This is a genomic window from Streptomyces sp. NBC_01571 (assembly GCF_026339875.1).
GTDB lineage: Bacteria > Actinomycetota > Actinomycetes > Streptomycetales > Streptomycetaceae > Streptomyces.
Window position 1 is genome coordinate 6,282,521 of the sequence record NZ_JAPEPZ010000001.1, and the last position, 225,484, is coordinate 6,508,004.

General features: G+C 70.9%; 205 protein-coding genes and 5 pseudogenes (2 of these 210 cut by a window edge). 115 read left to right on the forward strand and 95 right to left on the reverse strand.

Annotated features, from left to right (window positions below; translation table 11 throughout):
- Together trpS and OHB41_RS28430 are read left to right on the forward strand one after the other, a co-directional pair.
- Positions 1-419: the 3' portion of a tryptophan--tRNA ligase gene (gene trpS / locus OHB41_RS28425; protein WP_266700951.1), read on the forward strand. It extends 595 nt beyond the left edge of the window; 419 of the gene's 1,014 nt are visible here — the last part of the coding sequence; its start codon lies beyond the left edge, outside the window; the stop codon is at positions 417-419.
- A gap of 158 nt (positions 420-577) precedes the next feature.
- A complete protein-coding gene (locus OHB41_RS28430; protein WP_266700952.1) occupies positions 578-1,159 on the forward strand; it encodes a 2'-5' RNA ligase family protein in 582 nt (193 codons plus the stop codon).
- A 17-nt stretch (positions 1,160-1,176) separates the two neighbouring features.
- On the opposite strand, the gene dprE2 is transcribed toward OHB41_RS28430, so the two are convergent.
- Both dprE2 and dprE1 read right to left on the reverse strand, forming a co-directional pair.
- Positions 1,177-1,932 carry a decaprenylphospho-beta-D-erythro-pentofuranosid-2-ulose 2-reductase gene (gene dprE2, locus OHB41_RS28435; RefSeq protein WP_266700953.1) on the reverse strand — a complete coding sequence of 252 codons (756 nt, stop codon included), beginning with the start codon at positions 1,930-1,932 and terminating at the stop codon, positions 1,177-1,179.
- 1 nt (position 1,933) lies between these two features.
- Positions 1,934-3,451, reverse strand: coding sequence for a decaprenylphosphoryl-beta-D-ribose oxidase (gene dprE1, locus OHB41_RS28440; protein WP_266700954.1), 1,518 nt, complete (start codon positions 3,449-3,451; stop codon positions 1,934-1,936).
- 142 nt (positions 3,452-3,593) lie between these two features.
- On the opposite strand from dprE1, the gene OHB41_RS28445 reads away from it, so the two are divergent.
- The 3 genes from OHB41_RS28445 to OHB41_RS28455 all read left to right on the forward strand — a co-directional run bounded on the left by OHB41_RS28445 (position 3,594) and on the right by OHB41_RS28455 (position 6,175).
- On the forward strand, positions 3,594-4,100 hold the full coding sequence (locus OHB41_RS28445; RefSeq protein ID WP_266700955.1) for a phosphatase PAP2 family protein: 507 nt from the start codon (positions 3,594-3,596) through the stop codon (positions 4,098-4,100).
- Complete coding sequence (locus OHB41_RS28450; RefSeq protein WP_266700956.1) at positions 4,093-5,034, forward strand: decaprenyl-phosphate phosphoribosyltransferase; 942 nt, start codon at positions 4,093-4,095, stop codon at positions 5,032-5,034. The genes OHB41_RS28445 and OHB41_RS28450 overlap by 8 nt, the downstream gene beginning before the upstream one ends.
- Before the next feature lie 169 nt (positions 5,035-5,203).
- Positions 5,204-6,175, forward strand: a complete 972-nt coding sequence (locus tag OHB41_RS28455) for a YihY/virulence factor BrkB family protein (RefSeq protein WP_266700957.1) — start codon at positions 5,204-5,206, stop codon at positions 6,173-6,175.
- On the opposite strand, the gene OHB41_RS28460 is transcribed toward OHB41_RS28455, so the two are convergent.
- On the reverse strand, positions 6,129-7,406 hold the full coding sequence (locus OHB41_RS28460; protein WP_266700958.1) for a D-alanyl-D-alanine carboxypeptidase family protein: 1,278 nt from the start codon (positions 7,404-7,406) through the stop codon (positions 6,129-6,131). The genes OHB41_RS28455 and OHB41_RS28460 overlap by 47 nt on opposite strands.
- A gap of 91 nt (positions 7,407-7,497) precedes the next feature.
- Here OHB41_RS28460 and OHB41_RS28465 point away from each other — a divergent pair, with 91 nt between their 5' ends.
- Positions 7,498-7,740 (forward strand): SCO4848 family membrane protein, encoded by a 243-nt coding sequence (locus OHB41_RS28465; protein WP_261994617.1) that lies wholly within the window; start codon positions 7,498-7,500, stop codon positions 7,738-7,740.
- Positions 7,741-7,758: 18 nt separating this feature from the next.
- Positions 7,759-9,096 (forward strand): metallophosphoesterase, encoded by a 1,338-nt coding sequence (locus OHB41_RS28470; protein WP_266700959.1) that lies wholly within the window; start codon positions 7,759-7,761, stop codon positions 9,094-9,096.
- 25 nt (positions 9,097-9,121) lie between these two features.
- Here OHB41_RS28470 and OHB41_RS28475 read toward each other — a convergent pair whose 3' ends face one another.
- From OHB41_RS28475 to OHB41_RS28485, 3 genes are all read right to left on the reverse strand, one after another.
- Positions 9,122-11,305, reverse strand: a complete 2,184-nt coding sequence (locus OHB41_RS28475) for a sulfatase-like hydrolase/transferase (RefSeq protein WP_266700960.1) — start codon at positions 11,303-11,305, stop codon at positions 9,122-9,124.
- Between the two features lie 155 nt (positions 11,306-11,460).
- Positions 11,461-12,930, reverse strand: coding sequence for a sensor histidine kinase (locus OHB41_RS28480; protein ID WP_266700961.1), 1,470 nt, complete (start codon positions 12,928-12,930; stop codon positions 11,461-11,463).
- Positions 12,927-13,616, reverse strand: a complete 690-nt coding sequence (locus tag OHB41_RS28485) for a response regulator transcription factor (protein ID WP_168529836.1) — start codon at positions 13,614-13,616, stop codon at positions 12,927-12,929. The genes OHB41_RS28480 and OHB41_RS28485 overlap by 4 nt, the downstream gene beginning before the upstream one ends.
- Positions 13,617-13,778: 162 nt before the next feature.
- Between OHB41_RS28485 and OHB41_RS28490 the strand changes: the two genes are divergently transcribed.
- Entirely contained in the window at positions 13,779-16,193 is a 2,415-nt protein-coding gene (locus OHB41_RS28490; protein WP_266706197.1) for an MMPL family transporter, read from the forward strand.
- Here OHB41_RS28490 and OHB41_RS28495 read toward each other — a convergent pair.
- The 10 genes and pseudogenes from OHB41_RS28495 to OHB41_RS28540 all read right to left on the reverse strand — a co-directional run bounded on the left by OHB41_RS28495 (position 16,186) and on the right by OHB41_RS28540 (position 23,798).
- Positions 16,186-16,793: pseudogene (locus OHB41_RS28495) on the reverse strand (Uma2 family endonuclease). The gene OHB41_RS28490 and the pseudogene OHB41_RS28495 sit on opposite strands and share 8 nt — an antisense overlap.
- 90 nt (positions 16,794-16,883) lie before the next feature.
- Complete coding sequence (locus OHB41_RS28500) at positions 16,884-17,651, reverse strand: TetR/AcrR family transcriptional regulator (protein WP_526024970.1); 768 nt, start codon at positions 17,649-17,651, stop codon at positions 16,884-16,886.
- Positions 17,652-17,661: 10 nt separating this feature from the next.
- Positions 17,662-18,171: a thiol-disulfide oxidoreductase DCC family protein gene (locus tag OHB41_RS28505; protein WP_266700962.1), complete on the reverse strand. Its 510-nt coding sequence runs from the start codon at positions 18,169-18,171 to the stop codon at positions 17,662-17,664.
- Between the two features lie 5 nt (positions 18,172-18,176).
- A complete protein-coding gene (locus OHB41_RS28510) occupies positions 18,177-18,584 on the reverse strand; it encodes a hypothetical protein (protein ID WP_266700963.1) in 408 nt (135 codons plus the stop codon).
- 151 nt (positions 18,585-18,735) lie between these two features.
- A complete protein-coding gene (locus tag OHB41_RS28515) occupies positions 18,736-19,146 on the reverse strand; it encodes a VOC family protein (RefSeq protein WP_266700964.1) in 411 nt (136 codons plus the stop codon).
- A gap of 215 nt (positions 19,147-19,361) precedes the next feature.
- Complete coding sequence (locus tag OHB41_RS28520) at positions 19,362-20,141, reverse strand: succinate dehydrogenase iron-sulfur subunit (RefSeq protein WP_168529848.1); 780 nt, start codon at positions 20,139-20,141, stop codon at positions 19,362-19,364.
- The gene (gene sdhA / locus OHB41_RS28525) at positions 20,141-21,895 is read right to left on the reverse strand and encodes a succinate dehydrogenase flavoprotein subunit (protein ID WP_266700965.1); all 1,755 of its coding nucleotides are present in this window, start codon (positions 21,893-21,895) and stop codon (positions 20,141-20,143) included. The genes OHB41_RS28520 and sdhA overlap by 1 nt, the downstream gene beginning before the upstream one ends.
- Before the next feature lie 24 nt (positions 21,896-21,919).
- Positions 21,920-22,411 carry a succinate dehydrogenase hydrophobic membrane anchor subunit gene (locus tag OHB41_RS28530; protein ID WP_266700966.1) on the reverse strand — a complete coding sequence of 164 codons (492 nt, stop codon included), beginning with the start codon at positions 22,409-22,411 and terminating at the stop codon, positions 21,920-21,922.
- Positions 22,412-22,416: 5 nt separating this feature from the next.
- Positions 22,417-22,797 carry a succinate dehydrogenase, cytochrome b556 subunit gene (sdhC, locus tag OHB41_RS28535; RefSeq protein ID WP_266700967.1) on the reverse strand — a complete coding sequence of 127 codons (381 nt, stop codon included), beginning with the start codon at positions 22,795-22,797 and terminating at the stop codon, positions 22,417-22,419.
- A 377-nt stretch (positions 22,798-23,174) separates the two neighbouring features.
- The gene (locus OHB41_RS28540; protein WP_266700968.1) at positions 23,175-23,798 is read right to left on the reverse strand and encodes a 2-oxo-4-hydroxy-4-carboxy-5-ureidoimidazoline decarboxylase; all 624 of its coding nucleotides are present in this window, start codon (positions 23,796-23,798) and stop codon (positions 23,175-23,177) included.
- A 255-nt stretch (positions 23,799-24,053) separates the two neighbouring features.
- Here OHB41_RS28540 and OHB41_RS28545 point away from each other — a divergent pair, with 255 nt between their 5' ends.
- From OHB41_RS28545 to OHB41_RS28580, 8 genes are all read left to right on the forward strand, one after another.
- Positions 24,054-25,688, forward strand: coding sequence for a beta-N-acetylhexosaminidase (locus tag OHB41_RS28545; protein WP_266700969.1), 1,635 nt, complete (start codon positions 24,054-24,056; stop codon positions 25,686-25,688).
- Positions 25,689-25,885: 197 nt separating this feature from the next.
- Positions 25,886-26,623 carry a DUF4328 domain-containing protein gene (locus OHB41_RS28550; RefSeq protein WP_266700970.1) on the forward strand — a complete coding sequence of 246 codons (738 nt, stop codon included), beginning with the start codon at positions 25,886-25,888 and terminating at the stop codon, positions 26,621-26,623.
- 189 nt (positions 26,624-26,812) lie between these two features.
- Positions 26,813-27,382 carry a hypothetical protein gene (locus tag OHB41_RS28555; protein WP_266700971.1) on the forward strand — a complete coding sequence of 190 codons (570 nt, stop codon included), beginning with the start codon at positions 26,813-26,815 and terminating at the stop codon, positions 27,380-27,382.
- Positions 27,383-27,676: 294 nt separating this feature from the next.
- Complete coding sequence (locus tag OHB41_RS28560) at positions 27,677-28,072, forward strand: hypothetical protein (RefSeq protein ID WP_266700972.1); 396 nt, start codon at positions 27,677-27,679, stop codon at positions 28,070-28,072.
- Positions 28,073-28,184: 112 nt separating this feature from the next.
- The gene (locus OHB41_RS28565; protein ID WP_266700973.1) at positions 28,185-28,886 is read left to right on the forward strand and encodes an MFS transporter; all 702 of its coding nucleotides are present in this window, start codon (positions 28,185-28,187) and stop codon (positions 28,884-28,886) included.
- 35 nt (positions 28,887-28,921) lie between these two features.
- The gene (locus OHB41_RS28570; protein WP_266700974.1) at positions 28,922-29,224 is read left to right on the forward strand and encodes a hypothetical protein; all 303 of its coding nucleotides are present in this window, start codon (positions 28,922-28,924) and stop codon (positions 29,222-29,224) included.
- 362 nt (positions 29,225-29,586) lie between these two features.
- Positions 29,587-30,249: an RNA polymerase sigma factor gene (locus OHB41_RS28575; RefSeq protein ID WP_266700975.1), complete on the forward strand. Its 663-nt coding sequence runs from the start codon at positions 29,587-29,589 to the stop codon at positions 30,247-30,249.
- Positions 30,249-31,346, forward strand: a complete 1,098-nt coding sequence (locus tag OHB41_RS28580) for a hypothetical protein (RefSeq protein WP_266700976.1) — start codon at positions 30,249-30,251, stop codon at positions 31,344-31,346. The genes OHB41_RS28575 and OHB41_RS28580 overlap by 1 nt, the downstream gene beginning before the upstream one ends.
- Before the next feature lie 307 nt (positions 31,347-31,653).
- On the opposite strand, the gene OHB41_RS28585 is transcribed toward OHB41_RS28580, so the two are convergent.
- On the reverse strand, positions 31,654-32,508 hold the full coding sequence (locus tag OHB41_RS28585) for a L,D-transpeptidase family protein (RefSeq protein WP_266700977.1): 855 nt from the start codon (positions 32,506-32,508) through the stop codon (positions 31,654-31,656).
- A gap of 271 nt (positions 32,509-32,779) precedes the next feature.
- On the opposite strand from OHB41_RS28585, the gene OHB41_RS28590 reads away from it, so the two are divergent.
- The 3 genes from OHB41_RS28590 (at position 32,780) to leuE (ending at position 35,731) form a co-directional block, all read left to right on the forward strand.
- Positions 32,780-34,360, forward strand: a complete 1,581-nt coding sequence (locus OHB41_RS28590) for an acyl-CoA mutase large subunit family protein (RefSeq protein WP_266700978.1) — start codon at positions 32,780-32,782, stop codon at positions 34,358-34,360.
- 90 nt (positions 34,361-34,450) lie between these two features.
- Complete coding sequence (locus OHB41_RS28595) at positions 34,451-35,029, forward strand: Uma2 family endonuclease (protein WP_266700979.1); 579 nt, start codon at positions 34,451-34,453, stop codon at positions 35,027-35,029.
- Between the two features lie 51 nt (positions 35,030-35,080).
- Entirely contained in the window at positions 35,081-35,731 is a 651-nt protein-coding gene (gene leuE, locus OHB41_RS28600; RefSeq protein ID WP_266700980.1) for a leucine efflux protein LeuE, read from the forward strand.
- A 120-nt stretch (positions 35,732-35,851) separates the two neighbouring features.
- Here leuE and OHB41_RS28605 read toward each other — a convergent pair whose 3' ends face one another.
- Positions 35,852-36,637, reverse strand: coding sequence for an alpha/beta fold hydrolase (locus tag OHB41_RS28605; protein WP_266700981.1), 786 nt, complete (start codon positions 36,635-36,637; stop codon positions 35,852-35,854).
- 133 nt (positions 36,638-36,770) lie between these two features.
- The gene (locus OHB41_RS28610; protein WP_323138406.1) at positions 36,771-37,016 is read right to left on the reverse strand and encodes an aromatic-ring hydroxylase C-terminal domain-containing protein; all 246 of its coding nucleotides are present in this window, start codon (positions 37,014-37,016) and stop codon (positions 36,771-36,773) included.
- A gap of 44 nt (positions 37,017-37,060) precedes the next feature.
- Between OHB41_RS28610 and OHB41_RS28615 the strand changes: the two are divergent.
- Positions 37,061-37,480: pseudogene (locus OHB41_RS28615) on the forward strand (TetR/AcrR family transcriptional regulator C-terminal domain-containing protein); the annotation flags it as partial.
- 79 nt (positions 37,481-37,559) lie between these two features.
- Here the strand turns inward: OHB41_RS28615 and OHB41_RS28620 are convergent.
- The 4 genes from OHB41_RS28620 to OHB41_RS28635 form a co-directional block, all read right to left on the reverse strand.
- Positions 37,560-38,516 (reverse strand): class I SAM-dependent methyltransferase, encoded by a 957-nt coding sequence (locus tag OHB41_RS28620; protein WP_266700982.1) that lies wholly within the window; start codon positions 38,514-38,516, stop codon positions 37,560-37,562.
- Positions 38,517-38,704: 188 nt separating this feature from the next.
- A complete protein-coding gene (locus OHB41_RS28625; RefSeq protein WP_526024971.1) occupies positions 38,705-39,865 on the reverse strand; it encodes an acyltransferase family protein in 1,161 nt (386 codons plus the stop codon).
- A gap of 309 nt (positions 39,866-40,174) precedes the next feature.
- Positions 40,175-41,509: a polysialyltransferase family glycosyltransferase gene (locus tag OHB41_RS28630; protein WP_266700983.1), complete on the reverse strand. Its 1,335-nt coding sequence runs from the start codon at positions 41,507-41,509 to the stop codon at positions 40,175-40,177.
- Entirely contained in the window at positions 41,506-42,486 is a 981-nt protein-coding gene (locus tag OHB41_RS28635) for a glycosyltransferase family 2 protein (RefSeq protein ID WP_266700984.1), read from the reverse strand. The genes OHB41_RS28630 and OHB41_RS28635 overlap by 4 nt, the downstream gene beginning before the upstream one ends.
- Before the next feature lie 198 nt (positions 42,487-42,684).
- On the opposite strand from OHB41_RS28635, the gene OHB41_RS28640 reads away from it, so the two are divergent.
- The 10 genes from OHB41_RS28640 (at position 42,685) to OHB41_RS28685 (ending at position 53,270) form a co-directional block, all read left to right on the forward strand.
- A complete protein-coding gene (locus OHB41_RS28640) occupies positions 42,685-44,016 on the forward strand; it encodes a DUF6716 putative glycosyltransferase (RefSeq protein ID WP_266700985.1) in 1,332 nt (443 codons plus the stop codon).
- Between the two features lie 44 nt (positions 44,017-44,060).
- The gene (locus OHB41_RS28645; RefSeq protein WP_266700986.1) at positions 44,061-45,368 is read left to right on the forward strand and encodes an N-acylneuraminate cytidylyltransferase; all 1,308 of its coding nucleotides are present in this window, start codon (positions 44,061-44,063) and stop codon (positions 45,366-45,368) included.
- Positions 45,369-45,381: 13 nt separating this feature from the next.
- Positions 45,382-46,317: an N-acetylneuraminate synthase family protein gene (locus OHB41_RS28650; protein ID WP_266700987.1), complete on the forward strand. Its 936-nt coding sequence runs from the start codon at positions 45,382-45,384 to the stop codon at positions 46,315-46,317.
- Positions 46,318-46,355: 38 nt separating this feature from the next.
- Positions 46,356-47,486 carry a hypothetical protein gene (locus tag OHB41_RS28655; RefSeq protein WP_266700988.1) on the forward strand — a complete coding sequence of 377 codons (1,131 nt, stop codon included), beginning with the start codon at positions 46,356-46,358 and terminating at the stop codon, positions 47,484-47,486.
- Between the two features lie 37 nt (positions 47,487-47,523).
- A complete protein-coding gene (locus OHB41_RS28660; RefSeq protein ID WP_266700989.1) occupies positions 47,524-47,676 on the forward strand; it encodes a hypothetical protein in 153 nt (50 codons plus the stop codon).
- A 14-nt stretch (positions 47,677-47,690) separates the two neighbouring features.
- On the forward strand, positions 47,691-48,521 hold the full coding sequence (locus OHB41_RS28665) for a poly-gamma-glutamate hydrolase family protein (RefSeq protein WP_266700990.1): 831 nt from the start codon (positions 47,691-47,693) through the stop codon (positions 48,519-48,521).
- 59 nt (positions 48,522-48,580) lie between these two features.
- Entirely contained in the window at positions 48,581-49,006 is a 426-nt protein-coding gene (locus OHB41_RS28670; RefSeq protein WP_266700991.1) for a WXG100 family type VII secretion target, read from the forward strand.
- 43 nt (positions 49,007-49,049) lie between these two features.
- A complete protein-coding gene (locus OHB41_RS28675) occupies positions 49,050-49,364 on the forward strand; it encodes a WXG100 family type VII secretion target (protein WP_266700992.1) in 315 nt (104 codons plus the stop codon).
- A gap of 1,205 nt (positions 49,365-50,569) precedes the next feature.
- Complete coding sequence (locus OHB41_RS28680; RefSeq protein WP_266700993.1) at positions 50,570-51,817, forward strand: M20 family metallopeptidase; 1,248 nt, start codon at positions 50,570-50,572, stop codon at positions 51,815-51,817.
- A gap of 418 nt (positions 51,818-52,235) precedes the next feature.
- Positions 52,236-53,270 carry a BMP family lipoprotein gene (locus tag OHB41_RS28685; protein ID WP_266700994.1) on the forward strand — a complete coding sequence of 345 codons (1,035 nt, stop codon included), beginning with the start codon at positions 52,236-52,238 and terminating at the stop codon, positions 53,268-53,270.
- Positions 53,271-53,431: 161 nt separating this feature from the next.
- Here OHB41_RS28685 and OHB41_RS28690 read toward each other — a convergent pair whose 3' ends face one another.
- Positions 53,432-53,776, reverse strand: coding sequence for a hypothetical protein (locus OHB41_RS28690; protein WP_168529883.1), 345 nt, complete (start codon positions 53,774-53,776; stop codon positions 53,432-53,434).
- 370 nt (positions 53,777-54,146) lie between these two features.
- On the opposite strand from OHB41_RS28690, the gene OHB41_RS28695 reads away from it, so the two are divergent.
- The 6 genes from OHB41_RS28695 (at position 54,147) to OHB41_RS28720 (ending at position 61,305) form a co-directional block, all read left to right on the forward strand.
- Positions 54,147-55,196 (forward strand): BMP family lipoprotein, encoded by a 1,050-nt coding sequence (locus OHB41_RS28695; protein WP_266700995.1) that lies wholly within the window; start codon positions 54,147-54,149, stop codon positions 55,194-55,196.
- A gap of 170 nt (positions 55,197-55,366) precedes the next feature.
- On the forward strand, positions 55,367-57,115 hold the full coding sequence (locus OHB41_RS28700) for an ABC transporter ATP-binding protein (RefSeq protein ID WP_451289618.1): 1,749 nt from the start codon (positions 55,367-55,369) through the stop codon (positions 57,113-57,115).
- Positions 57,112-58,242, forward strand: coding sequence for an ABC transporter permease (locus OHB41_RS28705; protein ID WP_266700996.1), 1,131 nt, complete (start codon positions 57,112-57,114; stop codon positions 58,240-58,242). The genes OHB41_RS28700 and OHB41_RS28705 overlap by 4 nt, the downstream gene beginning before the upstream one ends.
- Positions 58,239-59,501 (forward strand): ABC transporter permease, encoded by a 1,263-nt coding sequence (locus OHB41_RS28710; protein WP_266700997.1) that lies wholly within the window; start codon positions 58,239-58,241, stop codon positions 59,499-59,501. Before OHB41_RS28705 ends, OHB41_RS28710 begins: the two co-directional genes overlap by 4 nt.
- Positions 59,498-59,941, forward strand: a complete 444-nt coding sequence (locus tag OHB41_RS28715; RefSeq protein WP_266700998.1) for a cytidine deaminase — start codon at positions 59,498-59,500, stop codon at positions 59,939-59,941. Before OHB41_RS28710 ends, OHB41_RS28715 begins: the two co-directional genes overlap by 4 nt.
- An 80-nt stretch (positions 59,942-60,021) precedes the next feature.
- Positions 60,022-61,305, forward strand: a complete 1,284-nt coding sequence (locus OHB41_RS28720) for a thymidine phosphorylase (protein ID WP_266700999.1) — start codon at positions 60,022-60,024, stop codon at positions 61,303-61,305.
- A gap of 432 nt (positions 61,306-61,737) precedes the next feature.
- On the opposite strand, the gene OHB41_RS28725 is transcribed toward OHB41_RS28720, so the two are convergent.
- Positions 61,738-62,658: an AEC family transporter gene (locus OHB41_RS28725; RefSeq protein ID WP_266701000.1), complete on the reverse strand. Its 921-nt coding sequence runs from the start codon at positions 62,656-62,658 to the stop codon at positions 61,738-61,740.
- 189 nt (positions 62,659-62,847) lie between these two features.
- On the opposite strand from OHB41_RS28725, the gene OHB41_RS28730 reads away from it, so the two are divergent.
- Positions 62,848-63,192, forward strand: a complete 345-nt coding sequence (locus OHB41_RS28730) for an STAS domain-containing protein (RefSeq protein WP_526024972.1) — start codon at positions 62,848-62,850, stop codon at positions 63,190-63,192.
- On the opposite strand, the gene OHB41_RS28735 is transcribed toward OHB41_RS28730, so the two are convergent.
- Together OHB41_RS28735 and OHB41_RS28740 are read right to left on the reverse strand one after the other, a co-directional pair.
- The gene (locus tag OHB41_RS28735) at positions 63,094-64,086 is read right to left on the reverse strand and encodes a sigma-70 family RNA polymerase sigma factor (protein WP_266701002.1); all 993 of its coding nucleotides are present in this window, start codon (positions 64,084-64,086) and stop codon (positions 63,094-63,096) included. The two genes, OHB41_RS28730 and OHB41_RS28735, sit on opposite strands and share 99 nt — an antisense overlap.
- 250 nt (positions 64,087-64,336) lie before the next feature.
- Entirely contained in the window at positions 64,337-65,620 is a 1,284-nt protein-coding gene (locus tag OHB41_RS28740) for an MFS transporter (protein ID WP_266701003.1), read from the reverse strand.
- 62 nt (positions 65,621-65,682) lie between these two features.
- Between OHB41_RS28740 and OHB41_RS28745 the strand changes: the two genes are divergently transcribed.
- Entirely contained in the window at positions 65,683-66,642 is a 960-nt protein-coding gene (locus OHB41_RS28745) for a LysR family transcriptional regulator (RefSeq protein ID WP_266701004.1), read from the forward strand.
- Positions 66,643-66,680: 38 nt separating this feature from the next.
- On the opposite strand, the gene OHB41_RS28750 is transcribed toward OHB41_RS28745, so the two are convergent.
- Positions 66,681-67,442 (reverse strand): alpha/beta hydrolase family protein, encoded by a 762-nt coding sequence (locus tag OHB41_RS28750; RefSeq protein WP_266701005.1) that lies wholly within the window; start codon positions 67,440-67,442, stop codon positions 66,681-66,683.
- A gap of 113 nt (positions 67,443-67,555) precedes the next feature.
- Between OHB41_RS28750 and OHB41_RS28755 the strand changes: the two genes are divergently transcribed.
- Both OHB41_RS28755 and OHB41_RS28760 read left to right on the forward strand, forming a co-directional pair.
- On the forward strand, positions 67,556-68,710 hold the full coding sequence (locus OHB41_RS28755; RefSeq protein WP_266701006.1) for an adenosine deaminase: 1,155 nt from the start codon (positions 67,556-67,558) through the stop codon (positions 68,708-68,710).
- Between the two features lie 141 nt (positions 68,711-68,851).
- Entirely contained in the window at positions 68,852-69,205 is a 354-nt protein-coding gene (locus OHB41_RS28760) for an ATP-binding protein (RefSeq protein WP_266701007.1), read from the forward strand.
- A gap of 115 nt (positions 69,206-69,320) precedes the next feature.
- Here the strand turns inward: OHB41_RS28760 and OHB41_RS28765 are convergent, their stop codons facing one another.
- The 5 genes from OHB41_RS28765 to afsQ1 all read right to left on the reverse strand — a co-directional run bounded on the left by OHB41_RS28765 (position 69,321) and on the right by afsQ1 (position 73,189).
- A complete protein-coding gene (locus tag OHB41_RS28765; protein WP_266701008.1) occupies positions 69,321-69,521 on the reverse strand; it encodes a PspC domain-containing protein in 201 nt (66 codons plus the stop codon).
- A gap of 91 nt (positions 69,522-69,612) precedes the next feature.
- Entirely contained in the window at positions 69,613-70,164 is a 552-nt protein-coding gene (locus OHB41_RS28770; protein WP_266701009.1) for a VanZ family protein, read from the reverse strand.
- Between the two features lie 147 nt (positions 70,165-70,311).
- A complete protein-coding gene (locus OHB41_RS28775; RefSeq protein WP_266701010.1) occupies positions 70,312-70,941 on the reverse strand; it encodes a hypothetical protein in 630 nt (209 codons plus the stop codon).
- Positions 70,938-72,515 (reverse strand): sensor histidine kinase, encoded by a 1,578-nt coding sequence (locus OHB41_RS28780; protein ID WP_266701011.1) that lies wholly within the window; start codon positions 72,513-72,515, stop codon positions 70,938-70,940. Before OHB41_RS28780 ends, OHB41_RS28775 begins: the two co-directional genes overlap by 4 nt.
- Complete coding sequence (afsQ1, locus tag OHB41_RS28785) at positions 72,512-73,189, reverse strand: two-component system response regulator AfsQ1 (RefSeq protein WP_128380879.1); 678 nt, start codon at positions 73,187-73,189, stop codon at positions 72,512-72,514. Before afsQ1 ends, OHB41_RS28780 begins: the two co-directional genes overlap by 4 nt.
- A 306-nt stretch (positions 73,190-73,495) precedes the next feature.
- Between afsQ1 and OHB41_RS28790 the strand changes: the two genes are divergently transcribed.
- Positions 73,496-74,269, forward strand: coding sequence for a SigE family RNA polymerase sigma factor (locus tag OHB41_RS28790; RefSeq protein WP_266701012.1), 774 nt, complete (start codon positions 73,496-73,498; stop codon positions 74,267-74,269).
- A gap of 160 nt (positions 74,270-74,429) precedes the next feature.
- Here OHB41_RS28790 and OHB41_RS28795 read toward each other — a convergent pair whose 3' ends face one another.
- A complete protein-coding gene (locus OHB41_RS28795; RefSeq protein ID WP_266701013.1) occupies positions 74,430-75,062 on the reverse strand; it encodes a uridine kinase family protein in 633 nt (210 codons plus the stop codon).
- Positions 75,063-75,189: 127 nt separating this feature from the next.
- Here OHB41_RS28795 and OHB41_RS28800 point away from each other — a divergent pair, with 127 nt between their 5' ends.
- Complete coding sequence (locus tag OHB41_RS28800) at positions 75,190-75,597, forward strand: hypothetical protein (RefSeq protein ID WP_266701014.1); 408 nt, start codon at positions 75,190-75,192, stop codon at positions 75,595-75,597.
- A 38-nt stretch (positions 75,598-75,635) separates the two neighbouring features.
- Here the strand turns inward: OHB41_RS28800 and OHB41_RS28805 are convergent, their stop codons facing one another.
- From OHB41_RS28805 to deoC, 3 genes are read right to left on the reverse strand one after another with little or no spacing between them, the layout of a single operon-like run.
- Positions 75,636-76,535 carry an aldehyde dehydrogenase family protein gene (locus tag OHB41_RS28805; RefSeq protein ID WP_266701015.1) on the reverse strand — a complete coding sequence of 300 codons (900 nt, stop codon included), beginning with the start codon at positions 76,533-76,535 and terminating at the stop codon, positions 75,636-75,638.
- Complete coding sequence (locus OHB41_RS28810; protein WP_266701016.1) at positions 76,528-77,964, reverse strand: aldehyde dehydrogenase family protein; 1,437 nt, start codon at positions 77,962-77,964, stop codon at positions 76,528-76,530. The genes OHB41_RS28805 and OHB41_RS28810 overlap by 8 nt, the downstream gene beginning before the upstream one ends.
- Before the next feature lie 5 nt (positions 77,965-77,969).
- A complete protein-coding gene (gene deoC, locus OHB41_RS28815) occupies positions 77,970-78,965 on the reverse strand; it encodes a deoxyribose-phosphate aldolase (protein ID WP_266701017.1) in 996 nt (331 codons plus the stop codon).
- Between the two features lie 132 nt (positions 78,966-79,097).
- On the opposite strand from deoC, the gene OHB41_RS28820 reads away from it, so the two are divergent.
- Positions 79,098-79,733, forward strand: a complete 636-nt coding sequence (locus OHB41_RS28820) for a PH domain-containing protein (protein WP_266701018.1) — start codon at positions 79,098-79,100, stop codon at positions 79,731-79,733.
- A gap of 600 nt (positions 79,734-80,333) precedes the next feature.
- Here OHB41_RS28820 and OHB41_RS28825 read toward each other — a convergent pair.
- The 3 genes from OHB41_RS28825 to OHB41_RS28835 form a co-directional block, all read right to left on the reverse strand.
- The gene (locus OHB41_RS28825) at positions 80,334-81,971 is read right to left on the reverse strand and encodes a phospho-sugar mutase (protein ID WP_266701019.1); all 1,638 of its coding nucleotides are present in this window, start codon (positions 81,969-81,971) and stop codon (positions 80,334-80,336) included.
- Positions 81,972-82,231: 260 nt separating this feature from the next.
- Positions 82,232-83,056, reverse strand: a complete 825-nt coding sequence (locus OHB41_RS28830; protein ID WP_266701020.1) for a purine-nucleoside phosphorylase — start codon at positions 83,054-83,056, stop codon at positions 82,232-82,234.
- 100 nt (positions 83,057-83,156) lie between these two features.
- Complete coding sequence (locus OHB41_RS28835; RefSeq protein ID WP_054233631.1) at positions 83,157-83,594, reverse strand: gamma-glutamylcyclotransferase family protein; 438 nt, start codon at positions 83,592-83,594, stop codon at positions 83,157-83,159.
- Positions 83,595-83,612: 18 nt separating this feature from the next.
- Between OHB41_RS28835 and OHB41_RS28840 the strand changes: the two genes are divergently transcribed.
- Complete coding sequence (locus tag OHB41_RS28840) at positions 83,613-85,151, forward strand: NAD(P)H-quinone dehydrogenase (protein ID WP_266701021.1); 1,539 nt, start codon at positions 83,613-83,615, stop codon at positions 85,149-85,151.
- A 167-nt stretch (positions 85,152-85,318) separates the two neighbouring features.
- Positions 85,319-86,281, forward strand: coding sequence for a DeoR/GlpR family DNA-binding transcription regulator (locus OHB41_RS28845; protein WP_266701022.1), 963 nt, complete (start codon positions 85,319-85,321; stop codon positions 86,279-86,281).
- Between the two features lie 722 nt (positions 86,282-87,003).
- Here the strand turns inward: OHB41_RS28845 and OHB41_RS28850 are convergent.
- Positions 87,004-88,776 (reverse strand): acetyl/propionyl/methylcrotonyl-CoA carboxylase subunit alpha, encoded by a 1,773-nt coding sequence (locus OHB41_RS28850; protein ID WP_266701023.1) that lies wholly within the window; start codon positions 88,774-88,776, stop codon positions 87,004-87,006.
- A 355-nt stretch (positions 88,777-89,131) separates the two neighbouring features.
- Between OHB41_RS28850 and OHB41_RS28855 the strand changes: the two genes are divergently transcribed.
- Positions 89,132-89,632 (forward strand): hypothetical protein, encoded by a 501-nt coding sequence (locus tag OHB41_RS28855; RefSeq protein ID WP_266701024.1) that lies wholly within the window; start codon positions 89,132-89,134, stop codon positions 89,630-89,632.
- Positions 89,633-89,647: 15 nt separating this feature from the next.
- Here OHB41_RS28855 and OHB41_RS28860 read toward each other — a convergent pair whose 3' ends face one another.
- Together OHB41_RS28860 and mmpB are read right to left on the reverse strand one after the other, a co-directional pair.
- Positions 89,648-90,271 carry a Maf family protein gene (locus OHB41_RS28860; protein ID WP_266701025.1) on the reverse strand — a complete coding sequence of 208 codons (624 nt, stop codon included), beginning with the start codon at positions 90,269-90,271 and terminating at the stop codon, positions 89,648-89,650.
- Between the two features lie 37 nt (positions 90,272-90,308).
- Positions 90,309-90,437 (reverse strand): morphogenic membrane protein MmpB, encoded by a 129-nt coding sequence (gene mmpB, locus OHB41_RS28865; RefSeq protein ID WP_266701026.1) that lies wholly within the window; start codon positions 90,435-90,437, stop codon positions 90,309-90,311.
- A 164-nt stretch (positions 90,438-90,601) separates the two neighbouring features.
- Between mmpB and OHB41_RS28870 the strand changes: the two genes are divergently transcribed.
- Positions 90,602-91,744 (forward strand): SGNH/GDSL hydrolase family protein, encoded by a 1,143-nt coding sequence (locus OHB41_RS28870; RefSeq protein ID WP_266701027.1) that lies wholly within the window; start codon positions 90,602-90,604, stop codon positions 91,742-91,744.
- 55 nt (positions 91,745-91,799) lie between these two features.
- Here the strand turns inward: OHB41_RS28870 and OHB41_RS28875 are convergent, their stop codons facing one another.
- Together OHB41_RS28875 and OHB41_RS28880 are read right to left on the reverse strand one after the other, a co-directional pair.
- Positions 91,800-92,009: an acyl-CoA carboxylase epsilon subunit gene (locus tag OHB41_RS28875; protein ID WP_266701028.1), complete on the reverse strand. Its 210-nt coding sequence runs from the start codon at positions 92,007-92,009 to the stop codon at positions 91,800-91,802.
- 24 nt (positions 92,010-92,033) lie between these two features.
- The gene (locus tag OHB41_RS28880; RefSeq protein ID WP_266701029.1) at positions 92,034-93,635 is read right to left on the reverse strand and encodes an acyl-CoA carboxylase subunit beta; all 1,602 of its coding nucleotides are present in this window, start codon (positions 93,633-93,635) and stop codon (positions 92,034-92,036) included.
- Between the two features lie 130 nt (positions 93,636-93,765).
- Between OHB41_RS28880 and OHB41_RS28885 the strand changes: the two genes are divergently transcribed.
- Positions 93,766-94,641, forward strand: coding sequence for a biotin--[acetyl-CoA-carboxylase] ligase (locus OHB41_RS28885; RefSeq protein WP_266701030.1), 876 nt, complete (start codon positions 93,766-93,768; stop codon positions 94,639-94,641).
- A gap of 161 nt (positions 94,642-94,802) precedes the next feature.
- Positions 94,803-96,149: an adenylate/guanylate cyclase domain-containing protein gene (locus OHB41_RS28890; protein ID WP_526024973.1), complete on the forward strand. Its 1,347-nt coding sequence runs from the start codon at positions 94,803-94,805 to the stop codon at positions 96,147-96,149.
- Positions 96,150-96,429: 280 nt separating this feature from the next.
- Here the strand turns inward: OHB41_RS28890 and OHB41_RS28895 are convergent, their stop codons facing one another.
- Positions 96,430-97,338 (reverse strand): hypothetical protein, encoded by a 909-nt coding sequence (locus OHB41_RS28895; protein ID WP_266701031.1) that lies wholly within the window; start codon positions 97,336-97,338, stop codon positions 96,430-96,432.
- A gap of 210 nt (positions 97,339-97,548) precedes the next feature.
- On the opposite strand from OHB41_RS28895, the gene OHB41_RS28900 reads away from it, so the two are divergent.
- The 5 genes from OHB41_RS28900 (at position 97,549) to OHB41_RS28920 (ending at position 103,603) form a co-directional block, all read left to right on the forward strand.
- Positions 97,549-98,373 carry an enoyl-CoA hydratase/isomerase family protein gene (locus tag OHB41_RS28900; protein ID WP_266701032.1) on the forward strand — a complete coding sequence of 275 codons (825 nt, stop codon included), beginning with the start codon at positions 97,549-97,551 and terminating at the stop codon, positions 98,371-98,373.
- 191 nt (positions 98,374-98,564) lie between these two features.
- The gene (locus OHB41_RS28905; protein ID WP_266701033.1) at positions 98,565-99,719 is read left to right on the forward strand and encodes a GGDEF domain-containing protein; all 1,155 of its coding nucleotides are present in this window, start codon (positions 98,565-98,567) and stop codon (positions 99,717-99,719) included.
- Positions 99,720-99,841: 122 nt separating this feature from the next.
- The gene (gene hutH / locus OHB41_RS28910) at positions 99,842-101,380 is read left to right on the forward strand and encodes a histidine ammonia-lyase (protein WP_266706207.1); all 1,539 of its coding nucleotides are present in this window, start codon (positions 99,842-99,844) and stop codon (positions 101,378-101,380) included.
- A 217-nt stretch (positions 101,381-101,597) separates the two neighbouring features.
- Positions 101,598-101,801 (forward strand): cold-shock protein, encoded by a 204-nt coding sequence (locus OHB41_RS28915; protein ID WP_028803001.1) that lies wholly within the window; start codon positions 101,598-101,600, stop codon positions 101,799-101,801.
- Between the two features lie 149 nt (positions 101,802-101,950).
- The gene (locus OHB41_RS28920) at positions 101,951-103,603 is read left to right on the forward strand and encodes a DEAD/DEAH box helicase (RefSeq protein ID WP_266701034.1); all 1,653 of its coding nucleotides are present in this window, start codon (positions 101,951-101,953) and stop codon (positions 103,601-103,603) included.
- A 103-nt stretch (positions 103,604-103,706) separates the two neighbouring features.
- Here OHB41_RS28920 and OHB41_RS28925 read toward each other — a convergent pair whose 3' ends face one another.
- On the reverse strand, positions 103,707-104,441 hold the full coding sequence (locus OHB41_RS28925; RefSeq protein WP_266701035.1) for a DUF2625 family protein: 735 nt from the start codon (positions 104,439-104,441) through the stop codon (positions 103,707-103,709).
- Between the two features lie 35 nt (positions 104,442-104,476).
- On the reverse strand, positions 104,477-104,827 hold the full coding sequence (locus OHB41_RS28930) for an LPXTG cell wall anchor domain-containing protein (protein ID WP_266701036.1): 351 nt from the start codon (positions 104,825-104,827) through the stop codon (positions 104,477-104,479).
- Positions 104,828-104,937: 110 nt separating this feature from the next.
- Between OHB41_RS28930 and OHB41_RS28935 the strand changes: the two genes are divergently transcribed.
- The 5 genes from OHB41_RS28935 to OHB41_RS28955 all read left to right on the forward strand — a co-directional run bounded on the left by OHB41_RS28935 (position 104,938) and on the right by OHB41_RS28955 (position 112,768).
- On the forward strand, positions 104,938-105,285 hold the full coding sequence (locus tag OHB41_RS28935) for a hypothetical protein (protein ID WP_266701037.1): 348 nt from the start codon (positions 104,938-104,940) through the stop codon (positions 105,283-105,285).
- Positions 105,286-105,566: 281 nt separating this feature from the next.
- Positions 105,567-106,817 (forward strand): L,D-transpeptidase, encoded by a 1,251-nt coding sequence (locus tag OHB41_RS28940; RefSeq protein ID WP_266701038.1) that lies wholly within the window; start codon positions 105,567-105,569, stop codon positions 106,815-106,817.
- Between the two features lie 230 nt (positions 106,818-107,047).
- Positions 107,048-108,505: an ABC transporter permease gene (locus tag OHB41_RS28945; protein ID WP_266701039.1), complete on the forward strand. Its 1,458-nt coding sequence runs from the start codon at positions 107,048-107,050 to the stop codon at positions 108,503-108,505.
- A gap of 74 nt (positions 108,506-108,579) precedes the next feature.
- Entirely contained in the window at positions 108,580-109,263 is a 684-nt protein-coding gene (locus OHB41_RS28950) for an ABC transporter ATP-binding protein (RefSeq protein ID WP_266701040.1), read from the forward strand.
- 193 nt (positions 109,264-109,456) lie between these two features.
- Positions 109,457-112,768, forward strand: a complete 3,312-nt coding sequence (locus OHB41_RS28955; RefSeq protein ID WP_266701041.1) for a S8 family peptidase — start codon at positions 109,457-109,459, stop codon at positions 112,766-112,768.
- 195 nt (positions 112,769-112,963) lie between these two features.
- On the opposite strand, the gene OHB41_RS28960 is transcribed toward OHB41_RS28955, so the two are convergent.
- Positions 112,964-113,878 (reverse strand): helix-turn-helix domain-containing protein, encoded by a 915-nt coding sequence (locus OHB41_RS28960; RefSeq protein WP_266701042.1) that lies wholly within the window; start codon positions 113,876-113,878, stop codon positions 112,964-112,966.
- Between the two features lie 173 nt (positions 113,879-114,051).
- Between OHB41_RS28960 and OHB41_RS28965 the strand changes: the two genes are divergently transcribed.
- From OHB41_RS28965 to OHB41_RS28980, 4 genes are all read left to right on the forward strand, one after another.
- Positions 114,052-115,092 carry an NAD(P)-dependent alcohol dehydrogenase gene (locus tag OHB41_RS28965; RefSeq protein ID WP_266701043.1) on the forward strand — a complete coding sequence of 347 codons (1,041 nt, stop codon included), beginning with the start codon at positions 114,052-114,054 and terminating at the stop codon, positions 115,090-115,092.
- A gap of 356 nt (positions 115,093-115,448) precedes the next feature.
- The gene (locus tag OHB41_RS28970; RefSeq protein WP_266701044.1) at positions 115,449-115,676 is read left to right on the forward strand and encodes a ferredoxin; all 228 of its coding nucleotides are present in this window, start codon (positions 115,449-115,451) and stop codon (positions 115,674-115,676) included.
- Positions 115,673-117,064: an NAD(P)/FAD-dependent oxidoreductase gene (locus OHB41_RS28975; RefSeq protein WP_266701045.1), complete on the forward strand. Its 1,392-nt coding sequence runs from the start codon at positions 115,673-115,675 to the stop codon at positions 117,062-117,064. The genes OHB41_RS28970 and OHB41_RS28975 overlap by 4 nt, the downstream gene beginning before the upstream one ends.
- An 84-nt stretch (positions 117,065-117,148) precedes the next feature.
- Positions 117,149-118,363 (forward strand): cytochrome P450, encoded by a 1,215-nt coding sequence (locus OHB41_RS28980; protein WP_266701046.1) that lies wholly within the window; start codon positions 117,149-117,151, stop codon positions 118,361-118,363.
- A gap of 160 nt (positions 118,364-118,523) precedes the next feature.
- Here the strand turns inward: OHB41_RS28980 and OHB41_RS28985 are convergent, their stop codons facing one another.
- From OHB41_RS28985 to OHB41_RS28995, 3 genes and pseudogenes are all read right to left on the reverse strand, one after another.
- Positions 118,524-119,816 (reverse strand): alkaline phosphatase, encoded by a 1,293-nt coding sequence (locus OHB41_RS28985; RefSeq protein WP_266701047.1) that lies wholly within the window; start codon positions 119,814-119,816, stop codon positions 118,524-118,526.
- A gap of 326 nt (positions 119,817-120,142) precedes the next feature.
- Positions 120,143-121,063 carry a DUF5829 family protein gene (locus OHB41_RS28990; protein ID WP_266701048.1) on the reverse strand — a complete coding sequence of 307 codons (921 nt, stop codon included), beginning with the start codon at positions 121,061-121,063 and terminating at the stop codon, positions 120,143-120,145.
- Between the two features lie 436 nt (positions 121,064-121,499).
- A pseudogene (locus tag OHB41_RS28995) lies at positions 121,500-122,061 on the reverse strand (DUF4291 family protein).
- 347 nt (positions 122,062-122,408) lie between these two features.
- Here OHB41_RS28995 and OHB41_RS29000 point away from each other — a divergent pair.
- Positions 122,409-123,722, forward strand: coding sequence for a vanadium-dependent haloperoxidase (locus OHB41_RS29000; RefSeq protein ID WP_266701049.1), 1,314 nt, complete (start codon positions 122,409-122,411; stop codon positions 123,720-123,722).
- 294 nt (positions 123,723-124,016) lie between these two features.
- On the opposite strand, the gene OHB41_RS29005 is transcribed toward OHB41_RS29000, so the two are convergent.
- The 4 genes from OHB41_RS29005 to OHB41_RS29020 form a co-directional block, all read right to left on the reverse strand.
- Positions 124,017-124,907, reverse strand: a complete 891-nt coding sequence (locus OHB41_RS29005; RefSeq protein ID WP_266701050.1) for an NAD(P)H-binding protein — start codon at positions 124,905-124,907, stop codon at positions 124,017-124,019.
- A gap of 221 nt (positions 124,908-125,128) precedes the next feature.
- A complete protein-coding gene (locus tag OHB41_RS29010) occupies positions 125,129-125,422 on the reverse strand; it encodes a muconolactone Delta-isomerase family protein (protein WP_168529937.1) in 294 nt (97 codons plus the stop codon).
- A 386-nt stretch (positions 125,423-125,808) separates the two neighbouring features.
- Positions 125,809-126,714, reverse strand: a complete 906-nt coding sequence (locus OHB41_RS29015) for an ABC transporter substrate-binding protein (protein ID WP_266701051.1) — start codon at positions 126,712-126,714, stop codon at positions 125,809-125,811.
- Between the two features lie 114 nt (positions 126,715-126,828).
- A complete protein-coding gene (locus tag OHB41_RS29020; RefSeq protein WP_168529939.1) occupies positions 126,829-127,506 on the reverse strand; it encodes a TetR/AcrR family transcriptional regulator in 678 nt (225 codons plus the stop codon).
- Between the two features lie 256 nt (positions 127,507-127,762).
- On the opposite strand from OHB41_RS29020, the pseudogene OHB41_RS29025 reads away from it, so the two are divergent.
- From OHB41_RS29025 to OHB41_RS29035, 3 genes and pseudogenes are all read left to right on the forward strand, one after another.
- Positions 127,763-128,389, forward strand: a pseudogene (locus OHB41_RS29025) (restriction endonuclease); the annotation flags it as partial.
- A gap of 129 nt (positions 128,390-128,518) precedes the next feature.
- Entirely contained in the window at positions 128,519-129,292 is a 774-nt protein-coding gene (locus OHB41_RS29030) for a hypothetical protein (RefSeq protein ID WP_266701052.1), read from the forward strand.
- A 117-nt stretch (positions 129,293-129,409) separates the two neighbouring features.
- Positions 129,410-130,003, forward strand: a complete 594-nt coding sequence (locus OHB41_RS29035; protein WP_266701053.1) for a DUF4291 domain-containing protein — start codon at positions 129,410-129,412, stop codon at positions 130,001-130,003.
- Here OHB41_RS29035 and OHB41_RS29040 read toward each other — a convergent pair.
- Positions 129,997-130,224 (reverse strand): annotated as a pseudogene (locus OHB41_RS29040) (DUF4291 family protein); the annotation flags it as partial. The gene OHB41_RS29035 and the pseudogene OHB41_RS29040 sit on opposite strands and share 7 nt — an antisense overlap.
- 51 nt (positions 130,225-130,275) lie before the next feature.
- Positions 130,276-131,382, reverse strand: a complete 1,107-nt coding sequence (locus OHB41_RS29045; protein ID WP_266701054.1) for a serine hydrolase domain-containing protein — start codon at positions 131,380-131,382, stop codon at positions 130,276-130,278.
- 140 nt (positions 131,383-131,522) lie between these two features.
- Between OHB41_RS29045 and OHB41_RS29050 the strand changes: the two genes are divergently transcribed.
- Positions 131,523-132,470 (forward strand): hypothetical protein, encoded by a 948-nt coding sequence (locus tag OHB41_RS29050; protein ID WP_266701055.1) that lies wholly within the window; start codon positions 131,523-131,525, stop codon positions 132,468-132,470.
- 72 nt (positions 132,471-132,542) lie between these two features.
- Positions 132,543-132,929, forward strand: a complete 387-nt coding sequence (locus OHB41_RS29055) for a VOC family protein (RefSeq protein ID WP_266701056.1) — start codon at positions 132,543-132,545, stop codon at positions 132,927-132,929.
- 259 nt (positions 132,930-133,188) lie between these two features.
- Here the strand turns inward: OHB41_RS29055 and OHB41_RS29060 are convergent, their stop codons facing one another.
- Positions 133,189-134,088, reverse strand: a complete 900-nt coding sequence (locus tag OHB41_RS29060) for a phosphotransferase family protein (RefSeq protein ID WP_266701057.1) — start codon at positions 134,086-134,088, stop codon at positions 133,189-133,191.
- A gap of 239 nt (positions 134,089-134,327) precedes the next feature.
- Complete coding sequence (locus OHB41_RS29065; RefSeq protein WP_266701058.1) at positions 134,328-134,612, reverse strand: hypothetical protein; 285 nt, start codon at positions 134,610-134,612, stop codon at positions 134,328-134,330.
- A 303-nt stretch (positions 134,613-134,915) separates the two neighbouring features.
- On the opposite strand from OHB41_RS29065, the gene OHB41_RS29070 reads away from it, so the two are divergent.
- On the forward strand, positions 134,916-135,896 hold the full coding sequence (locus tag OHB41_RS29070; RefSeq protein ID WP_266701059.1) for an epimerase: 981 nt from the start codon (positions 134,916-134,918) through the stop codon (positions 135,894-135,896).
- Positions 135,897-136,011: 115 nt separating this feature from the next.
- Here OHB41_RS29070 and OHB41_RS29075 read toward each other — a convergent pair whose 3' ends face one another.
- The 3 genes from OHB41_RS29075 to OHB41_RS29085 form a co-directional block, all read right to left on the reverse strand.
- Positions 136,012-138,444, reverse strand: coding sequence for a SpoIIE family protein phosphatase (locus tag OHB41_RS29075; protein ID WP_266701060.1), 2,433 nt, complete (start codon positions 138,442-138,444; stop codon positions 136,012-136,014).
- Positions 138,445-138,643: 199 nt separating this feature from the next.
- Entirely contained in the window at positions 138,644-139,318 is a 675-nt protein-coding gene (msrA, locus tag OHB41_RS29080; RefSeq protein WP_266701061.1) for a peptide-methionine (S)-S-oxide reductase MsrA, read from the reverse strand.
- A gap of 121 nt (positions 139,319-139,439) precedes the next feature.
- Positions 139,440-140,558 carry a hypothetical protein gene (locus OHB41_RS29085; RefSeq protein ID WP_266701062.1) on the reverse strand — a complete coding sequence of 373 codons (1,119 nt, stop codon included), beginning with the start codon at positions 140,556-140,558 and terminating at the stop codon, positions 139,440-139,442.
- Positions 140,559-140,801: 243 nt separating this feature from the next.
- Between OHB41_RS29085 and OHB41_RS29090 the strand changes: the two genes are divergently transcribed.
- A complete protein-coding gene (locus OHB41_RS29090; RefSeq protein ID WP_266701063.1) occupies positions 140,802-141,956 on the forward strand; it encodes a cystathionine gamma-synthase in 1,155 nt (384 codons plus the stop codon).
- 96 nt (positions 141,957-142,052) lie between these two features.
- Here OHB41_RS29090 and OHB41_RS29095 read toward each other — a convergent pair whose 3' ends face one another.
- The 3 genes from OHB41_RS29095 to OHB41_RS29105 form a co-directional block, all read right to left on the reverse strand.
- Entirely contained in the window at positions 142,053-142,301 is a 249-nt protein-coding gene (locus OHB41_RS29095) for a hypothetical protein (RefSeq protein WP_266701064.1), read from the reverse strand.
- Positions 142,298-142,795 carry a sigma factor-like helix-turn-helix DNA-binding protein gene (locus tag OHB41_RS29100; protein ID WP_266701065.1) on the reverse strand — a complete coding sequence of 166 codons (498 nt, stop codon included), beginning with the start codon at positions 142,793-142,795 and terminating at the stop codon, positions 142,298-142,300. Before OHB41_RS29100 ends, OHB41_RS29095 begins: the two co-directional genes overlap by 4 nt.
- A gap of 311 nt (positions 142,796-143,106) precedes the next feature.
- On the reverse strand, positions 143,107-143,604 hold the full coding sequence (locus OHB41_RS29105; protein ID WP_266706209.1) for a MarR family winged helix-turn-helix transcriptional regulator: 498 nt from the start codon (positions 143,602-143,604) through the stop codon (positions 143,107-143,109).
- Between the two features lie 170 nt (positions 143,605-143,774).
- Here OHB41_RS29105 and ilvA point away from each other — a divergent pair, with 170 nt between their 5' ends.
- The 3 genes from ilvA to OHB41_RS29120 all read left to right on the forward strand — a co-directional run bounded on the left by ilvA (position 143,775) and on the right by OHB41_RS29120 (position 147,130).
- Complete coding sequence (ilvA, locus tag OHB41_RS29110; protein ID WP_266701066.1) at positions 143,775-145,004, forward strand: threonine ammonia-lyase; 1,230 nt, start codon at positions 143,775-143,777, stop codon at positions 145,002-145,004.
- A gap of 267 nt (positions 145,005-145,271) precedes the next feature.
- Entirely contained in the window at positions 145,272-146,282 is a 1,011-nt protein-coding gene (locus tag OHB41_RS29115) for an efflux ABC transporter ATPase subunit, DrrA-related (RefSeq protein ID WP_266701067.1), read from the forward strand.
- Entirely contained in the window at positions 146,279-147,130 is an 852-nt protein-coding gene (locus OHB41_RS29120; RefSeq protein ID WP_266701068.1) for an ABC transporter permease, read from the forward strand. Before OHB41_RS29115 ends, OHB41_RS29120 begins: the two co-directional genes overlap by 4 nt.
- Positions 147,131-147,269: 139 nt before the next feature.
- Here the strand turns inward: OHB41_RS29120 and greA are convergent, their stop codons facing one another.
- Both greA and OHB41_RS29130 read right to left on the reverse strand, forming a co-directional pair.
- Positions 147,270-147,767, reverse strand: a complete 498-nt coding sequence (gene greA / locus OHB41_RS29125) for a transcription elongation factor GreA (protein ID WP_266701069.1) — start codon at positions 147,765-147,767, stop codon at positions 147,270-147,272.
- A gap of 178 nt (positions 147,768-147,945) precedes the next feature.
- Positions 147,946-148,344, reverse strand: a complete 399-nt coding sequence (locus tag OHB41_RS29130) for a DUF4307 domain-containing protein (protein ID WP_266701070.1) — start codon at positions 148,342-148,344, stop codon at positions 147,946-147,948.
- A 202-nt stretch (positions 148,345-148,546) separates the two neighbouring features.
- Here OHB41_RS29130 and mca point away from each other — a divergent pair, with 202 nt between their 5' ends.
- Positions 148,547-149,407, forward strand: a complete 861-nt coding sequence (mca, locus tag OHB41_RS29135) for a mycothiol conjugate amidase Mca (protein WP_266706211.1) — start codon at positions 148,547-148,549, stop codon at positions 149,405-149,407.
- Positions 149,400-149,660, forward strand: coding sequence for a hypothetical protein (locus OHB41_RS29140; RefSeq protein ID WP_266701071.1), 261 nt, complete (start codon positions 149,400-149,402; stop codon positions 149,658-149,660). The genes mca and OHB41_RS29140 overlap by 8 nt, the downstream gene beginning before the upstream one ends.
- 581 nt (positions 149,661-150,241) lie before the next feature.
- Here OHB41_RS29140 and OHB41_RS29145 read toward each other — a convergent pair.
- Positions 150,242-153,442, reverse strand: a complete 3,201-nt coding sequence (locus OHB41_RS29145; RefSeq protein ID WP_266701072.1) for a tetratricopeptide repeat protein — start codon at positions 153,440-153,442, stop codon at positions 150,242-150,244.
- Positions 153,443-153,889: 447 nt separating this feature from the next.
- On the opposite strand from OHB41_RS29145, the gene OHB41_RS29150 reads away from it, so the two are divergent.
- From OHB41_RS29150 to OHB41_RS29170, 5 genes are all read left to right on the forward strand, one after another.
- The gene (locus tag OHB41_RS29150) at positions 153,890-155,914 is read left to right on the forward strand and encodes a thioredoxin domain-containing protein (protein WP_266701073.1); all 2,025 of its coding nucleotides are present in this window, start codon (positions 153,890-153,892) and stop codon (positions 155,912-155,914) included.
- A gap of 192 nt (positions 155,915-156,106) precedes the next feature.
- A complete protein-coding gene (locus OHB41_RS29155; RefSeq protein WP_266701074.1) occupies positions 156,107-157,360 on the forward strand; it encodes a glycosyltransferase in 1,254 nt (417 codons plus the stop codon).
- Between the two features lie 213 nt (positions 157,361-157,573).
- Positions 157,574-159,232, forward strand: coding sequence for a phospholipid carrier-dependent glycosyltransferase (locus OHB41_RS29160; protein WP_266701075.1), 1,659 nt, complete (start codon positions 157,574-157,576; stop codon positions 159,230-159,232).
- The gene (locus OHB41_RS29165; protein WP_266701076.1) at positions 159,229-160,488 is read left to right on the forward strand and encodes a glycosyltransferase; all 1,260 of its coding nucleotides are present in this window, start codon (positions 159,229-159,231) and stop codon (positions 160,486-160,488) included. The genes OHB41_RS29160 and OHB41_RS29165 overlap by 4 nt, the downstream gene beginning before the upstream one ends.
- Before the next feature lie 5 nt (positions 160,489-160,493).
- Entirely contained in the window at positions 160,494-162,896 is a 2,403-nt protein-coding gene (locus OHB41_RS29170; RefSeq protein ID WP_266706213.1) for a galactose oxidase early set domain-containing protein, read from the forward strand.
- Positions 162,897-163,074: 178 nt separating this feature from the next.
- Here OHB41_RS29170 and OHB41_RS29175 read toward each other — a convergent pair whose 3' ends face one another.
- The 4 genes from OHB41_RS29175 to trhA all read right to left on the reverse strand — a co-directional run bounded on the left by OHB41_RS29175 (position 163,075) and on the right by trhA (position 166,919).
- Positions 163,075-163,809, reverse strand: a complete 735-nt coding sequence (locus OHB41_RS29175) for a Mut7-C RNAse domain-containing protein (RefSeq protein ID WP_266701077.1) — start codon at positions 163,807-163,809, stop codon at positions 163,075-163,077.
- Positions 163,810-163,821: 12 nt separating this feature from the next.
- Positions 163,822-164,466, reverse strand: coding sequence for a TetR/AcrR family transcriptional regulator (locus tag OHB41_RS29180; protein ID WP_526024974.1), 645 nt, complete (start codon positions 164,464-164,466; stop codon positions 163,822-163,824).
- Complete coding sequence (locus OHB41_RS29185; protein ID WP_266701079.1) at positions 164,463-166,031, reverse strand: MFS transporter; 1,569 nt, start codon at positions 166,029-166,031, stop codon at positions 164,463-164,465. The genes OHB41_RS29180 and OHB41_RS29185 overlap by 4 nt, the downstream gene beginning before the upstream one ends.
- Before the next feature lie 162 nt (positions 166,032-166,193).
- Positions 166,194-166,919 carry a PAQR family membrane homeostasis protein TrhA gene (trhA, locus tag OHB41_RS29190; protein ID WP_266701080.1) on the reverse strand — a complete coding sequence of 242 codons (726 nt, stop codon included), beginning with the start codon at positions 166,917-166,919 and terminating at the stop codon, positions 166,194-166,196.
- A gap of 333 nt (positions 166,920-167,252) precedes the next feature.
- On the opposite strand from trhA, the gene OHB41_RS29195 reads away from it, so the two are divergent.
- A complete protein-coding gene (locus tag OHB41_RS29195) occupies positions 167,253-169,076 on the forward strand; it encodes a phosphoenolpyruvate carboxykinase (GTP) (protein WP_266701081.1) in 1,824 nt (607 codons plus the stop codon).
- Between the two features lie 218 nt (positions 169,077-169,294).
- Here the strand turns inward: OHB41_RS29195 and OHB41_RS29200 are convergent, their stop codons facing one another.
- The 5 genes from OHB41_RS29200 to OHB41_RS29220 form a co-directional block, all read right to left on the reverse strand.
- Complete coding sequence (locus OHB41_RS29200) at positions 169,295-169,903, reverse strand: hypothetical protein (RefSeq protein WP_266701082.1); 609 nt, start codon at positions 169,901-169,903, stop codon at positions 169,295-169,297.
- On the reverse strand, positions 169,890-171,428 hold the full coding sequence (locus tag OHB41_RS29205) for a substrate-binding domain-containing protein (RefSeq protein WP_526024975.1): 1,539 nt from the start codon (positions 171,426-171,428) through the stop codon (positions 169,890-169,892). The genes OHB41_RS29200 and OHB41_RS29205 overlap by 14 nt, the downstream gene beginning before the upstream one ends.
- Positions 171,425-172,597 carry a toxic anion resistance protein gene (locus OHB41_RS29210; protein ID WP_266701083.1) on the reverse strand — a complete coding sequence of 391 codons (1,173 nt, stop codon included), beginning with the start codon at positions 172,595-172,597 and terminating at the stop codon, positions 171,425-171,427. Before OHB41_RS29210 ends, OHB41_RS29205 begins: the two co-directional genes overlap by 4 nt.
- On the reverse strand, positions 172,594-173,685 hold the full coding sequence (locus OHB41_RS29215; protein ID WP_266701084.1) for a substrate-binding domain-containing protein: 1,092 nt from the start codon (positions 173,683-173,685) through the stop codon (positions 172,594-172,596). Before OHB41_RS29215 ends, OHB41_RS29210 begins: the two co-directional genes overlap by 4 nt.
- 112 nt (positions 173,686-173,797) lie before the next feature.
- Positions 173,798-174,502, reverse strand: coding sequence for an SDR family NAD(P)-dependent oxidoreductase (locus OHB41_RS29220; RefSeq protein ID WP_266701085.1), 705 nt, complete (start codon positions 174,500-174,502; stop codon positions 173,798-173,800).
- Between the two features lie 102 nt (positions 174,503-174,604).
- On the opposite strand from OHB41_RS29220, the gene OHB41_RS29225 reads away from it, so the two are divergent.
- Positions 174,605-175,498, forward strand: a complete 894-nt coding sequence (locus OHB41_RS29225; RefSeq protein WP_266701086.1) for a helix-turn-helix transcriptional regulator — start codon at positions 174,605-174,607, stop codon at positions 175,496-175,498.
- Between the two features lie 78 nt (positions 175,499-175,576).
- Here the strand turns inward: OHB41_RS29225 and OHB41_RS29230 are convergent, their stop codons facing one another.
- On the reverse strand, positions 175,577-175,990 hold the full coding sequence (locus OHB41_RS29230; RefSeq protein ID WP_266701087.1) for an SCO4983 family protein: 414 nt from the start codon (positions 175,988-175,990) through the stop codon (positions 175,577-175,579).
- 103 nt (positions 175,991-176,093) lie between these two features.
- On the reverse strand, positions 176,094-177,305 hold the full coding sequence (locus OHB41_RS29235; protein ID WP_266701088.1) for a pyridoxal phosphate-dependent aminotransferase: 1,212 nt from the start codon (positions 177,303-177,305) through the stop codon (positions 176,094-176,096).
- 366 nt (positions 177,306-177,671) lie between these two features.
- Between OHB41_RS29235 and OHB41_RS29240 the strand changes: the two genes are divergently transcribed.
- On the forward strand, positions 177,672-178,592 hold the full coding sequence (locus tag OHB41_RS29240; RefSeq protein WP_266701089.1) for a S1 family peptidase: 921 nt from the start codon (positions 177,672-177,674) through the stop codon (positions 178,590-178,592).
- Between the two features lie 19 nt (positions 178,593-178,611).
- Here the strand turns inward: OHB41_RS29240 and OHB41_RS29245 are convergent, their stop codons facing one another.
- Both OHB41_RS29245 and OHB41_RS29250 read right to left on the reverse strand, forming a co-directional pair.
- Positions 178,612-180,234 (reverse strand): N-acyl-D-amino-acid deacylase family protein, encoded by a 1,623-nt coding sequence (locus OHB41_RS29245; RefSeq protein WP_266701090.1) that lies wholly within the window; start codon positions 180,232-180,234, stop codon positions 178,612-178,614.
- Between the two features lie 26 nt (positions 180,235-180,260).
- Entirely contained in the window at positions 180,261-181,538 is a 1,278-nt protein-coding gene (locus OHB41_RS29250) for an amino acid deaminase (protein WP_266701091.1), read from the reverse strand.
- A gap of 141 nt (positions 181,539-181,679) precedes the next feature.
- Here OHB41_RS29250 and OHB41_RS29255 point away from each other — a divergent pair, with 141 nt between their 5' ends.
- The 5 genes from OHB41_RS29255 (at position 181,680) to OHB41_RS29275 (ending at position 186,310) form a co-directional block, all read left to right on the forward strand.
- Complete coding sequence (locus tag OHB41_RS29255) at positions 181,680-182,846, forward strand: sugar kinase (protein WP_266701092.1); 1,167 nt, start codon at positions 181,680-181,682, stop codon at positions 182,844-182,846.
- Complete coding sequence (locus OHB41_RS29260) at positions 182,843-183,601, forward strand: IclR family transcriptional regulator (RefSeq protein ID WP_266701093.1); 759 nt, start codon at positions 182,843-182,845, stop codon at positions 183,599-183,601. The genes OHB41_RS29255 and OHB41_RS29260 overlap by 4 nt, the downstream gene beginning before the upstream one ends.
- An 8-nt stretch (positions 183,602-183,609) precedes the next feature.
- Positions 183,610-184,020, forward strand: coding sequence for a RidA family protein (locus OHB41_RS29265; RefSeq protein ID WP_266701094.1), 411 nt, complete (start codon positions 183,610-183,612; stop codon positions 184,018-184,020).
- A gap of 128 nt (positions 184,021-184,148) precedes the next feature.
- Entirely contained in the window at positions 184,149-185,621 is a 1,473-nt protein-coding gene (locus OHB41_RS29270) for a GntP family permease (RefSeq protein ID WP_168529977.1), read from the forward strand.
- 86 nt (positions 185,622-185,707) lie between these two features.
- Positions 185,708-186,310: a hypothetical protein gene (locus OHB41_RS29275; protein WP_266701095.1), complete on the forward strand. Its 603-nt coding sequence runs from the start codon at positions 185,708-185,710 to the stop codon at positions 186,308-186,310.
- A gap of 66 nt (positions 186,311-186,376) precedes the next feature.
- On the opposite strand, the gene OHB41_RS29280 is transcribed toward OHB41_RS29275, so the two are convergent.
- The 3 genes from OHB41_RS29280 to OHB41_RS29290 all read right to left on the reverse strand — a co-directional run bounded on the left by OHB41_RS29280 (position 186,377) and on the right by OHB41_RS29290 (position 189,820).
- Entirely contained in the window at positions 186,377-187,714 is a 1,338-nt protein-coding gene (locus OHB41_RS29280) for a M14 family metallopeptidase (protein WP_266701096.1), read from the reverse strand.
- Positions 187,715-187,906: 192 nt separating this feature from the next.
- Positions 187,907-189,202, reverse strand: coding sequence for a hypothetical protein (locus OHB41_RS29285; protein WP_266701097.1), 1,296 nt, complete (start codon positions 189,200-189,202; stop codon positions 187,907-187,909).
- Positions 189,203-189,304: 102 nt separating this feature from the next.
- Entirely contained in the window at positions 189,305-189,820 is a 516-nt protein-coding gene (locus OHB41_RS29290) for a SigE family RNA polymerase sigma factor (protein WP_266701098.1), read from the reverse strand.
- A 172-nt stretch (positions 189,821-189,992) separates the two neighbouring features.
- Between OHB41_RS29290 and OHB41_RS29295 the strand changes: the two genes are divergently transcribed.
- Positions 189,993-190,361, forward strand: coding sequence for a hypothetical protein (locus OHB41_RS29295; RefSeq protein ID WP_266701099.1), 369 nt, complete (start codon positions 189,993-189,995; stop codon positions 190,359-190,361).
- 209 nt (positions 190,362-190,570) lie between these two features.
- Here the strand turns inward: OHB41_RS29295 and OHB41_RS29300 are convergent, their stop codons facing one another.
- Entirely contained in the window at positions 190,571-192,262 is a 1,692-nt protein-coding gene (locus tag OHB41_RS29300; RefSeq protein WP_266701100.1) for a chitinase, read from the reverse strand.
- Between the two features lie 398 nt (positions 192,263-192,660).
- Between OHB41_RS29300 and OHB41_RS29305 the strand changes: the two genes are divergently transcribed.
- The 19 genes from OHB41_RS29305 (at position 192,661) to OHB41_RS29395 (ending at position 209,873) form a co-directional block, all read left to right on the forward strand.
- Positions 192,661-193,536, forward strand: a complete 876-nt coding sequence (locus tag OHB41_RS29305; RefSeq protein WP_266701101.1) for a hypothetical protein — start codon at positions 192,661-192,663, stop codon at positions 193,534-193,536.
- Positions 193,537-193,728: 192 nt separating this feature from the next.
- Positions 193,729-194,442 (forward strand): Flp pilus assembly protein CpaB, encoded by a 714-nt coding sequence (gene cpaB, locus OHB41_RS29310; RefSeq protein WP_266701102.1) that lies wholly within the window; start codon positions 193,729-193,731, stop codon positions 194,440-194,442.
- Between the two features lie 39 nt (positions 194,443-194,481).
- On the forward strand, positions 194,482-196,098 hold the full coding sequence (locus tag OHB41_RS29315) for a CpaE/TadZ family protein (RefSeq protein WP_266701103.1): 1,617 nt from the start codon (positions 194,482-194,484) through the stop codon (positions 196,096-196,098).
- Positions 196,095-196,514 (forward strand): TadE/TadG family type IV pilus assembly protein, encoded by a 420-nt coding sequence (locus OHB41_RS29320; protein ID WP_266701104.1) that lies wholly within the window; start codon positions 196,095-196,097, stop codon positions 196,512-196,514. Before OHB41_RS29315 ends, OHB41_RS29320 begins: the two co-directional genes overlap by 4 nt.
- 69 nt (positions 196,515-196,583) lie before the next feature.
- Positions 196,584-197,924, forward strand: a complete 1,341-nt coding sequence (locus OHB41_RS29325) for a TadA family conjugal transfer-associated ATPase (protein ID WP_266701105.1) — start codon at positions 196,584-196,586, stop codon at positions 197,922-197,924.
- 25 nt (positions 197,925-197,949) lie between these two features.
- Entirely contained in the window at positions 197,950-198,891 is a 942-nt protein-coding gene (locus OHB41_RS29330) for a type II secretion system F family protein (protein WP_266701106.1), read from the forward strand.
- 16 nt (positions 198,892-198,907) lie between these two features.
- Complete coding sequence (locus OHB41_RS29335) at positions 198,908-199,798, forward strand: DUF5936 domain-containing protein (protein WP_266701107.1); 891 nt, start codon at positions 198,908-198,910, stop codon at positions 199,796-199,798.
- A complete protein-coding gene (locus OHB41_RS29340; RefSeq protein ID WP_266701108.1) occupies positions 199,798-201,405 on the forward strand; it encodes a sensor histidine kinase in 1,608 nt (535 codons plus the stop codon). Before OHB41_RS29335 ends, OHB41_RS29340 begins: the two co-directional genes overlap by 1 nt.
- The gene (locus OHB41_RS29345; RefSeq protein WP_266701109.1) at positions 201,398-202,129 is read left to right on the forward strand and encodes a response regulator transcription factor; all 732 of its coding nucleotides are present in this window, start codon (positions 201,398-201,400) and stop codon (positions 202,127-202,129) included. The genes OHB41_RS29340 and OHB41_RS29345 overlap by 8 nt, the downstream gene beginning before the upstream one ends.
- A 153-nt stretch (positions 202,130-202,282) precedes the next feature.
- Positions 202,283-202,477 carry a hypothetical protein gene (locus OHB41_RS29350; RefSeq protein WP_266706217.1) on the forward strand — a complete coding sequence of 65 codons (195 nt, stop codon included), beginning with the start codon at positions 202,283-202,285 and terminating at the stop codon, positions 202,475-202,477.
- A gap of 41 nt (positions 202,478-202,518) precedes the next feature.
- Positions 202,519-203,082, forward strand: a complete 564-nt coding sequence (locus OHB41_RS29355; RefSeq protein ID WP_526025066.1) for a pilus assembly protein TadG-related protein — start codon at positions 202,519-202,521, stop codon at positions 203,080-203,082.
- A 15-nt stretch (positions 203,083-203,097) separates the two neighbouring features.
- Positions 203,098-203,691: a hypothetical protein gene (locus tag OHB41_RS29360; RefSeq protein ID WP_266701110.1), complete on the forward strand. Its 594-nt coding sequence runs from the start codon at positions 203,098-203,100 to the stop codon at positions 203,689-203,691.
- 3 nt (positions 203,692-203,694) lie between these two features.
- Positions 203,695-204,351: an OmpA family protein gene (locus tag OHB41_RS29365; protein ID WP_266701111.1), complete on the forward strand. Its 657-nt coding sequence runs from the start codon at positions 203,695-203,697 to the stop codon at positions 204,349-204,351.
- 12 nt (positions 204,352-204,363) lie between these two features.
- On the forward strand, positions 204,364-204,939 hold the full coding sequence (locus OHB41_RS29370) for a dihydrofolate reductase family protein (protein ID WP_266701112.1): 576 nt from the start codon (positions 204,364-204,366) through the stop codon (positions 204,937-204,939).
- 165 nt (positions 204,940-205,104) lie between these two features.
- Positions 205,105-205,578: a hypothetical protein gene (locus tag OHB41_RS29375; RefSeq protein WP_266701113.1), complete on the forward strand. Its 474-nt coding sequence runs from the start codon at positions 205,105-205,107 to the stop codon at positions 205,576-205,578.
- Positions 205,579-205,588: 10 nt separating this feature from the next.
- Positions 205,589-207,895, forward strand: coding sequence for a hypothetical protein (locus OHB41_RS29380; RefSeq protein WP_266701114.1), 2,307 nt, complete (start codon positions 205,589-205,591; stop codon positions 207,893-207,895).
- Positions 207,892-208,422, forward strand: a complete 531-nt coding sequence (locus tag OHB41_RS29385) for a hypothetical protein (RefSeq protein ID WP_266701115.1) — start codon at positions 207,892-207,894, stop codon at positions 208,420-208,422. Before OHB41_RS29380 ends, OHB41_RS29385 begins: the two co-directional genes overlap by 4 nt.
- Positions 208,419-209,291, forward strand: a complete 873-nt coding sequence (locus OHB41_RS29390) for an LLM class flavin-dependent oxidoreductase (protein ID WP_266701116.1) — start codon at positions 208,419-208,421, stop codon at positions 209,289-209,291. Before OHB41_RS29385 ends, OHB41_RS29390 begins: the two co-directional genes overlap by 4 nt.
- 78 nt (positions 209,292-209,369) lie before the next feature.
- Positions 209,370-209,873, forward strand: coding sequence for a GNAT family N-acetyltransferase (locus OHB41_RS29395; RefSeq protein ID WP_266701117.1), 504 nt, complete (start codon positions 209,370-209,372; stop codon positions 209,871-209,873).
- Positions 209,874-209,936: 63 nt separating this feature from the next.
- Here the strand turns inward: OHB41_RS29395 and OHB41_RS29400 are convergent, their stop codons facing one another.
- On the reverse strand, positions 209,937-210,449 hold the full coding sequence (locus tag OHB41_RS29400) for a DinB family protein (RefSeq protein ID WP_266701118.1): 513 nt from the start codon (positions 210,447-210,449) through the stop codon (positions 209,937-209,939).
- An 86-nt stretch (positions 210,450-210,535) separates the two neighbouring features.
- Here OHB41_RS29400 and OHB41_RS29405 point away from each other — a divergent pair, with 86 nt between their 5' ends.
- Positions 210,536-211,306: a class I SAM-dependent methyltransferase gene (locus OHB41_RS29405; protein WP_266701119.1), complete on the forward strand. Its 771-nt coding sequence runs from the start codon at positions 210,536-210,538 to the stop codon at positions 211,304-211,306.
- A gap of 335 nt (positions 211,307-211,641) precedes the next feature.
- On the opposite strand, the gene OHB41_RS29410 is transcribed toward OHB41_RS29405, so the two are convergent.
- Both OHB41_RS29410 and mgrA read right to left on the reverse strand, forming a co-directional pair.
- Positions 211,642-211,977 (reverse strand): DUF192 domain-containing protein, encoded by a 336-nt coding sequence (locus OHB41_RS29410; RefSeq protein WP_266701120.1) that lies wholly within the window; start codon positions 211,975-211,977, stop codon positions 211,642-211,644.
- A gap of 427 nt (positions 211,978-212,404) precedes the next feature.
- Positions 212,405-213,442 carry an L-glyceraldehyde 3-phosphate reductase gene (mgrA, locus tag OHB41_RS29415; RefSeq protein WP_266701121.1) on the reverse strand — a complete coding sequence of 346 codons (1,038 nt, stop codon included), beginning with the start codon at positions 213,440-213,442 and terminating at the stop codon, positions 212,405-212,407.
- A gap of 187 nt (positions 213,443-213,629) precedes the next feature.
- Between mgrA and OHB41_RS29420 the strand changes: the two genes are divergently transcribed.
- The 4 genes from OHB41_RS29420 (at position 213,630) to OHB41_RS29435 (ending at position 218,780) form a co-directional block, all read left to right on the forward strand.
- On the forward strand, positions 213,630-214,403 hold the full coding sequence (locus OHB41_RS29420) for an isoprenyl transferase (protein ID WP_266701122.1): 774 nt from the start codon (positions 213,630-213,632) through the stop codon (positions 214,401-214,403).
- 312 nt (positions 214,404-214,715) lie between these two features.
- Positions 214,716-216,041: an RNA 5'-3' helicase PhoH2 gene (gene phoH2 / locus OHB41_RS29425; protein ID WP_168530006.1), complete on the forward strand. Its 1,326-nt coding sequence runs from the start codon at positions 214,716-214,718 to the stop codon at positions 216,039-216,041.
- A 428-nt stretch (positions 216,042-216,469) separates the two neighbouring features.
- Entirely contained in the window at positions 216,470-217,186 is a 717-nt protein-coding gene (locus tag OHB41_RS29430; RefSeq protein WP_266701123.1) for an aggregation-promoting factor C-terminal-like domain-containing protein, read from the forward strand.
- Between the two features lie 136 nt (positions 217,187-217,322).
- Positions 217,323-218,780: an AI-2E family transporter gene (locus OHB41_RS29435; protein WP_266701124.1), complete on the forward strand. Its 1,458-nt coding sequence runs from the start codon at positions 217,323-217,325 to the stop codon at positions 218,778-218,780.
- A gap of 297 nt (positions 218,781-219,077) precedes the next feature.
- Here the strand turns inward: OHB41_RS29435 and OHB41_RS29440 are convergent, their stop codons facing one another.
- Together OHB41_RS29440 and OHB41_RS29445 are read right to left on the reverse strand one after the other, a co-directional pair.
- Entirely contained in the window at positions 219,078-219,611 is a 534-nt protein-coding gene (locus tag OHB41_RS29440) for an alkyl hydroperoxide reductase (protein WP_266701125.1), read from the reverse strand.
- A gap of 6 nt (positions 219,612-219,617) precedes the next feature.
- Positions 219,618-220,172 carry a peroxiredoxin gene (locus tag OHB41_RS29445; RefSeq protein ID WP_266701126.1) on the reverse strand — a complete coding sequence of 185 codons (555 nt, stop codon included), beginning with the start codon at positions 220,170-220,172 and terminating at the stop codon, positions 219,618-219,620.
- Between the two features lie 159 nt (positions 220,173-220,331).
- Between OHB41_RS29445 and OHB41_RS29450 the strand changes: the two genes are divergently transcribed.
- A complete protein-coding gene (locus OHB41_RS29450; protein ID WP_266701127.1) occupies positions 220,332-221,327 on the forward strand; it encodes a LysR substrate-binding domain-containing protein in 996 nt (331 codons plus the stop codon).
- A 48-nt stretch (positions 221,328-221,375) separates the two neighbouring features.
- Here the strand turns inward: OHB41_RS29450 and OHB41_RS29455 are convergent, their stop codons facing one another.
- The 4 genes from OHB41_RS29455 to OHB41_RS29470 all read right to left on the reverse strand — a co-directional run.
- Positions 221,376-223,712: an ABC transporter permease gene (locus tag OHB41_RS29455; RefSeq protein ID WP_266701128.1), complete on the reverse strand. Its 2,337-nt coding sequence runs from the start codon at positions 223,710-223,712 to the stop codon at positions 221,376-221,378.
- Positions 223,709-224,398: an ABC transporter ATP-binding protein gene (locus tag OHB41_RS29460; protein WP_266701129.1), complete on the reverse strand. Its 690-nt coding sequence runs from the start codon at positions 224,396-224,398 to the stop codon at positions 223,709-223,711. Before OHB41_RS29460 ends, OHB41_RS29455 begins: the two co-directional genes overlap by 4 nt.
- On the reverse strand, positions 224,395-224,922 hold the full coding sequence (locus tag OHB41_RS29465) for a PadR family transcriptional regulator (protein WP_266701130.1): 528 nt from the start codon (positions 224,920-224,922) through the stop codon (positions 224,395-224,397). The genes OHB41_RS29460 and OHB41_RS29465 overlap by 4 nt, the downstream gene beginning before the upstream one ends.
- 379 nt (positions 224,923-225,301) lie before the next feature.
- Positions 225,302-225,484, reverse strand: partial view of a type II toxin-antitoxin system antitoxin gene (locus OHB41_RS29470; protein WP_266701131.1) — the 3' portion only. Its footprint extends 69 nt past the window's final position; 183 of the gene's 252 nt are visible here — the last part of the coding sequence; its start codon lies beyond the right edge, outside the window; the stop codon is at positions 225,302-225,304.

Here is a 225,484-nt window from a genome sequence, read left to right on the forward strand (position 1 = left end):
AGATGAGCAAGTCGGCCTCCACGCCCAAGGGCCTCATCAACCTCCTCGACGACCCGAAGGCGACGGCCAAGAAGGTCAGGAGCGCGGTCACCGACACGGACACCGTCATCAGGTACGACACCGAGCTCAAGCCCGGTGTCAGCAACCTGCTGACCATCTACTCGACCCTCACCGCGACCGGTGTCGCGGAACTGGAGGAGAAGTACGCCGGCAAGGGCTACGGTGCGCTGAAGACGGACCTCGCCGAGGTCATGGTCGATTTCGTGTCGCCGTTCCGGGAGCGCACCCAGCAGTATCTGGACGACCCGGAGACGCTGGACTCGATCCTGGCCAAGGGGGCCGAGAAGGCCCGCGCCGTGGCCGGGGAGACGCTCGCCCAGGCGTACGACCGGGTGGGTTTCCTGCCCGCCAAGCACTGAGAGCGCCCGCGCGACACCGTTCGACAGTCCGTACGAGACGAGAGCAACACCGGTACGACGGCCGGTATCGGGCCGTATCGCCGTACAGTCGATAGCCGAACCGGCAGTCGTTCCTGGGCGCGGGAACACCGGACATCGACACAACGACAGGAGACGACGTGGGGACCGTAACGATCGGAGTGTCGATCGCGGTCCCGGAGCCTCACGGCAGCCTGCTCCAGGAGCGGCGCGCGGGCTTCGGTGACCCCGCGGCTTGTGGCATTCCCACACACGTCACCCTGCTGCCTCCGACGGAGGTGGACGCCTCGGCGCTGCCCGCGATCGAGGCGCACCTCCTGGAGGTCGCGGCCGCCGGGCGCCCCTTCCCGATGCGACTGCGCGGCACGGGCACCTTCCGGCCGCTGTCGCCCGTCGTCTACGTCCGGGTCGTGGAGGGCGCCGAGGCCTGCACCTGGCTGCAGAAGCAGGTCAGGGACGCGTCGGGGCCGGTGGCCCGCGAGCTCCACTTCCCGTACCACCCGCACGTCACCGTGGCGCACGCCATCGACGACGCGGCGATGGACCGGGCCTACGAGGAGCTCGCCGGGTACGAGGCCCAGTGGCCGTGCACCGGGTTCGCCCTCTACGAGCAGGGCACCGACAGCGTCTGGCGCAAGCTGCGCGAGTACGCGTTCGGGGGCGCTGTCGTCCCGCCGCAGGCCTGCGCGCCCGCGGACCAGGACACGACGCTGACGGCCTGAGGGCCGTCCGGGCCCCGTCAGATCGGCAGCCGCCGGAACACCGTCCGCGGTACGTGCCGCAGCGCCGACATCACCAGCCGCAGCGCCCCCGGCACCCACACGGTCTCCGAGCGACGGCGCAGCCCCACCTCGATGGCCGCCGCGACCGCCTCCGGTGTGGTGGACAGGGGGACGTCGTCGAGGCCGGCCGTCATCTTCGTGCGGACGAAGCCGGGGCGTACGACCATCACATGGACGCCGGTGCCGTAGAGCGCGTCGCCCAGGCCCTGGGCGAAGGCGTCCAGGCCCGCCTTGCTGGACCCGTAGATGAAGTTGGAGCGGCGGGCGCGCTCGCCCGCGACCGAGGAGAGCACCACCAGCGAGCCGTGCCCCTGCGTCTGGAGGGATCGCGCGCACACCAGCCCCGCGGACACGGCGCCCGTGTAGTTGGTCTGCGCGATCCGTGCCGCGGCCAGCGGCTCCCGCTCGTCGCGTGCCTGGTCGCCGAGGACCCCGAAGGCGAGCAGCACCATGTCGAGGTCGCCCTCGGCGAAGACCTTGCCGAGCACCGCCTCGTGGGACTCGCAGTCGAGTGCGTCGAAGGCGACGGTACGGACGTCCGCGCCGAGTTCGCGCAGGTGCTCGGCGTCCCGTTCCAGGGCCGCCGACGGCCGTCCCGCGAGCCATACCGTGTGGGTGCGGCGGGCGATCAGACGGCGTGCCGTGGCGAGCGCGATCTCGGACGTGCCGCCGAGGATCAGCAGGGACTGGGGTGCACCGAAGGCGTCCTTCATGTCAGCTCCTAGAGGGTGGGGGCGTGGGGCGACGTGCCGGTTCCGAGTGCCGGGGCGAACGTTGCCTGTCGTGGCACTGGAGTCCGAGCCGACGGGACAGGTCCGAGGTGAACACGCCGCGCGGGTCCAATTCGGCGCGCAGCCGCCGGAACTCGGCCAGCCGTGGGTACATCCGGTCGAGCAGCTCGGGCCGCAGCCGTGCGTCCTTGGCGAGGTAGACGCGCCCGTCCGCCCCGGCCACCTCCTCGTCCAGTTCGTCGAGGAAGGTGCCGAGGCCTGGCAGGTCCGCCGGGATGTCCAGGGCGAGGGTCCAGCCGGGCATCGGGAAGGACAGCCAGCCGGGGTCGGCCGTTCCGAAGCGCTTGAGGACGGCGAGGAAGGAGGGGCAGCCGCGCTCCGAGATACGCCGCACGATCCGGCGCAGGGTCTCCTCCCGGCCGTGTCCGACGACGAACTGGTACTGCACGAAGCCGGCGCGCCCGTAGATCCGGTTCCAGTGCGGCACCCCGTCGAGGGGGTGGAAGAAGGCCGGGATCGTCTGCAGTTGCCCGGTGCGCGCGCGGGGCGCCCTGCGGTACCAGAACTCGTTGAAGAGGCCGACCGTGGTCCGGCCGAGGAGCCCGTCCGGCACGAAGGCGGGCGCGGCCGGAAGCCGGCCGGGACGGAACGCGAGCGGCTGTCTGCGCGCACGGGCGGGCAGGGCGTCGAGCGGCGCGTGCTCGCCCCGCGTCAGCACCGAGCGCCCCGTCGACCGGCCGCGCGCGAGCAGGTCGATCCAGGCGACCGAGTAGCGGTAGCGGTGGTCGGTGGCGGTGAGGCGGGCCATCAGGTCGTCCAGGTCCGTCGCGCGTTCGGTGTCGACGGACATCAGCGAGGTCTCCACCGGCAGGAGCCGGACGGTCGCGGACAGGATGACGCCGGTCAGGCCCATGCCGCCGGTGGTGGCGTCGAAGAGGGGGCTGCCGCGGTCCACGGTCCGGATCCCGCCGTCCGCGGTCAGCAGGTCGAAGGAGAGCACATGGCGGGAGAAGGAGCCCGAGCCGTGGTGGTTCTTGCCGTGGATGTCCGCGCCGATCGCCCCGCCGACCGTCACATGGCGGGTGCCGGGCGTGACCGGTACGAACCAGCCGAGCGGGAGCAGGACCTCCATCAGCCGGTGCAGGCTCACCCCGGCGTCGCACAGCACGGTGCCGCAGGCGGCGTCGATGGTGTGGACGCGGTCCAGGCCCGTCATGTCGAGCACGGCCCCGCCCGCGTTCTGCGCCGCGTCGCCGTACGCGCGGCCGAGCCCCCGTGCGATGCCTCCGCGCGCCCCGCACATCCGGACCGCGGCGGCCGCCTCCGCGTAGCTGCGCGGGCGTACGAGGCGCGCGGCGGTGGGGGCGGTGCGGCCCCATCCCGTGACGGTGACGGTCTCGGTCGTGACGGGGACGGAGACGCGCCGGGGGGCGGGAGGGGGAGCGGAGCCGGTGTCGGATGCGGTGTCTGAGCCGGCGTCGGCGGTGGTGTCGGCGGGCATGACCGTGACGGTATCGCCGAAAAAGGTGCATAACACCCCGCTCTCCCTGGTGCCAACGGCTCCTCACCGAAATGGGTGATTAATGGGATGTCATCACTGATTGCCGTAATTCTGCGGTCACTCTCTAGAAGAGTGAGATCACATGGACGACCTTGACGACATGGACCGCCGGCTGCTGTCGGCATTCCACGCGTGCGGCACGGATCCACGGGTCGCGGCGGTCGCGCGCGCCCTGTCCTGGAGCGGGGAGCACGGCGCGCTGTGGCTGGCGGCCGGACTCACGGGGGCGGCGGTCGACCGGGGGCGGCGCGGTGCGTGGTTGCGCGGCACCGCGCTCACCGGTACCGCTCACCTCGCCAGCATGGGCGTGAAGCGGATCGTTCGCCGTCCGCGCCCCGCGCATCCGGCACCCCTGGTCCGTACGGCCGGGCGTCACTCGTTCCCCAGTTCGCACGCCACCTCGGCGACGGCCGCCGCGGTCGTGTTCGGACGGCTCGGTGTCCGGGCGGTGCCGCCGCTCGCGGCCGTCATGTGCGTCTCACGGCTGGTCGTCGGCGTCCATTACCCCTCCGACGTCGTCGCGGGCGCGGCCCTCGGAGCCCTGACGGCGTGGCTGGGCGTCCGGGGGACGGAGACCGGCCATGGCTGAGCGCACGGTGCTCCTGGAGCACCGCGGCACCCCGCCCGTGCCCGCGCGCACGGGCAGCCTCGCGCTCGGCCTGCTGAAGACCGCCCGTCCCCGTCAATGGGTGAAGAATCTGCTGGTGGCGGCGGCTCCGGCGGCCGCCGGGCAGCTCTTCTCCCGGCACGCGCTGGCCCAACTCACCCTCGTCTTCGTCCTGTTCACGGCCTGCGCCACCGCCGTGTACCTGATCAACGACGCCCGGGACGCCGTCGCCGACCGCGCCCACCCGGTCAAACGCCACCGTCCGGTCGCCGCGGGCCAGGTCCCGGTCCGGGTCGCCTACACCGTCGGGGGTGTCCTCGCCGTCCTCGGCCCCGCCCTCGCCGCCTGGCTGTCCTCCCCGGTCACCGCGGCGCTGCTGACCGCCTACCTCGGCATGCAACTGGCCTACTGCGTCAGCCTCAAGCACGTCCTGGTCGTGGATCTCGTCGTCGTGACGACCGGATTCCTCATGCGGGCGATGATCGGCGGCCTCGCCCTCGGCATCCCGCTCTCGCGCTGGTTCCTGATCACCACGGGTTTCGGCGCGCTGTTCATGGTGTCGGCGAAACGCTACTCCGAGGCCGTCCAGGTGGCCGGGACGGCGGGGGTCACACGCGCGCTGCTCACCGAGTACACCACCGGTTACCTGCGCTTCGTCTGGCAGCTGGCGGCCGGGGTCTCCGTCCTCGGCTACTGCCTGTGGGCCCTGGAGCGCGGCGGCGTGCCCAGCGGCGGTGTGCTGCCCTGGCGCCAGCTGTCGATGGTCGCCTTCATCCTGGCCGTGCTGCGGTACGCCGTCTTCGCCGACCGGGGCACCGCCGGCGAACCCGAGGACGTCGTACTGCGCGACCGGCCGCTCGCCCTGATCGGCCTGGTGTGGCTGGCGATGTACGGGCTCGCGGTCGCCAACTGGTGAGTCGCGCCCAGCGCACGGCGGTCCGCGCCGTAGGCCACCACGTCCTCGCCTTCGCCTCGCGGCGCGCCGACACCGTCCCGGGTGCGGGGAGCGGCACGGTGTTCGCCACTGTTCCGCGATTTTCGGGTACCCGGACATTGGGTCTCCGAGGCGAGGGCAGATTCGGATCATGGACTGGCTGAGAAAGCTCCCGATCGTGGGCCCTTTGGTCACGCGCCTGATGGCCACGCACGCATGGCGGTCGTACGAGCGGCTGGACCGGGTGAAGTGGACACGGCTCGCCGCCGCGATGACCTTCGTCAGTTTCGTGGCGCTCTTCCCGCTGCTGACCGTCGCCGCCGCGGTCGGCGCCGCGACGCTCACCGTCCATCAGCAGAAACAGCTCCAGGACAAGATCGCCGAGCAGGTGCCGGGGATCTCCGACCAGCTGGACATCAACACACTCGTGCAGAACGCGGGCACGATCGGCGTCATCGCGGGCGCCGTCCTGCTGCTCACCGGCATCGGCTGGGTCGGCCAGATGCGGGACTGTCTGCGCGCGGTCTGGGAGCTTCCCGACAGCGAGGAGAACCCCCTGCTGCGCAAGCTCGTGGACGGGGGTGTCCTCGTCGGGCTCGGCGGCGCGGTGCTCGTCACCATCGGTGCCTCCGCCGCCGCCTCCACGACGGTCGGCTGGACGGCCCGGCTGTTCGGCGTCGACGAGAACGGCTGGGGCGGCGGGCTGTTGCAGGCCGCCGCGTTCGGAGTCGCCGTGCTCGCCGACTTCCTGCTGCTCCTGTACCTGCTGACGCTGCTGCCGGGCGTCCAGCCGTCCCGTCGCCGGCTCGTCGTCGCCGCCCTCATCGGCGCCGCGGGCTTCGAACTGCTCAAACTGCTGCTCAGCAGCTATATGAGGGGCATCGCGTCGAAGAGCATGTACGGCGCCTTCGGAGTGCCCGTGGCGCTGCTCCTGTGGATCAACTTCACCGCGAAACTGCTGCTGTTCTGCGCGTCCTGGACGGCGACGGAGCACGAGGAACCGGAGCACGACGACCCGGCGTCCGAGGACCCGGAGCCCGAGACCGGCGCGCCGGGCGGCTCCGGGTCCGAGGAGATCAGCGGCGCCGGCGCATCAGGTCCGGCAGCGGCCACCGGCGGTTGACCAGGAAGGCACTGCCGGCCAGCAGCACCAGGAGGCCGCCGGCGACGGCCAGCGCGATCCCGACCCCGCTCGAGCCGTCCTTGGCCCCCGCGGAGGCGGCCACCGGCGCCGTCGATCCCTTGCCCGTGCCGGACGAGGGGCCGCCCGAGGGGGTCGAGCCCGCCTGCGTACTGGTGCCCGCGCTCCTCGGCGGTACCAGCTCACCCACCGGCGTGACCTTGTCCGCGGCCTTGAAGCCCCAGTCGAGCAGCTGCGCGGCCTCCTTGTAGACCTCGTTGTGCTCGTGCTTCTCCGGGTTCATCACGGTGACCAGCAGAACCTTGCCGTTCCGTTCGGCGACACCGGTGAAGGTCGCCCCCGCGTTGGTGGTGTTGCCGTTCTTCACGCCCGCGATGCCCTGGTACGTGGAGATGTCGCTGTCGCCGGTGAGCAGCCGGTTGGTGTTCTGGATCTCGAAGGACTCACGGCTGGTCTTGCCCTTCTTGTCCTTCTTCGTCTCCCCGGGGAACTTCGCCCGCACCGTCGAGCAGTACTCCCGGAAGTCCTTCTTCTGCAGCCCGGAACGGGCGAACAGCGTCAGGTCGTACGCCGAGGACACCTGGCCCTTCTGGTCGTAGCCGTCGGGGCTGACCACGTGCGTGTCCAGGGCCTGCAGGTCGTCGGCGTGCGTCTGCATGTCCTCGACCGTCCGCGCGACGCCGCCGTTCATCGCGGACAGCACGTGCACGGCGTCGTTGCCCGAGCGCAGGAACACCCCGAGCCACAGGTCGTGCACCGTGTACGTCTCGTCCTCCTTTATCCCCACCAGGCTGGAGCCCTCGCCGATGTCCGCGAGGTCGGTGACGGCGACCTTGTGCCGTTCGGTCCGGGGGAACTTCGGTAGCAGCGTGTCGGCGAAGAGCATCTTCAGGGTGCTCGCCGGGGGCAGCCGCCAGTGCGCGTTGTGCGCGGCCAGGACGGCGCCTGACTCGGCGTCGGTGACGATCCAGGAGCGCGCGGTGACGTCCTTCGGCAGCACGGGGGCGCCGCTGCCCAGGTCGGCCTGGGTCCCGGGCAGGCCGAGCCGCGCGCCGCCCACCGTCGACATGTCCGCCGGGGGAGTGGCGCTCGGCGTCGGCGACGGTGAGGGCTCGTCGGCGGCCAGGACCGGAGCGGCCGTCAGCGAAAGGGACAACAGGGTGGCGGATGTGACCAACAACGATCGCTTGATGGTCTTCTTGATGACGGGCACGGTCGAGAAAGTACAGGGCTCCGGCGGTGAAGTCCTCTCACCCTGCCCACCCCGGCCACGGGTGACGGCGGATGGCGGCGATACTGGACCCATGAAGCTCAGCCGCCCCGTCTCCTGGTTCCTGCTCGCCTTCGGGGTGTGGAGCTGGATCATCTGGATCACTTTCGTCAAGAACCTGTGGAAGGACGGCAGCGGGCTCGCGTTCGACGACGCGGGGGATCCGACGGCGTACTTCTGGGTGCATCTGACGCTCGCCGTAGTCTCCTTTGTCTTGGGGACGGTCGTCGGAGCCATCGGGTTCCGCGGGCTGCGCGCCTTGCGGCAGACGTCATAGCGACGGGGGACACCGGTCGTGGTCATCGTCTTTCTGCTGGTGGGCCTGGCGGCCCTGACCGCGTTCGCGGGCCTGCACCGGTACCTCTGGCGCCGTCTGGTGCGCGACACGACGACCGGTCCGGGGCTCGCGCGCCGCGCGGGCACCGTGGTCTTCGTCGCCGGTCCCGTACTGATGGTCGGCGCGGTCGCCGCGGAGCGCGGGGGCGCGCCCTTCTGGCTCCAGCGGACGCTGGCCTGGCCCGGCTTCCTGTGGATGGCGCTGGCCCTCTACCTGTTGCTCGCGGTGGTGGCGGGGGAGGCCGTACGGCCCCTGGTGGCGCGGCTCGTGTGGCGGCGGACCGCGGACGACGAGCCGGGGGCGCCGCGCGTCGTCGTGGGGGCGGCGACGGGCGTTGCTCCCCGCTCGGCCGCGGAGCCGGACGTCCCGGTCCTCGCGCGGGAAGCCGGTGCCGACACGTCGGCCGCCGCGGCCGGACGGCCCGACGGCCCTTCGCAGGCAGCGGCGGATGCGGACGGCGTCGCGACGGGACCGTCGCGACGGCTCTTCGTCTCACGGACCGTGGGCGGGACCGCCGCCGCCGTCGCCGTGGGAACCGTCGGATACGGCACCTACGGCGTCCTGCGCGGGCCCCGCGTGAAGCGGGTGACCGTACCGCTGGCCAGACTGCCGCGGTCCGCGCACGGCTTCCGGATCGCCGTCGTCAGTGACATCCACCTCGGGCCGGTCCTCGGCCGGGACTTCTGCCGGCGGGTCGTCGACACGATCAACTCGACGCAGCCCGACCTGATCGCGGTGGTCGGGGACCTGGTCGACGGCAGCGTGAAGAACCTGGGACCGGCCGCCGCGCCGCTCGCGGGGCTGCGGGCACGGCACGGCTCGTACTTCGTCACCGGCAACCACGAGTACTACTCGGGCGCCGCGCAGTGGGTCGCGGAAGTACGCGAACTGGGACTGCGCCCCCTGGAGAACGCGCGGACGGAACTGGCCGGGTTCGACCTCGCCGGCGTCAACGACGTGGCGGGCGAGAGCGAGGGACAGGGACCCGACTTCGCGAGGGCGCTGGGCGGCCGGGACACCGCGCGGGCCGTGGTGCTGCTCGCGCACCAGCCGGTCCAGATCCACGACGCCGTACGCCACGGTGTCGACCTCCAGCTCTCCGGGCACACCCACGGCGGCCAGCTCTGGCCCGGGAACTACGTCGCCGAACTCGCCAACCCCACCGTCGCGGGCCTCGAACGGTACGGCGACACGCAGTTGTACGTCTCCCGGGGCGCGGGGGCGTGGGGGCCGCCGACCCGGGTGGGCGCGCCGTCGGACATCACGATCGTGGAACTGGCCTCCCGGCAGGCCTGAGGGCGGCGTTCCGGCGCCGGATGACTCACGGCGCCGGAGTCGAGCCGTACGCCGTCATGAAGCGGTCGCGGAAGGAGCTCATCTTCCAGACCGGGGCGTTGTGCTCGGGCCGCAGGCCGTCCGTCCACCCCCAGTCGGCGATCTTGTCGAGGACCTTCGGGTCCTTGGCGACGATCGAGACCGGCACGTCACGGCTGGCGTGGTTGCCGCTGACCCGGGCGATGGGCTGATGGTCGCCGAGGAAGATCAGCACGGTGTTCTTGTTGCCGTACTTCACCAGGTAGTTGATCAGGCTCGACACCGAGTACTGGATGGACTTGCCGTACTCCTGCTTCGACTTCGTGGAGTCGGTGATGATGTCGGCGGGCTTCTTGCCGGCCTTCTCGATGGCGTTGTAGACCGAGCCGTCACCGACCTGGTCCTGCGGCACCAGCTTGGGGATCGGTGCCCAGGGCTGGTGGCTGGAGGTCAGGATGATCTCCGACATCAGCGGCTTGTCGTGCTTCTTGCCGTGCACCAGGCGTTCGAACGCGGTCAGGGCGTACTGGTCGGGCATCGTCGACCAGCTGAACTTCGGACCCTTGTAGTCGAGCTTGTGGGAGTCGTAGACCTTGTCGAGGCCGTAGAACTTGGACTCCGGCCAGGCCTTCTGGACGCCGGGCATCACACCGACGGTGTCCCAGCCGCCCGACTTCTTGAAGGCCTTGGTGAGGGTCAGGTGCTCGCCCGCGGTGACGGTGCGGTACCGCTGCTGGTTGCTGATCCACAGGCCCGACAGGAACGTCGAGTGGCCCAGCCAGCTGCTTCCGCCGTACGTCGCCGAGGTCAGCCAGCCGCTCTTCGCCGCGAACCCCGCCTTGACCAGCTTCTGGTTCTCGGCGGTGAGGGTCGCGTCCACCCCCGGCGCCATGACCGGGTCCTCGATCGCGCTGCGGCCGTAGCTCTCGATGAAGGTGATCATCATGTCCTTGCCGCGCAGGTCCGTCAGCAGCTGGTCCGGCGGGGTGTTGGCGAAGGCGTCCTTCTTGGCGAACTTGGCGAACGCCGCCTCGTCCCGCAGGGTCGCCTGCACCCGCTTGGTGCGGTCCTCGACGGACTTGGCCGTACGGTCGGAGGCGACCGGCACGCCGGTGAACTGCACGCCCAGCGCCGCGCAGGCGATCCAGACGGTGCCCAGCACCAGGGTCGAACGGGTGGCCGTCACGGTGTGCCGGGACATCAGGCCGGCGAGCCGGACGACCGCCAGCGACATGACGGCGAGCAGGACGATCACGAACAGCACGAGGGCGACCACGATGCCGAGCGTGGCCTGCTTGCCCATCGTGTCCTGGAGATAGGCCCGCGCGTCGGCGAACAGCGACCAGTCGAGGACGAGGTTGAATCCCCGCCCGAGGTACTCGTTGAAACCGATGTCGAGGAGGTTCAGGATCGTCAGCACACCCAGGACCAGGCCGCCGACCGCCGCCACCACCACCCGGGGCCTGCGGGGCAGGACGATCAGCACGGCGGCGCCGAAGATCGCTTCCACCGGGATGCGTACGAACTCGCCGGGCCGGAAACCGGCGCTGCTGTTCGGCATGAGCAGCGCGAACAGCACGAGCACGGCGGCGAGACCGGTGGTGGTCCAGGTCAGGGCACGGGCGGCGACCGGGTACTTCGCCCGCCACCCGCGCCACCGCCCTTTGACCGGCGCCGGCCCGGGGGCGACCTCGTCTCCGGGTTCGGCGGGCGTGGCGGTTTCGGCGGACGCGGCGGGCTCCGCGGACCTGGCGGACTCAGCCGCTGCCGCGGGTTCGGCCCCTTCGGCGGGCTCCGGGGAGTCGGTACGGGCGGTGGTGTCGGCGCCCTCGGGGGAGTCGGTGGTTTCGTCCGCTTCGGCGGACGCGGCGCCCTCGGGGGAGTCGGTGGCCGCGGTGGCCTTCGCGGGCTCGGGGGACTCGTCGGGTTCCGTGGCCGCCGAGCGGGCGTCGGGTTCGGTGGCCGCGGAGGAGTCGCCCGGCGCGTCGGCTTCGGCGGCGTCGGCCGTCTCCGCGGGGCCGGTGGGTCCGGCGGCCTTCGCGCGGGCGGCGGACCGAGGGGCCTCTGGCCCGGCGGGCGCGTCCGTCGTCCGCTCGGCCGCCGCGTCCGGCGTCCGGATCTCCCGCGGGCGCGCCTCTTCGGGCGTCTCGTCCGTGTCCGGCAGCTGTCGAGAGCTCGTGTTGAACGACAACCCGAAGGTCCTTCCGTGCGAAGCCCGGTGATGGCGCGGCGGACCGGGCCGAAGAGGCCGGCCCGCCTGCTTCTGTGTACGGCACCACGGCGGACGGTGTTCAATGCCCCAGGTCTGCTTATGTTCAAGGGCAACACCGCATATGTTCAAGCAGGTCAGCGCGCAGGCAGGGTCACGGTCACGGCGAGCCCCTCGCCCGGTGCCGTCCGTACCGCCACCTCACCCCCGTGAGCCGTCACCACCCCCTGCACGATCGCCATCCCCAGTCCGCTGCCCGCACCGCCGCCCGCCCGGAAGAACCGGTCGAAGATGCGCGCCGCGTCCTCCTCGGCGAGCCCCGGCCCCTGGTCCGCGACATACAGCCGTACGACCCCGTCCGCGCGCTCCAGACCGAGCCGCACCGGCACCTCGGCGGGCGTGTGCGTGCGCACGTTGGCCACCAGGTTGCCCAGGACCTGCCGCAGACCCGATTCGTCGGCGTGCACCAGCAGGGTGCCGTCGGCGCCCACGGTCACCGGCCGGGCCGGCTGCTGGGCGCGCAGATCCTCGGCGGCGTCCCGTACGAGCCGGCTCAGGTCGACGTTCCTGAACCGCAGCTCGGGCCGCTGGTCGAGGCGGGCCAGGGTGAGCAGCTCGTCCACCAGCCGTCCCATCCGGTCGGCCTCGGCGTTCATCCGGTCCCAGGCCCGCCGCCGCTCGGCCGGCTCGCTCAGCATCCCCTTGTCGTACAGCTGGAGGTAGCCGCGGATCGCGGAGAGCGGGGTGCGCAGCTCGTGCGAGGCGTCCCCGACGAACCGCCGCAGCTGGGCGGCGCTGCGCTCACGCGTCCGGTAGGCCGATTCCACCTGCTGGAGCATGGAGTTGAGGGCGAGCCGCAGCTGCTCGACCTCCTGGGTCGGATGGTGGCTGGAGGGCACGCGGCGCGTCAGATCCCCCTCGGCGATCGCCGAGGAGGTCTCCACCATGTCCTCCAGCGGCCGCAGCCGGCGGCTGACGCTGAGCATGGTCAGCACCGCGAGCAGCGACAACAGCAGGGTCCCCACGGCGAGATCGAGCCGCAGGGCCTTGGCTATGCCCTTTTCCAGCGCGTCGGTGGAGGTGGCGAGCAGCACGTAGGTTCCGTCGGCGAGCCGCGCCCCGGTCGCCCGGTAGGCGGCGCCGCGCACGGTGATGTCGTGCAGCGCCCTGTCGCGGACGAGGGCGCGCGGGTCGTCCACCGCGGCGACCAGCGCGCGCTGGGTGCCGGTCGGCTTGAACCCGCCGATGCTGAGTGCCTGCCCCCGGCCGTCCACCGCCGCGAAGATCGAGTCCGGCTGCGGGGAGCTGTCCGCGCGGGGGGTCAGGTGGTTGCGGACGAAGGAGAGCGCGGTCAGTGAGTCGATCTGGTGGAGCGTGAGCTGTGAACCGGTCAGCGAGTCACGCGTCTTGACCAGCTCCGCGTCGACCTGGTCGAGCAGATAGTGCCGCATGCCCATCAGACTGACGGCGGTCGCCACGATGATGCCCAGGGCCAGCAGCGCCACGTTGGCGAGCGTCAGCTTGCCGCGCAGCGAGTGGATCCCGTGGTGGCGGCGGGGGCGCCGGATGCCCGCACGGGCCGCGAGGATGCGGTCCGGGACCTTCATGCGAGCCCGTACCCGACACCCCGCCGGGTCTGGATGACCGGCGGTCCGAGTGGTTCGAGCTTGCGCCGCAGATAGCTGATGTAGGTCTCCACGACGGTCGACTCGGCCGAGTGCTCGTACTGCCACACGTGCCGCAGGAGTTGCTCCTTGGGCACGATCCGGCCGCCGTTGCGCACCAGGAAACGCAGCAGCGCGTACTCGGTCGGGGTGAGTTCCACGGTCCGGTCGCCGCGGTGCACGGAGTACGTCGTCTCGTCCAGTTCCAGTTCGCCGTAGCGCAGCGGCGGGCGCTGCGGCAGGACGTCGGCGGGGCGGGTGCGGCGCAGGACGGCGGTGATACGGGCGACGACCTCGTCGATGTTGAACGGCTTGGTGATGTAGTCGTCGCCGAAGCCGAGCGCGCCCACGATCTCCGCGGGCGCGTCCCGGGCGGTGAGGAAGACGACCGCCAGATCGGGCTGCCGTATCCGCAGTTCGCGGCCGAGGGCACGGCCGTCGCCGTCCGGCAGCATCACGTCGAGCAGGGCCGCGTCGGGCCGGGTGCGCTCGGCGAGCGTGAGCGCCCGGCGGACGGTGCCCGCGGTCATGACCTCGAAGCGGTGGTAGCGCAGGGCGATGGCCAGGACGTCCGCGATGCTCGGTTCGTCCTCGACGACGAGGACGGTGGCCCCCTCATGAGCGGTCATGCCCCCAGTATCCGCACGCCCGCCCCGACGGGGGGCGGCTCCCGTCTTGGAGTTCCTTGAGAGTCATGGGCGCGTCGTTCATCGCGCGAGCACGCCGGTCGATGGTTCTTCCAGGACCTGGGGGACCGACCGACCGACTAAGGAGCGTTGAGAGTGGCGACATTGGCACGGTGGTGCTATCGGCACCGGCTGGTGGTCCTGTTGTTGTGGGTGGGGGCACTGCTCGGACTGGGGGCCGCGGCGTCCACCGCGGGCACGGACTACGCGAACGTGTTCTCCCTGCCCGACACTGACTCCAAGCGCGCGTACGACCTGATGGAGAAGGCCTTCCCGGACCGCGCGGGGGACACCGACACGGTGGTGTGGAAGGTCGACGGGGGCACGGTCCGGGACCAGGCCGTACGCGCCCGGATCCAGCCGGTGCTGGAGAAGATCGGCGGGATGAAGGGGGTCGGCGGCGTCACCAGCCCGTACACGGGCGCGCAGGGCGCGGCGCAGATCAGCGAGGACGGGCGGATCGCCTACGCCCAGGTCACCTTCGCCGAGCAGGCCAACGCCGTCCCCAAGGAACTGGTGCAGAGCGTCGTCGACACGGCGCAGGGCGCCGAACGCGCCGGTCTGCGGGTGGACCTGGGCGGCCAGGCGATCCAGCGGGTCCAGGAACCGCCCACCGGGCTCGCCGAGATGGTCGGCATCCTGGCCGCGGCCGTCGTCCTCTTCCTCGCCTTCGGGTCGCTGTTCGCGATGCTGCTCCCGATCGGCATCGCCGTCTTCGGCGTGGGCACCGGACTGTTCTCCACCCAGCTGATCAGTCATGTCACGGACGTGCCCGACCTGGCTCCGCTGCTCGCCACCCTGATCGGACTCGGCGTCGGCATCGACTACGCGCTGTTCATCGTCACCCGGCACCGGCGCGGCATCCTGCGCGGCGCGGACCCCGAGGAGTCGGCGGTCACGGCGCTCAACACCTCGGGGCGGGCGGTGCTGTTCGCGGGCGGCACGGTGTGCATCGCGCTCGCCGGGATGCTCGTGACCAACCTGCGCTTCCTGGACGGTGTGGTCATCGGGACCTCGCTGACGGTCGTGTTCAGCGTGCTCGCGGCGGTCACGCTGCTGCCCGCGCTGCTCGGCTTCCTCGGTCCGCGGGTGCTCAGCCGCCGTCAGCGGCGCAGGCTGGCCGCCGAGGGAGGGCGCGAGCCGGAGTCCGCGAGCGGCCTGGCCGCGCGCTGGTCGGCGGGCGTCCAGAAGCGTCCGCGCACGATCGCCGCGATGGCCGTGGTCGTCATGGCCGTCCTCGCGCTGCCCGTCCTGTCCCTGCGGCTCGGTGCCACCGACCAGGGCAACGACGACGCGACCACGACGACGAGGAAGGCGTACGACCTGCTCGCGGAGGGCTTCGGGCCCGGCTTCAACGGTCCGCTGCAGGTGGTCTCGTCCGGCGGTGACACGGAGGCGCTCGTGCGGAACATCCGCGCGACCGACGGTGTCGCCCGCGTCGCCGCGCTGCCGCCCGCCGGGGGCGTCACGGTGATCCAGGTCGTGCCGAACACCTCGCCGCAGTCCGAGAAGACGGACCAGCTCATCGACGCCCTGCGCGACAAGGCGATCCCGGAGGCGGGCGTCCAGGCCCACGTGGGCGGTGTGACGGCGATCTCCAAGGACTTCTCGTCCGTGACCGGGGACCGACTCCCGCTCTTCATCGCCACCATCATCGGCCTCGGCTTCCTGCTCCTGATGGTCGCCTTCCGTTCCCTGGTGGTGCCGCTGACGGCCGCCGTGATGAACCTCATCGCGGCCGCCGCGTCCTTCGGCGTCCTCGTCGCGATCTTCCAGTGGGGCTGGGGCCTCGACCTGCTGGGCCTCGGCAAACAGGGGCCGATCAACGCCTTCCTGCCCGTCATCATGCTCTCGCTGCTCTTCGGCCTCTCGATGGACTACCAGGTGTTCCTGGTGAGCCGGATGCACGAGGAGTGGGTGCACACCCGCGACAACGCGCGCGCGGTGCGGGTCGGTCTCGCGGAGACCAGCCGGGTCATCAACTCGGCCGCCCTGATCATGGTCTGTGTCTTCCTGGCCTTCGTCCTGAGCGGCGACTCGGGGGCGGCGATGGCGGGCGTCGGCCTGGCGGCGGCGGTCGCGCTGGACGCGTTCATCCTCCGCACGGCGCTGGTGCCGGCCGCGATGCATCTGCTCGGCAACTCCAACTGGTGGCTGCCGGCCGGGCTCGACAAGCGGCTGCCGCACCTGGCGGTGGAACCGGCGGAGGAGGCGGCGCCGGTGCCGGTCCCCGCGCAGGGACGAGGAGCGACGGCCGTCCACGGCTTCGTCCGCGACGCGACGGGCGAGCCCCTCGACGGGGCGGTCGTGACGCTGCTCTCCAAGGGCGGCCGCCAGCTGGACCGGGTGACGTCACTGGCCGACGGCTCGTACATCGTCTCGGTGCCGGTCCCGGGGACGTACCTCCTGGCGGCGACGGCACCCTCGTACGCGGCGCGTGCCGGTCATGTCCTCGTGGGCGGCGAACCGCTGGTGCACGACGTGGAGTTGACGGAGGACGAGGTGGACGCGGTCAACTAGCCGTGGGCTGACCGGCCTTCAGGATCTCGTCGACGTCCAGGGTCACCTTGGCGCCGATCGAGTCGGACAGTGCGGCGAGTTCCCCGGGGGCGTGGACGCGGTGACTCGCGTACTCGTCCCCGAGGGGCTCGGTCAGCACGTGGAGCCGCTGGTGCCTGCGGTCGACGATCACATGGACCGGGATCTTCGCCCTGGCGTACGCGCCGACCTTGGTGCGGAGGTCGTTCTCGTAGTTGCTGGAGGTGACTTCCAGGACGAGACGGAACGCGACCGGGTCGTAGCAGTTGTTCTCGACGAGGTGGTCCTCGAAGTCGACGTCGACGATCGAGAGGTCGGGGATCGCGTAGTCCTCGGTGCCGGTCGGAAGCCAGAGCCCGAGTCCTTCGAGCCCTCGGTTTCGTCGCCGTCCAGACCGGCGGCGACGAAAGGGCGCCTCAACCTGGACAGAGCGCGGGCGTGAGAACCGTTCGCGGGCGGGGTCACGATGATCGAGCCTCCGATGATCTCGACGCGGTACCCCGGATTGCGGTTCATGAGCCGGTTCGCCTCCGCGGTCAGCGGACGGTCGCCATGGGGCCGCTCGACGGATGCTGCGGACATCACGTACCTCCTGCGGGCCGGTGTCGAGGACAGCATCGTAGAGCGGGCGGGTCCCCGGTGTCCGGTTCATACCGCTTCACCCGACGGTGATCACTCGGTCCGCCCCTTGACCGCCGGATCGGGGAGCAGCCTCGTCATCCCCGGCAGGAAGTCCGTGAACAGCTCGTGCACCTCGTGGACGAGCGGTCGCAGCACCCGGAAACGGGCCAGTGAGACACCCCGGGTGGTGAGCCGGGCGCCGCGCTCGGCGAGCCGGTAGCTGCGCTCGCGTCCCTCCGTGCGGTCGAAGACCCAGTAGAGGACGAGCCCCATCTGCGACAGCCACATCAGCTCGGGCAGGGCGTCCCGCAGCTCCTCGGGGACCTTCGCCTTCGACCCCGCGAGCACCTTCCGGTGCAGGGCGATGGACTCCTCGCGCGGTCCCGCCGACTCGGGCGAGAAGGGGCTGAGCGGGCTGTCGGGATCGGCGGCGTTCTTGAAGAACTGCGCCGCGAACTCGTGGTAAGGCTCCGCCACGTCCAGCCACGTCTTCAGCACGCCCGCGATCCGCGCCTCCAGATCCTTCTCGCGTTCCAGGACCGGCCGGACCGCCACCTGGTGCTCGGCGGCGATCCGGTCGTAGAAGCCCTGGATCAGGTGCTCCTTGCCGGCGAAGTAGTAGTACGCGTTGCCGACCGAGACCCCGGCCTCCTTGGCGATGGCCCGCATGGTCGTCTTGTCGTACCCCCGCTCCTGGAACAGCCGGAGAGCCGTTTCCAGGATCAGGGCGCGGGTCTGCTCGCTCTTGGCGGGGCCCTTGTCCGGGCCCTCGGGGCCGTTGCCGGGGCCGGGGCCGAGGTCGTCTGTCGGTGCTGGCACGGTCATGAGCCTAACGAGTCGAACAGGTGCCGCCGGCACAGCCGGGAGGGTTGTACAGCCATCCGATGGTCGGCTCGTACACCCATCCTTCGCTCCGCCGGTAGACGTCCCCGCCCCAGCCCTCGGCCCGGCGGTGCCCTTCGCGCCACTTCGCTGCCGCGAGCATCGCGCCCCTCGCGAGCAGGGCACCCGCCGGGGTGCTCAGCCGGTGGGCGAGCGCCCGGTACTCGCGCAGCGCCCACAGGCAGACGACCCAGGCGGCGGCCCCCTGGTAGACCTGACCGGCGTCGCCCACGACGGTGATCTCGTCGAGGGTGGCCCGGTGGTCGAGTGCGGGGAAGAGCCCCCGGGCCTCGTCGGAGGCGGCCGGCACCAGCCGCAGCGGAACCAGCCGGGGCTGCCTCGCCAGCCAGTCGTGCAGGAAGGCGCACAGCGAGCACCGCGCGTCGTAGAGAACGGTGAGCCCGCGGACCGGGACGCGCGCGGCGTCCCGGTCCCGGGTGCCCGAGGAGGCGGCCACCGGGGTCACACCCCGGCCGAGGGCGCGACCCAGTCCGTCGGCCCGACGGGCGGCAGCTGCTCCCGCTCCATCACGCCCCGCCGCCGGATCCGGTTGAGCACGTACACGTTGCCGAGGTGCATGACCCCGAGCACCAGCAGGACGACGCCGAGCTTGGTCGACAGGGCCTCGAAGACCCCGCGGGCGTTCTCGATGTCGTCGTCCCCGTTCAGATAGAGCGCGACGAAGCCAAGGTTGACCAGGTAGAAGCCCACCACCAGCAGGTGGTTGACGGCTTCGGCGAGCTTCTCGTTCCCGTGCAGCACGTCGGAGAGGAAGATCCGCCCGTTGTGGCTCAGCGTGCGCGCCACCCAGACCGTCAGCGCGATGCTGACCAGTAGATAGATGACGTACGCGACGACCGTGAGGTCCATGTCCCCACCCCTTCTTGAACGCGTTCAAAACGCTGTCGAGTAGGAATGTAGACCTGCTTTTGAACATGTTCAAGTCAGGGATGGGGGTGTGCCCGGCGTCACGCGCGGCGTCGGGCACACCGGGCCCTGAGGGCGTCGGGCGCGCCAGGCCCTAAGGGCGCCGTGCGAGTTCGGGGCGCTTGGTGTAGTCCGTGAAGCCGATGACGTTGCCCCAGGGGTCGGCGATCTCGACGGTCCGGCCGGTGGCGACCGGGAACACGGGAGCGAGTGGCCGGATGCCGGCCGCGGTCAGCGCGTCGGCCGTGGCCCGCGCGTCCCGGACCTCCAGCCACACCCGTGCCGGGGCCCATACCGGCGGCCGTGGACCGAGTCCGTCCTCCAGGCGCAGCAGCAGCCCCGGAGTCTCCTTGCCCACCTTCAGCAGGGCGATCCCGGCCTCGTCGAGCCGGAACGCCACCGGGAACCCGGCCCGTTCGTAGAAGCTCACCGCCGCGCCGAGGTCACCCACCGGCAGCAGTACGTTGTCGAGGCCGAGCAGCTCATGTGACACGTCATCTGACATGCCGTCAGATTAGGTGTTCGTCCGCCTTCGCCCGCGGGGGCTGACCGTGGGGGTCACTCATTGGGCCGAGGAGCCGCTGACGGCCGTCCGGGCGGGCGTGGCCCCGCAGGCCTACCGGCACCGTCCGTCAACGGCGAAGGCCCCGCTCCCACAAGGGGAACGGGGCCCGAGGCGCCGTACGGGCGAGGAGGCCGCCCGGAAGGACCGGAAGCGGATCAGAAGCGACGCGTGATCAGCGCGCGCTTGACCTCCTGGATCGCCTTCGTGACCTCGATACCGCGCGGGCAGGCGTCCGTGCAGTTGAACGTGGTGCGGCAACGCCACACGCCGTCCTTGTCGTTGAGGATCTCCAGGCGCTGCTCGCCCGCTTCGTCACGGCTGTCGAAGATGAAGCGGTGCGCGTTCACGATCGCGGCCGGGCCGAAGTACTGGCCGTCGTTCCAGAACACCGGGCAGGACGACGTGCACGCCGCGCAGAGGATGCACTTGGTGGTGTCGTCGAAACGCTCGCGGTCCTCGGCGCTCTGCAGACGCTCACGCGTCGGCTCGTTGGTGTCCTTCGTGATGAGGAAGGGCATCACGTCGCGGTACGCCTGGAAGAACGGGTCCATGTCGACCACGAGGTCCTTCAGGACCGTCAGGCCCTTGATGGCCTCGACCGTGATCGGCTTCGCCGGGTTGATGTCCTTGATCAGCGTCTTGCAGGCAAGGCGGTTCTTGCCGTTGATCCGCATGGCGTCCGAACCGCAGATGCCGTGCGCGCAGGAGCGGCGGAAGGTGAGCGTGCCGTCCTGATCCCACTTGATCTTGTGCAGCGCGTCGAGGACACGCTCCTTCGGGTCGATCTCCAGCTGGAAGTCTTCCCAGACCGCGTCCGCCGAGACCTCGGGGTTGAAGCGGCGGATGCGGAACGTGGCGGTGATGTACGGCGAGTCGGCGAAGCCCGCCTCGGGCTGGCCGGCGCTGTCCGCCTTGTCGAGAGTCGGGGTAGCCATCAGTACTTACGCTCCATCGGCTGGTAGCGGGTCTGGACGACCGGCTTGTAGTCGAGACGGATGGACTCGGTGCCGTCGTCGCCGACCTCGCGGTACGCCATGGTGTGGCGCATGAAGTTGACGTCGTCGCGGTTCGGGTAGTCCTCGCGGTAGTGACCGCCGCGGGACTCCTTGCGGGCGAGCGCGGAGACGGCCATGACCTCGGCCAGGTCGAGCAGGTTGCCCAGCTCGATGGCCTCGAGGAGGTCCGTGTTGAACCGCTTGCCCTTGTCCTGGATCGCGACGTTCTTGTAGCGCTCGCGCAGCTCCGCGATCTTCTCGACCGCCGTCTTGATCGTCTGCTCGGTGCGGAACACCATCACGTTGGCGTCCATGCACTCCTGCAGCTCGAGGCGGAGCGTCGCGACCCGCTCCGTGCCCGTGGAGTCGCGCAGGCGCTCGACCTGCGCGACGACCTGCGAGGCCGGGTTGTCGGGCAGCTCGACGTAGTCGGCCTTCGCCGAGTACTCGGCCGCGGCGATGCCCGCGCGGCGCCCGAACACGTTGATGTCCAGGAGCGAGTTCGTGCCGAGCCGGTTGGCGCCGTGCACGGACACGCAGGCGACCTCGCCGGCCGCGTACAGGCCCGGGACGACCGTGGTGTTGTCGCTCAGCACCTCACCCTCGACGTTCGTCGGGATGCCGCCCATCGCGTAGTGCGCGGTGGGCTGGATCGGGATCGGGTCCGTGTAGGGCTCGATACCGAGGTAGGTACGCGCGAACTCGGTGATGTCGGGGAGCTTCGCGTCGAGCTGCTCCGGCGGGAGGTGGGTGAGGTCGAGGTAGACGTGGTCGCCCTCGGGACCGCAGCCGCGGCCCTCACGGATCTCCGTGTAGATGGAGCGGGACACGACGTCACGGGACGCGAGGTCCTTCATGACCGGCGCGTACTTCTCCATGAAGCGCTCGCCGTCCTTGTTGCGGAGGATGCCGCCCTCACCGCGGGCGCCCTCCGTCAGCAGGATGCCCATGCGCCAGATGCCGGTCGGGTGGAACTGGAAGAACTCCATGTCCTCCAGCGGCAGTCCGCGACGGTAGACCGCCGCCTGCCCGTCACCCGTCAGGGTGTGCGCGTTGGACGTCACCTTGAAGAACTTGCCGGTGCCGCCGGACGCGTAGATCACGGACTTCGCCTGGAAGACGTGGATCTCACCGGTCGCGAGTTCGTACGCGACGACACCCGCGGACCTCTTGACGCCGTCGACCTCGGTGATGAGCTGGTCGAGCACGTAGAACTCGTTGAAGAACTCCACGCCCTCCTTGACGCAGTTCTGGTACAGCGTCTGGAGGATCATGTGGCCGGTGCGGTCCGCGGCGTAGCAGGACCGGCGGACCGGGGCCTCACCGTGGTTGCGGGAGTGACCGCCGAAACGGCGCTGGTCGATCCGCCCCTCGGGCGTCCGGTTGAACGGCAGGCCCATCTTCTCCAGGTCGAGGACCGAGTCGATGGCCTCCTTCGCCAGGATCTCGGCGGCGTCCTGGTCGACCAGGTAGTCACCGCCCTTGACGGTGTCGAAGGTGTGCCACTCCCAGTTGTCCTCCTCCACGTTGGCCAGCGCGGCGGCCATGCCGCCCTGCGCCGCGCCCGTGTGGGAGCGGGTGGGGTAGAGCTTCGTCAGCACGGCGGTGCGGCTGCGCTTCGTCGCCTCGATGGCGGCGCGCATGCCGGCGCCGCCGGCGCCGACGATGACGGTGTCGTACTTGTGGATCTGCATGAGTCGGTTACCTCAGCCCCGTGCCTAGCGGATGTTCGGGTCGAAGGTGAAGATCACCAGCGTGCCCAGCAGGATGGTGAACACCGTCGCGGTGTAGAGCAGGCCCTTGAGCCACAGGCGGGTGTTCGCGCGCTCGGCGTAGTCGTTGATGACCGTGCGCAGGCCGTTGGCGCCGTGCAGCATGGCGAGCCACAGCATCGCGAGGTCCCAGGCCTGCCACCACGGGGACGCCCAGCGGCCCGCGACGAACGCGAAGCCGATCTTGGAGACACCGCCGTCGAGGACGAGCTGGATGAGCAGGTGGCCGAGGACCAGGACGACGAGGACGATGCCGGACAGGCGCATGAAGAGCCAGCCGTACATCTCGAAATTGCCGCGCGTCGACTTCGGGGTCTTCTTGGTGCGCTTGCGGGGGGCCTCGATGAGCGGCGCCGGGTTGTCGACGCCGTACGCCGAGAACGTGCCCGCGCCCTCGACGGGGCCGATGCCGGAAGCGGCGGTCTCTGTGGTGGACATCTGCGTCAGCTCCCGAAGACTTCGCGGAATGCGTGCCCGAGGACGGGGTACAGCGCCCCGACCATCAGCACGACCCAGATACCGACGACGGACCAGAGCATCTGCTTCTGGTAGCGCGGGCCCTTCGACCAGAAGTCGACGGCGATGACACGCAGGCCGTTGAGCGCGTGGAAGAGGATGGCGGCGACGAGGCCGTACTCCAACAGCGCGACGATCGGCGTCTTGTACGTGGACACGACCCTGTCGTAGTCCTCGGGGGAGACACGGACGAGAGCGGTGTCCAGCACGTGTACGAACAGGAAGAAGAAGATGAGGACGCCGGTGACTCGATGAGCCACCCAGGACCACATTCCTTCCCGGCCGCGGTACAGCGTTCCAGCCGGCACGGAAGAACCCTCCGGGAGCGGGGATTGGGGCCTGCCGGCTTCTGTGTCGGTCGGCCCGGCCGGGTACGGTCCACCGGCCCCGGCCATCGTAGCGACGACTTGTCGGAACGTTTACAGCGGCCCTATCTATGTGATCAAACTGGCAGACAATCAGGCACGGACGGGCTACTGCGGAGACGGACCGCGGGTCGGCGAGGGGCGGCGGACGGTGCGTCGTGCGGGAAACGGGGGGCCGGGACCGTCCCGGCGCGTGCACGGGTGCCCGGCGTGGCGCGGTCGCTTCGCCCCGGCGGTCCGTCCGGGGCGGGGTCCCGCGGCCCGGAGCGCGACCCTGTGTCCCGGTGTTCCCGGAGGTGGCGGTCCGGCAGGTGCCGGTCCTAGAGGGGGCGCTCCAGCACGGGTGGCGCGCTGAAGTGCTGCACCAGGCGGGCGAGGCGGCCCCGGGCGAGGCGGCGCAGTTCGTCCGCCGTCGTCACGCGCTCCTCCTCCCGATCGTTCGTCAATCGTGACCGGATGGCGCCGAGCACCTGGTCGAGGGCTTCCTCGGGGGCTATGCCGTCCAGGCAGATGACGAACACATGCCCGAAGCGGCTCTCGTACGCGGCGTGCGCGGCGCTCAGCGCGGTGTGGGCGGCGGAGTAGCCGCCGTCCGGGAGTGGCGTGAGCGACTCGCCGGCCAGCGCTTCGGCGAGATCGCCGGGCGTGAGGTCGTACGCCGCCTCGTCGGCCGCGGCCAGCAGGGCGTCCAGATCCGGGTACGGCCGGTGGGCGGCCAGCCGGTGGGCCCAGCGCGGATTGCGGCAGCACGTGAGCAGGGCCCGCTCGACGTCGTCGGCGGGTGCGTCGTTGAAGTGCTGCAGGCGCGCCGGGGACGGTGACCCGCTCTTCTGCTCGGGTAGGGCGACCTGGCCGGGGAGGCGTGGGAGACGGTGCGCGGGCAGCGTGGGTCCTCGGCGATGGGATGGCGGCGGGTGCGTGCCGTGGCGTCCTGTGGACGTCACGTGTGGTGCGGCAGGGGATGAAGTGAGAAGTGTGCCGCCACGGTATCGACGATTGACGGGAGCTGTCCGTCCGATGCCTGAATTTCACCCGGACGGGAGAGTTTCGGAACCGGCGGTGGACGGTTGTGAAGGAGAAGGCGACCGTGGTTCATGAGGGGGGTGTACGACGTGAGGTGTACGGGGTGCGCGATGCGTACGTGAAGATGCGGGTCCCGACGGCCGGGGCGTGATCGTGATCGTGAAGGGCGTGGTGCGGTGAGCACGGGCAGGCGGCGACGGGCGCCGGTGCGGAGCGGGAGACGGCCGGCGCTGATCGCCGCCGGGGCGGTGGCGGCGGCGGGTGCCGTGGTGGCGGCCGTGGTGCTGTGGCCCTCCGGTGACGGCGAGCCGACCGGGGCGAGCGTGTCCTCGGCGAGCAGGTCCGCCGCCGCGGGCCGCTCCGCCGCGTCCGCCTCGCCCACCCGGACCTACCCCCTCTCGCGGGCACCCCGCACGATCCCCGCCGTGCGGGAGCACACACCCGCCCGGGGCCCCGGCTGGCGTCCCGCCGCGGGCGGCCGGGTGGTCGTCGACGACGCCGGCCTCGCCGACGAGGGGAAGCTGATCGCGGGGGAACTGAAACTGTCCTATGCCGGGCGGACGCAGGCCCGTGACGGTGACGTCGAACTCGCCCTGAACGGCACCGCCGCCGATCCGGAGTCGTACACCCTGACGGTGAAGAACCGCCGGGTCACCATCTCCGCGCCGGGGCGGGCGGGCGTCTTCTACGGCACGCGCACCCTGAAGCAGGAGGTGCACGGCGGTGGTACCGCGCCGGAGGGCGTCGTACGCGACCGGCCCGCGAAGCCACGCCGCGGATTCATGCTGGACATCGCCCGCAAGCACTTCACGGCGGCCTGGATCGAGGACCGGGTCCGCGAACTGGGCGACCTGAAGTTCAACGAGCTGGGCCTGCACTTCTCCGACGACCAGGGATTCCGTATCCAGTCGGACACCCACCCGGAGATCGTGTCCCGGCAGCACCTGTCCAAGACCGAGGTCAAGGACATCATCGACCTCGCGGCGAGCCGGCACATCCAGGTCGTTCCCGAGATCGACTCGCCGGGCCACCTCGGCGCGGTGATCGCCGCCCACCCCGACCTCCAGCTCCGGAACGCCTCGGGGGTCCCCACCCGCGGAGCCGTCGACATCTCCAAGCCCGCCTCGGCGGGCATCGTCGACGACCTGCTCAACGAGTACGCGGGTCTCTTCCCCGGCCCGTACTGGCACCTCGGCGGCGACGAGTACCAGGCGCTGACCGTGGCGAACCCGGCGGCCTCCTACCCGCAGCTGGCCGCCGCGGCCAGGAAGCTCTTCGGGGCCGGCGGGAGCGTCGCCGACCTGACGACCGGCTGGCTCAACGACCGCGCCGCGGTGGTGCGCGGACACGACCGGACCTCGCGGGCCTGGAACGACGGGTTCTTCCGCGGGGGCAGCGTCCAGGCCGCCAAGGACATCGAGGTCGCGTACTGGACCGGCAAGGAGATCGGCGCGCGGCCGCCGGCCGAGTACCTGAGCGCCGGCCGCAAACTCATCAACTACAACGACGAGTTCCTCTACTACGTCCTCGGCGAACCGCAGACCTTCGTCTATCCGACCGGACAGCGCATCTACGAGCAGTGGACCCCGCTCGTGCTGCGCGGCACCACACCGGTCCCGTCGAGGTACGACGGTCAGATCCTCGGCGGGAGCTTCGCCGTCTGGTGCGATCTCGCGGGCTCGCAGACCCAGGACCAGGTGGCGGCGGGCATCAGGATGCCGTTGCGCGCGACCATCCAGAAGCTGTGGGATCCGGGGCGGCCGGCCCTGTCCTGGAGCGGCTTCAAGGGCCTCGCGGACCGACTGGGCTGAACCGGCCCCGCGGCGCGAGCCGGAGCCGGCCGCTTCGGGGTCGGGCGCAATCGGTTGGACGCCAAGGCGGGATGAACATATCTTCCGATGGTTCGTGTGCCGGGTGTGCCCCTGGGGAAGGGGCACACCCGGCTTCTTGTGCCGGTACCGCCTCGCGTGCGGGCCGGAGACCCGGGGGGCCCATGTCCAGTACACCCATGCCTGATGCGCCTATGTCCGGTGCGCCCATGTCCGTACCCGCGCCCCTGCCGACGGGCACCCCGGTGTCGCCGCACGGTCCGGCCTGGCTGAGGTCACCGGTCGGCCTCGGACGGGCCACCGCCGCGCTGCTCGGTCTGGTCGTCGCGACCGACCTCTTCGCGATCTGGGCGGACCGCACGATGTACGACGTGGCGTCCGCGCTGGTGGACGGCCGGACCGGGGAGGGCATCCGGCGGAGGGCGGACCACGCGGACTCGCTGTACTCCGCGGCCGGGTACGCGCAGACGGGCGCCCTGGTCGCGACCGTCGTCGTCTTCCTCGTCTGGTTCCACCGGGCGCGGATCAACGCCGAGGTGTTCGATCCCTTCGGACACGCCAAGAGCCGCGCCTGGACGTTCTGGGGCTGGTTCGTGCCGGTGCTCAACCTGTGGCGCCCGCGCCGGATCATGCTGGACATCTGGGACGCGAGCACCCCGCAGGGCACCCGGGTCTCGCACGGTCTGGTCAACGTCTGGTGGGCGCTGTGGCTGATCGCGCTGGCCGCCGACCGGGCCTCCACGACGGAGCACCGCCACGCCGGGACCCCGCTGGAGATCCAGCACGCGGCCGGCCAGACGATGTTCGCGGACGCCACCGACGTCGCCGCCGCGCTGCTGGCGATCCTCGTCGTCCTGCGGCTGACCCGGATGCAGAACGAGAAGGCCCTGCGCGGACCGGCCGCGGCCGCGGTCTGACACCCGCCGGCGGGATCAGGCGGCTGCTCGCCGTACTGACCGCGGAGACCCCACCGTTGGCCGAAAATCTGCTGTTTCGCCTCCTGGACCGGCTCGGCGTGGTACCCCTGTGACACTCCCGCTGCTGAGCACGCAGTAAGGGAAAGTGCGGGCTCCGTTAGGGGGAGCACCCTGTCGAGGGGAGGCGTGATGAGTCTGGTGGACCTGATCGCTCAGGCCGACGAGCGTGGTCTGGCGGCCAGCGGGCTGGCTTGTTTGGATCGGTGTGTGCCTCTACTGGGTGGCGACGACGAGGTCCTGAGACCGCTGTGGTCGAGCCTCGCGGACGGCGGCGCCTGGAGCGAGTGCCTCGAACGGGCGCGGACCGAGCTGGACGCCGCCGACCCCGAACCGGCCGCCGCCGACGAGGACGAGGCCGCCGTCCTCGTCCGCCGTATGCTCGCCGCCGCTCCCGACGACCCCTGCGCGTCCGGCCTGCGGGACTGGGCCGACGCGTGCTCGGTGGCTGCCCTGCGGATCCACCGGCTGCTCGACGCCACCGCCGACGACACCGGTACGTGCCCGGTCTCGGCGCACCGCGAGGGCGACACGGACGGCATCTCTCCCCTCGTCGCGGCCGAACTGCGCCGCCAGGTCGCGGTCCTGGAGCTGCTGGCGGGCCGGGGCGCGGGCGGCCTGCGCCCCGCGCTGGAGGTGTCCACGGAGGGGCGGCGCGTGCTGCGCGCGGTGGTGTCGCGGCGGGCCCGCGGACGCGCGTGACGCGGAGTCCCGGGTCCGGCGGCGCCGGCGAGGGGCTGAGGTGAGGCCCGGTCGGGGTCCGACGTGCCGCGACATAACCCGACGTGCGGCGACGTGCGGCGACCGGGGTCCCGGGCGGTGGGACAGGAGTCCGGGAGGACGGACGGGAGTTCCCGAGTCCCCGGCTCGGCCGTAAACCTGATTCCTGCGGGGTTCCTGTGACTGTCCTGCGCGGGCGGATGGGGGTCCTGGGCCGGTGTCGCGAATGTGCCCGGGACGCGTGACGAAACCCGTCCGAGGAGCGCTTTTCCGAGTGTGAACGCACAGCGAACAACCAGGCCCCAGGCCGCGACGAAGCCCGTGCGGTGGGCGGCGGACACCGTCGCCACGATGCGCGAGGGCGCCCGACTGCGCCTCGACTACTCGGCCCAGAGTCTGTGGCGCGTCGACCGGCTGATCGACGAGATACGCCGTGAACGGGCGCCGTACGCCGCCGTGGAGAGCGTGCTGCGCGGCTTCGGCGCGTACGCCGGCGAGGTCGTCGCCCGGTACACCGGCGCGGAGTGGTGGGAGACCGGCGGCGAGCACTGGCTGCGGACCCCCGACGGGCGGCTGTGGGACCCGATCGACGAGGCCCGCCGCTGCTACGGGGGCGACGGCTCGCTGCGCCTGCTGTGCCGGGAGGCCACCGGGGACAGGGCGCGGCGCTGACGGGCTCGTCGGGGCAGGGCGGCGGAATTACCACCTCTTAAGGTACGCGACCGTTCCCAAAGGGCGGCCCCCGGAGGGACCATGAGGGCAACCGCCGGACCCGGGAGGCCTCGTGGCCGCGAACCGCCGCTGGTGGGCGCTGGTTGTCATCGCCCTCGCCCAGCTGATGGTCATCCTCGACATGACCATCGTGAACATCGCCCTGCCGTCCGCCCAGACCGCCCTGCACATGTCGGACGGGAACCGGCAGTGGGTCATCACCGCCTACACCCTGGCCTTCGGGGGCCTGCTGCTCCTCGGCGGCCGGATCGCCGACCTCGCCGGGCGCAGAGTCGCCTTCATGACCGGCCTGTTGGGCTTCGCCGCCGCGTCCGCGCTGGGCGGCGCCGCGGCCGACTCCGGGATGCTGTTCGGAGCACGCGTGCGACGCCAGAAAGTGCGGCCCCGGGCCACTCCACTCGAGAACGAGGCACTGGAACTGCCCGGCCACCACAGCACGCACGACCAGGCGCTGGAGACCCTCGGCACCGAGCGCGCCCTGGAACTGGTCGCCCGGCTGCCCCGCGACCAGGCCGAGGCCGTTCTGCTGCGCGTGGTCGTCGGCCTGGACGGACCGGCCGCCGCACGCGTCCTGGGCAAGCGCCCGGGCGCGGTGCGCACCGCGGCCCATCGCGGTCTGAGGCGACTGGCCCAGCAGATCGCCGCCGACGGGACCGACAACGTCACGGACGACGGCGCGGCGAGCGGCACGGACGACGGCGCGACGGGCGGTGTGACGCCCGAAGGCCGCCGGACGCTGGGGGATTCGGGATGAGCGCCGGGAGCGCTCGGTGAGGGGTGGGCGGGGACATGGGTGAACGGCACGGAGACGCCGGGCCCTTCCTCGGCCGCTCCCTCGATGTCTCCCTCGACGCGCTGCTCGCCGCCGTACGGACCGCTCCCGTCGATCCCGACGCGGAGGGGCGGGCCGTCGCCGCGTACCGGGCCGCGCGGGAGCGGGGGGCGCACGGGGCGCGGACCCGGCGGCGGGACGACTGGACCGATCTGAGCGATCTGAGTGATCTGACAGGCCGGACCGACTGGACCGACTGGAACTCGGGCGCCGGGGCGGGGACGGAGAAACCGGAGCAGGAGCCGGAGAAGCCGGAGTAGGAGCGGGGGCCCGGTTCACGGCGAAGCCGGGCGCGTCCCACGCGATGCGGCGGCGGCGTACGAAGACGCCCGCCCGGGGTGCCGATGGCAACGGCCGGGGCCGCCACCCCCCACAGGAGAGGCCCCGGCCGTCGCGCGGCACGGGCCGCGCGGCGGCCCGTACTCTCTACAGCGCCGCGACTGCGTTTTGTGTCACACCTCGCTCCGTCACGACATAGTTGCAAGTTGTACGGACGTGGACGGGGAGCTGTTTCAGGCCGTAACGTGCCATTCGCGCCGGGGCGCGGAGGACAGGCAACCACAACGGCGAGAGCCCGGTCCGCGAGAGCGGCGCCGGTTCAGGCGCAAAGAGGGGCGCGCGGGTGCTGGGGGACGACGCGGAGCTGACCACCGCGGTGCTTGCGGCGCAGGACGGGGACGAGACCGCGTTCCGGACTGTGTACCGCGCGGTGCACCCACGGCTGCTCGGATACGTACGGACGCTGGTGGGTGACCCGGACGCGGAGGACGTCACCTCCGAGGCCTGGCTGCAGATCGCACGCGACCTGGAGAGGTTCAGCGGCGACGCCGACCGCTTCCGCGGCTGGGCCGCCCGGATCGCCCGCAACCGCGCCCTCGACCACATACGCATGCGCGGGCGCCGCCCCGCGATCGGCGGCGACGAGACCGAACTGACCGGCAGGGCCGCCGAGTCGGACACCGCGGGAGAGGCCATCGAGGCGCTGACCACCGACAGCACCCTCTCGCTGATAGCCCAGCTTCCGCAGGACCAGGCGGAGGCCGTCGTGCTGCGGGTCGTCGTCGGGCTCGACGCCAAGTCCGCGGCCGAGACCCTCGGCAAGCGGCCCGGAGCCGTCCGCACCGCGGCGCACCGGGGTCTGAAGCGGCTCGCGGAGCTGATCGGCGGCGATCCGGAATCCTCGGTCGCGCTCGGCGCGGTCCCCCCACAAAGAGAGTCGCGGACACGCGCGGTGACGTCCGCCGGTGTGACGCATACGCGGTCGCGGACGCAGAAGGACATGTGATGGCCGACGAGGACTACAGGTGGCTGGACCGCGAGGCCGCGGAGCGTCTGTTGCGCGGTGAGCCGCTGGAGGCCGTCGACGCCGAAACCAAGGAACGCGTGGAGCGGCTGGCCGAGGCGCTCGCCTCGCTGGTCGCGGAACCCGCGTCGGACGGTGCCGAACTCCCCGGCGAGGCCGCCGCGTTGGCCGCGTTCCGGGCCACCCGCGCCGGCCGTGACGGAGTCCCCGCCCAGGTCGTCGCGGGCCGGGACCCGCGGGCCGCCGCGCACTCCGCCGACGCCGGTCTGGTCCGTCTGGGGAGCCCCGGTCCGGGCGGTCACCGGGCCCGCTGGGGCCGGCCCGTGCGCTTCGGGCTGGCCGCCGCGGTGGCCGTCGGCATGATCGGCGGGGTCGCCGTCGCGGCCGGGACCGGAGTGCTGCCGACTCCGTTCCGTGACGACAGGTCGCACCCGGCCGCCACGGTTTCCGCAGCCCAGACACCGCAGCGCCCGCTGGTCTCGCCGTCGCCGGGGGTGTCGCAGGCCGACGGCTCCGAGATACCGCTGCCCGGTGCCACGACGAGCGGATCGGCCGGTTCCGGCTCCTCCGACGACGTGGCGGCCGGCGGCTCCGCGAGCGGGCAGCCCCACCCGTCCGGGCCGGGCCGGCCGGCCCGCTCCCACGAGTGGTGGAGCAGGACGCGCTCGTCGTGCCGGGATGTCCTGGGCGGCAAGAACCTGGAGGCCGGCCGCAGACGCGTCCTGACGGACGCGGCGGGCGGCGGCGGACGGGTGAAGTCGTTCTGCAGGCGTGTCCTGGGCTGGACGGGAGCCGGTTCCGGCGAGAGCCGGGACAACCGGGGCGGTGAGGACGGTCAGGGTGACGGGCAGAGCGGCTCCGGCTCCGGCCACGAGTCCGGGCACGGCTCCGGCGGCGGCAAAGGTGGCGACGACGGCGGCCACATGGTCCCGGGCGGCGACGGCCACCACCAGAGCGGGGTCTTCACCCCGGCCCTGCCCTCGGCTCTGGCGCCGGTCCCGCCGCGCAAGTCGGCGCTGTCCTCGGCCGTACGGGACGCCGTGCGGGCGGACGAGGCGTTGCTGCGGTCGGCCGTCTGAGCCGCTTCCCGGCCCTCGGTAGCCGGTTCCCGGCCATGCGGCGGACGCCGCCGCCGGCCACCGGGTGGCGAGATGCCTTCACTCACCCGCTCTGAACCGCGGTTTCGTATTTCTTTGAACTTTCTTCCGCGCCGGTGTGACGTTTTCGGCCGCGTCGGCGCAGTACTGGGTGAGCCGACTGGTCATCGGCCGTCGCACCGAGCCGGGGTTCCCCCCGTACCCAGGCTCGGTGCACACCGGCGCGGGCGGGACACGTTCCCCCGGTCCCGCCCGCGCCCCGCACGCACTGAGCGCCCCACCCCCGCCGTCACCAGTAGACGACGACCTTGTCCCCCGGGCGGACCTGCGCGAACAGCGCCGCGATCTTCCCCTCGTCCCGTACGTTGACGCAGCCGTGCGAGGCGCCCGCGTAGCCGCGGGCCGCGAAGTCTGCGGAGTAGTGCACCGCCTGGCCGCCGCTGAAGAACATCGCGTACGGCATGGACGTGTGATAGATCGTCGACACGTGGTAGCGGGACTTGAAGTCCACGCTGAACACGCCTTCGCGGGTCGGCGTGTACTGCGAGCCGAACCGCACGTCCATCACCGAGACGGTCCTTCCGTCGACCATCCAGCGCAGGGTGCGGCTCGTCTTGCTGACGCACAGCACCCGTCCGGTCATGCAGCGCGGGTCGGGCCGCGCGGCGGGCTGGCCGCCGAACGCGTACAGCTCCCACCGCGCCGGCTCGTGCGTCATCGACAGCAGCCGCTGCCAGGTCACGGTGTCCAGCGCACCGGTGCGCGGGAGCCCCCGCTTGCCCTGGAAGCCCCATACGGCCGTGACCGTCGCGGAGTCGTACGTCCCCGTCGGGCCCTCGAGGAGCCAGGCGAGCTGGCGCAGCCGGGCCTGGACCTCGCGGACGTCCCGGCCACGGTCGCCGCGGGACCACAGCACCTTGGGAGGCGGTGTCCTGGAGGCGGTCGGGCCCGGTTCCCGGGACGCGGAACCCGGCACGGCGCCTCCCGCACCCGGCTTGGCGTCGTCCGTCGTGGCCGTCGAGCCGGGCGTCGCCCTCGCCGGCGTCCGCGTCCCGTGCGCGTCGACGGCCTCGACCCGGCAGCCGCTCAGCGCGACGAGCGCCAGCAGAGCGGCCAGTGATCTTCCCCTACCTGTGATGCGCATTCGAACCCCCGTCGTCTCACCCGTCCACCGCACGCCGATGTGCCAGGTATACCCCTGGGAGACACCCTGAGGATGTTCCCCGCGCGCGACCGGTCGTGAACCGCGCGGCATGGAGGAAGGAGAAGGCGGCCGCAAGGAGAGGGGAACAGGTCCGTGCACCGGTCTGTGAGCAAGGTCCCAGCCCGGTCCTCTCCACCGGGCGCGCGGCCACCACTACAGTCCGTCGCGAGGGTCGGACCTACCAGTGAGTAACCCAGCGGGAGGCACAGCAATGTCGCGCGAGTCGGAGTCCGGACAGCCCATCGAAGCGGTCTACGGACCGGGGGTCCTGAAGGACTGGGATCCGGCGGAGAAGCTGGGCGAACCCGGCCAGTACCCCTTCACCCGCGGTGTGTACCCGTCGATGTACACCGGCCGTCCCTGGACGATGCGCCAGTACGCGGGATTCGGCACGGCGGTGGAGTCGAACGCGCGCTACAAGCAACTGATCGCGAACGGCACGATGGGCCTCTCGGTCGCCTTCGACCTGCCCACCCAGATGGGCCACGACTCGGACGCCGCCATCGCGCACGGCGAGGTCGGCAAGGTCGGCGTCGCGATCGACTCGGTGGAGGACATGCGGATCCTGTTCGGCGGCATCCCGCTGGACAAGGTCTCCACGTCGATGACGATCAACGCCCCCGCCGCGCTGCTGCTGCTCATGTACCAGCTGGTCGGCGAGGAACAGGGCGTCCCGGCCTCCCGGTTGACCGGCACGATCCAGAACGACGTGCTGAAGGAGTACATCGCGCGCGGCACGTACATCTTCCCGCCCAAGCCCTCCCTGCGGCTGATCGCGGACATCTTCAAGTACTGCAGGACCGAGATCCCGAAGTGGAACACGATCTCGATCTCCGGCTATCACATGGCCGAGGCGGGCGCGTCCCCCGCCCAGGAGATCGCGTTCACCCTCGCGGACGGCATCGAGTACGTCCGCACCGCGGTGGCGGCCGGCATGGACGTCGACGACTTCGCTCCCCGCCTGTCCTTCTTCTTCGTCGCCCGTACGACGATCCTGGAGGAGGTCGCCAAGTTCCGGGCCGCGCGCCGCATCTGGGCCCGCGTGATGCGCGAGGAGTTCGGCGCGAAGAACCCCAAGTCGCTGATGCTGCGCTTCCACACGCAGACCGCGGGCGTGCAGCTGACCGCCCAGCAGCCGGAGGTGAACCTGGTGCGCGTCGCCGTCCAGGGCCTGGGCGCGGTCCTCGGCGGCACCCAGTCGCTGCACACCAACTCCTTCGACGAGGCGATCGCGCTGCCGACCGACAAGTCGGCGCGCCTGGCCCTGCGCACACAGCAGGTACTGGCCTACGAGACCGACGTCACGGCGACCGTCGACCCCTTCGCGGGCTCGTACGTCATCGAGAGCATGACCGACGACGTCGAGGCGGCCGCCGTCGACCTCATGACGAGGGTCGAAGACCTGGGCGGCGCGGTCAACGCCATCGAACAGGGCTTCCAGAAGGGCGAGATCGAGCGCAGCGCGTACCGCATCGCGCAGGAGACCGACTCCGGCGAGCGCGTCGTGGTCGGCGTCAACCGGTTCCAGCTCGACGAGGAGGAGCCGTACGAGCCGCTGCGTGTCGACCCGGCCATCGAGGCCCAGCAGGCCGAACGCCTCGCCAGGCTGCGCGCCGAGCGCGACGGGGCGGCGGTCGAGGCGGCCCTCGCCGACCTGAAGAGGGCGGCCGAGGGCACGGCCAACGTCCTCTACCCGATGAAGGACGCCCTGCGCGCCCGCGCCACGGTCGGCGAGGTGTGCAACGCGCTGCGCGAGGTCTGGGGGACCTACGTGCCGACGGACGCCTTCTGACCTGGGCGATTCCCCCTGCGGGTGATCGGGGGGAAAGTCGCACGCCCCCGGTGACGCTCATGGAGAGCGACCCCTGAAAAGGAGGATGCCGTGGCCCTACTGCAACACGAGCTGACGTTGAGCGAAGCCGCCGACCTGCTCTCCCGCGCACTGCCTGGGCACCGCGTGGAGATTCTCCAGGGGAGGCTCACTGCGACACCGCCGCCGGACGGCTCGCATGCATTGTCGTTGTCCTGCTTGGTCGTGGCGTTCGACAGGGCGGGAGCCCGGAAGGCCGGACTCAGGTACGTCCAGGGCGTCGGCCTCTGGCTGCCCACGCTGCCCGACGACTACGCGATTCCCGACTTCTCCCTCGTCGACGAGGACTTCCGGGACGCCCTCGTGCAGAAGAACTGCTACGCCCCGAACGTGTTCCGCCTGGTCGCCGAGGTGACCTCGTCGAACTGGTCCGACGACCTCGGTCCCAAGGTCGAGTGCTACGCCGAGGCCGGCATCCCGGTCTACCTCGGGGCCGACCGCAAGCACGACGAGGTGCTCCTCCACCGGGATCCGGTCAACGGCAAGTATCCGGCCCCCGAGCGCTACCGGCGGGGGCAGAGTGTCCCGATCCCGGAGTCCGTCGGCGTCACCCTCGAACTCTCCGCGGACACGCTGCTCGACGGTGACTGAACCGCGAGATGGGCAACCCGGGTGTCGTACCCCCGTGCGACACTCCTCCTCATGCTTGGTGTCATCGACCTCCCCACCTACCTGGCGGGCCTCGTCCTGATCGTTCTGCTCCCCGGGCCGAACTCGCTCTACGTGCTGTCCGTCGCCGCCCGGCGTGGCGTGCGCGCCGGGTACACGGCAGCCGCGGGCGTGTGGTGCGGGGACACGGTGCTGATGACACTGTCGGCGGCCGGAGTCGCCTCGCTGCTGCAGGGCAACGCCGTGCTGTTCGGGATCGTGAAGTACGCCGGGGCCGGGTATCTGACATGGCTGGCGTTCGGGATGCTGCGGTCCGCGTGGACGATGTGGCGGACCCGGCGGGAGCGGGTCGAGGAGGAGCTCTCCGACCAGTCGGCGGCCGAGGAGCGGCCGTACCGGAAGGCGCTGGTCATCAGCCTGTTCAACCCGAAGGCGATCCTGTTCTTCGTCGCCTTCTTCGTGCAGTTCGTGGACCCGGGATACGCCTACCCGGCCCTGTCCTTCGTGGTCCTCGGAGCCTTCGCCCAGTTCGCGAGCTTCCTGTACCTCACCGCGCTGATCTTCAGCGGGACGAGGCTCGCGGAGGCCTTCCGGCGGCGCAGGCGGCTGTCCGCGGGCGCCACGACCGTCGCGGGCGCCCTCTTCCTCGGCTTCGCGGTCAAGCTCACGCTCGCCAGCGCCTAAGGGATGCCCCGGGTTGCGGGACAGCCCTTGGCGCCGCGACAGGCCGTCCGACCCGTCGCGGCGCCAGGGGCGCGTTCTCGTCACGTTGTCGCGACCGCCTCGTGCTGACGGCCGCGGCCCTCAGCGGGCGAGGAACGGACCGAGCACCGCGGTGAATTCGGTGGGCGCGTCCAGTGCGATGAGATGACCCGCGGTGGCGAACTCGACCAGGGTGGCACCGGGGATCTCGGAGGCGTAGCGCCGGCCGATGTCCTGGAAGTCGGCCACGTCCAGCTTGCCGATTCCGACCAGGGTGGGGACGGAGACGGTCGCGAGGTCGCCGGTCGCGGTGCCCTGGGAGTGCTTCCCGACGATGTCCTGGTTCACGAGCGACGTCCGGAGCGGGCCGCGGAGTCGGTCGGTCAGCCCGGCGGCGACGTCCTCCCAGCTTCGGGCCGGCCCGCGCAGCCACATGTCCAGGTTGATCCGGACGGCGGCGTCCAGGTCGTGCGCGTCCAGGGCCGCCGTCTCCGCCTCGTCGTAGGCGACCATGTCCGCGGACCAGTCGTATCCCGGCCACGGCGCGGCGAACAGCGCGAGGGAGTGCACCCGGTCCGGGTGGGTGAGGACGAAGTCCACGGCCACGCGGCCGCCCCAGGACGCGCCGACTAGCCGGACACGTTCGTGGCCGAGGTGGTCCAGGAGACGGCGCAGGTCGTCCGTCTCGCTGAAGGGGCCGGTCGGCGGCGCGGACTGGCCGAAGCCGCGCAGGTCGTACCGGATGACGGTGTGCCGTTCCGCCAGGTCGGGCACGACCGCGTCCCACATGCGGTGGTCGGCGATGCCGGCGTGCACGAGCACGACGGGCGGTCCGTCTCCGGTGACGACGTAGGAAAGGCGTCCGAGATCATCATCAAGTGTGAGCATCGGCTTGATGATCGCAGGGGGACAGCACATGTGCCACCCAATATGGGGAGGCTCCGCCCTCGCCCTCGCCGCCACCCGCATCCGGCTCCACCCATGAGCAGGGCGACGGTTCCCGGATCCGGTGGACCCTCGGTCACAGCCCCTGGCCGACAGTCGGCCCCACCCGGTGCGCGTACCGCGGCAGGTCCCGTGCACCGGTGCCCGCCCACCCCACGTAGCCGTCGGGGCGGACGAGGAAGACGCCGGTCCCGTACCGGTCGGACGACGCGATCCGGACGGTGCGGACCCCCGGGAGCGGTGGCAGTTGCTCCTCGGTGCCGACGGCCGGCAGCGTCCAGTGCGCTCCCGGGAACACGTCGAAGAGGCGTACGCCCTCCACGGTTCCGTCGGGTGCGCGGTCGCGACGCCGCGGCGGCTCCGGGCGACGGCCGGCGCGAGCGGCTGCTCACCGCCAACCGCGGACTGCGCGCGGCGCTGCTCAGCTACCGCGACGGCACGAAGGTGTTCAGCGGCTCCCGCTTCACCGGCACGCTGCACGCCGTGGAGATGGAGCGGACGCTGACGCTCTTCACCCGGGCGGGATTCACCCTCACCCAGGCGGCCCGCGCGACGTCCACCACGTACCTGTACACGATGGGCTTCGTCACCGAGGAGCAGGGCGTCCAGCCCCTGCCGGGCGAGCGCCGCGAGGGCTACGACGTGATGGAACGCGCCCGCCGCATGGCCGACTTCCCCCTGTCGGCCGCGGCGGGCGCGGAGATCTTCGAGGACTACGGCCGGCATTCCGAGGAAGGGCTGGCCCTGGTGATCGCGGGCATCGGGGCGCGCTACGGGATCGGCTGAGCGGGGCGGCCCCGGCGGTCCGACCGGTGCGGCACCGACCCGTGCGGCACCGCCCCGTGCGGCGCCGGGCCCGGCCGGGTCAGCGTGTCGCCGCGCGCCGGGCGGTGCGCGCGCTGCGCAGGGCGCGGGTGAGCACCGGCGGCAGCAGGTCGGCGGCGATCCGCCGGGTGCGGGTGCGGGTGCGGGTGCGGCGCGCGGCCGGCCGGGAGTGCGCGGACGCCGGTCCCGACGGACGCCCGGAGGAGTCCTCGGGTCCAGCGGCGCCGAGGCTGTCCACGCCGTACCGGGAGACCGGGAAGGGCGGGGCCTGCATGTTCTTCGACTTGAGCCGGACGATGCGGTGGCCGGCCGCGTGCTGCACGCTGAGGTGGCAGTCGTCCCGCTCACGCACCGCGGCGAGCAGTTCCTCCTGGACCGCCTCGGGATCGTCCCAGGTTCCGTAGAGCTTCTGCGTGCTGAGGCAGATGGGGTGCAGACCCCGGTTGAGCACGGCTTCCCAGGCGGCTATGGAGACACCGGGCGTGTGCTCGGAACGGAAGTCGTCCAGGACGACGATGCCGCCGGGCAGCAGGGCGTCGCGGGCGGCGCCGATGTCCCCGTGGACGTGCTCGTACAGGTGCGAGGCGTCGATGTGGACGAACCGGCAGGACCGGGGTTCGACCTCGGCCGGGACGAGTGAACTCGGGCCCGGCAGGACACGGGGCAGTTCGTCGTGGAAGGAGAGGTAGTTCTCCTCGAAGACCTTCCGGGTGAGCGCGCTGTAGGACTTCGTCGACTCCGCCTGGTTGGCGCCGTCCGGGGCGTCGCCCTCGAAGAGGTCGCACACCGTGTACCGCTCGCCCTGGCGCAGATGGTCCCCGAGGAAGATCGCGCTCTTGCCCATGTACACGCCGACCTCCAGCAGGTCGCCCGGCATTCCCGCGGACTCCTGCCGGTCCAGGAACCACTTGAAGAGCATCTGGTCGAGAACGGGGAACCACCCGGGGACGTCGTCGAGGCGGCGGGGCGGTCGGATCGTGTCTGGTGCGGCAGTCATGAGAGAAAGCGCTCCCTTGTGCGGACGAGGCGAACGAGCGCCCCGGAACTTATGGGACGCCTATGGTTCGGTCAAGAACTATGCGGCGCCTGCCCGCGGCGCTTTTCGCAAACCGGCGGCCAGATGAACACCGGGCCAACTTCCGCCCGCCCGGCGTCCGTCTTCGGGTGACCGACCGGAGCTGATCGCTACGGTCGCGGCTTCGACAGCGCGGTACGCAGCTTGGGCGTGAGCCAGTTCTCCACGTAGCGGTTGAGCAGCCACGCCAGCAGCAGCATCGTCGCGACGGCCAGCGGGAGGGTGCCGTACGACGGGATGTGCAGGGTGCGGTGGTAGGCCTTGATGACGACCCAGCCCAGGTGCTCGTGGACCAGGTAGAAGGGGTAGGTGAGGGCGCCCGCGACCGTGAGCCAGCGCCAGTTCGCCCAGTTCAGGTAGCCCAGGGCGATCGCCCCGACGGCGAGGTAGCCGAGGGTGACGACCAGGACGATGCCGTACGAGCTGCGGTAGGAGAAGAACTCCGGGTTCGGCGCGTGCCACAGGCGGGCCACCGCGTAGTGCTGGCCGATCAGCCAGCTCACGCCCACGATGCCCCAGGCGTACGCGTCACGCCGGTTGCGGTGGAGGAGGTAGAGGCCGACACCGCCGATGAAGAACGGGGCGTACTCCGGCATCAGGACGGTGTTCAGGAGCGGTTCGTCCGCCGTCTGGGCGATCGCCGCCGCCAGGGTCCAGCCCGCGCAGAAGAGGATGACGCGCTGACGGTTGGCGCCCGGCAGGACGATGCAGAGCGCGAAGAGCGCGTAGAACCGGACCTCCGCCCACAGCGTCCAGCAGACGCCCAGCACCCGGTCCACCCCCAGCGGCTGCTGGAGCATCGTCAGGTTCAGCAGGGCGTCGCTCGGCCCGACCGTCTTGTACGCGACCACCGGCAGCGCGAACACGGCCGTCACGATGATCACCGCTGCCCAGTAGGCGGGCAGCAGCCGGGACGCCCGGGACGCGAAGAACGACCGGAGCGGCCGGCCCCAGCCGCTCATGCAGATCACGAAACCACTGATCACGAAGAAGATCTGGACGCCGAGACAGCCGTACGCGAAGTACGAGTGCAGGCTGGGGAACTGGTGTTGCGGGGAACTGCCCCAGGCCTGCGTGACCTCGCCGTCGCGGCCCCCGTAGTGGTACGCCGCCACCATCAGCGCGGCGATCAGCCGCAGCCCGTCCAGGGCGCGCAGACGGGACTCCCGGGGCTTCGCGCGCGACGGCGGGCGGGTGTCGGGCGCCGGGAGGACGGCGCGGATCGCCGGACCCTCGGACGTCACGCGCGTGTCCTGGGGGGTGTTGGTCACGGAATTCCTCTTCGCGGGCGGTTCATGCTGACGGGTTACACCCAGCACGCTAGTCCGATTCACGGGAAGCATCCGATTGACCAGGTGACGATTCCCCGTACGGACGCCATGAGTTCACCCGCCCGTCGCTTCGGGTTCCCTCTTTCCCCGGCCGCCCTCAATTCACCGACAAGGGCCGGCTCGGCGAAGAGGGCGAACACGGTCGACGGCGAATGGATCACCTTGCCGACCGGGGAATGCGGAACGGGCGTGGGGGCCGGTTCGTCATGAACCGGCCCCCACGCCCGCGGGAACCCCTGGGTGGGTCGCTCAGCGCCGTACGGCCCGGCGCAGACTGCGCGCCCGGCGCGCGACACGGCGGACCGTGGCGTTGCGCGGCAGGAAGGCCAGCTGGGCCGGGACCGCGCCGGGCAGCGCCAGCGAGGTGAGGCGCTTGCGCTTGAAGTACCGCCAGGTGTGGGTGTTCAGGTGCTGCGTCAGATAGCGCTCGGCGGCCGGGCGCAGGTCCGGCAGGATCTTCGGCTGCATCGCGTAGCCCACGGCCCGCACGAGCCCGGTCAGGGCCTCCGTGGTCATGCCCACGCGCTGTTCGGCGACCGCCGCCTTGTCGGTCAGCTCCGGCAGCAGGGCGTCCACGATCGTGACCGGGACACGGTTGCTGTTCTCGTACGGCACCAGACGGTCCAGCAGCGTGTCGGTGCCGATGCGGGCGACGGGCAGCCCGTAGAGCGCGGACGCGGTGAGCAGCGCGGTGGAGAAGCAGCCGACGACGAGCGCGGGACGCATGCGCTGGTACAGGACCTCGGCGAGGACGGGTGTGTCGAGCACCGTCAGCTCGACGTCGAGCTTCCCGGCCTCCTTCTCCAGGACGCGCGACCAGCGGGCCGGCGCCGTGGGGTGCGGTTTGAACACGACCCGGGTGTGGCCGAGCGCGACGGCGCCCCTGAGCATCCGTACGTGCAGGTCCTCCTCCTGCTCGGCGGTGAGGATGCCGAGCGCGGAGAGGTACTGGCCGAGCAGCAGCGCGGGCTCGTCGATGAGCGGCAGTTCGTCGCCGGTGTCGACGAGTTCGGCGAGCACCTTCGAGAACGCGTCCGTGGGCACGATCTCGGGTTCGACACCGAACTCGGTCAGCAGCAGCGGCGTCAGACCGGGGACCAGGTCCAGGTGGAGCAGGCGGGTCACCCGGGTCCCGACCAGCGGGTCGATCTTGTTGCGGGTGGGTCCGTAGCTCATCAGGCCGTCCGCGTACACGGTGACGGGCGCGCCGGTGAAGATCTGGGCGAGGCCGAGCGCGGGGTTGACCTGGATCGACTCCACGGCCAGCTCGATGTCGTCGTCGCCGAGGTTCCAGGCCAGCCGAAGATGCCGCTCCCACAGGGGCGTGTCGTCGAGGCGCGGGGCCCAGCCGCCGGGATGGAACGGCGTGATCGTCTCGTTCCACGACAGCACGTCGTCGAAGCGGCCGCGCAGCCGGCCGAAGCCGGGCATCCCGTCCACGGCGGGTGTCGTCTCGGGCGTCGCCGCGTTGTTGGAGACGAGCAGGATGCGCCGGTCGGCGGGGCCGAAGCAGTCGGCGTCCAGGGCCGCGGCGAGCGTCGCGGTCCCGTACAGCGTGGACGCCATGAAGATCTGGGTCGTCACGCTGCCACCCCTGCGCCCGCGGTGGGACGGCGGCGCAGCCGACGCAGCCGGGTGGCCCGCTGGACGTCCATCGAATCGAGTGCCTCGTCGAGCACGTCCTGAGGCATGCGCTGCAGTGCCGCCGCACTCATCGACTTCAGTTTCCGCGCCACGGGCGGCTCGAACCTTTCCATGGATCCCAGATGGTGGGAAATAATCGCGCAGTAGGTGCGCACGGCCTTGGGCAGCAGTCTCGACGCGTCGGGATCCTCGGCGGTCTCCGCCACGACCTGGTCGAACGCGCGGATGAAGTCGAGCTGGCGCACGTCCCCGATCTGGGTGAGGGAGGAGGCGACACCACGTCGGTAGAACACGCCGAGCAGGCTCACCGCGGCGAAGGACTCGGCCTCGCGGTGCAGTTTCCAGATCCACGGACGGTCCTCGGCCGTACGCAGGCCGTGGGTGAAGTGCAGCAGTCCGCGGTCGACCAGACGGCGGTGGTAGATGCCCGCCCAGGCGTACGCGTAGTCGACGGAGGTGGAGCGGTCGGAGGGCAGTATGGCGTCCCGGGGGTTCATCACGACGCCCCGGCGGCCGTGCGGAACCCGGTGGATGGTGCGGGCCCGCGCGGTGCACTGGACATGGTCCGTACGGACGAAGTCGCAGCCCAGGTCCTCGATCGCGGTGACGAGTTGCTCGTAGTAGCCGGGGGCGAGCCAGTCGTCCCCGTCGAGGAACGTGAGGTATTCGCCGCGCGCGGCGTCGATGCCCGTGTTGCGCGCGGTCGCCAGCCCTCCGTTCTTCTCATGTCTGACATGCACCGCGCCCGGGAGCTCGCGCTCCGCGCGCGCGAGAATCTCCGGTGTCTCGTCGCTCGAACAGTCGTCGACGAGAATGAATTCGAAGTCCTCGCGCACGTTCGCACGCAGGCTCTTCAGGGTGTCGGGTGCGTATTGCTGCACGTTGTAGAACGGCACGATGACGGAGAGCTTGACCACCCACGTGACGTTAGGGGGCGGTCCGGCATTCGTCTTGGCCGTTGGTGAGATGTCAGGTGAACGACGCGTGGCGAAGCCGTGAACCAGGCTGATTTCTCGATGGTTCGCGGCCTGATTCGCCATTCGTCGATGTGCTGTTAACCGTTTGTTGCATTCAGGTTGGGCCGTTACTCGGAATGGCTTCCTAGCGTCTTGGACGTGCCAGCAAGTACCAGGAAGTCCCTGCGGGTCGCCGTTCTCGCGGATTCCGACACACGGTGGAAATGGGGTTCGCTCACCGCGAACCGTATATCCACGACTGAAACGTCCAATACGGACATTCAGGAGTCGGACCTCCGTCTCGACGGCTATCTCCTGCGTGGCCGTGCCACTCCCACCGCCCGCCAGCTCGAAGAGGTCGGCGTCCGCGCGGATTCGCTCCGCGAAGTGACCGCCGTCGAATTCCTGCGCGCCATGGAGCGGGAGCGGTACGACGTCCTGGTCCTCGCCCTCGTCGGCGGCGCCGTCCAGGCGGTGCTGCACGGCCTGGCCCACCTCTGGGAGGGGAGCACGGAGCGGCCCGTGGTCGTCACCGGCTATGTCGGTGTCGTCTACGAGAAGCTCGCCGACGGCCTGCTGCTGCGGCACGGCGCGGACCTGGTCCTCGCCAACTCGCGCCAGGACGCGGACCGCTTCCGGGACGTGTACCAGGGAGTGGGCGCCGACGCCTCGTCCGTGACGGAGGTGGCGCTGCCCTTCCTCGGCGGGGCCGCCTACAGCAAGAACGACCCGTACACGGTCGTCTTCGCCGCCCAGCCCTCCGTGCCGGAGAGCCGCAAGGACCGTACGTACCTGCTGGACCGGCTGATCGCCCACGCCCGTCTGCACCCCGACCGCGAGGTGCTGCTGAAGCTGCGCTCCAAGCCGGGCGAGCACACCACGCACATCGAGGAGCTGCCCTACCAGAAGCTGGCGCAGAAGACCGATCTGCCCGCCAACTTCCGCCTGGTGTACGGACACATGGGCGAGGTGCTCGACCGCACCGACCTGCTGGTCACCGTCAGCTCCACGGCGGCCCTGGAGTCCCTGCACCGCCGTATCCCCACCGTCGTCCTCAGCGACCTCGGGGTGCGCGAGTCCCTCGGCAACCACCACTTCGTGGGCTCCGGCTGCCTCGCCTCCTGGGACCAGCTCGACGCCGGACACCAGCCGGCGCCCGATCCGGCGTGGGTGGCCCGGCAGGGCGTGGCCGCCGACGGCTCGTACGAGACGGCCTTCGACGAGGCACGCACCCGCATCGCCGAACTGCTCGCGGGCCCCGGGCTGCCGCCCCTGACCCCCTACTACACACCGGTCACCGCGCCCGGCTACCTCCCCGGGATCCTCGCCCGCCACCACCTGGCCCCGGACGGCAGCCCGCTGCCCGGCGCCCCCACGGCCGACAAGGACCCCAGCCCCGTACGGCAGATCGTGCGCCGGGCGGCCCGCGGTGCCTACCGCCACGGAGTGCAGCGCGTGGCTCCGGTGATCCGGCGGATGGGGGAGCTGTGACCGCCGCCGACCCCTCCAGCCTTCCTCGTCAAGGAGAACAGCGCATGACCAACTCGGAAGCGGGCCGACCGGCGCCGGTGCGCCGCGTGCTCGCGGTGATCCCCGCGCGCGGCGGCTCCAAGGGCGTCCCCGCGAAGAACCTCCTCCCGGTCGGCGGCGTACCGCTGGTGGCCCGCGCGGTGCGCGAGTGCCGCGCCGCCCGCCTGGTGACGGACGTCGTCGTCTCCACCGACGACCAGGCCATCGCGGCCGCCGCCCGCCAGGCCGGTGCCGAGGTCGTCCTGCGCCCCGCCGCCATCGCCGGTGACACCGCCACCTCCGAGGCCGCCGTCCTGCACGCCATGGACGCCCACGAGGCGCTGCACGGCTCCCCGGTCGACGTGGTGCTGCTCGTCCAGTGCACCAGCCCGTTCATCGTCCGCGAGGACGTGGACGGCGTCGTGAACGCGATCGTCGCGAACGGCGCGGACACGGCGCTGACCGTGGCCCCGTTCCACGGCTTCGTGTGGCGCGACGGCGACGACGAGCCCGCCGTCCCGGTGGCCGTCGACGCCGAGCGTGCCGCCGTCGCGGGCGGCACCGACACCCTGGTCACGGACACCGGCACCAGCGGCGGCTACGGCATCAACCACGACAAGTCCTTCCGCCCGCGCCGGCAGGACCGCCCCCAGGACCTCCTGGAGACCGGTGCCGTCTACGCCATGGAGGCCGACGGCTTCCGTGTCGCGAAGCACCGCTTCTTCGGCCGCACCGAACTCGTGCGCACCGACCCGGCCCGCGTGCTGGAGATCGACGACCCGCACGACCTCGCCCGCGCCCGGGCCCTCGCGCCGCTCTTCGACGCGAACCGGCCCGGCGCCCTCCCGACCGCCGCCGACATCGACGCGGTCGTCCTCGACTTCGACGGCACCCAGACCGACGACAGGGTGCTGATCGACTCCGACGGACGGGAGTTCGTCTCCGTGCACCGCGGGGACGGACTCGGTATCGCCGCCCTCCGCAAGAGCGGACTGACGATGCTGATCCTGTCCACGGAACAGAACCCGGTCGTCGCCGCCCGGGCCCGGAAGCTCAAGATCCCGGTCCTGCACGGCATCGACCGGAAAGACCTCGCGCTGAAGCAGTGGTGCGAGGAGCAGGGCATCGCGCCTGAGCGCGTGCTCTACGTCGGCAACGACGTCAACGACCTCCCGTGCTTCGCCCTCGTGGGCTGGCCCGTGGCGGTCGCGAGCGCCCACGACGTCGTGCGCGGCGCCGCACGCGCGGTCACCACCGTCCCCGGCGGCGACGGCGCGATCCGAGAGATCGCCAGCTGGATCCTCGGCCCTTCTCTCGACTCCCTCGACAAGTAAGGAACGTCTCACCATGAGCAACTCCCGTCTGCGCACCTTCGGTTCGAAGACCGCCGGCCCCGGCCAGCCTGTCTACGTCGTCGGCGAGATCGGCATCAACCACAACGGCGAGCTCGAGAACGCCTTCAAGCTGATCGACGCCGCCGCCGAGGCCGGCTGCGACGCCGTCAAGTTCCAGAAGCGCACCCCGGAGATCTGCACCCCGCGCGACCAGTGGGACATCGAGCGCGACACCCCCTGGGGCCGCATGACCTACATCGACTACCGCCACCGCGTGGAGTTCGGTGAGGACGAGTACCGCCAGATCGACGAGTACGCCAAGAGCAAGAACATCGACTGGTTCGCCTCCCCGTGGGACACCGAGGCCGTCGCCTTCCTGGAGAAGTTCGACGTCCCGGCCCACAAGGTCGCCTCCGCGTCGCTGACCGACGACGAGCTGCTCCGCGCCCTGCGCGCCACCGGCCGCACGGTCATCCTCTCCACCGGCATGTCGACGCCGAAGCAGATCCGCCACGCGGTCGAGGTCCTCGGCAGCGACAACATCCTGATGTGCCACGCCACGTCGACCTACCCGGCGCAGGCCGAGGAGCTCAACCTCCGCGTCATCAACACCCTCCAGGCCGAGTACCCGAACGTTCCGATCGGCTACTCCGGTCACGAGACGGGCCTGCAGACCACCCTCGCCGCGGTCGCCCTCGGCGCCACCTTCGTCGAGCGTCACATCACCCTGGACCGCGCGATGTGGGGCTCCGACCAGGCCGCCTCCGTCGAGCCGCAGGGCCTCACCCGCCTCGTCCGCGACATCCGCACCATCGAGGCCTCCCTCGGTGACGGTGTCAAGAAGGTCTACGAGTCCGAGCTCGGCCCGATGAAGAAGCTGCGCCGCGTCACCGGCGTCGTCGCCGAGTCGGAGATCGCCGCCGCCGCGGGCGAGCCGGTCTCGGTCTGAACGCCCTGATTTCCTTACGACGGGACGGTCGTACGCCGATGAGCCCCCGCGCCGGTACCCCCGGCCCCCACACGCTGGCCTTCGTCGAGAGCCCGGTACAGCTCCTGAACGTGCTGGAGTGGGCGCATGTCCACGGCCCGCACGCGACGGAGGCCGGCGACCGGGCACCCGGCGCGGGACCGGACGGTTCGTCCGTCCGGCCCGCCGGCGCGGGGCTCACCCTCGTCGTCCTCTCGCCCAACGACCCGATGACCCGCGGCCAGTTGCGTCGCATGGCCGAACTGGCCCGCGACGAGGGTTACGAGGTTCGCTGGGAGGAGGCGCGCGGTGGCACCACGGCCCCCTTCCACACGATCGGCGGTCTGGCCCCGCTGCTGCGCAGGGCCCACCGCATCGTCATGGGAGACCCGTTCTCCCGTTACGTGCAGCTTCTGCTGACGATCACGAAGGCACGCGACCTCGTGGTCGTGGACGACGGCACGGCGACGATGGAGTTCGTCGCCCAGCTGGCCCGCGGTGAACGGCTGGTGCGCTGGCACCGGCGCGGTGGCCGTCCCGGCGCCCGTGACGTGCTGTTCGCCCCGATCTCGTCGTCGGCCCGCCGCCGGCTCACCCCGAGCGAGGGACGGCGGGTGGAGGTCTTCTCCTCCATGCCGATCGACTCGGCGCCGGACGGCGTCACCATCACCGCCAACGACTTCTCCTGGACCCGCGCCCGCTTCGGGCCGCCCCGGATCACCAAGGGCGCGGACCTGGTCGGCACCTCCCTGGTCGAGACGGGCGTGGTGGACCCCGACCGCTATCTGGAGGCGGTCCGTTCCCTCGCCAAGACCCACGGCGCGACCCGCTACTTCGCCCACCGCCGCGAGAGCACCGACAAGCTCCACCGGCTGGCCGTCGAGACGGGGCTGGAGATCGTCCGCCCCGACCTCCCCCTCGAACTCATCGCCCGCCGCGGCCCCATCGGCCGCACGATCCTGAGTTTCCCCTCGACCGTCGTGCACACGCTGCCGCTGGCGCTGGTGGGGACCGACGTCCGGGTCGCCGTCTGCGACATCGACCCGGCCTGGCTGACGGAGACGGCTTCTCCCCGCGCCCAGGGGTTCCTGTCGGGAGTCACCGGCACGGCCCGGGACGTGCACCGGCTGTCCTCCGTCGCGACGGCGTAGGGAACTGGCGCCGCGCGTGGCGCGCGGCGCCTGTGCGGTGACCGTTCACACGAGCTGGTTGGGGTGCGCGTTCTTCCTCGCCGAGCAGGGCACCCCCGGCGGCATCGTCGAACACGGCCCCACCGAACACATCTTCGGCCCCCCTGAGGACCAGCGCACGGCGGACTATGTGGCGGGCCGCTTCGGCTGACATCCTCGGCCGTCATGGAGACCAGGCGCCGTACCCTTCCCACCGCGCTCGCGACGACGTCCGCCCTGAGCGCGGTCACGCCCGCGGCAGCCACCGAGCAGGCCTCGAACACGGCCCTGTACGCCAACCCCGCCTGGACGGAGGGCACGGACTGGGGCCGCCGCTCAGGACGCCACCCGGTCGACGACCGGAGCACGACGGGCGGCGCCCCCACCGTCCGCTCCACGGTCATCGCCCCGCACGGCGGCGGGATCGAAGGGGGCACCTCGGAACTCTGCCTGGCGACAGCCGGCTACGACCCCGCCGACCTCTCACCCACTCCGCCCGCCGGACCGGTCCACGACTTCTGGATGTTCGAAGGGCTGATGAGAAGCGGGAACAGCGCCCTGCATGTCACCTCCACCCACTGCGACGACACGGTCGCCCGCTCCCTGTGCGCGGACAGTCTCAACGTCCTCTCCCTGCACGGCTGCAGGCCGGAGCAGGCGGGCCTGGAACCGGGTGCCGCGGCCGTCCTCGTGGGCGGCCTCAACCCCGCCTTCCGCCAGTACCTCGTGGAGGAGTTCACCGCGGCCGGCATCCGCGCGGTGACGGCCTCGGGTGAGCAGGAGATAGCGGGCATCTCCCCGGACAACATCTGCAACCGCACCCTCCTCGGCATGGGCGCCCAGCTGGAGATGACCACGGCCCTGCGCGCCGCGATGTTCGCCGACGGCAAGAACACGCTCGCCGACCGCGCGACCCACCTTCTCCCGTTCTTCTGGACCTTCGTCGACGCGACCCGCAGGGCGATCGAGCGGGTGGAGGCGGGACAGGCGGCCCGAAGCCAGCGGTGTCGAGTGTGAGTTGTCAGGGTCACCAGTGCGAATAGACGAGTTGGCGGACTGACGCGACGGGGGTCGGCGTGGGAGACCGTACGGTCCACCAGGGCGGCCCAAAGGATCTGCGAGCATCCCACGAGGACCTCACCAGGCTCGCCGGCGACCTGGACGACATGCGGGACCACCTGGACCAGCAGGTCAAGCGCATGGACTCGATCGTCGACCGCGTCGAGGCGGGCTGGCGGGGCCCGGCGGCGACGGCGTACCGCGAGTTCCACCGGGCGGCGACCGAGGACACGGTACGCATCCGCGAAGTGATGAAGCACCTGGAACAGGCCGTTCGGCTGAGCCGGGACGGCTTCACGGAACAGGAACTGGCCGTGGTCGAGCAGATGCGCCGGATCCGGGTGGACGTCGGCAGCGAGGTCGACCGCCTCTCCACACCGAACCCGGACGCCGCGTCGCCGATCCCACCCGCGCGCCTGGGCAGCGGCCTGGACGCCCTCTGACGTCCCACAGACCACCGAGCACTCTTCACGTACCGGGGGAAACATGCAGCCTGGAGATGCCACCGACGACCACATAGCCGTCTCCTTCACCACCCTTCACGAGGCGGCCGCCGAGCTCGAGGACGTCCTCAGGAAGCTCAACGGCAGACTGGACCCCCTCTACGACCGCGCCGTCCCCGTCGTCCTGTCCTGGGAAGGCGAGGCCCGAGAGGTCTTCGTCGACAAACTCGACGAGTGGGACCGCTCGGCGCAGGACCTGCAGGCGGCACAGAAGTGGCTGCACACGTACGTGACCGCCGGCCACACCGTCTATGCGGCGGCACATCGGGCGGTGCTGCGGGGTTGGGGGGCGGGCTGATGGCGACGCCGTCACCCTCGCCGTCGACCACGCCCCCGGCCGTCCCGGGCCCCGGCTCGCCGCCCGCGCGGTCGTCCGCCCCGGCTACGACCCCTGCCCCTTCTCCCGGTTCGCTCAAGGACCCCCAGGGCAGGGACGTCTCGCAGCAGGACACCGGCTCGGCGCGGCGTCGGCGCTCGGACGAACTGGCGGCGATGAAGCCCGCCGCGCCGGGCAGCGCCATCGGCTTCGACGTCCAGCCGCAGCACGTGTACTACGCGTCCTACGTGCTGCGGAGCGCCCAGTACGACTTCGCGGACCGGGCCAGGAGTCTCGTCGACACTCTGGACGGGTACCCGCACGCGGTGGGGTGCGGGGCCGGACCGGAGGCCTTCGCGAAGGCGTACGCCGCGGTCGCCGATCTCTTCCTGCAGGTGTGGAGCAGAGCGACGGAGGGCGTCGGCGGCGCCGCGGTGGGCCTCACGGCGACGGCGAACCACTACGCGCAGGCGGAGCACGCGACCAGTCCGCTGAGCCCGGCCGGGAACCCCGAACCCGCCGCCAGCGGCAAGCTCGGCGACACCAACCTGCGGCGGCTGCGCATCGGTGTCCACGGAGCCACGTATGAAACCGACGGAGTCACCGTCGCGATCAAGATCCTGATGGTCGGCACTACGGCTGCCTCATGCCGTCGACCGATCAGGCGCCCCAGGCCATCCGACGCCCCTCCGGCACGGACCCCGGCGGCCCCTCGTGCCCGGGTCGACAGGGAGTGGTGTTCAGGCATCCATACGCATGATCTTGGTCAGGTCTGTGGGACCGTAGGGCACGGGAATGGGCTCGGACACCCCGAGCGTTCCCCTATGGGAGTCCGCGGGCAGCCCCGGCGGACTGGATCGAGAGAGGGGCGGCGGCCCGCATCAAGGGCGCGCGCCACCCCATGGTCACGGACCGTCACCGCAGTCGGTCACCGGCTCGGACACGGCAGCAGTCGGCCGTCGTCCCCGCGCACGGCAGTCGGCCTCCGGCCGGGATGCGGCCCGGCCAGGGCGCGCATACCGTCTGGCTCAAGATCCCATCGTCCGGAAAGACGGGCGAGCTTACCCATCCCACCTGAAACCTATGCGTCGCGTGGCCAAGTTTCTTCCCCTAACGGGCTGAAGTTTTGTTGATCGTGGGTCAGTTGGCCGCCCCGTCGCCCTACCCTTCAAAGGGTGAACCAATTGATGTCCCGAGAGTACGAGGCCGATGTTCCCGGGGGAGCAACGCTCCCCGGCACCCTGCCCGACGTCCTGCGTGCGGAGCTGATCGCGTTCCGGCGCGACATGCACATGCACCCGGAGCTCGGCAACCACGAGTTCCGCACCACCGCGGCACTCAAGGCTCGTCTGGAGCAGGCGGGCCTCAAGCCCCGCGTGCTCGACATCGGGACCGGGCTCATCTGTGACATCGGGATCGACGGGAGCGGCGAACAGGACGGCGAGGTCGACGGCGGACGCGGCATGCTCGCCCTGCGCGCAGACATCGACGCCCTGCCCATCCCGGACACGAAGAGTGACTGCGCGTACCGCTCGACCGTGCCCGACCGCGCGCACGCCTGCGGCCACGACGTGCACACGACCGTCGTCCTCGGCGCCGGGCTCGTCCTCGCCGAGCTGCACCGCCAGGGGCTCCTGCCGCATCCCGTACGGCTGATCTTCCAGCCCGCCGAAGAGGTCCTGCCCGGGGGCGCGCCCGACGCCATCGAGTCCGGGGTGCTGGACGGCGTGGGGCGGATCATCGGTGTGCACTGCGACCCGAAGGTCGACGCCGGGCGGATCGGACTGCGCCACGGCCCCATCACCTCCGCCTGCGACCGGCTGGAGGTCTCACTCGACGGCGCCGGCGGCCACACCGCGCGCCCCCACCTCACCACCGACCTCGTCACCGCCGCCGCGCGCGTCGTCACCGACGTGCCGTCCCTCGTCGCCCGGCGGGTGGACGCCCGCAGCGGACTCGCGGTGACCTGGGGACGGATCGAGTCCGGGCACGCCTGCAACGTCATCCCGCAGCACGCCGAGCTCTCCGGGACCGTACGCTGCCTCGATCTGGAGGCCTGGCGGCAGGCGCCCGACCTGGTGCACGAGGCCATCGACGAGATCGCGAACCTGTACCGCGCCAAGAGCGAGATCAACTACATCCGGGGCGTCCCGCCGGTCGTCAACGACCCGGCGGTCACGGAGCTCCTCCACGACGCCATGACCTCGCGGCGCGGCCCGTACTCCGTCGAGGACACCGAGCAGAGCCTCGGCGGCGAGGACTTCTCCTGGTACCTGGAGCACGTGCCCGGCGCCATGGCCCGCCTCGGCGTCCGCACACCGGGCGAGCGCACCACCCGCGACCTGCACCGCGGCGACTTCGACGCGGACGAGTCGGCCATCACGGTCGGGGTCGAGCTCTTCACCGCGGCGGCCCTGCTGGACGCGATCCGCTAGGTCCCCGCGGCGGCTGCGGGTCCCTGTGGGCCCCGACGGTCCTGTGAGTCCTGTCCGGCACGAATCCGCCGGACAGGGCCTGCGCGCGGTCCCACGAGCGCGAGACGCTCACTCGGGGATGGCGCAAAGACGACGTGGGGGCACCCGCGCGGCCGGTTCGTCCGATGCCCCGATCGGTGCCTCTTCGTCCGCTTGCGTCACCCTGGCGTAACGGGTGGCGGGCAAACGTAACCCGGTGGCGGCACGGTTCGATAACGGCCAGGAGAAACCCCGTTCCCCTCCCCTTCTACGCGCGTTACTGTGCGCCGAAATCGCTGCGGTGCGGCGTGTTGGGGAAGCGGACCGGCGACGGCCGTGGGGATGAAGGGTGCTTGCTGTGCGTCTGATATCTCGGAGGACCAGGTTCTCCCAAGCAGCGGTGGCCGTCACGGTCATCGCCCTCGCGGCGGTCGGTTGTGGCAAGTCGAGCACCGACACGGGCGGCGACTCCAAGAAGAGCTCGTCGGGCTACGCCGGGAAGGGCATCGGTCTCGCGTACGACATCGGCGGCAAGGGCGACCAGTCGTTCAACGACGCCGCGTTCGCCGGTTTCCAGAAGGCCGAGGCGGAGTTCAAGATCGGCGGCCGGGACATCGAGCCGCAGGACGGCGAGTCCGACGCCGACAAGGTGCAGCGCCTGGAGCAGCTGGCCAAGTCGGGCTACAACCCGGTGATCGGCGTCGGCTTCGTCTACGCCCCGGCGATCAAGGAAGTCGCGGCCAAGTACCCGAAGATCACCTTCGGCATCATCGACGACGAGCAGGACAAGGCGGCCAACATCGCCGACCTGGTCTTCCACGAGGAGCAGTCGTCGTACCTCGCGGGTGTCGCGGCGGCGAAGGCCACGAAGAAGAACCACATCGGCTTCATCGGCGGCGTGGACATCCCGCTGATCCACAAGTTCGAGGCGGGCTTCGACCAGGGTGCCAAGTCGGTCAACCCGAAGATCAAGATCGAGTCGCAGTACCTGACGCAGACCCCCCAGGAGGGTGGCTTCGCCAGCCCCGACAAGGGCAAGGACGCGGCGGCCGGTCAGATCGAGAAGGGTGCCGACGTGCTGTACCACGCGGCCGGCCTGTCCGGTCAGGGCGTGATCTCCCAGGCCGCCGCCAAGAAGGTGTGGGCCATCGGCGTCGACTCCGACCAGTACGCGCAGAGCTCGCTGGCCAAGTACAAGGACTGGATCCTCGGTTCGGCCCTGAAGAACGTCGGCGGCGCCGTGTACGACCTGGCCAAGTCCGTCGTCGACGGCAAGCCGCTGAGCGGCGTCGTGCGCGGTGACCTGAAGTCGGGCGGCGTGGGCTTCGCCGACTCCAACCCGAAGTACAAGGCCCTGCCGGACGTCGTCGCGGCGGTCGACAAGGCCAAGCAGGACATCATCGACGGCAAGGTCACCGTCAACACGAACCCGTGAGTCGTGTCGGTGGTCGCTGACCACCATGGGGGAGCCCCCGGCCCGCTGTAAGGGCCGGGGGCTCCCCCTTGCACGGTTGTTGGTCGTCCCCTGCCGTCCACGCGTGCCTGGCGCGCTCATGGGCGGCAGGACGACCCTGGAATCCGGTCGGCCAGACCTGGCTAGACCGGTTCCTCCGTCTCGACGGTGATCCGGTACACCTCGACGCCGGACGACCTCGGGTCCGTGGTGCAGACGGCCTTGGACGTCTCGCCGTGGCGGGTGCTGACCCACTTGCCGTACACGTTGGCCTTGTCGCCGCGAGGCCCGATGCACACCACCTTCACGCGGTGCTCGCTGAGGCGGGTGTTCCCCCCGGTGCACTTCGCGTAACCGGTCGAGCGGTCCGCGGAGATCCGCGTACTGCAGGTCGACGCGGCCATGGCGGGCGTCGCGACACCGACCACGGTGCCCGACAGCACCACACCGACGCCTATCGCGGTTGCGGTGAACTTGTTGAGTTTCACGATCCCCCTTGGATCAGAAGCGATTGCCGCGGGCTGGTCCGGCCCGCTGCCGCAGGCTGGTCCGGCCTGCGGAGATGCGCATCTCGAACAGGGATTCTTCCGGTGGGTACCTGACGAAAAGATCCATCCTGGGAAGGATCTTGGGGTGTGTGGCGGTCTGGTACATGACATCGGAGCGGTGGGCGCCGGGCCCGGAGGCCGGGCGCGTTTGCCGAGCGGACGCGTCCCATGTGTTCGGAGGCCGTTCGCCGAGGGTTCAAAACGGTCGGATAACACTCTGGCAAGGTGGGTTCTCTGCTATGTCTACGCGCGTTACGCTGCGGCGGAATCAGCGCCTGGTCTGGGCGCCTGCACAAAAGGAGTCACGTTCATGCGCCGGGTGTCCCGAATCGCGGTTGCGGGCGTTGCAACCGCATCCCTCGCCGTTGCTCTCTCCGCCTGTGGCGGCTCGTCCACCGACGCCTCCAGTGGCGGCTCGGCCAAGGGTAAGGGCATCGGTCTCGCGTACGACATCGGCGGCAAGGGCGACCAGTCCTTCAACGACGCCGCGTTCGCGGGTTTCCAGAAGGCCGAGAAGGACCTCAAGATCGGCGGCCGGGACATCGAGCCGCAGGACGGCGAGTCCGACGCCGACAAGGTGCAGCGCCTGGAGCAGCTGGCCAAGTCGGGCTACAACCCGGTGATCGGCGTCGGCTTCGTCTACGCCCCGGCGATCAAGGAAGTCGCGGCCAAGTACCCGAAGATCACCTTCGGCATCATCGACGACGACCAGGACAAGGCCGCGAACGTCGCCGACATGGTCTTCCACGAGGAGGAGGCCTCCTACCTGGCGGGCGTGGCCGCGGCCAAGGCCACCAAGAAGGACCACATCGGCTTCATCGGCGGCGTGGACATCCCGCTGATCCACAAGTTCCAGGCCGGTTACGTCCAGGGTGCCAAGTCGGTCAACCCGAAGATCAAGATCGAGTCGCAGTACCTGACGCAGACCCCCCAGGAGGGTGGCTTCGCCAGCCCCGACAAGGGCAAGGACGCCGCCGAGGGCCAGATCGACGCCGGCGCCGACGTGCTCTACGCCGCCGCGGGCCTGTCGGGCCAGGGCGTCATCCAGTCCGCCGCCTCGCACAAGGTGTGGGCCATCGGCGTCGACTCCGACCAGTACAAGCAGGACGCGCTGGCCAAGTACAAGGACTACATCCTGACCTCGGCCACCAAGGACGTCGCCGGGGCGGTCTTCAACCTCGCGAAGTCGGTGCAGGACGGCAAGCCCGCCACCGGCGTCGTGCGCGCCAGCCTCGCCACCGGCGGTGTCGGCCTCGCCGACTCGAACCCGACGTTCAAGAACAACGCCGACCTGCAGGCCGCGCTGAAGAAGGCCGAGGCCGGCATCAAGGACGGCTCGATCAAGGTCAAGACCTCCTGATCCGAGTCTCGATCCCCGCCAGGTCACGACGTCATCACCAGACGTCGAAACCATGGCCATGGCGACGCTGAAATGGCAGCGTTACGGCCACGGAACGGGGTGTGGGGAGGATGACTTCTCGCGCCCCGTTCGCGCGGCAGAATGCTCGGACGCATCGGATCTGATCGAAAATGATCACCTTCGGTCCGTCCGGGCACTATTTAAAGCAGGGGCGCTACGCGCGTAGATGGCCCCTTTTCCAAGGAGAGTGCGCCATCGACGCGTCCAGCAGCCCTCCCCTCACCGCGCAGTCGACCGCGGTCGAGCTGGCGGGGATCACCAAGCGGTTCCCGGGTGTGGTGGCCAACCACGACATCCATCTGAGCGTCCGCAAAGGTACGGTCCACGCCCTCGTCGGCGAGAACGGTGCCGGCAAGTCGACGCTGATGAAGATCCTCTACGGCATGCAGAAGCCGGACGAGGGCACGATCGCCGTCGACGGTGAGCAGGTCAGCTTCTCGTCGCCCGCCGACGCCATCACGCGCGGCATCGGCATGGTCCACCAGCACTTCATGCTCGCCGACAACCTCACCGTCCTGGAGAACGTCGTCCTGGGCAGCGAGAAGCTGTACGGCATCGGCGGCGGCGCCCGTAAGAAGATCAAGGAGATCTCCGACCGGTACGGGCTGAACGTCCGCCCGGACGTGCTCGTCGAGAGCCTCGGCGTGGCCGAGCGGCAGCGCGTCGAGATCCTCAAGGTCCTCTTCCGCGGCGCCCGCACCCTGATCCTGGACGAGCCCACCGCCGTACTGGTGCCGCAGGAGGTCGACGCACTCTTCGACAACCTGCGCGAGCTCAAGTCCGAGGGCCTGGCCGTCATCTTCATCTCGCACAAGCTGGGCGAGGTCCTGTCGGTGGCCGACGAGATCACGGTCATCCGGCGCGGCACGACGGTCGGTACCGCCGTTCCGTCCGAGACCACCCCCCGCCAGCTCGCCGAGATGATGGTCGGCAGTGAGCTGCCGACCCCGGAGACCGCCGAGTCGACCGTCACGGACAAGCCGGTGATCGAGGTCAAGGGCCTCACCGCCCGCGCCAGCGGCGGCGCCTCCCTCGGCGAGCTCGCCGAGCCGGCCCCGGGCGCCGGTCTGGTCACGGAGGACAAGGCCGAGACCGCCGGCGCGGTGCGACGCGTCCTCGACGACGTCACCTTCACCATCCACGCGGGCGAGGTCATGGGCATCGCCGGCGTCGAGGGCAACGGTCAGACCGAGCTCATCGACGCGCTGATCGGCCTCAAGCACGCCGACTCGGGCACCGTGTCCTTCCTCGGCGAGGAGATCACCGGCTGGCCCACCCGCAAGCGCCGCGAGCAGGGCATCGGCTACATCCCCGAGGACCGCCACCGCCACGGCCTGCTGCTGGAGTCCCCCCTCTGGGAGAACCGCATCCTCGGCCATGTCACCGAGAGCCCCAACGCCAAGGGGTTCTGGCTCGACATCAAGGGCGCCCAGGAGGACACCAGGCGGATCGTCAAGGAGTACGACGTCCGTACCCCCAGCATCGACGTCACCGCCGCCTCCCTCTCCGGCGGCAACCAGCAGAAGCTGATCGTCGGCCGCGAGATGAGCCACAAGCCGCGCTTCCTGATCGCCGCCCACCCCACCCGTGGTGTGGACGTCGGCGCGCAGGCGGCGATCTGGGACCAGATCCGCGAGGCCCGCCGCGAAGGCCTGGCCGTGCTGCTGATCTCGGCCGACCTGGACGAGCTGATCGGCCTGTCCGACACCCTCAGGGTGATCTACAACGGCAGGCTCGTGGCGGACGCCGACCCGGCGACCGTCACCCCGGAGGAACTCGGCTCGGCCATGACCGGCGCCGCCTCCGGACACCTGGAGCACGTAGCGGAAAGCGCCGCCCCGGAGGACGAGGCCCGATGAAGAAGTTCGACAAGGAGCGCGTGCTCCTCGCGGTGGCCGGCCCGGTCATCGCGCTCGTCACGGCGATCGCACTGACCTCGGTCGTGCTGCTCGCCTCGGGCAAGAGCGCGTTCGAGCCGTACTCCCTGATGCTTCAGCAGGCGACGTACTCCGACACCCAGGTGCTGATCGTCAACCAGGCGTCGCTGTACTACATCGCGGCGCTCGGCGTGGCCATCGGCTTCCGCATGAACCTGTTCAACATCGGTGTGGACGGCCAGTACCGCCTCGGCGCGATGATGACCGCGGTGGTCGGCGCCCACCTCGCGCTGCCGTCCTTCCTGCAGATCCCCGTGCTGATGATCGTCGCCATGTGCACCGGCGCCTTCTGGGCCGGCATCGCGGGCGTCCTGAAGGTCACCCGCGGAGTGAGCGAGGTCGTCGCGACGATCATGCTCAACGCGATCGCCACCAGCCTCATCGGCTACCTCACCGCGGAGAACATCTGGGGTGTGCAGGTCGGCAACAACAACACGACCGGCATCATGAAGAAGTCCGGCTGGTTCCCCGGCATCGACCTGGGCTCGGACGTCGGCGAGATCTACGGCATGGTCTTCCTCGCGGTCCTCATGGGCGTCCTGTACTGGCTCGTCCTCAACCGCACCCGCTTCGGCTTCGACCTGCGCGCCACCGGCGCCTCCGAGGAGGCCGCCGCGGCCTCCGGCGTCGACGCCAAGCGGATGGTGCTCACCGCGATGCTGATCTCCGGCGCGGTCGCCGGCATCTCCGGGCTGCCGCTTCTCCTCGGCGACGCCCACACCTACAGCCTGAGCTTCCCCGCCGGCCTCGGCTTCACCGCCATCGGCATCGCGCTGCTCGGCCGCAACAACCCGGGCGGCATCGCCCTCGCCGCGCTCCTGTGGGCCTTCCTCGACAAGGCGTCCCCGGCTCTCGACTACGCGACCCCGGTCGCGTACGAGAAGGAGATCGCCACGATCATGCAGGGCCTGATCGTCTTCGCGGTCGTCATCTCGTACGAGGCCGTACGTGTCTGGGGCCTGCGCCGCCAGCAGAAGCGGGTCGGTGAGGAACTGGCCGCCGCGGCCGCCGCCAACAACAACTCCCCGAAGGAGGTGGCTGCCCGATGAGCACCGCGACCGTCGCCAAGCCGCAGGCGCAGCAGCCCGGCAAGGGCAGCCGCCGTATGTCCCTACCGGTACTCCTGCTCGTCATCGCCGGTGTACTGATCCTGACCTCGATCGTCCGCCTGATCACCGGCGCCGACGGCATCACCTCCACCGGACAGATGTCCACGGCGCTGCGCCTCGCGGTGCCGATCGGCCTCGCGGGTCTCGGCGGTCTGTGGGCCGAGCGCGCGGGCGTCGTCAACATCGGCCTCGAGGGCATGATGATCCTCGGCACCTGGTTCGGCGCCTGGGCGGGCTACCAGTGGGGCCCGTGGACCGGTGTCGCCTTCGGGATCATCGGCGGCTGCCTCGGCGGCATCCTGCACGCCATCGCCACCGTGACCTTCAACGTCAACCACATCGTGTCCGGTGTGGCCATCAACATCCTGGCGCTCGGCACCACCCGCTACCTCTCCAAGTTCACCTTCGAGGACGCGCCGCAGGGCTCCTCCAAGCAGTCCCCGCCGATCGACTCGCTCGGGACCTTCGACATCCCAGGACTGTCCAGCTGGCTTTCCACCATCAACGGGAAGCACTGGTTCCTGGTCTCGGACATCGCGGGACTGCTCGGCGGCCTGGTCACCGACCTGTCGCCGCTCACCCTCGTCGCGGTGGCCCTCGTCCCCGCCACCTGGTGGGTGCTGTGGCGCACGGCCTTCGGCCTGCGTCTGCGCTCCTGCGGTGAGAACCCGGTGGCCGCCGAGTCCCTCGGCGTCAACGTCTACAAGTACAAGTACATCGCCGTGATCATCTCGGGCGGCTTCGCCGGCCTCGGCGGCGCGTTCCTGTCCATCGTGGCGTCCAACGTCTACCTGGACGGACAGACGGCCGGCCGCGGCTACATCGGTCTCGCCGCGATGATCTTCGGTAACTGGATGCCGGGCGGCCTCGCCCTCGGCGCGGGCCTGTTCGGCTACACCGACAGCCTCAACCTGCGCGGCGGCGGCACCAACGTGCACGCGCTGATCCTGCTCCTCGCGATCCTGCTGGTGATCGCCGTGGCCTACCTGGCCTGGAGGAAGCGGGTCGTGCCCGCGATCGTCACCGCCGTGGTCGCGGCGCTGATGTTCGTCTGGTACCTCGCCACCGACGAGGTCCCGCAGCAGTTCGTGAGCGCCACTCCGTACGTCGTGACCCTGCTCGTGCTCTCGCTGTCCGCCCAGCATCTGCGGATGCCGAAGGCGGACGGCATGCCGTACCGGAGAGGACAGGGCAAGTGACCTTCCCGGAGGCCGGATCCGCGGAGCCCGGATCCCGGGAGACCGGGGCCGCGGACGTCGACTGGGAGGCCCTGCGGGAGCTTGCGCGGGACGCCATGTCCCGCGCCTACGCCCCCTATTCCGGGTTCCCGGTGGGTGTCGCGGCGCTCGTCGACGACGGCCGGACCGTCACCGGCTGCAACGTCGAGAACGCCTCGTACGGGCTCGGGCTGTGCGCCGAGTGCGGTCTCGTCTCCCAGCTGCAGAACAGCGGGGGCGGTCGGCTGACGCACTTCACCTGCGTCGACGGGCGCGGCGAGATCCTCGTGCCGTGCGGACGCTGCCGCCAGCTGCTGTACGAGTTCGGCGGGCCCGGCCTGCTCGTGGAGACGCCGGCCGGGATCCTGCCGCTCTCCGAGATGCTGCCCCAGGCCTTCGGGCCGGAGAATCTCACCAAGTAACGCCTGTGCGGCCCCTCCCGACGACCGGACGACCGGTCGGGAGGGGCCGCGCATGTTCGGAAGTCTTCGGAAGGAAAGTCATGGCCATGGACGCCGTCTCCGTCATCCGCACCAAGCGGGACCGCGGTGAGCTCAGCGACACACAGATCGACTGGGTCATCGACGCGTACACCCGCGGCGAGGTCGCCGACTACCAGATGGCCGCCCTCAACATGGCGATCCTGCTCAACGGCATGAACCGTCGTGAGATCGCCCGCTGGACCGCCGCGATGATCGCGTCGGGCGAGCGCATGGAGTTCTCCTCACTGTCCCGTCCCACCGCCGACAAGCACTCCACGGGCGGTGTCGGTGACAAGATCACGCTCCCGCTGGCTCCGCTGGTCGCGGCCTGCGGTGCCGCCGTGCCGCAGCTGTCCGGGCGCGGCCTCGGCCACACCGGCGGCACGCTCGACAAGCTGGAGTCGATCCCCGGCTGGCGGGCCCTGCTCTCCAACGAGGAGATGCTGCACGTCCTCGACACCACGGGCGCGGTCATCTGCGCGGCGGGCGACGGGCTGGCCCCCGCCGACAAGAAGCTCTACGCCCTCCGTGACGTCACGGGCACGGTGGAGGCGATCCCGCTGATCGCGTCCTCGATCATGTCGAAGAAGATCGCCGAGGGCACGGGGTCGCTGGTGCTGGACGTGAAGGTGGGCACCGGCGCCTTCATGAAGACCATCGAGGACGCCCGGGAGCTGGCCTCCACGATGGTCGGTCTCGGCACCGACCACGGGGTGCGTACGGTCGCGCTGCTGACGGACATGTCGACCCCGCTGGGCCTGACGGCCGGCAACGCGCTCGAGGTACGGGAGTCCGTCGAGGTGCTGGCCGGCGGTGGCCCCTCGGACGTCGTCGAGCTCACCGTCGCCCTGGCGCGCGAGATGCTGGACGCGGCGGGTGTGAAGGACGCGGACCCGGCGAAGGCCCTCGCCGACGGTTCCGCGATGGACGTCTGGCGCCGCATGATCGCCGCGCAGGGTGGTGACCCGGACGCCGAACTCCCCACCTCGCGCGAGCAGCACGTGGTGACGGCGGCGTCCTCGGGCGTGCTGACCCGTCTCGACGCGTACGACATCGGCATCGCGGCCTGGCGGCTGGGCGCCGGGCGTGCCCGCAAGGAGGACCCGGTGCAGGCCGCCGCCGGCGTCGAGATGCACGCCAAGCCCGGTGACACCGTCACCGCGGGCCAGCCCCTGCTGACCCTCCACACCGACACCCCCGAGCGGTTCGCGTACGCGCTGGAGTCGGTCGAGGGGTCGTACGACATCGCGGCTCCGGGTACGGAGTTCAAGCCGAACCCGATCGTGCTGGACCGGATCGCCTGATCCTCACGAGGAGTGCGAGGAGTGCGAGGAGGGGCCGGGCGCGGGGCGCACCGGCCCCTCCTCGCGTGCGTTCCGCGCCGCGCCGGGCCGGGCGGGTGTGGGCGGTGGTGGGGGCGGGGCCGTGCCGGTACGTCGAGCCCGTCGCCGCTGGATCAGGCGTGGGCCGGGCGGGAGCCGCTGCTCGATCCGGGCGTAAGCGACGGGCTGCGACGTACCGGCACGGCCCCTCGCGTGCGTCCCCGGGTGCGGGAGTCGTTGTGGTTCCGGGTGTGAGTGGTGGGGTGTGGCGTATCGGCGTGGCTCCTGGTGTGTGTCGCCGGGTGCGGGAGTCGTTGTGGTTCCGGGTGTGAGTGGTGGGGTGTGGCGTCTCGGGGTGGTTCCTGGTGTGTGTCGCCGCGCGGGTGTGGACCCTGGTCGGGCGTGGCGGGTGTGTCAGCCGAGTACGGCCGCGATCAGCACCAGGGCCGGGACGGACAGGATCGTCGACAGCAGGATCGACTCGCGGGCGAGCGTCTCGCCGACGTGGTAGCGCGACGCGTAGGTGAAGAGGTTCTGGGCGGCGGGCAGCGCCGAGGTGACCACGACGTCGAGCAGGGGCGCACCGTGCAGCCCGAACACGCCGGCCGCCAGCGCCCAGGCCGCCACGGGCTGGCCCACCGCCTTCAGCACGACGGACAGCAGCACGGGGTGCCGGTCCGCGCCGCGACCGGGCAGCGTGCTGCCGCACAGCGAGATGCCGAACGCCAGCAGCACCGCGGGCACCGACATGTTCCCGATCAGGGTGAGCGGGTCCATGACCGGCCCCGGCACCCGCAGACCGCTCGCCGACACGGCGACCCCGGCGAGCGAGCCGACGGCGATGGGGTTGCGAAGGGGCGTGACCAGCCGCAGCCACACCGAACCCTTCTCTCCCGGCCCCGACAGGTCCAGGACGGTCAGCGCGACCGGCGTGACCACGATCTGCTGGAACAGCAGCACGGGCGCCACCAGCGAGGCGTCACCGAGCACGTACACCGCGATCGGGATGCCGAGGTTGCCGGAGTTGACGTAGCTGGAGCACAGGGCGCCGATCGTCGTCCGGCCCACACCCCAGCCGCGTACGGCACCCACCACGACGAAGACGCCGGCCGCCGCGGCCGTGCTCATGGCGGTGACCAGCAGCCGGCTGGAGAAGATCACCGAGAGGTCGGCGCGGGCGAGCGTGGTGAACAGCAGCGCGGGTGAGGCCACATGGAAGGCGAGCTTGGTCAGCACCTCCCGGCCGTTCTCCCCGAGGTAGCCCCGGCGGCCGATCAGCCAGCCGACGCCGATGACGACGGCGATCACCGCAAACCCGGTCAACACCCCCTGCACGGCACCTCCTTGCGGGACGGGAGGTGGCCTCGCGGATGGTCGGGCACGGGTTCGTGGGACATACACCCAACCCTCCGGGGAAGGCCGGGCGCGGGTCAATGTGATCCTTACGGCACACAGGCGGGCGAGACCGGCCGCCGGGCCCCGATGAGTTCGGTCCCTCCGGCCGGTCTACTGACCGTGGACGCCATGACACCCGCCGTTCTCGTACTGCCCGCCCTCGTCACCCGCGACGAGGTGCCGGGGCTCTGCGACGACGTGCGTGCGCGGCTGACGGCGACGGGCGGCGGAGTGGTCGTCTGTGACGTCGCCGGGCTCGGTCCGCCCGGGCTCGCCACCGTCGACGCCCTGGCCAGGATGGAGCTCGCCGCCCGCCGGGCCGGTGGACGCATACGTCTGCGCGATCCGGCCCCGCCGCTGCGCGCCCTCCTCGATCTAGTGGGCCTCCGCTTCGAGTTGGAGGGGGAGTCCGAAGAGCGGGAACCAGCGCGCGGTGTCGAGGAAGCAGTGGAATCCGGTGATCCGGCCGTCTGAGATCTCCAGGGCCTGGATCGCCCAGGCGCTGAAGCCGCCCTTCTCCGGGTCCGGCTTGTAGTGCGCGAAGCCCGGCAGACCGTTGACCGACACCGGGAGCAGGCGTGAACCCGCGCAGGAGGCGCCGAGTGTCGTCATGAAGCCCGTGATGTCGCCGGGGCCGTACAGCCACAGGTCGAACGGCGGCATCGTCATGATCGCGTCCTCGTGGAGCAGCGCGGTCAGGGCCGTCATGTCGTACCCCTCGAACGCGGCGACGTAGCGCTCCAGGAGTTTCTGCTGCTCCTCGTCGAGCGGGTCGGAGACGGCTCCTGGGGTGCCTTCCCTCTCCGCGAGTGTGGCGCGGGCCCGCTGCAGCGCGCTGTTGACCGAGGCGACCGTGGTGCCGAGCAGCTCGGCGACCTCGCTCGCCTTCCAGGCGAGGACCTCGCGCAGGATGAGCACGGCCCGCTGCTTGGGCGGCAGCTGCTGGAGGGCGGCCATGAAGGCGAGCCGCACCGATTCCTTGGCCACCGCCGCCTCGGCCGGGTCGCTGATGGCGGGCAGCACGCGGGCGTCGGGCACCGGCTCCAGCCAGGTGTTGTCCGGGCGCGGGGTGAGCGCCGCCTGGGCGAGCGGGGAGGGGCCGGTGAGGTCCATGGGCCGGGCCCTTCTGTTGCCGGCGTTCAGCATGTCCAGGCACACGTTCGTGGCGATCCGGTACAGCCAGGAGCGTATCGACGAGCGGCCCTCGAACTTGTCGTAGCTCCGCCAGGCGCGGACCATCGTGTCCTGCACCGCGTCCTCCGCCTCGAAGGAGGAGCCGAGCATCCGGTAGCAGTAACCGGTCAGCTCGACCCGGTGCTTCTCCAGCCGGACATCCAGGTCTGTCGTCGTCGCCGTACCCTCGCTCATGGCCAACCCACCCCTGTGGCTGTTCCTGTCGCGCCGTCGCTTCGCTGCGCCGGCACCTCGGAAGCTACCGCAGCCCACTGACAATGGCCCACGGAGTGCGAAAAGCGGCAGGTCGGACCGGTTGCCTCAGCGGCCTTGAGGGGACGCCGACGCCCTTCGTCCGCGGGTTCGGGATGCTCCGCCCCCGCCCGTCACGTCCGGCGACGAGCGGGGGCAGCGGGTCCTCCGGGCGGGGTCCTGGCGGGCCGGGTCAGTGGGCCAGGGCCGGCTTCCGGGCCGCCTGCGCCCGCGCCGCGTGCGTGCCGAAGAGGGTGATCGACACGACGCCGAGCACCGCGAGCAGCCCGAGCGCCACCGTGCCGGCCCAGCCTCCCGCGTGGAAGGCGACGGCGCCGAGGGTGCTGCCGGCGCTGGAGCCGATGTAGTAGGCGGACTGGTAGAGGGCGGACGCCTGGGCGCGGCCCTCCTTGGCGGTGTGGCTCACCGACGAGGACGCCACCGCGTGGCCCGCGAAGAAGCCCGCGGTGATCAGGACCAGGCCGAGTAGGACCAGCGGGAGGGAGTCGGCCAGCGACAGGAGGAGTCCGGCGGTGGTAGTGCCGCCCGCCAGGTAGAGGGAGCCGCGCCGGCCCAGGCGGTCGACCAGCCGGCCCGCGGTCGACGCCGACACCGTACCGACCAGGTAGACCAGGAAGATCGAGCCGATGACGCCCTGGGGGAGCGAGAACGGGGCGTCGGTCAGGCGGTAGCCGATCACCGTGTAGACCCCGCCGAAGACCATCATGAACAGTGCGCCGATCGCGTACAGCCGGCACAGCAGCGGGTTGGCGAGGTGGTCGCGGACCGTGCGGACCAGTGCCCGCGGGCGCGGCGAGCCCGGGGTGAAGTGCCGGGGCGCGGGCAGCAGCAGCCGGAAGGCCACCGCGCACGCCACCGCGATCACACCGATCGTGGCGACGGCGACCCGCCAGCCCCACTCCTGCGCGACCCAGCCGGTGATGACCCGGCCGCTCATCCCGCCGACGCTGTTGCCCGCCACGAAGAGGCCGATCGCCGTGATCAGGGCCTTGGGGCGGACCTCCTCCGCCAGGTACGCCGTCGCCGAGGCGGGCAGCCCCGCCAGCGCCGCACCCTGTACCGCGCGCAGAGCCACCAGCGCGCCGATCGACGGCGCGAAGGGCACGAGCAGCCCGACCGCCACGGCGACCACCAGTGACGCCGTCATCAGCGTGCGCCGTCCGTAGCGCTCCGAGAGCGCGCTCATCGGGAGGACGAAGAGCGCGAGTCCGCCCGTCGCGGCCGACACCGTCCAGCTGGCCTGGCTCGCGGTCACGCCGAGGTCCGTGGAGATGAGGGGGAGGAGGGCCTGCGTGGAGTAGAGGAGCGCGAAGGTCGCGACACCGGCGAGGAAGAGGGCGAAGCTCATCCGGCGGTAGCCCGGCCCGCCCGGGGCCAGACGGGAGTCGGCGGACGCGGGGACGGCGGCTGCGGCGGCGTCCACGGTGGTGGACGCCGCGGTACTGGCGGAAGGCATGCTTCGAAATTAGGGCTCCACCATTCATCCGTCCAATGCATGGAATCGCCATAATCGTTCCCATGGAGCATCAGCAGAGGTCACAGGGTCACCTGTCACCGTCCAGTGACACAGAAGACATCGTCGCGGTGCTCGCCCCGCGTCTCGCGCACTTCGCCGGGGTCGCCCGCACCGAGCACGTGACGAGGGCCGCTCGGGAGATGCGGGTCCCGCAGTCGACCCTGTCGCGGGCCATGGTCCGGCTCGAACAGGACCTGGGCGTCGACCTGTTCGCGCGCCGCGGCCGTACGGTCTCCCTCACCCCCGCGGGCCGTACGTTCCTCTCCTCGGTCGAACGGGCCCTCGCCGAGATCGGGCGCGCCGCCGACGAGGTGCGCGCGGACGCCGACCCGGCCACCGGCAAGGTCGCCTTCGGCTTCCTGCACACGATGGGGTCGGAGACCGTCCCCGGGCTCATCCGCGCCTTCCGCGCCGATCACCCCCGGGTCCGCTTCAGCCTCGTCCAGAACTACGGCGAGGCGATGCTGGAGCGGCTGCGCTCGGGCGAGCTGGACCTGTGCCTCACCTCGCCCGTGCCCGACGCGCCCGACCTGGTGGGGCGCCTCCTCGACGAGCAGAAGCTGCGGCTCGTCGTCCCCGCCGACCACCGGCTCGCCGCCCGCCGGCGCGTCCGCCTGGTGGAGGCCGCCGAGGAGACCTTCGTGACCCTCGAACCCGGCTACGGCATGCGGCGCATCGCCGACGACCTGTGCCAGGAGGCGGGATTCAGGCCGCGGATCGCCTTCGAGGGCGAGGAGACCGAGACGCTCCGCGGACTCGTCGCCGCCGGTCTCGGCGTCGCCCTGCTGCCGCCACCGGCCGTGGCCCGCCCCGGAGTCGTCGAACTGACGATCACCGCGCCGCGCGCGGTCCGTGAGATCGGGGTGGCGTGGCTGGACGGCCACCCCGACACCCCGCCCGTGGCGGCCTTCAAGAAGTTCCTGCTGTCACGACGGGGCCACCTGCTCCGGGACAGCCCTTAGAGCGACGGGGAGCATCCCTTCAGGGTGCGGGGCAGCCCTCAGTGACGCAGTGCCTTCCCGAAGCCCGAGGCGAGCGGCATCCGCAGGCCCAGCGGCGGTGGCGCCGCGAGAGCGTCCTCCAGCGGGCGGGACAGTCCCCGCCCGAACAGCGCCCCCATCACGAAGTCCTCGGCCAGCGCGTGGACTTCGGTCCGGTGCTGGTGCAACCCGTGCCCGTCGGAGTGGACCTCGAAGCGGCAGACGTCGCGGTTGGACTTCTTGGCGCGGGCCGCGAGCCGGAAGGACAGTTCCGGGTCGGTGCGCTCGTCGTTGGTGCCGTGCACGATCAGCACGCGCCGCCCGGTGAGCTGTTTCACCGGTTCGGGTGGCGCCGCCATGTCCTCCTCGGGCAGCCAGGGTGCCAGCGCCAGCACGGAGTTGACGGCGGTGTGACCGGCCGCGCGCAGTGCCGCCCGGCCCCCCATGTCGACGCCGGCGAGGCAGACGGGAACGTCGCCGTAACGGCGTACGACCTCGTCGGCGGCCCACGAAGCGTCGCCCGCGAGATGCGCCTCGCTGCCGTTCCAGCCGCGGAAGCGGTAGTGCACGACATGGGCGGCCAGGCCCTCCGCCTGTCCCGCGCGCGTGAGGCGGCGACCCAACGCGCGTACGGAGGCGGTCGCCCACATGGGGGAAGGCCTGCGGCCGGAGGTCTCGTCGCCGCCCGGGAGCAGCAGGACCACTCCGCTGACCGCTGTCGGCTCCGGGCCCAGTGCCCTCCCCAGCCGGGCGCTGCGTACCGGCGTCGCTTCCTGTGCCATGACAGAACAGTGTCAGAAGTGACGGTGTACGCCACCCGTCCGCCGGGTCACCGTTACATATCGACGGATCGGGACGACAGAACATCTACGCGCGTAGGGGCTACAGTGCGCGAATGACGAGCCAGATCCGGAACACCCCGAGCTCGGAACAGATCCGCCGGGCGCCCAAGGTCCTGCTGCACGATCACCTCGACGGGGGCCTGCGCCCCGGGACGATCGTCGAACTCGCCCGGGAGAGCGGCTACTCGGGGCTCCCCGAGACCGACCCCGGCAAACTCGGCGTCTGGTTCAGGGAGGCCGCCGACTCCGGTTCCCTCGAGCGGTACCTGGAGACCTTCGCGCACACCTGCGCCGTCATGCAGACCCGTGAGGCGCTGGTGCGGGTCGCCGCCGAGTGCGCCGAGGACCTCGCCGAGGACGGGGTCGTCTACGCCGAGGTGCGGTACGCCCCCGAGCAGCATCTGGAGCGCGGGCTGACCCTCGAAGAGGTCGTGGAGGCGGTCAACGAGGGCTTCCGGGAGGGCGAGCGCCTGGCCCGGGAGAACGGCCACCGCATCCGGGTGGGCGCGCTGCTCACCGCGATGCGGCACGCGGCCCGTGCCCTGGAGATCGCCGAACTGGCCAACCGTTACCGGGACCTGGGCGTCGTCGGCTTCGACATCGCGGGGGCCGAGGCCGGGTTCCCGCCCACCCGGCACCTCGACGCGTTCGAGTACCTCAAGCGCGAGAACAACCACTTCACCATCCACGCGGGCGAGGCCTTCGGGCTGCCCTCCATCTGGCAGGCGCTCCAGTGGTGCGGCGCGGACCGGCTCGGTCACGGCGTCCGGATCATCGACGACATCGAGGTCGCGCAGGACGGCTCGGTGACGCTCGGGCGCCTCGCGTCGTACGTCCGGGACAAGCGCATCCCGTTGGAGCTGTGCCCCAGCTCCAACCTCCAGACCGGTGCCGCCGACTCCTATGCCGAGCACCCGATCGGGTTGTTGCGGCGGTTGCACTTCCGGGCCACGGTGAACACGGACAACCGGCTCATGTCCGGGACGAGCATGAGCCGCGAATTCGAGCACCTTGTCGACGCGTTCGGTTATTCACTCGACGATCTCCAGTGGTTCTCGGTCAATGCTATGAAGTCAGCATTCATTCCTTTCGATGAACGACTCGCCATGATCAATGACGTGATCAAGCCGGGATATGCCGAGCTGAAGTCCGAATGGTTGTTCCAGCAGACCGCTTCCATCAGGGGATCCTTGGAGAATCAGGCCTGATCGGAGCGGCGGGGGACGGTCGGGTCTTCACTCATTCTCCATGACTCGACCGGTTTTCGATGTTTGCGGAGTGGCGCTTTGCGTGTTTACGGTTTTGGACCGCTCACATCCCCGTCACACGGATCCAAGGACGCATTCCATATGAAGCAGTCTGCTGCCAAGACCCTCGGTGTCGCCGCTCTCGGTGCCGCTTTCGCCGCCGTCGGCGCCGGCGCCGCGAACGCGGCACCGGCCGTGCCGGACGCCTCGTCGGCGCTGGACACCGTCACCCAGGCGCTGCCCGCCCAGAGCGTGGCCAGTGCGCTGCCGGGCGCGGGTCAGGCGCTTGCCCAGGGTCAGGGCGCGCTCGGTGCGGGTGTGGCGGCCGCCCAGCCCGCCGCCGCGAAGATGCTCGCGAACGGCCCCACCGCGCCGGTGGCCGGGCTGCTCGGCGGCCTGCCGCTGCATGGCCTGCCGACGCACGGCCTGCCGGTGAACGGACTGCCGATCGGCTGACACCCGCCGTCCGGGCTCCGGCCCGCACACGCGACAACGCCGGTGGGGCGCACCCGACTCGGGTGCGCCCCACCGGCGCGTCGTGCTGCGGGGCGAGGACCTCGCCGGCGCGTGACTACCAGGCGGTGCGGACCTTGTCCTCGGACGGGAACAGGATCCACAGCGCTATGTAGAGCAGGAACTGCGGGCCGGGCAGCAGGCAGGAGAGTACGAAGATCACACGCATCGTCGTCGCGGAGGTGCCGAAGCGCCGTGCCAGCGCTGCGCACACGCCGCCGATCATGCGGCCGTTGGTGGGGCGGGCAAGGGCGCTCATGAGGGCTCCTTCGTGAACCGTGGCTGAGTGTGCCGGATGTCCGGCCTCGATGTCTTCAACGCTACGGTGACGAAGCGGACGAAGCGTCGCTCTACGGTGCGATGCCGACCCTGGGAATCGTCGGGGTCCGACCCTGAGCCGTGTCCTCCCGGCGGAGTGCCGCGCGGCGCCTGGTCTCGGCCCGGCGGCGGAGCCCCACCCTGGCGGCGGGCACGATCGCGGCGTGGGCCAGTGCCACGCCGACGGTGTTGAGCAGCAGCGCGTCGATGTCCACGACCTGCCCGGGAACGCCGGTCTGCAGCAGCTCTATGCCCAGCGAGAGCAGAGCGCCGGCGGCGACCGTGCGGACCAGGGACCCGAGGGGCGAGGCGGCCAGCCTGCCGCCCGCCAGCGGGAGCAGGACACCGAGCGGCGCGAGCAGCCCCAGTCCCTCGCCGATGCGGCGGGCGGCCTGCGCGGGGCCCAGGGCGAGATCCGCCCTGATGCCGGCGAAGGGGCGCAGGTTGGCGGGGCTCACCCAGGGGACGTCCAGCGGGCGCAGCGTGATCCAGGCGACGAGCGCGAGATGCGCGACGAGGAGGAGAGCTCCTGCCGCACGGACGCGGATGTCGGCGCTGCCGCCGTCTTCGCCTTGACGTTGCACGCCTCCCAAGACGCGGTGGTCGGCAGGATCGGTTCCGGCTTGTCGGCGGGCTTGGCGCCCAGGGGTGAGGCGTGCGCCACACGCACGGGTCCCCGGGGCGGTCTCCCGGCTCTCCGTGGACGCCGTGGACACACACCCGCCCGGCGGTCAGGCGCCGTCGAGCGCCGTGGACGGCGGGGATTTCCTGTCGGGGTCGGAGCGGACGTCCGACGTGCACTGGTAACGGCGCAGCGGAGTCGCGTCGGGGCCGCCGAGGACCACCGAACCGTCGTCCTCCGCCGCGGCGGAGTCGGAGAAGGTGCAGACGATCTGGGCCAGGGCCGCCGGGGTCAGCTCCCGGGGCGGGGTGCTCAGCCGGAGCGTGTCCTCCGGCTCCCCGGTGTCCCGGGGGCGGGGTCCGCTCACGGTCATCCCGCCGCGCACGTCCGTCGTGTACCCCGCCTGCTGCTCCGGAGTGGAGGGCGACTCGGCGAGCTCGTCGAGGAGCCCCTGCGCCACCAGGACGCGCCGCGCGCTCTCCGTCGCGCCATCGGGGACCCGCACGGACCGGTCGACCGTCACCAGCTGCCCGGAGCAGAGCAGGAACACCTGCACCGGGATACCGCGGGAGGCCTGGGTGGAGATGTCCGGGCCGGACAGCGTGCACGGCACCCGGGAGGGCGCCGGGCCGAAGTCCGTGGGGACCTGGGTGGAACGGATGCCGCAGCCCGCGAGCAGCAGCGCGAGGAGGGGGACGGCCGGCCACCGGCGCGCGCCTCGACGTCGTACGGTCGTCATCCGGCGCTGCCCTTCGTGCCGTTCCCGGTCCGGTTCCGCTCGCGCTCGTCGTCGGCGAGCAGTTCCGAGGCGTCCTGCGGGAGCCGGAGCGTGAAGACCGCGCCCCCCTCGGCCGCGTTCGCGGCGGTGATCTCGCCGCCGTGGATGTGCGCGTTCTCCAGGGCGATCGACAGCCCCAGGCCGCTGCCCTCGGAGCGCGGGCGCGACGCACTCGCCTTGTAGAAACGGTCGAAGACGTGCGGCAGGACGTCCTCGGGGATGCCCGGACCGTGGTCCTGGACCTCGATCAGGAGGTCGTCCGCCTCCTCCCGGACCGAGACACGTACCGGACTGCCGCCGTGCTTGAGCGCGTTGCCGATCAGGTTGGCCAGGATCACGTCCAGGCGGCGCGGGTCGAGACGCGCCATGATGCCGCGCTCCGCGTCCAGGTCCACCGCGTCCAGCCACGCGCGGGCGTCGATGCAGGCGGTGATCTGGTCGGCGATGTCCACGTCGTCGAGGACGAGCCGGGCGGTGCCCGCGTCGAAGCGGGTGACTTCCATGAGGTTCTCGACCAGGTCGTTCAGACGGCGTGTCTCACTGACGACCAGACGCACGGCGGGCTCGATCATCGGATCGACACTGCCGGTCTCCGCGTCCAGCTCCTCCTCCAGGATCTCCGTCACGGCGGTGATCGCGGTGAGGGGCGTACGGAGTTCGTGGGACATGTCCGCCACGAAGCGGCGGGACGCCTCGTCACGGGCGCTCATGTCCTCGACGCGCTTCTCGAGCGCCTCCGCCGTGTGGTTGAACGTCCGTGACAGATCAGCGAGTTCGTCCGTCCCCGACACGCGCAGCCGGGTGTCGAGCTTGCCCTCGCCGAGGCGGCGGGCGGCGATGCCGAGGCGGTGCACCGGCTTCAGGACCGTGGTCGCGGCGGCCTGGGCGAGCAGCGCCGAGCCGATCAGCGCGAGACCGGTGGCGATACCGAGCGACCAGGCCAGCGAGTTGAGGTCCTTGGCCTCCGGCTCCAGCGACTTGAGCATGTAACCGGTCGTGGTCCCGCCGATCACCTTCGCGCCGCCCACCAGGTACGGCTTGCCATGGTCGGTGACGCGCTGCCAGTACAAGTGATAGGCCGCCTTGTTGTTCGAGGAGAGCGACTGTTGCTTGTTCACCGCCTTCTGGAGGGACGGGGGCACGTCCTCCAGCGTGAAGGTGTCCAGCTCAGAGTTGCCCACCACGGGCTTGCCGCTGCCGTCCTGGGCCACCAGCAGCACGCTGAAGCGCTGGCTGCTGTTCGCCATCTGCCCCGCGGCGCGCTGCAGTTCGTCCTGTGCCGGACGCACCGGCAGCAGGCTCGCGTGGTTGCGCATCTCCTGCTGGAAGTCACGCAGCACCGCGTCCTGCGTCCGCGTCAGCACGGCCTCGCGGTTGAGCCAGTACGCGATGCCGGACGCCGACACCGCGGCCGTGAGCGCGACGAGTCCGAAGACCACGACCAGCCGCAGCCGCAGACTGGTGAACCGCAGACCCGCGAGTATCGCCCTGCGCGCCGCGGCCCAGCCGCGGAGCCCGTCCTGCGGTGGGGTCACTGAGGACTGTCCAGCCGGTAGCCGACCCCGCGGACCGTACGGATGAGCGTGGGGGAGGACGGGACGTCCTCGACCTTCGCGCGCAGCCGCTGCACACACGCGTCCACCAGACGCGAGTCGCCCAGGTAGTCGTGCTCCCAGACGAGCCGCAGCAACTGCTGGCGGGACAGCGCCTGTCCGGGACGGCGGCTCAGCTCCAGGAGCAGCCGCAGCTCGGTGGGCGTCAGCTGGAGGTCCTCACCGTTCTTGGTGACCGTCATCGCCGCCCGGTCGATGACGAGGGAGCCGAACGTCGCCGAGTCGTTGGCCTCGCGCTCACCGCGCCGCAGCACGGCCCTGATGCGGGCATCGAGCACTCGCCCCTGCACCGGCTTGACGACGTAGTCGTCGGCGCCGGACTCCAGTCCGACCACCACGTCGATGTCGTCGCTGCGCGCCGTCAGCAGAATGATGGGCAACTGGTCCGTGCGCCGGATGCGCCGGCACACCTCGAACCCGTCGATGCCGGGCAGCATCACATCCAGCACGATCAGGTCCGGCCGCTGCTCACGCAGCAGCTTCAGACCGTCCTCGCCGGTGGCAGCGGTGGCCACACGGTGTCCCTGGCGCGTCAAAGAGAGCTCCAGGGCCGTACGGATGGCGTCGTCGTCCTCGATCAGCAACAGGGAAGGCACGGACGTCATTCTGGCCCATGGTGAGGGCGTCTTTCGACAGTTGGAGCGCTCCCACCCATCTCTCGCACAGAAGGGACGCATCGGAAGGTGCCCGAGCGGCCTTACCGCTCTTCTCCGTGATCGCGCTGTGACGCGCCCACGGAGGACCCCTGTGACAGGTCTGTGACAGTCGGCGGACACGGCCATGAAGTGGCCCGGGCAAGCTTTTCGACACAAGCAGGGAAGCACGGAGCGAGCACGGGGCCAGACACGAAGGGCACCGGGCGCGTACGGAAGAAACCGGGACTCCACGACGGGGGGCGCGAGATGAACACGCTGCACAGCACCAGCACGAGCGCAGTTGTCACGCGGCTCCACGACGTCACCCGGGGCACGGAGAAGTCCGGTGCCGTGAGCCCGCGGGGGTGCGCTCGCGGCACCGGGCGTCAGCACACCGCCTACATGACGGTGGTTGACGCTTTCACGGGGGAGAACCCCGCGGCGGCCGCCGCGGGAACGGCCGGCGGAGCTCACGGGGGAGCCGCGTACGGGGAGGTCACGGGGGAGCGTCGCTCGCTGTCGGAGGCGGAGTTCACCGCCTACGTCCAGGAGCGCCGCGCCTCCCTGTACGCAACCGCCTACCACCTGACGGGGGATCGTTTCGAGGCCGAGGACCTGCTCCAGAGCGCGCTGTTCTCGACGTACAGGGCCTGGGAGCGGATCAGTGACAAGGCCGCGGTCGGGGGCTACCTCCGCCGCACCATGACCAACCTGCACATCAGCGCGTGGCGCCGCCGCAAGCTGAACGAGTACCCGACCGAGGAACTGCCGGAGACCGCGGGTGACACGGACGCGATGCGCGGCACCGAGCTGCGCGCCGTGCTGTGGCAGGCGCTGGCCCGGCTGCCCGAACTCCAGCGCACCATGCTGGTCCTTCGTTACTACGAGGGCCGCACGGACCCGGAGATCGCGGAGATCCTCGACATCAGTGTCGGCACGGTGAAGTCGAGCATCTGGCGGTCGCTGCGCCGGATGCGCGAGGACGAGGTCCTCAGCTTCGGCCGTGACGAGGAGGAGTCCTTCGGGGAGCTCGTCGCCTGAAGGTCTGCGGGGGGAAGCGGTTCGCGCGGGGAACGGTTCCGGGGGGAGCCGACGGGGGACCGCGGGGAACCACGGGGGAAGCGGAAAAGGTCCGGGCGGACGGGGGGTCCGCCTGGACCTCTTTTCGTGTGCGGGCCCGGCGTGTCGCCGTGGCCGGCGGTCACGCCGCTGTCGTACAGCGGTCCGCGGGGCCGGCCGCCGTGGCCAGCCGGCCGAGGGCCTCGTCCTTGTCGCAGGGGTGGGCGCCCAGCGCGGTCTGGCGCGCCACGATCGAGCGTTCGGCGCGCATCAGGCGCCAGCCGCGGCGGAGCAGGAACAGGACCGACTTGCGGCCCTCCTTGAGATCCCGCACGAAGCGCCGGCGGAACGTCGTCACCGGACCGCAGGACAGGCACAGCGCGTCGCCCAGCAGGCCCAGTTCACGGCAGCGCTCGACGATCTCGGCGGCGAAGATGCCCTCCGCGATGAACAGCGGAGTCCGTTCGATGCGCAGCGCCTCCGTGCCGGTACGGACGCTCAGCGCGATGTCGTACACGGGAACGGTCGTACGTCCCGTACGGCACAGTTCCTCGATCGCGGCGACCGCCGTGTCCGCGTCCCATGACCGCGGGTGGTCCCAGTCGATGTCCGAACTCCCGTCCACCAGCGGCAGTGTCGGGTCGTCACCCTCCTTGTAGAAGTCGTCCAGGCGCAGCACGGGCAGGCCGGAGCGGGCGGCGACGAGGGACTTGCCCGAGCCGGAGGGGCCACAGAGCAGCGCGACGCGGGTCGGTATCGGGGGAGGGAGACTCACGAGACACCAGTCTGACGCATCGCCTGGGCGGTGCCGACCCTGCGGGTCGCCGTTGGAGCGCACATCACACCTCAACTACCCTTCGCATCGACCCGATTACTTTGCGCTGCAGAAGGTGGCACCCGTCATGGCACGACACGCATCAGGCAAGAACCCGACCGCGCGGCGCGCGCTGGTCGCCCTGGCGACCGCGGGTGCGGCACTCGGGGCGGGTGCGGCCACGGCCGCTGCGGACACGGCCCCGGCCGTCGACGTGCTGCGCACCCGGCCCGCGTCGGTGGGCGACCTCGACCCGCAGGCGGGCCTGGGGGCACTGACCGGCACGGTCGGATACGTCGCCGGTCCGATCGCCGGCCTCAAGCCCAACCCGCTCGCGGGCACCGGCGTCGACCCGCTCGACAACGGGGTCGGCACCCAGCTCGCCGACTTCAAGCCGCTGACCTCGCAGGCCCTGACGCGACCGCTGGCACAGGCGCCGTCGGTGGGCAGTGTGCCGGTGGCGGGGCAGGCGCTGGGGGTGCTGGGGGGTGCGTGAGCTTCCCCGCGCCCCTCGGGGGGCGCGGGGAACCCGACTCAGTACGACGAGCCCGAGGCGCCCAGTGAACCGGTCGGGTGCCAGACGGTCTTCGTCTCCAGGAAGGCCGTGAGGCGCTCGATGCCGGGGGTCTTCGCGTAGTCCACAGGCTGTGGACGCAGGACCCGCTTCAGGTTGTCGGCCGCGGCGATCTCCAGCTCCTTCGCCAGGACGTCGTCCGCGCCCGCGAGGTCGATCGCGTTGACGTCCTGGTGCGCGGCGAGGGGAGCGGCGATCTCCGCCGTCCTGCCGGAGAGGACGTTGACGACACCGCCCGGGAGGTCGGAGGTCGCCAGCACCTCGCCGAGCGACAGTGCCGGCAGCGGGGACTTCTCGCTCGCGATCACCACCGCCGTGTTACCGGTCGCGATCACCGGGGCGATCACCGAGACCAGGCCCAGGAACGAGGACTCCTGGGGTGCGAGGACGGTGACGACACCGGTCGGTTCCGGGGTCGACAGGTTGAAGAACGGGCCCGCGACGGGGTTGGCCCCGCCCACGACCTGGGCGATCTTGTCGGTCCAGCCCGCGTACCAGACCCAGCGGTCGACGGCCGCGTCGACCTGGGCGGCCGCCTTCGACTTCGACAGGCCCTCCGCGTCCGCGACCTCGCGCGCGAACTGGTCCCTGCGGCCCTCCAGCATCTCGGCGACGCGGTAGAGGATCTGGCCGCGGTTGTACGCGGTCGCGCCGGACCAGCCGCCGAACGCCTTGCGCGCGGCGACCACCGCGTCACGGGCGTCCTTGCGGCTCGACTGCGGGGCGTTCGCCAGCCACTTGCCCTTGGAGTCCGTCACCTCGTACACCCGGCCGCTCTCGGAACGCGGGAACTTCCCGCCCACGTACAGCTTGTAGGTCTTGAAGACACTCAGACGCTGCTCTTCGGACTTGTCAGACATCGAGGTACGCCTCCAGGCCGTGGCGGCCGCCCTCGCGGCCGAAGCCCGACTCCTTGTAACCGCCGAACGGCGAGGTCGGGTCGAACTTGTTGAACGTGTTGGACCAGATGACGCCCGCGCGCAGCTTGCCCGCGACGGCCAGGATCCGGGAACCCTTCTCCGTCCAGATGCCCGCCGACAGGCCGTACTGGGAGTTGTTGGCCTTGGCGACGGCCTCGTCCGGGGTGCGGAAGGTGAGGACCGACAGCACCGGGCCGAAGATCTCGTCGCGGGCGATGGTGTGCGCCTGGGTGACGTTGGTGAACAGCGTCGGGGCGAACCAGTATCCGGAGGAGGGCAGTTCACAGGCCGGGGACCAGCGCTCGGCGCCCTCGGCCGTGCCCTGCTCGACGAGCGAGGTGATACGGGCCAGCTGCTCGGCGGAGTTGATCGCGCCGATGTCGGTGTTCTTGTCGAGCGGGTCGCCCAGACGCAGGGTGGAGAGCCTGCGCTTCAGGGAGTCCAGCAGCTCGTCCTGGATCGACTCCTGGACGAGGAGCCGGCTGCCCGCGCAGCAGACCTGGCCCTGGTTGAAGAAGATCCCGGTGACGATCCCCTCCACCGCCTGGTCGATCGGGGCGTCGTCGAAGACGATGTTCGCGCCCTTGCCGCCCAGTTCGAGGGTGACCTTCTTGTCGGTGCCGGCCACCTGGCGGGCGATGGCCTTGCCGACGGCGGTCGAGCCGGTGAACGCGACCTTGTTCACGTCGGGGTGCTCGACGAGCGCGGCGCCCGCGTCGCCGTATCCCGGAAGGATGTTGACGACGCCCTTGGGCAGGCCCGCCTGGCGGCAGATGTCCGCGAAGAACAGCGCCGACAGCGGGGTGGTCTCGGCGGGCTTGAGGACGACCGTGTTGCCGGTCGCCAGCGCCGGGGCGATCTTCCACGCCAGCATCAGCAGCGGGAAGTTCCAGGGGATGACCTGGCCGGCCACGCCCAGCGGGCGCGGGTTCGCGCCGAAGCCGGCGTGGTCGAGCTTGTCGGCCCAGCCCGCGTAGTAGAAGAAGTGCGCGGCGACCAGGGGGAGGTCGGCGTCGCGGGTCTCCTTGATGGGCTTCCCGTTGTCCAGCGTCTCCAGGACGGCGAGCTCGCGGGAGCGCTCCTGGACGATGCGGGCGATGCGGTAGAGGTACTTGGCGCGCTCGGAACCGGGCAGCGCCGACCACTTCTCGAAGGCCCTGCGCGCCGCCTTCACGGCACGGTCGACGTCCTCGGCGCCCGCCCGGGCGACCTCGGAGAGGACCTCCTCCGTGCTGGGGCTGACGGTCTTGAAGACCTTGCCGTCCGCCGCCTCGGTGAACTCGCCGTCGATGAACAGGCCGTACGACGGGGCGATGTCGACGACCGAGCGGGACTCGGGCGCCGGTGCGTACTCGAATGCAGATGCCATGGTGATCAGTCCACCGTCACGTAGTCGGGGCCGGAGTAGCGGCCGGTGGCCAGCTTCTGACGCTGCATCAGCAGGTCGTTCAGCAGCGAGGACGCGCCGAAGCGGAACCAGTGGTTGTCCAGCCAGTCCTCGCCCGCGGTCTCGTTCACCAGGACCAGGAACTTGACGGCGTCCTTGGTGGTGCGGATGCCGCCGGCCGGCTTCACGCCGACCTGGACGCCGGTCTGCGCGCGGAAGTCGCGGACCGCCTCCAGCATGAGCAGCGTGTTCGACGGCGTCGCGTTGACGGCCACCTTGCCGGTGGAGGTCTTGATGAAGTCCGCGCCGGCCAGCATGCCGAGCCAGGAAGCCCGCCGGATGTTGTCGTACGTCGACAGCTCGCCGGTCTCGAAGATGACCTTAAGACGGGCGGCGCCCGAGGCCTCCTTCACCGCGACGATCTCGTCGTACACCTTCAGGTAGTGGCCCGCGAGGAACGCCCCGCGGTCGATGACCATGTCGATCTCGTCGGCGCCCGCGGCGACGGCGTCCCGCACGTCGGCCAGCTTCACGCCGAGCGCGGCGCGGCCCGCCGGGAAGGCGGTGGCCACGGAGGCGACCTTCACACCGGAACCGGCCACGGCCTCCTTGGCGGTGGCCACCATGTCGGGATAGACGCAGACCGCGGCCGTGGCGGGCGCCGTGCGGTCGGTCGGGTCCGGGTGGACCGCCTTGACGCCGAGCGCCCGGACCTTGCCCGGGGTGTCCGCGCCTTCCAGCGTCGTCAGGTCGACCATCGAGATGGCGAGGTCGATCGCGTACGCCTTCGCGGTCGTCTTGATGGAACGGGTGCCGAGCGAGGCGGCGCGCGCCTCCAGGCCGACCGCGTCGACGCCGGGCAACCCGTGCAGGAAGCGGCGCAGGGTGCTGTCGGACGAGGTCACATCGCCGAGTGCGTGGGTGGGGGCACCACCCTGCTCGAGCGAAGTCGAGTGCTTGGGGGAGGGTGCAGTGGTGGGCATGGTCACCACCCGAGCATATCTACGCGCGTAGCGGCTGTACAGCCCCGGGGGTGGGTGTGGAAGGGGCGGGGGAACCGGCGAGACGGCGGGGGCGGAAGAGGCCGCCCCGGGCCGTCGGGCAGAATCGGGGGCATGACGACGCCCGATCACCAGCCACCCCCGCCGGACGCCTCGCGCCCCGAGTCGAGGGACCGGATCTACCGGTCATCCGCCGGCATCGCGGGCGGCGTGCTGCTCCTCGCCATCATGGGCTGGCTCGGCATCGACGCGCTGGTCTCGGGACATGGACGCACCCCGTGGCTGGCGCTCGCCACGCTGATCCTGCTGGTCCCGCTGGTGACCGCGTTCACCCTGCGGCCGGCCGTGTACGCGAACGAGGACCGGCTGCGCATCCGCAACCCGTTCCGCGTCATCGTGCTGCCCTGGACCACGATCGCCACGCTGCGCTCCGGCTATTCCAACGAGGCCGTCACCACGGACGGCACCAAGTACCAGCTGTGGGCGGTCCCCGTCTCGCTGCGCTCCCGCAAGCGCGCGGCCAGGCGGCAGGCGCGGGGAGAGGCGGCCGACAGCTCCGGGCGCGGCACCCCGGCCACGCCCGCGCGCGCCCAGGCCGACCAGGCCATGGACGACCTGCGCGAGCTCGCCGAGGCGCACCCGGCCACCGAAGGGGCGCAGGCCGCGGTCAGCGTGCGCTGGGCGTACAAGGTCATGGGTCCGGCGCTCGCGGGCGCCGTGGTGCTGGCGATCCTGCTCGCGGTGGGGTGACGCCACAGAGGTGCGGCGGGTGCGCCGTCACCGGTTCGCCGGGGTGAGCGAGGGACGGCCGGTTCGCCGGGTCTGAGAACGGCGGGGCCCGTCGGTCGCGGCGCCGCGGGCCGGTGTCGCCGCGTACGGCCGGCCGCTGTCCCGTACGACCGTGCGCCCGACCCGGGCCGGGTCGTCCTGTCCCGCGGAGCCGCGGCGTAGGCCGGCAGAGCGGGGGCCGCCCGGCCCAGCCGGGTGCGGAGCGAGGCCGCGGACCCGAGGAGCCGGGTGCCCGGGGTGGTGTCCGGGAGGAGCCCGCCGGGGGAGTTCCGGGACGGGGCGGAGGTCGGCCGGGAAGCGGTCGGGGACACGCGGCAGCTCCTGGGACTCGGCGGGGCGCTACCGGTAACCGTTCCTCGGCCGGGTGGCGGCGCACGGGAGTGCTGCGTCAAGTGCCGGGCGGAAATATCACCCGCAGGGGCGGTGGAGGGGTGGTCCGGGGTGCTCGGTGGGCCCACCCGGTGCTGTTCGGTGCACCCACCCGGCCCCGCTCCGTGGGTCCGTCCCGCCCAGCTCCGTGGGCCCACCGGGTCCTGCCCGGCGGGCCCACCGGGGCCGGCGTCAGATGCCGGCCGCCGCCGACAGGTCGCGCTTGATGGCCGTGAGCAGCTCGGCGGCCTCGGCGTGGGCCGCGGCGAGTCCGGCGTGCGAGCCGACCGGCACCACGACCTCCAGGTAGCACTTCAGCTTCGGCTCCGTACCGCTGGGGCGGACGATGACGCGGGCGCCGTCCAGCGTGTAGCGCAGACCGTCCGTGGGCGGGAGCCTGTCGGTGCCCAGGGTGAGGTCCTCGGCCTTGGTGATGGGCAGGCCCGCCAGCCGCGTGGGCGGCTGTTCGCGCAGGCTGCGCATGGCGTTCGCGATCACCGAGAGGTCCTCGACACGGACGGAGAGCTGGTCCGTGGCGTGCAGACCGTGCTCCACGGCGATGTCGTCGAGCAGGTCCAGCAGGGTACGGCCGTCCTCCTTGAGCTGGGAGGCGAGCTCCGTGATCAGGAGGGCCGCCGTGATGCCGTCCTTGTCGCGCACCCCCTCGGGGTCGACGCAGTAGCCGAGCGCCTCCTCGTAGCCGTAGCGCAGGTCCTCCACACGGGCGATCCACTTGAAGCCGGTCAGGGTCTCCTCGTACGCCAGACCCGCCTTCTCGGCGATCCGGCCGAGGAGGGAGGAGGAGACGATCGACTCGGCGAAGGTGCCGCGGGCGCCGCGGTCGACCAGGTGCCGGGCGAGCAGCGTGCCGACCTCGTCGCCGCGCAGCATCCGCCAGTCCGCGCCCTCGCGGCCCTTCACGGCCACCGCGCAGCGGTCCGCGTCGGGGTCGTTGGCGATGATCAGGTCGGGGTCCGTCTCACGGGCCTTCGCGAAGGCGAGGTCCATCGCGCCGGGCTCTTCCGGGTTGGGGAAGGCGACGGTGGGGAAGTCCGGGTCCGGCTCGGCCTGTTCGGCGACCAGTACGGGGGTGGGGAAGCCGGCGCGGGCGAAGGCGGCGAGCAGGACGTCCTTGCCGACGCCGTGCATCGCCGTGTAGACGGTACGGGCGGTGCGGGGGGAGTCCTGGGCGAGCACGGCGTCCGTACGGGCCAGGTAGGCGTTCAGGACGCCGTCGTCGAGGATCTCCCAGCCGCTGTCCGGGCGGGGGACGGTGTCCAGGCGGGTGACCGCGTCGATCTCGGCCGCGATCTCGGCGTCCGCCGGGGGGACGATCTGGGAGCCGTCGCCGAGGTACACCTTGTAGCCGTTGTCGCGGGGCGGGTTGTGGCTGGCGGTGACCTCGACGCCCGCCACGGCACCGAGGTGCCGAATGGCGTAGGCCAGGACGGGCGTGGGGAGAGGGCGGGGCAGCACGGCGGCCCGCAGGCCCGCGCCCGTCATCACCGCGGCGGTGTCGCGGGCGAAGTCGGCGGACTTGTGGCGGGCGTCGTAGCCGATGACGACGAGACCGCCGGCCTCGCCCTTGGCCTTGAGGTACGCGGCCAGACCGGCGGCGGCGCGGATGACCACCGCGCGGTTCATGCGCATCGGGCCCGCGCCGAGTTCGCCCCGCAGTCCCGCGGTGCCGAACTGGAGGGTGCCGCTGAAGCGTGCGGTGAGCTCGGCGACGTCCCGGGCGTCGATGAGCTTGGCGAGTTCCTCACGGGTCTCCGCGTCGGGGTCCTCGGCCAGCCACGCCTCGGCCCGTGCGATGAGTTCGTCCTGCACGTCGGGTGTACCTCTCTGTCTGTGGTGCCTTGCTGATACCGGGCCGCGGTGGGCTTTCCGCGTCCCCCGCCGCTCCTACCCCGTCCCGTTCCCGGGGACCGTCCCCCCGGACCCCCGCTTCGGCCCGAACGTCCTCGTCCTCGGACGCGGGCGGGCCGAGTCGCCCAGGGGCGCGGGGAACCGCGCGTCCGGCCCCCACCCGCCCGCGGCCGGACGACGCACCGTCGAACGCCGACACCGGGGGACCCGGGGCGCGGTCCCTACAGCCGGTCCAGGACCTGGGTGAGCAGCGCACCCATGCGGGTCGCGGAGTCACGGCCGGCCTGGAGGACCTCCTCGTGGTTCAGCGGCTCGCCCGTCATACCGGCGGCGAGGTTGGTGACGAGGGAGATGCCCAGCACCTCCGCCCCGGCCTCACGCGCGGCGATGGCCTCGAGGACCGTCGACATGCCGACGAGGTCCGCGCCGATGGTGCGGGCCATCCGGATCTCGGCGGGCGTCTCGTAGTGCGGCCCGGTGAACTGCGCGTAGACGCCCTCCTCCAGGGTGGGGTCCACCTCCTTGCAGAGGGCGCGCAGCCGCGGGGAGTAGAGGTCGGTGAGGTCGACGAAGTTCGCCCCGACGATCGGGGAGGTCGCCGTCAGGTTGATGTGGTCGCTGATCAGCACCGGCTGGCCGGGACGCATGTCGGCGCGCAGGCCGCCGCAGCCGTTGGTGAGCACGAGGGTCTTGCAGCCGGCGGCGACGGCCGTACGGACACCGTGCGCGACGGCGGCGACTCCGCGGCCCTCGTAGTAGTGGGTGCGGCCCAGGAAGACCAGGGCCCGCTTGTCGCCGATCAGGTACGAGCGGACCTTGCCGCCGTGGCCCTCGACCGCGGGCGGGGGGAACCCGGGCAGCTCGGTGACCTGGAACTCGGCCTCGGGGGAGCCGAGGGCGTCCACGGCCGGAGCCCAGCCGGAGCCCATCACGAGCGCGACGTCGTGGGTCTCGGCGCCCGTGAGCTCCCGCAGGCGTGTGGCGGCGGCGTCGGCAGCGGCGTAGGGGTCGCCCTGGATGTCGTCCGGAAGAAGAGATGCGTTCACGCGCATGAGGGTAGCCGGTCCGGGCCTACGCGCGTAGATGACGGAGCTCACGGTCTTGCGATCGTTGTCTTGTCGTTTCCAACGAAGAGACGCGGGCTCGTCAGCAGGGGCGCTTGCGCAGCTCCATCACGTAGTCGTGCGGCGCTCCCGCCGACTCCGCCGCGTCGGCGATCTCACCGAGGTAGCGCGCGGAGGGGAGGCCGCCCTCGTACCCGTTCAGTACGTACACCCACGCGGGCTCCTCGCCCTCCAGCGTGTGCACCCGTACGCGCATCCTGCGGTAGATGTCGAGGCCCACGCCCTCCCAGCGGTCCATGGAGTCCTCGTCCAGGGGGGCGATGTCGTACAGCGCCACGAAGACCTGCGAACGGGGCGCCTCGACGAGGGTCACGAGCGCACCCTCCCACCCCATGTGCTCGCCCCCGAAGGTCAGCCGCCAGCCGTTCAGCCAGCCGGTGGCGCGCAGCGGCGAGTGCGGGGCGCGGCGCGTCATGAGCCGCGGGTCGAGATTGCCGGCGTACGCGGCGTAGAGCGACATGTGGTCGAGGGTACGGCAGTGAACACGTGCGCCTCCCGCGTAACAGAAGCAGCTCGAATACGCGGTCGGCGGCCCCCGGGGCGCGGGCACCTTGAAGCGTGCGGGACAATGGAGTACGTGACTCGGATCGTGATCATCGGTGGCGGACCCGGCGGATACGAGGCGGCCCTGGTGGCCGCCCAGCTCGGCGCGGAGGTGACCGTCGTCGACTGCGACGGTCTGGGCGGGGCGTCGGTGCTCACCGACTGCGTGCCGTCGAAGACCCTCATCGCCACGGCCGAGGTGATGACGACGTTCGATTCGTCGTACCAGGAACTCGGCATCATCGTCGCCGACGACACCCCGCCGGCGGAGCAGTCCGCGCGGGTGGTCGGGGTCGACCTGGGCAAGGTCAACCGCCGGGTGAAGCGGCTGGCGCTGGCCCAGTCGCACGACATCACCGCCTCCGTCACCCGGGCCGGCGCGCGCGTGCTGCGCGGCCGTGGCCGGCTGGAGGGCATGCAGTCCCTGGACGGCTCGCGCAAGGTCGTCGTGCGCGCCGCGGACGGCACCGAGGAGACGCTCGTCGCCGACGCCGTCCTCATCGCCACCGGCGGGCACCCCCGCGAGCTGCCCGACGCCCAGCCGGACGGCGAGCGGATCCTGAACTGGACACAGGTGTACGACCTGGACGAGCTGCCCGAGGAGCTCATCGTGGTCGGGTCCGGTGTCACCGGAGCCGAGTTCGCCGGCGCCTACCAGGCGCTCGGCTCGCGCGTCACCCTGGTCTCCAGCCGTGACCGCGTGCTGCCGGGCGAGGACCCGGACGCGGCGGCGGTGCTGGAGGACGTCTTCCGGCGCCGCGGCATGAACGTCATGGCCCGTTCGCGCGCCGAGTCCGCCAAGCGGGTCGGCGACCGGGTGGAGGTCACCCTCTCCGACGGTCGTGTCATCAGCGGCTCGCACTGTCTGATGGCCGTCGGCGCCATTCCGAACAGCAGCGGTATGGGCCTGGAGGAGGCCGGGGTCAAGGTCAGGGACTCCGGGCACATCTGGACCGACAAGGTGTCCAGGACCACGGCCCCGGGCGTGTACGCGGCCGGTGACGTGACGGGCATCTTCGCCCTCGCCTCGGTGGCGGCGATGCAGGGACGTATCGCCATGTACCACTTCCTGGGCGACTCGGTCACGCCGCTGAACCTCAAGACGGTGTCGTCCAACGTCTTCACCGACCCCGAGATCGCCACCGTGGGCTACTCGCAGGCCGACGTCGACGCGGGCAAGATCGACGCCCGGGTCGTCAAGCTGCCCCTGCTGCGCAACCCGCGCGCCAAGATGCAGGGCATCCGGGACGGCTTCGTGAAGATCTTCTGCCGTCCGGGGACCGGGATCGTGGTCGGCGGTGTGGTCGTCGCCCCGCGCGCCTCGGAACTGATCCACCCCATCTCGATCGCGGTCGACAACAATCTGACGGTCGAACAGATCGCGAACGCGTTCACCGTGTATCCCTCCCTTTCGGGCTCGATCGCCGAGGTGGCGCGGCAGCTGCACACTCGTAAGCTGACCGACGAGGGCTGACGGGCGAAAGCGATTTCCCGCTGGTCACGGGGAGTTGCCGCCCATTCCCGCGGCATAGGCGGCGCGAGTAGACGCGTATACCACTTCGTACCCCACCATGCGAACAACTTCTGTTATTCGGCGCAAACTGCTGAAAGCAGACGGTCGTTGGGGTTACTGTCAGTTTCGTGTTCGCTGCAGAACGTCGCCAATTGATCCTCGAAATGGTGCGAGCGAACGGGGCCGTGTCGCTCCGTGAGCTCGCCCGCGTCGTCCAGACCTCCGAAGTGACCGTACGGCGGGACGTGCGCGCACTGGAGGCAGAAGGACTCCTCGACCGCCGGCATGGCGGTGCGGTATTGCCGGGCGGGTTCACGCGGGAGTCCGGCTTTCCGCAGAAATCGCATCTCGCGACCGCCGAGAAGACGGCCATCGCCGATCTCGCCGCGGGTCTCGTCGAAGAGGGCGAGGCCATTGTGGTGGGCGCGGGTACCACCACGCAGGAGCTGGCTCGCCGGCTCGCGCGGGTGCCCGGGCTGACCGTCGTCACCAACTCCCTGCTGGTGGCCCAGGCGTTGGCCCATGCCAACCGTGTCGAGGTCGTCATGACGGGTGGCACCTTGCGCGGCTCCAACTACGCGCTGGTGGGCAGCGGTGCCGAGCAGTCCCTCCAGGGGCTGCGGGTCTCCCGGGCCTTCCTGTCGGGCAGCGGGCTCACCGCCGAGCGCGGCCTGTCCACCTCCAACATGCTGTCGGCGTCCGTCGACCGCGCGCTGGTGCAGGCCGCCGCGGAGGTCGTGGTCCTCGCCGACCACACCAAGCTCGGCACCGACACCATGTTCCAGACGGTACCGACCGATCTGATCACCCGTCTGGTGACCGACGAGCCGCCCGCGCACGACGATCGCGCGGTCACCGAACTGCAGGCGCTGGCGGACCAGGGCGTGCAGATCGCGGTGGCGGGGCAGTCGGGCGGTGGTACGGCAGGCGATACGGCCCCGGCGGGGCGTCAGCCGCGCCGGGACGTGCCTCTCCCCGGTCCACGGCGTGGTCAGGTCCCGGGCGCCGGGCCGCAGTTGCGCAGCGCGACCTCCCTGGGTGAGCAGTCTCCCGGAGAGCGGGCTCGGGTGGCGGATTTACGCCGCCGCTGACCGAGGCGCAGACCGACGCACAGCCCGAGGCGGGGGCTGAAGCACAGCCTGGAGCACAGGCCGAGGTGCCTTCCGACGCGCGGGCCGAGCCGCCGCCAGTCGGGCACCGAGCGAGGCGCCGACCACCGCGGCCGTGACGGTTCGTGACGGCCTGTGGTGACCTTTGACGGTACGCGGCGGCCCAGTGGCCGAAGACGACCGCTCCAGTCCTTCTGACCGCCGGTGTGACCGCCGGTGAGGCCGGTCGCCGGGTCCCTGGCGGCCCGTCGTGGTCCCTCGCCCACCGGATCGTGCCGGCCCGTGGTGGAGCCGCAGCCCGGATCGCCGTCCGGCCTTTCCCCGCGTGAGGCCCGCCGGCCCACGTCCACAGGAGTGGGCCCACGTCCACAGGATCCGCCGGGAGCGCGGGCACGCCCACAGCCGGTACCCGCGTTCACCCGTACGGGCGACCCTCTCCGCCACGCCCCCACTCACCCGCGCGATACCCGTCCGCCCGAATCGAACCGGACCGGGCCGGGACCACGACGAGGACCCGGACCCGTACCCGGACCTGCACCTCTACCCGGGCTTGCACCCGGACCTGAGCCTGCACCCGGACCTGAGCCTGCGCCCGGACCCGGACACAGACACAGACACAGCAAAGCGCCCGGCAGACCGACCGTTCCGGTCCACCGGGCGCTTCGGATGCCGTACGGACCGGGGTCGGTCCGTACGGCGGTGTCTCAGTCCTTGATCTCGCAGATCGCGGCGCCCGACGTGATGGACGCGCCGACCTCCGCGCTCAGGCCCTTGACGGTGCCGGAGCGGTGGGCGTTGAGGGGCTGCTCCATCTTCATGGCCTCCAGGACGACGATGAGGTCGCCCTCCTGGACCTCCTGGCCCTCCTCGACCGCGATCTTCACGATCGTGCCCTGCATGGGCGAGGCGAGGGTGTCGCCGGAAGCGACCGGGCCGGACTTCTTGGCGGCGCGGCGCTTCGGCTTGGCGCCCGCGGCGAGTCCGGTGCGGGCCAGCGACATGCCCAGCGAGGACGGCAGCGACACCTCAAGACGCTTGCCGCCCACCTCGACGACGACCGTCTCGCGGCCCGCCTCGTCCTCGGCGTCCACGTCCGCGGGGGCCGTGAAGGCGGGGATCTCGTTGACGAACTCGGTCTCGATCCACCGGGTGTGGACCGTGAACGGGTCCGCGGAGCCGGTCAGCTCCGGAGCGAACGCCGGGTCCCGCACCACCGCGCGGTGGAACGGGATCGCCGTCGCCATGCCCTCGACGGTGAACTCCTCCAGGGCGCGGGCGGCGCGCTGGAGCGCCTGCTCGCGGGTGGCGCCCGTGACGATCAGCTTGGCCAGCAGGGAGTCCCACGCGGGGCCGATGACCGAACCGGACTCGACGCCCGCGTCGAGGCGGACGCCGGGGCCGGAGGGCGGGGCGAAGGTGGTGACGGTGCCGGGGGCGGGCAGGAAGCCCCGGCCGGGGTCTTCGCCGTTGATGCGGAACTCGAAGGAGTGGCCGCGCAGTTCGGGATCGCCGTAGCCGAGTTCCGCACCGTCGGCGATACGGAACATCTCCCGGACCAGGTCGATGCCGGCGACCTCCTCGGTGACCGGGTGCTCGACCTGCAGACGGGTGTTGACCTCCAGGAAGGAGATCGTGCCGTCCATCCCGACGAGGAACTCCACCGTGCCCGCGCCGACGTAGCCGGCCTCCTTCAGGATCGCCTTGGACGACGCGTACAACTCGGCGACCTGCGCGTCGGACAGGAACGGAGCCGGAGCCTCCTCCACCAGTTTCTGGTGGCGGCGCTGGAGCGAGCAGTCACGGGTCGAGACGACGACCACGTTGCCGTGCGTGTCGGCCAGGCACTGGGTCTCCACATGGCGGGGCTTGTCGAGGTAACGCTCGACGAAGCACTCGCCGCGTCCGAACGCGGCGACCGCCTCCCGGACCGCGGAGTCGTACAGCTCCGGGACCTCCTCCAGGGTGCGGGCGACCTTCAGCCCGCGTCCGCCGCCGCCGAACGCCGCCTTGATCGCGATCGGCAGCCCGTGCTCCTTCGCGAAGGCGACGACCTCGTCCGCGCCGGAGACCGGGTCGGGGGTGCCCGCGACGAGCGGGGCACCGGCACGCTGGGCGATGTGCCGGGCGGCGACCTTGTCCCCCAGGTCACGGATGGCCTGCGGGGGCGGCCCGATCCAGATCAGTCCGGCGTCCAGGACCGCCTGCGCGAAGTCGGCGTTCTCGGACAGGAAGCCGTACCCGGGATGGACCGCGTCCGCCCCCGAGTCCCCGGCGGCCCTGAGCACCTTCGCGATGTCCAGATAACTGGTGGCCGGGGTGTCACCGCCCAGCGCGAACGCCTCGTCCGCCGCTCGGACATGCACAGCGTCCCGGTCCGGTTCCGCATACACGGCAACGCTCGCGATCCCGGCATCCCGGCACGCCCGGGCCACGCGGACAGCGATTTCGCCACGGTTGGCGATGAGCACCTTGCGCACGATGGCTCCCTCCTTGAAACAAGCCGAGTTTAGGGACTGCCGACACGGCCTTTCGACCCGTCCCCAATGGTGAGCTTGCCCACACGGAGCGTGATTCGAGGCTCGCTCGACCCGCGAGATCCCTTGTCACACCGCGGTACGCAGGAATCCTTGGCTGAACCCTAGCCCTCATGTGTGGTCAAGGTCTCTGTGCGGCTGTGCCGCGCCGCACATCGTTTCTTTGTGGAGTCCCTACGAATGGCCCAATGATTCTTTGCCCTCGGCAGAACCCTTGTCCCGTGGTTTACCCGTTAGTAGCGTTCGGGTTGTCTCGAACGTACTTGGGGTAACAGCACTCGGAAGTGGGTGGGGACCGGTGGTACGCAGACCGGTGGCGTGGGTGGCGGCGATCGTGCTCTTCGTGGAAGCGGTCGGTATCGCGCTGCTGAACTGGTTCCTCGGCGTGGTCGTCGACCGGCAGGACATGTCCCTGGCGGGGCTGGACTCGGACATGATGTCCACCTCGTCGAAGATCGGGGGAGTGGTCTTCGGTCTCTACTTCGCGTTGTGCGGGGTCGTCGCGCTGCTCGTCGCGGTGCGGAACCGCGCTCCGGGGGTCGTCGGGCGCGTCCTGCTGATCAGCGCCGCCGTGGTGCACGGACTGCTCGGCGCGTTCACGGTGGGACTGGTGGGCTGGGGCGCGTTCGCCTTCATGATGGTGGTGCTCGGGCTGATCCTGTTCACGCTGCTGGCGTTCGGCCCCGCGGCGGGTCCCGCCGACGCCGCGCCGGAGGACGGCGACGGTGGCGCGGACGGGGCGAGCGGCGGCAAGGGAGGAGCCCCGGTCGCGGCCCCTCCGGCACCCAGCGCCTCCTGACCGCCTCGGCGGCTGTCACTTCTCCCGCGGTGTCGTCCACAACTCCGTGATGCTGACGCCCAGTTCGCCCAGCAGCCGGCGGACCAGGGGCAGGGAGATGCCGATGACGTTGCCGTGGTCGCCGTCGATGCCCTCGATGAACGGGGCCGAGCGGCCGTCGAGCGTGAAGGCGCCGGCGACGTGGAGCGGCTCGCCCGAGGCGACGTACGCGGCGATCTCGGCGTCGGTCGGCTTGCCGAAGCGGACCACGGTGGACGCGGTCGCCGACGCGTACCGCTTGGTCGCCGTGTCGTGGACGCAGTGCCCCGTCTGGAGGGTCCCGGCCCGGCCGCGCATCGCCTTCCACCGGGCGGTGGCCTCCTCGGCGTCCGCCGGCTTGCCGAGCGCCCGGCCGTCCAGGTCCAGGACCGAGTCGCAGCCGATCACCAGGGCGCCCTGCACCTCGGGCCGCGCGGCCACGACGGAGGCCTTGGCCTCGGCGAGGGCGAGCGCGAGTTCGGCGGGAGTCGGGGCGGAGACGGCGTCCTCGTCGACCCCGCTCACGATCACCTCTGGGGCGAGTCCGGCCTGGCGCAGCAGGTTGAGCCGGGCGGGGGACTGCGAGGCGAGCACGAGGCGGCGGCGCGGCTGATCGGTCATGCGGTCAGCGTATCGGCGCGGGCGTGTCGTCCGCCGCTCACATCACGCCGAGGACGATCATCGCGAGCAGCATGGCCAGTGCCATGAGAACGCCGAGCCGCCGCAACATGTCCTGCATGTCGCGCAACTCCTTCGGCGGCTCGTTCTCGGGGTCGGACCACAGCATGCCCCCGATCGTGCGGCGGGCCGGGTGCCGGGCGCCTGAGTACGCGTACTCAACTTGACCTCGACCCCCGTAAACGGGTCCAGGGTTTCTTTAGTGCCGCCACGCCTGCTACGGTCGTGCCCACCACTAAAGGAACCCTAGTCCCCTTTAGGGAGGGAACTGCCGTGTTCATCAGCGCCTGGACCGCATCGCCCCAGCTCCCCAGCGAGGGCTTCACCCCCAACTGGTCGCGGGAGGGCTTCTGGCGCCAGTCGCTGCGCCAGGTCGTCCGGGTCGGCGCGGGCGGCGGCCGGGTCCGTATACGGCTCTCGCACGCCTACGGGACCTCGCCACTGCGAATCGCCGGGGCCACGGTGGCGCGCGCGGGCGAGGGGGCCGCCGTCGAGCCCGGCTCGCTGCGGCGGCTCACCTTCGGGGGCGCGTCCGGCGCCGGAATCCCGGCGCGCGGACAGATCGTCAGCGACCCGGCCGAACTCGCCCTGGAACCCCTGGAGTCGGTCACCGTCACCCTCCACCTCGACGCCGTCACCGGCCCCGCGACCTTCCACGCGCAGGCCTTCACGACGAGCTACCGGGGTGCGGGGGACCGCCTCGACGACATCGGCGGGGAGGGGTTCGGCGAGACGACCGAGTCCTGGTACTTCCTGTCGGCCGTGGAAGTCGACGCGGACCGCGCGGACGGTGTCGCGCTCTTCGGCGACTCCCTCACGGACGGATTCGGCTCGACACCGGGCGCGAACCGCCGCTGGTCCGACGCGCTCGCCGAGCGCACGGGACGCTGCGTCCTCAACGCGGGTATCGGAGGGAACCTGCTGCTGAACGACTCGGCCTGGTACGGCGAGAAGGGGGTCCGGCGGCTAGGGCGGGACGTCCTCGGACACGCGGGCGTGCGGACACTCGTCGTGCTCCACGGTCTCAACGACATCGGGTTCGGCGAGACCGCCGAGCAGCCGACGTACAAGCCCGCACCGGTGGTGGAGGCCGACGAACTCGTCACCGGATACCGGGAGCTGATACGGCAGGCGCGTGGGCGGGGGCTGCGGGTGATCGGCGCGACGCTGCTCCCCTTCGCCGGGTCCGATCACTGGGGGGAGCGCGCGGCGAAGGTGAGCCACGAGGTGAACGAGTGGATCCGGGGCTCGGGGGAGTGGGACGCGGTGGTGGATCTGCACCGCGCCCTCGCCGGTCCGGCGGACCTGGACCGGCTGCGGGCGGCCTACGACTTCGGCGACCACCTGCATCCGAACGACGCCGGGATCGCGGTGATGGCCGAGGAGGTGGCGACCTGCCTGCGGGGCCGCGCGTAGGCGCGGCGCCCGCCCGGTCGCCCACGGCGCCCCGACTCCCGGCGGGGCGCTCGCGTCAGCTGGGCCAGTAGGTCCGGGCCCAGGTCGACGCGCCCGGCTGCGGCAGACGACGGGTGGCGATACGGGACGGGTCCGCCCACGCGTCCCTGGTTCCCGGCGCGCCGGACGGCGGGCCGGCCGCCGCCGCGGCGCGGACCTGGACCACCGCCAGTGCGGCGGCCAGCTCCTCGGGGGTCGGATTGCCCCGTACGACCTTGATGTTCATCTCTGCTCCCAAGGGTCCCGGGGTCTACAGGGGGATGTTGCCGTGCTTCTTCGGAGGGAGTGATTCCCGCTTCGTGCGCAGCTGACGCAGACCCCGTACGAGGTGGGAGCGGGTGTCGGAGGGCATGATCACCGCATCGATGTAGCCGCGCTCGGCCGCCGTGTAGGGGTTGAGGAGCGCGTCCTCGTACTCCTGGATCAGGCGGGCCCGGGTGGCCTCCGCCTCACCGGGGTCGGTGACGGCGGCGATGGTGCGGCGGTGCAGGATGTTCACCGCGCCCTGGGCGCCCATGACGGCGATCTGGGCAGTGGGCCAGGCGAGGTTGAGGTCGGCTCCGAGGTGCTTGGAGCCCATGACGTCGTACGCGCCGCCGAAGGCCTTGCGGGTGATGACCGTGATGAGCGGGACGGTGGCCTCGGCGTACGCGTAGATCAGCTTGGCGCCGCGGCGGATGATGCCGGTGTGCTCCTGGCCGACGCCCGGGAGGAAGCCGGGGACGTCCACGAAGGTGATGACCGGGACGTTGAAGGCGTCACAGGTGCGGACGAAGCGGGCCGCCTTCTCCGAGGCGTCGATGTCCAGGCAGCCGGCGAACTGCATCGGCTGGTTGGCGACGATGCCCACCGGCCGGCCCTCGACCCGGCCGTAGCCGGTGAGGATGTTCGGCGCGAACAGCGGCTGCGTCTCGAAGAACTCGGCGTCGTCCAGGACGTGTTCGATCACCGTGTGCATGTCGTACGGCTGGTTCGCGCTGTCCGGCACGATCGTGTCCAGCTCGCGGTCCTCGTCGGTGATCGCGAGGTCCGCCTCCTCGGGGAACACCGGGGGCTCGCTGAGGTTGTTGGACGGCAGGTACGACAGCAGCTGCTTGACGTACTCGATGGCGTCCTTCTCGTCACCCGCCATGTGGTGGGCCACGCCTGACACCGCGTTGTGCGTGCGGGCGCCGCCGAGCTCCTCGAAGCCGACGTCCTCGCCCGTCACCGTCTTGATGACGTCGGGACCCGTGATGAACATGTGCGAGGTCTGGTCGACCATGATCGTGAAGTCGGTGATCGCGGGGGAGTAGACCGCGCCGCCCGCACAGGGGCCGACGACCAGGCTGATCTGCGGGATCACGCCCGAGGCATGGGTGTTGCGGCGGAAGATCTCGCCGTACATGCCGAGGGCCGAGACGCCCTCCTGGATGCGGGCGCCGCCCGAGTCGTTGATGCCGATGACCGGACAGCCGGTCTTCAGCGCGAAGTCCATCACCTTCATGATCTTCTGCCCGAACACCTCGCCGAGGGCGCCGCCGAAGACCGTGAAGTCCTGCGAGAAGACGGCGACGGGACGGCCGTCGACCATGCCGTACCCGGTGACGACACCGTCGCCGTACGGCCGGTTCTGCTCCATGCCGAAGTCGGTCGAGCGGTGCTGCGCGAACTCGTCGAGTTCCACGAACGAGCCCTCGTCGATCAGCAGGTCGATCCGCTCACGGGCCGTCAGTTTGCCCTTGGCGTGCTGCTTTTCGACGGCCCGCGCCGAGCCGGCGTGCGTCGCCTCCTGCACGCGGCGCCGCAGATCCGCGAGTTTGCCCGCGGTCGTGTGGATGTCGGGGTGGTGCAGCTCTTCCGGCTCGGACATCGGGATGCGGCTCCCTGCCTGCTCAGTGGGACGTGAGGGTGATGTGCTCAGGGGGTTGCTACTGACTCGTAGGGTAGTGGTGCCCATACGGTTCGGCAGTGCGGCGTTTACCACACCTAGGGTGGGTTGCATGACGCCGCGAGATGCCTCAGACCCGAACGACAGCCGATGGTCCGACCTCGACCGTCCGCCCCTCAACGCCACCGCCCTGCGCCGCGCGCTGGTGCGGGACGGCGCGGACGGCGGGCTCTGGAGCGATCTCCAGGTCGTGACCGGCACCGGATCCACCAACAGCGACCTGGTCGCACTGGCCGTCTCCGGGAAGGCGGACGAGGGAGCCGTGCTCGTCGCCGAGGAGCAGAACGCCGGGCGCGGCCGTCTGGACCGGAGGTGGACGGCACCGGCCCGCTCCGGCCTGTTCTTCTCCGTCCTGCTCAAACCCACCGGGATCCCCGTCGAACGCTGGGGCTGGCTCCCGCTGCTGACCGGGGTCGCGGTGGCGACGGCCCTGTCCCGGGTCGCGGGTGTCGACACGGCGCTCAAGTGGCCCAACGACCTGCTGGTGACGGTCGACGGCGGGGAACGCAAAGCGGGCGGCATCCTCGCCGAACGTGCCGGGACCGACGCCGTCGTGGTCGGCATCGGCATCAACGTCACCCTGCGCGAGGACGAGCTCCCGGTGCCGGGCGCGGGGTCGCTCGCCCTCGCCGGAGCGACGACCACGGACCGTGACACCGTGCTGCGGGCCGTGCTGCGTTCGCTGGAGCAGTGGTACGAGAAGTGGCGCGCCGCCGGTGGCGACCCCGACGCCTCCGGTCTCCAGGAGACATATGCCGCCGGGTGCGCGACGCTCGGACGAGAGGTGCGGGCCGAACTGCCGGGCGGCAGGTCGATCACCGGGGAGGCGGTGGCCGTCGACGGGGACGGGCGTCTGGTCCTGGCCACCGAGGAGGGGGTGCAGCAGCCGGTGGGCGCGGGAGACATCGTCCACCTTCGACCGGCCTGAGCGGTGGAGGCCGGCGGGCCGTACTCAGCGATGGGGCGACGGAGCCGATCCCGGTTCCGGGTCCCGGTCAGGTGTACGAGTCAGGAGTGAGCCAGCGCACACCTGCCGTAGAGTTGAGCGCGGTCGATACCTGACCGTGGCAGATCGGAAAGGCAGCAGGCGTGACCGTCGACGACACGGGCTCCGGCACGGGTGCGCACCCCGCTCCCGACGGTGAGCCGGGGCGTACCGCCGGGTCGGCCACCGACCCGGCACCCGCAGCCGGTGACGCTGACCTGCGGGGCGACGAGGACGCCGGTGACCCACAGGAGCGGTCGGATGTGAAAGCGCCTCCGGACCGCAATCTGTCGGACACCCCCAGCCCGCCGCAGGACCCGCAGGTGCGGCTGGACGCCCAGGGCCGGCTGGACGCGCAGAACCGGCTGGACGAGCAGGCCGCCGACTCCGGGGAGGATCCCCTCGCCCTGCGCCTGGAAGGGCTCATCCTGGGCGCCGAGCGCCGCTACACGCCGTTCCAGGCCGCCCGCAGCGCCGGTGTCTCCATGGAGCTGGCCTCGCGCTTCTGGCGGGCCATGGGCTTCGCCGACATAGGCCAGGCCAAGGCGCTGACCGAGGCCGACGTCCTCGCCCTGCGCCGGCTGGCCGGTCTCGTCGAGGCGGGCCTGCTCAGCGAGGCGATGGCGGTGCAGGTCGCCCGGTCCACCGGCCAGACGACCGCACGGCTGGCCGAGTGGCAGATCGACTCGTTCCTGGAGGGGCTGACCGAGCCCCCGGAACCGGGCATGACGCGCACCGAGGTGACGTACCCCCTGATCGAGCTGCTCCTGCCCGAGCTGGAGGAGTTCATCGTCTACGTCTGGCGGCGCCAGCTCGCCGCCGCGACCGGCCGGGTCGTCCAGGCCGGTGACGACGAGGAGATGGTCGACCGCCGCCTCGCCGTCGGCTTCGCGGACCTCGTCGGGTTCACCCGGCTGACCCGGCGCATGGAGGAGGAGGAGCTCGGCGAGCTCGTCGAGGCCTTCGAGACCACCGCCGCCGACCTGGTGGCCGCGCACGGGGGCCGGCTCATCAAGACCCTCGGCGACGAGGTGCTGTACTCCGCGGACGACGCGGGTGTCGCCGCCGAGATCGCCCTGCGCCTCATCGAGACGATGGCCAACGACGAGACCATGCCGGAGCTGCGTGTCGGTATCGCCTTCGGCACCGTCACGACCCGGATGGGAGACGTCTTCGGCACGACGGTGAACCTCGCCTCCCGTCTCACGTCGATAGCGCCGCGGGACGCCGTCCTGGTGGACGGTGCCTTCGCGGAGGAACTAATCCGCACCCAGGACGCCCCCGCCTCCGAGGCCGAGGCCGCGGAGGCGGCGGCCACCGCGGAGAAGGAGGGCGAGGAGCCGCCCGGCTACCGCTTCGCCCTCCAGCCGATGTGGCAGCGGCCGGTCCGCGGCCTCGGCGTGGTCGAACCATGGCTGCTGGGCCGCCGGGGGATGCCGGACACGCCCTGAGGGCTGTCCCGTGATCCCGGTGGATCAGCGCGTGGCGTCGGACGCGGGCGCCCGCGAGGCGGAGGTCGCGGGGGACGGAGGTCGCGGGGGCGGAGAGGCGACTGCGTACCGGGCCTGTTCGGGCGCGGTCCTGGTCCCGTTCGGGCGGTTCGGCAGCGTGACGAGGTGCCGTGGCTGTCGTCGTGCGCCCGCCGGGGCACACGGGACAGCCCTCGGCCGGCGTCCCGCCGGGCCGCCCTCCCCCGGCGGGTGTTGTCCCCTGCGCCCTGCCCGGCCCCCGCTACCCGTGTCCCAGCGGGTTCGCCAGGCCGTCGACGCAGATTCCCACGATCGGCACGCAGAGGCCGGGGGAACCGGGCTTCGGTGCCGGGGCGTGGGTGCCGCCGCTCGGCGTGGGGTGCGGCGCGGGCGCGGCCGGCGGCTGCGACGGTACGGGCGCCGTGGGAATGCCGGTCGTGTCCGGTGCGTCGTCCGCGGGGGCGCCCGCGCGGCCCGGCGGGTGCGCCCCGGGCGGTGCCGTGGCAGACGGGCCCGTCACCCCGGCCGCCCCGGCCGCTCCGGACGATGCCGGCGACGCTGTCGCGCCGGGGCTCGCCCCCACTGTCGGGGTCGCGCCCGCCCCGCCCCTCGCGGCGACCGCACCGGCGGTCGCGGGATGAGCGGAGGGCGCGGCCCAGACGGTCGGCGAGGCGTCGAGCGCCCCGTCGTCGGCGACCGCCGGCCTCGGTTCGGCCTCCGCGCCCCCGCCGCTCCCGGTCACGCCGTCGGGCGCCATCCGCGCCAGGCTCAGCGCCCCGGCGGCCAGCGCGAGGCCGCCCACCGCGAAGAGCGCCCGGCGCGGCCGCGGCCTGCGGTGCCGCCCGCGGCCGGTGCGCTGCCGGAACGCAGGGGGGACGGTATCGGTGGCATCCGCCGGTTCCGGGGTGCGGCCGGTGGTCCCCGGCGAGGTGCCCGTGTCCCGGGTCCGTCCGGGCGGCATGGAGGTTCTGGCAGGCTCGGTGAGGGCCGCTTCCCCGCCGCGCGGCCGGGCCGGCGGTGGCGGCGCGGAGGCTGCCCCCGGCCGTTCCGGGCCGAGTGTCCGGGAGGGCGTGGGGGCCACGCGGGTGGCGGGCTCCGTGGACCCCGGCGGGGCCGAGGACACCCGTGTCCGCGTGTCCCTTGCCACGTTCGTGGTCGTGCCGTTCGTCATGGTCATCCCTCCCCGATGTGCGGACTCCCCCCGATGCCCTTGGCGGTGCGCAGGTTATGCGTCTTTTGAGGGCCTGGGGCGGGAGTTGGGCGGGATGTCACTCGAACGTGGAAGCGCGGCCGAAGGGACGGGTTTCGCCGGACGGCGTCGGCTGCGATGATCGGGGGAGGCGGAAGTTAACCCGCGTTAACCGTTCACAGGGAGGGTGTCATGGCGGAGCAAGGGGACGAGTGGCGGTCCGAGGACGAGCGACGGTTCGGGGAGTTCGTCGTCGTGCGTCGGCACGAGCACGTCGCGGAGCTCGCCCTCGACCGGCCGAAGGCCATGAACGCCGTGTCCACGGACATGGCCCGTTCCCTCGCCGGCGCCTGCGCGGCGCTCGCCGCCGACCCCGGCGTACGGGTGGTCGTGCTGACCTCCACCCACGAGCGGGCCTTCTGCGTGGGCGCGGACCTGAAGGAGCGCAACTCCTTCACCGACGCCGACCTGATGCGGCAGCGCCCCCTGGCGCGGGCCGCGTACACCGGCGTTCTGGAGCTGCCGATGCCGACCGTCGCCGCCGTGCACGGCTTCGCGCTCGGCGGCGGGTTCGAGCTGGCGCTCTCCTGTGACCTGATCGTGGCCGACCGTACGGCGGTGCTCGGGCTGCCCGAGGTGTCGGTCGGGGTGATCCCGGGAGGCGGCGGTACGCAGTTGCTGCCGCGCCGCGTCGGTGCGGCCCGCGCGGCCGAGCTGATCTTCTCGGCGCGCCGTCTGGAGGCGGTCGAGGCACGGGAGTTGGGGCTCGTCGACGACCTCGTGGACGAGGGCAGGGACCGTGTGGAGGCGCTGGCCCTCGCCGCCCGCGTCGCCGCCAACTCGCCCGTCGGCCTGCGGGCGGCCAAGCGGGCGCTGCGGCTCGGGCAGGGGCTCGACCTCCGTGCGGGCCTGGAGGTCGAGGACGCCGCCTGGCGGTCGGTCGCCTTCTCCGGGGACCGGGCGGAGGGAGTCGCGGCCTTCAACGAGAAGCGCAAGCCGCAGTGGCCCGGGCAGTGAAAGCGGCAGTGGCCCGGGCGGTAGGTGCGGTGGCCGGGGCGGTGGCTCGCGGGTAGGGGTGCGCGGGGCCCGGGTGCGGACACGGCGCGGGGCGGGCGCTCACGGGTGCCCGCCGTGTCCGTACGGCCACTCGGGCCCCTGTCCGCCGTACCGATATCCCAAATACAGGTAAATGTCCTTAGCCTGTAGTGATGGGTGAGGACAGACGGCTGAGGGCCGTGGTGGAGCTGGCGCAGGGGATGGCGGCGGCGCACACCCCACGCGAATCCTGGCGGGCCGCGGCGCTCGGTGCCTGCCACGCGCTCAGCGGGAGCTTCGCCGCGCTCTCCGTGTGGGAGCGCGAACTCGGCCGGCTCCGCGTACTGGTGAACGTGGGCGAACGCGCGCCGGACGAGGAGGAGTTCCCCGAGGGGGAGGCCTACCCGGTGCACCAGTTCCCGGAGATCGCCGAGTTCCTGCACGAGCGCTGGGCCGGTGGCGGCGGCCCGAACGCCTGGGTGGAGACCGCGGACGGCCCGGCGGGGGGCCGCGCCGGGTACTGCCACCAGCGGGTAGCCGCCCTGCGCAGGCGCGGGCGCGGCTGCTGCGTGGTCGCTCCGATCGTGCTGCACGGACGCGCCTGGGGTGAGCTGTACGTCGCCCGCCCCGCGTCGGAGCCCTTCTTCGACCGGGCCGACGCGGACTTCGCGACCGTTCTCGCCTCCGTCGTCGCGGCCGGGATCGCCCAGACCGAGCGGCTGGAGGAGGCCCGGCGGCTGGCGTTCACCGACGCCCTCACCGGGCTCGCCAACCGCCGCGCCGTCGACGTACGTCTGGACGAGGCGATCGGACGGCACCGGGCGGAGGACGTCGTGGTCAGTCTCGTCGTCTGCGACCTCAACGGACTCAAGCGCGTGAACGACACCCGGGGGCACGCCGTCGGCGACCGGCTCCTGGAGCGGTTCGGGTCGGTGCTGTCGCTGTGCGGGGCGATGCTCCCCGGCACCCTCGCCGCCCGCCTCGGCGGCGACGAGTTCTGTCTTCTCGCGGTCGGACCGCCGGCCGACGAGGTCGTCCGCATCGCCGCCGAACTCTGCCGCCGAGCCGCCGGGTTGGACATGGGCGAGGGGGTGGCGTGCGGGGTCGCCTCGACCGGCGACCCGATCGGGCCGGTGCGCTCGGCCCGCCGGCTCTTCCGGCTGGCCGACGCCGCCCAGTACCGCGCGAAGGCCGTACGTGCCGCACTGCCCGTCGTCGCCGGGCGGGAGGGGCCCGACGACCCTGTCGTACGCCTGGCCGACGCGCCGCCGCCGGCCAAGGGGGAGCGCCGCCGCTTCCGGGGGCGTCACGAGCAGCGCCGCCCGTGACGTGGTGACTGCACCGGAGCGGACGTGGTGACGTACACCGAAGTAAGGGGCGAACTGCCCATCCACTAGTGACACGACTAGTGACATCGCGGAATTCACTGCGTACGCTCCTGAATATGGATATGCATACTGTGGTGGTGGGGACGTCCGGGGTGACCGCGTCCGACGTTCTCGCCGTGGCGCGCGGCGGCGCCCGGATCGAGCTCGCCGACGAGGCGGTGGCGGCCCTGGCCGCGGCCCGCGAGATCGTGGACGCGCTGGCCGCCAAGCCGGAGCCCGTCTACGGCGTCTCCACCGGTTTCGGCGCGCTCGCGAGCCGGCACATCAGCCCGGAACTCCGCGCCCAGCTGCAGCGCAACATCGTCCGCTCGCACGCCGCCGGGATGGGCCCGCGCGTCGAGCGCGAGGTCGTGCGCGCGCTGATGTTCCTGCGGCTCAAGACCGTCTGCTCGGGGCACACCGGCGTCCGGCCCGAGGTCGCGCGGACCATGGCCGACATCCTCAACGCGGGCATCACCCCGGTCGTGCACGAGTACGGTTCGCTCGGCTGCTCCGGCGACCTGGCGCCGCTCTCCCACTGCGCGCTGACGCTGATGGGCGAGGGCGACGCCGAGGGCCCGGACGGCACGGTCCGCCCCGCCGCCGAACTCCTCGCCGAGCACGGCATCGCACCCGTCGAGCTGCGTGAGAAGGAAGGCCTCGCCCTTCTCAACGGCACCGACGGCATGCTCGGCATGCTGGTCATGGCCCTCGCCGACCTGGACACGCTCTACAAGTCCGCCGACGTCACCGCGGCCCTCTCCCTCGAAGCCCTGCTCGGCACCGACAAGGTCCTCGCCCCCGAGCTGCACGCCATCCGCCCGCACCCCGGGCAGAGCGCCTCGGCCGCCAACATGCTGGCCGTGCTCAAGGGTTCGGAGCTCACCGGCCACCACCAGGACGGCGCCCCGCGCGTCCAGGACGCCTACTCCGTGCGCTGCGCCCCGCAGGTCGCGGGCGCCGGCCGCGACACCCTCGCGCACGCCCGGCTCGTCGCGGAGCGCGAGCTCGCCGCCGCCGTCGACAACCCGCTCGTGCTGCCCGACGGACGTGTCGAGTCGAACGGCAACTTCCACGGCGCCCCGGTCGCCTACGTCCTCGACTTCCTGGCCATCGCCGCCGCCGACCTGGGCTCGATCGCCGAGCGCCGCACCGACCGGCTCCTCGACAAGAACCGCTCGCACGGACTGCCGCCGTTCCTCGCGGACGACGCGGGCGTCGACTCCGGTCTGATGATCGCCCAGTACACGCAGGCCGCACTGGTCAGCGAGATGAAGCGGCTCGCCGTACCGGCGTCCGTGGACTCCATCCCGTCCTCCGCCATGCAGGAGGACCACGTCTCCATGGGCTGGTCGGCAGCGCGCAAACTGCGCACCGCGGTGGACAACCTCACCCGCATCGTCGCGATCGAGCTGTACGCCGCCACCCGCGCGATCGAACTGCGCGAGGGCCTGGCCCCCGCCCCGGCATCGCGGGCCGTGATCGACGCCGTCCGCGCCGCCGGTGTCCAGGGGCCGGGCCCCGACCGGTTCCTCTCCCCGGACCTGGAGGCGGCCGACGCCTTCGTCCGCGGCGGCCGGGTGGTGGCCGCGGTGGAACCGGTCACCGGTCCGCTGCTCTAGGCCTCGTCCACTGCCGTAAGCTGCGGAGGGCGTCGCCGACCAGGCCGGCGCCCTCACGGGCCGCAGAGTGTGCTACTGTCTCATTGATACGTTTTTGGTACCCATTTACTTTGTGCGCCTGATCGGAATCCTCCGCAGGCGCGTTTTGTTTTACCGGCATCTCCGGCATTTCCCGGTGCATCTCCGGATTGGGGCCCTACCTGTTCAGGAGAGAAACATGGCTACCGGCACCGTGAAGTGGTTCAACTCGGAAAAGGGCTTCGGCTTCATCGAGCAGGACGGCGGCGGCCCCGACGTCTTCGCCCACTACTCCAACATCGCCAGCTCCGGCTTCCGTGAGCTGCTGGAGGGCCAGAAGGTCTCGTTCGACGTCGCGCAGGGCCAGAAGGGCCTGCAGGCGGAGAACATCATCCCCGCCTGATTTCGGGGACGCGCTTTTCCAGAGCCGGGGCCCGCACCTTCGGGTGCGGGTCCCGGCTCGTGCTGTGAGTGCTCATGAAAGCCGCTCATTCAGGCGGCGGGCGCTGTGCGTGCAGTCCGTGGGGCCCAGGAAGGAAATCCAGATCCAGCATGACTCGATCCGAACGTCCCGTCCGTAAGCGGCCGGCGAATGCGCGTGGCGGCGCCCAGACCGGCGGCGCCGCGAGGAACGCGGGCCGCGGTGGCGGCCGGGGCGCCGGCAAGGGCCCCGCCCGCAAGGCGGCGGCACCGCAGGAGTTCTCTCTGCCCGAGACCATCACCCCGGCGCTGCCCGCCGTCGACTCCTTCGACGCGCTGGACATGCCGGCCGCCCTGACCAAGACCCTCGCGGCGCAGGGCGTCACCGAGCCGTTCCCGATCCAGGGCGCGACCCTGCCCAACTCGCTGGCCGGACGCGACGTCCTGGGCCGGGGCCGGACCGGCTCCGGCAAGACGCTCGCCTTCGGCCTCGCGCTGCTGGCCCGCACCGCCGGCCGCCGCGCCGAACCCCGGGCACCGCTCGCCCTGGTCCTGGTGCCCACGCGTGAGCTGGCCCAGCAGGTCGACGACGCGCTGACGCCGTACGCGACCGCCGTGAACCTGCGGGTCGTCACCGCGGTCGGCGGCATGTCGATCGGCCGCCAGGCCGGTACGCTGCGCCGCGGCGCAGAGGTGCTGGTGGCCACCCCGGGACGGCTGAAGGACCTCATCGAGCGCGGCGACTGCACGCTCGGCCAGGTCGCGATCACCGTCCTCGACGAGGCCGACCAGATGGCCGACATGGGCTTCATGCCGCAGGTCACCGCGCTGCTCCAGCAAGTCGAGCCGGGCGGTCAGCGACTACTGTTCTCGGCGACGCTGGACAAGAACATCGACCGGCTCGTCCGGATGTTCCTGACGGACCCCGTGGTGCACTCCGTCGACCCGTCGGCGGGCGCGGTGACGACCATGGAGCACCACGTGCTGCACGTCGCCGACGAGACCGACAAGAAGGCCGTGGCCCTGCGGATCGCCGCGCGCGACGGCCGCGTGATCCTGTTCGTGGACACCAAGCGCGGTGCCGACCGGTTCACCAAGCGGCTGCTGGCCAACGGTGTACGGGCCTCCGCGCTGCACGGCGGCCGCAGCCAGCCGCAGCGCAACCGGACCCTGGACCAGTTCAAGAACGGCCAGGTCACCGCGCTGGTCGCCACCAACGTGGCCGCCCGTGGCATCCACATCGACGACCTCGACCTCGTCGTCAACGTCGACCCGCCGACCGACCACAAGGACTACCTGCACCGGGGCGGCCGTACCGCGCGGGCCGGCGAGTCCGGCAGCGTCGTCACCCTCGTCCTGCCCGAGCAGCGACGGGAGATGACGCGTCTGATGGCGGACGCGGGCATCACCCCGCGCTCCGCCCAGGTCAAGTCGAGCGACGAGGAACTGGCCCGCCTCACCGGCGCCCGCGAGCCCTCCGGGGTTCCGGTCGTCATCGAGGTGCCGCAGCCCGTCGAGCAGCCGAAGCAGCGGCCCCGGTCGCGGCCCCGGACGGGCGGCGGCGCGCGGCGCTCCGCGGGTTCGGGTACGGGAGCGGAGTCGCAGGGACGGCAGGCGCAGGGACGTCAGCCGCAGCGCGGCACGGGCGGTGCCACCGGCGGCGGCGCCACCGGTGGACGTCGTACCGGCGGCGGCACCGGGACCGGCGGCGGTACCCGGGGACGTGCGCCGCAGCGGCGCACGGAGCGTGGCGGACAGGGCGGCGGCGGCCGGCGCGCCGCGTAGGCGCTCCCTCCGGATCCGGCCGGGCCGGGTCCCGACGACGCGCCGCAGCCGCGGACTTCACGGGTCCCGGGCTCCTTGGGGAGCCCGGGACCCGTCGGGTCTGTCAGGGGTGGAAGGTGCCGAGGAAGCCCGGGTCGATCTTGTCGAGCTCCAGGCCGACGTCCCGGTGGAGGTCCAGGAGCTCGGTCATGTGCAGTGCGCGACGGCGGGCCGCGGGCAGGTCGCGGCGGTTGTCGGCGGACCACAGCACCGGGTCGAACGTGATGCCCTGGGAACCCGGGAGGGGCCCCGTCTCGGCACGCCAGCCGGGCCAGCGCAGGTTGTCGTAGAAGTCCTCCGTGCCGCCTTCCAGGAGCCAGCTGAGCCAGGCCGCGTGGCCCACGCCGAGGGCCTCCCAGCGCAGTGAGTCCGGCGCGAAGTAGACCACTTCGCCGGGACCCCCGGGGCGGCCCATCGCGTCCGGCTCGGTTCCGTTCAGCACATAAGTCCCGCCGAGGACGTCATGGCCGACGACGAGCCCGCCGTCCGGCCGCCACGCCGGGTCGAAGCGGGCGGGGAACTCGTTGACGTCGGCGATGCCCGGCGGGCCCTTGGGCGATCCGTCGCCCGGGCTGCCGTAGATGCGCAGCCATCCGCTGTCGAGTGACACGCCGCCGCAGTTGAGGACGAAGGCACCGAGCCAGGAGCGCGCGGTGACCTGCAGTTGCAGCAGGGCGGCGCGGGCCTGGGCGGGCTCCACCGGGAGCACCTCCAGGGACACCGTGCTCGTGGAGATCGCCTCGGACAGGAGGGGCCATGCGGGCTCCTCGACATCGGTCAGCTCGGTCAGGTCTCGCATGGGTATCCCGTGGGTTCCGGGCCGGAGCGCTGCGCTCAGAAGGCCGCCGTGCGTTCCCGGCGCACCGAGTAGGTCACAAAGCCGGCGCCGAGGCCGAGGAAAAGGGTGCCGCCGACGACGTACGGCGTCGTGTTGACGCTTCCGGTGTCGGCGAGCCGGGTCTGGTCGTCGCCCGGCTCCGTGGCGGCCTGCTCCGCTCCGGCCGCCGCGGCCGGAGCCGTCGTGGTGGCGGCCGTCGTGGTGGTGGCCGACCGGTCGGCGGTCGGTGCCGACCCGTGCCGAGCAGGCTCTTCCGGAGTCGCGTTGGCGGACGGGACGAACCACAGGGCTCCCAGGAGGGTCCCCGCTGCGGTGGCGGTCAGCAACGAGCGACGTGCGGCGGACACGTAATATCGATCCCCTTGTGGCGCTGGCGAATTGGCCGTGTGGCCCGATGCTAATGAAAGGCGCGGGTCGTGGGAAAGTCGCGGGGACCTCGGGCCGTACGCTCCGTCTCATGAGTACTCCTGAGACATCACGATTTGTCCGGCTTCGCGTGGAGCTGGTACTGGAAGTGGACGACGCGGACGCCGTCACCAAGGCCGCGCTGCGTCGCATCGCGGACGACTCCGGCATGCAGGCCGACGAGCGGGCGCACGCCGAGAACGCGGTGACGGAAGACACTGCCGAAGCCCTCGCCCATCTCGTCGACCCGTTCGACCTGGTCAGTGAGGTTCCCGGGGTCGAGCTCGCCCAGGCGTCCTGGAGCAGCGAGCCGATCGACTACGACCCCGATTCGCCGGAATGGGACCTCGACGAGGATGATGACGACGAGGACGACGACGAGGAAGTCGGAGTCGGCTGAGGCCCCTTGGGAAATTCTTGACCCCGGGTGGCAACCGCCGCCCGGGGTTCATTCGTCTCAGACGACGCACCGGCCACTTCCGCACCACGGGTTTCGGTCCGGCCGCCGGTCCACCCGGTCGGGGTCCTGCGGGCCCGATCGGCCCGGTTGATGCCGTTGATCGACGTGGCGTGCCCCACATACCCCAGGGGCGTGGAACGGGACGAACCGGTCGTACGTTGAAAGTTCCTACGGGGTTCTATGCGGTATTTGGTGATTCGGTAACGATGGAGAAGCGTGTGATGACGGACAGTAAGCGGGGCCGGGGCCTGATGGCCGCGTCCGCACTGCTCGGCGGAGTGCTGGTGCTCTCTGCGTGCAGCGGAAGCGGCAGCAAGGCGGACGCCTCGGACGGCGGCCGGTCCTCACAGACCCAGGCCGACGAGGCGGCGGCCAAGAAGAGTTCCGAGGCGCAGATCAAGATCACGCCCGCCGACGGCTCCGACAACGCGTCCATCAACAACGCCGCCGCGGTCACTGTGACCAAGGGCACACTCACCTCCGTCTCCATGAAGACGGAGTCCGGCGCGGCGGTCGCCGGCCAGATATCGGGCGACAAGAAGAGCTGGAAGCCCGCCGCCCAGCTGGACCGTGCGACCACGTACAAGGTCGCCGCCGAGGCCACCGACTCCGCGGGCCTCGTGGCCCACGAGAACGCCTCGTTCACCACGGTCTCCCCGGCGAACAGCTTCATCGGCAACTTCACGCCGGAGGACGGTTCCACCGTCGGCGTCGGCATGCCGGTCTCGATCAACTTCAACAAGGCGATCACCAACAAGGCCGCCGTGCAGAAGGGGATCACCGTCTCCTCCAGCAGCGGCCAGGAGGTCGTCGGGCACTGGTTCGGCGCCAACCGCCTCGACTTCCGTCCCGAGAACTACTGGACCGGCGGCTCGACCGTCACCCTCAAGCTGAACCTGGACGGCGTCCAGGGCGCGAGCGGTGTGTACGGCGTGCAGCAGAAGACGGTCACGTTCAAGATCGGTCGCAACCAGGTCTCGGTCGTCGACGCCCAGACCAAGACCATGAAGGTCACGCAGGACGGCAAGACGATCAAGACGATCCCGATCTCCTCGGGGTCGCCGGAGCACAAGACGTACCAGGGTCAGATGGTGATCTCCGAGAAGTTCAAGGAGACCCGGATGAACGGTTCGACGGTCGGCTTCACGAACTCCGACGGCAAGGGCGAGTACGACATCAAGGACGTGCCGCACGCCATGCGGCTGTCGAACTCGGGCACCTTCGTGCACGGCAACTACTGGGGTGCCAAGTCCATCTTCGGCTCGGTGAACACCAGCCACGGCTGTGTCGGCCTGTCCGACACCAAGGGTGCCAACGACCCGAACACCCCCGCGGCGTGGTTCTACAACCACTCGCTGATCGGTGACGTCGTCGTCGTCAAGAACACCGGCGACAAGACCGTGGCCCCGGACAACGGCCTCAACGGCTGGAACCTGGACTGGGCGTCCTGGAAGGCCGGTTCGGCCGTCTGACGCCCGCTCCCGCTCCCACAGAACCCCGCGATGGCGGCGGCCCGCACGGGCCGCCGCCATCGGCGTTCCCGCGGGCTTCCAGAGCGGTCGTTCCCGCGGGCTTCCGGAGCCGGCGTTCCCGCAGGCTTCCGGAGCCGGGCACAGGTGAACTTCCGTGCCGTCACAGCCTTCTCATCGTTCTCTTATTTCGGCCTTATGGCTTCATCACGCGCCGTACCTACCTTGCGGCCATGTTCTTCACCTACCTGAGGCGCGAACTGCGCCGCCGCAGGAAGGCGGCGCTCGTCGTCGCCTCCGGGCTCGCCCTGGGCATCGCCCTGGTCATCGTGGTCAGTTCCGTGTCGTCCGGCATGGAGAAGGCCCAGGGCAAGGTCCTCCAGTCGCTGTACGGGCTGGGTACGGACATGACCGTCACCAAGGCCGCGGCACCGCCGACGGGCACCGGTCAGCGCCCGCGCTTCAACTTCGGCGCGAACGACAACGGCTCCGACAAGGAGCAGAGCAGCGACCGCGTCCTGGTCCAGGGATTCCAGACCCTGGCCGCCTCGACGGTCTCCAAGGTCGACTCACAGCACGGCGTGGCGGACTCCGTCGGCGGCCTCAGTCTCCAGGTCATCCGGGTCAACGGCCAGTTCACGCGGGGCCGGTTCCAGCAGAACGGCGGCGGCAGCCGGCAGGGCGGCCGCCAAGGCGGGCAGCAGCCCCCGCAGGGCCGCGTCGAGGGCGGTGGCGCCAACTTCGACGTCAACAACTACTCCGTCTACGGCACCGACGTCACCAAGCCGGCGCTCGGCCCGCTGACCTCGTCGAAGATCACCAGCGGCCGTACCTTCACGACGTCCGAGACGAACGCCGAGGTGGTCGTCGCCGACACGTCGTACGCCAAGGAGAAGAAGCTCTCCGTCGGCAGCACCGTCACCGTCAAGAACGTCAAGTTCAAGGTGATCGGGATCGCGACTCCCGACAGCGGTGACGCGGCGGCCAACCTCTACATGCCGCTCCAGCAGGCGCAGACGCTGGCCGGCGCCAAGGACAAGGTCACCACGATCTACGTCAAGGCCTCCGACTCGCAGCAGATCTCCAGCGTCAAGAGCACCATCCAGAAGAACATCTCGGGGACCACGGTCACCACCTCCGCGGACCTCGCGGACACCGTCTCCGGCTCCCTGTCGACCGCCTCCGACCTCGCCTCCAACGTCGGCAAGTGGCTCTCGATCGCGGTGCTCGTGGCCGCGTTCCTGGTCGCCGGTCTGCTCACCTCCTCGGCCGTCTCCCGGCGTGTGCGCGAGTTCGGCACCCTCAAGGCGCTCGGCTGGAAGTCGGGCCGGGTGACCCGTCAGGTCGTCGGCGAGGCCATCGTCAACGGTCTGGTCGGCGGCGTCCTCGGCATCGCGCTCGGTCTGGCGGGCGCGTACGCGGTCACCGAGATCAGTCCCGACCTGCAGGCGCAGATCGGCGGTTCGGGCGGCGGCGGACAGGGCGGCCCGGGCGGCTTCGGTGGCTTCGGCGGTCCCGGCCGGCGGGTCGCGTCCAAGGCGCTGGACGTCACGCTCACCGCGCCCGTCAGTCTCTCGACCATCGCCGGAGCGGTCGCTCTCGCCGTCGCCGGCGGCCTGATCGCCGGTGCCTTCGGCGGCTGGCGCGCCTCCCGGCTGCGGCCCGCGGACGCCCTGCGCCGCGTCGAATAGACCGGCCCCGCACGGACCGTGCGGGCCACACCCCCGCACGGCCCACCCCCTCACGCACAACCAGGAGCGGCACCATGTACGAACTCAGCGGCGTCATCAAGCGCTACCAGCGGGGCAAGGGCACGGTCGACGCGCTCGCCGGCATCGATCTGACCATCGCGGACGGAGACCGGCTGGTCATCCAGGGCCCCACGGGTGGCGGAAAATCCACCCTGCTGCAGATGCTCGGCGGACTCGACCGGCCCACCGGAGGCAGCGTCGAACTCGACGGCATCGATCTGGCGAAACTGTCCGAGGCGAAGCTCACGAAGGTGCGCGGCGAGAACATCGGATTCGTCTTTCAGAGCTTCAACCTGATTCCCACACTCACCGCGCAGGAGAATGTGGAGACGGCTCTCGTGCCCCTCGGGGTGAAGGGGAAGGAGCGGCGCGCGCGGGCCGCCGAGGCCCTGGAGTCGGTGGGGCTCGCCGAGCGGCTCGGGCATCTGCCCGCCGAACTCTCCGGCGGCCAGCAGCAGCGCGTCGCCATCGCCCGTGCCCTGGTCAAGCAGCCGAAGGTGCTGCTCGCCGACGAGCCCACCGGCAATCTCGACGAGTCCATGCGCGACGAGATCATGGACGTGCTGGAGACCATGTGGAAGGAGCGGGGGCTCACTTTCATCATGGTCACCCACGATTCCGCGATAGCGAGGAAGGCCCCCCGCCTCGCGACGATTCGCAAGGGAAAGATCAGCGTCAAGGAGAACGCGGGGGCGTGAACGAGAACAAAAGGGAGAGTTCGGGCACTTAGCGGAGCAATTCCGTCAACTCTGCACCGCAGCCCCGCTATTGAGGGGCCGATCACCCCCCGGCATACTTGCGTTTTCCGGAGGGGTGATCGTGCATGCGTACGAGACTTCCCCCGGCCGGGTGAACGGGGAATTCACCCGGACCTCATCTCCAGGGGGAGACTTGCGCAGACAAGTGAAAAGAGCGTGCGCGGCGATCGTCGCCACGGCGGCGTCCGTGGCTCTGGCGGCGGGAATGACCAGCCCGGCGTCCGCGAGGGTCCCGGCACACGCCGGACACGTCAACAGCGCTTCCGCGGCCGGGATCACGGCCAAGCACCGCATCACACTGATCACCGGCGACCGGGTGGTCGTCGACGCCAAGGGGCGTGTCGTCGGCCTCGAGCGGGCCAGGGGCCGTGCGCACGTGCCCGTCCAGATCCGCAAGGCCCGCGGCCACACCCTCGTGGTGCCGGCGGACGCGCAGGCGCTGATAGCCGCCGGCAAGCTGGACCGGCGGCTCTTCGACGTCACCGAGCTGAACACGGCCGCGACCCGCGCCTCCCAGAAGCAGGGTCTGAAGGTCATCGTCGGCTACCGGGGAGCCGCGACGGCCGCCCGGGCCGACGTCCGCGGGTCGGGCACGCTCCGCCGGACCCTGAAGTCCCTGAACGCGGACGCCGTGCGGACACCGCAGCGGGACGCGGCCGAGCTCTGGTCCGCGGTCACCGACCACGGCCGGGCGGCCTCCGGCATCGCGCACGTCTGGCTGGACGGCGTGCGCAGGGCGAGCCTCGACAAGTCCGTGCCGCAGATCGGCGCCCCCAAGGCCTGGGCCGCCGGGTACGACGGCAAGGGCGTCAGGATCGCCGTCCTCGACACCGGTGTCGACGCGACGCACCCGGACCTCAGGAACCAGGTGATCGCGTCCCGGAACTTCTCCGCCGCCGCCGACACCACCGACCACTACGGCCACGGCACGCACGTCGCGTCCATCGCGGCGGGCACCGGTGCCAAGTCGCACGGGAAGTACAAGGGCGTCGCGCCCGGCGCCAAGATCCTCAACGGCAAGGTTCTCGACGACACCGGAAGCGGTGACGACTCCGGCATCCTCGCGGGCATGGAGTGGGCGGCCGACCAGGGCGCCGACGTCGTCAACCTGAGCCTCGGCGGCCCGGACACCCCCGACGTGGACCCACTGGAGGCCGAGGTCGACAAGCTCTCGGCCGAGAAGGGCATCCTCTTCGCGATCGCGGCGGGCAACGCAGGCCCCGAGTCCATCGGCTCGCCGGGCAGCGCGGACGCCGCGCTCACCGTCGGCGCCGTGGACGACCACGACAAGCTGGCGGACTTCTCCAGCACCGGCCCCCGCCTCGGCGACGGCGCCATCAAGCCGGACGTCACCGCCCCCGGCGTCGACATCACCGCGGCCGCCGCCCCGGGCAGCGTCATCGACACGGAGGTCGGCGAGAAGCCCGCCGGCTACCTGACCATCTCGGGCACGTCGATGGCGACCCCGCATGTCGCGGGCGCCGCCGCCATCCTCAAGCAGGAACACCCGGACTGGACGTACACCGAGCTCAAGGGCGCGCTGACCGGCTCCGCCAAGGGTGGCTCGTACACGCCGTTCCAGCAGGGCGCGGGCCGGATCGCCGTCGACGCGGCGATCAAGCAGACCGTGATCGCCGATCCGTCCTCGGTGAGCTTCGGCGTCGCGCGGTGGCCGCACACCGACGACACGGCCCTGACCAGGCAGCTGACGTACCGCAACCTCGGCACGAAGGACATCACCCTGGCCCTCGGGGTCAAGGCCACCGACCCCAAGGGCCACACGGCACCCTCGGGCTTCTTCAAGCTCGCCGCCACCACCCTCACCGTCCCGGCCGGCGGCCGGGCGTCCGTCGGCGTCGCCGCGAACACCAGGCTCGGCGGCAGTCTCGACGGCGCGTACGCCGCGTACGTGACGGCGACGGGCGGCGGTCAGTCGGTGCGCACGGCGCTCGCGGTCGAGCGTGAGCCGGAGTCGTACGACGTCACCCTGAAGTACGTCGACCGCGCCGGTGAGACGCCCACGCACCTCACCGACCTGGAGGGCTACACCGGGCTCGGCGCCGACCGGGACTACGCGTCGCAGAACACCGCGGACAGCGTGACCCTCCGGGTACCCAAGGGCAGGTACCTGCTCAACTCCCTCTCCGTGCAGGACCTGGTGGAGGCGAAGGGCGGGGTCGACTGGCTGGTCCGGCCCCGGCTGGACGTCACCGGGAACACCACGCTGACGCTGGACGCCCGCACCGCAGAGGGTGCGGACATCACGGTGCCGGACGCGCGGGCAGAGCCGTTGTCGGCGGTCGTCAACTACTTCGACGACACGACGGGCTTCGGGCTCGGCCTCGGGCTGGACTCCTTCCGGAACCTGCGGATGGCGCACCTCGGCCCGTCGCTCACGCCCGGTCTGTTCCAGAGCTGGGCCGGACAGTGGACCAAGGGCGCCGGCGCCGAGTACGACACCTTCACCGGCGCGAAGGTCAGCAGGCTCCAGGGCGCCCACGTCAAGCACTACAAGGCGGGCGAACTGGCCAAGGTGCGGGCGGACATGGGAGCCGCGGCCGCCGGCAAGACGGGCGCGATCACCGCGTTCGGCTTTCTGCCCGACGACGACAGCGTCACCGTCGCCGTCGACCAGAAGCTGCCGGGCGCGCGCACGCTCTACCTGTCGACCGGTGAAAAGGTCCAGTGGACGTTCGACTTCGAGCAGCACGCCGGCCCCGACGCCACCGGATTCCCGGTCGTCGACGCCTACTACACGCTCGGCGACCCGCAGATCTTCAAGGCGGGCACGAGCTACACGAAGCGGTTCAACACGGCCGTCTTCGGCCCGAAGATCAGCGCCGACTTCGGTGTCTTCCGGGAGGGCGACAACCTCGTCGGATACCTGCCACTGTTCGCCGACGGAAGCACCCACGCCGGGTCCTCGCAGTTCAGCTCGGTCACCACGACGCTGTACCGCAACGGGACGAAGGTCGGATCGAACGACGACCCGCTCTTCGGGGACAAGGAGTTCAAGGTCCCGGCCGCCCAGGCGGAGTACCGGCTGACGGCCTCGGTCAAGCGCAGTGTGAAGGTCGCCGCGGCCTCCACGCGGATCGACGCGAGCTGGACCTTCAGGTCCAAGAAGACCGACTTCGCGAAGCTGCCCGCCTCCACGGTCCGCTTCAACGCCGCGACCGGCCTGGACAGCCGCGTCGAAGCCGGCAAGAAGGTCACCATCCCGCTCACCGTGCAGGGCTCGGCCGCGGGCCGGAACCTCAAGTCACTGTACGTGTACGTCTCGTACGACTACGGCCAGACCTGGACCATGCTCAAGGTCAAGGACGGAAAGATCACCGTCAAGAATCCGGCGAAGGGCAAGGGCATCTCCTTCCACGCGAAGATCACCGACAAGCAGGGCAACAAGTCGACGGTCTCGATCTACAACGCGTACTACGGAAAGTGAGCCGCCGCGCCTCCTGGTGAGGTGAGCCCGCAGCGGACGGTCCGCCGGAAGAACGGTTTCCGGCGGGCCGTCCGTGTTTCCCCGGCGAGATCTTCGGCGGATCGCCCGCCTGCTCCGACACCCAGGGCGGGCACGGCCGGGGCCGGGCGCGTGGCCGCCCGGCGGCCCGAAGGCGCCGGGCGGTGCGCGGTGCGGCTACGACTGGGCGTTGGCTCCCGCGCGGGTCGCGTCCGTGCCCCAGCTGGCCAGCAGCCGCAATGCCTCCGCCGACGCGGACCCCGGCTCCGCGTGGTACGTGATCAGCGCCTGCTCGCTGTCGGCCGCCATCCGGAACGACTCGAACCGCAGGTCCAGGTCACCCACCAGCGGATGCCGCAGCTCCTTCACGCCGTGCGTCTTCTCCTTCACGTCGTGCGTGGCCCACAGCCGCCGGAAGTCCGGGCTCTTGACGGAGAGCTCCCCGACCAGCGCCGACAGCCTCGGATCGTCCGGGTGACAGCCCGCGTCCATGCGCAGCACGCACACGATGTCGATCGCCTTCTGCTCCCAGTCCACGAACAGATCGCGGTACTCGGGCCGCAGGAACACCAGCCGCGCCCAGTTCCGCTCGCCCGGCGCGAGCTCCGCCCAGTCGCCGAACACGGCCGCGGCCATCCGGTTCCAGACCAGGATGTCCGCCCGCCGTCCGGTGACGTAGGCGGGCACGCCGTCCAGCATGTCCAGCAGGTGCCGCAGCGCCACCCGCACCTGCTGCGGCCGGGCCGTCTGCTTCTTCTTGAGCTGCTTGGGCCTGGCGAGGTGGGTCAGATGCGCGTGCTCGGCGTCCGACAGACGCAGGGCGCGGGCGATGGCGTCGAGCACCTCCGCCGACACGTTCCGTCCGTTGCCCTGCTCGAGCCGCGTGTAGTACGCGACCGACACCCCGGCCAGCTGCGCCAGCTCCTCGCGCCGCAGCCCCGGCACCCGGCGGTGCCGTCCGAAGTCGGGCAGCCCCACGTCCTCCGGCTTCAGCCGGGCCCGGCGCGTGCGCAGGAACTCACTGAGCTCGGCACGCCGGTCCAGCGGCTGCCCGGCTTCCCCGGCGATCTCCTGGAAGGGCTGCTCGTTCATACGTCCAGTATTCACGGTCGTACGCAGCGGAGCCTGACCCCGCCAGTAGTAGGACCAGCGGTCGTACGTAAAGCCGTGGCCTGGGTGAACGGCGTCCGACGGGGCACGCTGGTGACCGTGCCCGTCGGAACAAGACAGCCGGGCACAGACCACTCCTGAGGAGAACCCCCGGCATGACCACTGTTGCTGCGTACGCCGCCCCCGCCGCGAAGGCCCCGCTGGAGCGCACCACCATCGAGCGCCGCCCCGTGGGCGAGTTCGATGTCCTGATCGACATCAAGTTCGCCGGTATCTGCCACTCGGACATCCACCAGGCCCGTGAGGGCTGGGGTGAGGCGATCTTCCCGATGGTGCCCGGTCACGAGATCGCCGGCATCGTCTCCGAGGTCGGCTCCGGCGTCACCCGGTTCAAGGTCGGCGACCGCGTCGGCGTCGGCTGCATGGTCGACTCCTGCCGCGAGTGCGAGAACTGCAAGGCGGGCCTGGAGCAGTACTGCGTCAAGGGCAACGTAGGCACCTACAACGCCCTCGACAAGAACGGCGAGCCCACCTACGGCGGCTACTCCGAGAAGATCGTCGTCGACGAGAACTACACCGTCCGCATCCCCGACGGCCTCTCCCTCGACGAGGCCGCGCCCCTGCTCTGCGCCGGCATCACCACGTACTCCCCGCTCCGGCACTGGAACGCCGGCCCCGGCAAGAAGGTCGCGGTCCTCGGCATGGGCGGCCTCGGCCACATGGGCGTCAAGATCGCGCACGCGCTCGGCGCCGAGGTGACCGTGCTGTCGCAGTCCCTGCGCAAGAAGGACGACGGCCTGAAGCTGGGCGCCGACCACTATTACGCCACCAGCGACCCGAAGACCTTCGAGGAACTGCGCGGCACCTTCGACATCATCCTGTCCACGGTCTCGGCGCCGCTCGACTTCGGGGCGTTCCTCTCGCTGCTGCGCACGGACGGCGCGCTGGTCAACGTCGGCGCCCCCGAGGAGCCGATCTCCCTCAACCTCTTCTCCGTGATCGGCGGCCGCAAGTCCCTGTCCGGCTCAGGCATCGGCGGCATCCAGGAGACCCAGGAGATGCTCGACTTCTGCGCCGAGCACGGCCTCGGCGCGGAGATCGAGCTGATCAGCGCGTCCGAGATCAACGACGCGTACGAGCGGGTGCTGTCGAGCGACGTCCGCTACCGCTTCGTGATCGACACCGCGACGATCTAGTGGGGCGACGCGGGTGAGAAGGGCGCCGACCGGTCACAGGACCGGTCGGCGCCCTCGTTTCTCCTTCCGCGCGCCCCCGTCCCGGGTGCGGGCCGGATGGGTGCGGGATAGGCTTTTCGACGGCAAGGTCAGGTTCTCCGGGCGGTGTTTCAGACGCCGGAGCCTCAGTCGTGATGACCAGTTCCTCCTACCGAGACCTTCGACGAGCGTGGTGCTCCCCCACATGTGCGCGGGGGCGGGCGACAGCCGTATCCCTTCTTCGAAGGCATTGACTCTCGCTTCAGGGTGCCGTGTGGGCGCCCTGGGGGTGCCGCCCCGCGGCCGCTGTCGTGCGGCCCCGTGATTTGGAGGTCGGGATGAGAGTTGTCGTCGATCTGTCGCGGTGTCAGGGCTACGCCCAGTGCGCGTTCCTGGCCCCGGACGCGTTCCGGATGCACGGCGAGGAAGCGCTGATGTACGCCCCCAACCCCGACGACGCCCAGCGCGAGCAGGTGCTGCGCGCCGCGGCGGCCTGCCCGCTCCAGGCCATTCTGGTCGACCGGCTGGAAGGGCGGGACGCGTCGGTGGGGACATCACCGTCATGAGCAGCGCCCACACCCTGCAGCGGTTCAAGCGCGACGGCCGCGTGGTGATCGTCGGCGCGTCACTGGCGGGACTGCGCGCCGCGGAGGCCCTGCGCGGCGAAGGTTTCACCGGCTCCTTGACCATGATCGGTGACGAACTGGGCGAGCCCTACGACCGGCCTCCGCTGTCCAAACAGGTACTCACCGGATGGGTGCCGGCCGGGGGCACCACACTGCCGCGTCGGTGCGACATCGACGCGGAGTGGCTCCTGGGCGTCCCCGCCGACGGCCTGGACCTGGCCGCCGACCAGGTGCGGCTCGCCGACGGTCGCAGGATCCCCTTCGACCGCATGCTGATCGCCACCGGGGTACGGGCCCGGCCCTGGCCCGTCGAGGCCGAAGCGGCCCTGGACGGCGTGTTCGTCGTCCGTACCCGTGAGGACGCGGACGGTCTGCAGCGGGCGATCGCCGCCGGACCCTCCCGCGTGCTGATCATCGGCGCGGGCTTCACCGGTTCCGAGATCGCCTCCGTCTGCCGCGAGCGCGGCCTTCCGGTGACCGTCGCCGAACTCGGGCCGGCCCCGCTGGTCGGAGGACTCGGCGCGATGATCGGTGAGGTCGCCGCCGACATGCAGCGCGCCCACGGCGTCGACCTGCGCTGCGGCGTCAAGGTCACCCGGTTGGAGGGCGACGCGCGAGGGCGGTTGCGCCGCGCCCACTTCTCCGACGGCAGCACCGTCGACGCGGAGGTGGCGGTGGTGGCGCTCGGCGGCATCCGCAACACCGAGTGGCTGCGGGACTCGGGACTGGCGGTGGGCGTATGGGGAGTCGCCTGCGACGCGGGCTGCCGCGCCTTCGACCTCAACGGCCTGGTCACCGACGACATCTTCGTCGCCGGAGACGTGGCACGCAGCCCCAACCCGGTCTACGAGTACCGGTTCATCTCCCTGGAGCACTGGGCCAACGCCGTGGAACAGGCCGAGATCGCGGCCCACAACATGGTCAGCACCCAGGCGGACCGCTGGCCGCACCTGTCGATCCCGGCGTTCTGGTCGATCCAGTTCGGCGTCAACATCAAGTCCGTCGGTGTACCGACCTACGCCGACGAGGTCGTCGTCGCCCAGGGATCCGTGGCCGACCGCCGCTTCGTCGCCGCGTACGGCTATCAGGGCCGGGTCACCGCGGCGGTCAGCTTCAACAACGCGAAGTGGCTCGACCACTACCGGGAGTTGATCGAGACGGCCGCGCCCTTCCCGCCTCCCTGCCCCACACCCGACCAGCCCGCCGACGCGAAGCCGGTGCCCGTCGACTTCCCCGGCCCCACGCTGCTCGCCCAGGGCGCCACCGTGGTCGTCACCGGGCACGACCCGGGCGAACGGCGCGTCACCGTCATGCGGCAGGGCCGGTAGCGGGAGGGAGCCAGGTGGGAGGAAGCCGGTGGGAGCGCCGGTGGGAGGACGAAGCCCGGTGGAGGGAAGTAGGAGGGAACCGACATGACCACGACCGAGACGCCCGACACCCTGCACCGGATCCTCGACCATTCCTCCCGGGCCGACCCGTACCCGCTCTACGCCGAACTGCGCAGGACGCCGGTGGCCCTGCAGGAGGACGGCAGCTACGTCATCAGCACCTTCCGTGAGCTCACCGGCATACTCCACGACCCGCGCCTGAGTTCCGACGTACGCAACCTGTCGCGTCCGATGGCGGCGGTCGAGGGACGCGCCACGCCGTCGTTCATCAACCTCGACCCGCCCGAGCACGACCGCCTGCGGCGCCTGGCCATGCGTCACTTCGGCCCCCCGCACACCCCGTGTCTGGTCTCCGGCATGGAACCCGAGCTGGTCGCCACCGTCGGCGGTCTGATCGACGGCTTCGCGGGCGAACAGCGGATCGACATCGTCGACGACTTCGCCTACCCGTTCCCGGTCACCGTGATCTGCCACCTGCTCGGCGTGCCACGCGAGGACGAACCGCGGTTCCACGTGTGGGTGAACGCCATCGTCGAGTCGATCGACTACGACCCCAGGACCGACCCGCCGGAGAAACTGGACAACGGCGTGCAGGCCACCAAGGACCTGCGGGAGTACCTCGGCGGACTGCTGGAAGAACGCCACGGCCACCCCGGCGACGACCTGTTGACCCGGCTGGCCAACGACGACGGGCCCGACGGGCGGATGACCGACGAGGAGATCATCAGCACGGCCAACCTGCTGCTCATCGCCGGCCACGAGACCACCGTCAACCTCATCACCAACGGCATGCTGACGCTGCTGCGCCACCCCGAGGTGCTGCAACGCCTGCGTACCGAACGGGACCTGGTGGTGCCCCTGGTGGAGGAACTGCTGCGCTACGAGCCACCGGTACAGATCATTCCCTGGCGGGCGGCGTACAGCGACATCGCGATCGGCGACACCGTCATCCCCAAGGGCTCGCAGATCATGCTCATGCTCGCCTCGGGCAGCCGCGACCCGGACCGCTTCGTGGACCCCGACCGCTTCGACCCCGACCGGCGGGACAACCAGCACCTGGGCTTCGGCAGTGGCATCCACCTCTGCTTCGGCGGACCGCTGGCCCGGCTGGAGACCCAGATCGCACTGACCGAACTGGCACGCCGCCTCGAACAGCCCAGGCTGCTCGTCGACCCGCCGCCGTACCGGCCCAGCCCCGTCCTGCGGGGCCCCGTCCATCTGCACGTCGAGCAGAGCTGAGCCGGCGACGGGCGCGGAGCACGGAGTACTGAGGGCTGCGTGCTGAGCGCCGGCTGTGGAGCACCGAGCACTCCGTGGCGACGCGGCCGCCGCCGCGTGCAGTGACAAAAGCGGGGCCCTGGGGCGATCACGCCCCGGGGCCCCGCTGTCAGTGTGTGGCTCAGCGGCGCGTCAGGGCCTGACGCAGCACGTCGTACACGTGGGTGTTGGGGTGCTTGCCGGTGAAACGGTCGGACAGCGGGCCGGCCGCGGTCACCGGCACGTCCACACCGGTGTGACCGGACGTGGTCCAGTCGACGTAGAAGCTCTTCTCGCTGCCGCGGATGCTGAACGGACCGTCCTCGGCGGAGATGGCGTCACCGGACTCGTCGGCGGCGTCCGACTCCTCGACGGCCAGGCCGCCGGTCTCGTGGTCGCCGGTGATGACGAGCAGGGTGTCGGAGTGCGTGGCGACGTACGCGCGGGCCACGGCCACGGCCTTCTCCAGCTCCTGCATGGACTGCAGGGTGCGGGTGGCGTTGTTGGAGTGCGCGAACTCGTCGGTGCCCTCCTCCTCGACCATGAGGAAGAAGCCCTTCTTGTTCTTGTCCAGCGTGCCCAGGGCCTTGCTGGTCATGGTGGAGAGACCGACCACCGGGCTGTACACGTCGCCCTGGCCCTCGGGACGCTGCTGGAACATCTCCTCGTTGGCGAAGAGACCGAGGAGCTTGCCGCCCTTGGCGCGGCTGAGCTGGTCCGCGCTGTTGACGTAGGAGTAACCGGCCTTCTTGGCCTTCTTGATGAGGTCGCCCTTGGTGCCCTTGCTCGCCTCGGACGGGTCCTCGGCGGGCTGGTCCTTGAACGCGCCGGCGCTGCCCGCGGGCAGCCACCAGTCCTCGCCACCGCCCAGGATGACGTCGGGCTTGCTGACCTCGATGTACTGGCGGGCGATCTCGTCCTGCGCCGAACGGTTGGCGGTGTTGGAGAAGAACGCCGCCGGCGAGGCGTCGGTGACCTGCGCGGTGGTGACCAGACCGGTGGCCTTGCCGGCCGCCTTGGCCTGCTGGCCGAGGGTGGCGAGCGGGTTGCCGTCCACGTCGACGCTGATCGCGCCGTTGTAGGTCTTCTCGCCGGTGGCCCACGCGGTCGCCGCGGCGGCCGAGTCGGTGACGACGGCCTTCGGGTCGTCCGGCTCCGTGGTCAGCTGGCCCGAGACGGGGAGCTTGTCCATCGCGAGCTGGCCACCCAGGCCGGCCAGGTGCAGACGGGCGGCCTGACGCATGGCGGCGCCCATGCCGTCGCCGTTGATGAAGATGACGTTCTTGGCGGTCGGGGCCTTGGCCTTGGCCGCGGCCTGCGGAGCCGAGGCCGACGCGCCCAGCGTCGGGTTGACCACCATCGTCACGACGGCGGCGGCGACTGCGGCGGCTGCGGGAGCGGCGAACCGCCGAGCCCTACGGGCATCCAGGGACACAACGTCCTCCATTGCTGTTCTTGCCCATCATTTGACCGTGAACATAAGGTTCTTTGGGGGGAGGTTGACCAAGAACAGATGGCCAGTACGCGACGAGATCTTCAGCGGCAGGTAAAGGCGCAGGTCCGGCGCGTCCTAAACTTGTCCGAACAGGTCACGCGAGGGCGAACCCCGCGCCGGGGCTCCCGCCCTTCTCACACCTCGGCAAGGTCACGCCCCTGCCCGCCCGAAGTCGCAGGTCGTCACCGGTCCGGGGTTGCCCGGTCATGGGCGCGGACAGGCCAGAGGCGCGCCCTCGTCGAGGACGCGCCCCGCGGGCCGCAGGTCTACTCGGCACCGCTGTCGCCGAACGTCCACACGGCGTGGTCACCCGGCCCGACGACGAGCTTCGAGTGACCGATCCGTTCAACGTGACGGTCCTTCACCGGCCGGTTGAGCGACAGTTCGATCCGCTGCAGGCCCGCGTCGTCGCGCGCTACGGCGTCGAACCGGATCGCGGTGCCGCCACGCTCCGCGACGACGCCACCGTCCGGCACGGTCCGGACGGCGAACCCGCCGGCCCGGAGCAGCGGCACGGTGTCGGCGAGGTCGCCCTCGGTGACCGCGAGGCGGACGGAGGTCACGTCACGCATCAGATGGTTGCGGTAGTCGTCGGACAGGTAGCGTTCCCGGCCGACGTCACCGGGGAAACCCGCCGGCTCGGTGTTGCCGCGCGGGTCGGCGAAGTACTCCGGGCGGTACTCCATCGCCCAGGTTCCGAAGGCGTCGTACTCGGCGGTGGTGAGGACGGCGTCGAACCACGGAACGGGGACGCCGTCACCGAAGTCACGTGTCTGGAGGAACTCGACGGGGTCAGCGACGCCCTCGTCCTTCAGGCGCTCCGTGACCGTCGCCAGGTCTCCGGCACGCTCGGTCGACAGGCCCAGCCCGGCGGAGCCGAGGGTGCCGTCCTGGCCGGCGACGTCACCGACCCCCAGCAGCTCGAGGTAGGTCTCGTGGCCCATCAGATAACGACCGGTCCAGGTCTGACCGTCGGTACCGGTGGTGGTGCGGACCTGGAAGTTGGCGAAGTCCCGCAGATAGTCGGAGTGCTCGATGGCGTCGGCGGTCTCCCGGTCGAACACACCGTAGGAGTGGTTGAAGAACAGCAACTGCCGATCGTGCGACGACCGGTTCTGCTCGGCCTGCGCCGTCCCCACGCCACCCCCGATCGCACCGGCGAGGGTCACAGCGAGCAAGGTGATCATCCGTAATGTCCGGCGAATCAGCATGCGGGGGATCGTAGGGCGGGGAGCGCGCGGTTGCCGCTCCTTTCGAACCAGCCTGAAATGACCACACCTTGACCTACACCGAGGTGTAGCTCGCCGGCGGCCGTTCGGTGCGGGTGCGGGTGCGGGTGCGGGTGCGGGTGCGGGTGCGGGTGCGGGGCGCGGGCGAGCGGCGTCACATCGCTGACGCGGACCGTCCCTTCCGACGCCCGGCCTCCGGAAGCCCTGGTGCCGTACGACGTCACCCGCGTCGTCGCCACCAGCGCCGCTTCTGCTCGGCTGTCCGAGGATCCGATCCGACCCCCTTTTGAACCAGAAGGCCGTCGCGTGTTGTTCCTCCCGGTCGGCTCGCTGGGAAGCGATTCAGCTGTCGCACGGACCGGCCCTAGGGCGGGAGGTCGGGTCAGCCCATTCCTCATCCATGCAGGTGGGCGATGAGCTCGTCCTGGCCGGTGTGAAGCCCTCCGGGGGCAGCAGCCGGGCGGCCGGGCGGCTGAGTCCAGGTCGCCGCCGCTGACGAGGGCGTGGACCTCGTGGGCGAGTGGGGCGACGTCGCGGACGGCGATCGTCCACTCGTCCGCGTAGCGTCGCGCCGCCCCACCCGAGAGGCCCAGTTGCGGGGACCGGTACGGCAAGGGCCGCAGCCGCAGGTCCCGCTCGGGGTCCCACTGCACGCGCGCGGGCGCCCGCTTCAACTCCCGCTTCCAGGCGGCCTGGTTCTCGTACAGGCCGCGTGCACGGTGCGAAAGGCACGCGTGGCGCAGCGCCCACTCGAAGCCCTCACGGGTGATCTCGACGGCCAGAACGGTTTCCTGACCCTCCTTCGACCCCCAGCCGGAGCGGTACATCATCCACAGAAAGCCCGGCTTGATCCATGTCAAGCCTTGCTCACAGACCTTTGACGCCAACCCATCGACCGGGCGCACGTCCAACGGATCGGGGGACCTCCTGCGGCGGCGCGCAGCTCCTCGGCAGATGGCCTTCGACTGCGCCGTATGTCGAAGGCGAGCGGGAGCATCTGGTCGCCCTCGGAGTCGAGGCCGGCGAGCAGGTTCGCGACCCTGCCCCTTGCGGCGCGGTTCGCCGGGGCCGGAGGTGGGCGCAGGGTCCGTCCGGCGATCTCCTTGTAACGGGCGGTGAGGCGTTCGAGGGCACCATGGGCCTGTCCGGTTCGCGGCGAGTTGTCTTGCTCGCGCAGTGGGCCGTTGCTAAGCCTTGGGCACTCGACTCCATGGAGGACGCTGTGTATCAAGAGCCCCCTCTTCCCGCTCCTCCGCGTTCACGTGCCCGGGGATTCATCTGCGCCGTCGCGGCGATCGCCCTCGTGACGCTCACCGCCGCGACAAGTCCCCCCGACGCGCACACCCGGACCGCGGCGGACCCGGCAGCCGTGGTCCGCGAGTGGAACGCCATCGCCACCGACACGATCAAGACCAGCCTCGGCCCACGCCCCTCCGGGCAGGCAGTGATCTGGGAGGGATTCGTCTCCGTCGCCGTGTACAACGCCGTGGTGGGGATCGAAGGCGGCTACGCCCTGTACAAATGGCACCAGCGCGGTCCGGCCAAGGCATCCTCCGCGGCGGCCGCCGCCACCGCGGCCCACGACATGCTGCTCACCTACTTCCCCGCCTTCAAGGAGCGGCTCGACACCGCCTACGCGGACTCGCTCGCCGCTCTTCCGGCCGGTCATACCAGAGACCAGGGCGTGGACTACGGAAAGCGCGCCGCCGCCCGCATCATCGAACTCCGGGAAGGGGATGGAAGGTTCGCGGACGTTCCGTTCACCGCTTCCCCGGCACCGGGAGTCTGGCGGCCCACCCCTCCCGCGTTCCAGCCCTTCATCGACACCTGGCTCGCCAGGCTCCGCCCCCTCCTGCTCGCCTCCCCGCAGCAGTTCCGGCCCGGCGGACCACCCGCCCTCTCCTCGGCCGCTTACGCCGAGGATGTCCGGGAACTGAAGACCATGGGCGTGAAGACCGGCTCGAGCAGGAGCGCGCAGCAGACCGAGACCGCCCTCTTCTTCAGCGGCAACCTGGTCGAACAGGTCCAGATCGCCGTACGGGACCACGCCGCCCGGCACCGGCTCGGCATCGCCGAGACGGCCCGGCTGTTCGCCGCGGTGAACGCGTCGGCGACCGACGCCGTCGTCACGGCATGGGACGCCAAGCTCCACTACGGCACCTGGCGGCCGATCACTGCCATCCGCCTCGCCGACACCGACGGCAACCCCGCGACGACGGCGGACCCGGCCTGGGAGCCGCTGCTCCTCACCCCGCCACACCCGGACTACGTCGCCGGCCATACGACCGTCGCCGCCGCCGTGGCACGCGCCCTGACCGGCGTCCTCCGCACCTCGCACATCGACCTCCACGTCCCCTCCGAGGTCACCGGCACCACGCGGTTCTACGGGTCCGCCGACGACCTCAACCAGGACGTCGTCGACGCGCGTGTGTGGGGCGGCGTCCACTCCCGCACGGCGGACGTGGTCGGCTGCCGGGCCGGCACCCGCGTGGCCGCCTGGGCGCTGGACCACTACTTCCAGCCGGTCGCCAAGGACGGCACCCAGCGGTCCCTGCCGACCCGAGCGGCTCGGCAGGGCAGCGTCGCCGAGCCGGAGTGCGGCGACGACACCGACTGAACCACGGAGCCGCAGAGGACCCGGCGTCGAGCCGGGTCCTCTGCGGATCCTGCCTCGAGCACTGGATCAGCGGGGAGACCTTTTGCTTGCAGGGGCCGGCCACTTCCGACAGAGGGAAAAGGCCGTGAACGCGCCTTGATGATCCATGTCAAGCCGTGTTCATAGTCCTTTGCGCGGAGGTGCCCGTTCGGCTGCTTCCTGATCCAGGTGCCTTACGACATGTTCAGGACGACCGGTACGACGCCAAGGGGTCCAGCGGAGCGGTGAATACTCAGTCGTCGCGTCTGCCTGAGCTCAGGGGGTGCCACGCGCGGTGTTCGGTGACGGCCACCAGGCCGCGTCGGAGATCGGGGTCGCCGGTGAGCCGGTGAGCCGGGGGACGACGTCGGTGACCGAGGAGATCTCGCCCTTCTCGATTGCTTGGTACCAGGAGATCCAGGTCTCGATCTGTTCCCCGCTCATGCCCTGCCGCCAGCGCCGCGAGAAGGCTTGCTCAAGGGTCTCTGGTTCGAAGCGGTAGGGTCGGCCGGTGGCCGTGGCGATCCGGGTAACCGCTTCGTGGAGGGTCAGGGCCTCGGGCCCCGTGATCTCCAGGATTGCGCCGTCGTGCTCGGAGCGGGGACGCTCGTCGAGGGTGACGGCAGTGATCACGTCCGCGATGTCCTCGTGGGTGGCGAAGGCGGCCCGGCCGGTGCTCGCGGGGCCGCTGACGACGAATCCCTTGTCGGCGAGGGCGGCCGGTGTCGACGTGTAAAAGCCCGCCCGGAGCACCGTGTGGCGGATCCCGGCTCCGGCCAGGAACTGTTCGGTCAGCCACTGGTCGCGGGCGTTCAGGTAGGTGGCGGTGGGCGAGGCGCCGACGAGGGACACGTACAGGACCCGGTCCACGCCGACCGCGATCGCGGCCTCGACCGCCGTGGCGTGTTCCTCCAGCCGGCTTCCCGTGCGGTGTCCGGAGACCAGGATGAGCGTCGAGGCACCCTCCAGCGCCTCGCGCATCGCCGAGGCGTCGCCGTAGCCGGCGGGACCGCGTCGCTGTGCGCCGGGCAGGTCGGGCATGCGGTCGGGGCTGCGTCCGACGAGGAGTTGGGGGACGCCACGGTCGGCGAGGCGGACCGCGATCCGGCTGCCCAGTGCTCCGGTCACTCCGGTGACCGCCACCGTGGCGTAATGCTTGTCAGACATGAATTTCCCTTGTTCTGGGGCCGATGTCGACTGCGGCACCCGTGATTCCTATCAAATCTGGCGGAAGTGTCGATACGGTAGATTCCCTCCTCCGCTGTACGATCGCGCGGCAGTTCACCCGCATGCGCGTCCTGCGGCTCCGTCACCGGCCGACTCCCGGCTCGGTGCGGCAGCCGTGAGCGACGCACCGAGCCGGGGCGGTGGGCCACCGCACCGGAAAGTCAGCCGGCCAGGCCCGGATCGTTGGGATGCGGCTGCAGGGTGGTGATCACCGCGGTGACCCAAGGCCACAGCGGCAGACTTCCGAGGACCTTCTCACGCAGCTCTATCTCGTTGTCGGCGCGCCATATGGCGATGACGCGAGGGTCCTCGGCCGTGCGCCACAGCCGGGACAGGTGACCTCCGGCGGTGAGCTCCTTGGCTCGCACAGCTTCGGCGGCGCGGCGACGGTCGACTTCTGCCTGGTCGGTTCCTTCAGGCACGTTGACGGTCACCTCCACCAAAAACTCCATCATCTTCTTTTCCTCTCTTGCTTCTCAGGGGATTTCTTCGGGAGGGGATGCAAGATTTCGCGACCGCCTGCTGGAGGCTCTCGGCGAACGCCTGGCTCGCACCTGGCCGGTGGTAGGGGTATTGCCTCCGAGCCGTCCGAGCGGGCACTGCCCGCGCCGGCCGTCGCGATATCGTGGACGTCTCGCACGAGGAGGCTTAGCGGCTCTATGGGCCGAGTCACTGGCTATCGAGTCGGTCGACGGCCCTGTGATCAACCCGCCAGGACGGGCGACAACACGGCGCGCCATCTTGGGATTAGGGCACGGCGACCCGGAACCCGCCGCTTAAGCGTGTCGCGCGACTTCGAGGCCCGGGTCGGGCAGGCCGACCCCGCACCGGCCACTCGCGATCACTGAACGTATTCGGGCGGGCTCGCCTGGGGGGTGGTGGTTGCGGTGCGGTAGAACTCGGCTGCCGTGAACGTGGCGGGGACTCCCAGTTCGGCAGAGATCGCCGTGATTGCGTTGATGCCGATGGCGAGGTCGACTTGGCCATCGGTGGTGAAGGCCGGTGCGATGAACGCCTCGTAATGGGCCCGGACTTCTTCCGTGGTGTGTCGGCCAAGGAACGTGTGCAGGTGTCGCACTGTGGTGTCGGGATCGTCGTGGATCACCTGCAGGGCGCGCCGGTGGGCTCGTACAACGGCCTGGACTGCGGGATCGTCCGGCTTGGTGTAGGTGGGGTCGACGGCCACGCCCACGGTGGGGATTTGGAAGTGGTCGCCGACAAAGGCCAGTACCCGCCAGCCGTGCTCGCCGGCCACTGCCGCCGGTGCCATGGTGTCGCCGATCACAGCGGCGTCGATGCTGCCGTCCTGCAATCCGCGCAGGTCCATGCCGTAGTCGCCGGGCCAGCGGACGATGGTCTGGACGTCTCGGTCCGGGTCGAGGCCGGCCTGGCGCAGCACAATCCGGGTGAAGCAGCCAGGTCCTGTGTGCGGGGGGTGTACCGCCAGTCGTCGGCCGTGCAGGTCTGCCAGCGAGGTCAGGCCGGGGCGGGCGAGGAACCAGAACAGGGGACGGTAGGTGTTCACATTGAGTGCGACCCAGGGGATGTCATCCCTCAATCGGGACAGCAATGTCCGGCCGAGCCCGATGACTGCACCGTGGCGCAGTCGCTCTGCATCCCAGGTGCAGCCGTCGCGCAGGGCCACGTGGACGCCCTCTTCGGCGTAGAAGTCCTCCTGATCGGCAATGTAGGTGACCAGTTCCTCGTGCGGGCCCCGCCCGACGTAGGCGAGATCGATCATGTGCATGAAGGCTTCCCTATGTGTGAAGGTGTGCTGGATGGGCCCTGCCATCCCGTACGCAGCAAGGACACGCGCAGCAACCCGCAGCGGGCCGAGGAATACCCTGGCCGGTTGCCCCGGCTACGGGCTCACCTCGTACTCGTCGTCGCGGGCCGCTGGAACGACCGCTCGGGGCACTTCCTCGGCGACGCCGCTGTGCGCAGGACGGATCGCCCCGTAGAGAACAGTGTTGACGGTCGCTCGCAGCAGATCGGCCGCTGTCCAGTGGAGCTCGCGCGGCAACTGTGAAGTGACCAGCCGCTCCAATGCGCCTCGGGTGATCTCACTCAGCAGTTCGGGCGGCGCCGACAGCAGTCCTCGCAGGTGTGCCTCCCGGAACAGCTCGTCGAGCCGCCTGTAGACCACCGCGTCCATGCGCTGCTCTACGTAGTGGCGCAGCATCGCATCGCCCCGTCCAGTTGCGAGCTGAGCCGCGCCAATCCGTTCGAGTTCACTGCCTGCCGCAATCAGGAACTGCTCGACCCGCACGCCGAACGGCTGTGCCTCTGCCTCCTCGACCGCCCGCAGTCTGCTCTCCACCGCCGCGAACTTCCGATCCAGTACCTCGGCCAGCAGGCTGCGCTTGTCCGGAAAGTAGCGGTAGATGGTCTTCTTGCTCATCCCGAGCTCGCGCGCGAGGTCGTCCATGCTCACCCCCGCGAAACCCGAAGCGAAGAACAGTCGCCCAGCCGCTTCCGCGATCACGTTGGCACGCTGCCGATCTCGATCGGAAACTTCCGAACCTCGTTGGGTTTCCATAGTTTCCAGATTGGGCTTCCGTCCCTCGCACTGTCAAGACACGCGGACTTGGGCTTGTAGCCCGTCAGGAAACGCGTGTTCTGTCCGCGATCTCCACGAAAGTGTCCGCTTGACCTGCTGGTTTCCTGTGGGCCCAGCGGTGCAGGTGGTTGTGAACGCGCTTTGACGACCCCACGTCCAGCCTCGCTCATGATCCTCTTCCGGGCTCCGTCTCCTGGGCCTCAAGAAGTTCGTCACCGTGTTCGATCGCACCGGACAGCTGGTGCTGGACTGGGAGTTGCCCGGCTACAGCGTGGTCCCTGACGTCAAGTCCGTTCGATACGTGTCTGGGACCGACCAGGACAAGGAGACCGCGCGCCCAGTGGGCCGGCGTCGCGCCCTGTACCGGGAGGTGCTCGCGCAGTGCGTGCTTCTCGTTCTGCACGAGCTCTTCGCCGCGGATGAGCTGGGCGCGCTCGAGTCGGTGACACTGAACGGGTTCGTGGATGGGCATGACCCTACGACGGGCCGGCGTGGCCAGATCCACCTGGCGACCGTGATGGCCTCGGTCTCGATGTTCCGTGGCCTGCACCTGGCGCAGGTGGACGCGAGCAGTCGTCTGGCCGACGCACTCCGCGGGCAGCTCTCGGCCCGCCCGGACCAACTCTCGCCGGTACGGCCGAGTCGTCGGCCGCAGGATGTCGGGAACCGTGTGGTCGCGCATGGCAGCGATGAGGAACCTGACCTGTACGACATGGATCCGATCGCCTTCGAGGATCTCGTCGCCGATCTCTTCCGGGCCATGGGGATGCAGGCGGTCACGACCCAGCGCTCCAACGACGGCGGTGTGGACGTCGACGCGCTGGATCCGGCACCGACCCGCAGCAGCCAGCTGTGTCTGAGGTCTGTGAACGCTGCATGATGATCCACGTCAAGCCGTGTTCATAGTCCTTTTGCGAGCTGGCGTCACACATCCCTGGCCGCACACGAGGCCCGATGCTAAATCCTGGGCGTACGTCGTAGCCTTTGCCTCGTGACCAGCGAGAACCAGCAGACTAGCGATCTGACGCCTGATGAACTGCCCCATCACCAGTCGTTGTTGGAGGGCACGGCTTGGGCCTCACTCGGCACCGCGAGAGGGAACGGCGGATTTCTGTCGGCCACGCTGCCCCGCCTTCTCGATGCCGACCCGACGGTTCAGATCCGGGCCATCAGCGAGCTGGAGCCGGTATGTCATCAGAACAGCTTCTACGAAGCCACGCTCCCCGTGGCGCTGTACGTGGCCGCGATCCTCGCCCACCCCGCGACGGCGGCCGTCGGGCCTGGCCGTCGGGCTGACTCGGAAAGAGACTGTCCGGTGAGGGCGGCCCTGCTGGACTGGCTTGGATCACTCGCCTACGACGCCGACGACGAGTGCCTTGCCATCGCCGAGCGTCACTTCGAAGGTGACGACCTCGACGACTATCCAGAAATGCGTGTCTTTCTGGACCACCGCCCCACGTTCTACCGTGCCGTTTCAGCTTACCTGGGCCACGAAGACACTGCTGTTCGTGAGGCCGCGGTCGTCGCCGCCATCCCCTTGACTGAGCATCCTGCCCTCATTGGCCACAGAGACGAACTTGGACGCCGCATCCATCACCTCCTCGCTACAAGTACCAACCGCTACAACCGCAACCGCTGTCTGGACGCACTCAAGAACTGGATCTACGACATCGCTGCCGTGGAGAGTCCCGCTGACGTTGCCGCACGCGTTCGGTACGTCCGTGACGTTTGGACTGGTGGCTGTACGGAGGAACCCCCGTTCTGACGTCGGACGCCACTTGGCCAGTACGGGCGGCTGCCTGCTGCCAGCGTGCTCCGTCACGTCTGTCAGCGGTCGAAAATTCGGTGGTCGCCTGAGCCGGCCGGGCTCACGCTGTACGCCATGGAAGAACCGCACCGCAGGATCCGCGCGCTCCACACGGCGTCCACGATCACCGTCTACCAGGCCTACCGCCCGGAGATAGGCGGCCCCGCCGCCCGCAAAGGCCGTTTCCCCGCCGCTTGGAAGCCTGACCGCATGACGTGGATTAAACCCAGTTTTATGTGGATGATGTACCGCTCCGGCTGGGGCATGAAGGAGGGTCAGGAGACCGTCCTCGCCGTCGAGATCACCCGCGACGGATTCGACTGGGCGCTGCGCCATGCCTGCCTGTCGCATTACGTCCGCGGACTGCATCCCGATCGCAGCGCCTGGCAGCGTGACCTCAAGCGCGCGCCGGCCCGCGTCCAGTGGGATCCCGAACGCGATCTGCGCCTGCGTCCCCTGCCGTACCGCTCGCTGCAACTGGGGCTCTCGGGCGAGGCGTCGACGCGGTACGCGGACGAGTGGATCGTCTCCATCAGTGACGTGACCCCGCTCGCCCACGAGGTCCACGCACTCGTCAAGGACGGAGACCTGGACGCGGCGAGCCGACTACTTCCTCAGGAGCAGGGATACCCCGCCGGCGAAGAGATCCTGGCCCACCTGAGTTCCTGACCGGCAACAGGAGCACAACCGCCGGGACCACCCACAAGCCACATCGCGGCAAACGTCTGCGAACGCGGCTTGATGATCCACGTCATCCTGTCCCGCTTCCACGCCGCGGGGAAACGGCCTTCCCGGACGGCGGGCAGGCCGATCTCCGGCGAGTACGCCTGGCAGACGGTGACCGTGGACTCCCCGTAGACCGCACGGATTGCGCGACGAGGTTCTTCCATGGCGTACGGCGTGGCGTCCGGGCTGCCGGCGAATTCGGGGGGCATGACGGATCAGGCCCGCAGACCCTTGAGCCCGTCGTAGGCGGCCATCACCATCTCCAGCCCGCGGTTGTCGGCCGCGGGTTCGCGCATCTGGTGCGTCACGTAGGCCACCGTCATACGGCCCTCGGGTTCGATGACGACCAGGGAACCGCCCCAGCCGCCCCACCCGTAGATGCTGTCGAACAGCCCGTAGCCCAGGCCCCAGCGCATGGGCGTGCCCAGGAGCCGGTCCTCGCCGCTGAACTGCTCCTGCCTCGCGAGGTCACAGCCCGCCCGCGACAGCAGCCGTGTCCCGCGCACAGCTCCCGCGCAGGCCATCACCGACTGCACGAGGCCGACCGAGCGGGCGTTGCCGAAGCCGTTCGCCGCGGGGATCTCCGCACGACGCCAGGCCACGCTGTTGCCGTCACGGACCCGTACCCGGGTGGCGGCGGAGGGAGCCGCCTTGCTGCTGGGCGCGCTCGCGGCGTAGTCCTCGTCCTGGGAAGGGGGCGGGATCGTGGCTGCCACCCGGTGGTCGTGCTCGGCGGCCAGCCCGATGTGGAAGTCGGCGCCCAGCGGTCCGGCCACCTCCTGGGCGAAGAACTCGCCCAGGCTGCGGCCGGTGATCCGGCGTACGACCTCGCCCACGAGGAACCCCTGGGTGAGCGAGTGGTACCCGGCCGCGGTTCCCGGTTCCCACCGCGGAGTCTGCGCGGCCAGACGTGCCGTGGCGGACGGCCAGTCGTAGAGCTCCTCGATCGGCCCGTCCCAGTCGGGCAGGCCCGCGGTGTGCGCGAGCAGGTGCCGCACCAGCACCTTCTCCTTGCCCGCCCTGGCGAACCCGGGCCAGTACCGGCCGACCGGCGCGTCGAGGTCGAGCTCGCCACGGTCGGCGAGGACCAGTGCGCACAGCGCCGTCATCGTCTTGGTGACGGACCAGGTGTTGGTGATCGTGTCCCGCTGCCATGGGATCGTGCGGTCCGCGTCGGCGAACCCGCCCCAGACGTCCACCACCGGTTCGCCGTCCACGAAGACGGCCACCGAGGCGCCGGCGTCCCCCTCGTCCAGCAACGCGGACAGCGCGCGGGGCACGGCGGTGAACAGGTCGTCGTACGAGCCCTGGATGTCGGCCATGCGTGGTTTCTAGCCCGCAACCGCCCGCCGGGGCAACCGAATTCCCGGCCTCGTTCACCGGCTCGGGAACGTACGAGAGTCCGTGCAACTGTCCGGCGCACCCACGCGTCTGATGTGCGACGCATGAGACGAGGAGGGGCATGGCCGAGCGCTGGGACGTCCCGCCTGTGGGTCCGGCCGCCGTAGCGCCTGAGAAGTGGTTGCTGCGTGTCGGTGTCGTGGGCCTGCTCATCGCGGCCCCGGGCGTGGCGGTGGGCTGCTTCGAGGGGTTCGGTGGCGGCACGGAGGCCGGTGACCTCGCCTGGATCATGATGTTCTTCGGCGGCCTGCTGACGGGCGTCGCGGCCTGGGTCGGACTGGTCCGCAGGCTGGATCCCGGGTCGAGGAGGGAGCGTCGTCGCAGGACCGCCGTCCGGCGTGCGCGGGAGGCGCCCCTGCCTGCCGCGGAACTCGCCCATGACGCCCTCCTCGAAGCGGCTGTGCGCTCCACGGCCGAGGCCGTACGGCAGCGACCGCCCCAGCCCGTCACCGACAGCCGGGGGAGATTGGCCTGGTGGCGCGACCGCGGCCTGCTGAGCGCTTTCGCCCTTCCCGGCATCGCCGCCTCGACCGTCGTCATGGCGTGTGTCGGATTCGGCGGCGTGCTGCACCTCTTCGGCGGACCCGGCCACGGGTGGTTCTTCCTCGTGGGCTCGGCCTGCGGCCTGCTGACCCTCGGGTTCGAAGCGCGGCTCGCCCGCGGTCTCGCCCGCGTGGCCGTCAGCGAGGACGTACGCCCGATGCGCTGGCTGCTGCTGCGTGAACAGGACGCGGGCGAGGCGTACTTGGTGCTGTACCGGGCCCACGGCGATCCGGACGGGGCTCCGCCGATGCTTCTGCGGCTGGCCAAGAAGCGGCAGGCGCGACGACTTCCACCGGCGGGCGTCGCGGACGTCCACGGCCCGCTCCGACCTGTCGCCGTGCTCGTGCCGTGGATCGACGGCGCACCTGTGTGGTCCCGCCACCCCGTGGTCGCGCTCGACTTGACGACCGAACGCGACCGAGCGCGGCTGACCTATCTCAAGGGATCCGGGAGCCACGGCCAGTAGGAACGCCTCGCGAGCGGAACCCGGCGGGCCGAGCCCGGAGCGGGGCTCTGCCGTCTCCGTACACTGACGGGCATGGCATGCCGCATCAGTGAGCTGGTCCTCGACGTCGCCGACCCCGACCGGCTCGCCGCGTTCTGGAGCGAGGTCCTCGGCTACGTCGAACTCGGCCGGGAGGACGACGGAAGCATCGAGATCGGGCCGCCCGACGCCGGCTTCGGCGGCCCGCAGCCCACCCTCGTCCTCAGCCCCAACAGCGAGCCGCGGACCGGGCGGAAGCTCCCCCTGCACATCGACGTCAACGCCACCGACCGCGACCAGGACGCCGAGCTGGAGCGGCTGCTCGCGCTCGGCGCAACGCCCGTCGACGTCGGCCAGACCGGCACCGAGACCTGGCACGTCCTGGCCGACCCGGAGGGCAACGAATTCTGCCTCCTGCGCACCCGGCTCCAGCCTCTCTGACCACGTGCGTCCAGCCCTCCGGCGGCCACGCGTGACGGGCGCCGGTGCCACGCACGGGGGTTGACGTCCTCGGCCGCTGGGTTGAGACGAGGCGCCTAAGGGCTGTCCCGTAATCCCCGGTGGATCAGCGCGCGGCGTCGGATGCGGTGCATCGCAAGGCGGAGGGTCGTCCTCGTACTGGGTGTATTCGGGCGATCCGACAACGCGGCGAGGTGCCGTGGCTGTCGTCGTGCGCCCGCCGGGGATCACGGGACAGCCCTTAGGCCGGAAACAGCCAATCCAGCGCGGCAAGGCTCTTGTCGACGTACTTGCCTTGTCCCGTCTCGATGCCGTGTGCCAGGTCCTCGAAGACACTGCACCTGGCATAGAACACGGCGCGCTCGTGGAGCGCCGCGAGGTCGTCGGCGCCGGTTCGACAGCTGCTGATGGCGGCGCGGGCGGCGGCGGGGCCGAGATCGCGGTGGATCAGCCCGAAGTCGTGGGCCGGATCGACGACAGCCGCATCGCTCCAGTCGATGATCCCGGTCACCGTCCACGTGACCGGGTCGACGAGAACGTGTTCGATCCCCAGATCGTTGTGGGAGAACACCGGGGAGTATCCGTCGCGCGGTGGTGCGGCATCCAGGAACGCCTCGACGGGTCCGCGGTGCGCCTGCGGTACCTGCCCGGCCACCGTCACGAAGTTCTCCGCGGCGTCCTGTCGCCACTCGGCCAGCGGCTGGTGGTCCGCTTCCACCAGATCGGCCAGCCGGTCGACCGAAACGGTGTGCAGCGCGGTGAGCAGCTCGCCGAGCGTGGCGGCGATCGACGTGCCGTGGGCCGATCGCTGGTGCCGCGACATGTCCAACAGTGACGTGCCGGGGAGCTTGGGGTAGGCCAGACATCCCTGCTCCGCGACCGTGAACGTCGGTTCGGGGACGGGCAGCGGCGAGATGCCGGCGACGGCAGCGAGCAGGCGGGCCTCACGGCCGACCAGGGCGGTCCGCCGGGCCGGGTCGGGCTCCTTGCTGAAGCGCACGATCAGCTCACCGTTGACCTCGTACGCCAGGTTGTCGAGGCCCTCGCCGACCGGCACGACGGACTCGATCCGATAGTCGAGCATGTGCGTGACCACGACGCTGCGGACGTCCGCGACGCGGTCGCGGCTGCGACTGGTCATCCGCCGAACTTATCAATCGGTATCCATCGGCATCAATCGATCGCATGAGGCCGGCGGCGGTCATCGGGCGGACGATCCCACACGCCATGGAGACGAAGGCGGTGCGCACGTCGAGCGGTGTTCACAGCGCTCTTCCCGGCCGAAGCGTCTCGCGGGATCGACGCTGTGCGGGGCGACCGTGTCGGCACGGCGGGCCGGTACAGCGTGGGGGCCAACTCGTGTGCCGGGCCCGAACGCTGTCATGCGGACGCCACCACCTCGCCGGCCATGACCCGGGGAGGGTTGGGGAGCAGGGACGCAAGGTTGTCGCGCACGAAGTCCGCAGCCCTCGCGTTCGATTCGTCGGCACCGGCCTGGTTCTGGAAGACGCTGGTCGAGACCATCACTCCGTCCCCGGCATCGATCCAGTAGTAGGCCACGAAGCCGGAGACCTGGCGCATGAGCGGCACGAACCCCTCGTTCACGAGACGCGCGGTCTCGGCCGCGTCGGTCACCCCTTCGTACCGCCGGACTGCTGCGTACATCGCCAGGCTCCTCAGCGCGTTCTGGGTTCGTCCTCTGCCGAGACGTCGTACCCCTGCGACGGCTGCCTGGCTCATGAGGCGCCCGGCAATCACCTGAAGGGTCGCCTCGGGTGATCCGAACGGCGGCCGCCGGCCCGGACACCCGGCCCGGACACCCGGCCGGGACACCCGGCCCTGCGCAGATCTGCCGTGAGACGCCATCGACGTGGAGCGGTCCGGCCTCGGCCGGTGCACCGGACTCCCGTGTTGAACGCGTTCAAAAATAAGAGCTACGCTGATGTCGAGCGAAGCCCAGGGGGTTCGATGAAGGTAGTGCTGCCCGGGGGAACCGGACAGGTGGGCACGATTCTCGACCGTGCGCTGACGGCGGCCGGCCACGAGGTCACGGTGGTGACCCGGCGTCCCGTGCGGGCGCACGACATCGGATGGGACGGGGCCACGCTCGGCCGCTGGGCCGCGGCGGTCGACGGCTGCGATGTCGTGATCAACCTGGTCGGGCACAGCGTCTCCTGCCGTTACACCGCCGAGAACCTGCGAGCCATGATGGACTCCCGCGTGGATTCGGCGCGGGTGGTCGGCGAGGCGATCGCCGCCGCCGCGCGGCCACCACGCGTCTGGCTGCAGATGAGTACGGCGACGGTCTACGCCCACCGCTTCGACGCGGCACACGACGAGGCGACCGGAGTGATCGGAGGCTCGGAGGACGGAGTGCCGGACTACTGGGCGTACAGCGTCGAGATCGCGAAGAACTGGGAGCGCACGCAGGCCGAGGCGCCGACTCCCGCGACCCGCAAGGTGGCGCTGCGCTCGGCGATGGTCATGAGCCCGGATCGGGGCGGCGTGTTCGACGTACTGTCACGACTGGTGCGACTCGGGCTGGGCGGTCCGGTGGCCGGCGGCGCGCAGTACGTCTCCTGGATCCACGACGAGGACTTCGTGCGAGCGGTGGAGTTCCTGATCGCCCGGGACGACCTCGACGGGCCGGTGAACCTCGCCTCGCCCGGCCCCCTTCCACACCGCGACTTCATGCGGGCGCTGCGCACGGCCTGGGGCGTCCCGCTGGGGCTGCCGGCGACGCGCTGGATGGCCGAGTTGGGGGCGTTCGCGCTCCGCTCGGACACGGAGCTGCTGCTCAAGAGCCGTCGGGTGGTGCCGGGCCGGCTGCGCTCAGCCGGGTTCACTTTCGCCTGTCCCGAGTGGCAGAGTGCCGCCACGTCCCTCGTGCGGCGGGCCAGGCCGGCGCGTCTGCCGGACCCGGGGCCGACGGAGGCCGGGACGACTTGAGGTCTCCGACGCCGGTCACGCGAAACCGCCTGGGTAATCGGCTCCTGCCGCCGAAGGCCGAACATCGCACAGGGCCTGGCGGAACGGGCCACGCTTTCGTCGCGTTGGTCGCGGGTCATGCGTGCGGCAGAGGCTGTTCCGTCCAGACGGTCTTGCCGTCGTGGGTGTAACGGGTGCCCCACCGCTCCGTGAGCTGCGCGACCAGGAAGAGCCCGCGTCCGCCCTCGTCCGTGCTGAGGGCCCGCCGGAGGTGCGGGGAGGTGTGGCTGGCGTCCGACACCTCACAGATCAGGCTGTGCGTACGGATGAGGCGCAGGGTGACGGGGCCGGCCGCGTAGCGGTAGGTGTTGGTGACGAGTTCGCTGGCGACCAGCTCGGTGGTGAAGGCCATTTCCTCCAGCCCCCATTCGGTCAGTTTCGCCGTGGTCAGCTCCCTGGCACGGGCAGCGGCGGTCGCCTCCAGGGGCAGCTGCCATGTGGCGACATCCTGTGGTGGGAGCACCCGGGTGCGGGCGATGAGCAGCGCGACGTCGTCGGTGGGGAGGCGTTCCTTCGGCAGCAGCGCTTCGACCACGGCGCGGCAGGTGCTGTCCAGGGAATCGTCGGTGTGGGTGAGGCATTCGTGCAGGCGCTCCAGCGCGGCGTCGACGTCGCTGTTGCGCGCCTCCAGAAGACCGTTGGTGTAGAGCGTGAGCAGGCTGCCCTCGGGGAGGTCGAGGTCGTACGTCTCGAACGGCAGCCCGCCCAGACCCAGCGGCGGACCGGCGGGCAGGTCGAGCACGGTCACCTCGCCGTCCGGGGTGGACACCGCCGGCGCCGGGTGGCCGGCGCGTGCCAGGGAGCAGCGCCGGGAGACCGGATCGTAGACCGCGTACACACAGGTGGCCCCGAGCATCTGTTCCACCGTGGGCCCGTCGCCGGCGTTCGCCTCCAGCTCGGCGGCCAGCAGACTGACCAGATCGTCCAGCCGCGCCACCACCTCGTCCGGTTCCAGGTCGAGGCTGGCCAGAGTGCGCACGGCGGCGCGCAGGCGGCCCATCGAGGCCGCGGCGTGGATCCCGTGGCCGACCACGTCGCCCACGACGAGTGCGACCCGGGCCCCGGACAGCGGGATCACGTCGAACCAGTCACCGCCGATGCCCGGTTCACCGCTCGCCGGGAGGTATCGGCAGGCCACCTCCACCGCCGGCAGGTCGGACGCCGCGCTCGGCAGCAGACTGCGCTGCAGAGTCAGCGCGGCGCTCTGCTGCTGGGTGAAGCGGCGCGCGTTCTCGATGCAGACGGCCGCACGCGAGGAGAGCTCGTGGGCCACCGCGGCGTCGTCGTCCTCGAAAGGCTCCGAATGACGCACGCGCCACAGGCTGACCACGCCCAGTACCAGGCCGCGAGCCACCAAGGGCACCACGATCAGTGAGTGAACGCCGAGACCCATGGCGATCTCGATCCGCCGCCGGTCCATGGCGTACCACTCGGGCCGGAGGGACAGCAGCCGTTCGAGAATCGGGCGGCGCTCGGCGAGGCACCGCGCCTGCGGGGATTCCGGAAGGAGCGGGACCACCTCGCCCTCCTGGTACGGCACCCGGGGTTCCGGCGGCGAGAGGGCCACGCGGAGCAGCGCACCTGTCATACCGGAGCGTGGCTCGCCACCGAGTGTCACCGGCTTCAGGAGGTCCACGGAGCAGTAGTCGGCCAGGCCGTCGGCGGCCACCTCGGCAAGCTCCCGGGCCGTCTGTGCCACGTCCAGTGAGGTTCCGATCCGGGCGCTCGCCTCGTTCATCAGGGCGAGCCTGCGCCGGGCCCGGTGGCGGTCGGTCACGTCCTCGATCGTCTCGGCCACGCCGAGGACCCGGCCCGCGGGGTCTTCCATCCGGAACGCCGAGACGGAAACGATCCGTTCCCGACCCGGATCATGGCGTGCCCGGGCCGACTGCTCCGTGAAGATCAACGGCTCGCCGGTCTCCAGGACGTGCCGTACCCGTTCCTCGGCCGGACCCGCGTCCTCGTCGACCATGAATTCGCTGGGGCGATGGCCCACCGGCGCCTCGGCAGGGACACCGCTCGCCTTTTCGACCGCGCGGTTGACCCGGATCACTCTCCGGTCCGGGCCATGGACCACCAGACCGATCGGGGACCGGTGGTACAGGCCGTCCAGCAGCGCACGGTCCCGCTGCCAGGCGATGACCTCCGCGGCGGGGGCCCCGACCAGGAACCATTCCCGGGCGTCCCCGTCCCGAGTGATCGCGCGGGCCCGGAAACCCATCTCCACCCGTCGCCCGTCGCGGTGTCGGACGGGCAGGACCCCGAACCAGCCTCCCGTCCGCATGGCGTCCATGACGACGGACCGCACGACCGGCAGGTCACGGGCGTCCACGAGAAGGTCCTGCCACATCCGTCCGAGCACTTCCTTGCCCGGATAACCCAGCAGCTCCTGGGCGCGGGCGCTCCAGCCGACCACGGCGCCCCGATCGTCGAGCACGGCCGAGGCACCGCGCTCCAGGGCGAACGGATCCTCGGGGCTCTCGCTGAAATGCATCGACGGCATCCCCATACCCACCACCTTGCCTACATGGCTTCGATGGTCCTCCCTGCGGTCCCCGTCCGCGACTCTCCCGTTCGCCCCGGCCGGCGGTTCGGCAGGAGCGACACGGTGACCCTCGGTGAGGGTGACGACGCAGGCGACGGAGGGGCCACGTTCGTCGTCCCGGCGGGACGCCTCGGCCGTGGCACCGCGCCGCTGACGATCAATGTCACGGCCGGTCGGCCCCCTCGGCCACGCCGATCGGGCAGGACACACCGGTCCCGCCGATCCCGCAGTAGCCGTCGATGTTGCGGTGCAGATACTGCTGGTGGTACGCCTCCGCCGGATAGAAGGTGCGGCCCTCCGCCGGGAGGAGTTCCGTGGTGATCGTGCCGTGGCCCGAGCGTGTGAGGACCTTCTGGTAGGCCTCGCGGGAGGCGCTCGCGGCGGCTGCCTGGGCCGGGGTGTGGGTGTAGACGGCGGAGCGGTACTGCGTGCCGGAGTCGTTGCCCTGGCGGAAGCCCTGGGTCGGGTCGTGGGACTCCCAGAAGAGTTTCAGCAGCTCCCCGTACGAGACCTCGGCCGGGTCGTGGACCACGCGGACGGCCTCCGTGTGGCCGGTCAGGCCCGAGCAGACCTCCTCGTAGGTGGGGTTCTCGGTGAAGCCGCCCTGGTAGCCGACGAGGGTCGTGTACACGCCCTTCGGCAGCTGCCAGAACTTGCGCTCGGCGCCCCAGAAACAGCCCAGGCCGAAGTCGGCGATCTCCAGGCCCTCGGGGTAGGGGCCGAGGAGGGGCGTGCCGAGGACCGTGTGCCGGTCGGGGACCGTGAAGATCGGCTCGGACCGTCCGGACAGGGCCTGCTCGGCGGTCGGGAGCTGTGGGGTGCGGCTGTACAGGAACATGCGGTCTCCACGGGGTCACGGGGTACGAGGCCGGGGGGTGGGATCCGCGGCCTACAACGCGGGGGCCCCGGCCGGCATTCCGTTCCGGCCGGGGCTCCCGGTGCTCGCTCGGCGCTCCGCCTCAGCGGGGGAGAGACGCGGGACTGCCCCCGTTCGCCTCGTACCCGGCCACCGCCAGCGCGCGGTACACCGCGTAGTCCGCCGCAGGGTCGGGGGTGAGGGTCCAGGGGAGGGCGCCGACGTAGCCGTCGACGTGCACCAGCTGGTTCATGGCCTCCGCCCACCGCTCGCCGCGGACCAGGAAGAACACCAGGAGATGGCGGACGTGCGCCAGCATCGGGTCGTCCGGGCGGGCCGCGTGCACCGCGAAGAGCGCGCCGTGGACCGCCTTGGTGACGACCTCGCTCTGGTAGAAGCTGCGGACCAGGTTGACCTCGGGCAGGTGCTCGAAGACCGCGAAGAGGGGCATGGCCGCGAGCAGGGACCCCTGCGGGGCGCGCGCGGCGGCGGCCTCCGCGAACGAGTACGCCACCTCACGCGAGCCGTGCCACTTCTCGCACCAGTAGTGGAGGGCCGCCAGGTGCGCTCCCATGTGGGAGGGCGCGCGGTCCAGGATCTTCAGCCACAGCTTCTCGAACTCCGCCTGGGGATAGGCGAGACCGCGGGCCACCGACAGCTCGACGATGTACGGGATCGGGTCACCGGGGGAGAGCAGCGCCGCCTCGCCGCAGGCCGACCTCGCCTCCTCCATGATGATCCGGAACTCGTCCGTCCCCGGAGTCGACGTCCGCCACGCCTGCTGCACCAGGAACTCCGCGTGCACGGCGGCGCCGCCCGCGTCCTTGGGCGCTTCGGCCCGCCACACGCGAAGCCACTGGCCGCCCGGCGTGTCACTGACCCCGCCGGGGCGCTGCTGCAACTCCAGCGACGCGGCGCCCGCGAAGGCCTGTACCCGCTGCCAGCGCGTCTCGCCGGCGGTCTCCGTGCCCGACAGGAGCTGCGCGGCGGCGCGGTAGTCCTGCGTGTGCTGCACCACGTCCAGGACGTCGAGAAGATCCGAGTCCGGGCCCGGCATGCGGATGTCCAGCTCCTCCTGCCGCAGGAAGCCGTAGTTCGCCGGGTCCGCGGCGTCCGGGTCGCCGGGCGAGACCAGCTGAATACCGGCGCGCCGACGCCTGAGAACCGGCAGCAGGACCAGGCTGAACAGGGCCAGCGCCATCAGGACCCAGAGAATTTGCATGCCTCAAGCGAACCAGACGGGTCCGACAATTGGCCAACCCGGTCGGACGCGGGCCCGCCCCGCTGTCCCGCGCCGGTTCGTGCGGTCGCTCGGCGCGGGCCCGCCCGGTCGCCTCGCGCCGGTTGGCGTGATCGCTCCGCGCGGGCCCGCCCGGTCGCCTCGCGCAGCACCCGGTGCGCCGCGCCGCGACCCGGCCGGGACCGGGCCGCCACCAGCCCCGCGGGCGCACTACGCTCGGGACCCATGAGCGACAGGCACATCAGTCAGCACTTCGAGACCCTCGCGATCCACGCGGGCAACACCGCGGATCCCCTGACCGGCGCGGTCGTCCCGCCGATCTACCAGGTCTCGACCTACAAGCAGGACGGCGTCGGCGGGCTGCGCGGCGGCTACGAGTACAGCCGCAGCGCCAACCCCACCAGGACCGCCCTGGAAGAGAACCTCGCCGCCCTGGAGGGCGGTCGCCGCGGCCTCGCGTTCGCGTCCGGACTGGCGGCCGAGGACTGCCTGTTGCGTACGCTGCTCAGCCCCGGCGACCACGTGGTGATCCCCAACGACGCCTACGGCGGCACGTTCCGCCTCTTCGCGAAGGTCGTCTCGCGCTGGGGCGTGGAATGGTCCGTGGCCGACACCAGCGACCCCGACTCCGTTCGGGCCGCCCTCACCCCGAAGACCAAGGCGATCTGGGTCGAGACCCCCTCCAACCCGCTCCTCGGCATCACCGACATCACCGCGGTGGCGCAGATCGCGCGCGAGGCGGGCGCCCGGCTCGTCGTCGACAACACCTTCGCCACCCCCTACCTCCAGCAGCCCCTCGCGCTCGGCGCGGACGTCGTCGTGCACTCCCTCACCAAGTACATGGGCGGCCACTCGGACGTCGTCGGCGGCGCGCTGATCACCGGCGACCAGGAGCTCGGCGAGGAGCTGGCGTACCACCAGAACGCGATGGGCGCGGTCGCCGGGCCCTTCGACTCCTGGCTGGTGCTGCGCGGCGCCAAGACGCTCTCGGTGCGCATGGACCGGCACAGCGAGAACGCCACGAAGGTCGCCGACATGCTCACCCGGCACGCGCGCGTGACGCGTGTCCTGTACCCGGGCCTGCCGGACCACCCCGGTCACGAGATCGCCGCCAAGCAGATGCGGGCGTTCGGCGGCATGGTCTCCTTCCAGGTCGAGGGCGGCGAGGAAGCGGCCGTCGAGGTCTGCAACCGCGCCAAGGTGTTCACGCTCGGCGAGTCCCTGGGAGGCGTCGAATCCCTGATCGAGCACCCGGGGCGCATGACGCACGCCTCCGTCGTGGGCTCGGCCCTGGAGGTACCGGGCGACCTCGTCCGGCTCTCCGTGGGCATCGAGAACGTCGACGACCTGCTCCAGGACCTGCAGCAGGCCCTCGGCTAGGAAGCCGGCCGGTCACCGGCGGGACGGCCCGGCACCGCCCGTCGCACGCCGGTCACCCGGGACGGCCGGATCACCGTCCGTCCCGCGCCGGGTCAGTCACCAGCCCGTCAGCGGTGGAGTCGTCTGGGACGGCGGCTCCACCCAGGGCCGGGCCGTCGCCGCCCAGACGACGAAGGCCACGGTCGCCGCGAACAGCAGCAGCCACGTCAGGCGGCGGGCCAGTGTCCTGCGGCGCAGCATGTGGCTCCCGAGGCGCACGGCCTCCGCGTACAGATCGGGCGGCACCTTGGGCGGTGTCCGCTCCAGCAGCCGTCGTACGGCCGTCTCGCGCTCGTGCAGGGTCACGAGGGTGCCACCTCCACCACCGCCGGGGCCGGTCCGCGCGGCGGGTGGAGCAGGGTCACCGTCGCGCGGGCGCAGATCGCTCTGACGCGTTCCGTGGGCAGCCCGAGCAGGGCCGCGGCCTGTTCCTCGGCGACACCCTCGTAGAGCCTCAGGACCAGGATCAGCCGTTCCTGGGGTGTCAGCCGCGCCAGGGGGCCCGCGGGGGCGGGGCGGTTCCGTCCGAAGCCTCCGTGCCGGTGCCAGGCTCCGCGTGCGAAGCGCACGGCGAGGTGCTGGCGGGCCCGGTCGTACGGGTCCTCGCCGCGCAGCCGGTCCCAGGAGGCGTACGTGTGGGCCAGCGCCAGTGTCAGCAGGCGCCGCGCGCGCGGGTTGGCCTCCGGTGGTTCCGCCGTGAGCAGTGTGGCGGCATGCAGCAGCCGCCCTGCCGCGCCCGCGACGAATGCCTCGAACTCCCGGGCCCGGCGGGCACCTTGGGACGCACGCCGTTCTCGCAACACGCCTCCCGCCCGAGGGCGACCCTGAGGGGAACGAGACTCCGGCCGCGTACGACGGACCGCACCGTGTGCGACAGGAGCCCGGTCTCATATGAGGCCAGACGTGGCCTTCCGGTCAAGAGCCCGGCGCACATCACGCGCGTGTGCCCGGCGCACACCACGCGCGCGGTGGTGGCGCGGGCACCGGGACCCCGGGTGGCCGACGCGACGCCGGGAGGCCGCGGAGTCCCGGGAGGCCGGGACGGGGCGCGGATACCGGGGGAGCCGGGGGAGGGGACGCCCAGGGGGAGGAGACGGGTGAGGGGCGGGGGTCAGGACGTCGGCCGGTCCGACGACGCGACTCCCGTGGGCGTCATCCGGGCCGAGAGGGCGCCATTGAAGCGCATGAGGAGCGCGCAGAAGACCTCGCGCTCCTGCGGCTCCCAGTCGTCCGTCAGTTCGGCCATCAACTGACGCCTGGAGGAGCGGACTTCCTCGAGGCGGGCGTGCCCGCGCGGCGACAGCTGGAGCACCACGGCGCGCCCGTCCTCCGGGTGCGAGGTGCGCTTGACGAGGCCGGTGTCGACCAGCGGCGCCACCTGCCGGGTGACCGTCGAGGAGTCGATGCCCATGCTCGCGGCGAGCGCCTTGACACCCATCGGACCCTCCTTGTCGAGGCGGTTGAGCAGGAGGTACGCGGCACGGTCCATGGAGTTGCGCACCTGCCCCACCCCGCCGAGCCGGGTCTGTTCGGCACGGCGCGCGAACACCGCGACCTCGTGCTGCAGCGTTTCGAGAAGACCGGTGTCACCGACGGTCGTCATGTCCATCGACATCTCTGGTGTTGTGGGCATGGCCGGGGGCTCAATTCATGCGTGGGGAGCTGGGTTGGGGGACAGGGTACGCGGCCGGGAGGCGGGTCGTACCGGCGCTGCGGAAACCAGTCTCGGAGGGTGGTCACACAAGGAGCCCGCATGCGTGAACTGCGAGACTGGTGGTCATGAGCTACAGCACCGCTGACTCCTTGCCCAGGGTGACGTCGGACGACGTACGAGGCGCCCAGAAGATGCTGTCGGGCGTGGCGCGGATGACCGCGATGGAGGGCAGCAGGTACCTGTCCCAGCTGGTGGGCGCCCCGGTGCACCTCAAGTGCGAGAACCTCCAGCGCACCGGTTCGTTCAAACTGCGTGGCGCGTACGTGCGGATCGCGGGGCTTCTGCCGGAGGAGCGCGCGGCCGGTGTGGTCGCGGCGAGCGCCGGGAACCACGCGCAGGGAGTGGCCCTCGCGTCCTCTCTGCTGGGCGTGCGTTCCACGGTCTTCATGCCGACGGGGGCCCCGCTGCCGAAGGTCGCGGCCACCCGTGACTACGGCGCCGAGGTGAGGCTGCACGGTCAGGTGGTCGACGAGACGCTGGCCGCCGCCCAGGAGTACGCGGCCGCGACGGGAGCGGTGTTCATCCATCCCTTCGACCACCCCGACATCATCGCGGGCCAGGGCACGGTCGGTCTGGAGATCCTGGAGCAGTGCCCGGAGGTGCGCACGATCGTCGTCGGGATCGGCGGCGGCGGCCTGGCCGCGGGCGTCGCGGTCGCGGTGAAGTCGATCCGACCCGATGTGCGGATCGTCGGTGTGCAGGCGGCGGGCGCCGCGGCGTACCCGCCCTCGCTGGCGGCCGGCCGGCCGGTGCCGGTCGCGAACCCGGCGACGATGGCCGACGGCATCAAGGTCGGACGGCCGGGCGACGTGCCGTTCGAGATCATCCGTGACCTCGTGGACGAGGTGCGCACGGTCTCCGAGAACAGCCTGTCCAGCGCGCTGCTGCTCTGTCTGGAGCGGGCGAAGCTGGTCGTCGAACCGGCCGGCGCGAGCCCGGTGGCGGCGCTGCTGCAGGAGCCGGACACCTTCGAGGGGCCGGTCGTCGCGCTGTTGTCCGGCGGCAACGTGGATCCGCTGCTGATGCAGCGCATCCTGCGGCACGGCATGGCGGCGAGCGGACGCTACCTGGCGGTCACGCTCCGGCTGACGGACCGGCCCGGGGCCCTGGCCACACTTCTCGGGGTGTTGTCAGTGGCGGACGCTAACGTCCTCGACGTGAGCCACGTGCGAACCGATCCCCGGCTCGGGCTCACGGAGGTGGAGGTCGAGCTGCACCTGGAGACGAAGGGCCCGGAGCACTGCGCCGAGGTCGGCCGCGCCCTGCGCGAGGCGGGCTACACGGTCATCGACTGAGGTCGGAGGCAGGTCCGGGGCAGGTCGGATGCCCTTTCGTCGCCCGATGGAAAAATCTGTTGAGCAACGCGATACATCGCGTTACGGTGTGTCTTCCGTCCGCTCGTGGGGGCCGGAGCAGGCGCGCAACCGCTCGTCTCACTCCCCCGAACCCACCCGAAATCAGCAGTACACACCAGTACTCCCCAGTACTCACCAGTGCTCACGGTACTCACGAGAACTCAGAAGAACTCACCGTGAAAATCCCCAAAGACGTGGAGAACTCACATGCCAGGCGCCATCTACGCCGAAGGCCTGGTCAAGACCTTCGGTGACGTAAAGGCTCTGGACGGCGTCGACCTCGACGTACCCGAGGGCACCGTCCTGGGCCTCCTCGGGCCGAACGGCGCGGGCAAGACCACCGCCGTCCGCTGCCTGACGACCCTGTTGCGACCCGACAGCGGCAAAGTGGTCGTCGCCGGCGTCGACGTGCTCAGGCACCCCGACGCGGTACGGCGCAGGGTCGGCCTGTCCGGACAGTTCGCAGCGGTCGACGAGTACCTGACCGGCCGCGAGAACCTCCAGATGGTCGGCAGGCTCTACCAGATGAGGTCCAAGGCCGCGAAGGACCGGGCCGTCGAGCTGCTCGCCCAGTTCCATCTGACGGACGCGGCCGACCGCCCCGCGAAGACCTACTCGGGCGGCATGCGCCGCCGGCTCGACCTGGCCGCCGCGCTGGTCGTCTCCCCGCCGGTGATGTTCATGGACGAGCCGACGACGGGCCTCGACCCGCGCAACCGCCAGCAGCTGTGGGAGGTCATCAAGCAACTCGTCTCCGGCGGTACGACGCTCCTGCTGACCACCCAGTACCTGGAGGAGGCCGACCACCTCGCGCACAACATCTGTGTGGTCGACCACGGCCGTGTCATCGCCCGCGGCACCGCCGACGAGCTGAAGGCGCGGACCGGCGGCGAGCGCGTCGAGGTCGTCGTGCACGACCGCGAGCACTTGGCGACCGCCGCCGGGGTGCTGCGCGGCTTCGGCAAGGGCGAGAGCACCGTCGAGGACCACACCCGCAAGCTCACCGTCCCCGTCACCGGCGGCGCCAAGCTCCTCGTGGAGGTCATCCGGGAGCTGGACACGCGCGGTATCGAGATCGACGACATCGGCCTGCGCCGGCCCACGCTCGACGACGTCTTCCTCTCCCTCACCGGCCATGTGGCCGAGGTGAAGGAAGAGGAGCACGGCGAGGCCGCGGACGCGAAGGGCCGCAAGGCGAAGAAGGAGTCCGTGAAGTGAGTGCCGTGACAGACGCCGCCCCCGTGCCGGCCCCCAAGGGAGTCCTCGGCCAGTCCGTGCGCGACTCCCTGGTCATCGCCCACCGGAATCTGATCCGCATGGGCCGGATTCCCGAGATGCTCATCTTCGGGCTGATCCAGCCCATCATGTTCGTGGTGCTGTTCACCTACGTGTTCGGCGGCTCGATCCAGATCGGTTCGTCCAGCACCACTCAGGCCTACCGCGAGTTCCTGATGGCCGGCATCTTCGCCCAGACCGTCACGTTCGCCACGGCGGGTGCGGGTGCGGGCATCGCGGACGACATGCACAAGGGCCTCATCGACCGCTTCCGCTCCCTGCCGATGGCGCGTGGCGCGGTGCTGACCGGCCGCACCCTCGCCGACCTGGTGCAGACGGCGCTCACACTCGTCGTCCTCGCGGTCGTCGCGGTGATCGTCGGCTGGCGCACGCACGAGAACCTCGGCAAGGTACTCGCCGGATTCGGCCTGCTCCTGCTCCTCGGGTACGCGTTCTCGTGGATCGGCGCGCTCATCGGCCTGTCCGTGCGCACTCCCGAAGCAGCGACCTCGGGCGGCCTGATCTGGCTGTTTCCGCTGACCTTCATCTCGAACGCGTTCGTGGACGCGAATCAGATGCCGGCCTTCCTGCGGCACATCGCGGAGTGGAACCCGTTCAGCGCCACGGTGCAGGCGTGCCGCGAGCTGTTCGGCAACCTCCCCCCGGGCTTCCGGACACCCGACGCGTGGCCCATGCAGCACCCCGTGTGGGCCTCGCTGATCTGGTCGGTCGTGATCATCCTGGTCTTCCGGACGCTGGCGGTACGCAAGTACCGGTCCGCCACGGCCTGACCGGGCCCGCCCGGCCGAGTCGGCGGAGCGGGGCCCGGTGACAGGGGCCCGCACATGACGGTGCCCCCGGCGCGGGCCGGGGGCACCATCGGAGCGAAGGTTCCGGGACCGGAGTTCGGCCGTGCCCGGTCGGGGGGGCTCAGCCCTGGTAGGGCTCGGCCTTGAGGATCTTCACCGAGGCGAGCTTGCCGTTGGGCAGCTCGTACTGGGCGTCCTCGCCGACCTTCTTGCCGTTCACGCCGGAGCCCAGGGGGGACTGCGGCGAGTACGTCTCGATGTCGGCGCTGGCGTACTCGCGCGAGGCGAGCAGGAAGTCCAGCGTGTCGTCCTCGTCACCGTCGAAGGCGATGGTGACGACCATGCCGGGGGCGACCACGCCGTCCGCCGCGGGGGCCTCGCCCACCTTGGCCTTCTCCAGGAGCTGGGTCAGCTGGCGCACACGGAGCTCCTGCTTGCCCTGCTCTTCCTTGGCCGCGTGGTACCCGCCGTTCTCCCGCAGGTCGCCCTCCTCGCGCGCGGCCGCGATCTTGGCGGCGATCTCCGTGCGCGCGGGACCAGACAGGTACTCCAGCTCGGCCCTGAGCTGGTTGTACGCCTCCTGGGTCAGCCAGGTGACGTTCTCGCTGGTCTGGGTCACAGGTGCTCCTCGTAGGTACTGGGAATACAAAGCATCGCCCTACCCAGAAGCATGTTCTTTCACGGGTGGGCGAAACCACGAGCCTAACAATTCAGCGGCTCAAGGGGGAGGACATAAGACATCAGAATTACGTCAACCCAGGTCAGGACTGGTGTCACGGGTGAAGTGACCGGGGATGTCAGTCGGCGTGACAGCCGAGCAGCTCCGCCGTGCTGCCGCGGGAGGTCGTACGGAGCGTGACGACCTTGTCGATGCGCGAGGCGTCCTGGTCGAAGCGGAAGTCCGCGCGGCCCACCTCCGCGCCGTCGGCGCTCTGCGAGCGGAGGGTGCAGTAGCCGTGGGCGTCCGCGTCCTTGTGCACCTCCAGGTGCACCTGGACGGAGTCGGCCGAGGCGTCGAAGGTGATCACCTGGGCGCTGATCTTGTTCTCGCCGACGTAGTAGTACGCGAACCAGCCGATCAGGACGAGCAGGGCGACCCCGAGAACACTGCCGAGGATCTTGAGTTTCCGGTCGGCACGCTCGTCCGCGGAGCGGCCGTACCGGCCCTCGGGCAGCTGTGTGCGCGCCGTACTCATGATCGTCCTCTCGGCAGGGCCTGGACCGGGGCATGGCCGAGGTCCTGGAAGGGGCCCAGGGACCGGGCCCCGGAATTATTCGCCCCCCGATTCCGTCACTATAGAAGCCGCCCACAGCGCTGATTCACGCCGGGCGCCGACAGCCGACCCAGGCGACAGCCGACTGACCGAGGATTGAGTCTTGACTGACCAGCTGCGACTGATGGCCGTGCACGCCCACCCCGACGACGAGTCGAGCAAGGGAGCGGCCACCATGGCGAAGTACGTGTCCGAGGGGGTGGACGTGCTGGTCGTGACCTGCACGGGCGGGGAGCGCGGCTCCATCCTCAACCCGAAGCTCCAGGGCGACACGTACATCGAGGAGCACATCCACGAGGTACGCAAGAAGGAGATGGACGAGGCCCGCGAGATCCTCGGCGTCAAGCAGGAGTGGCTCGGCTTCGTCGACTCGGGCCTGCCCGAGGGCGACCCGCTGCCGCCGCTGCCCGAGGGCTGTTTCGCGCTCGAGGACGTCGACAAGGCGGCCGGTGAGCTGGTCAGGCAGATCCGCTCCTTCCGTCCCCAGGTGATCACCACCTACGACGAGAACGGCGGTTACCCGCACCCCGACCACATCATGACCCACAAGATCTCGATGGTGGCCTTCGACGGCGCGGCGGACACCGAGAAGTACCCGGAGTCCGAGTACGGCCCGGCCTTCCAGCCGCGGAAGCTCTACTACAACCAGGGCTTCAACCGCCCGCGCACCGAGGCACTGCACAACGCGCTGCTGGACCGCGGCCTGGAGTCGCCGTACGGGGACTGGCTGAAGCGCTGGAACGAGTTCGAGCGCACCGAGCGCACGCTGACCACGCACGTTCCGTGTGCCGAGTTCTTCGAGATCAGGGACAAGGCGCTGATCGCGCACGCCACCCAGATCGACCCCGACGGCGGCTGGTTCAAGGTCCCCATGGAGATCCAGAAGGAGGTCTGGCCGACCGAGGAGTACGAGCTCGCGACGTCCCTGGTCGATACCTCCCTCCCCGAGGACGACCTCTTTGCGGGCATCCGCGACAATGCCTGACATGAGCGCAAGCCTGGCACTGACGCACCTCGTCCCCCTCGCCAAGGAGGTCGACGAGAACAAGGTCACCCCCGGTGTCCTCGGCTTCATCGTCTTCGCGGTGATGGCCCTGGCCGTGTGGGGTCTGATGAAGTCCATGAACCGCCGACTGGGCAAGGTCACCTTCGAGGAGGAGGCGGGGAAGGACACCGCGGCCTCCGGCAAGGGGGCCGGCGGCCCGGCGGGCGGAAAGGCCTCCCCCGCGAAGGGCTGAGTCCCCGGCGCGCCCGCTCCGCGCGGCGCGAGTGGTCCGCCGGGACGGTAGCGGGTGTGCGTACGCCGGTCGTGGACGGCCGGGGTACGCACCCGGGCGGCCGCTCCCGCGGGCGGTGACGCCCGGACGCGTGGACACCGACGAGACGACGGCCGAGGCTGCCCTGCGGCCACGGCTCCCCGGCCGTCCACGTCGCACGGACACGGCCGCCGGCCGGCGGCATGCCGGTCGCGGACCCGGACGCGGTGCCGATCGGGACGTGGTGCCGATCGGGACGTGGTGCCGATCCCGGCGTCTCCGGTGCCGATCTCGGCGTACGCGGTGCCCGAGTCCGGCATACGCGGGGTGGATCTCGTCGTACGCGCTGCCGATCCTGGCGTACGCGGTGCCCGACTCCCGCGCATCCGGTGCCGATCTCGGCGCACGCGCTGCCGATCTCGGCTCCGGCGTACGCGGGTTGGATCTCGGCGTACGCGGTGCCGACTCCGGCGTACCCGGTGTCGTCCGTTTCCCGGCGCGCGGGTACCGGAAGCCGTCGCGCGTACGCCGGTCGGCGGGGCGTGCCGTACGGCCCCCGGGTCCTACGGGACCCTTCCGACCGCCACCCCCATGACCTCCCGGGAATGCCGGCTGGGCACCATCCGCAGGCGCCAGGCCTGCCATCCCGCGTCCAGGTCGACCCCCCGTTCCAGCAGGAGCTGGTACGCCTCGACGTAGTCGTCGAGCTTTCCGTCGCGGGAGGGGTGGCCGGAGCGGGAGAGCTGGGCCAGTTCCTCCAGGGCGACGGCGCTGCCCACTTCCAGGCCGCCCGCGGACGCGTACGGCAGCAGGGTGCACCTCAGGAACCTCGCCCAGTCCTCGCCCCGCCGGTCGCCGTACGAGGCGAAGAGGCCGGCCGCCTCGTCGCACAGCGCGAGGGCCTGTGGCGTACGGGCGTTGCCCGCGTCGACCACCGCCAGTTCCAGGCACGTCCACGCCTCGCCGTGCGCCACGCCGATGCGCTGGAAGTCGGCCCGCGCGTCCACCAGCAGCTGGCGGGCGAAGCCCGAGTTGCGCAGCGAGCCGGTCTGGGCGGCGCGCTGGTCGCGGGTGACGCGGGCCGAATGGTGACGCGCGCACGCGAGCCCGTAGACGTCCCGCATCCGGGAGAACATCGAGCGGGAGCGCTCCAGCTCACGGACCGCCCGGTCCAGGTCGCCGGTCTCCTCCAGCGCCTGGCCCAGGTAGTACACCGTCCAGGCCTCCCCGCGCGCGTCCTCGTTCTCCCGGTGCCGGGAGGCCGCCTGACGCAGGCCCGTGACCGCGGTGGACGGGTCGCCGTCGACGAGACGGGCCCGGGCCAGCTGGGTCAGGGCCCAGGCCTCGCCACGGGCGTCGCGGGTACGTCCGTACAGATCGAGGGCCTCGTGCAGCTCCCGCTCCGCGCGCGGTACGTCGCCCATGCGCAGGCCCAGCTGGCCGAGCTGGAAGTGGGCCCAGGCCTCGCCGTGCACGGACTCGCCCTCGTGGTGCAGGACGAGGGCCTCGGTGAGCAGCGCCAGGGCGGTCGCGATCCGGCCGCGGTCGCGCTCCACCGCGGCCAGCGCGTGCATCGTCCAGGCGCGGTCCGCCGCGAGGTCGGGGGAGACCTGCAGGTCCATGGCCTCCTGAAGCCTGGCCGCCGCCTCGGTGAGGTTGCCCTGGTGGTGCAGGGTGATGCCGAGCGAGCACAGGGCGCGGGCCGCGCCCGCGTCGTGGTGCGCCTCGAAGTAGAGGTTCACCACGGACGACAGGGTGGTGTGGGCCTTGTCCAGCTCGCCGAGCTGGCGGGCCGCGATGCCGGTGCGCCACTGGACCGAGCGGACCAGCAGCCCCTGGTCGACAGCCTGCGTCAGCTCGCTGATCTCGCCCAGGCGGTAGAGGTCGCCGCGCAGCAGGCAGTAGTCGCACAGGGCGCCCAGAAGGTGCAGTACGGCCGCCTGGTCCACGCCCTCCGCGTGCCGCAGCGCCGCCGTGATGAAGCTCGACTCGTCGTCCAGCCAGCGCAGGGCCGCGTCGAGGGAGGTGAACCCGTGCGGGCCGAACTGGTCGGCCCGGGTGGACGTCTTGCCGTCGACCAGCCGGATCACCGAGTCCGCGAGCTCCGCGTAGTTCACGATCAGGCGTTCCTGTGCCGCCGTCCGCTCGGCGGGTTTCTCCTCGTCCAGCAGCCGTGCCTGCGCGAAGGCCCGGACGAGGTCGTGCAGGCGGTAGCGGCTGCCGCGGACGTGGTCGATCAGGCCCGCCTGTGCCAGTGCCGTCAGGTGGCGGGTGGCTTCCGGTTCGTCCGTCGCCAGCAGGGATGCCGCCGCGGCGGTGCCCAGTGAGGCCCGGCCGGCCAGCGCCAGCCGGCGCAGCAGCCGCCGTGCCGCGTCCGTCTGGTCGGTGTAGCGCAGCCACAGCGCCCGCTCGACCGGTTCCACGGGACCGTACGCCCCGAGGTCGGCGGCGAGCCCGCGCGAGGTGCGGGCGCCGAGCGAGGAACCCGCGAGGCGCAGCGCCAGCGGGAGACTGCCGCACAGCTCCCGCACCCGGTCGGAGGCCTCGGCGTCGTACGGGTCCGACGCGTCCTGGGCGGCAGCGTTCAGCAGTTCCTCGGCGCCCGCCGCGTCGAGCGCCTCGACGGGGAGCTGGTGCACCCAGGCGGGGAAGTCGGCGGGCAGGTCGAGTGCGGTGCGGGCGGTGACCAGGACCAGGCTCTCCGAGCGTTCCGGGACCAGGGTGCGCACCTGCTCGGCGTCGGAGGCGTCGTCGAGCACGATCGTGACCGGCAGACCCGTCAGGTGCTGGTGGTACAGCTCGGCGAGCCGCCTGACCTGCTGGTCCGGTGAGGAACGTTCACGGAAGAGAAGCTGCTCGCGGGGCGCGCCGAGCCGGTTGAGGAGGTGGAGGAGGGCGTCGCGGGTGGTCAGGGGCGCCTCCTCGGTGCTGTCGCCGCGCAGGTCGACCACGCACGCGCCCCGAAACTGGTCCCGCAGGCTGTGCGCCGCCCGGATCGCGAGGGTGCTGCGGCCGGAGCCGGGCACGCCGTGCAGCACCACCACCGTCGGTTTCGACTCCGTGCTGGCGCGTGCCGCGTGCACCCACTGGGCGACCCGTGCCAGCTCGGTCCGGCGCCCCGCGAACGGACCGTCCGGCTCGGGCAGTTGCCCGAACGACTGCTCCAGCACGCTGCGCCGGCGCGCGGCCGCGCTCTTGTCCGTGCGGCGCAGCTGCGGCGCACCCTGTTTGGCGCCCGCGGAGGCGCTGACCACCCGCTGCTGGTCGAGGAAGGGGCGGATGCCGCGGACGTCCAGGGCGGTCAGCCACTGCAGCCGCAGCTGCTCGGGACCGCCGGGCCGGCCGAGTGCTCCGGCCCGGCGGCTCGCGGCGGGCACGTGGGTGGCGGTCACCTTGAGCACGGTGGCCGCCGCGGCCGCCACCGCGACCGTCGCTCCCGCGCCGATCGCCGTGCCCGCGCCGGTACCCAGCGCCAGGTCCGCGGCGCAGGCGGCGACCGCGGCAACGGCCGCCACCAGGAGTGGGGTTCCGGCGCCCTCCCGGGCGTAGCGCTGTGCGAACGTCAGCCGGCCGGTGTCCGCCGCGTCGAGGGCGCGGGTGTAGGCCGCGTACTCCTCGGCGGCGGCCTGGCCCAGGGTGTCGAGCTCGGCGCGGGCCCGTGACAGAAGCACGGCTCCGTCCGTACGTCCGCCCGAGCGCCGTACCTCCTCCTCGACGGCCCGGGCCAACAGCCGTTCGGCCTCCGTCCGGTGGCTGTCCCGCATGTCACGTCCCCCTCCGGCGGCAACTCCCTTGTGGTCAAGTGTCCTTGGTGGGCGGCGTGAGCGCGAGAGGGCGGCGATCACCGGAGGGCGGTACGCGCCCGCTGGAGCGGCGCTTCTCCGCCGTGCCGGACGGCACGGGGGAGTGGAGGCGTGGACCCTGTCCCCGGAGATCAGCAGGGGGCGGGGCGCCGAAGGTGCCTGGCGGGCGGCACCGTCTCGGCGGTCATGATGTCCCTCCTCCGGGGAGCCTCGACGGTTCCAGCGCTGCCGGCCTCGGTCCACTGTCCTGTGATGCCGGGGCGTCCGGTACGCCGTCGCGGGCGGCCCCTTCCCCGAAGGGGACGCTGTCGTCCAGGACGTGACGGCACGCGGTGCGGCTCGGCCAAGCGAGGCAGAGCCCGTGCGGGCCTGGCCGACGGGGCCGGGCGTTGTGAGAGGCTGGGGCGCATGAACCGGCTGGCTGGTGTGACCTCGCCTTATCTGCTTCAGCACGCTGACAATCCGGTCGACTGGTGGCCCTGGACGCCGGAGGCTTTCGAGGAAGCGCGGCGGCGTGACGTCCCCGTCCTGCTGTCGGTCGGCTACTCGGCATGCCACTGGTGTCACGTCATGGCGCACGAGTCCTTCGAGGACGAGACGACGGCCGCGTATCTGAACGAGCACTTCGTGAGCGTCAAGGTGGACCGCGAGGAGCGTCCGGACGTCGACGCGGTCTACATGGAGGCCGTGCAGGCGGCCACCGGCCAGGGCGGCTGGCCCATGACCGTCTTCCTGACGCCCGAGGCCGAGCCCTTCTACTTCGGGACGTACTTCCCGCCCGTCCCCCGCCACGGCATGCCCGGCTTCCGGCAGATCCTGGAGGGCGTGCACGGCGCCTGGGCCGAGCGGCGCGACGAGGTCGCCGAGGTCGCGGAGAAGATCGTGCGGGACCTCGCCGGACGCGAGATGAGCTTCGGGGACGACCGGGTGCCCGGCGAGGAGGAGCTGGCCGGGGCGCTGCTCGGACTCACCCGGGAGTACGACGCCGCCCGCGGCGGTTTCGGCGGGGCGCCCAAGTTCCCGCCGTCCATGGTCGTCGAGTTCCTGCTCCGTCACCACGCCCGCACCGGCTCCGAGGGCGCCCTCCAGATGGCGCGGGACACCTGTGAGCGGATGGCGCGCGGCGGGATCTACGACCAGCTCGGCGGAGGGTTCGCCCGGTACTCCGTCGACCGCGAGTGGGTGGTCCCCCACTTCGAGAAGATGCTCTACGACAACGCGCTGCTCTGCCGTGTCTACGCGCACCTCTGGCGTGCCACCGGCTCCGAGCTCGCCCGCCGGATCGCCCTGGAGACCGCCGACTTCATGGTGCGTGAACTGCGGACCGCCGAGGGCGGTTTCGCCTCCGCGCTCGACGCCGACAGCGACGACGGGAGCGGGCGGCACGTCGAGGGCGCGTACTACGTGTGGACGCCCGAGCAGCTGCGCGAGGTCCTGGGGGACGACGCCGAACTCGCCGCCCAGTACTTCGGGGTGACCGCGGAGGGCACCTTCGAGGAAGGTTCCTCCGTGCTGCAACTCCCGCAGCAGGAAGGCGTGTTCGACAGCGAGAAGGTGGCCGGCGTGCGCCGTCTGCTGCTGGCCGCCCGGTCGGACCGCCCGGCGCCCGGCCGTGACGACAAGGTCGTCGCCGCGTGGAACGGGCTCGCGATCGCCGCGCTCGCGGAGACCGGCGCGTACTTCGACCGCCCCGACCTGGTGGACGCCGCGATCGGCGCCGCCGACCTCCTCGTACGCCTGCACATGGACGACCGGGCGCGGCTGGCCCGTACCAGCCGGGACGGCCGTGCCGGCGCGAACGCGGGGGTGCTGGAGGACTACGCCGACGTCGCCGAGGGCTTCCTCGCGCTGGCCTCCGTGACCGGCGAAGGCGTCTGGCTGGAATTCGCCGGGTTCCTCCTCGACCATGTGCTCGCGCAGTTCACCGACCCCGAGTCGGGCGGTCTGTACGACACCGCGGCCGACGCGGAGCAGCTCATCCGCCGCCCCCAGGACCCGACCGACAACGCCACGCCCTCCGGCTGGAGCGCGGCGGCCGGCGCCCTGCTGTCGTACGCCGCGCACACCGGTTCCGAGCCTCATCGCGCCGCCGCCGAGCGGGCGTTGGGCGTGGTGAAGGCGCTCGGGCCGCGCGCTCCCCGCTTCGTCGGCTGGGGGCTGGCGGTCGCGGAGGCGCTGCTCGACGGGCCGCGCGAGATCGCGGTCGTGGGGCCGGCCGGCGACGCCATGACCCGGGCGCTGCACCGGACGGCGCTGCTGGGCACCGCGCCGGGTGCCGTCGTCGCCGTGGGTGCCGCGGAGAGTGACGAGCTTCCGCTGCTCGCCGACCGCCCGCTGGTGGACGGGGGACCGGCCGCGTACGTCTGCCGTAACTTCACCTGTGATGCTCCGACGACCGATCCCGACCGTCTTCGTACGGCTCTGAGCGGCTGAAACGGCTGATCCCCAACCGACTCAAACGCGACGAGCGTTCGATTTGTTCAGCAAATCATCCGAGTGTGATGAAACGTGGTCTTCACCGGAACAACCTGTGAGCTTCACAGATCACCCATAGTCTCTGCTCGGTGACGCGGCGGATGTGACACGCCGTCGCGCCTGGGGGATTTGGGGATCTGGGGGGATCTGTTGCTCACGTCTGTCTTCATCGCTGCCGTTTCGCTGGCCCTTTTCTGGATGGCCGCCTTCACCCTGTGGTGGCAGATGCACGCGTGGCGTACGCCCGAAGTGCTGGCTTCCACCCGCTTCAGCAGACCGGACGGCGGTGACCGGCTCGCCTTCTCGCTGCTGCTGCCGGCCCGCCACGAACAGGCCGTGCTCGACCACACCATCCAGCGGCTGCTGGAGTCGAGCCACACGGACTTCGAGATCATCGTCATCGTCGGACACGACGATCCGGAGACCACCGAGGTCGCCCGGCAGGCCGCGGCCCGTGACGCACGGGTGCGGGTCGTCGTCGACCAGCACGAACGGAAGAACAAGCCGAAGGCCATGAACACGGCGCTGCCGCACTGCCGCGGCGACGTCGTGGGAGTCTTCGACGCCGAGGACCAGGTGCACCCGGAACTGCTCGCCCATGTCGACCACGCGTTCCGCACGACGGGTGCGGACGTCGTCCAGGGCGGGGTCCAGCTCATCAACTTCAACTCCAGCTGGTACAGCCTCCGCAACTGCCTGGAGTACTTCTTCTGGTTCCGCTCACGGCTCCATCTGCACGCGCAGAAAGGATTCATTCCGCTCGGCGGAAACACCGTGTTCGTCCGGACGGACGTGCTGCGGGAGGCCGACGGCTGGGATCCCGACTGCCTCGCCGAGGACTGCGACCTGGGGGTGCGCCTGTCCAGCGTCGGCAAGAAGGTCGTCGTCGCCTACGACTCCGACATGGTCACCCGGGAGGAGACCCCCGGCACCCTGATGTCGCTGCTCAAGCAGCGCACCCGCTGGAACCAGGGCTTCCTGCAGGTCTACCGCAAGAAGGACTGGAAGCAACTGCCGGGCTTCTGGCAGCGGTTGCTGGCCCGCTACACGCTCATGACGCCGTATCTGCAGGCGGTCTCCGGTGTGGTCATCCCGCTCGACGTGGCCGTCGCGCTCTTCCTCGAGGTGCCCGTCGGCATCGCCTTCATCACCTTCCTGCCGGCCGTGACCGCCCTGGTCACCTTCGTCTTCGAACTCGTCGGACTGCACGACTTCGGCAAGCAGTACGGACTCCGCGTCCGCTTCGTGCACTATCTCAAGCTCGTCGTCGGCGGCCCCTTCTACCAGGTGCTCCTCGCCGGCGCGGCCGTCCGGGCCGTGTGGCGTGAGCAAAGGGGCCGGAACGACTGGGAGTTGACCAGTCACATCGGCGCGCACCTCACGGAGGCCGAAGTCGCCCGCTAGGGCCTGAAGCGATCCGTCAGGCCCGATGAGCGATCCGCCAGGGCCTGAAGTGATCGGCCAGAGCCTGAAGCGAGCCGCCAGGACCTGAAGCGACCCGCCGGGGACCCGCCCGGCGGACCGACGTCGGTTCCGCATGCCGTGGTTCCAGGAGCCCTGCCCGCGAACGCCCTGAACCTGTCGATACGTCCCGAAAGTCCCGAGAGGACCTTCCGCGTGACCTCCACTCTTCCCGCGGCGACCACTTCCACGGTCCCCGCGCAACGGCCCTCCGCGTCCGAAACCGTCCACGACCTCCCTCCGCGCAGGCGGCTGCGCACCTCGCGCGCCGACCTCGCCCTGTGCGGTGTGCTGCTGCTGGCGATCATCGTCGTGCAGGGCTGGAACATCGCCGACTACCCGACCCTCAGCGACGACGAGGGCACCTATCTCGCCCAGGCCTGGGCGGTGCAGCAGGGCAGGGGCCTCGCCCACTACACGTACTGGTACGACCACCCGCCCCTCGGCTGGATCCAGATAGCCGCCCTGACCTGGATCCCCGCCCACCTCGCTCCCTCGCAGATGACGGTCGGCCCGATGCGGGTGACGATGCTCGCGGTCAGCGCCGTCAGCGCCGTGCTCCTGTACGTCCTCGCGCGCCGTCTCTCGCTGCCGCGCTGGGCGGCCGGGCTCGCGATGGTCCTCTTCGGCCTCTCGCCGCTGTCGGTCGTGCTCCAGCGCGAGATCTTCCTCGACAACATCGCGGTCATGTGGACGCTGCTCGCGTTCTGCCTCGCCGCGTCCCCGAACCGCCACCTGTGGCACCACTTCGGGGCAGGCGTCGCCGCCGCGGCCGCCGTGCTCACCAAGGAGACGATGCTGGTCGTCCTCCCCGCCCTGCTGGTCACCCTGTGGCGGCACGGCCACCGCGACACCCGCAAGTTCGCGCTCACCGGAGCCGTCACCGCCTGCGCCCTGATCGGCCTCGCCTATCCGCTCTTCGCCCTGCTCAAGGGCGAGCTCTTCCCCGGCGCGGGCCATGTCTCGCTCTGGGACGGCATCACGTACCAGATGAGCCGGCCGGGCTCCGGCTTCGTCCTCGACCCCGGCTCCGGCTCGTACGGCGTGCTGCACTCCTGGCTCTACTACGACCGCGTACTGCCCCTCGGCGGCCTCGCCGGAGCCCTGCTCCTCCTGGTCACCTGGCGCTGGTCGCTCACCGCCCGCGCCCTGGCCGGACCCGCGCTCACCGTCGCGATCCTGGCCCTGGTGGCACTGCGCCCGAGCGGTTACCTGCCCGCGATGTACGTCATCCAGGCGCTGCCGTTCCTCGCGCTCGTCCTCGCCGGGGGCACCGCGAGCGTGCTCCACGCGGTGCTGCGCCGACGCCGCGACACCGCGGAGAAACCCGTCCTCACCTGGGGACGGCGGGTGACGGCGGCCGCGCTCGTGGCGGTGGCCGCCGGGTTCGTCCTGCCGCGCTGGTACGACGGCGACCACACCGCCGTCACCGCCGACGCCAACGCCCCCTACCGGGCGGCTGCTTCCTGGCTGAGGACCGAGGTGCCGGACCCGGCGGGCACCCGGGTCCTGGTGGACGACGCGCTCTGGCTCGACCTGGTGCACGACGGTTACCGGCCCGGCCTCGGGGTCATCTGGTTCTACAAGGCGGACCTCGACCCGGCGGTGACCAGGACGATGCCGGGCGGCTGGAAGGACATCGACTACGTCGTCGCCTCCCCGACCGTGCGGCGCGACGCGGTGGACCTGCCCCACGTCAGGTCGGCCATCGAGCACTCCACGCCGGTCGCCACCTTCGGCAGGGGAGAGGACCGCATCGAGATCCGGCGGATCACCGCGAGCACCACCACGTCGAGCACCGGAGGCAGTCGATGAGCAGTTTCGAGAGCACGGTCCCCGGTGAGCTGGGCGTTCCGGCGGCAGGAGCGGCGGAGGTTCCCGAACCGGGTGCGGTCACCATCGTCGTACCGACCTTCAACGAGGCCGGCAACGTCCCCGAACTGCTGCGCCGGATCACCGAGTCGGTACCGGCCCGGCTGCCCTGCGAGGTGGTCTTCGTGGACGACTCCACCGACGACACCCCCGAAGTGATCGCCCGGGTCGCGCAGGACTGCCCGTTCCCGGTGAGCGTGCTGCACCGCGAACGGCCCACCGGCGGCCTCGGCGGCGCGGTCGTCGAGGGGCTGAGGGCGGCGACCTCCGACTGGATCGTCGTCATGGACGGCGACCTGCAGCACCCGCCGTCCCTGGTACCGGAACTGGTGGCCTCCGGAGAGCGATCCGGTGCCGGCCTCGTCGTCGCCAGCCGCTACGTCAAGGGCGGCAGCCGCGCGGGACTCGCCGGCGGCTACCGCATCGCCGTCTCACGCGGCGCGACCTGGCTGACCAAGACCCTCTTCCCGCGCCGACTGCACGGCATCAGCGACCCGATGAGCGGCTTCTTCGCGATCCGCCGCAGCGCGGTCACCGCCGACATCCTCCAGCCGCTCGGCTACAAGATCCTCCTCGAACTCGCCGTACGCAGCCGCCCCCGCCGGGTCACCGAGGTGCCCTTCGTCTTCCAGGACCGGTTCGCCGGCGAGTCCAAGTCGACCGCGCGGGAGGGCTTCCGTTTCCTGCGCCACCTGGCCGGGCTGCGCACCGCCTCTCCGGTCGCCCGGATGGTCGTCTTCGGGCTGATCGGCGCCACCGGCTTCCTGCCCAACCTGCTCGGCCTGTACGCGCTCACCGCCACCGGCCTGCACTACCTGCCGGCGGAGATCCTCGCCAACCAGTTCGGTGTCGCCTGGAACTTCCTGCTCATCGAGCACCTGCTGTTCCGTGAACGCCGCAGGCACCGCAACCGCTGGGACCGCGTGGGCCGCTTCGCCCTGCTCGCCAACGCCGATCTGGTGCTGCGCATCCCCCTGATCGCCCTGTTCGTCCACCACTTCGGAATGGGCGCGCTGTCCGCCACCGCCCTGGCGCTGGTGACGACCTTCGTCCTGCGCTTCGCGGGCACCGAGGCGCTGGTGTACCTGCCGCGCCGCAGCCGTGCGGCCGCGGACGGGAGCCGCAGCGGCGACCGCGACCGCGACCGCGACCGCGACCGCGACCGCGACCGCGACCGCACAGCAAGGAGAGCCGTGTGAAATTCCTGGTCCGACCACGACGCAGAACCTCACTCCTGGCCGTGGCGGGTCTGGCCGCCGGGCTGCTGCTCGTCTCGCCGCAGTCCGCCTCGGCCGCGAACCTCGTCACCAACCCGGGCTTCGAGACCGCCGGTACGGACGGCATGCCGTACTGCTGGGAGAAGTCCGGCTGGGGCGACAACGACTTCACGTTCGCCACGGTGAGCGGATCCCACTCCGGCTCCAAGGCCATGAAGGTCAGCGTGACCCGGCGGGTGGACGGCGACCGCAAGGCGCTGATCACGGAGTCCGCGACCTGTGCGCCGGTGGTCACCGCGGGCACGCAGTACGACCTGGGCCTCTGGTACAGAACGACGACTCCCGATGCCTCGATCACTCTCTTCCGGCACGACGCGACGGCGGGCTGGCAGTACTGGACCGACCTCAAGACCCTGGACATGGCGGCCGCCTGGACCCCGGCGAGCGTCCGTACGCCCGCCGTCCCGGCCGGTACCGACCGGATCACCTGGGGTGTCTCGGTGTACGGCACCGGCTCGGCGACCACCGACGACTACACGATGGAGCAGGTCGTCGACCCGATCCCGCCGGCCACCTGCACCGGCACCGCCGATCAGTGCGCGGGCGGCCGCTGGGACGTGCTCCCGACCCAGAACCCGGTGCGCTCCATGCACTCCGTCGTCCTCAACAACGGCAAGGTGCTGCTGATCGCCGGGTCCGGAAACAGTGAGGAGAACTTCGACGCGGGCACGTTCACCAGCGCGGTCTACGACCCGGTGAACGGCACCTACAAGGTGATCCCCACGCCGAAGGACATGTTCTGCGCGGGGCACGTCCAGCTGGCCGACGGGCGGGTGCTGGTGATGAGCGGCAACAAGGCGTTTCCGGTCGCGGGCGGCCACGGTTACGAGGGGTACAAGGAGTCGTACGTCTTCGACCCCGTCACCGAGACGTACAGCAGGACGAACGACCTGAACGACGGCCACTGGTATCCCTCGGCCACCGAGCTCGGCAACGGTGACGTCATCTCGTTCGGCGGACTGCGCGAGGACTCCACCGGTTCGGTGACCGCCGAGCGCTGGTCGGCGCGGCAGCAGCAGTGGCTGCCGCTCTGGCAGGTCAACCAGACCTGGTCGTACTGGGGTCTGTACCCGTCGATGATCCTGATGCAGGACGGGCGGCTCTTCTACTCGGGCAGTCACGTCTTCGGCAACGGCACCCCGGGTACCGGCTCGGCGATCTACGACTACGACGCGAACACGGTGACGGCGATCCCGGGGCTGCGGAACAAGGACGAGCGCGACCAGTCCGCCAGCGTGCTGCTGCCCCCGGCCCAGGACCAGAAGGTCCTCACGCTCGGCGGCGGCAACATCGACTCCAACCCGGAGGCGGGCCGGCTCACCGACGTCATCGACCTCAAGGCCGCGAACCCGGCGTACACGACGGGTCCGCAGATCCCGCAGGGCACCGTCGACCTCGGCAACGGCAGGGTCCCGGAGACGGGCGGTCAGGGCAAGATGTACGTGTCCGCCGTCCTGCTGCCCGACGGCAAGGTGCTGGAGACGGGCGGCGGTCTGCACAACCGTGCCGACCCCGTCTACGAGGCGTCGATCTACGACCCGGCCTCCTCCACCTTCGATCCGGTGGCCGCCGACCCCGAGGCGCGCGGCTACCACTCGTCCGCGTTCCTGCTGCCCGACGGCCGCGTCATGGCCACCGGCGACAACCCGGGCAACGGCACCTGGAACCACAACGTGTCCCTCTACACGCCGCCCTACCTGTTCAAGGGCACCCGCCCGGCCATCACCTCCGTGATCGACAACGAGTGGGTGTACGGGGACACCCAGCGCATCACGGTCGACCGGCCCGTCGTGAGGGCGGAGCTGATCCGGCCCGCCGCGGTGACGCACTCGTCCGACCCCAACCAGCGGTTCGTGGACCTGCCGCTGAGCGTGGACGGCGACAACGTCGACCTGAACGTGACCAGCAACCCCGACATGGCGCCGCCGGGCTGGTACATGCTCTTCGCGGTCGACGCCAACGGGGTCCCGTCGGTCGCCAAGTGGGTGCATCTGCAGGGCCCGTCGGCGTTGGCCACGGACACCGCCTCGGCGCACGCCCACTCCTTCGCCGACTCCCTGGAGGGCACGGTCACCAAGGGGGGCAAGAGGCGGAGTTCGCAGAAGGTCAGCACCACGATCTCCGGCTGCGACCGGCACTACGGCAGCGTCAACGTCTGTGTGCCGACGGTCTTCCCGGCCGACGTCGGAAAGGCGACGGCCCCGCGCTGCGCGTGGCTGAAGACGAACGGCTACGGCCGACTCGAGGTCAACGGCAAGGACGACCCGCTGGGTCTCGACCCGAACAGGGACGGGGTGGCCTGCGACGCCAGGGATGTGAAGCGCGGCTGAGGGCTGTCCCGTGATCCCCGGCGGGCGCACGACGACAGCTACGGCACCTCGCCGCGTTGTCGGATCGCCCGAATACGCCCAGCATGAGGACGACCCTCCGCCTTGCGATGCACCGCATCCGACGCCGCGCGCTGATCCACCGGGGATTACGGGACAGCCCCTAGCGCCGCGGCACGTCCTAGCTCTCGACCGGCCCGAACTCCGCGAGGGCGCGCACCACGATGGCCTCCAGGCTCTCGTGGTGCGCGCCCCTCCAGTAGGCGCGCCCGCACTCCCGGCACTGCGCGAACACGTCGTACGACTGCTCGGTGCCGCTCTCCAGCTGGCCGGCGACCTGTTCCTTGGCGGCTTCCCGGAGCAGACCGTTGCAGGCGGTGCAGCGCGTCCAGGGCTTCAGCTCGGGCGCGAACCGGCCCAGGACGTCCCGGAGTTGGTCGTCCGGCCGGGTGCTGTAGACGAACGCGCCCGCCCACAGTTCGCGGCGGCGCAGCAGCCCCCGGTCGCGGCTGAGCATGACACGCCGCTCGGCCGCGGAGCGGGTGGCGAGGGCGGGGTCACCGATGTCCGTGGACTCGTAGGCCACGTCGACGCCGAGGAGGCGCAGGCGGCGGGCGAGGGTGCCGAGGTGGACGTCGAGGAGGAAGCGGAGCGGGGCGCCGGGGACCCGCTGCGGGCGCTCGACCGGTCGTACGTGTACGGACTCGCCGGCCGCCGGGACGTGTGACACCGGGACCTCGCGGCCGTCCACGACCAGGGCGCCGACCTCGGTCAGCGGGACGCCGAGCGACTCGACGACGTGGCCGAGGGTCGAGGAGCCGTCGGTGGTGACGGCGGTGGCGCCGGAACGCCGTGCGTGCGGCACGAACAGGCCCAGCTCCGGGGCGAAGGCGACGAGGATCTCCGGTCCGTTCACCCGGTCAGGATGTCATGAGCCCTTCGCCACCGGCAGGCCGTGTTCCAGGACGTCCACCGCGCGGTCGACGACGTCGGCGAAGTCCTCCTGATGGTTGCCCTCGGCCCAGTAGAGCGAGGTCTCCAGCAGACCTCCGATCAGCGACATCGCGAAGACGCGCACTTCGAGGCTGTCGGGATCCCGGCCGACGCGTTCCGCGATCGCCCGGCACAGCAGGCGGCCGGTGACGGACATGCTCTCCATCATCCGGGAGCGGACCGCGGGGATCTCGACCATCAGCCGGGTCCGCAACCGGGTCACCTCGGGCTCCTCGGAGTTCCCGAGGCCGATGGCCCTCCTCAGCACGTACCGCAGGGATTCGAACCACGGTTCGTCCGCGGGCCGTGCCCGCAGCTCCTCCTCGAGGAGCGCGTCGTACTCGTCCGTGAGGACGATGTCCTCCTTGGCCGGGAAGTAGCGGAAGACCGTGGACGGGGAGACCTCGGCCGCCTCCGCGATCTGCTCGACGGTCGTCGCGTCGTACCCCTGCTCCTGGATCAGCCGGTACGTCGCCTCACGGATCGCGATCCGGGTCTTCATCTTCTTCCGCTCCCTGAGCCCCGGCTGGGTGCCCGGGGCGGGAGGGGAGCTGTGTGCGGTGGCGGCCATGACGCTCATTGTCGGGCATCGGCGGGCGTGGGAACCATGCCGGTGTCCTCCTCGGGTGCGTGGGCGCGGGCCGGCTCGGGGTTCGGCAGCAGTGCCGCGGCGAGCAGCGCGGTGACGAGTGCCGCGATCCCGCTGACCAGCAGGACCAGGTCCATGCCGTGGAGGTAGGAGGCGTTCGCGGAGGCCGCGAGGGCGTGGTCGCCGAGCCGTGCCGCGACCACGTGGGCGCCGACCACCGAGTCCGCGGCGGTGTCCGCGGCCGCGTGCGGGAGACCGGCGGTGTCGAGCCGGTCGCCGTACGTGCTCGCCAGCAGTGAGCCGAGCAGCGCGATTCCGATCGCGCTGCCCACCTGGCGCACGGTCATGAGGAGTCCCGAGCCGCTGCCGGCGCGGTCGCGGGGCAGTGCGCCGAGGGCGGCGGACATCGCGGGCACCACGGCGAAGCCGAAGCCGAGTCCGGCGATCGACAGCCACAGGGCGGTGAAGCCGTAGCCGTCGTCGACGGACGTTCGGCTGCCGAGGACCGCGGCGAAGGCGAGGGTGAACAGGCCCCCGCTGATCACCGCCCGCGCCCCGAACCTGGCCAGCAGCGGCTGGGCGCCCCTGGAGGCGATCAGCAGTCCGCCCATCATCGGCAGCATCCGCACCCCGGTGCCGAACGCGTCGTGTCCGAGCACCGCCTGCAGATACTGCGGCAGCACGAACATCAGCCCGGACAGCACGAACATCACGAGGGTCGCCGCGAGCGTGTTGAGCAGGAAGCCGCGCCGGGCGAGAAGGGAGAGGTCCAGCATCGGGCGGGGGCTGCGGCGCTCGCGGACGACGAGCAGCGCGATCAGGACGAGGGAGGCCGCGAAGAGGCCGAGGATCAGCGGATCGCCCCAGCCGCGGTCCGGGGCTTCGATGATCGCGTAGATGAGGATGCTGAGGCCGGCCGCGGTGAGCGCCGTGGAGACGATGTCGACCTTGGGCGAGGCCGGGTCGCGGGTCTCGGGGAGCAGGAAGACGCAGGCGGCGATGCCGATCGCGGCCATGGGCACGTTGACCAGGAAGACCGAGCCCCACCAGAAGTGGTCGAGCAGCCAGCCGCCGAGGATCGGGCCGAGCGGCAGGCCCAGCGCGGAGGCGGCGGAGACCGCGCCGACGGCCTTGGTGCGTTCTTCGGGTCCGAACAGCGACGGCAGGACGGCCATCGCGAGCGGCATCACGAGCGCGCCGCCGACCCCCATCAGCGCGCGGGCGACGATCAGCGGGGCGACGTCGTCGACCAGCGCGCCCACCAGGGAGCCGGCCAGGAAGATGCCGAGGCCGGTGATGAGCATCCGGCGCCGTCCGAAGCGGTCGCCCAGCAGGCCCGCCGGCAGCATCAGCGCGGCGAAGACGACGACGTAGGCGTCCGCCATCCACTGCTGTTCGCCCGTGCTCGCGTCCAGGTCACGGGCCATCGTCGGCAGCGCCACATTGAGGATCGTCATGTCGAAGCCGAGCACGAGCATGCTCGCGACCAGGGCCCCGAGGGCCCACCAGCGGCGGGGGTCGCGCCCCACGGCCTCGTTCTGAGTGAGAGTCACCATGAAATGAGAGTAGCTCTCAAAAGATGGCTACCGTCAATAAGGTGTACCTGTCGGGTTGTCGCGATGCCGCGGGGTGTTCCGGGCACGGCAAAGGGCCGCGGCTCGTGAGCCGCGGCCCTGGGGAGGCCGGAAGGGTGCCGGGAAGAGCCCGGCTCGTGGGGGTCAGCCGTGCTGGTAGGCCACCAGCGAGATGCCCACGTAGTGCACGACGAACGCCGCGAGGGTGAGGGAGTGGAAGACCTCGTGGAAGCCGAACCAGTGGGGGGAGGGGTTGGGGCGCTTGATCCCGTAGATCACTCCGCCCGCGCTGTAGAGCAGGCCGCCGACGATCACCAGGACGAGAACGGCGATCCCGCCCGTCCGCATGAAGTCCGGGAGGAAGAAGACGGCGGCCCAGCCCATCGCGATGTAGCAGGGGGTGTAGAGCCAGCGGGGCGCGCCGACCCAGAAGACCCGGAAGACGATGCCGGCCGCCGCGGCGCCCCAGATGCCCCACAGGAGCCACTGCCCCTTGGCCTCCGGGAGCAGCAGCATCGTCAGCGGCGTGTAGGTGCCCGCGATGATCAGGAAGATGTTGGCGTGGTCGAGTCTGCGCAGCACGCCGTCCATGCGCGGGCTCCAGTTGCCGCGGTGGTAGAGCGCGCTGACCCCGAACAGCAGGCAGGCGGTCAGGACGAAGATTCCGCAGGCGATGCGGCCGCGGGTCGAGCTCGCGAGGGCGGTGAGCACCAGGCCGGAGATCAGGACGGCCGGGAACATGCCGAGGTGCAGCCAGCCGCGGAGCTTGGGCTTGACCGGATGTGATTCCGGCTGCGACAGGGGTGGCGCTACGGGGCCGCGGCCTGCGGCCGGCGAGTCCGTGGGCGCGTCGGGGACGGGCGCAGTCATACGCCGAATCGTACCTACGGAACCGTAAGTTACGTATCAGTACGGCGCGCCGACCGGTCAAGAACAGCCATCTTCTCACGCTCCTGACCTGCTGCGGCGTCCAGGCAAAAAATCCTTCAGCTGAACCCCGCATGGACGCAAAGAAGCGCGGGTACGCGTGGCGATGCTCACGCCGCTCAGGTGTGAGGCCCTCTGGACATATGGGCGAATGCGTCGGATGATCAAATGAGTGCGGTCGGCACCGGATGAGCGCCAGGGTTCCCTCACCGTGAAGCATCCGGGTCGCAGCCCCCAAGGGGCACAACAAACAAAACCCCTCATCTAGGAGCAATCGTGGCGCGCGACATCGCGGCTCCCTCCACCGTTCCCACCCAGCACAAGGACCTGATCTCGTGGGTCAACGAGATCGCCGAACTGACGCAGCCGGACAGCGTGGTCTGGTGTGACGGATCCGAGGCCGAGTACGAGCGGCTGAGCGAGGAGCTCGTGCGGAAGGGCACCTTCAAGAAGCTCGACCCGATCAAGCGCCCCAATTCCTACTACGCCGCTTCCGACCCGACCGATGTCGCGCGGGTCGAGGACCGGACGTTCATCTGCTCCGAGAAGGAGGAGGACGCGGGCCCGACCAACCACTGGAAGGCCCCCGCCGAGATGCGGGAGATCTTCAGCGGCGAGCAGGGCGTCTTCCGCGGCTCGATGAAGGGCCGGACGATGTACGTCGTCCCGTTCTGCATGGGCCCTCTCGGCTCCGACCTCTCCGCGATCGGCGTGGAGATCACCGACTTCGCCTACGTCGCCGTCTCCATGCGCACCATGACCCGCATGGGACGGCCCGTCCTGGACGAGCTCGGCACCGACGGCTTCTTCGTGCGTGCCGTGCACACGCTCGGGGCGCCGCTCGCCGAGGGCGAAGCCGACGTGCCGTGGCCGTGCAACTCCACGAAGTACATCTCGCACTTCCCGGAGACCCGCGAGATCTGGTCGTACGGCTCGGGCTACGGCGGCAACGCGCTGCTCGGCAAGAAGTGCTACGCCCTGCGCATAGCCTCCGTCATGGCACGGGACGAGGGCTGGCTCGCCGAGCACATGCTCATCCTGAAGCTGACCCCGCCGCAGGGCGGGTCCAAGTACGTCGCCGCGGCCTTCCCGAGCGCGTGCGGCAAGACCAACCTCGCCATGCTGGAGCCCACGGTCTCCGGGTGGACGGTCGAGACCATCGGTGACGACATCGCCTGGATGCGGTTCGGCGAGGACGGCCGGCTGTACGCGATCAACCCCGAGGCCGGCTTCTTCGGCGTCGCGCCCGGCACCGGCGAGCACACCAACGCCAACGCGATGAAGACGCTCTGGGGCAACTCGGTCTTCACCAACGTCGCTCTGACCGACGACAACGACATCTGGTGGGAGGGGATGACGGAGGAGACTCCCGCCCACCTCACCGACTGGAAGGGCAACGACTGGACGCCGGAGTCCGGCACCCCGGCCGCCCACCCCAACGCCCGCTTCACCGTCCCCGCGGACCAGTGCCCGATCATCGCGCCCGAGTGGGAGGACCCCAAGGGCGTGCCGATCTCGGCGATCCTCTTCGGCGGACGCCGCGCCACGGCCGTACCGCTGGTGACGGAGTCCTTCGACTGGAACCACGGTGTCTTCCTCGGCGCGAACGTCGCCTCCGAGAAGACCGCCGCCGCCGAGGGCAAGGTCGGTGAACTGCGCCGCGACCCGTTCGCGATGCTGCCGTTCTGCGGCTACAACATGGGCGACTACATGGGGCACTGGATCGACGTCGCCAAGGACAAGGACCAGGCGAAGCTCCCGAAGATCTACTACGTGAACTGGTTCCGCAAGAACGACGCGGGCAAGTTCGTGTGGCCGGGCTTCGGCGAGAACAGCCGTGTCCTGAAGTGGATCGTGGACCGCCTCGACGGTCGTGCCGAGGGCGTCGAGACCCCCATCGGCGTCCTGCCGGCCAAGGGCGCCCTGGACACCAAGGGGCTCGACCTCTCCGAGTCGGACCTCGACTTCCTGCTCACCGTCGACAAGGAGGTGTGGCGCGAGGAGGCGGCGCTCGTGCCCGAGCACCTCAACACCTTCGGCGAGCACACCCCGAAGGAGCTGTGGGACGAATACCGGGCGCTGGTGCAGCGTCTCGGCTAGGTCGTGTCCGTCCCTTCCCGCCGGGCGCCGGCCGCCCGACGGGAGGAGACCGACGCGCCCTCGGCGCCCCCACCCACTCCGCGGCCGGCCGGACTTGCCCTGACCTGCGACGTCGCCAGGGCCGGCCGCGGTGACAGCACCCCGCCGGGGCTCCGCACGACCGTGTGCGGGGCCCCGGCTTCCGGCCACCCCCGCACCCAGCCGGGCGACCGGGCCGGTCACTGCGAGCGGCCGCGGTCCTCCAGATAGCGCGTGTGCGTCTCCTGGCGTCGCGCCTCGGCCTCCCGCAGGACCGCCGCCAGCCGGTCGGCCTCCTCGTGCAGCAGGGTGAGCTGCCGCTCCAGATGCCGCTCCGGCGGCTCCGTGCCGGGCGTCAGCCGGGTCCACCACCGGGTTCGTACAAAGGTGTCGACGGACTCGGGAATGTCCTGCCGCACGGCACGGGACAGCGCGTGCACGCCCTCCGGGTCGCGCGCGAGGACCTCGGCGACCCAGCCGGGGTCCAGCAGGGCGGCCAGGAGCTCGCTCAGCTCGGTGAGCCGGCCCGCCGCCGCGGGCGGCAGCTCGACGCCGTCCAGGTACTCGCGCAGGGTGGCGAAGTCGGCCCGCAGCTCCTCCAGTTGAGCGGAGGGGTCGGGGAAGTCAGGGAGCGGCGGGCGCTCCGGAGGCGCGATCAGCGCGCCCGCGCCGTACAGACCCGCGACGACGACGGGCCAGTACACGCCCGCCAGCCCCGTGAAGGTCAGCGCCAGCCCACCGAGCCCGCAGGCACTGCCGGTCAGGTTCTTCCGGGACTCCAGATAGCCCACGACCCTATTGGTAGCCACGGATCTCCTCGAAGGCGCCGTCGAGCGAACCCTTGCGGGCGTCGAAGAGACGGCCGCCGGTCAGGTCGGCGATGTGCCCCAGCTCGTCACGGTCGGAGTCGCCGAAGAGGATCGGGAAGACGGGGATCTCCCGCTGCGCGCCGGGCAGCTTGCGGTAGAAGCCGCCGAAGTGCCCGGGACCCGAGCCCGTCGTGTTCTCGCCGTCGGTCATCAGCACGATCGACGTGAACGTGTCGTCGCCGGCCCCCAGATGCTCGTACGCCTTCTCCAGCGAGGTGTAGATCGCGGTGTCGCCCGAGGCACTGAGTGCCCGGGTGTCCGCCCGGATGCCGTCCAGCCCGGCCTCCGGGTCGGCGGGCCGCACCAGGTGTGTGCGGACGCTCTTCACGTCCGATCCGAACGGCATCAGCGTCACCTCCTCGCGTTCGCGGAAATCGCCCGTCAGCGAGGTGAGCGACTTCTTCAGCCGGTCGAGCCGGCTGCCCCGCATCGAGCCGGAGGTGTCGAGGACGTACACGGTCCGGGAGGGCCGGCGGAGTTGGTTCTCGTACGAGTCGAGGAGCCGGTCGGCGACGGACCGGCTGCCGGGGAAGGGGAGTTCGCGCCGTCGGCTCCTGTCGAGGCCGGCCGCCGGGGCGACGGAGGCGACCACCGGGCGGCGCAGCGTGCGCTCGGTGATGAGCCGCTGGACGGCCGGGGTGCGCAGCGCCTCGGTGAGACGCCGGACGGTCTCCCGGGTGCCCTTGTCCGTGGCGGCGAGCGAGGAGAGCGGGTAGTCGGCGGTCACGACGCCGTCGCGCGGCCGGATGACCGTCAGGTCCTTCATCCCCTTGAGGACGGACTCGTAGTTGAGCAGGGCGTCCACGGTGCCGCGGCGCCGGTACGCGCTCGCCAGCCAGCCGGAGGAGCCCGAGGTCAGCTTCTGCCCCTTGAAGAAGTCCTTGAGACGCGGAGTCGCCTTGTCCACGTCCGCGTCGGTGAGCGCCGACTGCGCTCCGGACAGGCCCGAGGCGACCGAGATCAGGGTGGAGAAACCGGAGTTGGAGCGGGCCGGGTCGGTCATGCCGTACGTCAGCCGGCCGTCCGCCACCGCCTGCTCCACCTGCGGCCAGGTGACGTCGTCGGGCTTCCAGCCCAGGGCTCTCACGGTCGCCGGCTTCACCCCGATGGCCACCGGGCTCGACATGACCGGCGTCTCCGAGACGACCTTCCTCGCCGCCTCGGGCCGCAGCCGCAGATAGTCGTTGGACGACAGCCACAGCGCGTCGTAGGAGCCGTCCACCTTGCCGCGCGCGAGGAGGTCCACGGCGGCGAGGGTGCCCATATAGGTGGGGCGGACCGTGATGCCGGTGTCCTTGCGGACCTGCTCCAGCACCGGCCGCATGTCGCCGAGTTCGCTGGAGGCGAGGACGCGCAGAGTGCCCGGTTCGGGCGCGTTCTTCCCGGGCTGCCGCTCCTGCTGCGGATGTGACGTGCAGGCCGTCAACAGCGCGAGTACGGCGAGGGCGGTCAGTCGTGGTCTCACGCGGACCCTCCGTCCAGGGCGCCGCGCGACCTGCTGCGCTCCAGGTAGACGCTCGCCTGCTGGAGTTCCGAGGTCAGGGACTCCACGGTCGCCGCCATCGACTCGGTGGCCTGCGCCTTGTAGGTGTCGATGGCGTCGAGGGTGCGGTAGATCTGCTGGAACGCGGTACGGAGGGTCTCCGCGCCGACGGCCGGGTCGGCGGCGATGCGCTGGATCTCGCCGCTCTGCGTGGCGAGCATCTCGGCGTTGCCGCGGATCAGTTCCTCCGTGGTGCCGCGCAACGCGTTGACCTGGTCGACGACCTTGCGCTGGTTGTCCAGGGCGGAGGCGAGCATCACGGAGATGCGCAGGGCGGAGACCGTGGTGGTGGCGGCGCGGTCGACGCCCTTGATGAGTTCGTCGTTGTTGCGCCGGACCACGTCCATGGCCAGATAGCCCTGCGCGCACACCGCGAGCTGGGTCAGCAGGTCCTGGTGCTTCTGGCGCACCGGGAAGAGGACGTCGGAGCGGAGGGTGTCGGCCTGCGTGGGGTCGGCGGCGTCGATGCCCGCGATGTGCTCCTCGACGGCCGTGTCCAGGGCCTGGGTCAGCACCACGTACTCCTGGAGCTTGCCCATCGTCTCCCAGAGCCGGACCCGCTCGGTCTGCAACGCCGCGTTGTCACGCCGCAGTTCGTCCTGACCGCCGCGCAGGGAGCCCACGATCTTGTTCAGAGTGGCGTGTGAGGAGGCGTACTTGGCGACGTGGTCGCGCAACCTGTTGCCGCCCGGCAGCCGCGACAGGAGCTTGCGCCCCTTGCTCGCGGGCAGGTCGCGCGGGTCCAGGTCCTCCACCACGCGCCGGAGTTCGACGAGCGAGCCCGCGACGTGCGACTGCGCGTCCTCGCCCTTCGAGGGCAGGCTGCGCAGGGTGCGCTCCAGCATGCGGTTGGACTGCGCGGCGGCTCCCCGCATCTCGCTCGCGCCCAGTCCCGCGATCTCTCCGACCTTGCCCGCGAACTCGGGTGAACGGGCGTCCAGCGAGGCGAGTCCGCCGATGTACTCCGCGGCCCGGCGCGCCATCTCGTCCTGCACGGACGGATCGACGGGGACGAGCCCGCCGGCCTTCTCGCGCGGCACGGGCGCGACGGCCTCGGGCGGCGTGAGGGTGAACGTGTCCTCGATGCTCATGATGTGCTTCCCCCCTGGCCCTTCGCCCGGCGTGCCATCTCGTGCAATACCGCGGAGGCGGGCACGGGCGCCTGCCGGACGCCGGTCAGTTTCTGGTTGAGATAGGTGGCGTGGGCGGCGGTCGCCGCCGTGAACTCCGCGCTCGCGCCCTGCGGCCGGAACCCGTGCCTGACGGCCAGCCTGCGCAGAACCGGGTCGCTGCTGAGGAGTTCACCGAGCGCGCGGCCGGCCTCCGTCAGCGGTACGACCGTGTGGTCGCTGTTCGCGGTGGTGTCCGGGTACAGGACCGTGAGGTCACCGACGTCCTGGCCCTGGGCGAGCAGCGAGGCGACCTGGGACTCGTACACGAGCACGAGCGGGTTTCCGGCCCCGCTGACGAAGTCCCGGAACGCGGCGTCCGTGCTGGTCTGCTGGGCGCCCTGGACGCTGATGAGCTTGCGCATGAGGGGCGCGGTGCGGGTGATGGCGGCGGTGTCCGCGGCGACCCGGCCGCCGTCGGCGACGTACGAGGCGGCGGCGAGGTAGAGCGCGCCGGAGTTGGAGGTGGCGGGGTCGGTGGTGGCGATGTACAGCGTGCCCGTCAGCTCGCCGTGCGCGCCGGCCCCCTTGAGCTGTTGCCAGGTCCGGTCGTACTCGGCGGCCTTGAGGTAGGCGGCCATCCTGAGCGTGCCGGAGCCCTTGCCGACCGTCGCGAGCCCGTTCGCCGCCAGCACCTCGGCGGCGCTGCGGTGGGCGACGACCACGAGGGGCGAGTAGAAGGGGCGCGGCAGCGGCTGCCGCGCGTGGTACTTGGCTGCGAGCTCGTCGGCCGGGGCCTGGCTCGCGGGGAAGGCGAAGTCGTACCCCTTGAGGTCCAGGCCCTCCATGGCCCAGGACCCGGAGGTCTCCGTCTTCACGGTGTAGCCCTTGGCGGCGAGGGCCTTCACCACGTCGGGGTCGGCGAAGAACTCCGCCTTCTCCGAACCGATCACTCCGTGCACGGTCTTCGTTGCCGTGCCCGTGTCCTGACCTTCGCGGCCCGCTACGACGGCTGCTGCCACGCCGCCGATCAGCAGGACCGCCAGGACGATTCCCACGATGCGTCTCACACCGAGGAGAGTGCTCCCGGAATCCAACGTTCCCGGAGGCACCGGGTGAACGGGGAGTGACCGACCTATCCCGGTATGCAACCGGAAGGGCCGCCTCCCGTGGTGCGGCCCGTCACCAGGGGACGTTGCCCGACGCCTCGACGAACGCGCAGGTGGGCGCGTCGGCTCCGGCGGCGGCCGTGGCGACGACGATCTCGGCGCCCTGCTCGACGCTCAGTGTCCCGGCGTGGCCGTTGAGGTCGGTCGCGGTGAAGCCGGGAGTCACGGCGCTGATCCGGATCTCCGGGAACGACTTGGCGTACAGCACCGTCAGCATGTTCAGTGCCGCCTTGGAGGAGTTGTAGGCGAGCAGCGGCACCCAGGTCGGCAGCAGCGTGGTGCTGTCCGGCAGGGAGTTGACGGTGAGGGAGCCCAGGGCGCTGGTGACGTTCACGACGACCGGGTCCGCGGCCTTCCGCAGCAGCGGGAGGAAGGCGTGCACGGTGCGGACGACACCGAAGACGTTGGTGTCGTAGACGCGTTGGACGTCGGCGGCGGTGAACTCCTCGACGGGTTTGGCGGGTTGGTTGATTCCCGCGTTGTTGACGAGGACGTCCACATGTCCGGCCTCCTCACGCACACGGTCCGCGGCGGCCCGCACGGACCCGTCGTCGGTGACGTCGAGCAGCAGCGGCCGGGCGCCCAGCGCGTCGGCGGCCCGCCGGCCCCGGTCGGCGTCGCGGGCGCCGAGGTACACGGTGTGGCCCCGCTCGACGAGTCGGCGGGCGGTCTCGAATCCGATGCCCTTGTTGGCTCCGGTGATCACGGTGATGGTCATGACTCCACTGTGCGCGCGGTCCGGGCGCGCGGGCAGGGCCCCCGACATCGGGGGGTCCGGCAGTACCAGGCTGCGCGGTCCGCGGGGGAGCACCATGGAGGGATGAGCGCGGAGCGGGCGGCACACGGGGAGCAGCGGGCGGCACACGGAGCACACGGAGCACTCGGCACGACGCTGCGGCACTGGCGCGACCGGACGACTCCTCGGGAGGCCGGACTGCCGACGGGCGGTGTACGGCGGGCGCCCGGGCTGCGCCGGGAGGAGCTGGCGCAGCTCGCCGGGCTCTCGGTGGACTACGTCACCCGTCTCGAACGGGGTCGGGCCACCTCTCCCTCCGACCAGGTCCTCACCGCGCTCTCCCGCGCGCTGCGTCTGTCGGAGGCGGAGCGCGACCACCTGTTCCGGCTGGCCGGCCAGGCGCCGCCCGCGGCCGGGCACATCTCGCGGCACGTCCCGCCCAGCGTCCAGCGGCTGCTGGACCAGCTGCGGCTCGCGCCCCTGGGGGTCCACGACGCGGCGTACGACCTGATCTCGTGGAACCCGTTGTGGGCCGCGCTGGTCGGCGATCCCTCCGAGTGGCGGGGGCGGGAGCGCAACTACGTGTGGCGGCAGTTCGCGGGGCTGCCGACCCGGGTCACGCACACGCCGGAGCAGCTGACGAGGCTGGAGGCGGCCCTCGTGTCGGATCTGCGGTCCGCCACCGCCCGCTATCCCGAGGACCGGGGACTGCGGTCGCTCATCGCGGACCTGCGGCGGGAGAGTGACCGGTTCCGCACCCTGTGGGCCGCGCACACGGTCGGATTCCACACGGCCGACACCAAGACGGTCCACCATCCCGAGCTCGGGACGATCGTCGTGGACTGCGACACCCTCACGGTGCCCGGCGCGGATCTGCGGATCACGGTCTGCTCGGCGGCGCCGGGCACGGAGGCGGCGGAGCAGCTGGCGCTGCTCGCGGCGGTGGGGCTGCAGACGACAGCCGTGACCCCCGGCTGACGGGTGGGATGTGTGGCACCCGGTCCGCGCGTCGCTGCGGGTGCACGCGGACCGGGGCCGTAAGGGGGAGCGCCGGGCTCAGTGGGAGGCGAGGGTACGGGGGTCGGTCGCCAGGGCGTGGGCGTCCATGCGCTCGGCGGCCAGGATCGCGGCCGCCGTGTCCGCGCGGGAGGCGGCGACGACGAGGGCGCGTCCGGCGAGGGCGTGGGCGCGCTGGTGGAGGGCGTGGGCGCGGGGTTCGGGGGCGGCGGCGGACGCGCGGACCGGCGCGATGCCTCCCCGGAGCCGCGCCACCTGTTCGGCGAGGCGCGAGGCCGCGGTGTCCAGGTCGGGGGAGGGCGCGAGCGCACGGATCTCGTCCGTCACGGCGAGGAGGGCCGCGAGATGCCCGGCGAGCTGGATGTCCAGCTCCTCCTCGCGCGAGCGGTGGGGGAAGTCCGAGGGCGCGCCGGTCGCCGTGTGGACCGACTTGGTGCGGATCGGTTCGTACATGGGACGGCCTCCTGTGCGCTCGCAGGAAACCATCCTAGCTTGGATTGCGTCTAAAGTTGAGCCAGGTCGCGCATCTGGCTCCGGCGGGTACGCAGGGTGAGGGTCAGGGCTGGCCGTACCCGTCCAGGAAGGTGCCGATCCGGGTCACCGCGTCGGTCAGATCACCCACGGTCGGCAGGGTGACCACCCGGAAGTGGTCGGGCTCCGGCCAGTTGAAGCCCGTCCCCTGGACGACCATGATCTTCTCGCGGCGCAGCAGGTCGAGCACCATCTGCCGGTCGTCCTTGATCTTGAAGACCTTCGGATCGAGCCGCGGGAAGAGGTACAGCGCGCCCTTCGGCTTCACGCAGCTCACGCCCGGGATCTGGGTCAGCAGCTCGTACGCGACGTCCCGCTGCTCCTTCAGGCGCCCGCCCGGCAGGACGAGCTCGCCGATCGTCTGCCGGCCGCTCAGCGCGGCGACCACGCCGTGCTGACCCGGCATGTTCGCGCACAGCCGCATGTTCGCGAGGATCGTCAGGCCCTCGATGTAGGAGTCGGCGTGGGCGCGGGGGCCCGAGATCGACATCCAGCCGACGCGGTAACCGGCCACCCGGTAGGCCTTCGACATGCCGTTGAAGGTGAGGGTGAGCAGGTCGGGGGCGACCGCGGAGGTGGGGGTGTGCGTCGCGTCGTCGTAAAGGATCTTGTCGTAGATCTCGTCCGAGCAGACGAGCAGGTTGTGGCGGCGGGCGATGTCGGTGAGTCCGCGCAGCATCGCCTCGTCGTACACCGCGCCCGTCGGGTTGTTCGGGTTGATGATGACGAGCGCCTTGGTGCGGTCGGTGACCTTCCGCTCCACGTCCGCGAGGTCGGGCATCCAGTCGGACTGCTCGTCGCAGTGGTAGTGGACGGCGGTGCCGCCGGACAGGGACACGGCCGCGGTCCACAGCGGGTAGTCCGGTGCCGGTACGAGCACCTCGTCGCCGTCGTCGAGCAGGCCCTGCATCGCCATCACGATCAGCTCGGACACGCCGTTGCCGATGAAGACGTGCTCGACGTCCGTCTCGATGCCGAGGGTCTGGTTGTGCATGACGACGGCGCGGCGGGCGGCCAGCAGGCCCTTCGCGTCGCCGTAGCCGTGAGCCGAGGAGACGTTGCGGAGGATGTCCTCCAGGATCTCCGGCGGGCACTCGAACCCGAAGGCGGCCGGATTGCCGGTGTTCAGCTTGAGAATCCGGTGCCCCGCGGCTTCCAGCCGCATCGCCTCCTCGAGCACCGGGCCCCGGATCTCGTAACAGACGTTGGCGAGCTTGGTCGACTGGATCACCTGCATGTCCGTGAGCTTACGGCCGCGTAACGCTTCACGGGGCGTGTTTTCCACCACGTGAGACGTGGTGTTTTGGGTGCCTTTCGTCCCGTGCCCTTGCCGTGGACCCCGTGATCACCGGCGTACGCGCCGGTGTCCTGGCACAACGGCCGGGCCGAGGCGCGAGCCGGGGCCGCGGCGGGGCCGATCCTGGCCACGGGCGAGGTTCCCCCGAACGGGTCGGTGACCGCGACCACACGGTTCCTGCGGCGCTCGTCCGAGGCCGGAAACCACTCCTTGTCCACCGCGTCCCCCCGCCTCACAATGCGCATGACAAGACTGGCCGTGGCCGGAAGATCTCCGGCCGCCCAAGTCGCAAGAGGGGACCCCCACATGAGAAAGCCTCTCGTCGCCGCGCTGTTCGCCCTGGTGATCACCGGGGCGGGCGTGGCACCCGCGGTCGCGGCACCCGCACACGCAGCCAACCCCGCACACGCACCCGCGTCCGCATCGGCCACGCGGTCGTCCGCCGTGCGGTCGTCGGCCGAGCACGCGTCGGCCGTACGGGCGCCGGCCGTCCAGGCCGTGAGCTACGCCGGCACCGTCGCGCTCAGCAACTGCTCCGGCTCGGTCATCCGGATGCCCAACTCGGCGGACAGCGACCCCGCGCTCGTGCTCACCAACGGCCACTGCCTGGAGACGGGCTTCCCGGAACCGGGCGAGGTCATCGTCGGCCAGACCTCCTCGCGCTCCTTCACCCTGCTGAACTCCGCGGGCACGGGCGTCGCGACGCTGCGCGCCGGCAAGGTCGCGTACTCGACGATGACCGACACCGACATCACGATCTACCAGCTCACCCGCACCTACGCGCAGATCCGGAGCTCGTACGGGATCAGCGCGCTCACCCTCAGCGACACCCATCCCGCCGCGGGCACCGCCATCAAGGTGGTCTCCGGCTACTGGAAGCGGACCTACAGCTGCAACGTCGACGGGTTCGTGTACCGCCTGAAGGAGGGCGACTGGACCTGGAAGGACTCGGTCCGCTACACCTCCGCCTGCAACACCATCGGCGGCACCTCGGGCTCGCCCGTCATCGACAACGCCACCGGCAAGGTCGTCGCCGTCAACAACACCGGCAACGAGGACGGCGAGACCTGCACGGTGAACAACCCGTGCGAGGTCGACGCGAGCGGAAACGTCACCGTCCACCAGGGCATCAACTACGCCGAGGAGACCTACCAGATCGTCCCGTGCTTCGGCGCCGGCAACAAGCTCGATCTGAGCGCCACCGGGTGTGTCCTGCCCAAGCCGTGACGCCTCGCGGGGCGGGCGGTCAGGCCGTACGGCGGACCGCCCGCCCCGCCAGGACGTCCGTACGGCGGCCGTCCTCGATCACGAAGCGGCCGTCGATCAGCACGTACGGGATGCCCGTCGGGAGCGTGCGCGGCGCCTCGAAGGTCGACCCGGCCGCGACGGTGGCCGGGTCGAACAGAACGAGGTCGGCGCGGTAGCCCTCGCGGACCAGACCGCGGTCCGGCAGCCGCAGCCGGGCGGCCGGGCGGCCGGTGAGGTGGGCGACGCACTCCTCCAGCGAGAGGACGCCCAACTCCCGCACGTACCGGCCGAGATACTGCGGGAACGTGCCGTAGGCGCGCGGGTGCGGCTTGTCGCCGCGCAGGATCCCGTCCGAGCCGCCGGTGTGCACGCGGTGCCGCATGATGGCGCGCACGTTCTCCTCGTGGCCGACGTGCTGGAGGATCGTGGCGCCGAGCCGGTCGTCGAGGAGGATGCGGCGGGCGGTGGTCCAGGGGTCCTCGCCGAGCCGGTCGGCGGACTGCCGGACCGTGCTGCCGACGTACTCCGCGAGCGCCGGATCGGCGACGCCGGAGATCTCGATCGTGTCCCACTCGATGGGGACGCCGTGGCAGCCGTCCGCGCCGACGACCTCCATGTGGTGCCGGATGCGCTCGGCGGTCCCGTCGTCCGCCAGGCGCGCGAGCACCGCCTCGGGACCGCCCTCGCTCGCCCAGCTCGGCAGCATCGCCACGAGCGTGGTGCAGCCGGGGGTGTAGGGGTACGTGTCGAGGCTGATGTCCGCGCCCTCGGCGAGCGCGCGGTCCAGGAGCGCGAGCAGCTCGGGCGCCCGCCCCTCGTTCACGCCGAAGTTCATGGTGGCGTGGGCGAGATGGAGCGGGCAGCCGGCCTCGCGGGTGAGGGCCACCATCTCCTCGTACGCCTCCAGGGCGCCCGCCCCGTAGGAGCGGTGGTGCGGGCAGTAGTAGCCGCCGTGTCCGGCCACCACCCGGCACAGTTCGGTGAGTTCGGCGTCCTGGGCGTACATGCCGGGGGTGTAGGTGAGGCCGGAGGACATGCCGACCGCGCCCTCCCGCAGGCCGTCGGCGACCAGCCGCCGCATCCGGTCCAGCTCCCGCTCCGTCGCCGGGCGGTCCTCCCAGCCGACGGCGAGCATGCGGACGGTGCCCTGCGGGACGAGGTACGCGGCGTTCACCGCGATGCCCTCGCCGCCGAAGCCGTGGTCGAGCCGGTCCAGGTACTCGCCGACCGAGCGCCAGCTGAAGTCGATGTCGTCGCCGTACCCGTTCCAGCCGGTGATCGCCCTGCGGACCTCGGCGAGCGTGCGGTCGTCCACCGGCGCGTACGACAGCCCGTCCTGGCCGAGGACCTCCAGGGTCACCCCCTGGGCCGCCTTCGCGGTGTGCTCCGGATCGCGCAGCAGGGCCAGGTCGCTGTGGGCGTGCATGTCGATGAAGCCGGGCGCCAGGGCCAGGCCCTCGGCGTCCAGGACCCGGCGGGCGACCGGCCGCAGACAGCCGGCCGCGGCTCCCTCCTTGACCACGGTGGTGATCCTGCCGCCCTCGATCCCCACGTCGGCGCGGTACGAGGGGCCCGAGGTGCCGTCGACGACCTCCGCGTCACGGATGACGAGATCCATCATGGCGTGCGTCCTTTCCCGTGCCGGTTCTAGAAGAACGTCCGTACGTAGTCCACGACCGTCCCGTCCGCCTCCACCACGGGGATCAGCTGCCACTTGTCGAAGGACGTGCACGGGTGCGACAGCCCCAGCCCCACCCAGTCGCCGACCTCCAGGTCCGCCTCCGGGGAGGTGGCGAGCCACCCGTGCTGGTCCGAGAGACCGGTGACGGCGACCCCGGTGGCCGGGCGCTCGCGGCCGTCCCGCCGGACCGCCTGGGCCTCGGGCAGATCGAGGTCGTAGGCCGCGTCCCGCTTGCCCGCGTTGACGAAGGCCTGCTCGGGGGAGGGCCGGGAGACGACCTGGGACCAGAGCCGGAACGCCGGGTGCAGGGCGCCCTCCTCGGGGACCCGGGCGAACGGCGTCAGCCGGCGGTAGTGACCGTCGTCGTGCGAGACGTACGCGCCCGAGCGCAGCAACTTCAGGACGGGACGGGAGAGTTCGGGGATCTCCGCGAAGACGTCGGCCACCGCGTCGAACCAGGCGCTGCCGCCCGCGCTGACGACGATCTCCGGCACCCCGGCGAACCGGCCCGCCTTGTCGAAGTCCACCGCGAGCGCGGTCAGCCGGCGCAGCCACGCGTGCACGCGGCCCGGGTCGGCCCCCGGCACCTCGCCCTCGTATCCGGCCACGCCGACCAGCCGCAGCGTCGTCGTCGTGGCCACCGCGTCCGCGACCGCCGCGCACTCCGCCTCCGTACGCACGCCGGTGCGGGCCCCCTCGCCGGCGGCGAGCTCGACGACCACGTCCACCGGACGGGTGGAGCCGTGCAGGGCGGCGGCCATCAGCTCGACACCGCGCACCGAGTCGACGTAGCAGACGAAGCGGAAGTCCGGGTCGGCGGTGAGCTCGGCCGCGATCCGGCGCAGGGCCGCCGCGTCGACGAGCTCGTTGGCGAGGAAGACCCGCTGGATGCCGAACTCCCGGGCCACCCACACCTGGTGGGGCACGGCGAGAGTGATGCCCCAGGCGCCGTGCTCCATCTGGCGGTGGAAGAGCTGGGGGGCCATCGAGGTCTTGCCGTGCGGGGCGAAGGCGAGGCCGTGGCGGGCGGCGTACGACTCCATCAGGGCGAGATTGTGGGTGAGGCGCTCGGCGGAGAGGGCGAGCACGGGGGTGGTGAAGCCGTCGTCGAAGAGGTTGCGGCGCTGGGCGGTCAGCTCGCCGACGGTCAGACCCCGGGCGTCCGGGGGCAGCCCCTTGAAGCGGTGGTCCACGCGGTCCGCCGCGAGGGCGGCGAGGCGTGCTGCGGCGTTGTCGGCGCCCATGGGGCCTCCCTGATGAGGTGCGTTGCAGATAATGCAACGGTCATTGCGTATGTCGCTTACTGCTGTCTAACATCCCAGCCAACGCAGGGTCAACGGTGCCGTTGACCGCGAGAGCCGCGCGAGCAAGGAGCCCCCGCCATCGTGACCCCCACCGGACCCGCAGCTGCCGTGTCCCGTCCCGTCGACGGCATCCGCCCCGTCGACGTGGTCGCGCTCGGCGAGTCCATGGTCACGTTCCTGCCCTCCCGGCCGGGGCGCCTCGCCGACGTGCCCTCCTTCGACCGGGGGATCGGCGGCGCCGAGTCCAACGTGGCGTGCGTCCTCGCGGCCGCCGGGCACCGCGTGAAGTGGATCGGCAGGGTCGGGAACGACGGGTTCGGCGACCACCTGGTGGAGGCCATCACCGCGTACGGCGTCGACACCTCCGCCGTGCGCCGCGACCCCCACCGCCCCACCGGAATCTACTTCCGCACCGCGGGCGACCGGGCCACGGACGAGCACGAAGTCCTCTACTACCGGGCCGGTTCCGCCGCCTCCGCGATGTCCCCGGACAACACGCCCCGCGCGGAGCTGGACTCCGGACGCGTCCTGCACGTCTCCGGCATCACCGCCGCGCTCTCCGCCGACTGCCTGGCCCTGCTCCGCGAGCTGACCGCCCCCCGCCCCGACCGCCCCCTCGTCTCGTTCGACGTCAACCACCGGGCGCACCTCTGGCACCACCCGGAGACGGGCCGGACCGTCCTGCTGGAACTGGCCCGCCGCAGCGACCTCGTCTTCGTGGGCGAGGACGAGGCGGAGGAGGCCTGGGGCATCACCGGCGGCCCCGACGCGATCCGCGCCGCACTGCCCGAACCCCGGGCACTGGTGGTGAAGCAGGGCGCGGCGGGCGCGACGCTGTTCGAGCGCGGCAGCGGCGGCGAGCCCCGCGGTGGGCGCGGTGCCGGGCCTGGCGACGTGTGCGGTGCCGAGCCCGGCGGTGTCCGCGACGGCGGGCCCGGCGCGGACACCGTCACCCGCGTTCCCGCTCTCCGCGTCGACGTCGTCGCGCCCGTCGGCGCCGGGGACGCCTTCGCCGCCGGGTTCCTGTCCGCCACCCTCCGGGCTCTGCCCGCCCGTGACCGGCTGCGGCACGGCCACCTCACGGCCGCCGCCGCCCTCACCGTCCCCGGCGATCTCGCCGTGCCGCCGTCCCGCGACCACGCCGACCGGCTGGCCGCTCTGGACGACGGGGCGTGGGGGACACTTCGACTCGGCCCCGGCTGGACCGAAGCCGTCACGCGGGCCGACGAGGAGGTACGTACCCCATGAGCCAGACCGTCGACCGTGCGCTGAGCATCCTGCCGCTGCTCGCCGAGGGACCCGCCGACCTCGGCCAGGTCGCCGACCGTCTCGGCGTCCACAAGTCCACGGCGCTCCGGCTCCTGCGCACCCTGCACGAGCACGGTCTCGTCTACCGACAGTCCGACCAGCGCTACCGCCTCGGCGCCCGCCTCTTCGCCCTCGCCCAGGAGGCCGTCGAGAACCTCGACATCCGCGAGATCGCCCACTCCCATCTCGTACGCCTCAACGAACAGTGCGGGCACACCGTCCACCTCGCGGTGTACGAGGACAACGAGGTCCTCTACATCGACAAGGTGGAGAGCCGCTACCCCGTGCGCATGTACTCCCGGATCGGCAAGCCCGTCGCCCTCACCGTCGCCGCGGTCGCCAAACTCCTCCTCGCCGACCTGCCCGAGGCCGAGCGCGGCGCCCTCACGGAGAAGCTCGACTACCCCCTGTACACGGCCCGTTCGACCCCCAACGCCCCCGCCTTCCGCAAGGAGCTGGCGACGGTGCGCGAACAGGGCTGGGCCACCGACCTCGGTGGCCACGAGGAGTCCATCAACTGCGTCGCCGCGCCCATCCGGGGTGCCGACGGGCGGGTCGCCGCCGCGATGTCGGTCTCCGCGCCCAACGTCGTCGTCACCGCCGACGAACTCCTCACCCTGCTCCCGCTGGTGCGCCGTACGGCGGACGCCATCAGCCGCGACTACTCCGGAAAGTCCCCGAAGGACCCCAGCTAAGGACCCCCATGACCGAGAAGACCGCCCTCACCCCCAAGACCCACACCACCCCGCCCGCCAAGTTCTCGCACGGAGTCAGGAAGGGGAACATCCTCCAGGTCGCGGGCCAGGTCGGCTTCCTGCCCGCGGTCGAGGGCGAGCCGCCGACGCCCGCGGGCCCGACCCTGCGCGAGCAGACCCTCCAGACCCTCGCCAACGTCCGGGCCATCCTCGAAGAGGGCGGCGCCACCTGGGACGACGCGATGATGATCCGCGTCTACCTCACCGACGTCGACCACTTCGCCGAGATGAACCAGATCTACAACGCGTACTTCGAGGAGCAGGGCCTCACCGCGCCCCCCGCCGCCCGCACGACCGTCTACGTCGGTCTGCCCGCGGGCCTCCTCATCGAGATCGACGCGCTGGCCGTCCTGAGCTGACGCCGGGCTCCGCTCTCTCCCGCCTTCTCCCGCACTCCGTACGTCATCACGGTGCGGCGCCCGTTCCCGGGGCGCCGCACCGCGATTCCCCCTGCCCCGAAAGCTCATGGAATTACGAGGTCCCCGTGATGTCCCTGCTCGCCGCCGCCGCGCCCGAGACCCCACCCCACACCGGTGGACTCATCGCCCTCATCCACGGCACCGCCGGCCTCCTCACGGTCGCCGCGCTCGGCATCCTGCTTCTCCTCTTCCTGATCATCAAGGTCAGACTGCAGCCGTTCGTCGCGCTGCTCGCGGTCTCCATAGCCGTCGGCCTCGCGGCCGGTCTCTCGGTCACCGAACTCTTCGGCACCGTCCAGCGCTCCGACGCCGTCTCGCTCATCGAGTCCGGCATGGGCGGCACCCTCGGCCACATCGCGATCATCATCGGGCTCGGCACCATGCTCGGCGCCGTGCTCGAAGTCTCCGGCGGAGCCGAGGTGTTGGCCTCCCGGCTGCTCCAGCTCTTCGGAGAGAAGCGCGCCCCGCTCGCCATGGGCCTCACCGGCCTCATCTTCGGCATCCCGGTCTTCTTCGACGTCGGCATCTTCGTCCTCGCGCCGATCGTGTACGCGGCCGCCAAGCGCGGCGGCAAGTCGATCCTCCTGTACTGCCTGCCGCTGCTCGCCGGCCTGTCCATGACCCACGCGTTCCTGCCGCCGCACCCGGGTCCGGTGGCCGCCGCCGGTCTGCTCCACGTCGACCTCGGCTGGGTCATCCTGATGGGCATCGTCTGCGGCATCCCCGCCGTGCTCGCCGCCTGGGCCTGGGCCGCCTGGGTCGGCAAGCGGATCTTCGTCCCCGTACCGCAGGACATGGTCGAGGCCGCCGACGAGGCGAAGGCGGCGCTGGTCGAGGAACAGCGGACCGCCGGCGTCACGCCGCGGGAGGCGCCGGTGCCGCTCGGCACGGTGCTGGCCATCATCGGTACGCCGCTGGTGCTGATCCTGCTCGCGACCTTCTCCTCGATCGCCTTCGACCCCTCCACCGGCCGCTCGGTCATCGAGTTCTTCGGCCACCCCTTCGTCGCCCTGACGATCGCGCTGCTGCTGGCGTACTACCTGCTCGGCATCCGTCGCGGCTGGTCCCGCAAGTCGCTGGAGACGGTGTCCACCGCCTCCCTCAAGCCGGTCGGCAACATCCTGCTCGTGGTCGGCGCGGGCGGTGTCTTCGGCGCGGTCCTCAAGGGCAGCGGGGTCGCCCAGGCCCTCTCCGACACCTTCAACGACGTCGGCCTGCCGGTGGTCGTCCTCGCCTACCTGATCTCCCTGGTCCTGCGGGTCGCCCAGGGCTCGGCCACGGTCGCCATCGTCACGACTGCCGGCATCGTGGCCCCGCTGCTGACGGAGGGCGACCACTCCCAGGCGTTCGTCGCGCTGGTCATCATGGCCATCTCGGCGGGCTCCATCTTCGCTTCGCACGTCAACGACGGCGGCTTCTGGATGGTCGCGAAGTACTTCGGCATCTCCGAACGGGACACCCTCAAGACCTGGACGGTCCTGGAGTCGGTGCTGTCGGTGGCGGGCTTCGCGGTGGCGGCGGTGGTGAGCCTGTTCGTGTAGGTACGGGGCGTCTTCGTACAACAGTCGCGTTGCCAACTTGGGGGCTGGCTGTGTCCGACACAGGATCTTCGACCATACTGCCCGCTGTGGAGCAGCGCATAGGTTCGAAGAGCCAGCCCCTGGACGCCGCCGCGGTGAACCCGGCGTACATCCCCGGGCTCACGTCACCCGCGAAGGCGGAGCCGAAGGACGCGGCCGTCGAGGAGGCCGCGTCCGAGGAGACCGCCTCCGAGGAGGCCGTGTCCGAGGAGGCGGTTGTCGAGGACGCCGCCCCCGAGACGCCGGCCGCCGAGAAGGCATCCGCCGAGCCGGGAGAGGAGGCCACCTCCGAATCCGACTCGGACTCCGAGCCCGAACCCGAACCCGACCCGGACGGACCGGTGTTCGAGGCGTCCGACCGGCGCGCCTCGATCAAGGCCGACCACAGCGGCGTGCACCTGCGTCTGGACGACCAGGAGGCGGAGTTCCGCTGGGACGAGATCGGCGCCGTCGAGACGGAATCGCCCCGCTTCGGGAAGCGGTTCACCATCACGGTGCACACCCCGGACGGCCGCTGGTACCCGATCGAGATCGAGGCGACGGCCCGGGCCCGCTTCAAGGAGTGGGAGGACCAGCTGGACGCGGTCCTGGACGCCTACTTCGAAGACGGTGAGGATTCTGAAGAGGCCCTGGACGAGAGCGCCCCGTAGGGGCGCGGGGAACTGCGCGACCAGCCACATGCGGCCCGCAGTTCCCCACCCACCGCACCGCCCCGGTCAACTGCAGTACTGCGTCGCCTTCCCGATCGACCGGTACATGCAGTCCGCGTTCTCCAGCAACTGCAACACCGCGTCCCGGTTCCGCGAGGTCTCCCGCTCGATCACCTCGTCGGGCGGGTAGAACCCACCTCCGGAACTGGACGTCGGATACATCTCGAAGGTGTAGTCGAAGATCTTCTGACTGCCCCAGAGATAGTCGTCGATCGACCCGTCGGTGATGTACAGGTCGCTGGACTGCTCCGGGGTGTACCCGTTGCTGGCCGCCATCTTCTGGCCGACGGCCTTGAACGCGGCGGCGTCGTCCGCGGTCATGCCGGTCGCGGTGTCGGCGGTGGTGTACCCGAAGGGCCACAGCACGAGTTCGCTGTACGTGTGGAAGTCGATCCCGGCCGTGATCTGCTGCTTGCCGCCGACGACCCGGCTGCGTACGAAGTCGGCGACGACCTTCACCTCGGGTGCGGACTCGGCGGAGGCGCCGCGGTAGGTCTCGGAGGACGTGGAGCCGGACGAGCCGCCGCAGCAGCCCCACTTGTAGTTCCAGTTGCGGTTGAGGTCCGTACCGACGTACGAGGAACCGGAGTTGGGCTGGCGGTTCTTGCGCCAGGACCGGTACGAGCCGGTCGCGATGTCGTACTCACCGCCGTCGGGGTTGAGGTCCGGGACGATCCAGATCTCGCGACCGTTCACCATGTTGGTGACGCGGGAGTCGCTGCTGTATCCGGCCCCGAGCTCGCGCAGCAGATACAGCGCCATCTCGACGGTCAGATGCTCGCGGGCGTGCTGGTGGAAGGTGAGGAGGACCTCGGGCTCGTTCTCGTCGGTGGCCACGTTGTCGCTGACCTTGATGGCGACGATGTCCCGGCCCTGGTACGACTTCCCGATCACCCGCTTGCTCATGATGCTCGGGTAGGCCGCGAGCCGCTGGTCGATCTCCGCGTTCGTCTCGGCGTAGTTGTGGTACTTCGAGTCGGCCGAGGGGAAGTCGAGGAGGCGGACGTCGCCGGCGCCGTTCGACCGGTTCGGCGCGGACCCCAACAGGGAGACCTCGTAGCCGAGTCGGCGCAGCCTTTCGACCTGGTCGGCGCGGCCCGAGACGACGACGGTCTCCTCGTCGGCCTCGTCCACGGTGACGCCGGTCTGCTGGATGGCGGTGCGGGTCACCGGGGTGGTGCTCTGGTGGATCTCGTACTGGCGTATGTCGTCGGCCGAGGGTGCGGGGGCTTTCGCTCCGGTCGCCGTGGCGTGGGTGGCGGTGGCGGTGATCGGGGCGGCGAGGGCGAGCGCGAGCAGGGTCGCGAGGGTGACGGTGCGCCTGCCGCGTCTGTGAAGTCGCATGAAGTCTCCTTGGCGGAGTGTGGGGGGTGGAATCAGTGCGACGTACGGAGTGCGGGTGTGGCGCTCATGGTGAGTGTTTGGCATGGGCAGGTCAAGAGACGACAAAGGGCCGGTGGCAGAAACCAGTCATGCGTCGGACCCCGCCGGCAAGTCCGCCCGACGGGGCCCGACGCGTGAGAGCGGTGAGGGAACTCAGCCCAGACCGCGCCACTTCGCACTGAGGGCGATCGCCCGGAGCTGCTTCGTCGTGAGCGCGGGGGCGGTGCGGGTCGCGGCCGTCACCTGGCTGCCGGAGTTGAAGGCACTGACCACCACACGGAACCCGTCGGTCCTGATGGTGTCGGCGGTCCACATGACGACGCCGGCGCCGCCCTTCGCGCCCGGTCCCTCGTGCGTGATGACCTTCGTGCCGTCGGCCAGCGTCTCGGCGCCCGCCCCGAAGAGCTGGCCCTCGACGTCCGACATGTTCGGCTGCACGTTGATCTGGACCAGGCTCCTGCCCTTGCCGTCGTCGACGACGACATAGGCGTACCCGCTGTCCGGGCCGCTCCTGGCGACCACCTTGACGCCCTTGGGGAGCAGTGAGACGAGCGTGGAAGCGACCGAGCCGCCGTCGATGCCCGAGGGCTGTGCGGGTGCCGCCGTCGGGGCCTTGGGGTCCACCGGGATCGCGTCGACGACGCCCAGCCACGCACCGGCTGTGGCGAGTGTCCTCAACCGTGCCGGGGACAGTGGGGGTTCGGCTCTGCTGACCGGCGCGCCCTTCTCGGCCGCGGCGTTCCATTCGCTCACGCTGACCTGCTGCCCCTTGGGGGTGACGAGGTCCGCCGTCCACAGCTTCGTGTCCGCGCGGCGGTCCGGGTACTCGTAACCCTGGAAGAGCTTGAGCGCCGAGCCGTCGGACAGCCTGGTCACGGCGCAGCTGTCGAACGGCGTCAGGGTTTTGTCCGGGCACGCGATGGTCTGGCGGGCCTGCTCGCTGCCGGGCAGGACCCGGTTGAAGCCGACGGCGATGGCCGCCTTGCCCTTGCCGTCGTTGTAGACGACCTGCGCGTACGGCGGCAGCTGCTCGTCCGTGCCGCGTGCTTCCGCCGAGCCGAACTCGCCCCGGGGGAGCAGCTTCTCGAGGATGCCGATGAGTTGGTCGCCGGTGTACGACGCCTTGGGGGTGGCCGAAGCGACGGGGGTCTTCGCACCGGTGGCCACGGACTGCCGCCCGTCGTCGCCGCCCGGTACGAGGAGTGCCCCGCCGAGGCCCACGAGCGCGACCGAGGCGACGCCCGCCACGACGGCGGCCCTGCGCCGCAGCAGCAGCCTGTGGCCACGCGTCTCGCCGGCGGCGACCAGGGCGCGCCGGTCGGTCTCGTAGGCCCCGCCGGCCTGGTGCAGGGCCTCGCCGAGCCGTTCCTCGAAACGGTCCTCGTGGTCGTTGTCCCGGTGGTGGTCGTGGTACCGGTCGTGGTCGTGATGGCGGTCGTCAACGGGCATGGCGAATCACCCTCTCTGCTCTCCGTAAGGGCTGTCTGTCTGAGCTGTGGGTCGGAGCTGTGGTTCGGAAGTCTCGGTACGGTCGTCGGCGCCGGGTCGGCGTCAGGGTCTGGCGTGCTCGCCGAGGGCGTCCCCGAGCAGCAGCCGCAGCCGGGCGAGCGCGCGGGTGCAGCGGGTGCGTACGGCGGCCGAGCTGACGTTCATGGCCTCGGCGGTCTCCTCGACGCTGCGGTCCTCCCAGTAGCGCAGCACGACCACGGCCCGGTCCTTGGCGGACAGCCGGCCGAGTGCCTCGACCAGGGTCAGCCGCAGGGGCGTGTCGGTGTCGGCCGCGCGGGGGTCGGGAAGGTCGGGGAACTCGTCCGTGGCGCGTTCCCGGCTGCTGCGGCGCCGCTGGTGGGCGAGGAAGGTACGGGTGAGGACGGTCTGCGCGTATCCGGCGGGGTTGCCGACGCGGGAGACCCGGTACCAGCGGACGTACAGGCGACCGAGGGTCTCCTGGACCAGGTCCTCGGCGAGATGGGTGTCCCCGCCGGTGAGCAGACAGGCGGAGCGGTAGAGGTGCCCCGCCCGCGCCGCCGCGAACTCGGCGTAGTCGTCCCCCCGGATCTGTCTCATTCCGCTCCCGTGTCTCTCGTACCGCCGCCTTCACCTCATTGATGCGCCGGCCCCCCGGAAATGTTTCAGTGGACGGAAAGAAGGTCCAGAGGGAGTCCACGGGGATGCCGCTGGGAGCCCACGGGGAGTCCTCCTCGGAGGGGGTCTGCGTACGCCGGGGTAGGTTGCCGGAGTGACAGACCAGCCGCCCGCTTCCACCCCACCCGGCTTCGGCCCGCCCCCGCCGCAGTACGCCCCGCAGCCGCCACAGCCCGCGGCGCCCGGCCCGGAGTTCCTGGCGGTCGACAAGCACAACTCGGTCGTTGTCGACGTGTCGGGTGTGGCCTTCGAGATGTACGACATCACGGTCGACTTCCCCTGGGCCGAGATCCGCAGCGTCCACTACAAGGCGAGCCCCAATGGCAAGGCCCTGATGGTCGCCGTGGTCCACCTGGACGGCAGGGTCTACGAGTGCGTGGTGACCGCGAAGCCGCGGGAGTTGTTGCGCGGGTGGTTCGCACAGCTGGCGTGGGTGCTGGGGTACTACCGGCCGATGGGATAGCCGTCCGGCGGCTCAGAGAAGGTGGTCGGCCCTGCCTGCCGTCCGCATCTTGCGCAGCTCGGCGCCCAGACGCTTCTGACGTTCCGTGGGATCCGAAACAACCCCGCGGCCCGCCACCGCCGAAACCGTTCGCACCTGGCAACGAGCCGGGATGCGATGACAGTTCCGGGCGGGGCGGGCCGTGCTCAGGGGGCTTGGAGGCAGGCGCGTCAGCCGAGCGCGTGCACGTGCGCCCCCACCGAGTTCGACCACGCGTTGCCCGCCGCCGCGTCCCAGTTCGTCGACCAGGTCATCGCACCGCGCAGGTCCGGGTAGGTCTTGGAGGGCTTGAAGGAGCCGCAGTTGGTGCCCTTGGCCAGGCAGTCCAACGCGTTGTTCACCACCGTCGGAGACACATAGCCGCTGCCCGCGCCGCTCGTCGAGGCCGGGAGGCCCAGGCCCACCTGGGAGGGGGCCAGGCCGCCCTGGAGCTGGATGCAGGCGAGGGCGGTGAGGAAGTCGACCGAACCCTGGCTGTAGACCTTGCCGTCGCACCCGAGCATCGAACCGCTGTTGTAGTACTGCATGTTGACGACCGTGAGGATGTCCTTGATGTTCAGGGCGGTCTGGAAGTAGGCGTTCGAGGTGGACTGCATGTCGATCGTCTGCGGGGCCATCGTGATGATCAGGGACGAGCCCGCCTTGGACGCCAGGGAGCGCAGCGCCTGCGTCATGTACGTCGCGTTGAGCCCGTTCTCCAGGTCGATGTCGACGCCGTCGAAGCCGTACGTCTGCATGAGGGAGTAGACGGAGTCGGCGAAGTTCGCCGCGGACGTCGGGTCGTTGATGGACACGGTGCCGTTCTGGCCGCCGATGGAGATGACGACCTTCTTGCCCGCGGCCTGCTTGGCCTTGATGTCCGCCTTGAACTGGTCGACCGTGTAGCCGCCGAGGCCGGCGGAGTCCAGGTTGAAGCTCACCGCGCCCGGTGTGCCGGTCGCGTCCGCGAAGGCCACCGCGATGATGTCGTACTGGGACTGGACGGCGGAGATCTTCTGGACCGTCGCGCCGTTGTTGAAGTTCTGCCAGTAGCCCGTGACGGCGTGCTTCGGCAGCGCGGTGCCCCCGCCGCCGCCCGTGGACGCGCTCGTCGTGCCCGTCACCGTCGCCGACTTCACCGACTCACCGGCCGAGTTGGTCGCCGTGACCTGGAAGGGGTACGAGGTGGACGCGGTCAGTCCGGTCACCGTCGCCGAGGTCCCGGTCACCGCCGTCACCTTGGTGCCGGACCGGTAGACGTTGTAACCCGTCGCTCCCGACACCGTGTTCCAGATCAGGGAGACGGACGAGGAGGTGGTCGAGGAGACGGCCAGACCGGCGGGCGCCGCCGGGACCGTGGGGGCCGGGTCGCCGCCTCCGCCCCCGTCGGGACCGAAGACCGAGAGGTCGTCGGCGTAGTACGCGGCCTGCCCGTACCACCCGTGGGTGTAGACCGTCACCGAGGTCGTCGACCCGCCGGTGGTGAAGGTGGTGGACAGCTGCTTCCAGGAGGCGGAGTCCGGGGTCCAGGTCGACACGTCCGTGGTGCCCGTGCCGGTCACACCGAGATAGGAGTACCCGCCCTGCACCCACGCGCTCAGCGTGTACGTCGAGTTGGGCTTGACCGCGACGGACTGGGTGCACTGGGCGTTGTCCTGCCCGGCCGGCGTCGCCTTGAGCGCCGCCGAGCCGCCGTGCACCGGTGAGGAGACCGTCGTACCGCTGCCCGCGGAACAGGTCCAGTTGCTCAGGCCCGACTCGTACCCGCCGTTCCTGGCGTTGTTGACGTCGGCGGCCTGGGCCTGGCCCGCCAGGCCGGTGAGGGAGAGGACGGAGGCGGTGACTGCGGTGGCGAGGCCGACCGCCCATCTCCGTGCGGGCATGCGTGTGACGCGGTCCACTGGGTCCTCCGGGGGGGTGGGGGAGGGATGGGGAGGGATGGGGAGGGATACGGAACGGCGGCCACCGCTGGATTACAAGTTGGTCCAGACCAATCCTGTTGTCAAGACCTCGGGGAACGGCCGGAAATCCCAACCCCTTTGTGGCGTGGGCGACTTGTCGCGTATTCGCCTTACTCTCCGTTGATCATGCCCGCACCTTCCGTGAGATGATCTGGCGGATTCGGTGTTGAGCGGGCCATGCCGTGGATATGGTGCTGATGCAAGGTGCGAGGGGACGTCACAGTGACGAACTGCGGCCAACTGTGGCGGTCCATGACGAAACAGGGGCGATCCGTGGCGGTGGTTGACCACCTCGCCGCGGCGAACGGGGTGTGTGCAGCGTGCCGACCGCGATAGCCGTCACCAGTTCCGACCTGGTGCTGCCGCCGCACGACCGGCAGACTCCGCCCGCGGTCGTCCAGCCCCTCGACACCCTCGAAGGCTCCCTCACGGGAATGCACGCGCTCATCGAGCAGCACGGGTACGTCATCGCGCTCTACCCGGCCTCGGTCGACGCGGCCGTGATCCGGCGCCTGCACACCGTCCGCTCCGTCCTGGAGAGCGACCGGATCGCGCTGCTCGGCATCGACCTGCCGCCGCTCGGACTCGCCCTGCTCGTCCAGCAGTTGCGCCAGCTGTCCGGCTGCGACTTCAGTCCGGGTGTGCTCGCCTCCTCCGCCCGGCTGCTCGCCCACTACATCTACGCCGGTGCCCTGCTCGGCTCGGTCGCCAAGCTCGACCGGGTGCCGGTGACCCTGAAGTCGCACGCCAAGTCATGGGTGCCGGGCGCCCAGTTCGCGGTACTGGCCACCCCGCGGCCCCAGCTCGCGCGGATCGGCCAGGACGAGATCGCCGGGCCCGAGTTCGGTACCCGGCTGCTCGTCGCCTCCGGGCAGCCGCCCTCGGACTGGGTCACGGCGACCCTCGCGCCCGCCTGGCGGGTACAGGGCGTCGCGACCGTGCCACTGCCGGAGGAGTCGGGGCGCTGGTGGGGCACCACCAAGCTCGCCGAGTTCGCCGCCGGTCTGTACGACGTCTCCGTGCTCTACCAACTCGTGTCGTCCGTCCGGCGGGAGGAGTGCCACTGGTGCGGACTCGAACTCATCGGTGACCGCTGCGGGTTCTGTGCCGCGCCGCTGCCACCGCCCTCTGAGCTTCCGGCCGCCGCGGTGCGGGCATCCTCTCCAGTGCGTGCCCTGCCCCGGGGCATGACATGAGCCACATAGGTCGCACAAGGCGTACAAGCCGTGCAGGTCGCGCCGGCTGCGCGGACCGCGGCTCACGGCTCCGCAGCGCCACCGGCCCGTAGCACCACGGCTCCACAGCGACATCTCAACAGCACCTGAACAGCACCAGGCACGACCGCTCGACCCCGCCGTCCCCGCCCCACGATCGAGGTTGTCCGCGTCATGAACTCACGCCAGCGCCGCGGCGTCATCCTGCTGGTCCTCTCGGTCCTGTGCGCCCTGGGCGCCTTCGCCGGAGTGCTCTCGGTGATCCGCGACGTGAACTCCAAGGTCGGCCCGGAGGTCTCGGCGTACCGCCTGAAGGACGACATCGCGCCCTACAAGGAGCTGACGGCCGACCAGTTCCAGAAGATCTCGATGCCCGAGCGCTGGCTGTCCTCCACGGCGGTCACGGACCTCTCCCGGATCCGCGGGAAGATCGCCGTCACCCAGCTCAAGAAGGGCTCTCTGCTCCAGAGCGACATGATCGTGGACCGGCCCGCGCTGGAAGCGGGCCAGCAGGAGATCGCCATCATGATCGACGCAGCGACCGGTGTGGCCGGAAAGATCGACCCGGGCGCGCGGGTCAACATCTACGCCACCTTCAAGGCGGAGAACGACAAGCAGAAGGACCAGTCCAAGGTCATCGTGGCGAACGCGCGCGTCATCGACGTCGGCAGACTCACCGCCCTCGACCCCGGCCAGTCCAGCGCCGAACGCAGCCGCACCGCCACCCAGGCCGTCCCCATCACCTTCGCGCTCGACACCGCCGACGCCCAACGCGTCGCGTACGCCGAGTCCTTCGCGACCCACGTCCGGCTCGCCCTGGTCGCGGGCGGCTCCGACACCACCGTCGCCCCCGGCGAGCGTACGTACACCCTCGACCAGGACAAGTAGGAGGCCGCGCATGAGGTCCACGCCCCCGGGGCCGTGCCGATGACCATTCGTATCCTCCCGGCCGTCGGCGACATCGACTCGGCCCGAGCGCTCACCACCCTGCTCAGCCAGCTCGCCGACGCCGAACCCGCCCCGCCCGTCCCCGACTCCACCGCCCTCCTCGACACCCTCGCCCGGCTCGCGGCGGAGTCGCTCGACGAGCTGCCCGAAGTCGTCCTCGTCCACGAACGCATCGGTCCCGTACCGGCGTTGGACCTCATCCGCGATCTGGTGCTGCGTTTCCCGGCGGTCGGTGTCGTCCTCATCACGGCCGACGCCAGCACCGGCGTCCTCACCGCCGCCATGGACTCCGGCGCCCGCGGCATCATCGGTCTGCCGCTCGGCTACGACGCCCTCGCCGAACGCGTCCAGGCCGCGGCCGGATGGTCGCTCGGCATGCGGCGCCACCTCGGCAGCGGTACGCCCGAGCTGTACACGGGCCCCGGCGGCACCGTCGTCACGGTCACCGGGGCGAAGGGCGGCGTCGGCACCACCGTGACCGCGGTCCAGATCGCCCTGGCGTCTAAGGCCTCGGGGCGGAACGTGGCGCTGGTGGACCTCGACCTCCAGTCCGGCGACGTCGCCTCCTACCTGGACGTGCAGTTCCGCCGGTCGGTGGCCGACCTCGCCGGGATCAGCGACATCAACCCGCGCGTCCTCCAGGACGCCGTCTACCTCCACGACAGCGGCGTCGGCCTGCTGCTCGCCCCCGCCGAGGGAGAACGCGGCGAGGAGGTCACGGACCGGGTGACGCGCCAGGTGCTGTCGGTCCTGCGCTCCCGCCACGACGTCGTGATCGTCGACTGCGGCTCCCAGATGAACTCCGCGACCGCGGCGGCCGTGGAGATGGCCGACCAGGCGCTGCTCCTCGTCACCCCGGACGTCGTGGCCGTCCGCGCCGCCAAACGCATGGTCCGTATGTGGGACCGCCTCCAGATCCGCAAGGCGGAGGAGACGACCACGGTCGTCAACCGGTTCGCCCGCGGTACGGAGATCCAGCCCTCCCTGGTCCAACGCGTCACCGGCACCAAAGTCGCGAGCGCGGCGGTCCCCGCCGCCTTCAAGGAGCTCCAGTCCGTCGTGGACGCGGGCCGCCTCCAGGACCTGGACGCCCGCTCCACCGTCAAACAGGCGCTGTGGTCACTGGCGGCGGAACTGGGACTGGTGGTCGCCCAGGAGGGCGGGGGCGGCGGCCGGCGCCGCAAGGCCTCCCCGGACCGGGGGGCGTCGGCGCTGCGCAGGAGGGGCGGCGACCGGGGCGCGGTGACCCTGGAGTTCGCCGGCATGTTCCCGATCCTGCTGGTCGTGATGACGATCCTGTGGCAGTGCGTGCTGTACGGCTACTCGTACTCGCTGGCCGGGAACGCGGCGGACGAGGCGGCGCGCGCGGCCACGGCGGCCTACGCGGTCGACGGTGACGTCGGCGGCGCCTGCCGGACGGCCGGGAGCCGGCACCTGCCGGGCTCCTGGAGGGACGCGGGCATCGAATGCGCTCCGGCGGGCTCGGTGATGAGGGCCACCGTCGACGTCGACGTCCCGCTCTTCTTCCCGGGGTTCGACGCGGGGTGGCACGTGAAAGGGACGGCGGGCGCGGCGCTGGAGGGGGACGTCGGATGACGGCCTCCCAGGGACGGCGGACGGATCACGGGCGGCAGCCGGAGCGGCGGCTGAAGGACAGGCCGCGGCCGGGGCGTCGCCTCCGTGACGACCGGGGCGTCTCCATGCTGGAGTTCGCCGGGTTCCTGCCCATCCTGCTGGTCATCGGGATGGCCGCCATCCAGCTCGGCCTCATCGGATACGGGATCAACCAGGCCGGTTCCGGCGCGCGCGCCGCCGCCCGGGTCGCCTCGCAGGGCGGCGACGGCGGGGCGGCGGGAAGCGCCGCGGTGAGCGGATGGCTGGATCCGCGGGTCGCCCCCGCGACGGGGCCGGACCTCACCACCGCCACGGTCACCGTGCGTGTCCCCGGGGTCATCCCCCTCTTCGGCCCCTACGAGGTGACCCGCCGCGCCACCATGCCCACCGACGACTGACCCCATGACGGGATCCCGCGAGCGGATCCCGCGACCGAACCGCACGACCGACCGGGAGGAGCTGAACCCATGAGCCTGCGATCCCGACTGGCCACCCCCGACGAGGGAGGCCCCGCCCGTGAGGACGGACACCTCGTCGCCGTCTACCGCGCCAAGCTCCTCGAGGAGATCGACCTCGCCGAGATGTCGAGCCTGGCGGCAGCCGAACGACGGGTGCGCCTGGAGCGCGTACTCGGCCACATCATCAGCCGCGAAGGCCCCGTCCTCTCCTCCGCCGAACGCGCCCAGCTGATCCGGCGGGTCGTGGACGAGGCCCTCGGACTCGGCGTCCTCGAACCACTGCTCGCCGACGCGTCGATCACCGAGATCATGGTCAACGGCCCGGACTCGATCTTCGTGGAGCGGGCGGGCCGGGTCGAGCAGCTCCCGCTCCGCTTCGCCTCCACCGAACAGCTCATGCAGACCATCGAACGCATCGTCTCCACGGTCAACCGCCGCGTCGACGAGTCCAACCCCATGGTCGACGCCCGCCTCCCCACCGGCGAACGCGTCAACGTCATCATCCCGCCGCTCGCCCTCACCGGGCCCACCCTCACCATCCGCCGCTTCCCCCGCGCCTACACACTGCCCGAGCTCATCGGCCTCGGCTCGCTCGACGAACAGATGCTGATGCTCCTCGCCGCGTTCGTGCGCGCCCGGTTCAACGTGATCGTCAGCGGCGGCACGGGCAGCGGGAAGACCACCCTCCTCAACGCGCTCTCCGGGCTCATCCCGTCCCACGAACGCATCATCACCATCGAGGACTCCGCCGAACTCCAGCTCCAGCAGGAACACGTCATCCGCCTGGAGTCCCGGCCCCCGAACGTCGAGGGCAAGGGCCAGATCACCATCCGCGAACTGGTCCGCAACTCCCTGCGCATGCGCCCCGACCGCATCATCGTCGGTGAGGTCCGCGGCGGGGAGACCCTCGACATGCTGCAGGCCATGTCGACCGGCCACGACGGCTCCCTCGCGACGGTCCACGCGAACTCCGCGGAGGACGCCCTCATGCGGCTCCAGACCCTCGGCTCGATGTCCGAGGTCCTGATCCCCTTCGAGGCGCTGAAGGACCAGATCAACTCGGCCGTCGACGTGGTCGTCCAGCTGTCCCGGCACGCCGACGGCTCCCGCAGGATCACCGAGATCGCCCTGCTGGTCTCGCACGGCCGCGAACAGTTCCGGGTCGTCCCCGTCACCCGCTTCGTACCGCGACCCGTCGGCCCCGACCGTGTCGTCCAGGGCCGTTTCGAGCACCTCCCGCTGCCCCGCCCGGTCGCCGAGAAGCTGTACGTCGCCAACGAGCCACTGCCGCCCGCCTTCGGCGTCGTCGAGGTCCTGGACGCACTCGATCCCAGGCAGGCCATCGGATGACCACCACGACCGAGAGGAGCGAGCCGTGAACAACCCCGCCGCCCTGGCCCTCGGCGCCACCGTCCTGTGCGGCACCCTCGCCGTCGCGGGTGTACACACGTACGCCTCCGGACGTGCGCAGCGCCAGGCCCTCGTGGACCGGCTCGCCGGCGGCGGCCCGCTGCGCACGGCCGCCGGCCGCGTACGCCGCTTCGCCGCCGTCGACCGCCGGCTGCGCCGCACCCGTCTCGGCCGCACCATCCACCTGCGTCTGTCGGCGACGGGCCTCGACGTGACGGCGGGCGAGTTCGCCACCTACGTCACCGCCGTCGTCGTCGCGCTGTGGCTGATCGCGGCCTCGGTGCTGGCCCCCTTCTTCGGCCCGATCGCCGCCCTGGTCGGGGTGTGGAGCGCGGTCATATTCCTCAACTGGCAGCGCCAGAAACGCATCGAGGCCTTCATCGGCCAACTCCCCGACGTGGCGAGACTGCTGGCCAACGCGACCGCCGCCGGCCTCGCCATGCGGACCGCGCTGGCGATGGCCGCCGAGGAGCTGGAGAACCCGGCGGGCGAGGAACTCGCCCACGTCGCCGATCAGTTGATGATGGGTCGCTCCATCGACGACGCACTCGGCGAGCTCTCCGAGCGGCTCCCCTCCCGTGAGCTGATCGTCCTGGTCACCACCCTGGTCCTCGCCAACAAGGCGGGCGGCTCGGTCGTCAGCTCCCTGCGCAACCTCACCCAGACCCTGGAGGACCGCAAGGAGACCCGCCGCGAGGTCCGCACGATGCTCTCCGAGGTCAACGCCACGGCCTTCACGGTCCCGCTGCTCGGCCTCGGCTCCCTGCTCCTGATCAACTCCTCGAACGAGGGCGCGCTCGCCCGCGTCACCGGCTCAGGCCTGGGCCAGGCCCTCGTCCTGATCGCGCTGGGCCTGTACACCGTCGGCTTCTTCGTCATCCGCCGCCTCGGCAAGATCGAAGTCTGAGGAAGGAGGGATCACGTTGCTCCCCCTGCTGCTCGCCCTCCTGACGGCCGCCGCCGTCGCGGGCGCCCTGCTGGGCATCCGCATGATCCGTGCCGACGCCAAACTGCCCAGCGACCTCGCGCTCGCCCTGGAGGTCGGCGGAACCCGCGTCTCCAAGGCGGATTCCGCCGTCGACCGCCTCGGCATGCGCTTCGCGCCCACGGTGCTGCGCCTGATGGGCCCCCGCCGCGTCGACGCCAAACGCCGGCGCATAGACATGGCGGGCAACCCCGGGGGTCTGACGCTCAACCGCTACGCCGCGCGCCGCGCGGTGTACGGCATCTTCGGTGTCCTGCTGGGGCTGATCTTCCTCACCAACGGCCGGCTCCTGTTCGCCGTGCTCTCGCTGACCTTCGGCCTGGTCGCCGCCGACGCCCTCATCTGGCAGGCGGTCCGCGAACGCAAGGAGGCCATCGACCGCATCCTCCCCGACTTCCTCGACGTCCTCGCGGTCGTGGTCTCGGCGGGCCTCGGCTTCCGCCAGGCACTGGACCGCGTCGCGGAGAAGTACGAGGGTCCCTGGGCGGACGAACTGCGCATCACGCTGCGCCAGATGGACATGGGCGTCAGCCGCCGGCAGGCCTTCGACGAGCTGCGCAGGCGCAACTCCTCCGAACAGGTCGCCCAGTTCGTGTCGGCGTTGCAGCAGGGCGAGGAACTCGGCTCCCCGATCGCCGAGACCCTGATCCAGCTGGCCACGGACATGCGCCGGACGGACGCCCAGAACGCCCGCCGCCGCGCGGCCAAGACCATCCCCAAGGCGACGATGGTCACCCTCGTCTTCATGCTTCCGGCGACGATGATCCTGATCGCCACGGGAATGTTCCTGGGTTCGGGCACGAACTTCGGCTCGATCCTGGGCCGCTGATGAACGCCCGCCGCACGCCGCCGCCCTGGCTGCCGCCTGCCGCGCCGCGACTGCCCCGGCCGGGTGCGCGGCGGAGCCTCCGGGGGTCCTCACCGGGCCACCCGTGGGCCCCACCGGGCCGCTCGTGGGCTCCGCCTGGCCGTCTGTGGGCCCGGCTGGTCCGGCCGTGGGCACCCGAGCACTCCACGAGCCCCGCCGAGCACCCGGAGGCGGGGGGAGAGGGCGCGGCGCAGCGAACGCGGGGAGCCGCGGCGTCGGCGGAACGGGGACGGGCGGGGGAAGCCGGGCAGGCGACGGCGTCGAGCTGGCCCGAGGGCGCGGGACCCGGCTATCTGGCCGACGACGTCCCCGCCCCCGGCAACGTCCGTCTCCAGCTCAACGCCCTCCAGGCCCTCTGTCGCCAGGCCTTTGCCGTCCGCCTCGCCGCGATCGCGATCGGCGCCCCCTTCGCGATGGCCAACGCGAGCGACGGCCTGTCCCGCTACGCGGTCCTGGCCGCCGCCGTCCTCGGCGTCATGGGCTCGTACGCCATGCTCAGGGACTGGGACCGCTTCGGACCCCGCCTCCTCGCGCACCCCACCCTGATGGCCGTGGACCTGACCTTCGGCGCGGTGCTGCTCCTGACGGCGTCCCCCGCGTCCCCCCTCGCCTACGCGACGGTCTGCACCCCGCTGCTGGCGGGCCTGCTGTACGGCTGGCGCGGCTCGGGCGTCTTCACGGGCCTGCAGCTGATCGTCCTGGTGACGGTGTACCGGGCCTGGCAGCACCACCCGGGGGCCGGCGCCAACACCTTCCTGATCGCGGGGTTCTGCGTCGGCGCGGGCATCATCGGCGTCACCCTGCGCAACCTGATGTTCCGCTTCGGCACGGCGAGCCAGGCGCTGTCCGAGGCGAACTCCCGCCTGGCCGTCGCCGAGGCCGTCGAGTCGGAACGGGCGCGACTGGCACGCGAGATGCACGACTCGGTGGCGAAGACGCTGCACGGGCTGGCCCTGGCGGCGGAGGCGCTGGCTGCTGCCGCCTCGGCGGACGGTGCGGACCCGGGCACGCTGAAGCGCCAGGCGACGACGGTCGCGGGGGCGGCCCGGCGGGCGGCGGTGGAGTCCCGAGACCTTCTGTCGGACCTGCGCCGTCATACGAACCTCACCACGCCGGAAACGGACGTCCTGTCCGAACTCGCCGGGCAGATCTCGGCGTTCGAGGCGCGCACCCAGCTCCCCACAGAACTCCGTCACCGCGGCGAGCGCCCGGTCCTGCCCTGGGCGACCGCCCGCCACGTCCTCGCGATCGTGTCCGAGGCGCTGGAGAACACGCACCGGCACGCACACGCGAAGGCGGTGACGGTGGAAGTGGAAGTGAACACCGGCGAAGCCGAGTTCGCGGTACGGGTGCGGGACGACGGCGTGGGCCCGCCTCCCGGCGCCACCCTCGGCGACCTGACCAGAACCGGCCACTTCGGCCTGCTCGGCATGGCGGAACGCGCCGCCTCCCTGGGCGGCCGCATCGACCTGACCCGACCCGAGCAAGGAGGGGCCGAGGTCCATCTGGCCCTTCCCCTCGCCCCCACTCCTCCCCACACCCCCCAAGAGGAGGCCGCACATGCCTGACCAGGCAGTCATCGGCCCGCCCCTCCGTGTACTCGTGGCCGACGACAACCCCGTCGTCCGGGCCGGACTGGCCGCGCTTCTCGGCGGTCATCCGGACATCGAGGTCGTCGCCGAGGCCGCGAACGGCGAGGACGCCGTGACCGCGGCGACCGCCCATCCGCCGGACGTCGTCCTCCTCGACGTCCGCATGCCCGGCACGGACGGGCTCACCGCCCTGCCCGACCTGGCCCGGCTCGCTCCCGTGATGATGCTGACGTACAGCCGTGAACCCGAGGTCGTGGCCGAGGCGTCACGCCGGGGCGCGGTCGGCTATCTCGTCCACGGCGAGTTCACGACGACCGAACTGATCACCGCGGTACGGGATGTGGGGCGCGGCCCTCGTGTTCTCCCGGATTCGATCGGTGTTTCGTACGAACCGAACAAAATCTCTTCGCACCTGCAACCGTTTGTGGGACAGTCGTCAAAGGCTCACCCCGGCCATGGAGCAAGGCTCCGCCGCCGTCTGCCCGACCGGCTCGACTTCGACCTGAGTGCGAGGGAGGTGGAGGTGATGGACCTCATCGCCGCCGGCATGAACAACCGTCAGATCGCCGCCGCCTGCTTCATCAGTGAGAAGACCGTCAAGAACCACATCAACCGCATCTTCGCGAAGCTGCACAGCTCCTCGCGCAGCGAGGCGATCGCGCACTGGCTGGGGACGGCGCGGGAGGGGTGGAGCCGGTGACTCCAGCGCACGGAAGTTGGGCCCCTGGGCCCACTCGGAGTAGGCGGGTTCTCACGTACGGTGCCTGTGTCAAATTTGGCGGCGTGTGGGAGGGCAGTGCTCGTGGTGGCGAAGGACTGGACGCTGAGGGCCGGAGTCCGCGCGGAGCGCACGCTGCGCGCCTGGACGGAGACCGTTTCCACCCGGATGCGGGGGAGTGGCCGGGACGCGGGGGCCGGGTTCGTGGAGTACGCGGGTCTGATGATTCTCATCGCGGGGATCTACACCCTCATCGATCAACTCGGCCTGAACGGAAGGATCTCGCAGGCGATCGGCAATGCTGTGGACGACGTCGTCGGCGGAGGCTGAGCGCCGGCCCACCGCGCAGCGATCGAGGGCAGACTCTCCCCATCTACATCTGGCTGACGGGAATCCTGCTCTTCGCCGCATTCGCCTTCTTCGCTTTCGCCCAAGCAGCGTCCGCCCGCAATGGAGCTCAGTCCGCGGCGGACGCTGCTGCGTTGGCAGCGGCACAGGACGCCCGCGACGAGCTCATGGACAAGCTGGGAGCCGCCGTCGGCCACGCAGACAACTGGCTGGACTGGCTCGACGGGATACAGGGTCCCGACGGAGTGGGGGCCGACACCGCGGCCCAGCAGTTGGCCGCCGAGAACGACTCGACGCTTCGAGGCCTGCAGGCTGTCGAGAGGAACGGCTACCCCGGGTACCAGGCCGACATCCAGACCAACTACACGGTCGGCAGGTCGATCATTCCCGGAACCGAGACCAAGCACGCGACCGCGCACGCCGTCGCCGTCATCCAGCCGCGCTGTGATTTCGAACCGGCCGCGGATCCGAAGAAGCCCGTCGAGCTGAACTGTGACGGCGACATCGTGAACATCGACCCCGGAGATTTCGATCCGGTCGACCTTCCGGACGCGTCCGTGCTGTTCTCTGTGCATTTGGCCGAGTGAGAGGAAGCCGTACCGATGGACTTTCGGCACACCATGAAGGGCCGCAGGGCGCTGAGCGCGGTGGCGATCACGACTGGGCTGCTCCTCACGGTGGCCGGGTGCGGTGGGAGCGGCGGCGACGGCAAATCAGGCAAGGAGCCGTCGGCTTCCACTCCTGCTCAGAAGAGTTCCGGCGGAAAGGCGAAAGAGAGCAGCGCGCCTACTGCCGATCAGCCGATCGTCGAGGTCAAGAGCAACGGCATCACGCTCGCGGTCACGTCGGCCAAGCGAGACCAGGGTGGCTTCGTCACCGTCAACGGCACGGTGACCAATGGCACCTCGGGTCTGTGGATCGGGGCCGAGTGGATCAGTGACGAGAACGAGCTGAAGAAGAACGGCGGGTCCCTGGCAGGGGCAAGCCTGGTGGACGAGAAGGGCAAGAAGAAATACCTCATCCTGCGGGACACCGAGGGACGTTGCCTCTGCACCAAGTTCCAGGGCGGTGTTTCCCAGGGGGCGACCGCCGACTGGTTCGCCCAGTTTCCCGCGCCGCCCGCCGGGACGACAAGCGTGCAGTTCCAAGTGCCGACCATGCCCCCGGCCACCATCGAACTCTCCGATGGCGAGTGACCCATGGCCCTCACCTCCCGCGCTGCGGCGACCATGTTGACGGCCCTCGCCGTCCTGTCCACGCTGACCCTCACCGGCCCCCACGCGTCCGCGGACGACGGCGATCCGAGCGCACCGCCGGGCAGCCTCACGACATCACCGCCCCCCGACGTGGACGCGAACAGCCCCGGCCTAAAACTCGCCGACGGCGCCACCCTCGCCCCCGCCAAGGTGCTGGACATCAAGTCGGTGGTGGAGGACCTCGGCGGGGAGGAGCGGCGGGAGGACACCAACTCGGACGTGACGTTCGCGCTGCAGGCCGAAGTCCTCTTCCCCAAGGACAGTTCGAAACTGAACCCGGACGCCCGCGCCCGCATCGACGCGATCGCGGACGAGATCAAGGCCCAGAAGGCGACGACGGTCAGGGTCTTCGGCTTCACCGACAACCTCGGCTCGTACGCCCACGGCCTGACCCTCTCGAAGAAGCGCGCGGAGATCGTCCACGACGAGCTGGCGGCGGCGCTCGGTTCGACGGACGTCACCTTCGAGGTGCGTGGCTACAGCGAGGACTATCCGATCGCGGACAACACCTCGGAGCAGGGCCGCCGCAAGAACCGTCGCGTCGAGGTGACCTTCCCACGCGGCGCGTCGAGCGGTACCTCGTCGGGGACCCAGAGCTGAGAGCGTGCTGTCATGAGAAAGATCGTGCTGATGATGTCGGTGTCCCTCGACGGGTACATCGAGGGACCGCACCGCGAGATCGACTGGCACCGGGTCGACGAGGAACTGCACCGGCACTTCAACGAGGAGATCAGCCGCTTCGGCGCCCTGCTGGACGGCCGGGTGACGCACGAGCTGATGGCCGCGTACTGGCCGACCGCCGACCAGGACCCCGCCGGCACCCCCACCGAGGCCGAGTTCGCCGGGATCTGGCGGGACATCCCGAAGATCGTGTACTCACGGACGCTGGAGCGGGCCGACTGGAACACCACCGTGGTACGGGACGTCGTACCGGAGGAGGTCCGGGCGCTCAAGGAGCAGCCGGGCGGGGACCTGGGCCTGGGCGGCGCCGACCTCGCCGCCTCGTTCCTGCGGCACGACCTGGTCGACGAGTTCCGGATCTACGTCCATCCGGTGCTGATCGGCGGCGGGAAACGCCTGTTCCCGCAGGCGGACGCCCTGACCGCGCTGCGGCTCACCGAGACCCGCACCTTCGGCAACGGGGTCGTACTCCTGCGGTACGAGCGAGTGCCGGCGCGGCAAGTGTGAAGCATTGATGTGAGGTGTCGTTCGAGTGATCGACGCTCACGGCACCATTGCTACGGTAAGGATGCGGTAAAGGGGACGGCCGCTCATGGGCCGTGACCGGCTGCCGCAGCGCAGGGATCACGGGGATCACGGGGACCGTAGGGAACGCGGGAGGGTACGGGTCGTATGGCCTGGGACGAGTGGGAGAAGCTGAAGGCCGACGCGGCCCGGCGGAGCACGACGCACATGCGGCTGAACCAACTGCCCGCCGACCCGGGCGGCGGTGGCGGCGCCGATCTGGTGGTCAACCAGGACGACCTGGGCGCCGTGGGCCACGAGGCGTTCATCCTCTACGGAGAGCTCCACAAGAAGACGGACATCGCGGGTGCCGGCGCCGACAAGGCGGGCGCGGGCTCGACCATGCAGTCAGCCGCGGCTCTGAAATCCCACGGCTTCGAGATGGGTGGTGCCCTGGAGCAGACGGTCTCGGTGTGGACCTCCCAGGCCAAGTCGGTGCTCCAGGCGTGCGCGCACATCTCCAACCACCTCGACTTCAGCAAGAAGCTGCACGCGGAGCAGGACGCCGAGATCGCGGCCGTGCTCCAGGGCCGGGACGGCTCGGCGGAGTCGGTGTCCGAACTCGACAAGTACTTCAAGTAGGGGCGCCCGGATGGCACTCACGTTCACGGACCTCGTCGAGGTCGACCTGGGCAGGCTCGACTCCGCCGTCACCGACTGGAAGAACACCGTCGACGGTCTCAAGACCCAGGCGGAGAACGCCCGCAAGGGCATGCAGGCCAAGTCCGACGCCGCCCGCTGGGCCGGGGTGAACGCCACGGTGACACGGGAGTTCGTGGCCAAGACGACCAAGGAGATAGCCGACCTCCACACCGAGGCGAACAGCATCTACCAGGTCCTCGACGACGCCCACACGGAACTCGCGGCCCTCCAGAAGCAGATCAGGACCGCGGTCCAGACGGACGCCCCCGCTCTCGGCATCCGCGTGGAGGACATCGGCGACGGCAAGGTCCGCTGCTTCTTCCCGCACATCCGGGGCGACACGGACGAACGGACGCAGGAACAGCTCGACGCCAGGCAGGAGTTGGAGGGCCGTATCAACGGGCTCCTCGCCCACGCCTCGGAGATCGACGCCTCGGTGGCCCGCGCCCTGCGCAAGAGCCACGGCGGCGATCCGCACAACGCCGGGCACAGCGCGTACGAGTCCCTGAACGACGCCCAGGTCGAACGCGCGCTGGAACTCGCCCACAAGGGCGACAAGATGACCGACCAGGAACTGGCCGAGCTCAACCGGCTGATCCGCTACAACGGGCGTGAGAAGGACGGCGAGTTCGCCACCGAGTTCTACGAGGGTCTCGGCGGGCCGGAGAAGACGCTTCAGTTCTACGCCGAGATGTCCATCGACGGGACCGGCGGGGATGCGTCCAAGGTCCGGCTGGACGGCGTACGCGACCTCCAGAAGAACATGGGCTTCGCGCTGGCCAACGCCACCGACCCGGACACCGCGCACCATCTGCCGGGCAGTTGGGGCGCCGACTTCCGCCGCCTCGGCACCCAGGAGATCGGCTGGGAAAAGGGCCAGTGGAACAAGCCGTACGGGTACCAGGTGCTCGGCGGGCTCCTCCGCTACGGGAACTACGACGCCCGCTTCATCAACCCGATCGCGGAGCACATCACCCAGCTCCACAAGGAAGACCCGTACCGCTTCCTGAACAACAAGCCCATGGGCAGCGAGGACATCTACGGCTTCAACCCCTCCGGCAGGCTCGGCACCGGCAACGACCCGCTCAACAGCGTCCTGGAGGCGCTCGGCCACAGCCCGGAGGCCTCGGAGAAGTTCTTCACCGACACGCCCACCGCGTACAACGAGGACGGCACGGTCAAGAAGGACGGCAAGGTCGGGTTCGACACCTATCTCGACCTGTTCACCGACAAGGACTTCGAGTGGACCGTCGACACGAACGACACCAACATTCTCGCCGACGAGGACAAGACGAAGAAGGCGCTGGGCTACGGCCCCGAGGCCCTCGGCCACGCCCTTGAATCGGCGACGACGGGGCGCCCGTACGACAGCGACGACACGGCGGACGCGATCCGTCACACGCCCGAGCGGGCCCAGCTTGTCAACGACATCGTCGACAAGTTCGGAACGAACCCGGAACTGATCCGGCACAACGAGAACGGCGACGTCGACGGGGACTCAGGACCTCTCTACGCCCTGCGTGGCAGCCTGGGGGACATCACCGCGGAGTACATGGGCGACTTCCAGCGGGCCATGTACGAGGAGGGCGGTTCCAGCACGCTGTTCCCCACCTTCGGAGCCGAGGCGGGTCTCGATCCGGGCCACGCGCAGCGCTTCCTGGGCGAGGTGGGGCAGGACCCCGACGCCTATGCGGCCATCACCACGGCCCAGCAGGCCTACACGGCGGACGCGGTGGATCACGTGATCAATGGGGGTGGTGGCTCGGCCACTTCCATGGACGGTCAGTTGCGTGACGCGGTGGCGCCCGGTGCGGCCATCGCGGGCATCATGAGTGACTCCCGCGCGGACGCCGTCTACGCGTACCACACGGCCTCCGACACCGACTTCAACGAGGCGGCGGCGGAGAAGCAGAAGTGGGTGGACCGCATCCTCGGCATGGGTATGGACAAGGCCGCTGAGCGCGTGCCGGTTCTCGGAGCTCCGCTGGGGTGGGCTTCCGAGGACATCCAGGAATCCATCATGAAGAGCATCGAGCAGGACACGACGACGGACGCGGAGCGAGAAGCGGGGGGCGAGTACTCCAACGGGCGCTCGCAGTCCATCCGCTCGGCCGAGGACGCGGTCTCTCGCGCGCTCGTCAACCATCAGGACATCAACCCGGACACCGCGGACGCGCTCAAGCGCGCGGCTCGTACGGCCGCGGGCATCAGCCACTCGGACGGGGCGCAATGGAATTCGGAGAGTGACGCGAATTGACGCACAGATGGCGCGGAGTCTGTCTGTCGGTGGCCGCGATGACGATCGCGGTGGCCGGCTGCTCCGAGGAGCAGAAACGGGAGTACACGCTCCCGAAGAGTCTGTGCGGCGTCCCCGCCCCGACGCAGGCTCTCTCCCGGCTGTTGCCGGCGGGCAAGCACCTGGCCCTCGACGAGGCCACCCCGGTGGCCGACGCGATCACGACGTGCAAGGCGACGGTCGACGGCGACCTGGTGCTCTCCCTGGAGCGGGAGAGCCGGGAGGCGGGGGCTTCGGCACGTGACATCGCGGTGAACCAACTCGGTGTCAAGCAGCCGATGTCCGCGGAACGGAACAGCGTCGCGTACGCGGACTGGGCCGCCGTGTCGGTGGTCGAGTGCCGTGGAGGAGGCGCCGCGGACAAGGACATCTCCGTCGCCGTCAAGGTCCTCAAGCCGGGACACCGTGACGAGTCGGCCATGAAGGAACTGATCCTGGAGTACACGTCCGCGTTGAAGAAGCAGCGGCCCTGCAAGGAGACCCCGTGACCTCTCTCGGCGCAGTCCTCCGCCCCCAGTTGCCCCCGGAACGCCTCCGTGGCGTCGCCCGGCTCGCGGACGACGTGGGGCTGGAGGAGCTGTGGTTGTGGGAGGACTGTTTCCGGGAGGGCGGGATCTCGGCGGCAGCCGCCACGCTGGCCTGGACCGAGCGCCTGCGCGTCGGGGTCGGCCTGCTCCCCGTACCCCTGCGCAACGTGGCGCTCGTCGCCATGGAGGCCGCCGCCCTGGACCGGATGTTCCCGGGCCGGGCGGTGCTCGGTGTCGGGCACGGCGTGCAGGAGTGGATGGGGCAGGTCGGAGCGCGGCCCGAGTCGCCGCTGACCCTGCTGCGCGAGCACCTCGACGCGCTGCGCGCACTGCTCCGGGGCGAGCGCCTCACCACGCGCGGGCGGTACGTGACCCTGGACGACGTCGCCCTCGACTGGCCCCCGGCCGCCCCCGTGCCCGTGCTCGCCGGCGCCACCGGACCGCGTACGCTCCGGCTCGCCGGGGAGGCCGCCGACGGCACCGTCCTCACCGCGTCGACCACACCGGCCGGTGTACGGCGCGCACGCCGGCTCATCGACGAGGGACGCGCGTCCGCCGGCCGCAGCGACCCGCACCGGGTCGTCGTGTATCTCCTGACCGCCACCGGACCCGACGCCGAGGCCCGGCTCAAGGCCGAGTTCGACTCGGAGGGCCTCGGCTCGGTCCCGGACCTCGGTGTCGCGGGAGGGGCGGGCGCCGTCGCCGAGGCCGTGGGGCGGCTCGCGGAGGCCGGGGCCGACGCGGTGATCCTCCAGCCCACGGGCGACGAACCGGATCCCGAGGGGTTCGTGCGGTTCGCGGCCGAGGAGGTGCGGGCGCTCGTTCCGTAGGCCGGGCGCGCGTCCACCGGGCGGCAGGCCCGTCCGACGGCGGGCCCGTTGTCAGTGCCGGGTGCCAGACTCGCGTGTATGACAACAGAGGTCAGCGTGCGGTTGCGGGACGTCGTGGAGGCCGATCTGGAGGCCTTCCTCGCGTACGAGCACGAGCCCGAGGCCCTGCGGCGTTCGAGGTTCACGCCGCGGCCGCGGGACGCCTTCATGCGGCACTGGAGGGAGCGGATCCTCGGCGACGCGACCTGCCTGGTGCAGGCGGTCGTCGTGGACGAGGAGGTGGCGGGCAGCATCGTCGCCTGGTGGGAGGACGACCGGCGGTTCATCGGCTACTGGCTGGGCCGCCCGTACTGGGGCCGTGGCATCGGCGGCAGAGCCCTCGGCCTGTTCCTCGGCATCGAGAAGAACCGGCCCCTGTACGCCGATCCCTTCACCGAGAACACCGCGTCGGTCCGCCTGTTGGAGAAGCACGGCTTCCAGCACACCGGGACGGTGCGCCACGGCGAGGACGAACACGCCCTGCTCGTCCTCCCCGGGAACCCCCGGTCGGCTGCGGGGGACGCGTCGCGCGAGCGCCTCTGACCGACGTCCCTGGCCGCCGGCGCGGGAGAGCCCGTGTCCGTCTCAGTCCGGCCGGTGTCCGTCTCAGTCCGGCCGGTGGCCCCCCGTGCTCCCGTCGATCAGCTCCCGCACGATGTCCATGTGCCCCGCGTGCCGGGCCGTCTCCTCGACCATGCGGATGAGGACCCAGCGCAGGGAGACCGTCGTGCCGTGCCACGACGTGCCCACGTCGTCGAGCGACAGTTCGGCGATCGTGCGGTCCGCGGCGGCGCGGGCGCGGCCGTAGAACTCCACGATCTGTGCCGTCGTCTCGCCCTGGCCCGCGCTCATGTCCTCCTCGGAGGCCGGGTCGAACCAGAGCGGCTCGGTCGGCCGCCCGAAGGTCGAGCAGAACCAGCCGTACTCGACGGACGCGAGGTGCTTCACCAGGCCCAGCAGGTTGGTGCCCGACGGCGTCATCACCCGCCTGAGCCGCTCGTCGTCGAGCCCCTCGAGCTTCCAGAGCACGGCGTCCCGATGCCGGTCGAGACTCGCGTGCAGACTCTCCTTCTCGCCGCCCGTGTACGGCACTTGCCCGGTCCCGGTCTTCGTCGTCATGCCCGGAACGTAGCAGCGGCCACCGACACGGCCGGGCGGCGGAAAACGCCTCGCTTCCCCTGGCTGCCGTTGGGAGGATCGCCGTCATGACCGTTCCGCGTACCTTCGAGGCCCTCGTCGCCGAGGCCGCGTCCGCGTCCGTCGAGGGGTGGGACTTCTCCTGGTTCGAGGGCCGCGCCACCGAGCAGCGGCCCTCATGGGGGTACGCGCGGGCGATGGGGGAGCGGCTGGCGCGGGCCGCTGCCGCGCTGGACATCCAGACCGGCGGCGGCGAAGTCCTCGCCTCCGCGCCGAGGATGCCCCCGGTCATGGTCGCCACCGAGGGCTGGCCCCCGAACGTGGCCAGGGCCACCGCCCTGCTCCGGCCGCGCGGCGCCGTGGTCGTAGCCGCCCCCGAGGACGCGCCGCTGCCCTTCGCCGACGGAGCCTTCGACCTGGTCACCAGCCGGCATCCCGTCAGCACCCACTGGGCCGAGATCGCCCGTGTCCTGAGCCCCGGCGGCACGTACTTCTCCCAGCAGGTCGGTCCCGCGAGCGTCTTCGAACTGGTCGAGCACTTCCTGGGGCCGCAGCCGGAGGCGGTCAGGGACGGCCGGCACCCCGACCGGGCCCGAGCCGCCGCGGAGGCCGCCGGGCTCGACGTCGTCGGCCTGCGTGCGGAGCGGCTGCGCGTCGAGTTCCTCGACATCGGAGCCGTCGTCCACTTCCTGCGCAAGGTGATCTGGATGGTCCCCGGCTTCACCGTCGAGCGGTACCGGCCCCAACTCCGCTCCCTGCACGAGCGGATCGAGGCGGAGGGGCCGTTCGTCGCCCACAGCACCCGCTTCTTGATCGAGGCGCGGAAGCCGCGGCCGTAGGAATCAGGGTCGCCGTCGCCGTCGCCGTCGCGGCCGCCCGGAGTTGCGGCTCGGCGAGACCCCGGCGCTCCCCGCTCCGAGGGCGAACGGGATGATCGACACATGCCGGAACCGAATGACCGAAAACACCCTGATGCGGGCCGTCATGTGCGAGATGTTCCTCCGGATGCCGGCCGGCTCGCGGGGTTTTCACATCGTTATCGAGGGCGGCTCGCCCTGGTTGATCGCCTCACGTAAGTTCAGACCAAGGTAATTCGCGTGAGCAAAGCCGCGCGTGTGCGGCACCGCGCGGTGGAGGGGGCTGCGCGGTGCCGCGTCCGCCCCCTGACGCGGGGTCACCGGCCGTGCAGGGTGACCTGGGCTCCCCGCCGCACGCCCCACCGCTCCATCGCCCCGGCCTCCGCCTCCAGGACGTACCGGGAGCGCGGGCGGGGGAGCCCCAGCCGGCCCGGCCGCATCGTCCGCACCGCCAGGACCCGAAGTCTCCGGTCCAGGTACGCGACGTCGATCGTGAACCGCATGCCCAGGGTGTGCACCGCGCTCGCCGGACCGAGCAGCAACGCCCCCTCGACCCCGTCCCGCCCGAGCAGGCCGCGGCGCCGGGCCCGCGCCGACTCGGCGAGTTCCAGCGGCACGGGTTCGGGCGTCCGTTCGGTGGTGAACATGACCATGGCTGCGAAGTTAGCGCCGCCGTCAAGCGGGCGACGTGGACGCGCGTCACTCTCCCGGAGTACGCAGGGGCGGGAGGGCGCGTGGGGAGCCAGGGGACGTGGACCCCATGGATCGCCCTGATTCCCTGTGGATTCCTCCGAATACCGCGTGATTCCCTTTGAATCCGTTGTGATCCGGCCAAGATCACGCCCTGAATGAGGGATTCCGCGCTCACCCCGGCGTCGTCGGACGGTTTCGGAGAGTAGTTGTGGCACGCCGATGCACGCAGCATCACTTACGAAGGGTTATGGTGGAAACCCCCCCTCGGGCCGGTCCGTCTCCCCCCCACGGACCGGCCCGTTTTTCGTGCCCCGACACGGCGGCCCGCCGGGCCGGTGTCTGCGCCCCCGTGCGCCCCCCTGACCTCGGGGGCACGGGCCCGGTGACTCAGTGCCGTCCGGCCCAGATGTTCGTCCCCGGCGTCGACACCGCGAAGGTGTCGATCTCCTTCAGCTCCTCGTCCGTGAGCTTCGGACCGGCCAGCGCCGCCACGTTCTCCTCCAACTGCGCCACGCTGGACGCGCCGATGAGGGCGGAGGTCATCCGCTCGTCGCGCAGCACCCAGGTGAGCGCGAGCTGGGCGAGGGACTGGCCGCGGCGGGCCGCGATGGCGTTCAGCCCCTTCAGCCGGCGCAGCACCTCGTCGCTCAGCAGCTGCGGGTCCAGCGACTTGCCCTGCGTGGCCCGCGAGCCCTCCGGGATGCCCTGGAGGTACTTGCCCGTCAGCAGGCCCTGCGCGAGCGGCACGAAGGAGATGCAGCCCATGCCGGCCGCCTCCAGCGTGTCGAGCAGGTCGTCGTCCTCGGTCCAGCGGTTGATCATCGAGTACGAGGGCTGGTGGATCAGCGGCCGTACCCCCATTGAGGTGAGGATCCGGGCGGCCTCCGCGGTCTGCTCGCTGCTGTAGGAGGACACGCCGACGTACAGCGCCTTGCCCTGCTGGACGGCGGACGCGAGCGCGCCCATCGTCTCCTCGAGCGGGGTGTCCGGATCGAAGCGGTGCGAGTAGAAGATGTCCACGTAGTCGACGCCCATCCGCTGCAGCGAGGCGTCCAGGGAGGACAGCAGGTACTTGCGGGAGCCCCACTCGCCGTACGGGCCGGGGTGCATCAGGTATCCCGCCTTGGTGGAGAGCACCAGCTCGTCCCGGTACGGCGCGAAGTCCTGCTTCAGGAGCTTTCCGAAGTTGAGCTCCGCCGAGCCGGGCGGCGGCCCGTAGTTGTTCGCCAGGTCGAAGTGCGTCACACCGAGGTCGAAGGCGCGCCGCAGGATCGCGCGCTGCGAGTCGAGCGAGCGGTCGTCGCCGAAGTTGTGCCAGAGGCCGAGCGAGACGGCCGGCAGCTTGAGGCCGCTGCGTCCCGTGCGCCGGTATTCCATCGAGTCGTACCGCTCCGTGGAGGCGCGGTGAAGAGGCAGGTCGTTCATGGGTACGAACCTATGCCAGGGCGCCGGCACCCGTCGGAGGAGGCCCGCGAGGGGCCCGGGGGTGGACTTCGGCAGGACATGGCCGGGGGTAGGCTTCGCCCCCGGGGACCGCCATCGTGACAGGGGTTGTGCCGAGCGAGGCCGCTCGGGCGCGCCGGTCCGATCCGCACGGAGGGGCTGACAACACGTGAACCTGCGGGACAACCTGCGCCGTCTGCTGCTCAGGTTCTATACACGCAGGGTGGAGGGCCACCTCGACCACGACCAGGTGCCCAAGCACATCGGGGTCATCATGGACGGCAACCGGCGCTGGGCGAAGGCGGCCGGAAGCACCGCCGCCCAGGGTCACCGGGCCGGAGCCGACAAGATCGAGGAGTTCCTCGGCTGGTGCTCCGAGACGGATGTCGAGGTCGTCACGCTCTGGCTGCTGTCGACCGACAACTTCGACCGCCCCGCGGACGAGCTCGTCCCGCTGCTGGGCATCATCGAGGGCGTCGTGCGCACCCTGGCCGCCGACGGCCGCTGGCGCGTGCACCACGTCGGCACGCCCGACCTGCTCCCGTCCCCGATGCAGACGGCCCTCAAGGAGGCCGAGGAGGCCACCGCGCACGTCGACGGGATACTCGTCAACGTCGCCATCGGCTACGGCGGCCGCCAGGAGATCGCCGACGCGGTCCGCTCGATGCTCCTCGACGCCGCGGACAAGGGCGCCTCGCTCGCCGACGTGGCCGACTCCGTCGACATCGACCTCATCGGCAAGCACCTGTACACGAGCGCCCAGCCCGATCCGGACCTGGTGATCCGTACCAGCGGCGAACAGCGTCTGTCCGGATTCATGCTCTGGCAGACCGCCCATTCGGAGTACTACTTCTGCGAAGTCTTCTGGCCCGCCTTCCGCAAGGTCGATTTCCTGCGCGCCCTGCGTGACTACGCGGCGCGGCACCGCCGCTACGGCGGCTGATCCACGGGGTCACCCGGGACGACGCGAGGGACATTGGTCATCCGGAGTTAACGAACGCGTGGTCACATGCTCTTGCATGGCCATGCGCGTTCGAGGGCATAAGCCATGCAGGTCGACGCCCGAACCACGGGTGTCGTATCTCAGCGGACGGCACGGGGCCGTCCGCCCGGGAGGCCCTTTGCACCAGCCCGACCGTGCGGTCACAGCACGGACGAAGTGGAGGGCCGGTCCCCGGCCCGCGCAGCGCGGCCGTCGACCGGTCCAGATCTCCTTCGTCGCTCCCCGACCTCATCCGAGGGGGTACGTCCTTCCGTGGTGACCAGCACAAAGCGCCGTATGCCAGACCGGCGCACCTATGTTCTCGACACCAGCGTCCTGCTGGCCGATCCCAATGCCCTGAGCCGCTTCGACGAGCACGAGGTAGTGCTGCCGATCGTCGTGGTCACGGAGCTGGAGGCCAAGAGGCACCATCCCGAGCTCGGCTACTTCGCCCGGCAGGCCCTCCGCCTGCTCGACGAGTTCCGGGTGCGGTTCGGCCGCCTCGACGCCCCCATCCCGATCGGGGAACTGGGCGGGACCGTACGTGTCGAGCTCAACCACTCGGACCCCAGCGTCCTGCCCAGCGGGTACCGCCTGGGGGACAACGACTCCCGCATCCTCGCGGTCGCCCGCAACCTGCAGGCCGAGGGGTACGACGTCACTGTCGTATCGAAGGATCTGCCGCTCAGGATCAAGGCCTCGTCCGTCGGTCTCCTCGCCGAGGAGTACCGCGCGGAACTGGCCATCACGGGCTCCTCCGGCTGGACCGGAATGTCCGAACTGACCCTGTCGGGCGAGCAGGTGGACCTCCTCTTCGAGGAGGGACACGTCTACGTCCCCGAGGCGTCCGACCTTCCGGTGCACACCGGTCTGACGATCCAGTCGGAGCGTGGCAAGGCCCTCGGCCGCGTCACGTCCGAGGGCAACGTCCGCCTGGTGCGCGGCGATCGGGAGGCGTTCGGCATCAAGGGCCGCAGCGCCGAGCAGCGCATCGCGCTCGATCTGCTGCTCGATCCGGACATCGGGATCCTGTCGATGGGCGGCCGGGCCGGCACCGGCAAGTCCGCGCTCGCGCTCTGCGCCGGTCTGGAGGCCGTCCTGGAGCGGCGCCAGCACCAGAAGGTGATGGTGTTCCGGCCGCTGTACGCGGTGGGCGGGCAGGAGCTCGGCTATCTGCCCGGTTCCGAGTCCGAGAAGATGAGCCCCTGGGCGCAGGCGGTGTTCGACACACTGTCGGCGGTCACCTCGCGGGAGGTCATCGAGGAGGTCACCGCGCGCGGCATGCTGGAGGTCCTGCCGCTCACGCACATCCGCGGCCGCTCGCTGCACGACGCCTTCGTGATCGTGGACGAGGCACAGTCGCTGGAACGGAACGTGCTGCTGACCGTTCTGTCCCGGATCGGCGCCAATTCACGGGTGGTTCTCACCCATGACGTGGCACAACGGGACAACCTGCGAGTCGGCCGGTACGACGGAGTGGTCGCCGTCGTCGAGAAGTTGAAGGGCCACCCGCTCTTCGCGCACGTGACGCTGAACCGTTCCGAGCGCTCCCAGATCGCGGCGCTCGTGACCGAAATGCTGGAGGACGGACAGATCTGACCGCACCTGGCACCGCCTGCCCCCTCCTGACCCCACTTGGTCAAAGGGTGGCGGATACACGGTAGTTGGCGCCGTCCGGCAGAAGGCGAAGAGCCTAGCCGGGCGGCGTCTTCGTGCGCGCTTGTTTCCGAAAAACCGCTGGGGCAAACGGGGTGTGAGCTTTCACACGCAACTGGGAATTGCCTCGACGCGTCCGGTTGCGGCAGAGTCTCAGTCCTGTCAGGCCCCGCATACGACACACCTGTACCCCCAGCGGTACGGAACAACAGGAACCTCAGAACTCCATAGAGCCGTCGTATGCCGCCCGCGCACCATGCGGCGCTCCCCGAGAGGGAGTTGCCCACCGGGCCCGTGCCTCCCGTGACCATGCAGTGCGGAGGCCAGCGCCAGGGGCAAGATTGCGTCCGCGAGGGTCACCTAAGCGGGCGATGCTGGAAGGAAACCGTGTGAGCCGGATTTCGGTCCGGGGATTCGCAGTGGCTTCGGCCACCGCAGTCACCGCCGTCGGTGCCGTTACCGGTGTTGCCTCGGGCAGCACTGGACAGCCGTCGAACGACGCCGAGGCAACGGCGAGCGACTCGACCCTCCTCGCGGACATACCTGCGGGCCAGCAGGCCCAGGTGCAGACCGCGTCCCTGACGCAGCAGGCCGACGCACAGGCCATCGCCGCGGACGCGAGCGCCAAGAAGGACGCGGAGGAGGCCGCCCGCTTGCAGGCGGCCAAGGACGCGGTCGCCAAGCAGAAGGCTGCCGAAAAGGCCGAGAAGGACGCCAAGGAGCGCGAGGCCGCGAAGAAGGCGGCCAGCCGCTCCGCGACGCGCGACGCCTCCACCTTCTCGGTCCAGGCCTCGTACACCACCGCGCAGATCCAGGCGATGGCCTCCTCGATGGTCCCGAGCGGGCAGTTCCAGTGCTTCAGCAACATCGTGGACCACGAGTCCAGCTGGAACTACCGGGCGGTCAACGCCTCCTCCGGTGCCTACGGTCTCTTCCAGGCCCTGCCCGGCTCCAAGATGTCGTCCGTCGGTTCCGACTGGCAGACGAACCCGGCCACCCAGATCAAGTGGGGCCTCAACTACATGGACAGCCGCTACGGCAGCCCGTGCGAGGCCTGGTCGTTCTGGCAGGCCAACCACTGGTACTGAGCCCCGCGCCGCACTCCGGCCGCTCAACCTTCCGAAGCCCCTCCCCGTCCTAGGGTGAGGGGCTTCGGCCATGTACGGTCGGAGCCGACGACTCCAGGGGGGAGTGGTGGGCCGGAGCGGGGGAAGAGGACCGATCATGTCGCGAGTGCCAGGGTGGCTCGGCCGGCTCGGTGCCGGACTGACCGAGCTCGGGGAGCGGTTGGACGAACGCCGCGCCGAGGTGGAGAAGGAGTCCTCGGGCGCGCTCGACGTCGACGTCGACGTCGACGACGTCTTCGTCACCGGAGCCGTACGGGACGCCGGGGACTCCTCCGGCGCGTACGGGAGGCAGGACGTCGGCGCCGACCGGGACGACCCGGACCGCACGCCGACGTCCGCACCGGACTCCGCCGGCCCGCCCTCGCCCGCTGCCGTGTCCCAGCACATGGTGCCGATGCAGGCTTCGGCTCCCGTCGCCCAGGTGTACCAAGGAGCGGCGCGCCCCGATCCCTCGATGGCCGTGCCGTGGGGCGTCCGGGTCGCGGCCGAGGCAGGCTGGCGGCTGCTCGTCCTCGCGGGCACCCTGTGGGTGCTGATGCGTGTCATCAGCGCCGTACAGCTGGTCGTCCTCGCCTTCGTCGCCGCGCTGCTCATCACCGCTCTGCTCCAGCCGACGGTGGCGCGCCTGAAGCGGATCGGGTTCCCGAGAGGGCTCGCCACCGCGCTGACCGCGATCCTCGGCTTCGTCATCATGGGGCTGGTCGGCTGGTTCGTGGTCTGGCAGGTCCAGGAGAACATCGACAACCTCTCGGGCCAGATCCAGGACGGCATCGACGAGTTGCGCAAGTGGCTCCTCAACAGCCCGTTCCATGTGACGGACAAACAGATCAACGAGATCGCCAAGAACCTGCGGGACGCGATCGGCGCGAACACCGACCAGATCACGTCGGCGGGACTCGAAGGAGTCACGGTCATCGTGGAGGCGCTGACCGGCATCCTCCTCACGATGTTCTCGACGCTGTTCCTGCTCTACGACGGCAAGCGGATCTGGGAGTGGACGCTGAAACTGGTGCCGGCGGCGGCGCGGCCCGGGGTGGCGGGAGCGGGGCCGCGAGCGTGGCGGACCCTGACGGCCTATGTGCGCGGCACGGTGATAGTGGCCCTGATCGACGCCATCTTCATCGGCCTCGGAATCTACTTCCTCGACGTGCCGATGGCCGTTCCGCTGGCCGTCTTCATCTTCCTCTTCGCGTTCATTCCGCTCGTCGGCGCGGTGGTGTCCGGGGCGCTGGCGGTCGTGGTCGCGGTGGTGACGCAAGGGGTGTTCACCGCGCTGATGACGCTCCTCGTGGTGCTCGCCGTGCAGCAGATCGAGGGCCACATCCTGCAGCCGTTCATTCTCGGGCGGGCGGTACGGGTGCATCCGCTGGCGGTGGTGCTGTCCGTCGCCGCGGGTGGGCTGGTCGCGGGGATCGGGGGAGCCGTGGTGGCGGTGCCGCTGGTGGCGGTCACCAACACGGTGGTCGGGTATCTGCGGTCGTATGCGCGGGAGCCGGGGCAGCGGCATGCGCCGGAGCCGCGCGGGGCGACGGCGTCGGAGACCCCACCGGTCTGACCCCGACCCGGGTTCTCTCGCCCCCGCCGCCCCTGCCCGACCCATCCCTGGGTGCTCCGCCCCCGGACCCCCGCCAAGGGGCTGCGCCCCCTGGACTCCTGCTTCGCCCGAAGGGCTCGTCCTCAAGCGCCGGACGGGCTGAAGTACCCAGCCCGTCCGGCGCTTGAGGACGAGGCCGTTCAGGCCGAAGAGGGGGTCCAGGGGGCGCAGCCCCCAGTACGGATGGTGCGGCGGGGGCGAAGGACAAATGCGGAAGGCCCCGCTCACCGACGTGGTGAACGGGGCCTCCCGGAGGGGCTACTGCGCGAGGACGGCCTCGGCGTCCAGCGTCGTCCCGACCGCCTGAATCACCGCAGCGATCTTGAACGCCTCCTGGATCGTCTCCCGGCCGACGCCCGCCTTGCGGAGCACCTGCTCGTGCGAGTCGAGACACTGCCCGCACCCGTTGACCGCGGAGACGGCCAGCGACCACAGTTCGAAGTCGACCTTCTCGACACCGGGATTGCCGATGACGTTCATCCGCAGCCCGGCCCGCAGGGTGCCGTACTCGGGGTCCGACAGCAGATGCCGCGTGCGGTAGAAGACGTTGTTCATCGCCATGACCGCGGCGGCGGACTTCGCGGCCGTGTACGCCTCCGGCGACAGGTTCGCCTTCGCCTCCGGCTCCAGCTCACGCAGCACCCGCGGTGACCGGGACGCGATCGCGCACGCCAGCACCGTCCCCCACAGTTGCTGCTGCGGAAGTTCGGAGTTGCCGATGACCGAACCCAGGTTGAGGCGCAGGTCCTTCGCGTAGTCCGGTACGGCGGACTTCAGTTCATCGAGGGCCATGGAGGGTCACTCACCCGCCAGGAGCGCCACCGGGTCGAGGGTGTTCTCGCCCTTGGTCCAGTTGCACGGGCACAGCTCGTCCGTCTGGAGGGCGTCCAGGACCCGCAGGACCTCCTTGGGGTTACGGCCTACGGAGCCGGCGGTCACCATGGAGAACTGGATCTCGTTGTTCTGGTCGACGATGAACACGGCACGCTTGGCGAAGCCGTCCTCACCCTCGATGCCGAGGTCCCGCATGAGCTCGTGCTTCGAGTCGGCCATCATCGGGAAGGGCAGGTCCCGCAGGTCGTCGTGGTCCTTGCGCCAGGCGTGGTGCACGAACTCGGAGTCGCCGGAGAAGCCGAGCACCTGGGCGTCGCGGTCGGCGAACTCGTCGTTCAGCTTGCCGAAGGCGGCGATCTCGGTCGGGCACACGAAGGTGAAGTCCTTGGGCCACGCGAAGATGACCTTCCACTGACCCTCGTAGGTCTTGTGGTCGATCTGCCGGAACTCCTCACCCTTCTCCAGCGAGACGCAGGCGGTCAGATCGAACTGGGGGAACTTGTCACCAACAGTGAGCACGCGCTCTCCTTGCAGCGAGGGAACGCCCCTTTTGAGGACTATTCCCTTGGGTCGGACGATGCCGATCGTGGCACAAGCTGCATTGATTAGTGAAATTGGTACACTCTGTCACGTTGATCGGATGCAACTATCAGTGACGATGAGTGAGAGGTGGCCGCCATGGTGAGCCCTGTCGGCGGCCGAGCGAGCGTCAAAGGCACCGGAGTTCCCAAGGGGAACGGCCGCCGCCAGCCCACCCTCGCCCAACTGCGCGCCTTCGCCGCCGTGGCCGAACACCTGCACTTCCGGGACGCCGCCGCCGCGATCGGCATGAGCCAGCCCGCACTGTCGGGCTCGGTCTCCGCCCTGGAGGAGACGCTCGGGGTGACCCTGCTGGAGCGTACGACCCGCAAGGTGCTGCTCTCTCCCGCGGGCGAGCGTCTCGCCGTACGCGCCAAGGCCGTTCTGGACGAGGTCGGCGCGCTCATGGAAGAGGCCGAGGCCGTCCGGGCGCCCTTCACGGGGGCCCTGCGACTGGGCGTCATCCCGACCGTCGCGCCCTACCTCCTGCCCACGGTCCTCGGGCTGATCCACGACCGCTACCCGGACCTCGACCTCCAGGTCCACGAGGAACAGACGGCCAACCTGCTGGAGGGGCTGGCGGTCGGGCGGCTCGATCTGCTGCTCCTCGCCGTGCCGCTCGGCATGCCCGGGGTCGTCGAACTCCCGCTTTTCGACGAGGACTTCGTGCTCGTGACGCCGCTGGACCACGAGTTGGGCGGGCGCCAGGGGATCGCGCGCGACGCCCTGCGCGAGCTCAACCTGCTGCTGCTCGACGAGGGGCACTGCCTGCGGGACCAGGCCCTCGACATCTGCCGGGAGGCGGGGCGCGCGGACGCCCCCGTCACCACCACCGCCGCGGGGCTGTCCACCCTGGTCCAGCTCGTCGCCGGCGGGCTCGGGGTGACCCTGCTGCCGCGAACGGCCGTCAGGGTCGAGACGACCCGCAGCGACCAGCTCCTCACCGGGTACTTCGCGGACCCGGCGCCGACCCGGCGGATCGCGCTGGTGATGCGCGCGGGGGCGGCGCGGGGGGCGGAGTACGAGGAACTGGCCGCGGCCCTGCGCGAGGCGCTGCGACCGCTGCCGGTAAGGGTGTTGGGCCAGGACGCCTGAACGCCGTGACGGTCCCCGCCCGGACCGGGCGGGGACCGTCACGTACGGCTATTCCGTTCGGAGGCCGTCCGGTCTCATCAGGCGCAGCAGCGGTGGCAGGCTGAGTGCGGTCACCAGCAGGACGACTCCCGCACCGATGCCGGTCATCGACAGCAGGCTCGACCAGTCCACGTGCACCGAGACGCTCGTCATCTTCTGCAGGACCACGCCCAGGGTCAGGCCGACCACCGACGCGAGGACGAGACCCAGCGCGATGGGGATCGCGGTCTGCCACAGCACCGACAGGCTCAGCGTGCGGCGCCGGGTGCCGAAGGCGACCAGGACGGAGAGCAGTTTCTTGCGCTCGCGCAGCTGTTCCAGCTGGGAGATCAGCAGGCTCGCGCCGATCAGGAACAGGACGCACGTGGCGCCGACGGACAGGCCGGTGCGGATGGACGTGTAGCGGTTGTCCTGCTCGGTCGACGCCCATGTCCAGGCGTGGGCCAGCGGGCTGAGCTTCGCCGTGGAGTTGCGAACGAGGTCGTAGACGTCCGGCGCCGACTGGTCGATCTGCAGGTAGACGTTGCCCTCGACCGCCTCCGCGCCCCGCGAGGGCAGGGCGCTCGGAGTGAACAGGATGCCGCCGGTCAGACCGTTCGTCGCGTCCGCGCGGACCCCGGCTTCCTTGATGTCCCGTGGCACGGTCCAGGCGACCTGCCTGCCGACGAAGCCCTGTTCGTAGGAGGGGTCGAGGTAGAGAGTCCGGCCGGGTTCGCCGAGCTTCAGCGCGTCCGGGTCGGCGTCGGCGCCCTTGATCAGGAAGACGTCGCCGTCGCGGCACGTCGGCAGCGTGGCCACCTCGCGCAGCGACGCGCAGTTGCCGACGGTCATGGACGTGGTCGTGCCCGGATCCCGCTTCTTGTCACCCAGCGAACCGGAACCGATCGCGGCGACCTTCCGTACGCCCGCGGTCCGGGCGTACTGCTCGCGGGCCCGGTCGAGCGGGACGTCGTACGGCAGACGGACCTGCATCTGAGCCCGTTGGACGTCGTTCGTCGAATTCTTGGTGTAGTCGCCCTCGACCCCGGCGAACAGCATTTGCAGGGCGATGGCGCCGGCCACCGCGACCGCGATGCCGTTGACCATGCGGGCCGCCGTACCGGTACTCAACTGGAGCCTGCGGATCGCGAGTTGCCAGGACACCGAGCCGGAGCCGAGCCGGGTGACCACCGCTTCGACGATCCAGGGCAGCAACGCCGTGACGCCGATCAGGAGCAGCAGGACGCCGCCGATCACCAGGTACTGGTTGAAGTTCCCGTTGCTGTCGCCCTTGCCGATCATCGGGTAGAGCATCGCGAGTCCGGCGACCGGCAACAGCAGCCGCCACCACAGCCGGCGCCGTGCGGGCTTGGCCGCACGCACCACGCCGAGCGGCTCGATGACGACCCCGCGCAGCGCGAGCAGGGTGACGAGCACCGCGGCCGCGGGCACCGCGACAGCGACCAGGGCGGCCAGCGCGGGCGTGGGGTTCAGATAGCTCGGGAACACGCTCTTGCCGAAGATCTCCACGGATCCTGCCAGCTGACGGGCCAGCAGGAAGAAGACCGTGCCGAAGGCGAGCCCGAGGACGGCGCCCGCGAGGGCCTCGCCCGCGGCGATCCGCCGGGTCATCCGGCTGTCGGACCCGACGAGGCGCAGTGCCGCGAGCCGCCGGTCGCGCCGCTCGCCGCCGAAGCGTACGGCCGCGGCGATGAAGACACCGACCGGGAGCAGCAGCACCACGAAGACGACGATGATCAGCAGGACGAGTATCGGGTCGAGGCGGTCGGGCGGCCCGAGGGGCTGCCCGAAGTGCTCGATACGGGTCACCCGGGTACCGTCGATCCTCGGGGCGAGGTCGTCGGCGCCGGCGTAGAAGGTGAGTTCGTTCGCGCCGACGAGACCGGACTCCCCGATGGTTCCGATGGTGCGGTACGGCAACCGCTCGCGCAGCAGTTTCCCGTCGCCGGACTTCAGCAGGTCCGCCAGTGCGGGGGACACCACCATCTCGCCCGGTGCCGGGTTCTTCTTCACCCCCGGCGGCAAGGGCGCCCGGGACCCCTCGGGCTGCACCTCGCGGCCGCGGATGTCCTTGTCGCGATAGGTGTCGTCGACGGCCGCGACGAGCAGGGTCCGGTCGGACGCCTTGGGGATGCCCACATCGGTGAACGTGATGTCCGTACGGGCCTTCTCGCGGTCGCTGCGTGCCTGGAGCGCACTCGGTATCGCCGTGGTGAGCAACAGCAGGGCCACGCCGAGCCCGACCCCGATGGCCGTGAGGACCGCGCGCGTCCAGCCCTCACGCCCACCGGTGAAGGCGAACCTGGCGCCCATGGCGAGGTCCCTGGACCACTGGCGCACGTTCATACGACGCGCTCCATGTCACGGGACTTGCCGTCGCGTACGACGATCTCGCGGTCCGAGTAGGCGGCCACCCGCGCTTCGTGCGTGACGAGGACGACGGCGGCGTTGGTGGACCGGGCGGCCTCGGTGAGCAGTTCCATCACGCGCTCGCCGTTGAGCGAGTCGAGCGCGCCGGTCGGTTCGTCGGCGAACAGCACGCGCGGGCCGGTGACCAGGGAGCGGGCCACGGCCACGCGCTGGCCCTGGCCGCCGGAGACCTCGCCGGGGCGCTTGGCCCCGAGGTCGTCGACCTCCAGGCGTTCCATCCAGGTCAGGGCGGTGCGCTCGGCCTCCTTGCGGCCGGTGCCGTTGAGGCGCAGCGGCAGGGCGACGTTCTCGACGCAGGTCAGTTCGGGTACGAGCTGGCCGAACTGGAAGACGAAGCCGAACTCGCTGCGGCGCAGGGCGCTGCGCTGCGCGTCGTTCATGGTGGCCATCTCGCGTCCGGCGTACATGATCGAGCCGGAGTCGGGCGGCACGATGCCGGCGAGGCAGTGCAGCAGGGTGGACTTGCCGGAGCCGGAGGGGCCCATCACGGCGACGACCTCGCCGGGGTGGATGGAGAACTCGGCGCCGTCCAGGGCGGTGGTGGGGCCGTAGCTCTTACGGAGTTCCGACGCGGTCAGCAGGGAGCCGGAGGGAGCGTTCATCGGGTCGTCACCGCCTCGCGGAGTTTGTCGAGGCGGGCGGCGGTGAGTTCCAGCCACCGCAGGTCGGCCTCGAGGTGGAAGAGTGCGTGGTCGCAGATCAGCTGGTCGGCGAGGTCGCCCCGGCGCTTGCGGTCGGTCAGGATGCGCATCATGCGCAGGTGTTCCGAGCGCTGGGTGTCGAGGATGTCGGCCGCGTCGCGACCGGTGAGGAGGGCGAGGACGATCTTGGTGTAGAGGGTCGACTGGAGGTACGGCTCGGGCTTCTCGGGCGTGGCCAGCCACTGCTGTACGTCGGTGATGCCGGCGTCGGTGATCGCGTACCGCTTGCGTTCGGGTCCGCCGCCCGCCTCGATCCCGTCGACCTCCACGAGGCCGTTCTTCAGCAGTCGCGACATCGTCGAGTAGACCTGGCCGTAGTGCAGCGGCCGGTCGTGACCGAACTTCTCGTCGAAGGCCCGCTTGAGGTCGTAACCGTGGCGGGGTCCGGACTCCAGGAGTCCCAGGAGGGTGTGACCGATGGACATGCGGAGCACTCTACACACGGGGTATACACAGTGCGTATACATGCTGCGCATAGGTCATGGCAGGGAGCGATGGTGTCCAGGTCAGCGGCCATTGTCACGGTTCTGTCACCGGGGCCGCCCGTCCCTGGGGGCTGCCGCCCCCAGACCCCCGCTTCGGCCTGAACGGCCTCGTCCTCAAACGCCGGACGGGCTGGTGACGCGGGCCCGCGCCGGAGGGTTCCGGGCGGGCTGGTGATGCGGGCCCGGACTGAAAGTGGCGGCGCGGCCGAATGCTTTTAGGGGCGCGGGAACTGCGCGACCAGCCCCCGTCCACCCGCGCCCGAGGAACCCACCTCCCGGGGCCGCGGGGCGAAGCCCCGACGGGCGGGCCGGGAAGTGGCTACGGGTCCGGCTGGTCGGGGGCGGGCGGCCGCCCCCGCCGCGGGATCGGCCCCGTACCCCCCGGCAGCCGCCCCGCCTCGGACAACGCCCTGCGCAGCAGGAACTCGATCTGCGCGTTGGCGGAACGCAACTCGTCACCCGCCCAGCGGGCCAGCGCTTCGTACACGAGCGGATCCAGCCG

What these genes read in the sequence shown, in the direction of transcription:
- OHB41_RS28675 (WP_266700992.1), top strand. Translation starts at nt 49,050, where the DNA reads ATGCAGCCTGGAGATGCCACCGACGACCACATAGCCGTCTCCTTCACC.
- OHB41_RS28700 (WP_451289618.1), top strand. Translation starts at nt 55,367, where the DNA reads ATGATCACCTTCGGTCCGTCCGGGCACTATTTAAAGCAGGGGCGCTAC.
- OHB41_RS29410 (WP_266701120.1), bottom strand. Translation starts at nt 211,977, where the DNA reads ATGGTCATGTTCACCACCGAACGGACGCCCGAACCCGTGCCGCTGGAA.
- OHB41_RS28445 (WP_266700955.1), top strand. Translation starts at nt 3,594, where the DNA reads ATGGACGACCTTGACGACATGGACCGCCGGCTGCTGTCGGCATTCCAC.
- OHB41_RS28585 (WP_266700977.1), bottom strand. Translation starts at nt 32,508, where the DNA reads ATGCGCATCACAGGTAGGGGAAGATCACTGGCCGCTCTGCTGGCGCTC.
- OHB41_RS29260 (WP_266701093.1), top strand. Translation starts at nt 182,843, where the DNA reads ATGAGCCAGACCGTCGACCGTGCGCTGAGCATCCTGCCGCTGCTCGCC.
- OHB41_RS28750 (WP_266701005.1), bottom strand. Translation starts at nt 67,442, where the DNA reads ATGGCACAGGAAGCGACGCCGGTACGCAGCGCCCGGCTGGGGAGGGCA.
- OHB41_RS28950 (WP_266701040.1), top strand. Translation starts at nt 108,580, where the DNA reads ATGTACGAACTCAGCGGCGTCATCAAGCGCTACCAGCGGGGCAAGGGC.
- OHB41_RS28730 (WP_526024972.1), top strand. Translation starts at nt 62,848, where the DNA reads ATGACACCCGCCGTTCTCGTACTGCCCGCCCTCGTCACCCGCGACGAG.
- OHB41_RS29375 (WP_266701113.1), top strand. Translation starts at nt 205,105, where the DNA reads ATGGCCTGGGACGAGTGGGAGAAGCTGAAGGCCGACGCGGCCCGGCGG.
- OHB41_RS28755 (WP_266701006.1), top strand. Translation starts at nt 67,556, where the DNA reads ATGACGAGCCAGATCCGGAACACCCCGAGCTCGGAACAGATCCGCCGG.
- hutH (WP_266706207.1), top strand. Translation starts at nt 99,842, where the DNA reads ATGCATACTGTGGTGGTGGGGACGTCCGGGGTGACCGCGTCCGACGTT.
- dprE2 (WP_266700953.1), bottom strand. Translation starts at nt 1,932, where the DNA reads ATGAAGGACGCCTTCGGTGCACCCCAGTCCCTGCTGATCCTCGGCGGC.
- mmpB (WP_266701026.1), bottom strand. Translation starts at nt 90,437, where the DNA reads ATGCTGTGGTCCGACCCCGAGAACGAGCCGCCGAAGGAGTTGCGCGAC.
- OHB41_RS29105 (WP_266706209.1), bottom strand. Translation starts at nt 143,604, where the DNA reads ATGGACATGACGACCGTCGGTGACACCGGTCTTCTCGAAACGCTGCAG.
- OHB41_RS28820 (WP_266701018.1), top strand. Translation starts at nt 79,098, where the DNA reads ATGACGACGCCCGATCACCAGCCACCCCCGCCGGACGCCTCGCGCCCC.
- OHB41_RS29185 (WP_266701079.1), bottom strand. Translation starts at nt 166,031, where the DNA reads ATGGTGACTCTCACTCAGAACGAGGCCGTGGGGCGCGACCCCCGCCGC.
- OHB41_RS29140 (WP_266701071.1), top strand. Translation starts at nt 149,400, where the DNA reads ATGCCTGACATGAGCGCAAGCCTGGCACTGACGCACCTCGTCCCCCTC.
- trhA (WP_266701080.1), bottom strand. Translation starts at nt 166,919, where the DNA reads ATGACTGCGCCCGTCCCCGACGCGCCCACGGACTCGCCGGCCGCAGGC.
- OHB41_RS29250 (WP_266701091.1), bottom strand. Translation starts at nt 181,538, where the DNA reads ATGGGCGCCGACAACGCCGCAGCACGCCTCGCCGCCCTCGCGGCGGAC.
- OHB41_RS28530 (WP_266700966.1), bottom strand. Translation starts at nt 22,411, where the DNA reads ATGTCCACCACAGAGACCGCCGCTTCCGGCATCGGCCCCGTCGAGGGC.
- OHB41_RS29090 (WP_266701063.1), top strand. Translation starts at nt 140,802, where the DNA reads ATGAGCGACAGGCACATCAGTCAGCACTTCGAGACCCTCGCGATCCAC.
- mca (WP_266706211.1), top strand. Translation starts at nt 148,547, where the DNA reads ATGGCCGTGCACGCCCACCCCGACGACGAGTCGAGCAAGGGAGCGGCC.
- OHB41_RS28605 (WP_266700981.1), bottom strand. Translation starts at nt 36,637, where the DNA reads ATGCTCACACTTGATGATGATCTCGGACGCCTTTCCTACGTCGTCACC.
- OHB41_RS28765 (WP_266701008.1), bottom strand. Translation starts at nt 69,521, where the DNA reads ATGAGCGCCCTTGCCCGCCCCACCAACGGCCGCATGATCGGCGGCGTG.
- OHB41_RS28885 (WP_266701030.1), top strand. Translation starts at nt 93,766, where the DNA reads ATGACGCCGCGAGATGCCTCAGACCCGAACGACAGCCGATGGTCCGAC.
- OHB41_RS29055 (WP_266701056.1), top strand. Translation starts at nt 132,543, where the DNA reads ATGGCATGCCGCATCAGTGAGCTGGTCCTCGACGTCGCCGACCCCGAC.
- OHB41_RS29075 (WP_266701060.1), bottom strand. Translation starts at nt 138,444, where the DNA reads ATGGGGATGCCGTCGATGCATTTCAGCGAGAGCCCCGAGGATCCGTTC.
- OHB41_RS29450 (WP_266701127.1), top strand. Translation starts at nt 220,332, where the DNA reads ATGGTGAGCCCTGTCGGCGGCCGAGCGAGCGTCAAAGGCACCGGAGTT.
- OHB41_RS29435 (WP_266701124.1), top strand. Translation starts at nt 217,323, where the DNA reads ATGTCGCGAGTGCCAGGGTGGCTCGGCCGGCTCGGTGCCGGACTGACC.
- OHB41_RS29430 (WP_266701123.1), top strand. Translation starts at nt 216,470, where the DNA reads ATGCTGGAAGGAAACCGTGTGAGCCGGATTTCGGTCCGGGGATTCGCA.
- OHB41_RS29005 (WP_266701050.1), bottom strand. Translation starts at nt 124,907, where the DNA reads ATGTCTGACAAGCATTACGCCACGGTGGCGGTCACCGGAGTGACCGGA.
- OHB41_RS29240 (WP_266701089.1), top strand. Translation starts at nt 177,672, where the DNA reads ATGAGAAAGCCTCTCGTCGCCGCGCTGTTCGCCCTGGTGATCACCGGG.
- mgrA (WP_266701121.1), bottom strand. Translation starts at nt 213,442, where the DNA reads ATGAACGACCTGCCTCTTCACCGCGCCTCCACGGAGCGGTACGACTCG.
- msrA (WP_266701061.1), bottom strand. Translation starts at nt 139,318, where the DNA reads ATGTTCCTGTACAGCCGCACCCCACAGCTCCCGACCGCCGAGCAGGCC.
- OHB41_RS29290 (WP_266701098.1), bottom strand. Translation starts at nt 189,820, where the DNA reads ATGAGACAGATCCGGGGGGACGACTACGCCGAGTTCGCGGCGGCGCGG.
- OHB41_RS29460 (WP_266701129.1), bottom strand. Translation starts at nt 224,398, where the DNA reads ATGAACGCTCCCTCCGGCTCCCTGCTGACCGCGTCGGAACTCCGTAAG.
- OHB41_RS28835 (WP_054233631.1), bottom strand. Translation starts at nt 83,594, where the DNA reads ATGTCGCTCTACGCCGCGTACGCCGGCAATCTCGACCCGCGGCTCATG.
- OHB41_RS29300 (WP_266701100.1), bottom strand. Translation starts at nt 192,262, where the DNA reads ATGCCCGCACGGAGATGGGCGGTCGGCCTCGCCACCGCAGTCACCGCC.
- OHB41_RS28590 (WP_266700978.1), top strand. Translation starts at nt 32,780, where the DNA reads ATGTCGCGCGAGTCGGAGTCCGGACAGCCCATCGAAGCGGTCTACGGA.
- OHB41_RS28745 (WP_266701004.1), top strand. Translation starts at nt 65,683, where the DNA reads ATGGAGCATCAGCAGAGGTCACAGGGTCACCTGTCACCGTCCAGTGAC.
- OHB41_RS28520 (WP_168529848.1), bottom strand. Translation starts at nt 20,141, where the DNA reads ATGGCTACCCCGACTCTCGACAAGGCGGACAGCGCCGGCCAGCCCGAG.
- OHB41_RS28645 (WP_266700986.1), top strand. Translation starts at nt 44,061, where the DNA reads ATGACCAACTCGGAAGCGGGCCGACCGGCGCCGGTGCGCCGCGTGCTC.
- deoC (WP_266701017.1), bottom strand. Translation starts at nt 78,965, where the DNA reads ATGCCCACCACTGCACCCTCCCCCAAGCACTCGACTTCGCTCGAGCAG.
- OHB41_RS29235 (WP_266701088.1), bottom strand. Translation starts at nt 177,305, where the DNA reads ATGCAGGTGATCCAGTCGACCAAGCTCGCCAACGTCTGTTACGAGATC.
- OHB41_RS28655 (WP_266700988.1), top strand. Translation starts at nt 46,356, where the DNA reads ATGAGCCCCCGCGCCGGTACCCCCGGCCCCCACACGCTGGCCTTCGTC.
- OHB41_RS29270 (WP_168529977.1), top strand. Translation starts at nt 184,149, where the DNA reads ATGTCCCTGCTCGCCGCCGCCGCGCCCGAGACCCCACCCCACACCGGT.
- OHB41_RS28875 (WP_266701028.1), bottom strand. Translation starts at nt 92,009, where the DNA reads ATGAACATCAAGGTCGTACGGGGCAATCCGACCCCCGAGGAGCTGGCC.
- OHB41_RS29020 (WP_168529939.1), bottom strand. Translation starts at nt 127,506, where the DNA reads ATGGAAACCCAACGAGGTTCGGAAGTTTCCGATCGAGATCGGCAGCGT.
- OHB41_RS28735 (WP_266701002.1), bottom strand. Translation starts at nt 64,086, where the DNA reads ATGAGCGAGGGTACGGCGACGACGACAGACCTGGATGTCCGGCTGGAG.
- OHB41_RS28900 (WP_266701032.1), top strand. Translation starts at nt 97,549, where the DNA reads ATGGCGGAGCAAGGGGACGAGTGGCGGTCCGAGGACGAGCGACGGTTC.
- OHB41_RS28940 (WP_266701038.1), top strand. Translation starts at nt 105,567, where the DNA reads ATGACGGACAGTAAGCGGGGCCGGGGCCTGATGGCCGCGTCCGCACTG.
- OHB41_RS29150 (WP_266701073.1), top strand. Translation starts at nt 153,890, where the DNA reads ATGAACCGGCTGGCTGGTGTGACCTCGCCTTATCTGCTTCAGCACGCT.
- ilvA (WP_266701066.1), top strand. Translation starts at nt 143,775, where the DNA reads ATGAGCTACAGCACCGCTGACTCCTTGCCCAGGGTGACGTCGGACGAC.
- sdhA (WP_266700965.1), bottom strand. Translation starts at nt 21,895, where the DNA reads ATGCAGATCCACAAGTACGACACCGTCATCGTCGGCGCCGGCGGCGCC.
- OHB41_RS29320 (WP_266701104.1), top strand. Translation starts at nt 196,095, where the DNA reads ATGACGGCCTCCCAGGGACGGCGGACGGATCACGGGCGGCAGCCGGAG.
- OHB41_RS28510 (WP_266700963.1), bottom strand. Translation starts at nt 18,584, where the DNA reads ATGGACCTCACGGTCGTCGCGTACGTCATCTATCTACTGGTCAGCATC.
- OHB41_RS28465 (WP_261994617.1), top strand. Translation starts at nt 7,498, where the DNA reads ATGAAGCTCAGCCGCCCCGTCTCCTGGTTCCTGCTCGCCTTCGGGGTG.
- OHB41_RS29340 (WP_266701108.1), top strand. Translation starts at nt 199,798, where the DNA reads ATGAACGCCCGCCGCACGCCGCCGCCCTGGCTGCCGCCTGCCGCGCCG.
- OHB41_RS29325 (WP_266701105.1), top strand. Translation starts at nt 196,584, where the DNA reads ATGAGCCTGCGATCCCGACTGGCCACCCCCGACGAGGGAGGCCCCGCC.
- OHB41_RS28760 (WP_266701007.1), top strand. Translation starts at nt 68,852, where the DNA reads ATGAAGCAGTCTGCTGCCAAGACCCTCGGTGTCGCCGCTCTCGGTGCC.
- OHB41_RS29315 (WP_266701103.1), top strand. Translation starts at nt 194,482, where the DNA reads ATGACCATTCGTATCCTCCCGGCCGTCGGCGACATCGACTCGGCCCGA.
- OHB41_RS28740 (WP_266701003.1), bottom strand. Translation starts at nt 65,620, where the DNA reads ATGCCTTCCGCCAGTACCGCGGCGTCCACCACCGTGGACGCCGCCGCA.
- OHB41_RS29210 (WP_266701083.1), bottom strand. Translation starts at nt 172,597, where the DNA reads ATGAGCATCGAGGACACGTTCACCCTCACGCCGCCCGAGGCCGTCGCG.
- OHB41_RS29465 (WP_266701130.1), bottom strand. Translation starts at nt 224,922, where the DNA reads ATGTCCATCGGTCACACCCTCCTGGGACTCCTGGAGTCCGGACCCCGC.
- OHB41_RS29035 (WP_266701053.1), top strand. Translation starts at nt 129,410, where the DNA reads ATGGAAGAACCGCACCGCAGGATCCGCGCGCTCCACACGGCGTCCACG.
- OHB41_RS29345 (WP_266701109.1), top strand. Translation starts at nt 201,398, where the DNA reads ATGCCTGACCAGGCAGTCATCGGCCCGCCCCTCCGTGTACTCGTGGCC.
- OHB41_RS28480 (WP_266700961.1), bottom strand. Translation starts at nt 12,930, where the DNA reads ATGAAGGTCCCGGACCGCATCCTCGCGGCCCGTGCGGGCATCCGGCGC.
- OHB41_RS29405 (WP_266701119.1), top strand. Translation starts at nt 210,536, where the DNA reads ATGACCGTTCCGCGTACCTTCGAGGCCCTCGTCGCCGAGGCCGCGTCC.
- OHB41_RS28905 (WP_266701033.1), top strand. Translation starts at nt 98,565, where the DNA reads ATGGGTGAGGACAGACGGCTGAGGGCCGTGGTGGAGCTGGCGCAGGGG.
- OHB41_RS28695 (WP_266700995.1), top strand. Translation starts at nt 54,147, where the DNA reads ATGCGCCGGGTGTCCCGAATCGCGGTTGCGGGCGTTGCAACCGCATCC.
- OHB41_RS28925 (WP_266701035.1), bottom strand. Translation starts at nt 104,441, where the DNA reads ATGCGAGACCTGACCGAGCTGACCGATGTCGAGGAGCCCGCATGGCCC.
- OHB41_RS29145 (WP_266701072.1), bottom strand. Translation starts at nt 153,442, where the DNA reads ATGCGGGACAGCCACCGGACGGAGGCCGAACGGCTGTTGGCCCGGGCC.
- dprE1 (WP_266700954.1), bottom strand. Translation starts at nt 3,451, where the DNA reads ATGCCCGCCGACACCACCGCCGACGCCGGCTCAGACACCGCATCCGAC.
- OHB41_RS29455 (WP_266701128.1), bottom strand. Translation starts at nt 223,712, where the DNA reads ATGAACGTGCGCCAGTGGTCCAGGGACCTCGCCATGGGCGCCAGGTTC.
- OHB41_RS29370 (WP_266701112.1), top strand. Translation starts at nt 204,364, where the DNA reads ATGAGAAAGATCGTGCTGATGATGTCGGTGTCCCTCGACGGGTACATC.
- OHB41_RS29440 (WP_266701125.1), bottom strand. Translation starts at nt 219,611, where the DNA reads ATGGCCCTCGATGAACTGAAGTCCGCCGTACCGGACTACGCGAAGGAC.
- OHB41_RS29225 (WP_266701086.1), top strand. Translation starts at nt 174,605, where the DNA reads ATGAGCGCGGAGCGGGCGGCACACGGGGAGCAGCGGGCGGCACACGGA.
- OHB41_RS28895 (WP_266701031.1), bottom strand. Translation starts at nt 97,338, where the DNA reads ATGACGAACGGCACGACCACGAACGTGGCAAGGGACACGCGGACACGG.
- OHB41_RS28775 (WP_266701010.1), bottom strand. Translation starts at nt 70,941, where the DNA reads ATGACGACCGTACGACGTCGAGGCGCGCGCCGGTGGCCGGCCGTCCCC.
- OHB41_RS29015 (WP_266701051.1), bottom strand. Translation starts at nt 126,714, where the DNA reads ATGCACATGATCGATCTCGCCTACGTCGGGCGGGGCCCGCACGAGGAA.
- OHB41_RS29245 (WP_266701090.1), bottom strand. Translation starts at nt 180,234, where the DNA reads ATGATGGATCTCGTCATCCGTGACGCGGAGGTCGTCGACGGCACCTCG.
- OHB41_RS28705 (WP_266700996.1), top strand. Translation starts at nt 57,112, where the DNA reads ATGAAGAAGTTCGACAAGGAGCGCGTGCTCCTCGCGGTGGCCGGCCCG.
- OHB41_RS28580 (WP_266700976.1), top strand. Translation starts at nt 30,249, where the DNA reads ATGGCCGACGAGGACTACAGGTGGCTGGACCGCGAGGCCGCGGAGCGT.
- OHB41_RS28945 (WP_266701039.1), top strand. Translation starts at nt 107,048, where the DNA reads ATGTTCTTCACCTACCTGAGGCGCGAACTGCGCCGCCGCAGGAAGGCG.
- OHB41_RS29050 (WP_266701055.1), top strand. Translation starts at nt 131,523, where the DNA reads ATGGCCGAGCGCTGGGACGTCCCGCCTGTGGGTCCGGCCGCCGTAGCG.
- OHB41_RS28960 (WP_266701042.1), bottom strand. Translation starts at nt 113,878, where the DNA reads ATGAACGAGCAGCCCTTCCAGGAGATCGCCGGGGAAGCCGGGCAGCCG.
- OHB41_RS29280 (WP_266701096.1), bottom strand. Translation starts at nt 187,714, where the DNA reads ATGCGACTTCACAGACGCGGCAGGCGCACCGTCACCCTCGCGACCCTG.
- OHB41_RS29400 (WP_266701118.1), bottom strand. Translation starts at nt 210,449, where the DNA reads ATGACGACGAAGACCGGGACCGGGCAAGTGCCGTACACGGGCGGCGAG.
- OHB41_RS28485 (WP_168529836.1), bottom strand. Translation starts at nt 13,616, where the DNA reads ATGACCGCTCATGAGGGGGCCACCGTCCTCGTCGTCGAGGACGAACCG.
- OHB41_RS29045 (WP_266701054.1), bottom strand. Translation starts at nt 131,382, where the DNA reads ATGGCCGACATCCAGGGCTCGTACGACGACCTGTTCACCGCCGTGCCC.
- OHB41_RS29360 (WP_266701110.1), top strand. Translation starts at nt 203,098, where the DNA reads ATGGACTTTCGGCACACCATGAAGGGCCGCAGGGCGCTGAGCGCGGTG.
- OHB41_RS29285 (WP_266701097.1), bottom strand. Translation starts at nt 189,202, where the DNA reads ATGCCCGTTGACGACCGCCATCACGACCACGACCGGTACCACGACCAC.
- OHB41_RS29230 (WP_266701087.1), bottom strand. Translation starts at nt 175,990, where the DNA reads ATGTACGAACCGATCCGCACCAAGTCGGTCCACACGGCGACCGGCGCG.
- OHB41_RS28710 (WP_266700997.1), top strand. Translation starts at nt 58,239, where the DNA reads ATGAGCACCGCGACCGTCGCCAAGCCGCAGGCGCAGCAGCCCGGCAAG.
- OHB41_RS28550 (WP_266700970.1), top strand. Translation starts at nt 25,886, where the DNA reads ATGCCTGATGCGCCTATGTCCGGTGCGCCCATGTCCGTACCCGCGCCC.
- OHB41_RS28555 (WP_266700971.1), top strand. Translation starts at nt 26,813, where the DNA reads ATGAGTCTGGTGGACCTGATCGCTCAGGCCGACGAGCGTGGTCTGGCG.
- OHB41_RS28570 (WP_266700974.1), top strand. Translation starts at nt 28,922, where the DNA reads ATGGGTGAACGGCACGGAGACGCCGGGCCCTTCCTCGGCCGCTCCCTC.
- OHB41_RS29115 (WP_266701067.1), top strand. Translation starts at nt 145,272, where the DNA reads ATGCCAGGCGCCATCTACGCCGAAGGCCTGGTCAAGACCTTCGGTGAC.
- OHB41_RS29070 (WP_266701059.1), top strand. Translation starts at nt 134,916, where the DNA reads ATGAAGGTAGTGCTGCCCGGGGGAACCGGACAGGTGGGCACGATTCTC.
- OHB41_RS28680 (WP_266700993.1), top strand. Translation starts at nt 50,570, where the DNA reads ATGTCCCGAGAGTACGAGGCCGATGTTCCCGGGGGAGCAACGCTCCCC.
- OHB41_RS29380 (WP_266701114.1), top strand. Translation starts at nt 205,589, where the DNA reads ATGGCACTCACGTTCACGGACCTCGTCGAGGTCGACCTGGGCAGGCTC.
- OHB41_RS28975 (WP_266701045.1), top strand. Translation starts at nt 115,673, where the DNA reads ATGAGCAGCGCCCACACCCTGCAGCGGTTCAAGCGCGACGGCCGCGTG.
- leuE (WP_266700980.1), top strand. Translation starts at nt 35,081, where the DNA reads ATGCTTGGTGTCATCGACCTCCCCACCTACCTGGCGGGCCTCGTCCTG.
- OHB41_RS28810 (WP_266701016.1), bottom strand. Translation starts at nt 77,964, where the DNA reads ATGGCATCTGCATTCGAGTACGCACCGGCGCCCGAGTCCCGCTCGGTC.
- OHB41_RS28860 (WP_266701025.1), bottom strand. Translation starts at nt 90,271, where the DNA reads ATGACCGATCAGCCGCGCCGCCGCCTCGTGCTCGCCTCGCAGTCCCCC.
- OHB41_RS28970 (WP_266701044.1), top strand. Translation starts at nt 115,449, where the DNA reads ATGAGAGTTGTCGTCGATCTGTCGCGGTGTCAGGGCTACGCCCAGTGC.
- OHB41_RS29065 (WP_266701058.1), bottom strand. Translation starts at nt 134,612, where the DNA reads ATGTACGCAGCAGTCCGGCGGTACGAAGGGGTGACCGACGCGGCCGAG.
- OHB41_RS28515 (WP_266700964.1), bottom strand. Translation starts at nt 19,146, where the DNA reads ATGTCAGATGACGTGTCACATGAGCTGCTCGGCCTCGACAACGTACTG.
- OHB41_RS28990 (WP_266701048.1), bottom strand. Translation starts at nt 121,063, where the DNA reads ATGATCACCTTGCTCGCTGTGACCCTCGCCGGTGCGATCGGGGGTGGC.
- OHB41_RS28720 (WP_266700999.1), top strand. Translation starts at nt 60,022, where the DNA reads ATGGCCATGGACGCCGTCTCCGTCATCCGCACCAAGCGGGACCGCGGT.
- OHB41_RS28980 (WP_266701046.1), top strand. Translation starts at nt 117,149, where the DNA reads ATGACCACGACCGAGACGCCCGACACCCTGCACCGGATCCTCGACCAT.
- OHB41_RS29165 (WP_266701076.1), top strand. Translation starts at nt 159,229, where the DNA reads ATGAGCAGTTTCGAGAGCACGGTCCCCGGTGAGCTGGGCGTTCCGGCG.
- OHB41_RS28915 (WP_028803001.1), top strand. Translation starts at nt 101,598, where the DNA reads ATGGCTACCGGCACCGTGAAGTGGTTCAACTCGGAAAAGGGCTTCGGC.
- OHB41_RS29010 (WP_168529937.1), bottom strand. Translation starts at nt 125,422, where the DNA reads ATGATGGAGTTTTTGGTGGAGGTGACCGTCAACGTGCCTGAAGGAACC.
- OHB41_RS29395 (WP_266701117.1), top strand. Translation starts at nt 209,370, where the DNA reads ATGACAACAGAGGTCAGCGTGCGGTTGCGGGACGTCGTGGAGGCCGAT.
- OHB41_RS28665 (WP_266700990.1), top strand. Translation starts at nt 47,691, where the DNA reads ATGGAGACCAGGCGCCGTACCCTTCCCACCGCGCTCGCGACGACGTCC.
- OHB41_RS29265 (WP_266701094.1), top strand. Translation starts at nt 183,610, where the DNA reads ATGACCGAGAAGACCGCCCTCACCCCCAAGACCCACACCACCCCGCCC.
- OHB41_RS28450 (WP_266700956.1), top strand. Translation starts at nt 4,093, where the DNA reads ATGGCTGAGCGCACGGTGCTCCTGGAGCACCGCGGCACCCCGCCCGTG.
- OHB41_RS29060 (WP_266701057.1), bottom strand. Translation starts at nt 134,088, where the DNA reads ATGACCAGTCGCAGCCGCGACCGCGTCGCGGACGTCCGCAGCGTCGTG.
- cpaB (WP_266701102.1), top strand. Translation starts at nt 193,729, where the DNA reads ATGAACTCACGCCAGCGCCGCGGCGTCATCCTGCTGGTCCTCTCGGTC.
- OHB41_RS28920 (WP_266701034.1), top strand. Translation starts at nt 101,951, where the DNA reads ATGACTCGATCCGAACGTCCCGTCCGTAAGCGGCCGGCGAATGCGCGT.
- OHB41_RS28965 (WP_266701043.1), top strand. Translation starts at nt 114,052, where the DNA reads ATGACCACTGTTGCTGCGTACGCCGCCCCCGCCGCGAAGGCCCCGCTG.
- OHB41_RS28880 (WP_266701029.1), bottom strand. Translation starts at nt 93,635, where the DNA reads ATGTCCGAGCCGGAAGAGCTGCACCACCCCGACATCCACACGACCGCG.
- OHB41_RS28455 (WP_266700957.1), top strand. Translation starts at nt 5,204, where the DNA reads ATGGACTGGCTGAGAAAGCTCCCGATCGTGGGCCCTTTGGTCACGCGC.
- OHB41_RS28790 (WP_266701012.1), top strand. Translation starts at nt 73,496, where the DNA reads ATGAACACGCTGCACAGCACCAGCACGAGCGCAGTTGTCACGCGGCTC.
- OHB41_RS29085 (WP_266701062.1), bottom strand. Translation starts at nt 140,558, where the DNA reads ATGCAAATTCTCTGGGTCCTGATGGCGCTGGCCCTGTTCAGCCTGGTC.
- OHB41_RS28800 (WP_266701014.1), top strand. Translation starts at nt 75,190, where the DNA reads ATGGCACGACACGCATCAGGCAAGAACCCGACCGCGCGGCGCGCGCTG.
- OHB41_RS28935 (WP_266701037.1), top strand. Translation starts at nt 104,938, where the DNA reads ATGAGTACTCCTGAGACATCACGATTTGTCCGGCTTCGCGTGGAGCTG.
- OHB41_RS29220 (WP_266701085.1), bottom strand. Translation starts at nt 174,502, where the DNA reads ATGACCATCACCGTGATCACCGGAGCCAACAAGGGCATCGGATTCGAG.
- OHB41_RS28620 (WP_266700982.1), bottom strand. Translation starts at nt 38,516, where the DNA reads ATGACTGCCGCACCAGACACGATCCGACCGCCCCGCCGCCTCGACGAC.
- OHB41_RS28650 (WP_266700987.1), top strand. Translation starts at nt 45,382, where the DNA reads ATGAGCAACTCCCGTCTGCGCACCTTCGGTTCGAAGACCGCCGGCCCC.
- OHB41_RS29180 (WP_526024974.1), bottom strand. Translation starts at nt 164,466, where the DNA reads ATGAGCGTCATGGCCGCCACCGCACACAGCTCCCCTCCCGCCCCGGGC.
- OHB41_RS28805 (WP_266701015.1), bottom strand. Translation starts at nt 76,535, where the DNA reads ATGTCTGACAAGTCCGAAGAGCAGCGTCTGAGTGTCTTCAAGACCTAC.
- OHB41_RS29130 (WP_266701070.1), bottom strand. Translation starts at nt 148,344, where the DNA reads ATGAGTACGGCGCGCACACAGCTGCCCGAGGGCCGGTACGGCCGCTCC.
- OHB41_RS29365 (WP_266701111.1), top strand. Translation starts at nt 203,695, where the DNA reads ATGGCCCTCACCTCCCGCGCTGCGGCGACCATGTTGACGGCCCTCGCC.